The sequence below is a fragment of the Nocardioides sp. T5 genome (assembly GCF_048161455.1).
GTDB lineage: Bacteria > Actinomycetota > Actinomycetes > Propionibacteriales > Nocardioidaceae > Nocardioides.
In genome coordinates this window covers 955,106-1,180,479 of the sequence record NZ_CP182415.1, presented here as the reverse complement: position 1 = coordinate 1,180,479, position 225,374 = coordinate 955,106, and the positions used below count along the sequence as shown (strand labels likewise).

Sequence of the window (225,374 nt, the reverse complement as noted above, 5' to 3'; positions counted from 1 at the left end):
CGGTGGCCGCCATGCCACGGATGCTGGCGAGTCCCTTGACCTTCTCGGTCCTCGTCGTGCCACACGTCGCGCCCGGCAGCGTGACCTGCTTGGTCGTGAAGGTGGTGAACTCGGCGTCCGCCAGCTCCGGGAACGTCTTGACGATGTCACCCTTCTTGGGAAGGTCCTTCGCCGACACCGCTGCCTGGGCAGGAGTGGCCGAGACGAGCAGGACGGCGGTGAGGCCGGCGGCGATGGACAGGGAGGTGCGACGCATGGGTGCTCCTGAGGACGATGGGACGGACTGTCCAGGGCGTCCTACCCGGCGACGAACGGTCCAACCCCTCGCCCGTGACCGGGCAATGTGACCCGCGTCACCTACTCCTCGACGAGCCCGACGCGAAGGTACTCGGTGGCGTAGGTGCCGGTCAGCAGCAGCGACGCGTAGCGCGCGACCTCGGCGTCGGCGTCGGTCTCGAGGACCTCCACCCGTACGCCGTGGCGCGCGGCGGCGGCCTTCAGCGCGCCCGTCCGCTCGCGCACGACCGGGTCGTCGGAGTGGTCGTCGAGGATGAGCAGCAGCGGTCGGAGGTCACCGGGCTCGTCGGCGAACGGGTCGGCGAAGAGGTCGTGGGGCCGGGTGGCCTCGATGACCGGGAGCAGGTGCTCGGCGTCGCCCGCGATCGCCGAGCGGCCACTCGTGCGTCGCAGCGACTCGGCCAGCCTGCGGGCCGCCCGGGCGGCCAGGACGGAGCCACCCCAGACGAGCGGGTTGGTGTCGGCCATCGCGATCGCCAGCATCTTGGCGGGGTTGACGGCCAGGTCACGGTGGGGCGAGCAGTCCTCGGCGACCCGGTCGAGCGACGCGGCGACCGACTCGGCGTCGGCCTGCGGGCCGAGGTGGACGTGGGCGAGGTAGTCGAGCACGACGACGGCGGTCGCGAGCTGGTCACCCGTCACCGTCGGCAGCACCGTCACGTGCCGCCCCGCGGCGTGCTCGCCGACGAGCGAGCGCTCGGGACACGCGACCACCACCTGCGCTCCGCGGCGTACGGCCTCGGCGACGGCGGACGCCGACTCGTGGTCGTTGCCCTCGGGCGCCAGCATGACGACGAGGTCGAGCGACCCCGCCCAGCCGGGGAGCCCGGGGTTGGGCCACGCCACGAACGGCACCGGGCACCACGGCTCCAGGACGGCGCGGAGCAGGCGCGAGTCGGGGCCTGCGGCGATCACCGCTCGCGGACGGGCCTCGTCACGACCGCGCGCGATGGCCTCGGCGGTCGCGGCGGCCGCCTCGTTGGCCTCCCGGCGCACCCGGGCACCGCTCTCGGCGAGCGTGCGCAGCCGGAGGTCGATCGTCTCCAGCACCCCGGCGTCGTCCATCCGGGCCTCGTCGAACCAGGTGGCCACGGCCAGCTCCTCAGTCTCGTCGGGCGGGAGTGCGGTCAGGCGGGCTTGCGGGCCTCGTCGACCAGCAGCACCGGGATGTCGTCGCGCACCGGGTAGGCGTTGCCGCACCCCTGGCACACGAGCTCCTCGGCACCGCCGGACGCCGCCGGCGACAGCTCGCCGTGGCAGGCCGGGCAGACGATGATGCTCAGCAGCTGCTGGTCGATGTTCACGCCGATGATCCTAGGGGGTGCCGGGCACCGTCAGTCAGTGGGCGTGAGGACCCGCAGGTGGCCGCGCTTGGCCCCACGGGTCGCGTCGTCGGTGGAGTGCAGCGGCACCGGCGCCGGGGCAGGGCGGGCCGCTTCGCGGACCGCGTCGGCCAGCGCCAGCAGGTCGTCGCTGCTCGGGCCCTGCGCCTTCGGGTCCGGAGCCAGCCGGAGGACCTCCCAGCCGCGGGGGGCCGACAGCCGCTCGCTGTGCACCTCGCAGAGGTCGTAGGCGTGCGGCTCGGCGTACGTCGCCAACGGACCCAGGACAGCGGTCTGGTCGGCGTAGACGTAGGTCAGCGTGTTGACCGCAGGACGGCCACACGCCGTCCGCGAACAACGACGGGCAAGGCTCACGGCGCCGACGCTACCCGGCGCACACACGCCGGGCGCTTAGGCTCGCGGCGTGGACATCGGTGCAGGCACGCAAGCAGGCGACGGGTCCGGCCGGTCGAGGCACCGCACCCGCGACCGCCGGGGTCGCGGCATGCGCGGACCGGGGGTGCTGCCCGAGCGACCCGGCACCCCGGCGCTGCGGACCACGCGACAGCGCTTCGACCAGCTGGTGCTCGACGTGGTGACGCCGCTGGACGAGCGCTGGCACCGCCACCTCGGCCTGGTGGAGTACGCCGTCGAGGACGCGCCGATGCTCCCCGACGACTGGCCCGACGAGACCGTGCCGCTGTCGTCGCTGGTGCGCGGCAAGGGACAGGAACCGACCCGGCTCGTGATCTTCCGCCGCCCGATCGAGCACCGCTCGACCTCGCGCGACGAGCTCGAGGCCATGGTGCACACCGTCGTCGTGGAGCAGCTGGCCGAGCTGCTCAACCTCACGCCGGGCCAGGTCGACGAGAGGTACGCCGACTAGTTCTGGCTAGCGCTGCGCGGGGCGCACGTCCGCGACCTCGCTGGTCGTCCCCAGCTGCGCGAGCGGCAGGACAGACAGCCCGCGGTCGCTGACCTCGACCGACACGACCGCTCCCGTGCGCTCCACGCGCACGCGTGCGAGCACCGCCTCGTCGGGCACCCGCAGGCGCGCCGCAGTGGCCGGGTCGACCTCCACACGGCGCTCGCGGACCACCGCCTCGCCGTCGGCGTCCCAGGCCTGCAACGTCACCACACCGGGAGTGGTCGCGCCCGTGACGACGACGCGCTTGGCCCCGGCGGGCAGGGCGACGGCGGCGTCACCCTCGATCATGGACCCGGCCGACGTCAGCGCGAGGTCGGTCGCGGTCCGGGTTCGGAGCGTGGCGGTGACCGGGCCGGTCGCCTCGAGCCGGAGCGCCTGCACGCCCTGGAGGTTGCGCCCGCGCAGCACGCCGCTGAGGTCGACCTCGGTGACCGACGCCGGGTCGATGCTCACCTCCTCGACGCCCGACGGCGCGAACTCGCTCTCCTCGCTGACCAGCTCCAGCGCGACCCGCACCTCGCTGTCGCCGGGGTTGGCCACGGTGAGGACGCGGTCGGCTGCCGACGTGCCGATCCCGGCGACGTACGACGTCGAGGCGGGCGCGGCCTGCGCGGGGAGCCACTCGCGGACCGGGCGGTCGCGTCCGACCGGGTCGACCACGTCGACCACGCTGGAGGCGAGGCGCCCACGCGAGACGCTGACCCGCACGGCGAGGGCGTCGCGGCTGGGGACGACCTCGGAGAGGTCGAAGGAGGTGGAGCGGCCGCCGGGCACGCGCACGCCGCGGAGCGCGGGGACGTCGACGAGCCCGCTGCCGTCCCACACGGAGACGTCGGCGACCGCGGGTCCGCGGTCGGGGTTGATCAGGGTGAGCGTGGAGGTGTGCTCGGCGGAGGCGCCGACGCCGGTGAACCACCGCTCGGGCGTGGGCTGGTCGCAGCCGGTCGCCGAGCCGCCGCCGGAGCGCGAGGCGACGAGCCCGGGCGCGAGCTCACCGCTGCCGTTGACCACGACGTACTGGCGCTCGGTGCGGGACGCGACACCACCGGACAGCTCCTGCGTGTCCTCCCGGCGGCCCACGCGCAGCACCAGCTCGCCCGAGGCGAGCGAGGTGGTGCCCATCCGGACCTCGTCGGCGTCGGGCAGGCGGGCGGGGCAGACCGCGGTGACCCGGTCGAGTGGCGCCTCGGTGGGGGCGACGGACGACGGCGCCTGCTCGACCGGACGCACCAGGGCGAGGGCCGCGACGGTGAGCAGCGGGATGAGCACGGCGAGGACCGTGACCGGCGAGGGGCGGGTGCGGGTGGTCTCGGCCGCACGGCGGCGGCCGCCGGCTGTGGGCTCAGACATCGCGGTCCCCCTCCCTGCGCTGCCGGACGGTCGGGGCCGCCAGCACGAGCGCGAGCACGATCGCGAGGGCCTGCACGACGAGGAGAGCGGTGCGCCACCACGGGCTGGGGCCGTCGAGGGACGCCGGGTCGAGCGGGCGGTCGACGCGCCAGGCGCGGGTGGTGCGGTCCTCGGCGCTGGCCTGCTCGAGCCCCGCGGTCGCGTCGAGCAGCGAGGAGATCCGGCCGTCGGCGGGCGAGGCGAGGACGACGTACTCGACACCCCGTGCGCCCAGGTCGGCGACCACGGTGGGCGTCGGCGCGGACACCAGGTCACGCACGTCGCTGGTCAGGCCGGCGTCCTCGTCGGCCAGGGTGAGGATCTCGTCCTCCCCCACGGTCGTGCCGTCGTCGCGGCGGATCCGGTAGGTGACGCCCTCGTCCACGGACCCGGACACCACCAGCACGCCGTGCTCCTGGCCGAGCAGCGAGCTCTGCTGCATGTAGACCGGGACGGACTGCTCGGCGTCGCGGGCCACGACGTCGCCCTCCTCGGCGGTCAGCCACCAGGCGAGGCCGCCGAGGGGCACGGCCGCTGCCACCACGGCGAGCGTGACGGCGACACCGCGCTGCCACCACGGGTGGTGGTCGGCGAGTCGCCGGAGGTAGGCGTCGGCGCCGAGCACGATCGCCACCACCCAGGTGCCCTGCAGGATGACCACGAACAGCCCCAGGCTGGGCCGGGTGATCACCGACGGCAGGTCCAGGGTCACGTGCGACAGCACGCCGGAGACGACGGCGGCCGCCAGTGCGACCAGCCAGCAGATGAGCACCGGCACCCGCGTGCTCCGCGGGATGAGTGCCGCGACGGCCAGCAGGCCCAGCACCACGCCGAGCCACCACGGCGCGCCGAGGTCGTTGAGGCGGCCGGTGACCAGGCCACCGAAGGTCACCTGGTCGACGGTGAGGCGCCCCGCCTCGAGCAGCAGGCCCGACGCGGAGCCAGTGGTGAGCAGCGGCAGCAGCCACGGCGCGAGGAGCACGGGCGTCGCGGCCACGGCGACCACCGGCGGGCCCCAGCTGTCGCGCTCGCGCAGCAGACGCGGCGCGATGACGGCCGCCGACCCGAGCACGACCGCGGTGGCCAGCAGCGCGAACAGCCACAGGCCGGGCACGAACGCGGCACCCAGGGCCAGGAGCAGGGCCGTGCGCCAGGCGGCACGCCAGCGCCGGTCGCGGTCCGGGTCGACGAAGCCGAGGGCGGCGTGCGCGATCCAGGGCAGCAGGGCGGCGACCGCGACCGTCCCGAAGCGGCCCTCGGCCCAGGCGCCGGAGGTGACCGGGACGAGGGCGTAGGTCAGCGCGCCCCACACCACCAGCCAGCGCGGCAGTCCCAGGGGGTCGACGAGCCGCCCGACGACCTTGAGCAGCCGCCACGCGCCCCATGCCGCCACGGGGACCGCGAGCAGCATGAGGCCGGAGACGACGGCACCGGTGTGGCCGAGCAGGAGGGAGGCGGCGAGGGCGAACGGCAGCACGTAGGCCGGGGCCGGCACGTCCGTGCCGGTGCCGAGGGGGTGCCAGCTCGACACGTGCAGCCGCCACCAGTCCGCGGCCGCGTCGGGCACGGGCGACAGGGCGCCGCCGGTGATCGTCCCGAAGGCCTCGCGCGCGGCGAGCAGCGACAGCACCCCGAAGAGCGCCAGCACGACGGCCACCGGGTTGGTGAAGAAGCGGGCGACGAAGCCGGTGTCGGTGAGGTAGGCGTCCTCGTCGTCGTCCGACGCGCCGGCACCGCGCCGCCCGTCACGAGCGGCCGCACCGCCCCCGGGACCGGACTCGGCCCGGGCGAGGCGGCGCCGTTCGGCGACGTCGGAGGCCTGGTTGGTCGCGGCGGAGACGAGGTCGGTGACGAAGTCGAGGCCGTGGCGGTAGGGCAGCCACGTCGGCGCCAGCAGGCGGCGTACGTCGGCGGGGTCGCCCTGGCGCAGCCGCGCCCGCTCGCGTCGCGCGGCCAGCAGCTGGCGCGGTCGCCCTTGCACGGACAGCGCGGCCGCGAGCTCGTCCAGCGCCTCCCCGACCGAGCGCACGGCGAGGAAGCCGACGACCCGCAGGAGGGAGCCGAGGAAGAGCCGGACGTACTGCCAGGCGAACCCGCGGGAGGAGACGTTGGCCAGTGACGTGAGGAGGGCCGCGCGTCGCTCCTGGTAGTGCGTGTGGCGGCCGGTGAGCGGCGTACGCCGGACGCCGCGGTGCGCGGCCTCGGCGTGGAAGACCACGGCCTGCGGCACGACGAGGGTGCGGTGACCGGCCAGCGCGGCGCGCCAGCCGAAGTCGATGTCGTTGCCGAAGATCGGCAGGTCCTCGTCGAGCCCGCCCAGCGACTCCAGCACCGACCGGCGCACGAGCATGCCGGCGGTGTTGACGGCGAGGACCTCGCGCACCGCGTCGTGCTGGCCCTGGTCGTACTCACCCCGCTCGAGACCGGTCTCGCGGTGGCCCGTGCCGGTGATGGTCAGGCCGACCTCGAGGAGGCGGCGCAGCGAGGGCCACTCGCGCAGCTTGGGTCCGAGGATCGCGACCGAGGGGTGCTCGCGGGCGGCGGCGACCAGCTCGGCGAGCGCGGTCGGCGCGGGGTTGCTGTCGTCGTGGAGCAGCCAGATCCACTCGTCGTCGCCGGCCTCGGCCGGAGCGGGTGGGGCCAGGTCCAGGCCGTGGCGCACGGCGGCGGGATAGCTGGTCGAGCCGGGCACCACGTCGACGACGACCCGCTCACCGAGGGCCTCGCGGACGAGCTCGACGCTGTCGTCGCGGCTCGTGGTGTCGACGGCCACGACGCGGTCCACCGGGAGGGTCTGCCCGTCCAGACCGGTCAGGACTGCTGGGAGCCATCGCGCCCCGTCGTGACTGACGAGAAGCGCTGTGACGGTCACCGGAGCACCCTAGCGAGGGGCTCCACGGTCGATGAAACCGCCGAAGTGCTGGCGGAGCCGGGCCGGACACGCCGGCCCGGGGGCTCAGCCCGCGGCGCTCTTCTTCAGCTTGCGGCGCTCGCGCTCGGACAGACCGCCCCAGATCCCGAAGCGCTCGTCGTTCATCAGCGCGGACTCCAGGCAGTCGTCGCGGACCTCGCACGTCAGGCAGACCTTCTTGGCCTCCCTGGTGGAGCCGCCCTTCTCGGGGAAGAACGCCTCCGGGTCCGTCTGCGCGCACAAGGCGCGGTCCTGCCAACCGAACTCCTCGCCCTCGGGCTCGAGAAGAAACAGTTCTGCTCTCATGGCTGACGCCCTTTCGACCCTGTTTTCAGAACTGGACGAGACACGTGCAAACAACATAACGACACTGTGGGAATTACATGCCTGTCGTACCCCGCAAGTCAAGCCCGGATCTGATATGGCCATTCCTCTTCCGGCAGGCTGTTCCTATGCCATCATCCGCATCCACGCTCCGTCGTATCACCGTCCTCTCCGGCGGCGTCGGCGGGGCCCGCTTCCTCCAGGGACTCCTCCACGGCCTGCGCTCCGGCGTCGTCGCGGGCGGGTCCGCCGACACCGAGGTCACCGTCGTGGCCAACACCGCCGACGACTGGTGGATCCACGGGCTCAAGGTGTGCCCCGACCTCGACACCGTCATGTACACCCTCGGTGACGGCATCGACGTCGAGCGCGGGTGGGGCCGGCGCGACGAGACGTGGAGCGCTCGCACCGAGCTCGAGGCGTACGGCGTCGAGCCGACGTGGTTCGGGCTCGGCGACCGCGACATCGCGACCCACCTGGTCCGCACCCAGATGCTCGAGGCCGGCTACACGTTGTCGCAGGTCACCGAGGCGCTCTGCCGCCGCTGGCTCACGCCCGTGCACGGCGAGACGGTGCGGCTCCTCCCGATGACCGACGACCGGGTCGAGACCAACGTCGCCGTGGCCGACCCCGACAGCCCCAGCGGGCGGCGGGTCGTCCACTTCCAGGAGTACTGGGTGCGGCTGCGGGCCGCGGTGGCTGCCGAGGCGGTGCTCGCGGTCGGCCAGGACGCGGCGACCCCGGCACCCGGAGTGCTCGAGGCCATCGGCGAGGCCGACCTGGTGGTCCTGCCCCCGTCCAACCCGGTGGTCTCGGTGGGCACCATCCTCGGTGTGCCCGGCGTGCGCGAGGCGATCCGCGCGACGGCCGCACCGGTCGTGGGCCTCTCCCCCATCGTCGGTTCCTCCCACGTGCACGGCATGGCGGCCCAGATGCTCACCAGCATCGGGGTCGAGGTCAGCGCCGGCGCGGTGGGCGCCCACTACGGCGCCCGGAGCGGGGGCGGGGTCCTCGACGGCTGGCTGGTCGACGAGCGCGACGCCGCCCAGGTGCCCGCCCTGGAGGAGGCTGGGATCCGCGCGGCGGCCGTGCCGCTCATGATGTCGGACCACGACGCGACCGCGGCGATGGCCGCGGCCGCCGTCTCGCTCGTCACCTCCGACCCCGCATGAGCCCCCGCATGAGCCCCCGCCTCGAGGTGTGGGCCCCCGAGGGGATGCCCGAGGTCGCGGCCGGGGACGACCTGGCCGGCCTCGTACTGATCGCCCTCGACGACGGGGCCGACCTGGTCGACGGCGACGTGGTCTGCGTGACCAGCAAGGTCGTCAGCAAGGCCGAGGGGCGCACCCGGGTGGGCGATCGCGAGGCCGCCGTCGAGGAGGAGACGGTGCGCCTCGTGGCGCGCCGCGGGGTCGTCCGCATCGTGCGGAACCGGCTCGGGCTCACCATGGCCGCGGCCGGTGTCGACGCGTCCAACGTGCCCGTCGGCTCGGTCGTGCTGCTCCCCCTCGACCCCGACCGCTCCGCGCGGACGCTGCGCGGCGAGGTCCACCGGCGCACCGGGACCAACGTCGGTGTCGTGGTCACCGACACGTCGGGTCGCGCGTGGCGCGAGGGACAGACCGACATCGCCATCGGTGCCGCCGGCCTGCTCGTGGCCGAGGACTTCGCCGGCCGCACCGATGACCACGGCAACCCCCTCGCCGTCACCCTGCCGGCCGTGGCCGACGAGATCGCGGGCGCGGCGGAGCTCGCCCAGGGCAAGGCGGGCCGGCCGTCCGGTCGCTGTCGTGCGCGGGCGCGGTGACCTGGTGCTCGCGCCCGGGGAGGACGGCCCCGGCGCGGCGTCGCTCGTGCGCCCCGACGGTGGGGACCTCTTCGGCTGGGGCGCCCGCGAGGCCGTCGTACGTGCCCTGGCCGGGGACGAGGCCGACCTGGCCCCGTTCGGGGCGCCCGCTGCGCCCGACGAGCTGCAGGCGGCGATCAGCCGCGTCGTCGACACCGGCGCGACGTTGACGTCGACGCTCCTGCTGACCTTCGACGACCAGCCGGGCCGCGTCGTCCTGCACCTGCCGGGCGATGCCGACCGGGTCGCGGTCGCCGCGGTGTGCTTCGCCCACGGCTGGCGGATCACGGGCTGGACGCGCGCCGGAACAGACGTCGTGTGCGACGTGTCACCCGTGACTACGTAGACTCTGCCAGCGCGGACGCTTCCGTCGCGCCCAGCAGCACCCTCCCGCAGTCGACCGAGAGACACCGAGCACCGTGGCCAAGCAGGCAAAGACCGACCGTCAGGCGGTCATCGACTCCATCCGCTCCCAGCAGTCCAAGCGCGAGAACAAGCGCGGGCTGGCGATCGTGGGCGTGTGCGTCCTCGTCGCCGTGCTGATCGTGGGCGCCGCGGCGTTCAAGCCGATCAAGGACTGGTGGGACCTGCGCGCCTACGCCTCCGACTCGCTCGGCGAGATCGGCGCGAAGGCCTCGGTCTGCCAGGACGTCACCACCAAGACGGCCGAGGGCAGCCAGGACCACGTCGAGGTCGGCACGCCGATGACCTACCCCGAGGCCCCGCCGGCCTTCGGCCAGCACTGGAACCTGTGGGACAGCATGGAGCGCAAGCTCTACACCGCCTCCGACCGGCCCGAGCTCGGCGAGCTGGTGCACAACCTCGAGCACGGCTACACGATCCTGTGGTACGACGAGACCATCGCCGACGACTCCGACCAGATGGACCAGCTGCGCGGCATCGCCTCCAAGCTGCAGGGCACCGACAACCTCCGCGACAAGTTCAAGGCCGTGCCGTGGACCTCCGAGGACGGCAAGGACTTCCCGAAGGGCCAGCACGTCGCGCTGACCCACTGGTCGCTCGGCGGCGTCGGCGAGACCGACCCGTCCAAGCAGGTCGGCGTCTGGCAGTACTGCTCCGAGGTGAGCGGCGACGCGTTGGAGACCTTCATGCAGGACTACCCCTACATGGACTCCCCGGAGCCCAACGCCGTCTGAGGCCCGACCCGATGCCGACGACCTTCACCGAGGTGCTCGCGGCCCAGCTGCGACGCGACCCCGGACGCCCGCTGCTGACGTTCTACGACCACGCGAGCGACGAGCGGGTCGAGCTGTCGGTGACGACGTACGCCAACTGGGTGGCCAAGGCCTCCGGTCTGCTGAGCGACGTCGCCGACCTCGAGCGCGGGATGTCGCTGCGCATCGACCTCCCGCCCCACTGGCTCTCGCCGGTGTTCCTCGGCGCGGCGTGGACGCTCGGCCTGAAGGTCACCACCTCCGACCAGCCGGACGCCGTGGTGTGCGGCCCCGAGGGGCTCGACGTCTGGGCGCCCCGGGCCGGTGTCCTCCCGGTGCTGGCATGCAGCCTGCGCCCGCTGGGCGTGCGGTTCGCCGACGCGCTCCCGGCGGGTGTGCTCGACGTGGGCGTCGAGATCTGGTCGCAGCCCGACGGCTTCACGGCGTGGGACCCGCCGACCGGCGACGACCTCGCCACCGACACCCTGACCCAGCAGCAGCTCTTCGGGCCGCCCTCCGACCGCCCGCACGACCTGACGGCCGCCGTCGGGAGTGATCTCACCGACGGCGGCCGTCTTCTGTCGGTGGCCGACCCGGCTTCCCCACCAGGAATGGCCACCTTCACCGAGCCCCTCGGAAGAGGAGGCTCGCTGGTCCTTGTCCGCAACCCCGACCCGACTCGTCTCGACGACGTCCACGACGCCGAACGGGCGACTGCCCGGGCCTGATCGCGCTGCTCTCTCCTCGCCGCCTCACCCGGCCAGGTCGAAGGCCCCCAGTCCCTCGCCCAGCACACGCGGGCGGGAGACGCCCGACTTGCGGCCGGGATAGACGTACGCCACCCCGCTCGTGCGGTCCCGGACGATGTAGTCGGCCGAGCCCTTGAGCGTCATCGCCTGCACGCCCAGCACCCAGTCGAAGCCGGAGAGGTCGGCCGGCAGGCCGGCAGGAGAGGGCACCACGCCGCCCTTGACCTGGATGGCGTTGCTGAAGCCGGAGCCGTTGCCGGGCCAGACCATCAGCGAGCCGCCGGCAGGGGTGCCGATCACATCGGGCAGCCCGTCGCCGGTCACGTCGCCGACCGCTCTCAGGCCCTGCACCTGTCCCCAGCCCTGGCCGAGGACGGTGCCCGCCGCGAGGGCACCGGTGCCGGTGCCGGCGAAGAACCACAGCTGGCCCGAGCCGTCACGGGTGAGCACGTCGCCGAGGCCGTCGCGGTTGACGTCGCCGGCGTTGAGGATGGTGTCCATCCCGGCGAAGGAGACGCCGGTGTCGATCGGGGCGCCGAGCTCGAAGGTGTCGCGGTTGGCGACGACCACGAGCTGCTTGCCCGCGACGCCGATCAGGTCCGCCCCGGCACCGCCGACGAGGTTCGCGCCGGTGATCCAGCGCATCGTCTTGAGGTTGGTCGCCGGGCCCAGCGCGGCGCCGAAGGTGCCGTCACCGCGTCCGGGCATCAGCATCATCTTGCCCTTGGACGAGCGGGCCACCAGGTCGGAGCGTCCGTCGCCGTTGAAGTCACCGGCGACGACCCGGTTGTAGCCGCTCCAGGCCCCGGCGACGCGCTTGGGCGACGCGAACCGGCCGGTGCCGTAGCCCGTCTGGAGGAAGAGGCGGTTCTTGGTGCGGAGGAGGAGATCGACGCGACCGTCACCGTTGGTGTCTCCGGCACCGATGAGCTGCCGGTAGTTGCCGTAGCCCTTGCGGGTGACCTTGCGGGAGAAGCCACCCTTCTCCGTGCCCAGCAGCGTCGCGAGACGACCCTTGAAGCGGGCCACCAGGTCGTTGCGGCCGTCGCCGTTGATGTCACCGGCTGCGGTGATCAGCGAGTAGCCGCGCAGGCGCAGCTTGCGGGTGGTCTTGCCGAACTTGCCGTTGCCCTTGCCGGCGCGCACCCGGACGTCGCCGGACTTGTCGGCCGTGACCAGGTCGGGGAGGCCGTCACCGGTCAGGTCGGGCGAGACGACGACGTCGGCGCGCTTGTTCCAGCCCTTCTTGCCCACCACGGTGCGCTTCTGGAACGACGTGAGGCCACCGGTCGGCAGCACCAGGCCACGGCCGTCGGACGCCCGGCGCACGACCAGGTCCGGGTAGGGCGAGCCATCGAGGTTGTTCTGCGGAGCGGGCTCGGAGATCGGGACCTCCTGCGGCTGCGTGGGCGCCGGCGCCGGTGCCGTCTGCGCGGCGTACGTCCTGATCAGCGGCAGCTGGGCGTAGAGGTACTTGCCGGGGCAGGCCGTGGAGCCGGCGTCACGGTGCCCGTTGATCGCCTGGAACGTGCCACGCCCGATCTTCTGCGACGTCGACGCGGGGTTGACCCCGTGAAGCGAGAGCTTCCACGCGAACAGCGCGCCGTAGGAACGCAGCATGACGTCGGGCGGCTGGACGGTGTCGAAGTTGCCGATGGCCGACATCGCGAACGAGTAGTCGTTGTAGTTGAGCGTGTGGGCGCCCACGACGGGACGGTCGATGCCGCCGTAGCGGCCCTCCCAGATCCGGCCGAACCGGTCGACGAGGAAGTTGTAGCCGATGTCGCTCCAGCCGCGCGACTTCACGTGGTAGGCGTAGATGCTGCGCAGGAGCGCCGGCACCTGGGCCTCGCTGTAGTTGTTGGCGTTCACCGTGTGGTGGACGAAGCCGCCGCTGATCGAGCCGTAGCGCAGGGAGCTCTTGTTGCGGATGCTCTCGTCGGCGCCCCACTGGGCACGCGAGAAGATGGTCGGCTGCGCGACGGCCTGCTTGCGCGCGGCCTGGAGGGTGATGCCCTCGGAGGCGGCATCCGTGCCGTCCTGCTGCGCGAACTCCTCGTCGTACGACGCGCCGGGATCTGCGCCGGCGGAGTCGGCGGGCGCCTCGGTCTCGGTCCTCGTGGCGGACCCCGGGTCCACCACGGCGAGGGAGAGGTCGTCGGGCAGGGCGACGCCGTCGGTGCGGGCCTCGACCTGGACGTCGTCCACGTCGCCCACGAAGGTCGGCTCGGTGCCGGGACGGGCTGATGCCGCCTCGGCGCTGCCCGGGTCGGGCCCGTGCTCGTCGTGGTACTCCAGGTCCTCCCAGGCGCTCCACTCGTCGCCGTCACGGGTGCGGACGCGGAGGGTGATCTGGTCCTCCTCGAGCTCCTCGCCGCCGGCCCAGGTGACCCCGACCGCGCCGAACGCGTCCACCGGCTGCGGCGTGCTGACCACGCGCGCCTCGGTGGCACCGCCGGCGACGCTGCGACCGCGCAGCCCGGCGAACCCTCCGGACTCCCCGGTCAGCGGTACCTCGGTGACGGTCGGCGTGACTGCCGTGGTGGGGACCGTCGCCGACATGAGCGCCGCGGGGGCGGTCGTGGCGGCGGGGGCGCCGGGCGCCTCCCCCACGATGTCGAGGGACACGACACCGGAGGCGGGGGTGAGCACGACGAGCACGACACCGAGCGCCAGCACCTGCTGGCAGAAGGTGACGAGACGGGCCTGAAGAGGACGCATGACAAGACTCCTGCTGTGTGGGGGAAGGTCACACAAGGCAGGAGTTTCACACCAGTCACATCAGTCACGGAAGGGTTTCTGAGTAACTACAACGCTGTAATTTCCACTCGACACGCCGTTACACCGGTGTCATTCTCACCGATCCGCCCCCGGAAATGCCGCAAGCGGTGCGTGGGACACGTTTCTCGTTCCAGAAACGTGTCCCACGCACCGCTCGGCAGGCGGCTAGGCGGGCACCTCAGATGTCGGCGCCGAGGCCGTCGTCCTCGCCCTGCTCGTCGTCGCCCTCGTCGTAGTGGAGGTAGCGGATGCCCTCCTCGACGTCACCGTCGAAGCCCAGGCGCCCGCTCTCCATGACCAGGACGCGGTCGCAGAGGTTGCGGACCGAGCCGGGGGCGTGCGAGACGTAGAACATCGTCACGCCCGAGCGCACGATCTCGTCCATGCGCCGCTTGCACTTGCGCTTGAACGGCCGGTCCCCCACCGCCAGAGCCTCGTCGGCGATGAAGATGTCGGCATCGACGTTGACCGCGACCGAGAAGCCGAGGCGCGCCTTCATGCCGGAGCTGTAGTAGGCGACCTCGGTGTCGAGGAACTTCCCGAGGTCGGCGAAGTCGACGATCTCGTCGAACTTGCGGTCGGTCTCGGCCCGCGACATCCCCAGGATGGCGGCGTTGAGGTAGAGGTTCTCCCGACCGCTCAGGTTGTTGTCGAAGCCCGTGCCGGTGGCGATCAGCCCCGCGATGCGCCCGCGCGTGAGCACCGAGCCGCTGTCGGGGCGCATCACGCCGCTGATGAGCTTGAGGAGCGTCGACTTGCCCGAGCCGTTGAGGCCCATCACGCCGACCGCCTCCCCCTCGCGCACGGTGAAGCTGACGTCGTCGACGGCGTTGAAGCTGTCGTGGGTCTTGCGGCCGCGGGCCTTGGCCAGCACGGTCTGCTTGAGCGAGCGCTGGTAGGACAGCGTGAAGGACTTGGTGGCGTTCTCCACCTGGATCATCGTCGTCATCAGAGGCGCTCCGGGACCCGGGCCTCGAGACGGGCGAAGATCCGCTGGGCCAGCACCAGCAGCACGAACGCGATGGCCGTCATCACCAGCCCCCGCGTGAACAGGTGGTCGGGCAGGTGCACCGCGGCAGTCGCCTCGGGGTCGCTGGTGGTGCCGGTCCAGAACCCGCGCTGGATCAGGAGCACGGCCTCGGCCATCGGGTTGAGCAGGTAGTAGCTCGCGATCGGCTCGCCGAAACGCTCCTGCACGAGGGTGTAGGGGTACATCATCGGCACGCTGAAGGTGACGAACTGGGTGAGGGTCTGCGCGACCTTGCCGATGTCGCGCATGAACACGTTGCCGACGCTGAACAGCAGCCCGAGGGCCAGCCCGAGCGACGCGGTGAGGGTGAAGCCCAGCAGCGCCGCCGCCATCCCGACCGGGTCGGGGCGCCAGCCCAGGAAGAGGCACGGCACCACGAGGATCACCAGCATCGGGACGGTGTGCCAGGCGGCGACGAGCATGCGGGCCACCGGGAACATCTCGCGGGGCACCGGCAGCTTGGTGATCAGCGACCTGTTCTGCACCAGCGACTGGGTGCCGCCGTTGAAGGTCTCGGTGAAGAAGTGCACGATCACCATGCCGGCGAACAGGTGGATGGCGAAGTTCTCCATCCCGGCGCCGCGGCCGATCATCACCTGGAACAGGAAGTAGAACATGCAGAACCGGATGGCCGGCTGCAGGTAGCTCCACACCCAGCCCAGCACCGTGCCCTGGTAGCGCGACTTGATGGTGTTGCGCACCAGCATGCTGAGCAGGTAGCGACGGCGTACGACCTCGCTGAGGCCCGTGGCCGCGGGCGGTGCCAGCGGCAGGGCCTCCAGCTCGGCCGTCGTGCGCCGGGCCGGGCCGGGGGCTGTCGTGCTCACGGGCGGCTCACTCGGGCATGCCCGCAGGACGGTCGGTGTCGTCGGTCCACGGGGCGAAGGTCTTCTCCCACGCCTCGGGCGAGGTGATCTCACCGAGGGCGTCGCGGTACTGCTGGGCCAGGGCCGGCCACTCGCGGTGGAATCGCGCGTGGATCTCGACCGTGCGCTTCATCAGGTCGCGGAACTTGTCCGGGTCGCGCTCGTAGAGCGCTGCGGACGTGCCGTCGGGCATGGAGACCACGGCCGAGTCGTAGCGGGCGATGCGGTACCACTTCGCGTCCATGGCCGGGATCTCCGCCTCGGGGTGGCTCCGCGAGGTGGGACGCACCGGCTTGAGCTGGCGCAACGGCATCGTGGCGGCCCGCACCAGCAGCGAGACCCGGCCCGGCACGCCCGAGTCGTCCTTGCCCTTGCGCGGCGGCTTGTGCCGCCGCACGGCCGGGAAGGTGTCGGGGTCGACCTGCAGCTGCGCGTCGGTGAACTGCTTGCGGAACGCATTCACCTCCGCGAGCTTGCCCGGGAGCATCTCGTGCAGCTCGCGCGGACCCGCGAGCACGTCCTCCATCGCCTTCAGCCGCAGCTCGACCGTGGAGTACTGCATCGAGACCAGGTGGGCGATCTGGTGGTTGAGGCTCTCGCGCACCATCCGGCCCCCGCGCTCGTAGGCCGAGTGCAGCAGTGCGGCGACGAAGCGGTTGCGCTGGTGGAAGTAGGCCTGCCAGTCGAGCGCGTCGTTCTTGTCGGTCCACGGGATGTGCCACACGGCGGCACCGGGCAACGAGACCGTCGGGTAGCCGGCCTCCTTCGCCCGCAACCCGAACTCCGAGTCGTCCCACTTGAGGAACAGGGGCAGGCTGAGCCCGATCGTCTCGAGCACCTCGCGCGGGATCAGGCACATGAACCAGCCGTTGAAGTCCACGTCGACACGCTTGTGCAGCCACCGGGTGGAGCGCAGGTTGCGCGCGCCGAAGTCCCAGTCCTGGAAGACGCCCGGCGCCGAGAGCCACCAGAAGCGCCACGGGGTGATGATCTCGCCGAAGCTGTGCAGCCGGGTGCGCGCGTAGATCGAGAACATGTGGCCGCCGACGATCGTCGGGCGGCGGGCCAGGTCGCCGAAGGTGACGGAGCGGATGATGCCCTCGGGCTCGCAGATGACGTCGTCGTCCATCATCATCGCGTAGGTCGCGGTGCCCTTGCGCACGGACTCGAGCTGGCCGCGGGCGTAGCCGCCGGACCCGCCGAGGTTCCCCTGCTCGATCACCCGCAGCTTGTCGCCGAGGGCCTCGGCGGCCGCCGGGAAGAACTCGGAGTCCCGCATCTTCTGCGTTCCCTGCTCCATCACCATGACCTCGTCGAGGTAGGCATGCAGCTCCGGTGCGTCGCCGAGCTGTCCGAGCAGCTTGGCGACGAAGTCGGGACGGTTCATCGTGGTGATGCAGAGGTCGACCGTGCCGTGCTGGGAGCGGTCCTCCGGCACCTCCGCCGTCCACTGGGCCGAGCGGACCACGACGTCGTGGTCGCCCGCGACGACGTCGTACCAGTACCAGCCGCCGTCGACGAACGGCTTCAGCGGCAGCTCGAAGGTGAAGGTCGACGTCGACTCCTCCCCCGTGGCGACGGTCTCGACGCGCTGCGAGCGACCGTTGGCCATCGAGCGGTAGACGGTCAGGGTCGCGCCCGCACCCTCGACGGTCACGGTGAGCGTGACGTCGGTGACGACGGTGTGACGCCGCCAGTAGGACGCCGGGAAGGCGTTGAAGTAGGAGCCGAAGGAGATGCGCTGCTCCGCCTGCAGCGCGAGCGCCTCGCGGTCGAGGATCTGGTCGGGGTGGATGGTGGCGCCCGAGGACACCGACTGGCGCATCTGCGCGCTGTTGAGGTTCTGCGCCGCCCGGCTGGAACCGACCTCGTACTTGTCGGCGTCGAGCACGGCCGGCTCGGGGTCGACGTAGAGCCGGAACACGTCGGTGTCGCGGTCCAGCGGCAGGATCTGCCGCTGCAGCAGCCGGGTGACGGTGCCGGCGGACGTGGGTGTGGCGGTCGTGGGTGCGTCAGTGGTGGTGCTCATGCGTCGATGCCTCCGCTCGTGAGCTCGGCGCCCTCGGTGAAGTGCGGCTTGAGCTTGTTGTCGTACATCGACAGGGCGGCCCCGATGGCCATGTGCATGTCGAGGTACTTGTAGGTGCCCAGGCGGCCGCCGAACAGCACCATCGGCTCGGCCTTGGCCAGCTCGCGGTACTTCATCAGCTTGGCGCGGTCGTCGGCGGTGTTCACCGGGTAGTAGGGCTCGTCGCCCTCCTCGGCGAAGCGGCTGTACTCGTGGACGATCACGCTCTTGCCGGGCAGGTGGGTCTTCTCCCGCTCGGGGTGGAAGTGCTTGAACTCGATGATGCGCGTGTAGGGCACGTCCTGGTCGTTGTAGTTGACCACGCCGGTGCCCTGGAAGTCGTCGGTGTCGACGACGCTCTCCTCGAGGTCGACGGTGCGCCACGACAGGCGGCCCTCGGAGTTGCCGAAGTACTCGTCGACCGGGCCGGTGTAGACGATGGGGACCTTGCCCTTGAACTCGTCCGCCACGGCGAAGAAGTCCGTCTCGAGGCGGACCTCGATGTTGGGGTGGTCGGCCATCCGGGTCAGCCACGCGGTGTAGCCGTCGACCGGCAGGCCCTCGTAGGTGTCGCTGAACCAGCCGTTCTGGAACGTGTAGCGCACCGGGAGGCGGGTGATGATGTCGGCGCTCAGCTCGGTGGGGTCGGTCTGCCACTGCTTGGCTGTGTAGCCCTTGATGAACGCCTCGTAGAGCGGGCGGCCGATCAGGCTGATCGCCTTCTCCTCGAGGTTCGAGGCGTCCTCGGTCGCGACCTCGCTCGACTGCTCCGCGATCAGCGCGCGGGCCTCGTCGGGGGTGTGCGACTTGCCGAAGAACTGGTTGATCAGCGCGAGGTTCAGCGGCAGGGAGTAGACCTGCCCCTGGTACTTGCCGAAGACGCGGTGGCGGTAGTCGGTGAACGACGTGAACCGGTTGGCGTACTCCCAGACGCGCTCGTTGGAGGTGTGGAACAGGTGCGCGCCGTACTTGTGCACCTCCACGTTGGTCTCGGGGTCACGCTCGGAGTAGGCGTTGCCGCCGAGGTGGTGGCGGCGCTCGAGGATGAGCACACGGAGACCGAGCTCCTCGGCGCACCGCTCGGCGATCGTGAGACCGAACAGTCCGGCGCCGACGATGACGAGGTCGGGCAGCTGGTCGCTGTCGGTGGTGAGGCCCTGGGACAAGGGATGAACTCCTTGGGTGAGAAACGCTGGGTGAGTCTATCGAGGGGGGCGGGCGGAAGCGGTCAGGCGGCGCATGCCCCGCGCGGACGCCATGGCACGGATCACGTTGCGGGCCTCGGCCCGGCCGCCGCGCACCGGGCTGAGCAGCACCACGACGAGGGTGATCAGCCACGGCTTCAGGCGCACCAGCACGTTCTCCCCGTGGCGCAGGTGCACCACGAAGAGGTTGCGGTACATGTAGAAGCCCTTCCAGCCCGACAGGTCGTGCTGCTGGTTGAAGTCGAGCTGGCGGACCAGGACGGCGTCGCGCACCGCCCAGATCCGGCGACCGGCCCGGCGGGCGCGGACGGCGTACTCCGCATCGTCGTAGAAGATGAAGAAGGACGGGTCGGGGAAGCCGATCTCCTCGATCACGCCGCGACGGACCATGAAGCCCTCGAAGGCGACGTTGTGGACCTCGACCAGCTCAGGCATCGAGGCGCGGTCGGCGTAGGTGCTGTCGACCGAGGCGCGCTTGGGCTTGATGGCCAGGGGGTTGCGGAGGTCGAAGTCGACGGCCGCCTTCTCCACCAGCGCGCCGGACAGGTCCTCGCGCACGGCGATGAGGCAGTCCTCGTCGACCGCCATGAGCGCCTCGAGGCACCCGGGCGCGGGGACCACGTCGTCGTCCATCAGCCACACGCGGTCCCACCCGGCGTCGTACGCCGCCCGCACGCCGAGGTGGAAGCCGCCCGCGCCGCCCAGGTTGTCCGGGCTGTGGGTGACGTGGAGCGGCAAGTCGGTCCGCGCCTCGAGCACCGCACGGGTGTGGTCGGTGCTGGCGTTGTCGACGACGATGACCGCGTCGGGCCGGTGCGTCTGGGCGGCGAGCCCGTCGAGCATCCCGGCGAGCAGGTCGGCGCGGTTGAAGGTGACCACGACGACCGCCACCGTCTCCGTCCCAGGAGCGGCCGGGGCGGTCACGACAGGAACTTCCGGTGGCCGTCGAAGTCACCCGCGATGCCGGCGCGCATGGCACTCGCGCTGAGCCGCAGCCGGGAGAGGCTGGGGCGGGTGAAGGCGTAGAACCACGCGGTCTTCACGACGAAGGCCAGCGCGTGCAGCGGGCCGCGGTAGTCGCGCAGGTTGACCAGGTTGTTGCGGGCCATGCAGTAGTGCTTGAGGTCGCTCGGGGAGTCGTTGTAGGTCGTGCGGCCGAACATCATCGGCGTGCCGAGGTTGCCGACGCTGGGGTGGCGCACCGCGGCGGTGACCACCGTGGCGACCCGCGCGCCGGCCTCCTCCGCGCGGAGCCGGTACTCGTGGTCGTCGCCCCAGATGAAGAACTCCTCGCGCGGCAGACCGATCCGGTCGACGAGCTCCTTGGTGACCAGGACGCCGTTGAAGGGGATGACGATCCCGTCGATGCGGTCCTGCTTCGCCGCCCGGCGTACGTCGTCGACGGCATGCACGACGCGGGTGCGCCCGGGCAGGCGGATGGGGAACACCAGCCGGTCGGGGTCGGCCTCGTCGATCACCAGCGGACCCCAGAAGTCCAGGTTGTCGGTCTCCAGCAGCAGCCGGTCGAGGCAGTCGAGGTCCGGCAGCCCGTCGTCGTCCATCAGCCAGACCAGGTCGGCACCGCGGTCGATCGCCCAGGCGAGGCCGTCGTGGAAGCCGCCGGCACCGCCGCGATTGGTCCTGAGCGTGCGTCCGCTCAGCGGGACCTCGCCGGTGGTCGGGCTGGCGGCGAGCCACTTCCCCGTGCCGTCCGACGAGGCGTTGTCGACGACCAGGACCTCGGCCACGCCGCCGATCTGCCCGAGTCGCGCCACCAGCTTCTGGAGCAGCGGGAGGCGGTTGAAGGTGACCACGACCGCGACGATGCGGGGCTGGGGTCCGGTGGTCACGGCGTACACACTAGGGGCGCGGCAGGCACGCTCAGCAAACCGCGCCCAGGTCCTCCGACTGGTTGGCGGCGTAGCCCGTGGACAGCGAGCCGAGCGATCCGCCCGTGACGGCCGGAGGCGTGCTCGGCGTCGCCGGGGCGGCCGGCGTCGGGGCGGTGCCCTGCTCCGGTGCCGGGGACTCGGCCGCCGGGGCGGGGGTCTCGGCTGTCTCGTCGTCGGTCTCGGCCGGCGCGGCCTCGGCGGTCTGCTCGGGCGCGCGGCCCTCCGCCTTGGCGATGGCCGCAGCGACCTTGGCGTGGACCAGGTCGATGTCGGGGTTGGCCGTGTTGACCATGGGCGGCACGAGGGACAGCGTGGCGATCTTCTGGCTCTTGGCCTTGAGCGCGAGGTCGACGAAGCGGTCCACCTCGCCGCGCGGGACGTTGGTGGAGACCATCGCCGAGCTGGCGCCGGCGATCTTCTCGAAGTTGCGCAGGGCGACCTGCGGGCTGACCTGCTGCAGCATCGCGCCCATCACGCACTTCTGGCGCGCCATGCGCGAGTAGTCGTCGGAGTCGTGCCGCGCCCGCGCGAACCAGAGGGTGTCCATGCCGTCGAGGGTGCGGGTGCCGGGCTCGATGTAGCGGAAGAAGGAGTCGCTCGGCAGGCCGACCGGGATGCGCTGGCGGACGTTGAGCTCGACGCCGCCGACGGCGTCCACGAGGTCCTTGAAGCCCTCGAGGTTCACCATCGCCCAGTAGTTCATCTCCAGGCCGGTGATGCCCTCGACGCCCTCGATGGTCGCGTCGACGCCGGGGTTCTTCGAGCCCTTGAACAGCGCCGCGTGGTCGAGCGCCCAGGTGGCCAGGCCGTTGAGGTACATCCCCTCCTCGTTGAAGCCGTCGGGGAACTGCTCACCCATCACCGAGCCCTCGGGGAACGGGAAGTTCTGCATGTTGCGCGGCAGCGAGATGAGCAGCGCCTTGCCGGTCTCGGCGTCGATGCTCGCCACGGTCATCGAGTCGGGGCGCAGGCCCCAGCGGCCGGCACCGGCGTCGCCACCCATGAGCAGCACGTTGTAGCGCCCGTGGTGGGCGCCGACGGCCTTGCCGTCGCCGAACATCGAGAGCATGAAGTCGCGCTGCACGCCGACGACGTGGGCGCCGAAGAGCAGCGCGCCCGCGACGCTGAAGCACAGGAAGCCGTTGACCCCGACGACCGCGAGCCGGTGCTGGCGCTGCAGGGTCAGGGGCTGGCCGAGCCGCCAGGCGTCGACGAAGAGGTAGGCCCAGCCGACGGCGAGCGCCATCAGGCCGAGGCGGAGCACCTGGAGCAGCACCGTGCTGGTGCCGGCCCAGAAGGCGAGCCCGTGCCAGAAGTACGACGTCACGACCGCCAGGAGGCCGACGACGAGCAGCGTGAGCCAGGTCCACAGCGCGATGCGGCCCACCCGACGGTTGCCGGACACCAGCTGCGCCGATCCCGGGAGGAACAGGGTCATCAGCATCAGGGTCACGGCACGGCGGAACCGGACGCGCTGGGCGCGGTCCATCGTGGTGAACCGCTGCTGGTGCGACCCGGAGGGCGGGACGGACGGCATCGGAGGGCCTCTCTCTGCTGGGGGAAGTCAGCCCGCCCAGTATCACCAGTCACACCCGTCCCACCGGGGCGCGACGCGCCGGAGCACGCCGGTCAGCCGGAGAGCCCGCTCACCCCTCGCGGCCCCGGTCGATCTCGGTCTTGCGCGCCAGCCGGTGCGCCCTGCGGATCTCCGCCTCGCGCTGGCGTCGTACGTCGCCGGGGGTCTCGGTCTCCAGCGGCGGGACGGGCCGCGGGTGCCCGTCCTCGTCGATGGCGACGAAGACGAAGTAGGCGCTGGCGACATGGACCGGCTCGTCGCCCGCGTTGCCCCAGGGCTGGGCCTCCACCCGCACGCCGATCTCCATCGAGGAGGTGCCCGCCCAGTTGACCTGGGCGTAGGTCTTGATGATGTCGCCGACGTGGACCGGTGCGAGGAAGGTCATCTCGTCCATCGCCGCGGTGACCGCCGGCCCGCCGCTGTGCCGGTGCGCGACGGCGCCCGCCGTGGAGTCGGCGAGCTTCATGATCTCGCCGCCGTGCACGTTGCCCAGCAGGTTGGCCTCGCTCGAGTGCGCCATGATCCCGAGGCTCACCCGGCTGTACGACGTGGGGCGCGGACTGCTCACGCATCGCACGGTAGCGTCTTTGCCCATGGCTGATCGTCCGCAGGGCTCCGGGGTGCCCGAGAAGGGAACACCCGAGTACGACTGGCTCTACGGGAGCCAGTCGAAGAACCCGCCGAGCGACGCCACGCAGCGCGTCGAGGCCCAGCAGGCGGGCGGCTCGGGAGCCGACGCGACCCGGGTCATGCCGGTGGCGCGCCGCGAGTCGCGCGGGTCGGGCGGGCAGCCGCCGGGCCCGACGCGTACGCCGGCCCCGACGCCGCCGCCGCGGCCGAAGAAGAAGCGCGGCCGGCGTCTGGGCCTCGGCCTGATCCCCCTCGTGCTGGTCCTGCTGCTGGTCTACCTCCTGGGCGTCCCGCTCTACCACTGGACGACGATCGACAAGGTCGACGCCGCACCCTCGGGCGACCGGCCCGGCGACCAGCCCGGCACCAACTACCTCATCGTCGGGTCCGACAAGGCCGACGACCTCACCGACGAGCAGCGCGAGGTGCTCGACACCCCCGAGCGCGGCGGCACCAACACCGACACGATCATCGTCCTCCACACCGGCTCCGGCGGGCGCACGATGATGTCGATCCCCCGCGACACCCTCGTCGAGGTCCCCGACGGCGGCACGCAGATGATCAACGCCGCCTTCGCGAGCGGCGGGGCGCCCCTGCTGGTCCAGCGGGTGGAGGCGCTGACCGGCATCCACATCGACCACTACGTCGAGCTGGGCTTCGGCAGCGTCATCAACACCGTCGACGCCTTCGGCGGCGTGGAGATCTGCCCCAAGCAGGACATGAAGGACCCCCGTGCCCGGCTCGACATCGAGAAGGGCTGCCAGCAGGTCGACGGGATCACCGCCCTCGGCTACTCGCGCTCGCGCTACGTCACCGCGCTCAGCGACCTCGACCGGGTGGCGCGGCAGCGCGAGGTGATCAGCGCACTCGGCGACGAGGCGATGACGCCGTGGACCTTCCTCAACCCCGTGCGCTACTGGCGGATCAACGACGCCGCCTCCGGCGCCATCCGGGTCGACGAGGAGATGAACCCCGTCGACATGGGCCGCTTCGCCCTCGCGATGACCGGTGACAGCAAGACGTGCACGATGCCCAACCTGCCGGCTCCGAGCGACCCCAACCGGCTCGTCGCCGATCCCGACCGGGCCCCCGCGCTGTTCAACGCGATCATCGACGACTCCCAGGTCCCCGGGAAGGCGTGCACGCCGACGGGGCGCGCGCGCCAGTAGCGGCCCGCTCCACCCCAGACCGCCAGCGGGTGGTCCAGCCACAGTCCGTACGCCAGGAGTGTGGGTGGACCACCGCTCGGGCGTTCCCCCACCTGCCCCTTGAACGTCCGTGAGCAGGGTCGTACGCTGGCGATATATCGCGATACGTCACCGATAGATCACGACGTACCGCTCACCCGACGACGAGGAGCGCGACATGGGACACCAATGGCCCGGGGCCGACTGGCCCGAGAGCAACGACAACAACGACACCGGCAACGACACCCCCAGCGAGCGTGACTACCGCCGACCGCGCGGGACGTCCGACTGGAGCGGCTGGGGCCAGGCGTTCTCCGGCGGCGGCCGCGGCCACCGCGCCGGCGGTCCCCCGCCGTGGCTCGGCGAGATCTTCGGTTTCGCCAACGCTCCGCAGCGCCCCCAGCAGCGCGGCCCGCGGGTGCGGCGCGGCGACGTCCGCACCGCGATCATCGACGTGCTGCACCGGGCCCGGAAGGCCGACGAGCCGATCAACGGCTACCAGGTCATCCAGGAGATCGCCGAGCTGAGCAACGGCGAGTGGCGCCCCTCCCCCGGCTCGGTCTACCCGACCATCCAGCAGCTCCAGGACGAGGGCCTCGTGGAGTCCGACGACGAGCGCGGTCGCCGCACCATCCGGCTCACCGACTCGGGTGTCGCCTGGGCCGAGGACAACGGTGCCGACCTCGCAGCCGTGTGGGCGCCCTTCACCCGCGCCGAGGAGACCTCCTCGGACCAGCCGTCCGGCCACGCCGACATCAAGAGCGAGATCGGACAGGTCGTCAGCGCGGTCTGGCAGCTGGCCACGCAGGGCTCGGAGCAGCAGAAGAAGGCCGCCCTCGACGTGCTCGTCGACACCCGTCGTCGGCTCTACGGCGTCCTCGCGGACGGACGGGACGGCGAGCGATGACCGTGCCGGACCCGCGCCTGCGCATCGCCGACAGCGACCGCGAGCGGGCGATGGCCGACCTCGCGATGCACTACGCCGACGGGCGCCTCGACCACGAGGAGTACGACGAGCGGCTCGACGCCATCTGGACGGCGCGCACCCGCGCCGACCTGGCGGCACTGTTCAGCGACCTGCCGCGCCCCCAGGCGCAGCCGGTCCGCACGCCGGCACGAGCCCAGGAGCGGCCCGGTTCGCGGCGCCGGTTCCCGCTGCTGCCGGTGCTGGCCGTGCTCATCGTCCTCAGCGTGATCGCCGACGCGCCGCTGTTCCTGCTCGTCTTCCCGCTGATGTGGTTCATGCACCGGCGTCGTGGTCCGTTCGCGCCGCCCCCGCCCGGGCGCGCCGACTACCGGCGCCACGGGCACCCGCACGGCTGGTAGACCGCGCCATCGCTTGAGCGTCCCGTCTGCGACGATGGCCCCGTGACGCGGGAGCCGGGGGTGGTGCGGGCGCAGGCTCCGCACGCCCTCGCCCGCGCCCTCGCGGCGACGACCGTCGCCGTCGTCGGCGCCACCGCAGCCCACACGTGGGCCGGTGGCAACGTCCCGACCGGCCCCGGTCTGGCGCTCGTCACGGCCGTCGTCCTCGCCGGGAGCCTGCTGGTCTTCCGCCGTGACGTGCCCGGCTGGGCCTTGCTGCCGGCGGTGGCCGCCGCGCAGCTCGGCGTCCACGAGTCCTACGGCCTCGTCGCCGGCCACGACCACGCCGCCGTCACCGCCACTGACCCGGGCTGGTCGTGGCAGATGGCCGCGGCGCACGTCTTCGTCACCCTGCTCACCGCGGTCCTGTGGTGGGCCGGGCGGCGCGCCGCGTCGTGCTCGGTCTCCGTCCGCGCGCACCCGGCCGTCCCGGTCGTCTCACGCGTACGGCGTCGCCCGTCCGCGGCCGCGCCGCGCTCCTCGCTCGTCCTCCTGCTCGTCCCCCCGAGGCGTGGTCCGCCTCCGGCGGTCCTACCCGCCTGAGTCCGGTCCGGGCTCGGGTGGTCAGGCGACCCCCAGGCACGCGACCCAGACCCGCACCACACCTCAGGAGAGACATGTCCATCCGTACCTTCGCGCGCCTCGGCGCGCTCCCGGCCGCCACTGCGGCCATCGCCCTCTCGCTCGCCACCCCGGCGAGCGCGCACGTCACCGCCACGCCGTCGACGGCCGCGGCCGGCTCCTACACCGTCGTCACGTTCAGCGTCGGCCACGGCTGCGAGGGCTCGCCCACCACGAAGCTCGAGATCCAGGTCCCGGAGTCGGTGCTCTCGGTGACCCCGAGCCGCAACCCCTTCTACGACGTCGAGAAGACGATCGAGCAGCTCGACGAGCCGGTGGCCGACGCCCACGGCAACGAGGTCACCGAGCGGACCGCGTCGATCGTCTACACCGCGACCACACCGCTCCCCGACGGGGAGCGCGACGCGTTCGAGCTGTCCTTCCAGCTCCCCGACGCCGAGGGCGAGATGCTGACCTTCCCGACGGTCCAGACCTGCCAGACGGGCGAGACCGGCTGGGTCGAGGTCCCCGCCGAGGGCCAGGACGCCGACGAGCTCGAGAGCCCGGCGCCGGCGTTCGAGATCGTCGCCGCCGAGGGCGGGGGCCACGGTGACGACGCTGCCGCCGAGCCTGCCGCGGACGAGGCGGAGACCACCGACGACGGCGAGACCACCGAGACCACCGAGGCTGCCGCCGACGCAGGCGACAGGCTCGCCGGCCCTCGGCTGGGCCGGCCTGGTGGCCGGCCTGCTCGGCCTGGCCGCCGGCGGTCTCGCCCTCGCCCGGACGCGCTCGACCTCGTGACGTCGGCGGCGCGACCGGTGCGGCGGCACCCGGCCCTCCCCCCGGGTGGGGCCGGGTCGCTGCCGCACTGGTCGCGCTCGCGCTCGTCGTGCTCGGGGCCGCGCCGGCCTCGGCGCACGCCGAGCTGATCGAGACCGACCCGGTCGAAGGGGCGGTCGTGGAGACGGCCCCCGACACCGTCACGCTGACCTTCAACGAGCCGGTGCGGCTGACGTCGCAGGAGGTCGCTGTCTACGACGCCGAGGGTGACGAGGTCGACTCGACCGCGGGCGCCAACGGCACCGAGGTGACCGTCGACCTCGCCGGTGCGGCTGACCTCGCCGACGGCACCTACGTCGTGTCGTGGAACGTCCTCTCCGGCGACGGCCACCCGATCTCGGGGGCGCTGACGTTCTCGGTCGGCGCGCCCTCGGCATCCGTGACGGCAGCCCCCGAGCCGCAGAGCTCCTCGACCGCGGTGACCGTGGTGCGCGACGTGGTCGCCGTCGTCACCTACGTCGGCCTGCTGCTCGCGGCAGGCCTCGCGCTGTTCCTCGCGCTGGTCCTCCCCCGCACCTGGACCGGCACCGAGACACGTGCCCGCCTGCGCCGGCTGCTGACGTACGCCGCCGCGGCGGGCGCCGCTGGCATCGTCCTGCAGGTGCCGGTCGCGGCCGTCTACGGGCAGGGCCTCGAGCTCACCGACGTCGTGTCGGCGTTCGACCCCGGCCTCGTCGTCAACGAGCTGCTGAGCGCCGTGATGGTGCTCGCCGGGCTGGGCGTCGCGGTGTGGGCGGCCTCCGACGCGCCTCCCGACCGCACGCGCGGCTGGCTGCTCGCAGGGGGCGCCGTGCTGGCGCTCGCAGGCCCGTCGGTGGTCGGACACACCCGTGCCTACGAGCCGTCACCGCTGCTCGTCGCCGCCGACGTGCTCCACCTGGTGGCGGGCGCGGCGTGGTTCGGCGGGCTCGTCGGCCTCGTGCTGTCGCTGCGGGCGCTCGCCGGGCGCGAGGTCGTCGCCGCGTCGACGCTCGCCCGGTTCTCCACCCTCGCCGGCGGCCTGCTGCTGGCGGTCGCCGCCACGGGCACGTTCCTGGCCTGGCGCATCGTGGGGTCGTGGTCCGGACTGGTCGAGACCCGCTACGGCTGGCTGCTCCTCGCCAAGGTCGCGATCGCGCTGCTGGTCGCCGGCCTCGGCGGCTGGAACCGCTGGCGCACGCTCTCGACCGTCACCCGCGCGGTCGGCTTCGGTGACCGCGAGCGCGCCGCCGCCGCAGTCACCCGGACCGTCCGGGCCGAGGCGGTGCTGCTCGCCGCGCTGCTCGGCGTCACCGGCGTCCTGGTCAACCAGTCGCCGCGCCCGGCGCCCGTCACAGCAGCCTCCGGCACCACCGGGGTCGGCGCGGCCACGGCCGGCGACCTGCGCGTGCTGGCGGTGATGGACCCCCGGCGTACGGGCTCCAACACCCTGCTCGTGCAGGTGCAGGACGCTGCCGGCGAGCCGTACGACCCGCCGGTCAACCCGGTCGTCTCACTGCGCACCGAGGGGCTCGACCTCGGCACGGTCGTGGTGACGCCGATCGCCGCGGGCACCTACCGCGGCGAGGTCGTGGTGCCGCGCGCAGGTGAGTGGGAGGTCCAGGTCGGCATCGCGCTCAGCCGCTTCGACAACCCGGTCACGACCCTCAGGCTGAACGTGCGACCGTGAGCTCCACCGGCACCGTGTGCAGGAACCCGTCGACACGCACCTGCGCGAACAGACGGTAGTCACCGGGGTCGTCGATCTCGGCGTGGAAGGTCAGCTCCGAGCCGCCCTCCGTGACCTCCGGGGCGGCGAGCGGGTGCAGGTGCACCATGGCGCCGGTCTCGCGGTGGAACCCCGTCACGTGGCTGTAGGCGCCGAGGTAGGTGCCGAGCTCGACGGGCCGGCCCTCGGCGTCGCGCACGACGAGCCGCAGCTCGCCGTCGGGGCCCGTCGTCGGGACCTCGGCCACTGACACGGACACCGCCCGGTCCTCCGCGGCGGTGTCGCCCGGGTCACCCGGCGGCAGCGCCAGGGGACGGCCGAGCACGACGTGGTCGCCGTTGCCGCCCTCGTCCACCGCGATGAACTCGGTGACGACCCGGTAGCCGCCGGCGTCCGGGACGTCGAAGGGCGCGGTCCACGTGCCGTCCTCGGCCCGCGTGGGGTGCAGGTGCCGGAAGACGGTCAGGTCGTCGTTGACGACGTAGAGGTGGAGCTCCTTGGTCAGCTCCTCGACGTAGTCGGTGACGGGCTCGCCGTCGTGGTCGTCGATGCGGAAGCGCAGCTCCCCGATGCCGTCGGGTCGCTCGCGCACCTGAAGTCCGGCGAGCGAGTAGCCCACCTCGCTGACACGGGTGCCGTCGCCGACGGCCAGGGAGGTGTGGCCCTGGCCGGGGGCGTGCGTGTGTCCCGCCTCGACCTGGCCGTCCTGGCTGTCGGAGCCGCCCGAGCCAGCATCGCCCGAGCTGCACCCGGCCAGCAGCACGCCGGTCATGACGAGTGGCAGGGCGGAGCGGAGCGCGGGCTTCACGGGGACGATCCTCCCCCACGACGCCAGAGCGGGGTCAGCCCGGGCGCACCACGGCAACCGGGCACTCCGCGCGCTGCAGCACGGCCTGGCTCACCGAGCCGAGCAGCAGGCCTCCGAAGAAGCCGAGACCGTGCGAGCCGACGACGAGGAGGGAAGCGTTGTGGGACGCGTCGACCAGGCACCGCACCGGTGCCACCGGGACGGTCTCCTGCTCGAGCACGACGTCCGGGTGGTCGGCCACCAGACCGGCGACGCTCTCGGCCAGCAGGACCTGGCGGTGGGCCAGTCCCTCGAGCGCCCGGGGCTCGCTGTTCCACACGTCGGTCGACGGCGCGCGGGTGCGCCAGGCGTGGAGCGCGACCACCGTCTCGCCGGTCCGCTCGGCCCGTCGGCACGCATAGTCCAGCGCCGCCGAGCTGGTCGCCGAGCCGTCGACGCCGACCACGATGCGGCGGGCGGTGCCCTCCCGGGTGGGACGTACGACGACGACGGGGCAGGGCGCGTGCCGGGCCAGGTGCTGGCTCACGGAGCCGACGAGCAGGTCCTCGGTGCGACCGTGCCCACGGCTCCCGACGACCACCATCTCGGCGGACGCCGCCGCACCCAGCAGCTCGCCGGTCACGTGGCCGACGCGGGTCTCGGCGACGACGTCGAGGTCGCCCAGCGTCTCCTCGATGCCGGCCAGCGCCTCCTCGCCGCGGTGGACCGCCTCCGCGCCCCACGGCGAGGTGACGACGTCGTCCACGGCGACGACGTGGAGGCCACGACCGGTGCCGCGCGCCTCCTCCGACGCCCAGCGCAGGGCGAGCTCGGCCTCCGGGGAGCCGTCGTAGGCGACCAGGATCCGTCGGGTGGGCGTGTGCGTGGTGTCCATGCTCCCAGCGTGTGCCGTGCGCGCGTGGCGCGACAGGTGAGGACGGCCCGTCCCGGTGGGGTCCAAGGACCCTGCCGACCCCGCGCGAGTCGCCGTACCGTCAGTGCATGGACGAGCCGATCACCCGCTTGGGCACCGAGGAGTGCTGGGAGTTCCTGCGCCACCACGAGTTCGGCAGGCTGGCCCACCACCTCGCCGACGAGGTGCACATCGCACCCGTCAACTACGCCGTGGACCACGACCCCGCGACCGGTCGCCGGTCGCTGCTGTTCCGGACCGCCGAGGGGTCGAAGCTGCTCGGGGTCGTGATGAACCCCGACGTCGCCTTCGAGGTCGACGAGATCGTCGGCGAGCACGCCACCAGCATCGTGCTGCGCGGCCGAGCCCGCCGCCTCGAGGAGGACGAGGAGCACCGCGCCGACAACCTCCCACTCCGTCCGTGGGTCTCCACGTCGAAGTACAACGTCGTCGAGGTCGACGTCACCGAGATCAGCGGGCGCCACTTCGAGCTGTCGCGTCCCTGGCGGCACATGACGCCCGACTGACTGCTCGCCCGGCGTCAGCCCAGCACCGCGACCGATGCGGCGTACGCCCCGGCGCACACGCCGAGCCCGACCGCGAGACTCGCGACGGAGTTGACCAACGCGGTCGACCACGACCCCTCCTCGATGAGCCGGATCGTCTCGAAGCCGAAGGTCGAGAAGGTCGTGAACGCACCGCAGAGTCCCGTGCCGACCAGCGCCAGGACCCACGACGGGGGCGACAGCGCCACCACGCTGCCCGCGGCGACGCCCAGCACGAGCGACCCGAGGACGTTGACCGTGAACGTGCCCCACGGGAATACGCTGTCGTGGCGGGCCTGCACGAGGAGGTCGGTCAGGTAGCGCAGCGGAGCGCCCACCGCTCCCCCGACGAGGACCATCAGGACCGTCACGGACGACCGCCCGGATCCCGGCGCTCGTCGCGGCCGGCGTAGCGGACGACCTCCACCGGCTCGATCATCACGAGTCCCTCGATGGCCAGGTCCTCGAGGCCGGGGAGGAAGGCCCGCACCTTGTCCTCGGCGTCGACCACGACGACGAGCACGGGAAGGTCCTCGCTCAGCGACAACAAGCGGGTGGTGTGGACGTGGTGGGACCTGCCGAAGCCCTCGATGCCCCGGAAGACGCTGGCACCGGCGAGCCCGGCGCGGTGGGCGCGGTGCACGACCTCGGTGTAGACGGGACGGCCGTGGAACTGGTCGGACTCGCCGACCATGATCGTGAGCCGGACGGCAGGGGCGTCGATCTCCATCACTGGTCCTCCTGGTCGGTCGACAGGGTGTCGGCATGCTCGGCGGTGGCAGAGCGACGACGTCGTCGCACGCCCGCCACCGTCGCGCGGGCAGAGACGATGCCGATCCAGACGGCGGCGAGCCCGACGAGCAGGGTGGCGGCGAGATAGGTGAAGGCAGTGCCCTCGTGGCCGGCGGCGAGCAGGTCGCGCGCGTCGAGCATGTAGGTCGAGAACGTGGTGTAGCCCCCGAGGACACCCACGCCGAGGAACGGGCGGAGGTAGCGGCGCGGGGGCCAGACGTCGAGGACGAACACCATCAGCGCACCTAGGGCGAACGCGCCCGTGCAGTTCTCGACGAACGTCGACCACGGGAACCCGTTCGGGCCGGTCGGGAGCGCCTCCCCCACGGCCCACCGCCCCAGGCTGCCCAACGCGCCGCCGGTAGCGATCACCACCAGCACGTCGGCGTGGGAGCGGACCAGACCGGGCCCACCCCCGGACCGGGAGGGCCGGGCGACGTCCTCCGGGCCGACGTCGGGGTCGACCGGGAGACCGGCGATCGTGGAGTCTTCGACGGACTCGTGCTCGGGCATGGATCTCCTACCTCGTCAGGTAGGGACTGTTGGTGGCGGTCGCCACGGTTGTCGGCGAGCCCCACCGCCTTCGTGTCGGCACCATGCTACCCAGTCGGGTCCGTGCCGGTCCCGCAGGACCGTGGGTCAGAGCTCCGACTGCACCCCGGCGAGAAGCTGGCGGGCCATCACGATCCGCTGGACCTGGTTGGTGCCCTCGTAGATCTGGGTGATCTTGGCGTCGCGCATCATCCGCTCGACCGGGTAGTCGCGGGTGAAGCCGTAGCCGCCGAGGACCTGGACGGCGTTGACCGTGACCTCCATCGCGACGTCGGAGGCGAAGCACTTCGCCGCCGCGCCGAAGAAGGTGAGGTCGTCGTCGCCGCGCTCGGAGCGGCCGGCGGCGGCGTACGTCATCTGGCGGGCCGCCTCGACCTTCATGCCCATGTCGGCGAGCATGAACTGCATGCCCTGGAAGTCGGCGATCGACTTCCCGAACTGCTGGCGCTCCTTCGCGTAGTCGAGCGCGTAGTCGAGCGCCCCCTGCGCGACGCCCACCGCCTGCGCGGCGATGGTCACGCGGGTGTGGTCGAGGGTCTTCATCGCGGTCGTGAAGCCGGTCCCCTCCTCCCCGATCATCCGCGAGGCCGGGATGCGGACCTTGTCGAGGTAGACCTCGCGCGTCGGGCTGCCCTTGATGCCGAGCTTCTTCTCCGGCGCACCGAAGGAGACGCCCGCATCGGACTTCTCCACGACGAAGGCGGAGATGCCGCCACGGGTCTTCTTCTCGGGGTCGGTGACGGCCATGACGGTGTAGAACTCCGACTCGCCGGCGTTGGTGATCCAGCGCTTCACGCCGTCGAGCACCCACTCGTCGCCGTCGCGGACCGCACGGGTCTTCATGCCGCCCGCGTCCGAGCCGGCGTCAGGCTCGGACAGGCAGTAGGAGAACCCGCCCTCACCGCGGGCCAGCGCCCCGAGGTACTTCTGCTTGAGCTCCTCCGAGCCGGCGATCTGCACCGGGAGCGAACCGAGCTTGTTGACCGCCGGGATCAGCGACGACGACACGCACGCACGCGCGACCTCCTCGATGACCAGCACGGTGGCCAGCGCGTCCGCGCCGGCACCGCCGTACGCCTCCGGCACGTGCGGGGCGTGGAAGTCCGAGGCCAGCAGCGCCTCAGCAGCCTCGTGGGGATAGCGGGCCTCCTCGTCGACGGCTGCGGCGTGGGGCGCGATCTTGGCGTCGGCGACCGCACGGACTGCCTCGCGGATGGCCTGGTGCTCCTCGGAGAGGGCGTAGAGGGGGAACTCGCTCATGGGTCCTGATCCTAGGACGTCCATGCTTTCCGCAGGAGGTGTCTCGGGTGTGGCGATGGCCACCTCGCGCGCGGACGGCCCGACGGACGCCGAACGCCGAACGCCCGGCCGGTGCCGAAGCACCGACCGGGCGTGGACGTCGTGCGGACCGGGTCAGCGGACCTTGATCACGACCTTCTTGTCCTTGGACTTCTCGGTGTAGTCGTCCCCGAGGTACGTGACCTTGACCTTGGTCTTGCCCGCGGGCAGCGCCTTCTTGAGGGTGACCTTGACCTTGCCCTTGGCGTTGAGGGTGCCCTTGCCGAGGACCTTCTTGCCCTTCATCACCTTGACCTTGCCGGTGGGGACCTCGTTGCTGGCCTCCACGACGACCTTCAGCTTGGTCTTCTGGCCGAGCGGCGTGACCTTCTTGGCCGGCGTCGCCTTGGTGGTCGACTCGTTCGCGGCCAGGATGATCGTGCCCAGGCTCGAAGGCGCCCCGGCCTTGATGGCGCACGGCACGTCGGCCAGCATCGTCACGTCGCCCTGCTTGGTGGCGGTGAACTTGAAGGCCGACGGGACGGCGATGTTGTAGGTGCCGGCACCCGGCAGGTTGACCGGCACCGTGGACGCCGGCGTCACGCCCGGGGTGGCGAGCGGGTTGGGCGTGTTGAGCGTCAGCGGCGTGTTGGCGGTCGCCGGCACCGCGGTCTGCGGGAAGCGGGCGTTCTGCAACGGCAGGTCAGCGGCGTCCGACGAGGACAGCTCGTCCAACGTCGCGACCATGTCGTTGGAGAAGCCCCCGATCGTGGTTGCCTGGAACAGGCCCTTCGCGGCGTCGACCACGTCACCCGGGAGCGTCACGCTCAGCAGCACCGGGATGGCCGGGGCGTCGAGGCCGGCGTTGGCCGCAGCGGGAAGGGTGGCGGTGATGGACACCGGGATGTCTCTCGCGCCGAGGCTCGGGAAGGTGCAGGTGTAGGTGGTCGCCGCGGTGGCGGCGGTGGCGGCGGGCGCCGCGATGGTGACCAGCGCGCCGGCGCTCAGCGCGCTGGCGACCGCGACGGCGCCGAGGCGCCGGGCTGCAGTGTGGAGCATGTGGGACTTCCCCTCGTGATGGTGGTGTGACGGCGTTCATCCCACCACATCACCACCGCGGGGGAGGCCAGACACGACGGGCTCCTACCAACCGGTAATCGAGGACCTCCCGGCGAATGCGTCAGGCGCCGGGTCGTTCTGCCAGCTCGGCGGCCTCGGCCTCGCGCATCGCGGCCTGAACGTCGAGGCCGCGGAGCGCGGTGACGAGCTCCCCGAACGCTGCGGCCGGGAGGGCGCCGGGCTGGGAGAAGACCAGCACGCCGTCCTTGAAGGCCATCAGCGTGGGGATCGAGGTGATCTGGGCCGCGGCGGCGAGCGCCTGCTCGGCCTCGGTGTCGACCTTGCCGAAGACGATGTCGGGGTGCTGCTCCGAGGCAGCCTCGAAGACGGGGGCGAACTGGCGACACGGGCCGCACCAGGAGGCCCAGAAGTCGACGATGACCATCTCGTTGTCGGCGATGGTGGACTGGAAGTCGGTGGCAGTGAGCGCGGTAGTAGTCATGACCGGTTCAACCGTCATACCCCCAGGGGTATTCCCCGACCGGCCGCTGGGGCCGCTGTCTACGGTGGACGCATGACCACCTCGCAGGCCGGATCCGTGAGCAGCGACTGGCAGGACCCCACGACGATCGACCGGATGCTCGACGACGCGCAGACCTGGGCCGTCGTCGGACTGTCGGGCGACCCCGGCCGTACGGTGTACTCCATCGCCGCGCTGCTCCAGGAGCGCGGCAAGCGCATCATCCCGGTGCACCCGGTCTTCGCCGACCCGGGCGCCCCCGCGGTGCTGGGTGAGCAGGGCTACGCCACGCTCGCCGACGTGCCCGGACCGATCGACGTCGTCGACGTCTTCCGCCGCTCGGACGCCGCCGGCGAGTTCGCCGACCAGGCCGTCGCGGTCGGCGCGGGCGGCGTGTGGTTCCAGCTCGGGGTCATCGACCAGGACGCCTTCGACCGGACGACCGCCGCCGGCGTGCCGATGGTGATGGACACCTGCCCCGCGATCGAGTGGCGCAGGCGCGGTCGCTGACCCCGGCGGACCCGGCTACAGCTCGACGGGCGCCTCGGCCATCGTGATGCCGAGCTGGCCGAGGGCCTCCTCGAGCACCCACATCACGTCGAGGGTGTCCTGCAGCGGCATCAGCGGGCTCTCGGTGAGCCCGGCGGACAGGCAGCGCTGCACCTCCTCGGCCTGGTGGACGTAGCCGCGCCCGGTGGGCAGCCGCTCGACCTCCTCGACCTCCGCGCCGTTGCGACGTACGACGAGCGCGCTCGGGTGGTAGAACGGCGGGACCAGCTCGATGGAGCCCTTCGTCCCCACGACGATCGCCCGGCCCGGCGTCTGGCTGGCCAGCGTGCAGGTCAGCGCCGCGGCCCGCCCGTCGTCGTACGACAGCTGGATGGCGGCCGACCGGTCGGCGCCGTTGGAGTAGGTGGTGCCGGTGGTGGTCACGCGGTCGGGACGGCCGAGGAGGTGCTGGGCCAGCGAGACCGGGTAGACGCCGAGGTCGAGGATCGAGCCGCCGCCGAGCGCGAGGTCGAAGAGCCGGCTGGCCGGGTCGAAGTCGCGCTGCGCTCCGAAGTCGGCCTGCACCAGCAGCACCTCACCGATCTCACCGGCGGCGACGAGGTCACGCACGTGGGCGACGGCCGGCTGGAAGCGGGTCCACATCGCCTCCATGCAGAACACCTCGGCGGCGCGGGCCGCGGCGACCACCTCCTCGGCCCCGGCCAGCGTGGCGGTGAACGCCTTCTCGACCAGCAGCGGCGTGCGCGCCTCGATCGCGGCGAGGGCCAGGTCGTGGTGCTGCGGGTGCGGGGTCGCGAGGTAGAGCACGTCGACGTCACCGCGCCGGCCCGCCTCGACGAGGTCGCGGTAGGTGCCCGACCCGGGCGCTCCGAAGCGCTCGGCGAAGGCGGCGGCCGAGGACGGCGCGCGGCTGCCGACGAAGGCGATCTCGGCGTCGTCGGTGAGGGCGAGGTCGGAGGCGAAGGCGGCGGCCATGCCGCCCGTCGCGGCGATTCCCCAGCGTGTCGTCATGGGAGGACCCTAGACACCACGTGGGCAGCGATCGCCAGGCTGGAGGTCGCTCCCGGCGAGGGCGCGTTGCGTACGCAGGTGACGCCGTCGGAGCGGGTGATGCGGAAGTCGTCGACCAGGCTGCCGTCGCGGTCGACCGCCTGCGCACGTACGCCGCTGCCGGCGCGGGTCACGTCGGCGACGCCGATGTCGGGGACGTAGCGCGAGGCCGACCGCATGAAGGCCCGCTTGGACGCCGAGCCGATCACCTCGTCGACCCCGGTGCGCCAGTGCTCGCGCGCCAGGCGCCAGAAGCCGGGCCACGCCAGCACGTCGCGCAGGTCGGTGGCCGAGACGTCCCGGCGCCGGTAGCCCTCGCGCCGCGTCGCCAGCACCGCGTTGGGCCCGACCTCCAGGGACCCGTCGACCCGCCTCGTGAAGTGGACGCCGAGGAAGGGGTAGCGCGGGTCGGGCACGGGGTAGACCATGCCGCGCACGAGGTCCTGCTTGGCGGCGGCGACGCCGAGGTACTCGCCTCGAAAGGGCAGGATCGCCGGGCTGCGCTCGCCGTCGACGAGCGCGGAGACGCGGTCGGCCTGCAGGCCCGCCGCGACCACCACGTGGTCGAAGCGCAGCGGCGCCGGGTCCCCCTCCACCCGCACCAGCACCCCGTCACCCTGCCGACGGATCCCGACGACACGTGCCCCCAGGCGCACGCCGCCGCCCGCTGCGAAGACCTCGTCGGCGAGCGCGGCGGTGATCGCCGGGTAGTCGGTGATCGCGGTCTCCGGGGAGTGGAGCGCGGCCAGGCCGCGCGCGTGGGGCTCGACGTCGGTGATCCCCCCGGCCGCCAGCCTGCGCAGCCCCGGTACGCCGTTGGCGCGAGCCGTCTGCTCGAGGGCGTCGAAACGCCCCATCTCGTCGGGGTCCACCGCGACGACGAGCTTGCCGCAGGCGTCGTACGCGATCGCGTGCTCCGCGCAGAAGTCACGGAGCAGGTCGCGCCCCCGGGCGCAGAGCTCGGCCTTGAGGCTGCCCGGCTTGTAGTAGATGCCGGCGTGCACGACGCCGGAGTTGTGGCCGGTCTGGTGCGCGGCGAGCCGGTCCTCCTTCTCCAGCACCACGACCTCGGTGCCGGGACGCCGGCGGACGACCTCGCGCGCGATCGCCACGCCGAGGATGCCTCCACCCACGACACCGACCCTCTGCTCCCCCACGGGCCAGACGCTGGTGCCTCGACCGGTCGCCGTCAAGCAACTTCCGCCTTCATCCCACAATGGGGGGATGCGCGACCTCCACGTCCCTCCCGGTCCGGGCCTGCCCGAGGGCCTGGTCGTGCCTGCCGCCGAGCTGGTCGAACGCTTCTCGAAGTCGCCCGGTCCCGGCGGCCAGTCGGTCAACACGACTGACTCCCGGGTGGAGCTCGAGCTCGACGTCGCGTCCTCGACGGTCCTCACCGACGCCCAGCGGGCCCGGGCCCTGCGGCGGTGGCCGTCCGGGCGGGTCACCGTCGCGGCGTCCGAGCACCGCTCGCAGCACCGCAACCGGGTCGCGGCGCGCGAGCGCCTCGCCGACCTGCTGCGCCGGGCGCTGGCCCCGCCACCGCCGGCCCGCCGGGCGACGCGACCGAGCCGCGGCGCGAAGGAGCGGCGCCTCAAGGCGAAGAAGGAGCGGGGCTCGACCAAGGCCCTCCGCGGGCGGGTGCGCGACCGGGACTGACCCCCGCCTCAGAAGCCGACGCGGCGGGTGCTGCCGGCCGCTGCCTGGCGGACGACCTCGCCCTTCGCGTGGGCGGTCTCGGCGAGCTCCGCCTGGTAGTCGACGAGGCGCTGCTGGAGCTCGGCGTCGCTGGTCGCGAGGATGCGGGCGGCGAGGATGCCGGCGTTCTTGGCGTTGCCGATCGCGACGGTGGCGACCGGGATGCCGCCGGGCATCTGCACGATCGAGAGCAGCGAGTCCATGCCGTCGAGGTACTTGAGCGGCACCGGCACCCCGATGACCGGCAACGGGGTGACCGAGGCGAGCATCCCCGGCAGGTGGGCCGCTCCCCCGGCGCCGGCGATGACCACCGACAGCCCGCGGGTGTGGGCCTGCCGGCCCCACTCGATCATCTCGGTGGGCATCCGGTGGGCCGAGACGACGTCGGCCTCCCACGCCACGCCGAGCTCGGTGAGGATCTCGCCGGCGGCCTGCATGACCGGCCAGTCGGAGTCCGAGCCCATCACGATGCCGACCCTGACCTGCTGCGTCTCGCCCATGCTGCTGCCTTCCTTCCCCATCGACGTCGCTAGTCGCTCTCGTTGCCCAGGTCGCCGCGGAACCACGCGGCGGCGTGCCGCGCGCGCTCCAGGCAGTCGTCGAGGTCGTCGCCGTAGGCGTTGACGTGCCCGACCTTGCGGCCGGGACGCAGGTCCTTGCCGTAGAAGTGCACCCGCAGGTGCGGGTCGCGGGCCATGGCGTGCGGCAGGCCGTCGTAGAGGTGGCCGCTGTCGGTGGGCCCGCCGAGGATGTTGACCATCACGGTCCAGCGCTCACGTGGGGCCGGCGAACCCAGCGGGAGGTCCATGACGGCGCGGAGGTGATTCTCGAACTGGGACGTCACGGCGCCGTCCTGGGTCCAGTGGCCGGTGTTGTGCGGACGCATCGCCAGCTCGTTGACCAGGATCCGGCCGTCGGTCGTCTCGAAGAGCTCGACGGCGAGGATGCCCGTGACGTCGAGCGCACCGGCGACCCGCAGGGCGATCTCCTGCGCCTGACCGGCGAGAGCGGGCGCGAGGTCAGGTGCGGGGGCGATGACCTCGTGGCAGATGCCGTCGAGCTGGGTGGAGGTGACGACGGGGTACGCCGCGGCCTGGCCGTTGGGGGCGCGGGCGACGAGGGCGGAGAGCTCGCGCCGGAAGTCGACCAGCTCCTCGGCCAGCACCTCGACACCGGCGGCCGCAGCGGTGTCGAAGGCGACCTGCGCCTCGGCCGGCGCCCGCACGACCCACACGCCCTTGCCGTCGTAGCCACCGCGGGTGGTCTTCAGCACGCACGGCAGGCCGAAGGCCTCCACGTCGGCGAGGGACGTGACGACGGCGTTGCGCGGGCACGGGACGTCGAGCTCGGCGAGGCGGCGACGCATCACCGCCTTGTCCTGGGCGTGCACGAGCGCCTCCGGGCCGGGGCGCACGGCGAGACCGTCGTCGGCCAGCGCGTGCAGGTGGGCCGTCGGGACGTGCTCGTGGTCGAAGGTGACCACGGCGGCGCCGTCGGTGACCTTCCGCAGCGTGGGCAGGTCGGTGTAGTCACCGACCAGGTGGTCGGGGATGACCTGGGCGGCCGAGACGCCCTCGGCCTCGGCGAGCAGGCGCAGCGGGAGGCCGAGCGCGATGGCGGGCTGGGCCATCATCCGGGCGAGCTGGCCGCCCCCGATGACGGCGAGCGTGGGAGCGCGGTGCGAGCCGGTCGAGGACACGACCGGAGCCTATGCGACCCGGTGCGCGGCCCCCGCCGCGGTCTCGCGGGACCTCAGCCGACGACCCTGTCCACGGTCGGTTCGAACCGCAGGCCGCGACCGCGGTGGGTGGTGATCAGCGTGGGCCGGCGGGGGTCGTCGCCGAGCTTGCGGCGCAGCCAGCCCAGGTGCACGTCGATGGTCTTGGAGTTGGTGTAGAACGACGTCTGCCACACCTCGGCCATCAGCTCGCTGCGGGTGACGATGTCGCCCGGGCGCGCCATCAGGGCGTGCAGGAGCTGGAACTCCTTGCGGGAGAGCCTGATCTCGCGGTCGCCACGCCACACCTGTCGCGAGGTGGGGTCGAGTCGTACGTCCTGCACAGCCAACACGCGCTGAAACGTAGGGACCGCCCGACGCCGGGGTGGTCCTTATGGGTGAATTGTGGACGACTGGTCTGGTCCACCTGACCGGCCCGCGCAGGGCAGGCTCAGCGGCGGCGTACGGCCACCGGCTCCACGAGCCCGAAGCCGCGCACCGGGCGGGCCGGCAGCCGGCGGTCCTCCCACTCCTCGTCCGGGAGCAGGTCGGCGGTGTTCTGGTCGACGATGAGCCGGTTGCGTCGCGCGACCTGGGTCAGGCGGGCAGCCATGTTGACCGGCGGTCCGAAGATGTCGCCGAGACGCTGGACCACGGGGCCGCTGGCCAGGCCGAGCCGGACGTCGGGCATCTTCGGGTCGCGGCCGATGACGTTGATGATGCCCTCGGCCACCCCGACCGCCTCCTCGGCGGTGTTGGTGACGAAGAGGACGGAGTCGCCGAGGCTCTTGATAATGCGGCCGCCGTAGCGGGCCACCACGTCCTGGCACCGGCTCTCGAAGACCTCGACGAGGTCGCCGATCTCGTCGCGGTCGAGGGTGTTGGACAGCGCGGTGAAGGAGACCAGGTCGGCGAACCCGACGGTCACCTCGATGGTGTGGAGGTCCTCGTCCTTGGCCCCCATCGCCTCGATCCGACCGACGGCGGCGGCGAGGTGGCGCCGCCAGGCGTAGACCAGGAGCCGCTCGAAGGGCGGGTTGACCTCGTCGATGAGCCGCAGCGCCGACCCGATGCGCGAGCCGGTGGCCTCGTCCCCGGCCTCCATCTCCTCCACCCGGCTGACCAGCGTGGAGACCTCCCAGTCGGCGAGGCGGGCCATCGTCTGGCCGACGCCCCGGGTGAGGTTGACGGCCGTGTCGAAGTCGACGGCCCCGGAGTCGACGAAGCCCATGAGGGTGCCGACGGCCTCGATGTCGGCGGCCGTGTAGGCCTTCTCGCCGCTGAACTCGGGGAAGCCGAGCGCACGCCACAGGCGCCGGGTCTGCTCGATCGTCACACCGGTCTCGGCAGCCACCTCGAGGGCGTTGTAGGCCGGCTCGCTGCGCAGGATGGCGTGGTCGAGCTGCTCCCCCGGCGGGTCCTGGGGGCCCTTGCCCCGAGGGCCGCCGCGCCGCTTGCGGTCAGGCGCCATCGTCGCGGCGGTCGCCACTCGAGAGCCGGTGGAGCTGCTCGGCGACCTGCAGCTGCACCTGCTCGACGTCGGGGATGTCGCGGAGCATCACGCTCCCGGCGGTGCTCGCGTCGGAGACGACCAGGGTGCCGCAGCCGAAGATGCGGTCGACCAGGCCGATCTCGAAGTCCACGCCGCTGATCCGGTTGAGCGGGATCGTGCGGCCCTCCTTGGCGATGAAGCCGGAGCGCTTGATGAAGCGGCGGTTGGTGAAGGTGTAGGTGGTCGTGAGCCAGCGCAGGAGGGGACCGAGCACGAACGCCACGAGTCCCACCGCGAAGATCACCCAGACGGCCACCGTGCCGGTGGTCCCCTCGATCAGCCCGTTCGCGACGAACGCCAGGACCAGCGCCACGACCAGCGCGAGGCCCGGCAGGACCAGTGCCTTGGGGTGCGTCCGGGTGGAGACGACGACGTGCTCACCGGGGTTGAGGAGCTTGCTGGGGAACGCCACCCGCCGATCATGTCACCCGGGGTGCGTGCCTGCTAGGCGGGACGCACGTGCACGACGTCGCCCGCGGCCACCGTGAACGCCCCGTCGTCGGTGCCGACCACGAGCGCCCCGCTCGCGTCGATGTCGAGCGCCTCGCCGCGGCGTACGTCGCCCCCCGGCAGGTGGACGTCGACGGTCCGGCCCAGCGTCACGCACACGTCGGCGTAGGCCCGGCGCAGCGACTCCACGTCGTCGAGCAGGCCCTGCAGGCCGTGCAGCGAGCCGAGCACCTGGTTGAGGAGGCCCGTGCGCTCCACCGGCTCCCCGGTCTCGAGCGAGATCGACGTGGCGAGCGCGACCGGGAGCTCGTCGAGCGTCTGGTCGACGTTGATGCCGACGCCCACGACCGCCACCGGACCGGCAGCGGTCTCGACCCGCTCGACGAGGATCCCGCACACCTTGCGACCGTTGCCGGAACCGTCGTCGACGAGGACGTCGTTGGGCCACTTGAGCGCGGCGTCGGGCAGCCGGTCGGCCAGCGCGGCCTGGACGGCGTACCCGGTCAGCAGCGGCAGCCACGACCACGACGCCGGCGGCACCTCGGGGCGCAGCAGCACCGAGAAGGTCAGCGAGGAGCGGGCCGGGGTCTCCCACGACCGGTCGAGCCGACCGCGCCCCGCGGTCTGGTGCTCGGTGACCAGCACCAGGCCCGGCTCCTCGCCGGCGCGGGCCCGTTCCGAGACCACCGCGTTCGTCGAGGGAGCGGCCTCGACCACCTCCACGCGCCAGCCGATGGGCGCCGTGAGCCGGTCGAGGTCGAGGGGTGGGCGAGGTGCCGGGCTGGGCGTCATGGGGTCTACATTGCCCCACATGAGCGCACAGCCGGGTGAAGGCACCGACGTCCCCTCAGAGTCCGAGATCGACCTCCACACGACCGCGGGCAAGCTCGCGGACCTCGAGCGGCGCCTCGACGAGGCGGTGCACGCCGGGTCGGCCAAGGCGATCGAGAAGCAGCACGCCAAGGGCCGCCGCACCGCTCGCGAGCGCATCGAGATGCTCTTCGACGAGGGCACCTTCGTGGAGCTCGACGAGCTGGCGCGGCACCGCTCGACGGCGTTCGGGCTGGAGAAGAACCGCCCCTACGGCGACGGCGTGGTGACCGGTTACGGCGAGGTCAACGGTCGCATGGTGTGCGTCTTCAGCCAGGACTTCACCGTCTTCGGCGGCTCGCTGGGCGAGGTCTACGGCGAGAAGATCACCAAGGTCATGGACCTGGCGATGAAGACCGGCTGCCCGATCATCGGCATCAACGAGGGCGCCGGTGCCCGCATCCAGGAGGGTGTGGTCTCCCTCGGCCTCTACGGCGAGATCTTCCGCCGCAACGTGCACGCCTCCGGCGTGATCCCGCAGATCAGCATGATCATGGGCAACTGCGCCGGCGGCCACGTCTACTCCCCCGCGGTCACCGACTTCACGGTCATGGTCGACCAGACCTCCGCGATGTTCATCACCGGTCCCGACGTGATCAAGACCGTCACCGGCGAGGACGTCACGATGGAGGACCTCGGCGGTGCGCGCACCCACAACACCAAGTCGGGCAACGCCCACTACATGGCCACTGATGAGGAGGACGCCCTCGAGTACGTCAAGGCGATGCTGTCCTACCTCCCGCAGAACAACCTCGACCCGGCCCCGGTCTTCGACGAGGCGCCCGACATGGAGGTCACCGACCTCGACCGGTCGCTGGACACGATCATCCCCGACGGCGCGAACCAGCCCTACGACATGCACGACGTGATCACCGCCGTCGTGGACGACGAGGACTTCCTCGAGGTCCAGGAGCTGTTCGCCCCCAACATCCTCATCGGCTTCGGCCGCGTCGAGGGCCAGTCGGTCGGCGTCGTGGCCAACCAGCCGATGCAGTTCGCCGGCACCCTCGACATCGACGCGAGCGAGAAGGCCGCGCGCTTCGTGCGGTTCTGCGACGCGTTCAACATCCCGGTCCTGACGTTCGTCGACGTGCCCGGCTTCCTGCCCGGCACCGACCAGGAGTGGGACGGCATCATCCGCCGCGGCGCCAAGCTCATCTACGCCTACGCCGAGGCCACCGTCCCGCTGATCACCGTCATCACCCGCAAGGCCTACGGCGGCGCCTACGACGTGATGGGATCCAAGCACCTCGGCGCCGACATCAACGTCGCCTGGCCCACCGCCCAGATCGCCGTGATGGGCGCCCAGGGTGCCGCCAACATCCTGCACCGCAAGACGCTGAAGAAGGTCGGCGACGAGGGCGGTGACGTCGAGGCCCGGCGCGCCCAGCTCATCGACGAGTACGAGACCACGCTCGCCAACCCCTACATCGCCGCCGAGCGGGGCTACATCGACGCCGTGATCGCGCCTCACGAGACTCGCATCGAGGTCGTCCGCGCCCTCCGACTGCTGCGCACCAAGCGCGAGAGCCTGCCGCCCAAGAAGCACGGGAACATCCCGCTGTGACCGACGAGCAGGAGACCCCGATCCTCCGGGTCGTCAACGCCGACGCCACGGCCGAGGAGATCGCCGCGCTGGTCGCCGTGTTCTCCGCGCTGGGCTCGGCCGGGGGCGAGGCGCCCGAACGACCCCGCTCGACGTGGAGCCACCCCGCGCGGGGCGTACGACGTACGCACCGCCACGGCCCCGGCGCCTGGCGCGCCAGCGGCCTGCCCGGCTGAACGTCGCCGCGCTCCACTGTCGGGCGGAGGCTAGGGTCACCGGCGTGACCGAACCCCTTCTGGACGAGCGCAGGGTCGACGCCCTCTGCGACGCCTACGTCGAGGACTACTGCGCCCTCGACCCGCTGGCCGACTTCTCGCCGGCAGGCTTCGACGCCCGCGAGGCGCTCGACCTGGGCTCGCTCGGGCTCGACCCGCTGCGCGCGGCGCTGGGGCGCCTGTGACGGCCGCGCGCGTCCCGCTGGTCCTGGCGTCCGCCTCCCCCGCCCGGCTGGCCACGCTGCGGTCCGCGGGCATCGAGCCGGTCGTGATCGTCAGCGGGGTCGACGAGGACCAGGTGAGCTGCCTGCCGCCGGCCGAGCTGGCGCTCCAGCTCGCCGAGCTCAAGTGCGCCGCCGTCGCGGTGCGAGACGACGTGCCTCCCGACGCCCTCGTCCTCGGCTGTGACTCGGTGCTCGAGCTGCCGCCGGCACCCGGCGCGGGCGGGCAGGGCGAGGCGCTCGGCAAGCCGCACGACGCCGACGAGGCACGGGAGCGGTGGCGGTCGATGCGCGGACGCACCGCGGTCCTGCACAGCGGCCACAGCCTGCGTGAGGTCGCCACCGGCCGGGTGGCCGCCGCGACCGGTTCGACACTCGTGCACTTCGCCGACGTGGGTGACGACGAGATCGAGGCGTACGTCGCCACCGGCGAGCCGCTGCACGTCGCCGGGGCCTTCACGATCGACGGCTTCGGCGGCGCCTTCGTGCGTGGCATCGAGGGCGACCACCACAACGTGGTCGGCGTGAGCCTGCCGCTGCTGCGCGAGCTGGTCCTCGAGCTCGGCCACGCGTGGACCGACCTGTGGACCTGACCCGATAGCATCCCGGGCGTGGGGAGCGGGGTGGAGGGAGAGGTGCCGGCACGTCCGGTGGCCGACCCGGAGGACCGTTACGGCGTCCGCGAGGAGCGCCTGCTGACCGGCGCCACCGTGATCACCGCGGTCCGCACGGTCGCGTCGGTGGTGCTCGCGGCGATGGCAGCGCACCAGCAGAGCCTGACGCTGCTCGTCGTCGCCCTCGGCGTCTACTGGGTCGGCGACATGCTCGACGGCTTCTACGCCCGGGTGCGCGACTGCGAGACCCGCATCGGAGCCGTGCTCGACGTCATCTGCGACCGGTTCAACGCCGCCGCGTTCTACATCGGCCTCGCCTGGCTGCAGCCCGACCTGTCGCCGGCGATCTTCGTCTACCTCGCCGAGTTCATGGTCGTCGACTTCTTCCTGTCGATCGCGTTCCTCGCCTGGCCGATCCGCAGCCCCAACTACTTCTTCGTCGTCGACCGGCCGATCTGGCTGTGGAACTGGTCCAAGCCCGCCAAGGCCGTCAACAGCGCGCTCTTCGCCGTGCTGCTCCTCGTCACCGGCTGGATGTGGGTCGGGCTGGCGATCGCCTCGGCGCTCCTGGTCCTCAAGTGCGTGTCGCTGCGCCGTCTCGTGCAGATCGGCCTGCCGGTCCCGGGAGCCGCGGGCTGATGCTGTTCTGGAGCGTCATGGGCGCCTCGATCGCCTCCGCCCTCGTGCCGCTCATCAACATCGAGGCCATCCTGGTGGTCTCGGTCAGCCAGGCTCCCGGCCAGCTGTGGGGCCTGCTGGTGGCCGCCACGATCGGGCAGATGCTCGGCAAGATCCTCTGGTACTGGGGCGGCATGCATGTCGACCGCGCCCCCTGGGTCCACCGCCAGCTCGAGAAGCCCAAGGTGCGGGCCTCGTTGGAGAAGTGGCACGAGCGCGCGGAGGGCCGGCCGTGGTTCACGGCCGGCCTGCTCTTCGTCTCCGCGAGCACCGGCATCCCGCCGTACGCCGTCACCGCGGTGCTCGCCGGGACGCTGCGGGTGCCGTTCTGGATCTTCATGGTGACCGGTCTGCTCGGGCGCGGGCTGCGGTTCTGGGCGGTGGTGTCGGGGACCTCGTCGCTGGTGCACCTCTTCTGAGGCCCCCGCCGTCCGATCAGGTCGGTGCAGTCACTCGGCCGCGGCCCACGCCTGACGGAGGCTGACCCGCCCGCCGGTCTGCAGGAGCGCGCGGCGGTAGAGGCGCTCCCCGATCCAGACCGTGACCGCGGCGAACGCGGCCAGCAGGCCCAGCGCCAGCAGCGGCTCCCACCACTCGACGCCACCGGCCAGGATGCGCTTGGGCATCACCACGGCCGAGACGGGCGGCACGAACGACGCGATCACCTGTCCCCTGCCGTCGAGCGAGAGCCCGCCGAAGAACATCACGAGCATCAGCATCGTCAGCGGCGTCGAGGTCGCCTGGAGGTCCTCGGTGCGCGAGGCGAGCGACCCCGCGACCGCCCAGAGGCAGGCCAGGGCGACGAAGCCGGCGAAGAAGAACCCGATGAACCACGCGGTGGGACCGGACAGCGCCGGGACGTAGGACGAGAAGGACGTGAACGACAGCCCCACCAGGCCGACCGCGAGGTAGACCAGCAGCTGGATCATCGCCAGGGCGGTGTTGCCGAGCACCTTGCCGGCGAGCAGGTGTCGCAGCGGGATGGCGGCCGCGATGATCTCCACGATCCGGCTCTGCTTCTCCTCGATCACCGACGAGGCCAGCTGCATGCCGAAGACGAGGGCGGCGAAGTAGAAGAGGAAGACGAACACGAAGCCGACGGCCTCGGCCACGCCGGCCCTCTCGGCGTCCCCGCGCAGGAAGTCGGTGCTGACCGCGCTCCCGGCCTGCAGGGCCTCCACCGTGGTGCCGACCTCGGCGGCGTTGTCGGTGAGCACCTGCTGGCGTACGACGGCCTCCACGACGCTGGTCAACGAGCCCTGCTCGCTCGACTCCGAGGTCAGCTGCCACCCGTCGTCGGCCGGGTGCAGCCAGGCGTCGACCTCGTCGTCGAGGAGGGCCGCCTCGGCCGCGGCACGGTCGTCGACCTCGACGACGGTGACCTCGACGTTGTCATCGACCTGCGGCGCGCCGTCCGCGACCATCGTGGCCATCGCGACCGAGTCGGGGGTGGCGGCCAGCGTGACCTGGTCGGTCCGCTCCTCCTGCCAGGCGTTGAAGCCGATGAAGCCCGCGATGAGCACGACCATGAACGCCGTTCCGAAGAGGAAGGACTTGTCGGTGATCCGCGAGACGACCTCCCGGCGGGTGACGAGCAGCCAGGCGGGCTCGGTGCTCCGGTCGTCGTTATCGTTGGACTTGTCGGTGTTCATGCGGTGGCCTCCCGGTAGATCTCGCTGAGGGCCGGGCGGACCCGGACGAACTCGTGGACGTCGCCGCGGCTGGTGGCCTCGGTGACGAGGTGCTGCTCGGCGCCGTCCTGGCGGACCTCCACCAGCGCGGTCGAGCCGTCGAGGTCGAGGACCTCCAGCCCGCGCAGGTCACGGACCCAACCGGCGTCGCCGCCGAGGACGAGGCGGAAGCGCGGCACCCCCGCGTCGCGCAGCTCCGCAACCGTCCCGGCGGCGACCCGGCGTCCTTGGGACAGCACGACCAGCCGGTCGCACAGTCGCTCGACGAGGTCGAGCTGGTGGCTGGAGAAGAGGACCGGCACGCCGTCGCGGGTGTACTCGCGCAGCAGGTCGACCATCGAGTCGACGGCCCTCGGGTCCAGGCCCGAGAACGGCTCGTCGAGGACGAGCGCGGCCGGACGGGGCAGCACCGAGGCGATGATCTGCACCCGCTGCTGGTTGCCCAGCGACAGCTTCTCCAGGTGGTCCTTGGTCCGCTCCCCCAGCCCGAACCGCTCCAGCAGCTCGGTCACCTGCGTGCGGGCGGCGACCCGCTCCATGCCCTTGAGCTGGGCGATGTAGACGAGCTGGTCGAGGATCGGCTGCTTGGGGTAGAGCCCGCGCTCCTCGGGCATGTAGCCGATCCGACGGCGGTCCAGCCGGGTGATGGGCCGGCCCTGCCACAGCACCTCCCCCTCGTCGATGCCGAGCACGCCCATCACCATCCGCATGGTCGTGGTCTTGCCCGCACCGTTGCCGCCGACGAAGCCCGTCATCAGCCCGGCTGGCACCTCGAACGACACGTGGTCCACGGCGGTGTTGTCCCCGAACCGCCTGGTCAGCTCCCTGATCTCCAACATGACCACGACGCTAGTGACCGCTGGGGTCCGTGTGATCCACCGTGCGACGGAACCTCCCGGCAGAGTCCGTGTGTGCCTCGCTCACTCCTCCGTCGGGAGGATGAGGCCGGCCTCGTAGGCGTAGATGACCGCCTGCACCCGGCCGCGCAGGTGCAGCTTGGCCAGCACGTTGGACACGTGGGTCTTCACCGTCGCCTCGCCCAGCACGAGCGTGCCGGCGATCTCGCCGTTGGACAGGCCACGCCCGAGCAGCACCAGCACCTCCCGCTCGCGGGCGGTGAGCAGCGCCAGCTCCCGCGGCTCGGCCCTGTCGGGGGCCTCGGGGACCGCGTCGGGAGCCGCCGCCCCTCCGGCCATCTTGCCGATGACGCGGCGGGTCACCTCCGGCGCGAGCAGTGCGTGCCCACGGCCTGCGGCGCGTACGGCGTCGAGGAGCTGCTCCGGTCCGGCGTTCTTCAGCAGGAAGCCGCTCGCCCCTGCCTGCAGGGCGTCGAAGAGGTAGTCGTCGCGGTCGAAGGTCGTCACGATGACGACGTGCCCGAGGTCATCGGCGACGAGGTGGCGGGTGGCCTCGATCCCGTCCATCCGCGGCATCTGGACGTCCATCAGCACCACGTCGGGACGGGTCGCCCGGGCGCGCTCGATCGCCTCCAGCCCATCGGCGGCCTCGCCCACGACCTCGATGTCGTCCTCGACGGACAGGACCATCGCGAAGCCGGACCGCACCATCGCGTGGTCGTCGACCAGCAGGACCGTCAGCGGACGCTCCGTCACGACGCCACCAGCGGGTAGCGCACACGGACGCGGTAGCCGCCCGTCACCCGCGGTCCGATGTCGACCTGGCCGTCGTGAGTGGCGGCGCGTTCACGGATGCCGAGCTGGCCGAGACCGCTGCCGGACGTGCCGTGGCGCGGTCGGCCGTTGTCGACCACCTCGACCTCCGCGTAGGCGGCGGCCTCGTGCACCCGGACCACGACCGAGACGGTGTCGGCGGTGCTGTGGCGACGGACGTTGGTCAGCGCCTCCTGGACCGTGCGGTAGACCGCGAGCCCGATGCCGCGCGGGAGCCGGCTCGTCGCGCACGGCTGGTCCTCGACGACGTCGAGGCGGACGGCGAGCCCCTCCCGGTTCGCCTGCGCGACGAGGTCGGGCAGGGCGTCGACGCCAGCCTCCGACGTACGCATCCCGCTCGCGGTGTCCGCGCCGTCGGTGCCGTCGTCCCGGCTGTCCGCCGGTCCCTCGCGCAGGGTCCCGAGCAGGCGGCGCATCTGCGTCAACGCGTCGCGGGAGGCCTCCTCGACGTGCGAGAGGGCCGTACGTGCTGCGTCGGGGTCGCGGTCGAGGACCCGTCGTGCCGCTCCCGCCTGGATGCCCATCGCGGAGACGCCGTGGGCGACGACGTCGTGCAGCTCGCGGGCGATGCGCAGGCGCTCGTCGACGACGGCCTGCTCGCGCAGCCGACCGGCCTGCGCGGAGATGGTGGCGGCCTGCTCCTGCAGGCGGATGCGCTGCCGGGCGGCCCGCCAGGACACGCCGCCGCCGACGATGGCGCCGCCGAAGTAGATGACGTTGATGAGCAGCGTGATCGCCACCGCGGCGGGGATCGCGCCGAACAGCCCGATCCGCTCGCCGTCCCGGGCCTCGTCGATCATGTCCTGGGCGGCCGAGCCCACGGCGAACTGCCAGGTGATCCACGCGAACATGAACAGCACGATCGTGCCGATGACGACGACCATCGCGCGACGGTCCCGGGCGTAGGCGACGCCGGAGAGCAGGGCGACGAAGTAGACGATCTGCAACGACACCTGCCCCATCACCTGCGGCATCGTCACGCCGGCGACGAACATGTGCAGTGCAGCGAGGCTCGCGACCACCAGCGGCCACCGCCGCCGGCCCAGGAGGAGCGCGGCCCCGGTCGACACGGCGAGCCACTGCGTCCACACCGGGGCGTCGGTGTGGTCGAGCCCGCCCGCGCTGCGCACGAGCTCGAGCGCCAGCAGGCTGACGGCCTCCACGCTGGCTGCGAGTACGACGTCCTGGCGCCCGACCGGCGGCCTCGGCCGCTCCCACTCGTCGTCCACGCCGAACCACGTGAGGGCGCGCTGGCTCGTGCTGGGCATGGGGCGAGGGTAGATCGGGCCGCGCGCCACCGGATCCGTCGGGAGGAGGAGATCAGGGGACTGCGGCCGGACCGTCTGCGGCGCGCTGACGGGACGGACGACTTCGGGGCCGACCAGGAGCGGGGAAACCTGCCCTGACATGGCCGGCTCGATCTTCCCCACTGGCATCGAGCCGACCGGACGGACCGGGAACCCGCCTCCTGACAGACTCCCGCCATGACCGTCGTCGCGTCGCTCGCCCTCTTCGCCCTGGCCGCGATCGCGGAGATCGGTGGTGCGTGGCTGGTCTGGCAGGGCATCCGCGAGGACCGGGGCTGGGTCTGGGTGGGCGCCGGCTTCATCGCCCTCGGCCTCTACGGCCTGGTCGCCACCCTGCAGCCGGACGCCCACTTCGGGCGGATCCTGGCGGCGTACGGAGGCGTGTTCGTCGCCGGCTCGCTGGCCTGGGGGATGGTCGCGGACGGCTTCCGACCCGACCGCTACGACGTCGGCGGCGCGCTGATCTGCCTGGTCGGCGTCGCGGTGATCATGTACGCCCCGCGGTCCGCCTGAGCGGAGCGGCGGGGCCCGGCCTCACTCGACCGGCAGGCCGAGACCGCGGGCGATGAGCATCCGCTGGACCTCCGAGGTGCCCTCGCCGATCTCGAGGACCTTGGCGTCGCGGTAGAACCGGACGACCGGGTACTCCTCCATGAAGCCGTAGCCGCCGAAGACCTGGGTCGCGATCCGGGTCGCGGTGACCGCCGACTCGGTGGCGTAGAGCTTCGCCACGGCGGCCGCCTGCTTGAACGACGCCGTGGTGACCGACGAGGAGCCGGCGTCCATCGCGTCCTTCATCGCCGCCGCCTTGTAGGTCAGCAGCCGCGAGGCGTCCAGCATCACCTGCAGGTCGGAGACCTGGAAGGCGAGACCCTGCTTGCGCCCGATCGGGCCGCCGAAGGTCTGCCGCTCACCGGCGTACTGCACCGACATGTCGAGGCACGCCTGGATGCAGCCGACCGCGAGCGCGGCGATCGCGACCCGGCCGTCGTCGAGCGTGGCGAGGAACTGGGCGTAGCCGCGACCGCGCTCCCCGAGCAGGTTGGCCTCGGGCACCCGGGCGTCGGAGAAGGACAGCGGGTGGGTGTCGGAGGCGTGCCAGCCGAGCTTGTCGTACGCCTTCTCCGCGGTGAAGCCGGGAGTGTCGGACGGGACCATGATCGTCGAGATCTCCGGACGCCCGTCGGCCCGCTCGCCCGTGCGCGCCGTCACGGTCACCAGCGAGGTGATCGACGACCCGGAGTTGGTGATGAACTGCTTGGCGCCGTTGACGACCCACTCGCCGCCCTCGAGCACGGCCTTGGACTTCGTCGCCCCGGCATCCGAGCCCGCGCCGGGCTCGGTGAGCCCGAAGCCCGCGATCTTCTGGCCGGAGACGAGGTCGGGCAGCCACGTCTTCTTCTGCTCGTCCGTGCCGTAGGTCAGGATCGGGTTGATCCCCAGCCCGACCGCCGCCTCGAGCGTGATGCCCATCGACTGGTCGACGCGACCGATCTCCTCGATCGCCAGGCACAGCGAGGTGAACCCGCCGTCCTCGCCGGCCATCCCCGCACCGCCGAACTCCTCCGGGGCGGTCAGCCCCATCAGGCCCAGCGCGCCCATCTTCTGGACCACGTCGGTCGGGAAGTGGTGGTCGCGGTCCCACTGCGCGGCGTGCGGCGCGATCTCGGCCTCGGCGAAGTCGCGGACGCTGCGGCGGAACTGCTCGTGCTCGGGGGACAGCTCGAAGGTCATGCCTCGCAGACTAGCGCCGCAGGTTAGCGATCGCTAACCCCCGGGCGAGCGCCAGGCGGTGTGACGGACGCAATTCCTCGGGAGACGTCGTCCGGGTCTAGAGTTAGGCGAGCCTAAGCAAAGTAAGGACGCCCCCGTGACGACTTCCCCGCGCCGCGCGACCACGCGCGCCAGTGTGGCCCTGGCCGCCACCCTCCTGACCGCCTCCACCCTGTCGGGGTGCGGCGTCTTCGGGTCCCCCGACCTCGTCATCTACAACGCCCAGCACGAGCAGCTGCTCGACGAGATCGTCCCGCTCTTCGAGGAGGAGTCCGGCCTCGACGTCGAGCTGCGCAGCGGCAAGGACCTCGAGATGGCCAACCAGATCGTCGAGGAGGGCGACGACTCCCCGGCGGACGTGTTCCTCACCGAGAACTCCCCCGCGATGAGCATCGTCGACAACGCCGGCCTGTTCGCCGAGCTGCCCGAGTCGGCCACCGCGACGATCCCGGAGCAGTACGTCCCGGCCGACCGCACGTGGACCGGCTTCCTCGCCCGCTCGACCGTCGCGATGTACAACACCGACACGATGACCGAGGCCGACATGCCCGCCTCGATCCTCGACTTCGCCGACCCGGAGTGGCAGGGCCGCGTCGCCTTCTCCCCCACCGGCGCCGACTTCCAGGCGATCGTGTCCGCCGTCCTCGAGCTCGAGGGCGAGGAGGCCACGGCCGACTGGCTCGCCGGCCTCAAGGCCAACGGCGTGATCGTTCAGAACAACCTCGTGGTGATGCAGTCCGTGGACTCCGGTGAGGTCGACGCCGGCATCGCCTACCACTACTACTGGTACCGCGACCGCCAGGAGAACGGCGAGGACTCCGACTCCTCGGCGCTGCACTTCTTCGGCGACCAGGACCCGGGCGCGTTCCTCAGCATCTCCGGCGCCGGCATCCTCGCCAGCAGCGAGAACCAGGACGCCGCGGAGGAGTTCGTCACCTGGCTGACCGGCACCGAGGCGCAGCAGGCGATGGCGGAGTCCTACGCCCTGGAGTACCCGCTCAACCCCGACGCGAGCCTCGCCCCCGAGGTCAAGCCCTTCGACGAGCTCGAGCCGCCCGCGGTCGACGTGGCCGCCCTCAACGGCCCGCAGGTGACCGAGCTGATGACCGCGGCAGGCCTCCTCTGACCACGTCCCCTGCCCGGTCCGGGCGTCGTACGCCGCTCCCGCTGCTCGTCACGGGCGCGGCGGTGGCGCTCCTGGCGCTGGTGCCGTTGTTCTACGTGGCCACCTACGTGGTCATCATCGGACCGGTCGACCTCTGGCAGCTCCTGGCCCGTCCGCGCATCGCCGAGCTGCTGCGCAACACCGTCACCCTCGCGACCGCCTGCATGGCCGCCACCGCCGTGCTCGGCGTCGCGCTGGCGGTCCTCGTGGAGCGCACGGACCTGCCGGGGCGCCGCCTGTGGCACGGCCTCCTCGTCGCCCCTCTCGCCGTCCCGGCCTTCGTCAACGGCTACGCGTGGGTCTCGCTCGACCGCAGCGTCCACGGGTTCTCCGGCGCCTTCACCGTGGTCACGCTGTCCTACTACCCGCTCGTCTACCTCCCGGTCGTCGCGATGCTCCGTCGCCTCGACCCCGCGCTCGAGGAGTCGTCGTGGTCGCTCGGCCACTCGCGCGCCCGCACCTTCCGCACCGTCGTGCTGCCGCAGCTGCGCCCGGCCGTGCTCGGCGGTGCGCTGCTGGTCGGCCTGCACCTGCTCGCCGAGTTCGGCGCGCTGTCGCTGCTGCGCTTCCCGACGTTCACGACCGCCATCTACGACCAGTACGGCTCGACCTTCAACGGCACCGCCGCCACCGCGATGGCCGGCGTGCTCGTCCTGCTCTGCCTCGTCCTGCTGCTCGCCGAGCTGCGCCTGCGCGGCAACCGCAGGTACGCCCGGCTGGGCCGCGGCGCCGCCCGGCACGCCGTACCCCTCGCGCTCGGCCCCTGGCGCTGGCCGGCCCTCGCCGCCGCCGGAACCGTCGTGGCCCTCGCCATCGGCGTCCCCGCCTACTCCCTCGTGCGCTGGCTCCTCGTCGGCACGTCGACCGAGTTCCCGCTGGCCGAGCTGGCCGAGGCGCTCGTCGCGACGGTCGCCCTCGCCCTCGCCGGCGCGGTCGTCACGACGCTCGCGGCGATCCCGGTCGTCTGGCTGGCCGTCCGCCACCGCGGGTGGGCGAGCACCGTCATCGAGCGCAGCACCTACATCGCCAACGCCCTGCCCGGCATCGTCGTCGGCCTCGCGCTGGTCGTCGCCTCGCTGCGCCTCGTGCCGGGCGTCTACCAGACCGCCGCGCTGCTCGTGGCGGCGTACGTCATCCTCTTCCTGCCGCGAGCCGTGGTGACCGTCCGTGCCGGGCTCGAGCAGGCACCGACCGTGCTCGACGACGTCGCGCACAGCCTCGGCACCGGCCCGCTCGCCACCGCCCGCAGGGTCACCCTGCCGCTGATCGCGCCCAGCCTCGGGGCCGGAGCGGCGCTGGTCTTCCTCGCGATCTCCACCGAGCTCACCGCGACCCTGATGCTCTCCCCCATCGGCACCAGCACGCTCGCCACCGAGTTCTGGTCGGCGTCCTCCGAGCTCCGCTACGGCGCCGCCGCTCCCTACGCGCTGCTGCTGGTGCTCGTCTCCATCCCCGCCACCGTGCTGCTGATGCGCACCGACTCACCGGCCAACCAGACGGAAAGGATCCCGGCATGACCTCCGTCTCCGTCACCGGGGTGACCAAGTCGTTCGGCGCGACCCGCGCCGTCGACGACGTCACCCTCCACGTGCCGCACGGCTCCTTCACGACGGTCCTCGGGCCGTCGGGCTGCGGCAAGACGACGTTGCTGCGGCTCATCGCCGGCTTCCTCCTCCCCGAGTCGGGCAGCATCGCCTTCGGCGACACGACGGTCGCCGGCGACGGCGTGCGCCCGGTGGCCCCGCAGGCGCGGCGGGTCGGCTACGTGCCCCAGGAGGGCGCGCTCTTCCCCCACCTCGACGTAGCTGCCAACATCGCGTTCGGCCTGCCGCGCGAGGCACGTGGCGGCGGTCAGGGACGCGACCGCGTGGCCGAGATGCTCGACCTCGTCGAGCTGCCCGCCGACTTCCGCGACCGGCGTCCCGACGAGCTGTCCGGCGGCCAGCAGCAGCGCGTCGCGCTGGCCCGGTCCTTGGCGCCGCAGCCCGCCGTCGTGCTCCTCGACGAGCCGTTCTCCTCCCTCGACGCGAGCCTGCGCGGCAGCACCGCGCGGGCCGTGCGGCGCGCGCTCGAGGCGACCAACACCACCGCACTGCTCGTCACCCACGACCAGAACGAGGCGCTCTCGCTCGCCGACCAGGTCGCCGTGATGCGGGCCGGCCGGCTGGTGCAGTCGGCCCCGCCGAGCGAGGTCTACCTCTCCCCGACCGACCCGCAGGTCGCCGAGTTCGTCGGCCGCGCCGTGGTGCTGCCGGGCACCGCCACCGACGCCCGTGCCACGTGCGCGCTGGGCGAGGTCGTGCTGACCGAGCCGACCACCGGGCCGGTCGCGCTGATGATCCGCCCGGAGCAGGTCTTCGTCGACCTCGCCCACGACGAGGGCGTCCGCGGCACGGTCGAGGAGGTCAGCTACTACGGCCACGACTGCGCCGTGCAGGTCCGTCTCGACGAGGGCACCTCGGTGCTCGCGCGGATGGCGGGCGTGCGCCACCCGGGCCCCGGCGACGTCGTGCACCTGCGCGTGACCGGGCTGGTCCGTGCCTACCACCCGGCAGGCGCGGAGTGACCCTCACCTCGTCCCAGCCCGCGCTCGACCGGTCCACGAGGGTCGGACCGGTCCTCGACCACGCGCGCTTCGGCACCGCCCCCGCGGTGGTCGCCGGCGACGAGGTCCTCACCCACGCCGACCTCGCCCGACGCGTGGCGGACCGCGCGGCCACGTGGGGCCCGGCCCGCCGGCTGGTGCTGGTCGAGGGCGCCAACGACCTCGACTCGCTCGTCGCCTACCTCGCGGCGCTCCAGCACGGTCACGTCGCCCTCGTCGTCCCCGACGGCCGCCCCGCCGAGCGCGACGCGACCGTCGCCGCCTACGACCCCGACATCGTCTGCACGAGTGGCGCGCGCGACGACGTACGACGCACCGCCGGCGCGCACGACCTCCACCCCGACCTCGCACTCCTGCTGAGCACCTCGGGCACCACCGGATCGCCCAAGCTCGTGCGGCTCTCGCGCGACAACGTCGCGAGCAACGCCGCCGCGATCGCCGACTACCTCGACCTCACCCCCACCGACCGCGCCGCCACGACACTGCCGCTGCACTACTGCTACGGCCTGTCGGTCCTGCACTCCCACCTCGTCGTGGGCGCCAGCGTCGTGCTGACCGACCTGAGCGTCGTCGACGAGTGCTTCTGGGACCTCGCCGCGCGCACGGGTGTGACCGGCCTCGCCGGCGTGCCGCACACCTTCGACCTGCTGGCAGCCAGCGGCTTCGAGGACCGTGACCTCCCCACCCTGCGCCGGGTGACCCAGGCCGGCGGCCGGCTCGCGCCGGACGACGTACGCCGCTGGAGCCGGTTCGGCCGCAGCCGCGGGTGGGACCTCGTGGTGATGTACGGCGCCACCGAGGCCACCGCGCGGATGGCGTGGCTGCCCCCCGACCTCGCCGAGGGGCACCCGGGCAGCATCGGCGTCGCGATCCCCGGCGGGCACCTCCGTCTCGACGAGTCGGTCGACGACCGCCCGGGCGTCGGTGAGCTCGTCTACTCCGGCCCCAACGTGATGCTCGGCTACGCCGAGGAGCCTGCCGACCTGGCCCTCCCGCGCGTCACGACCGAGCTGCGCACCGGCGACCTCGCCAGCGAGCGGGGCGGCCTCTTCGAGGTGGTCGGGCGACGCAACCGCTGGGGCAAGGTCTTCGGGCTGCGCATCGACCTCGACGCCGTCGAGCGCACCCTCCGGGCCGACGTCGACCGGCACGCCCGGGTCGTCGCCACCGGGCGGTCCGTCCACGCCTTCGTGACCAACGGCCGCCGCCGTGCCGCCGCCATCTCGCTCGTCGCCGACCGGTGCGGCGTCCCTCCGCACGCCGTGCAGGTCTCCGTCGTTCCGCAGGTGCCGCACACGAGCAGCGGCAAGCCCGACTACGCAGCCCTGGCCGACCTCGCCACGCAGGTCGAGCAGGAGGACGGCGCCCCGGACGCGTCCGCCGGGGCTGGCCGCACCGTGCGCGCCGACGTCGTCCGGGTGCTAGGCCGCCCCGACGCCACCGACGCCGACTCCTTCGTCTCCCTCGGCGGCGACTCGCTCTCCTACGTCGAGCTCGCGACCCGTCTCGCCCACCACTTCCCCGGCGGGCCGCCTGCCGGGTGGCACGTGCGGAGCATCGGCGAGCTCGAGCAGCTGGCGGGCGACGATCGCCGGCGCCCGCGCACCCGCCTCGACACGTCCGTCGCGCTGCGGGCGCTCGCGATCGTGATGATCGTGGCCAGCCACGTCGACCTCGTCGGCCTCGAGGGCGGCGCCCACCTGCTCCTCGCGCTCGCCGGGTTCAACTTCGCGCGCTTCCAGCTCTCCGCACCCGGCGGCGCCCGCGACCGGTTGCGCCACGGCCTCTCCGGCCTGGCCCAGCTCGTCGTCCCGGCGGTGCTGTGGGTGGGCGGCGTCGCGCTCGTGCTCGGCAGCTACGACCTCACCACGGTCCTGTTCGTCCGCGAGGTGGTCAACGGCTCGGAGTGGGACGACCAGTGGCAGCTGTGGTTCCTCGAGTCGCTCGTGTGGCTCACCGCCGCCGCCCTGGCCGCGACCACCCTGCCCGTGCTGCACCGGCTGGAGCGTCGTACGCCGTTCCGGTTCGCGCTCGCGGTCCTCGCCGTCGCGACCGCGGCGCGGATCGCCGAGGTCGGCCTGCGGGCCGGCCCCACCGAGCGCTACACCACGCTCGTCGTCGCGTTCTTCTTCGCCCTCGGGTGGGCGGGCGCGCGGGCGGAGACGACCCGCCAGCGCGCGCTCGTCTCCGCACTCGCTCTCGTCCTGGTCGCCGGGTTCTTCGGCGAGGTGCACCGCGAGGTCATCGTGCTCGGCGGCTTCCTGCTCGTGCTGTGGCGTCCTCAGCTGCCGGTCACGCCCCTGCTCGCCCGGGCCGCAGGCGTGCTCGCCGGCGCCAGCCTCTTCATCTACCTCACCCACTGGCAGGTCTATCCAGCGCTCGAGGACGCCGGCCACCAGTGGCTCGCGCTTGTGGCGTCGCTCACAGTCGGGATCGCCTACGCGCGCGTCGTACGGCCCGTGCACCAAGCAGTCGGTCGCGCGGTGCTCGGAGCGCGGTAGCCTGCCGAGCGGTACGCCCCTCCGGCCACCGCGGCCGCCGACCCAGTGTCCCCGTCAGGAGTCCTCGCGTGAGCTTGAAGAAGGTCCTCATCGCCAACCGCGGCGAGATCGCCGTCCGCGTCATCCGCGCCTGCAAGGACGCCGGCATCGGCTCTGTCGCCGTCTACGCCGACCCGGACCGCGACGCCCTCTTCGTGCGGCTCGCCGACGAGGCGCACTCCCTCGGCGGGGCGACGCCGGCCGAGTCCTATCTCGACATCGCCAAGATCATCGCGATCGCCGAGAAGTCCGGCGCGGACAGCATTCACCCCGGCTACGGCTTCCTCGCCGAGAACGCCGAGTTCGCCCAGGCCGTCATCGACGCCGGGCTGATCTGGATCGGTCCCCCGCCGGCCGCGATCGAGGCGCTGGGCGACAAGGCCCGGGCCAAGCACATCGCCGACAAGGCGAAGGCCCCGCTCGCGCCGGGCACCAAGGACCCCGTCAAGGATGCCGACGAGGTCGTCGAGTTCGCCAAGGCCAACGGCCTGCCGGTCGCGATCAAGGCCGTCTTCGGCGGCGGCGGACGCGGCCTCAAGGTCGCCCGCACGCTCGAGGAGATCCCCGACGCCTACGAGTCCGCCGTCCGCGAGGCCGTCACCGCGTTCGGTCGCGGCGAGTGCCTGGTCGAGAAGTTCCTCGACAAGCCCCGCCACGTCGAGACCCAGTGCCTGGCCGACCAGCACGGCAACGTCGTCGTGGTCTCGACCCGCGACTGCTCGCTGCAGCGACGCAACCAGAAGCTCGTCGAGGAGGCCCCCGCGCCGTTCCTCACCGACGAGCAGATGAGCGAGCTCTACGCCTCGTCCAAGCGCATCCTCACCGAGGCCGGCTACCACGGCGCCGGCACGTGCGAGTTCCTCGTCGCCCAGGACGGCACCATCTCCTTCCTCGAGGTCAACACCCGCCTCCAGGTCGAGCACTGCGTCTCCGAGGAGGTCACCGGCATCGACCTCGTGCGCGAGATGTTCCGCATCGCCGCCGGCGAGGAGCTCGGCTACGACGACCCCGAGATCCGCGGGCACTCGATCGAGTTCCGCATCAACGCCGAGGACGGCGGCCGCAACTTCATGCCCGCCCCCGGCACGCTGACCCGCTGGCACGCACCGGCCGGACCCGGCGTACGTCTCGACGGTGGCTACGACCAGGGCGAGACCATCCCCGGCTCGTTCGACTCCCTGATCGCCAAGCTCATCGTCACCGGCCGCGACCGCACCCAGGCCCTCGAGCGCTCGCGCCGCGCGCTCGACGAGTTCGTCGTCGACGGCATGCCCACCGTCATCCCGTTCCACCGCGCAGTCGTCCGCGACCCGGCCTACGTCGGTGCCTCCACGCCCACCGGCGAGGGCGAGTTCACCGTCTACACGCAGTGGATCGAGACCGAGTTCGACAACCAGATCGAGCCCTACTCCGGCGACGCGGGCGAGGCCGACGAGCAGGGCGAGCGCCAGAAGGTCACCGTCGAGGTCGGCGGCCGCCGGCTCGAGGTCGTCCTGCCCGCCGGGCTCGGCGGGCTCTCCCCCTCCGGGGGAGCCGGCGCGGCGAACGGTGCGAAGAAGGCCGGCAAGCGGTCGGCGAAGAAGGCCGGCGCCGCTGCCTCCGGCGACTCCGTCACCTCGCCCATGCAGGGCACCATCGTCAAGGTCGCCGTGGAGGAGGGCCAGGAGGTCGCCGAGGGCGACGTGGTCGTCGTCATGGAGGCGATGAAGATGGAGCAGCCCCTCAAGGCCCACAAGGCCGGCACCGTCGCCGGGCTCCAGGCCGAGGTCGGCGCCACCGTCACCAACGGCGCGGTCATCTGCGAGATCAAGGACTGATCCCTCCGGGACGTCATGGGAATCGGTGGCTCGGACCTCGCTTTCCCATGACGTCCCGTCCCGCCACAGCATATAGATAGCAAGCGCTCACTTTTTATGTGAGACTGATGCCGTGACCACGACCCGCGAACGGCGTACGCAGGCGCAGCGCCGCGAGGGCACCATCGGCGCACTGCTCGAGGCGACCGTCACGTGCCTGACCGAGCGGGGGTACGCCGCCACCTCGACCGCCGCGGTCTGCGCGGAGGCCGGCGTCAGCCAGGGGGCGCTCTTCCGCCACTTCCCGACCCGGCAGGCGCTGCTGGTCGCGACCGCGGAGCACGTGGCGACCCGCAACGTCGAGGCGTTCCGCACCACGACCGAGGGCGCGGCGGTCGTCACCGTCGACGACGTGGCGGACGTGCTGGCCCACCTGCGGGCCGCAGTCCTCTCCCCCACCAACCAGACCTGGCGCGAGCTCCTCGTCGCGGCCCGCGCCGACACCGACCTGCGCGACGCGCTGCTGCCCGCGCGCGAGCTGCTGCAGGCGCAGATGCTCGACGTCGCCGGCGCCCTGTGGGGCGACCGGCTCTCCGCCGACGACCTCCCCGCCGTCCTCAGCATCGTGGTCAACATGCTCGACGGGCTGGCCTTCTCGGCCCTCGACCCCGACCCCGCCGCCGCACCCGGCCGCACCGTCGAGCGGGCGCTGCACCTGCTCGCCGAGATGATCGTCAGCCACTACCCCGAGGAACCGTCATGACCCCCGACTTCACCCCCGACGCCATCGTCGTCGGCGCCGGCCTCGCCGGGCTGGTCGCCACCCACGAGCTCGCCCTCGCCGGCAAGCGCGTGCTGGTGCTCGACCAGGAGAACCGCGACAACCTCGGCGGCCAGGCTTGGTGGTCGCTCGGCGGGCTGCTCTTCGTCGACAGCCCCGAGCAGCGCCGGATGGGGATCTCCGACTCCCCCGAGCTGGCCTGGCAGGACTGGCAGGGCTCGGCGCAGTTCGACCGCCTCGGCGACGGCACCGACGGCCCGGGCCGCGGTGAGGACTTCTGGCCGCAGCAGTGGGCGAGGGCGTACGTCGACTTCGCCCACCGCGAGAAGCGCGACTACCTCCGCGCCCTGGGCCTCCGCTCGCTCCCCTTCGTCGGCTGGGCCGAGCGCGGCGACGGACGCGCGACCGGCCACGGCAACTCGGTCCCCCGCTTCCACCTCACCTGGGGCACCGGACCCGAGGTCGTCCGCATCTTCGCCGAGCCGGTCCAGCAGGCCGAGACGGCCGGGCTCGTACGCCTCGCCTTCCGCCACCAGGTCGACGAGCTCGTCGTCAAGGACGGCGCGGTCGTCGGCGTACGCGGGACCGTGCTCGCCGACGACGACGCCCCCCGCGGCGTGAGGTCCAACCGCGACGCCGTGGGCGAGTTCGAGCACCGCGCACCGGCCGTCGTCGTCACCTCCGGCGGCATCGGCCACAACCACGAGCTCATGCGGCGCAGCTGGCCGACCGCGCGGGTCGGCGCCGCGCCCACCCACCTGATCTCCGGCGTCCCCGCGCACGTCGACGGCCGCATGCAGGGCATCGCCGAGACCGCGGGCGCGACGATGGTCAACCGGGACCGGATGTGGGCCTACGTCGAGGGCATCCACAACTGGGACCCCGTGTGGCCCGACCACGCGATCCGGATCCTGCCCGGCCCGTCGTCGATGTGGTTCGACGCCAACGGCAAGCGGCTCGAGGGCATGTCCGGCGTCCCCGGCGCGGACTCGATCGGCGCGATGAAGCAGATCCTGGCCACCGGGCACGACTACTCGTGGTTCATGCTCACGCAGTCGATCATCGAGAAGGAGTTCGCGCTCTCCGGCTCCGAGCAGAACCCCGACATCACCGGCAAGGACCTGAAGTTCCTGGCGCAGAGCCGGCTGGCGAAGGGCGCTCCCGGCCCGGTCGAGGCCTTCAAGGAGCACGGCGTCGACTTCGTCGTGGCCGACACCCTGGCCGAGCTGGTGGCCGGGATGAACGAGATCGCCCGCGGTCCGGAACTGGACCTCGACGACCTCGAGCGGGACATCGTCGCGCGCGACCGGCAGGTCGACAACGCCTTCACGAAGGACGTCCAGGTCATGGCGATCCACAACGCCCGCCGCAGCCGTACGGACAAGCTGATCCGCGTCGCCAGGCCCCACCGGATCCTCGACCCGGCGCACGGCCCGCTGATCGCCGTCCGCCTCAACATCCTCTCGCGCAAGACGCTCGGCGGGCTCGAGACCGACCTCGACGGCCAGTGCGTGGCGGCGGACGGCAGCCGGGTCCCCGGCCTGTACGCCGCCGGCGAGGTCGCCGGCTTCGGCGGTGGCGGCGTCCACGGCTACAACGCGCTCGAGGGCACCTTCCTCGGCGGCTGCATCTTCTCCGGCCGAGCCGTGGGCCGGGCGCTGGCGCGCTGATCGAGGGTTCGCCGCACTGGTGACACGGACCGCGGCTGACGTGTGCGGTTGCGGGTGAAACTACGTCCGATCTGGCGTTCCCGTGGGCGGCGCCGGCCAGGGATCCCGCTCACAGTGGATGGGTGAGCAACCACCCCTCCACCATCCGCGGCACGGCTGTCGACGCGACCGCCACGCTCGGCGTCCTGGTGGTCGGAGCCTGGGTGCTGGCGATGATCGCCCCGCTGGTCTCCGCGGTCGCGGTGTTGCTGACCGTCGGGCTCTACGTCCCGGTGCGTCTCCGTGCGTCTCACAGGCCGGGCAGCTCTCGCGTGCGGACGATGTCCTCCGCGATCACGTAGACCTTCTGGTTGCGCTGGCTCGACATGCGCTTGAGGTAGTCGAAGGCTTGGCCGGCGTCGATCCCGAGTCGCTCCATCAGCACGCCCTGCGCCTGGCCGATGACCAGGCGGCGACCGAGTGCGACCCGTAGGTGGTCGATCTCCACCCCCGCCGCCTCGAGCGCGCGAACGAGCCGGTCGTTGTCCTCGATCCCATCTGCGGTCACGCTCGACCTCACAGCCGCGGACCGATCGGTGCCAGCGACCTCAACGCCTCGTTGATCAGCGTGGTGGCCGGCTCGGCGGAGTCGAGCTCCTCCTCGATCCGCCTGTGGTCGAGCCCGTCGAACCAGGCCAGCTGCACGGCGTGGGACTGAGCGTGGGTGAGGCCGGCGGCCAGCAGGACCGAGTCGTCGATACGGGGAGCCGGTGCAGCCTGCCCCACCGCGCGCGGCGAGAGGCGACCGGCTCGTACGGCCATCCGGTGGGCGATGACGAGCATCCAGGCCGCGGCGCTCGAGTGGGACGGGTCGTAGGACGGCGCGCGGCGCCACGCCTCGATGAACGCTTCGCGGGTGATGCTCTCCGAGGCGTCCTCGTCCCGGAGCAGGCACGTGACCATGCCGAAGACGCGTGGAGCGAGGCGGTCGTAGAGCTCGGCGAACGCCTCCGCGTCACCGCTGCCGGACCTGACGAGGAGCCGTTCCAGCGGTCCTGCGCGACCGGCTCCTGCTCTCGGCATCGCTCGTGTAGCCACAGGTGCCCTCCCAGACCCCGACTGCGGCATGGTGCCTCGTGCACAAACCACTTGTGCACAAGATACATGCGTAGGGCAGAATGGCGCGACATGGGGACGATCAAGGCACCGCCGCTGGACGAGCAGCTGTGTTTCGACCTGTACGCCGCATCACGGGCCGTGACTGCGGCCTACCGCCCGGTCCTCACCCGGCTCGGCATCACCTACCCGCAGTACCTCGTGCTGATCGTCCTGTGGGAGCACGAGAGCTGCACCGTCCGCGACCTCGCCGCCCAGCTCCGCCTGGACCACGGGACGCTGACCCCGCTGCTCAAGCGGATGGAGGCGGGAGGCCTCGTCGAACGCCGTCGCGACAACGCGGACGAGCGCTTCGTCGTCGTGTCGCTGGCCGGCAAGGGCGAGTCCCTGCGTCGGCACGCGGAGGCGATCCACTGCGACATGGTGGACCAGCTCGGCCTCGGGAGACAGGAGTTCGCGGAGCTGCAGGAGACCCTGCGGGTCCTCACCGCAAGGGTCTCGCCCCCCGCGTGACGAGCCGGCGCGTTGCGCGGGCGACAGCCTGACGCGGATCGTGCGGTTGCGTGCTCGAGCTACGCCAGACCCACGGCTTCGACGAGCGCCGCCACGTGGTGCTCGAAGAGGTCGCCGGGCTCGCTGAAGGTGTCGGCGCCGTACTGCCCGAACACCTCGAACGACACGCACCCGAAGAGCGCCGCCCAGGCGAAGAGCCCGCGCACGACGAGCCGGTCGGGGGCGGTCAGGCCCATCTGCTTGCGGATGCGCGCCAGGTCGCGGGACAGGCGTCGCGGGGTGAGCGGCGCGTCGTCGAGCGAGATCGCCCCCGCCTGCCACGCGTCCTCCCAGACCTCGACGAGCCGACCGACGACGCGCGTGCCGGGGCCGGTGGTCTGCTCGGCGGGTGCCTCGTAGCCGGGCACCGGGCTGCCGAAGAGGAGGGCATACGTCGCCGGCTCAGCCAGCGCCCACACGCGGGTCGCGCGGGCGATCGCGACGACCCGGCCCGCGTGGTCGTCGCGGTCGACCGGCTCGAGGGCGGCATCCACGGCGTCGCCGAGCTCGTCGTAGCCGTCGACCACCAGCAGGGTCAGCAGCTCGTCGCGGCTGGCGACGTAGCGGTAGATCGCTGACGACACCAGGCCCAGGTCGCGCGCCACGGCCCGCAGCGACAGCGCCGCGGCCCCCTCGGTCGCCAGGTGCTCACGGCCGATGCGGACGATGTCGCGCATCGTCTGTTCGCGAGCCCTGCTGCGAGGCGTCGATGCCGTGTCGTCCATGAGCCGATGGTGCCACATCTGTGAGCGCCTGTGACAAATGAGAGCACTGCTCTTGATTTTCCGCTGCTCCGGGTGTCATGCTGGTCGAAACGAGAGCACTGCTCTCTCTTTCCGAGGAGAACCCATGAGCACCATCCACGTCGTCACCGGAGCCGGCCCCGTCGGCTCGACCGTCGCCCAGCAGCTCGCCGACGCCGGCGAGCAGGTCCGTCTGCTGACCCGGTCGGGCAGCGGACCGGACCACCCCTCCATCGAGCGGCGGAAGGTCGACGTCTCCCGACCCGACACCCTGGCCGGGGCCTTCGAGGGAGCAGTCGCGGTGCACCACTGCATCCACGGGTCGGCGTACGACGCCCGCGTCTGGCGCGCCGAGCTGCCGCAGGCCGAGCGGGCCGTCCTCGAGGCGGCCGGACGCGTCGGCGCGGTCGTGGTGTTCCCCGAGAGCCTCTACTCCTACGGCCCGGTCGACGGCACCCTCACCGAGGCGACGCCCCGCACCGCGACGACCGGCAAGCTGGGCGTGCGCACCGAGCTGCTGGCCCAGCGCGAGGCCTCGCCGACCCCGACGATCAGCGTCGCCGCGTCCGACTTCTACGGCCCCCTGGTCCGCAACGCCCACGCCGGGGAGCGCCTGGTGCCGACGGTCCTGGCCGGTCGCACGATGCGCGTGCTCGGCAGCCCCGACCAGCCGCACTCCTTCACCTACGTGCCCGACCTGGCGGCCGCGATGATCGCCGCGGCTGCGCGGCCGGAGCTCTGGGACTCGTTCCTCCACGCGCCGACGGCTGCCCCGGTCACCCAGCGCCGCCTCGTCGAGCTGGTCGCCGAGGCCGGCGGCGTCCGCGCCCCGAAGGTCGCCTCGATCCCGGTGTCCCTCCTCGGCGCCGCGGGCGTCGTGTCACGCAGCGTGCGCGAGATGGCCGAGACCGGCTACATGTTCGACCGGCCGTTCGTCATGGACTCGACCGCCAGCGAGACCCGCCTCGGACTCTCCCCCACCCCGCTGTCCGACGGGCTCGCGCAGACGGTGGCGTGGTGGCGGACGCAGCAGCGGGCGGCCGCCTGAGCCCGACCGGGGTACGGACGGGTAACCCACGTCACACCCGTCACTCGATAGCGTGCCGCCCATGTTCTCCAAGGTGCTCGTCGCCAACCGTGGCGAGATCGCAGTCCGGGCCTTCCGTGCAGCGCGCGAGATCGGTGCGCGCACGGTGGCCGTCTTCCCCCACGAGGACCGCGGGTCCGAGCACCGGATGAAGGCCGAGGAGGCCTACCAGATCGGCGAGGAGGGCCACCCGGTCCGCGCCTACCTCGACCCGCAGGCGATCGTGGACGTCGCGGTGCAGTGCGGCGCCGACGCCGTCTACCCCGGCTACGGATTCCTGTCGGAGAACCCCGCCCTCGCCGAGGCGTGCGCCGCCGCGGGCATCACCTTCATCGGCCCCAGTGCCGAGGTGCTGACCCTCACCGGCAACAAGGCCCGCGCGATCGCGGCGGCCAAGGCCGCCGGCGTACCCGTGCTCGAGTCGGTCCCGCCGTCGACCGACGTCGAGGAGCTCCTCGCCGCCGCGGAGTCCATCGAGGCGCCCCTCTTCGTCAAGGCCGTCGCCGGCGGCGGCGGGCGCGGCATGCGACGCGTGAACGACCGTGCCGACCTGCGCGAGGCGATCGAGGCTTGCATGCGCGAGGCCGAGGGCGCGTTCGGCGACCCCACCGTCTTCATCGAGCAGGCCGTCGTCGACCCGCGCCACATCGAGGTGCAGATCCTGTCGGACGGGACCGGTTCCGAAGGCGGCGTGATCCACCTCTACGAGCGCGACTGCTCGGTGCAGCGACGCCACCAGAAGGTCGTGGAGATCGCCCCCGCGCCCAACCTCGACCCCGAGCTGCGCGATCGCATCTGCGCCGACGCGGTCCGCTTCGCCCGCAAGATCGGCTACAAGAACGCCGGCACCGTCGAGTTCCTGCTCGACCCCTCCGGCAAGTACGTCTTCATCGAGATGAACCCCCGCATCCAGGTCGAGCACACCGTGACCGAGGAGGTCACCGCCGTCGACCTCGTGCAGTCGCAGATGCTCATCGCCGCGGGCGCCACGCTCGCCGACCTCGACCTCACCCAGGACTCGGTCCAGCCGCGCGGCTTCGCCCTCCAGTGCCGCATCACCACCGAGGACCCCGCCAACGGCTTCCGCCCCGACACCGGCAAGATCACCACCTACCGCTCCCCCGGTGGTCCCGGCGTGCGCCTCGACGGCGGCACGACCTACAGCGGCGCCGAGATCAGCCCGCACTTCGACTCGATGCTGGCCAAGCTGACCTGCCGCGGCCGGACCTTCGAGGCCGCGGTGCAGAAGGCCCGACGCGCGCTCCTGGAGTTCCGCATCCGCGGCGTCTCCACCAACGTCGGGTTCCTCCAGGCCGTGCTCGCCGACCCCGACTTCGCCGCGGGCGGCGTCACCACCTCCTTCATCGAGGACCACCCGAGCCTGCTCAAGGCCAACCTCGGCGGCGACCGCGCCACCAAGCTGCTGGCCTACCTCGCCGACGTCACGGTCAACCAGCCGCACGGTGCCGCGCCCGTCACCGTCACCCCGGCCAGCAAGCTGCCGCGGCTCGACCGGTCCCAGCCGGTGCCCGACGGCACCCGCCAGCTGCTGCGCGAGGTCGGGCCCGAGGAGTTCGCCCGACGCCTCCGGGCGCAGAAGGAGGTCGCCGTCACCGACACGACCTTCCGCGACGCGCACCAGTCGCTGCTCGCCACGCGGGTGCGCACCCGCGACCTGCTCGCCGTCGCCGACCACGTCGCGCGCACCACCCCGCAGCTGTGGTCGGTGGAGTGCTGGGGCGGGGCGACGTACGACGTCGCGCTGCGCTTCCTCGCCGAGGACCCGTGGGAGCGGCTGGCCGCCCTGCGCGAGGCGATCCCCAACGTCGGCCTCCAGATGCTCCTGCGCGGGCGCAACACCGTCGGCTACACGCCCTACCCGACCGCCGTCACCGAGGCCTTCGTGCAGGAGGCGGCCGAGACCGGCATCGACGTGTTCCGCATCTTCGACGCCCTCAACGACGTCTCGCAGATGCGCCCGGCCATCGACGCCGTCCGCGCCACCGGCACGTCGGTGGCCGAGGTGGCGCTCTGCTACACCGGCGACCTGTCCTCGCCCGACGAGCGCCTCTACACCCTCGACTACTACCTCCGCCTCGCCGAGCAGATCGTCGACGCCGGCGCCCACGTGCTGGCGATCAAGGACATGGCCGGCCTGCTGCGCGCTCCGGCCGCGCGCACCCTCGTGACCGCGCTGCGCGAGCGCTTCGACCTGCCGGTCCACCTCCACACCCACGACACCCCCGGCGGCCAGCTCGCCACGCTGCTCGCGGCGATCGACTCCGGCGTCGACGCGGTCGACGCCGCCTGCGCCTCGATGGCCGGCACCACGTCGCAGCCCGCCCTGTCGGCGCTGGTGTCGGCGACCGACCACTCCGAGCGCGAGACGGGTCTCTCCCTCGCCGCCGTCAACGCGATGGAGCCCTACTGGGAGGCCACCCGCCGGGTCTACGCGCCCTTCGAGTCGGGCCTGCCCGCCCCCACCGGACGCGTCTACCGCCACGAGATCCCCGGCGGCCAGCTCTCCAACCTGCGCCAGCAGGCGATCGCGCTGGGCCTCGGCGAGAAGTTCGAGCAGGTCGAGGACATGTACGCCGCGGCCAACGACATCCTCGGCAACGTCGTCAAGGTGACGCCGTCGTCCAAGGTCGTCGGCGACCTCGCCCTCGCGCTCGTCGCGGCCGGCGCCGACCCTCACGCGTTCGAGGCCGACCCGGCGTCGTACGACGTCCCGGACTCCGTCATCGGCTTCCTCAACGGCGAGCTGGGCGACCCGCCCGGCGGCTGGCCCGAGCCGTTCCGGACCAAGGCACTGGCCGGACGCACCTGGAAGCAACCGACCGAGAACCTCACCGACGAGCAGCAGGCGAGCCTGGCCAGCGACCGCCGCGCGACGCTCAACGAGCTGCTCTTCCCGGGCCCGACGGCTGCCTTCCGCGAGTCCCGCGAGGCCTACGGCGACCTGTCCGCGGTGTCGACCATCGACTACCTCTACGGCCTGCGCCGCGGCGAGGAGCACCGCGTGCAGGTGCGCGAGGGCCGCGAGATGCTGTTCGGGCTCGAGGCGATCAGCGAGCCCGACGAGCGCGGCTACCGCAACGTGATGGCGACCGCCGACGGCCAGATGCGGCCGGTGCAGGTGCGCGACCGCAGCATCTCCGCCGACGTGGTCTCGGCCGAGAAGGCCGACCCGAGCAGCACCGGCCACGTCGCCGCGCCCTACGACGGGGCGGTGACGGTCACCGTCGCGGAGGGCGACAGCGTCGAGGCGGGCCAGACGGTGGCGACCATCGAGGCGATGAAGATGGAGGCCTCCATCACCGCGCCGGTCGCCGGCACGGTCAGCCGGCTCGCGGTCCGCGCCACGCAGGCCGTCGAGGGCGGCGACCTGGTGCTGGTGATCAGCCCTCGTTGAGGACGATCACGTCGGGGTCGGGCTCGGCGTACTCCGTGATCTCGGCGGGGTCCTCCCCCGTCACCTCGCGGTAGACCTCGGTGGCCACCGCGCGCATGCCGTTGATCTTGGGGTGGAACGGCGCGGCGATGCCCGCGCGGAACCGCGGGCCGTTGACCCACGCCCGGCCCTTGGCGCACACGTCGTGTCCGTCGGAGACCGCCGCCATGTCGACGTACGACGCCCCTGCCGCCCGCGCGCCGCGGCGGAGCGAGCGGTTGAGCAGCTCGGCGACCTCGGCCACCGGCGCCAGCACCTCGGCGGGCACGCCGACGGCGCCGCAGGTGCCCTCGGTGGGGAGGATGTCGGGGTAGCCGACGACGAGGACCTCGGCGTCGGGCGCGGCCTTCGCGATGCGGCGCACGGCCTGCTGCACTCGCCCGGCGACCTTGCCGGTGTCGGCGCGCAGCGTCTCGACCGGGCAGGCCACCGCCGGCCCACGCTGGCACTGGATGAGCGAGTCGTAGATGCCGAAGTCGTTGCCGCCGATGCCGAGCGTGACCAGGTCGGTCTCGTCGGAGAGCGCGTCGACCTGGGGCGGGGCGGTGTTGCCGTCGAACATCACCATCGGCTCGTAGAGGTCGCGGGTCGTCGCGGCCGAGCAGGTCACGTCGGTGTAGCTGGCGACGTCGAGCCAGTCGGCCACGAAGGCCGGGTAGTTGTCCTTCGAGCGCGCGCAGCCCTGCGGGTCGGTGCGCATCGTGCCGATGAACGGCCCGGCCGAGAACGAGTCGCCCATCGCGACGTAGTCGACGCGGGTGGTGACCTCGGTGTCGACGACGGGGTCGGGCAGGTCGACGTCACCGCCGCCGGCCGCCTGACCGGACTCGCAGGCGGACGCAGCGAGGGCGAGGGCGGCCACTGCCGCCGCCGTGCGGAACCGTCGGGTCACAGTCGGGCAGGCCCCTTCTGGCGCGGCAGCACGCTGAACGTGAACCAGTCCGAGCGCAGGCCGAGGTAGGAGCGGGTCTCGTCGCCGCTCACGCTCACGCGGCCACCGGTGAAGACGAACGCCATCTCGGCGACCCGCCCGCCCCAGTCGCCGTTGCCGTCGCGCGAGACGACCTCGATGCCGGTCAGGTCGCCCATGCCGGGCCAGTGCTTCTCGACCTGGGTGTCGTCGACCGTGGTCGTCCAGGTGGAGTACGCCGGGTTGGCAAGGCCGTCGTAGGGGTCGGCCTGCGCCACGAGGTAGGGCATGGAGCCCGCCGAGGAGAAGCCGCCGTTGCTGGCGGAGAACTGCGTGAACGCCGGACGTCCGTCGAAGAAGAGACCCTGCCCGGCAGTCGCCTCGATGGCCGCGGTCGCCGCCTCGTGCTCGACGTCGACCCCGCCGTAGACCTGGCACTGGGTGGTGTCGCAGAGGTCGTAGTGGGCCGCAGCGGGCTGGGAGCGCTCGAACGCCGCATAGGTGCGCGCCGCGACGGACTGGGCGCTGACCGCCGCTGCCGTCCAGAGCGCAGGAACCTCCTGCGGCACGACGCCGCGGAGGTAGGCCTCCATGCCGACGCGGTTGACGGTCTCGCGCTTGCCGCCCGGGCGTGCGGCGACCGACTGCAGGGTGCCGCGGTAGTCGCGCCGGGCGCCCCGCAGCACGAGGGTCAGGCGCCGGTCGGCGGCGGAGAACTCGGCCTCGCCGGGCACCTTCTTCCAGCGACGCCACGAACCGCCCTTGGTCCACTGGACGGCGGTGTCGCGACCGGCCGCGACCAGGCGCCACTTCCGCGCCCCGTTGGAGGGCAGGCGCCACGTGCGCGCGCGGGCGAGCGAGCGGACCTTGAGCCCCCGCTCCGCCGCGACCTGCACGTCACGCCCGGTGTCGGCGGTGATGAGCACCCGGACCTTGCCCCGCACCGCGCCCCACGTGGTGCCCGGGTAGTAGAACTCGTTGATCTGCTGCCACGTCAGGCCCTGCTGGGCCGCGCCGAGGGCGCCGTACTGCGACATGCCGTGACCGTGGCCGAAGCCGCGGCCGGTGATCGTGATCGCGCTGCTGCCCGGGGTGGACCAGGTCTCGACCGCCCGCCGCGGGTCGGCCGCCGACGCGCCGGCGGCGGATGCCGGCAGGGCGGGCAGCAGGAGCGCGCTCACGGCGAGCGCGAGCGGCAGCAGGCGGATACGAGATCGAGTCCGGGATTCGGTCATGGCGTGTCTTCTCCCCCGAGGACGACAGAGCAGGCGGAACAGAATCTCCGAGCGTACAGGTGGCCCAGCACGCCGGGGCCCGTAATGCCGGATCGGTGGCACGATGCACGGGTGATGGGACGACGACGTCGACAGCGCCACGAGCGCGAGCTCGCCGAGCTCGACGCCTTCCGGCACGTGCGCCGCGCCGCCGACGAGGACGTCACGCGGTTCGGCGAGGAGCTCGGCGGGCTGCACCTCGAGACGCTGGGCACCCCGCTCGACGACGCGATGCGCGCCGACTACCAGCGCGCGCTCGACGCCTACGAGGACGCCAAGGCCGGCCTTTCTCGTGCCGCCTCGCCCACAGACATCACCGGGGTGACCCAGAGGCTGGCGGACGGTCGCTTCGCCCAGACCTGCGTGCTCGCCGCACAGTCCGGGGTCGAGCGGCCCCAGCGCCGTCCGCCGTGCTTCTTCGACCCCGCCCACGGACCTGCGAGCCGCGACGTCGAGTGGGCCCCGCCGGGAGGCGTCCCGCGCGAGGTCCCGGTGTGCTTCCGAGACGCCGAGCGGCTTGCGGCCGGCACCCAGCCCGAGACGCGGCTCGTCCGGCTCGGCGACCGCAGGGTGGCCTGGTTCGCGTCCGGCCCGATGTACGCCGCCTGGGCCGGAGGGTGGTACGCCGACCTGGTCGAGGACGGGCGCTTCGAGGCCGAGCGCCTCACGATGACGTACGCCGGCACGATGCCCAGCGTCAACGCTGCGACCGCCGTTTCCCTCAGCGTCGCGTGGACCGACCCGGGAGCGTGGGACGGCGGCGGGATGATCGGCGGCCACGACTACTCCGGTTACGACGGCGCCGGCTGGGGCGGCGGCGCAGGAGGAGGGGGCGACGCAGGAGGCGGCGACGGCGGGGGTGGAGGCGACGGCGGCTGAACGCTGTCGCACCCGCCTGTGACACTGGACGGGTGCCTGAGGGAGACAGCGTCTGGAAGCTCGCCCGCCGGCTGGACCGCCAGTTGACCGGCCACACGGTCACGCGCTCCGACTTCCGCACGCCCGCGCTGGCCACCCGCGACCTCTCCGGTCGCGAGGTGGTCGGTCACGACACCCACGGCAAGCACCTGCTGACCCGGTTCTCGGGCGCGGCGGGGTCCCCGCCTGCGACGCTGCACAGCCACCTGCGCATGGACGGCTCGTGGTCGACCCTCGCCCCCGGCAAGCGGCTGCCCGCCAAGCTCCAGCCCCACGCGCGGCTCGTCTGGACCCTCGACGACGGGCGCAGGGTCCACGGCATCCGGCTGCACGACCTCGCCCTGGTGCCGACCGACCGCGAGGCCGACCTGGTCGGCCACCTCGGGCCCGATCCGCTGCGTGACGACTGGGACGCCGAGGAGGCCGTACGCCGGCTGCTCGCGCGGCCCGACGTGCCGCTCGTGACGGCGCTGCTCGACCAGCGGTCCCTGGCCGGCCTGGGCAACCTCTGGGCAAACGAGCTGGCCTTCCTCAGCGGCGTGAGCCCGTGGACCCCGCTCGGGGAGGTCGACGTGCCCCACCTCGTCGAGCGTGCCGCCACCATGCTGCGCCACTCCGCGACGGTCCCCGGCGCCTACCAGGTGACGACCGGCTCACCGGTCAAGGGCGACGACCACTGGGTCACCGGCCGCCAGCGGCAGGGGTGCCGACGGTGCGGCGGCCCGGTGAGCGTGCAGGCCGAGGTGCCCGGCGACGCCGCCAACCGCCGCACGTGGTGGTGCCGGTCGTGCCAGCCCGGCCCGGGGCCTGAGGCCCGGGTGGGCGACGGCCCCGGGATCAGACGTGGTGCAGGCGCCGCGCGGCCTCGGCGACCGAGCCGCTCATCGACGGGTAGACGGTGAACGCGTGCGCGAGCTGGTCGGCGGTCAACGACTCCGCGACCGCGACCGACACCGGGTGGATGAGCTCGGAGGCGCGCGGCCCGACGACCACGCCCCCGACCACGATGCCGGTGCCGGGACGGCAGAAGAGCTTCACGAAGCCGTCGCGCACGCCCTGCATCTTGGCCCGCGCGTTGCCGGCCAGCGGCAGGGTGACGACCTCGGCGACGATCTCGCCGGCGTCGACGGCCTGCTGCGACCAGCCGACCGTGGCGATCTCGGGTGAGGTGAAGACGTTGGAGGAGACCTTCTTGAGGTCGAGCGGTGCCACCGCGTCGCCGAGGAAGTGCCACATCGCGATCCGCCCCTGCATCGCGGCGACCGAGGCGAGCATCAGCACGCCCGTGCAGTCGCCCGCGGCGTAGACCCCGCGCGCCGAGGTGCGCGAGACCCGGTCCACGGTGATGAACCCACCCTCGTCGACGGCGACACCGGCCTCCTCGAGGCCGAGGTCGGCCGTGTTGGGGATCGAGCCGAGCGCGAGGATGCAGTGGCTGCCCGAGACCGTACGGCCGTCGGTCAGGGTCACCGTGACCTCGTCGCCGTCACGGGTGACCGACTGCATGCGCGAGCGGCTGAGCACCTTCATCCCGCGGCGGGTCGCCACGTCCTCGAGCACCTTGGACGCGTCGGCGTCCTCGCCGGGCAGCACCCGGTCGCGGCTGCTGACCAGCGTCACGTCGATGCCGAGGGAGAGGTAGGCGCTGGCGAACTCGGCGCCGGTGACGCCCGAGCCGACGACGATGAGCTTCTCCGGCACCTCGGTCAGGTCGTAGACCTGCTCCCAGGTGAGGATCCGCTCGCCATCGGGCTGGGCACTCGGCAGCGTGCGCGGGGCCGCGCCCGTCGCGACGATGATCGCGTCGGCGTGCAGGGTCTCCTCGCCGTCCGCGGTCGTCGCGACGACGGTCAGGTCGGGCCCGAGCCGGCCGCGGCCGGTGAGCACGCGTACGCCGTCGCGGTCGAGGCGGGCGGCGATGTCGGACGACTGGTCGGTCGCGAGCTGCTTGACCCGGGCGTTGACCCGGGCCAGGTCGACGGAGATCGCCGTGGCCGCGTCGCCCTGGTGGTCCTCGAAGTTGACCCCCAGCTCGCGTGCGGTCGACATGTCGCTCATCAGCTCGGCGGTGGCGATGAGCGTCTTGCTCGGCACGCAGTCGGTGAGCACCGCCGAGCCGCCGACGCCGTCGGTGTCGACGACGGTGACCTCCGCGCCCAGCTGCGCGGCCACGTGCGCGGCCTCGTAGCCGCCCGGGCCGCCGCCGATGATGACGATGTGGTCGGTCATCAGAGGTTGATCATGTGACCGGCGATGCCGTGCACGGCCTCCTTGACGGCCTCGCCGAGCGTCGGGTGGGCGAAGACGTTGCGGGCCACCTCGTCGGCGGTCAGGTCCCACTTCTGGGCCAGGGTCATCACCGGCAGCAGCTCGGTGACGTCGGGGCCGATCATGTGGGTGCCGATGATCTCGTTGTGCTCGGCGTCGGCGACGACCTTGACGAAGCCGATCGCCTCGCCGAGGCCCATCGCCTTGCCGTTGGCGGTGAAGGGGAACGTCGCGGTCTTGACGTCGTAGCCCTTCTCCTTGGCCTGGGCCTCGCTGTAGCCGAACGACGCGATCTGCGGCATGCAGTAGGTGGCGCGGGGCACGAAGTCGTACTCGACCGGCATGGTCTCGGCGCCGTTGATGGTCTCGGCGGCGACGATGCCCATCGCCTCCGCGACGTGGGCCAGCATCAGCTTGCCGGTGCAGTCGCCGATCGCGTAGACGTTGTCCACGTTGGTGCGGCCGTAGTCGTCGATCTCGATCGCGCCCCGCTCGGAGACGTTGACGCCGATGTTCTCGAGGCCGAAGCCCTTCACGCGCGGCGCGAAGCCGAAGGCCGCGAGGAACTTGTCGGCCTCGAGCACCTGCTCGTCGCCGCCGTCGGCGGGGGCGACGGTGACCTTGACGCCCGAGCCGGTGTCCTCGACCTTCTTCACCGCGGTCGAGGTGAGCACCTTCACGCCGAGCTTCTTGTAGTGCTTGAGGAGCTCCTTGGAGATGTCGGCGTCCTCGGTGGGGACCATCCGGTCGAGGAACTCCACGATCGTCACGTCGACGCCGAAGTTGGCCATCACGTAGGCGAACTCGACGCCGATCGCGCCGGAGCCGCCGATGACGATCGAGCCGGGCAGCTCGTCGGTGAGGATCTGCTCCTCGTAGGTCACGACGTTGTCGCTGAGCTCGACGCCGGGCACGAGACGCACCGTCGCGCCGGTGGCGAGGATCAGGTTGTCGAAGGTGTAGCCGGTGGTCTCGCCGTCCTTGCCCTTGACGTCGATCCCGGTCGCGCTGGTGAGCGTGCCCCAGCCGTCGACCTCGGTGATCTTGTTCTTCTTCATCAGGAAGTGGACGCCCTTGACGATGCCGGCGCTGACGTCGCGGCTGCGCTTGTGGGTCGGACCGAACGCCATGGTCGCGTCGCCCTCGATGCCGAACTTCGCCTTCTCGTGCTGGAGCGTGTGAGCCAGCTCGGCGTTCTTCAGCAGCGCCTTGGACGGGATGCAGCCGACGTTGAGGCACACCCCTCCCCAGTACTTCTCCTCCACCACGGCCACCTTCTGGCCGAGCTGGGAGGCGCGGATCGCGGCGACGTAGCCACCGGGGCCGGCGCCGAGGACGAGGGTGTCGAAGTGCGTGTCGGTCACGCCCCCAGCCTAGTTGTCCGCTGCGTGGGGGGAACACCCGCCCGAGGCTTGTCCTGAGGAGCGCGCCCCGGCGCGCGTCACGAAGGGTCGCGGCTCGATACTGTGTCGCCCGTGACCCTGTACGCCGCCTACGGGACGAACCTCGATCCCGCCCGCATGGGCGAGCGATGCCCCCACTCGATCCTGCACTCCACGGGGTGGCTCACCGGCTGGCGGCTGACCTTCGGCGGGGAGGAGCACGGCTGGGACGGCGCCCTCTCCACGATCGTCCAGGACCCCTTCGAGCAGGTCTTCGTCGCGGTCTACGACGTCACGCCCGAGGACGAGCGTGAGCTCGACGGCTGGGAGGCCGCCGACACCGGGCTCTACCGCAAGACGAAGGTGCGGGTGCAGACGCTGACCGGCGAGCTCGTCGTGTGGTCCTACGTCCTCGACGCCTACGAGGGCGGCCTGCCCTCGGCGTCCTACCTCGGGGTCCTCGCCGACTCCGCCGAGGCCGCCGGTGCGCCCGAGGACTACGTCGCGGCCCTGCGCCGCCGCGCCTGCCGGTCCACCGGACTCTGAGGCGGGGCTCCGGCTCGGTCTAGAGTTCCCGGCGTGACCCATGCAGCAGCCGTCCCCACGCCCTACGAGAACGCCGCCGAGGCCGCCGCGCGGCTCGCCGAGCTGACCGGCGTCGAGCGCCACGACGTCGCCCTCGTCCTGGGCTCGGGCTGGCTGCCGGCCGTCGACGCGCTCGGCGAGGCCACCGCGGAGATCGACACCACCGACCTGCCCGGCTTCAGCGCCGCCGCGGTCGCCGGCCACAGCGGCAAGATCCGCTCCATCCGCTGCACCGACTCCGACGGCGCCGAGCGCAACCTGCTCGTCTTCCTCTCGCGCACCCACTTCTACGAGGGCAAGGGCGTCGCCGCGGTCGTCCACCCGATCCGTACGGCCGCTGCCGCCGGCTGCTCGGCGATCGTCCTCACCAACGGGTGCGGCGGCCTCAAGCAGGGATGGCAGCCCGGCCAGCCGGTGCTGATCTCCGACCACATCAACCTGACGGGCACCAGTCCCATCGTCGGCGCGAACTTCGTCGACCTGACCGACCTCTACAGCCCGCGCCTGCGCGCGATGTGCAAGGAGGTCGACGGCTCCCTCGACGAGGGCGTCTACGTGCAGTTCCCCGGCCCCCACTACGAGACGCCCGCCGAGGTCCGGATGGCCGGCATCCTCGGTGGCCACCTCGTCGGCATGAGCACCACGCTCGAGGCGATCGCCGCCCGCGAGGCCGGCATGGAGGTCCTCGGCATCAGCCTGGTCACCAACCTGGCCGCCGGTCTGAGCGGCGAGCCGCTCAACCACGAGGAGGTCCTCGAGGCGGGTCGCTCCGCCGCCAGCCGGATGGGCGGTCTGCTGAGCCAGGTCGTCACGAGGATCTGAGGCCCGCGATGCGCGTGCTGGTCACCGGCGCCGCCGGCAGCATCGGTCGGGTGGTCACCACCGGGCTGGCGAGCGCCGGCCACGACGTCGTGGGGCTCGACCTGGTCCCGCCGCCGGACGGCACCCCCTTCGCCTGGCACGAGGCGGACTGTGCCGACGCGGACGCCGCCGAGGCCGTCTTCGCGGCTCTGTCGACCGGGGGCAGGCTCGACGCCGTCGTCCACCTCGCCGGCATCCCCGACGAGGCGTCGCTGCCCGACGAGCTCACCTCCCACGTCGTGACGACCGCGGCCCTGCTCGACGCGATGGTGGCCCACGACGTGCCCCGCATCGTCTACGCCTCCTCCAACCACGCGGTGGGCCGCACGCCGCGCGCCGACGGGACGTTGACCGAGCACGCCCTCCCCCGCCCCGACACCTACTACGGCGTCGCCAAGGTCGCGGCCGAGGCGCTCCTGCACCTGTTCGCCGACCGGCACGGCATCGACGCGGTGGCGTGCCGGATCGGGTCGTTCCTCGAGGAGCCGGCCAGCGTGCGCGGCCTCTCGACGTGGCTCTCCCACGACGACTGCGTCCGCATGGTCCACGCGGCCCTGACCGCGCCTGCCCCCGGCTTTGCGGTCCTCTACGGCATCAGCGCCAACACCCGCGCGTGGTGGGACCTCGAGCCGGGCCGTCGCCTCGGCTACGAGCCGCAGGACGACGCCGAGGCCTATGCCGACCGGGTCGAGCCCGGGCCGCACGACGAGGCGGAGGCCGAGCACGTCGGCGGTCCGTTCGCGACGGCGCAGTTCCACCGCCCGGCTCTCGGCAGCTGACTCGACGCTTGACTCGGCGCTTGACTTGGAGCGCACTCCAAGTCGGACACTGGTCGGATGACCAGCCTGAGCATCGCCGAGGCGGCCGAGCGGACCGGGCTCACCGCCCACACGCTGCGCTACTACGAGCGTGACGGGCTGCTGCTGCACTCGGTCGACCGGGCGCCGTCGGGTCATCGCCGCTACACCGACGAGGACCTCCGGTGGATCCAGATGGTGACCCGGCTCCGCGCCACCGGCATGCCCATCCGCGACGTACGCCGCTATGCCGCCCTGGTGCGTGAGGGCGACGGCAACGAGGCCGAGCGCCTGGGGCTGCTCCTCGCGCACCGGGAGGTCGTGGAGCGCCAGCTCGCCGAGGTGACCGGCCACCTGCGCGCGATCGACCACAAGATCGCGCTCTACGAGAACAAGGTCGCCCCAGCTCCTTGACCTTGAGCGCGCTCGAAGGCGAAGGGTGGCAGTCATGAGCATCCAGACACGACAGATCGGCTCCCTGACCGTCTCCGCCCTCGGCCTCGGCTGCATGGGGATGTCGGAGTTCTACGGCACGCCCGATGAGCAGGCGGGCATCGACACGATCCACCGGGCCCTCGACCTCGGCGTGACCTTCCTCGACACCGCCGACATGTACGGCCCGTTCACCAACGAGCGGCTGGTGGGTCGGGCGATCGCGGACCGCCGCGACGACGTCCAGCTCGCCACGAAGTTCGGCAACGAGCGCAACCCCGACGGCTCCTGGGTCGGCATCAACGGCTCCCCCGACTACGTCCGCCGCGCCTGCGACGCCTCCCTCGAGCGGCTCGGCGTCGACCACCTCGACCTCTACTACCAGCACCGTGTCGACAAGACGGTGCCGATCGAGGAGACCGTCGGCGCGATGGCCGAGCTCGTCGAGGCCGGCAAGGTGCGCCACCTCGGGCTGTCGGAGGCCGGCGCGGAGACCATCCGCCGGGCCCACGCCACGCACCCGATCACCGCGCTGCAGTCGGAGTACTCCCTCTTCACCCGCGACGTCGAGGACGAGATCGTCCCGGTGCTGCGTGAGCTGGGGATCGGCCTGGTGCCCTACTCCCCCCTCGGTCGCGGCATCCTCACCGGCGCCGTGACGCGCGAGTCCCTGGAGTCCGACGACTCCCGCGCCACCGACCGGTTCCCCCGCTTCAGCGGCGACGCCCTCGACGCCAACCTCGCGCTGGTCGACAAGGTGAGGGAGCTGGCCGCCGACAAGGGCTGCACCCCCGGCCAGCTCGCGCTCGCCTGGGTGCTCGCCCAGGGCGACGCGCAGCTGGGTGTCGCGCCGATCCCCGGCACCAAGCGGGTGCGCTACCTCGAGGAGAACGTCGGTGCGCTCGACGTCGAGCTCACCGGCGACGACCTGGCCGCCCTGGAGCAGGCCGTGCCGCGCGACGCCGTGGCCGGCGAGCGCTACGGTGACATGTCGTCCATCGACGCGTGACCGGGCACTTCCTGCCCGTCCTGAACGCCGACCGGGCACTTCGTGCCCGTCCTCGATGGCCCGAACGGGCAGGAACTGCCCGCTCGGCGGCACTGACGGGCAGGAACTGCCCGCTCGTCAGGTCGCGGCGATCCCGACCCGGCCCTCGCGGAAGGCGTCGACGAACAGGGCGTGGTCCTCGCGCACGCGGACGGCGTACGCGATCCCCCAGTCGCACAGCCACGACACGAACTCGTTGCGGCGGCCCTCCAGCGACGCGGCAATCGCCTGCTCGACCTGGAAGTCGACGAGGTCCTGCTCGCTGTCCTCGTCGGAGGCGCAGTGGATCTTGGCGGTCGCGCGACCGAGCAGGTCCACCACGGCGCGCATGTCCTCGGGCTCGTTGATCTCGCTCCAGTCGAGGTCGACCTCGTAGGGCGAGATCTCCGAGACGACGAACCCCACGCCGTCGATGCTCGTGTGACCGAGGAGCGGGTCGGTGTGCACCTGCAGGGCCCGCTGGCTGACCACCGTGCGGTGGCCCTCGTGCTCGAAGTAGGCGTCGACACCGCTGGTGTCGACGAAGCGGCTCACGGCCGGGATGTTGGCCTGCTTCATGCTGAGCACGACGTCGTTGTCGAGCGCCTGGCTGTAGCCCTCGACCAGCACGTTGTACGCCGGCAGCCCGGCGCTGCCGATGCCGAAGCCCGACTTGCCCACGACGTCGCGCAGCTCGTAGAACAGCGCCCGGTCGAACCGCTTCGACTCCGGGATGGTGTCGAGGTAGGAGCGGAAGGCGGCGACCACGGCGGCGCGCTCCTCGCGCGGGAGCCGCCAGGCGGTCGCGTCCTCGACGAAGCGCCGGGTGCCGCGCTGCAGGACGGTGATGTCGTCGAGGAGGTCGGCACGGCGCATCTCCCGGGCCACCGTCAGGGCGGTGAGGATGGGGCCGTCGGCGTTGTCGATGCGGATGGCGAAGTCGTGGTCGTCGTCGGAGGCGACGTAGTGGTTGACCTGCGCGAGGTAGCTGCGCATGTAGCGCGCGACCAGCTTGCGGATCGCGTCGTCCGGGAGCGCCTTTTGCCAGCCGACCAGCGCCAGGCTCGCGGCGAAGCGCTGGAGGTCCCAGGTGAACCGGCCGAGGTAGGCCTCGTCGAAGTCGTTGATGTCGAAGATCAGCCGGCCGTCGGAGTTGAGGTAGGTGCCGAAGTTCTCGACGTGGAGGTCGCCGTGGATCCAGATGCGCTCGGCGCCGTGCCCGGCCCAGTCGTCGTCCTCCGCCGTCACGTCGTTGTAGAACAGGCAGGCGCTGCCGCGGTAGAACGCGTGCGGGTCGCTGGCCATCTTGCGGTACTTGGCGCGGAACGCCGCGGGATCCGCCCGCATCAGGGGCGCGAACGCGTCCTGCAGCACCCCGATGATCACCTGGGTACGAGCGTCGGTGCGGGCGTCGGTTCGCGCAGTGGCCATGCCGGCACTCTAGGACCGGGGGGCCGATAGGTTGGGGCCATGGCAACCACACAACTCGGCCCCAACACCATCAGCACCGTGGGCGAGCTCCCCGCGGTCGGCTCGAAGGCTCCCGGCTTCGAGCTCGTCGACTCGAAGTTCCAGTCCCTCACCGACGCCGACGTCTCTGGCAAGCGCGTCGTGCTCAACATCTTCCCGAGCATCGACACCGGCGTGTGCCAGGCGAGCGTCAAGAAGTTCAACGAGCTCGCCGCCGGCCTCGACGACACCGCGGTGGTCTGCGTCTCGCGCGACCTGCCCTTCGCCCAGGCCCGCTTCTGCGGTGCCGAGGGGATCGACGACGTGCTGGTCGGCTCCGCATTCCGCTCGTCCTTCGGGCACGACTACGGCGTGGCCATCGACGGCGGCGGCTGGGACCAGCTCTTCGCCCGCGCCGTGGTCGTCGTCGACGCCGACGGCACCGTGCTCCACACCCAGCTCACCGACGCGATCGGCGACGAGCCCGACTACGACGCAGCGGTGGCCGCGCTCGGCTGATCGACCGACCCAATCCGCGCGACCGTGGCCGCGGACCCCACCTCGGGGTCCGCGGCCACGGTCGTCTGGGGCCACGGTCGCTACTGGCGCGCGGCGAGCCAATCGTGCTCGACCTGCGGCAGCAGCCCCGAGCCGATGAAGTCGGCTGCGAGGTCCTTGTCGCCCATCAGGGCGCGGAAGTACGCCGGCAGCCTCAGGCCGTGCCCGGGCCGGTGGACGACCTCGATCGCGTCGCCCGCCCGGATGGCGCCGGGCTCGACGACGGCGAGGTAGGCGCCGGTGAGGCCGCGCTCGGCGAAGCGGCGTACCCAGGCCCGCTCGGCCATGTGCTTGGCGAAGGTCGCGCACGGGATGCGGGGCCCGCACACCTCGAGGAGCGTGCCGCCGACCTGCCACCGCTCCCCCACCTCGGCGGTGTCGACCTCGAGGCCGGCGGTGGTGAGGTTCTCCCCGAACATGCCGTCGACCAGGTCACGGCCGAGGTGCTCGCCCCACCAGTCGAGCTCCTCGCGGGCGACGGCGTAGACGGCCTGGGTCGTCCCGCCGTGGTGCTTGCGACTGATGATGGCGTCGCCGATGACGCCGCTGCCCAGCCCGCCGCGCTTCGGCCCGGGGTCGCGCACCTCGATGCTGTCGACCGGGCGCTTGTGGATGCCGCTGGGCCGCTTGAGCCCGGGGACGGGCCCGGCGCTGCCGGCGTTGACGGAGCGGACGACGGCTGGCACCCGCACACGCTAGCCGGACCGCCCGTACCCCGCTTCTGGATATGCGGGGTTCACGCCGCGGGGTGACCAGCGCGAGCCGAGATCGTGGAAGTTCTGAGTCATCAGGTGACACGGAACCTCCATGATCTTCCGACCGCTCGAGATTCCAGGCCCTACTGTCACGACATGGCTGATCGCGTGGCTGTCTACATCGACTTCGACAACGTCGTGATCTCTCGGTACGACCACGTTCACGGCAAAGGTGCTTGGGTCCAGGACGGCGCGCGGGATCACGGGATGGTTGGTCCGGCAAACGATCCGGTCGCCGCGAAGCTCGCCGAGGCGAAGGTCGACCTCGGCGCGATCATTGACTACGCCACCTCATTCGGGGTGGTCGCCATGACGCGGGCGTATGCCGATTGGTCCGTACGAGCGAACGCTGCATATCGGAAGGACCTCGTGAACCAGACCGTCGACCTGGTCCAGCTCTTCCCCGTATCCGGAACGAAGAACGGCGCGGACATCCGGCTCGCCGTCGATGCCGTCGACGACCTGTCGCGGCACCCGGACATCAGCCATGTGGTGCTAGTCGCCGGCGACTCTGACTACGTCCCGTTGGCCCAGCGCTGCAAGAGGCTCGGGCGCAGCGTCGTCGGCATCGGTGTGGTGGGGTCGACAAGCCCGGTGCTGGTGCGCGCCTGCGACGAGTTCGCCAGGTACGAGGAACTACCCGGAGTTGCTCCCGACGAGGTCTCGGAGACGCACCCCGCACCTGTCGAAGCCGTGACCCCTACGGTCCCGTCGAGCGCGCCGCCGTCGGAGCTTGGCAAGGCAGCGAGCACGAGCCGCACGTCAGGGCACGCGAAGGCCTCCGCCTTGCTTGTCCGGACTATGAAGGTTGCGAAGAAGACCGACGACGGGTGGGTCTACGCCGCCGCCCTCAAGAGCCAGATGAAGCGCATCGACCCGGCGTTCGACGAGAAGACCCTCGGCTTCTCATCGTTCAAGGTGTTCGCCGAGTCGTGCTCCGCCGTTGTCACCACCAAGATCCGGGACACTCATCAGCTGGTGCGCCTGCGCTGAGCCGAGCCGTCAGGAGTCGCTGGAGTGGCAGACGGCCTCGATGTTGTTGCCCTCGGTGTCGCGCACGAAGGCGCCGTAGTACGCCGGGTGGTACTCCGGCCACAGCCGTGGCTCGTGGAGCGACTCCGCCCCCGCAGCCACCGCCTCGGCGTGCCAGGCCCGCACCGTGGCGGCGTCCGCGGCGCGGAACGCCACGTGGACCTCGCGGTTGGGCCCGACCCCCTCGAACGTGCTGATCCAGAAGTCCGGCTCGTCGGTGCCGTAGCCGATGGCCTCGTCGAAGTCCATGACACGGCGGTGGCCGAGCACGCCCAGGACGCGGTCGTAGAACGCCGCTGCGCGCGGCAGGTCGGTGCAGTTGATGCCCAGGTGATCGATCATCCGTCGATGGTGGCACCGCCCACCGACATCCGCCTCCGGGTGGGGATAGCGTGCGTCCATGACCGACCGGACCGTCCCCACCGACCTGCTCGAGACCGCCCGCGCCTGGGCCGCCGAGGACCCCGACGAGCAGACCCGCGCCGAGCTGGAGACGCTCGTCGCCGCGGCCGAGCGGGGCGAGGAGACCGACCTCGCCGACCGGTTCGCCGGCACCCTCGAGTTCGGCACCGCCGGCCTGCGCGGCGCGCTGGGCGCCGGCCCCAACCGGATGAACCGGGTCGTGGTCACCCGCGCGGCGGCCGGCCTGGCGGCGTACCTCCGCGACACCGGCCACGCCGGCGGATCCGTGGTGATCGGCTTCGACGCCCGCCACAACTCCGACGTCTTCGCGCGCGACACCGCGGAGGTGATGACCGGCGCCGGGTTCAAGGCCCTGGTGATGCCGCGGACCCTGCCCACGCCGCTGCTGGCCTTCGCGATCCGCGAGCTCGGCTGTGCGGCCGGCGTGATGGTCACCGCCAGCCACAACCCGCCGCAGGACAACGGCTACAAGGTCTACCTCGGCGACGGCAGCCAGATCGTCCCGCCCGCCGACAGCGAGATCGCCGCCCGGATCGCCGCCGTCGGCCCCCTCGCCGAGCTGCCGCGCGGCGACGCCGGCCGCGTGGTGGGCGAGGAGATCATCGACCGCTACCTCGACACCGTCGCCGGCCTCGCCGAGGACGGGCCGCGCGATCTGCGCGTCGTCTACACCCCGCTCCACGGCGTCGGCGGTACGACGGTCGCGCAGGTGCTCGAGACCGCCGGCTTCGACGCCCCGCACGTCGTCGAGCAGCAGGAGCACCCCGACCCCGACTTCCCGACCGTCTCGTTCCCCAACCCCGAGGAGCCGGGCGCGATGGACCTCGCGATGGCGCTCGCAGCGGAGCACAGGGCCGACCTCGTCGTCGCCAACGACCCCGACGCCGACCGCTGCGCGGTCGCCGTCCCGGACGTCCACGGCTGGCGGATGCTGCGCGGCGACGAGGTGGGTGCCCTGCTGGCGCACCACCTGATCGCGCGGGGGCGGACGGGCACCTTCGCCAACTCGATCGTGTCCTCCAGCCTGCTCGGCAAGATGGCCGCCGCGGCCGGGCAGCCGCACGAGGAGACGCTGACCGGCTTCAAGTGGATCGGCCGGGTCGAGGGGCTCGCGTTCGGCTACGAGGAGGCGCTGGGCTACTGCTGCGACCCCGAGCACGTGCGGGACAAGGACGGCGTCTCGGCGCTGCTGCTCGTCTGCGAGCTCGCCGCGCAGGCCAAGGCCGAGGGCCGGGGGCTCACCGACATCCTCGACGACATCGCCCACCAGCACGGCCTGCACGCCACCGACCAGCTCTCGGTGCGCTTCGAGGACCTCGCCGACATCCCCGCGACCATGGACCGGCTGCGCAGCGCGCCGCCCACCTCCCTCGGCGGCCTCGCCGTCGAGCAGGTCGAGGACCTCTCGGAGGGGTCGGCTGCCCTGCCGCCGACCGACGGGCTTCGCTACACGCTCGCCGAGGGGGCCCGGGTGATCGTGCGTCCCAGCGGCACCGAGCCCAAGGTCAAGTGCTACCTCGAGGTCGTCATCCCCGTCGAGGCCGGCCCCGACGGGAGCGGTCCCGACGCGGCCCGCATCTCCGCCGCCGGCCGGCTCGACGCCATCAAGGCCGACCTGCGGGGCGCGGCCTTCGGGGGCTGAGTCCGGGGTCGAGCCGCTACCCTCGGACCATGGTCCGGACCGCCGCCGACGCAGCAGCACGCGCGCGCCTCGCGCTCGTGCTCGCGCTGCTCGGCATCGCGTCCGCCCTCACCGCCGCCTCGCTCGACCCGACGGCGACCGCCCAGACGGTCGTGGTGATGACCGCCCTCTCCGCGGCCAGCGCCCTCGCCGGCGTGCACTGCCTGCTGGCCGTGCCCGACGCCGGGCTCCACTCGCTCCGGCCGCGCCGACGCGCCGCCGACATCCCGCTCGTGCTCGCCGGACGGACCACCGACGTGGTCCACCCGGTGCGTCCGCGCGCTCCTGGACGCGTCTGACCCGTCGCCCCCGCGCGACGTCGTACAGACCCTTCCACCCTCGTCCAGGAGACACCCATGTCACTGCTCGCCCCGATCAAGCACGCCCTCGCCTCGGTCCTCGCGACCACCCACGACGCCCTCACCGCGCTCGGCGCCCCCGCCGACTCCGCCGTCACGTGGGTCGTCGGCATCGCCTCGCTCGTCGTCCTCGTCCGGCTCGCGCTCCTCCCCTTCGTCATCCACGGCGTCCGCCAGGCGCACGCGTCGGCTCGCGCTCGGCCCCACCTGATGGGCATCACGGAGCGCTATCGCGGCCGCACCGACGCCGAGAGCCTGCGCGCCCACATGGACGAGCGGCGAGCCGTGTCCGCCGAGCACGGGGTGAGCCGGCTCGGCTGCCTGCCGGTGCTCGTGCAGCTGCCGGTGTGGCTCGGTCTCTACCACCTCGTGTCCGACGTGGCCTCCGGCGTCGCCGTCGGCGCGATGGGGCCGGGCCTCGTCTCGTCCTTCGGCGCCGCCTCGGTCGTCGGCGTCTCGCTCGCCGGCCACGGCTACCTCGGCTCCGGCGGCCTCCACCTCGCGGTCGTGGCCGGTTTGGCGGTGACCGCGGCAGCGCTGTCGTACGTCACCCAGCGCTTCGTGGTCGCGTCCAACACCTCGGTCGAGGGCATGCCGGAGGCGATGGTCGCCGCGCAGCGCATCATGCCGGTGATGTCGGCAGGCGGGCTGCTCCTCGCGGGCGGCGTCGTGCCGGTGGCGCTGCTCTTCTACTGGGTGTGCAGCTCGACGTGGACGCTCGGCCAGTCCGCGGCCGTCGCGCGGTGGTGGCCCACACCGGGTACGGCGGCTGCCGCTCGTCGCGTCACGGCGTGACGACCAGGTTGCCGACCTTGCGGCCGGAGTCGACGATGCGGTGCGCCTCGACGATCTCGGCCAGCGGCAGCGTCTGCCCGACCACCGGCTGCAGCTCCCCCGCCGCGAGGCGCGCGAGCAGCCACGCGAAGTCGGCCGGGTCCTCCGGCCAGGGGCCGGCGCGCACCTGGCCCCGCGCCAGGACGGTGTCGACCAGGCCGGCGACGGCGAGCACCAGCACGCCGGAGGGTGCGAGCAGGCGGCGCCCGGAGCGGCGGTCGAGGTTGCCCACGGCGTCGAGCACCACGTCGTACGCCGCGGGCAGGTCGTGCACGGACGTCCGGCCGTGGTCGACCACCTCGTCGGCGCCGAGCGAGCGCACCAGGTCCGCGTTGCGCTCGCTGCAGACGGCGGTGACGTGGGCCCCGGCGAGGTGCGCGACCTGCACCGCAGCCGTCCCGACGGCACCCGAGGCGCCGTTGACGAGCACGCGGCGACCGGGCCCGACGACGTCGCGCAGGACGTGGTGAGCCGTGCTGCCACCGAAGAGCACCGCGGCGGCGTCCGTGAGGGCGACGCCGGCGGGCACCTGGGTGAGCCGGTCCGCGCGGACGGCGGCGAGCTCGGCGTGCGCACCCATCGCGGCGCCCGTCATCCCGGCGACTTCGTCGCCCACCGAGATCCCGGTGACGCCGGGTCCGACGGACTCGACCACGCCCGCGTGGACCACGCCGAGGACGGACCGGCGCGGCCCGCTCCACCCGAGGGCCAGCCTGCCCGGCAACGCGAAGCCGGGCGGGAAGCGGCACCCGCGGATCCGGGCGTCCCCGGAGTTGACGGTCGTCGCCCGCACGCGCACGACGACCTGGCCCTTGCCCGCGACCGGGTCGGGCACGTCCCGCACCGAGACGACCTCCGGCGGTCCGTACCGCTCCACGACTGCTGCCTTCACGACCACTCCCACCTTACGCCCGTAAGTCCGACTGGACGAGAGTAGCCTTACGCGCGTAAGTCACGCACCCGAGGAGACCCGCTTGTCCAGACCACCGCTCTCCCCCGAGCGCGTCGTCGACGCCGCCAGCCGGGTCGCCGACGCCGCCGGCCTGGCCGGGGTGAGCATGCGCAGCGTCGGCCGCGAGCTCGGCGTCGAGGCGATGTCGCTCTACCACCACGTGGCCAGCAAGGACGCGCTGCTCGACGGCCTCGCCGACTGGGTCTTCGCCCGGGTCGCGACACCGGTGAAGGACGGCCCGTGGCGTGCGGAGATGGAGGCGCGCGCCCGCTCGGCGCGGAGCGTCCTGGCAGCGCACCCGTGGGGGCTCGGGCTGATCGAGTCGCGGCGCTCCCCCGGTCCGGCCACCCTTGGCCACCACGACGCGGTGATCGGCTGCCTGCGTGCGTCGGGCTTCTCCGTCGCGCTGGCCGCGCACGCCTTCTCGGTGCTCGACGCCTACGTCTTCGGGTTCGTGCTGACCGAGGTGAACCTGCCCTTCCAGCCCGGCGAGTCGGCCGACGACTTCGTCGACGGGCTCGGTGACGCGCTCGCCGACCACCCGCACCTTGCCGAGATGGTCGCCACCCAGGTGGTCGGCCGCGACTACGCCTACGGGAACGAGTTCGACTACGGGCTGGCCCTGATCCTCGACGGCCTCGAGGCGCGCTTCGGCGAGCTCACAGGAAGAAGCTGACCACCAGCAGCACGGCCGCCGCCCCGATGAGAGCGAGGGGCAGACGCGCAGGCTCACGGCGTACGGCGTCGGGAAGCGCGCGCTGCTCCTCCGAACCGGCGGTCACCCCCGCACGCTCCCGCGCTGCGTCGACGAGCTCGCGGAGCCGGTGCTCGGCCCAGTCGGCGTACTTCATCCCCTCGCGCGGACCTTCCGCGGCAGCGGGATCCCGACGCGAGGTGGCCGTCTTGCGCCACGTGCGACCCAGCACGGTGCTCACCAGCCGCCGATCGCCGGCGCGGACGGCCAGGACCTGGCGCAGGGCCATCTCCTCGACCGCGGCCAGCCGGATGTGGACCGTCTCGCCGAGGTTGCGCATGACGAGGTGCTCGTCGGTGACCCACAGCGCCGGACGCAGCATCGAGGCCCACGCCAGCACGCCGCCCAGCAGCGCGGCGGCCGCGACCCACAGCGGGAAGCCCTGGTCGCGGTAGACCACCGCGGCGAGGACGAGCGTGGCGCTGAGCGCCACCGCGGCCCACCCGGAGAGCCGTCCGCTCGTGGGCTGGAACCGCTCCACCACGGCCTCACCATCGTCCTGCAGGCGTGCCATGGTCTCCTCGCCGTTTTGGGCAGACATTGGCCCCCTGCGGATTGCCGGGGGCGTTCGCGCCAACTCTATGCTGGGTCGGTGACGCCCACTCCCAGCTCAACGGCGAGCTCGCCCTCCGCGACCGGGGTCTTCGACGACATCGTGCGCTCGGAGTCCTCGCTCCGCCGCTTCCTCCACGGACTCCCCGGGGTCGACCAGGTCGGGTGCGAGGCCCGCGCCGCCGGCCTAGCGACCCGATCGATCAAGACCACGTCGAAGGCCTACGCCATCGACCTGGCCATCCGGATGGTCGACCTGACCACGCTCGAGGGCCAGGACACCCACGGCAAGGTCCGCGCGCTCTCGTCCAAGGCGATGCGTCCCGACCCCGCCGACCCGACCTGCCCGGCCACCGCGGCCGTCTGCGTCTACCCCGACATGGTCGCCACCGCCAAGCAGACGCTCGGCGACAGCGGCGTCCACGTCGCGGCGGTCGCCACGGCGTTCCCCAGCGGTCGCGCGGCGATGGACATCAAGCTCGCCGACACCCGTGACGCCGTCGAGGCCGGCGCCGACGAGATCGACATGGTCATCGACCGCGGCGCCTTCCTGTCCGGGCGCTACCTCGACGTCTACGAGGAGATCGCCCAGGTCAAGGAGGCCTGTGCCAGGCCTGACGGGTCGAGCGCGCACCTCAAGGTGATCTTCGAGACCGGCGAGCTGCAGACCTACGACAACGTCCGTCGCGCCAGCTGGCTCGCGATGATGGCCGGCGGCCACTTCATCAAGACCTCCACCGGCAAGGTCCAGCCCGCCGCGACCCTCCCGGTCACGCTGATCATGCTCGAGGCGGTCCGCGACTTCCGCGAGCAGACCGGCCAGATGGTCGGCGTCAAGCCCGCCGGCGGCATCAAGACCACCAAGGACGCCATCAAGTACCTCGTGATGGTCAACGAGATCTGCGGCGACGACTGGCTCGACCCCGACTGGTTCCGCTTCGGCGCCTCCACGCTGCTCAACGACCTGCTCATGCAGCGCACCAAGATGACGACCGGCCGCTACTCCGGTCCCGACTACTTCACGCTGGACTGATAACCATGGCATTCGAGTACGCCCCCGCACCCGAGTCGCGCGCGATCGTCGACATCAAGCCGTCCTACGGCCTGTTCATCAACGGCGAGTTCGTCGACGGCACCGGCACCTCGTTCAAGACGGTCAACCCCGCGAACGAGGAGGTGCTGGCCGAGGTCGCCGAGGCCAGCGACGCCGACGTCGACGAGGCCGTCAAGGCCGCCCGCCGCGCCTACACCCGCGTCTGGTCGCGGATGTCCGGCGCCGAGCGCGCCAAGTACCTCTACCGGATCGCCCGGATCATCCAGGAGCGCGGCCGCGAGCTCGCCGTCCTGGAGTCGATCGACAACGGCAAGCCGATCAAGGAGTCGCGCGACGTCGACGTCCCGATCGTCGCCGCCCACTTCTTCTACTACGCCGGCTGGGCGGACAAGCTGCAGTACTCCGGCTACGGCTCGACCCCGCTCGGCGTCGCCGGCCAGGTCATCCCGTGGAACTTCCCGCTGCTGATGCTGGCGTGGAAGATCGCCCCGGCCCTGGCCTGCGGCAACACCGTCGTGCTCAAGCCCGCCGAGACCACCCCGCTGACCGCGCTGCTCTTCGCCGAGATCTGCCAGCAGGCCGACCTGCCGCCCGGCGTCGTCAACATCGTCACCGGCGCCGGCGACACCGGTCGGGCCATCGTGTCGCACCCCGACGTCGACAAGGTGGCCTTCACCGGCTCCACCGAGGTCGGCAAGGCGATCGCCCGCACCGTCGCCGGCACCGACAAGAAGGTCACCCTCGAGCTCGGCGGCAAGGCCGCCAACATCGTCTTCGACGACGCCCCGATCGACCAGGCCGTCGAGGGCATCGTCGACGGCATCTTCTTCAACCAGGGCCACGTCTGCTGCGCGGGCTCGCGCCTGCTGGTGCAGGAATCGGTGGCCGACGAGGTGCTCGAGCGGCTCAAGCGCCGCATGTCGACGCTCCGCATGGGCGACCCGCTCGACAAGAACACCGACGTGGGCGCCATCAACTCCGGCGAGCAGCTCATGCGCATCCGCGAGCTCTCCCAGGTCGGTGACGCCGAGGGCGCCGAGCGCTGGGAGGTCGCGTGCGATCTTCCCACCAAGGGCTTCTGGTTCCCGCCGACGATCTTCACCGGCGTCTCGCAGGCCCACCGCATCGCCCGCGAGGAGATCTTCGGCCCGGTGCTGTCGGTGCTGACCTTCCGCACGCCGTCCGAGGCGATCGAGAAGGCCAACAACACCCCGTTCGGCCTGTCGGCCGGCGTGTGGACCGACAAGGGCTCGCGCATCCTGTCCATGGCCAACCGCCTCCGCGCGGGCGTGGTCTGGGCCAACACGTTCAACAAGTTCGACCCCACCTCGCCGTTCGGCGGCTACAAGGAGTCCGGGTACGGCCGCGAGGGCGGTCGCCACGGTCTCGAGGGCTACCTCAAGGGAGCTGACAGCTGATGTCCCGCATCGACGTGCGCAAGACGTACAAGCTCTACATCGGGGGTGCGTTCCCCCGCTCGGAGTCGGGTCGCTCCTACGTCGTCAACGACGCCAAGGGCCGCCTGCTGGCCAACGCCGCCCAGGCCTCCCGCAAGGACGCCCGCGACGCCGTCGTCGCCGCGCGCGCCGCCTTCGGTGGCTGGTCCGGCAGGACGGCCTACAACCGCGCCCAGGTCGTCTACCGCATCGCCGAGGTGCTCGAGGGCCGTCGCGAGCAGTTCGAGGCCGAGATCCGCGCCGCAGAGGGCATCACCCCGGCCAGGGCACGAGCCTCCGTCGACGCCGCGATCGACCGCCTCGTCTGGTACGCCGGCTGGGCCGACAAGATCACCCAGGTCGTCGGCAACGCCAACCCGGTCGCCGGCCCGTTCTTCAACCTGTCGACCCCGGAGCCCAGCGGCGTCATCGCCGTCGTCGCCCCGCGCGGCTCCCTGCTCGGCCTGGTCAGCGTCGTCGCGCCGCTGATCGTCACCGGCAACACCGTCGTCGTCATCGCCAGCGAGGACAACCCGCTGACCGCCATCACGCTCGGCGAGGTGATGGCCACCAGCGACCTGCCCGGTGGCGTCGTCAACGTGCTGACCGGCTCGCAGGCCGAGATCGCCCCGTGGCTCGCCTCCCACATGGACGTCAACGGCATCGACCTCACCGGCGTCGAGGACGACGAGCTCGCCACCGAGCTCGAGGTGGCCGCGGCGGACAACCTCAAGCGCGTGCGCCGTCCCGCTCCTGACACGGACTGGCTCGTCGAGCCGGGCCTGGACCGGATGACGCAGTTCCTCGAGACCAAGACGGTCTGGCACCCGATCGGCGTCTGAGCCGCGCACCGCACGTACGACGAGGCCCCCGGAGCGAGCGCTCCGGGGGCCTTCGTGCGTGATCGGGGCCGCACCTGGTGGGGTAGTCCGACACCTGTTGGCCGTTGCAACGGCCAACAGGTGGCGGACTCCCCGCTCATGCGGGGACTCCCCGATCAGGGAGGAGAGACTCTCCGATCAGCGGTTGAGCAGCGCCGAGGCGAGCACCCCGAGGATCTCGTTGGGGTTGTTCACGAGGTAGTTCTGACCGCCGGTGGCGGCCGCGATCTGCTCGAGCTCACCGGTGTCGGCGTCCTGCGAGATGCCGATGATGATCACCTTGACGGGCTTGGCCGGGTCACGCAGCGACTTGAGCTGGTTGACGAGCGACTCCAGCGAGAGCGAGCTCGAGTCGTCGCTCGCGCCGTCGGTCATGATGACCACGGAGTTGAACCACGCCGGGTCCCACATCTCCTGGGCGTGCTTGTAGGCGGCCAGGGTGGTGTCCATGACACCGGTCCCGCCACGCACCTTGCCGGGGAGGGCGTCGGCCTCGGCCCGGACCTCCTCACCGTGGCTCTTGCCGTCGGCACCCGGGGCGTCGAGCCGCTCGAGGGGCGAGTACTCGGCGTACGACGCACCGTTCTCGCCGCGGTTCTTGGAGAAGCCCCAGATGCCGATGCGGGCCTGCGCCGGGAAGGCGTCGAGCGCCACCTGGGACGCCGTCACCGCGAGCCCGATGCGGGTGGTGTCGCCGATGGCCATCTTCATCGACCCGGAGAGGTCGACCACGGCGAGGATGCTGGAGGGCACCGAGAGCACGCGCCACTGGCGCAGCGTGTCGTCGGTGGTCTTCTGCGGCACCTTGGCGAGCACGGGCGCGCTGCCGAGGCCGATGTCGTTGGGCAGCGGGGCGCCGTCGGGACCGCGGAGCTCCGCGGCTGCGATGGCCTCGATGCCGGCCGCCGAGGAGAACCAGCGGCCGAGCGCCCGGCCCACGCGGGCCGACAGGTCGCCGCCGGAGGAGAGGATGTCCTTGCTGCCGCGGTTCACGTCGATCAGCGGGTACTGCAGCATCGGCACACCGGTCCGCGGAGCCACCAGGGCGAGCTGGTCGTTGCTGCGACGGGCGGCCAGGTAGGCCTGCTCGGTCGCCGGGACGAGCTGGGTGCTGGAGGCGGTGATGGTCGAGAGGTCGGTCTCGTTGGCGCTGCCGGCCACGGCGCGCTCGCCGTAGGTCTGGGCGACCGGGACGGTCTTCTCCTCGATGGTCAGCGCGGTCTCGCCCGTCTTCTTCATCTCGGCGTAGGGCGCGAGCAGTGCGAGCGCGGAGGCACCCTCGGCGCTCGGGTCGGCCATCGCCAGGCTGCCGCCGTCGAGCACGGCGGACCAGGAGGCCGGGGCCTTGGCCGCGGGACCGCCGATGAGGCCGACCGGCGTCTGGGCGAGCACCTCGGCGATCGGCGTACCGGTCCAGCCGGCGCTGGTGAGCTGGCCCTTCCAGGTCGGGCTGTCCGGGATCCAGATCTCGGGCAGCTCGGCATTGGGGTCGCTCAGCAGGGCGACGACGTCCTTCACGCTGCCGGCGGTGACCTGGATGTCGATGCAGGGCTCGTCCTGGTTGACGTCCTTGACGGCCTTGTTGACGAGGTCCTCCATCACCGGGGCGGTGGTCAGCGTGACCACCTCGGAGATGCAGTCGGCCCCCTTGGGCTCGCCGCTGGCCCCGCGCACCGCGAAGAAGCCGACGAGACCCACGACGAGCGCCAGCGCGAGCCCGCCCAGCACGAAGGTCTTGGCGGGGCGCCCAGCCGGGCCGCCGGAGCTGTCCGCGGTCTCGGGTGCGGTCGAGTCGTCGAGACTCATGGAGGTCCTCCCACAGAGGTGTCGATCGGGGGTCTGGGCGAGACTAAGGTCAAGCCTTCGAGCCCCGTGGCCGAACGACGAAATGAGTTCGCAACAAATGAGCACAGCCCAGGTGGTCGTCCTGGCCGGTCCCAGCGGCGCCGGGAAGTCCCGGCTCGCCGAGCGTCTCGGACTCCCCGTCCTGCGCCTCGACGACTTCTACAAGGACGGCGACGACCCCTCGCTCCCCCGCATCACCACCGGCGCCAACGCCGGGCTCGTCGACTGGGACCACCCGGACTCCTGGCACGAGGCCGACGCGCTGGCCGCGCTGCGCCAGCTGTGCGCCACCGGCCGCGCTGAGGTGCCGATCTACGAGATCGCCCTCAATGGGCGCTGCGGCACGCACACCGTGGACCTCGGCGGCGCCACCCGCTTCGTCGCGGAAGGCATCTTCGCCCCGGACGTCGTGGCCGCCTGTCGGGAGGAGGGGATCCTCGCCGCCGCCTACTGCATCACCCAGCACCCGCTCGTGACGTTCTGGCGCCGCCTCACCCGCGACCTGCGCGAGCACCGCAAGCCGCCGGTGGTGCTCGTGCGCCGCGGACTGGCGCTGCTGCGCGACCAGCAGCGGGTCGTCTCCCACGCCGTCCGACAGGGGTGCCGGCGCGCGACGGGCGACCAGGCCTACGCCGAGCTGTCCGCCGACAGCGACCGGGCTAGCCGGCGATGAGGGCTGCGTAGCCCGGCTTGACGACCTCGTCGATGAGGGCGAGCCGCTCGTCGAAGGGCAGGAAGGCCGACTTCATCGCGTTGATGGTGAACCAGCGCAGGTCCTCGAGCGTGTAGCCGAACGCCTCGACCAGGCCGAACATCTCCTGCGTCATCGACGTACCGCTCATCAGGCGGTTGTCGGTGTTGACGGTGACCCGGAAGCGCAGGTCGGTCAGCAGCCCGATCGGGTGCTCGGCGAAGGACTCGGCCGCCCCGGTCTGGATGTTGGAGCTGGGGCACATCTCGAGCGGGATGCGCTTGTCGCGGACGTAGGCCGCGAGCCGGCCCAGCTCGACCGAGCCGTCGTCGTGGACGGTGATGTCGTCGATGATCCGCACGCCGTGGCCTAGCCGGTCGGCGCCGCACCACTGGATCGCCTCCCAGATCGACGGCAGCCCGAAGGCCTCGCCGGCGTGGATGGTGAAGTGCGCGTTCTCGCGCTGGAGGTACTCGAAGGCGTCGAGGTGGCGGGTGGGCGGGAAGCCCGCCTCGGCGCCGGCGATGTCGAAGCCGGCGACCCCGCGGTCGCGCCAGGCGATGGCCAGCTCGGCGATCTCCATCGAGCGCGCCTGGTGACGCATCGCGGTCAGCAGCTGGCGTACGACGATCCTGCCGCCGCTGGCGGCCATCGCGGCGTCGAATCCCTCCTGGACCGCGGCGACGACCTCGTCGAGGGTCAGCCCGCCGCTGACGTGCTGCTCCGGCGCGTAGCGCACCTCGGCGTAGACGACCCCGTCGGCGGCGAGGTCCTCGACGCACTCACGCGCCACGCGCGCGATCGCGGAGCCGCTCTGCATCACCGCGACGGTGTGGTCGAAGGTCTCGAGGTAGCGCACCAGCGAGCCGGAGTCGGCCGACTCGGCGAACCAGCGGCCCAGCGACTCCGCGTCGGGGGCCGGCAGCTCGTGGCCGGCCTCGGCGGCGAGCTCCACGATCGTCTGGGGACGCAGCCCGCCGTCGAGGTGGTCGTGCAGCAGGACCTTCGGGGCGGCCTGCACCTGGTCGCGGGTGGGAGTGCTCATCCGGACATCCAATCAGGGCCCGCCATGGTCAAGCACTATGTTCGTGCGCATGCGCACCTTCACCACCCTCGACGAGGTCGCCGCCGCCGCCGGGTCCGAGATCGGGACCAGCGAGTGGCTCGTCGTCGACCAGGACCGGATCGACGCCTTCGCCGACGCCACCCTCGACCACCAGTGGATCCACGTCGACGTCGAGGCAGCGGGTACCGGACCCTTCGGCGGCACCATCGCCCACGGGTTCCTCACCCTGAGCCTGCTCCCCCACTTCGCCTCCCAGGTCTTCCGGCTCGAGACCCCGGGCGCCCGGCTCAACTACGGGCTGGACAAGGTGCGCTTCCCCGCCCCGGTGCCGGTGGACAGCCGGCTGCGCTCGCACGTGCGCTTCGGCGAGGTGCGCGAGCTCGCCGCCGGCAAGCAGCTCGTCGTCGAGCACACGGTCGAGATCGAGGGCCACGACAAGCCGGCCTGCGTGGCCGCGCACGTCGTGCTGCTCCTGGCCTGACGGCGGGCCCGGTCGGTCACCGCGAGAGCACCGCCTGGGCGAACACCCCCAGGATGTCCTCGGGCTGGGCCGCGAGGTAGGCCTCGCCCCCGGTGACGCGCGCCATCTGCCGCAGCGCGTCGAGGTCGGCGTCGCCGCTGATGGCGATCCCCACCATCCGCACGGGCCGGTCAGGATCACGCAGCTCCTCGAGACGCTGCAGCAACGCCTGCAGACCGATCGAGCCGGGATCCTCGTTCTGGCCGTCGGTCATCAGGACGACCGCGTTGGAGTAGTGCGGCCGATAGCTGCGCAGCGCCTCCCGGTAGGCCGCCAGCGCCGTGTCGTACAGACCGGTCCCGCCGTCGGTCAGGCCGGGCATCTCGGCGGCCCACTCGCGCAGGGCGTAGCGCTGGGTGCGTCCGAAGCGCAGGTCGTCGAGGCGCCGGATCGGCTCGAGCTCGCGCCAGTCCTGTCCCGGTCCTCCCTTCTCGATCGAGAACACCCACAGCCCCACCCGGGCGTGGTCGGGCAGGAAGCCCAGACCGATCCGGGCCGCATCGGCCAGCAGGTCCATGCGTGAACCGGTGCCGGCGTCGAAGTCCATCGACCCCGACGCGTCGACCACGGCGAGCATCGCCGACGGCACGCTGAGCGAGCGCCACGACAGCACCGCCTCGCCGATCGCCTTCGCGGACGGCGCCGGCAGCGTCCCTCGCACGTCGTCAGGGCTGCGGAGCCCCTCGGCGGCGACCAGCGCCTGCCCCTCCTCGCTGGCGAGGTAGGAGCCGAGCGCGCGGGCGAGCGCGCGTGATCCCTCGGCCGCCTCCCGACTGAGGGTGAGGGGGAAGTCGAGTGCCGGTGAGCCGACGTCCGGGGTGAGGTCGCGCAGGTCGTCGCGGCCCTCCACCGTGCTGAAGTCCTGCTCGGTGGTGACCACCAGGCGCGGAGACCTCCGGACGAACATCGCGGGCTGCACCGCGTCGTCCTCACCGTTCAGCCGCCGCGCACCCTGTGCCTGGGCGAAGGGCACCAGCATCTGCTGGGACTCCGCGCGGCTGCGACCGATCGACCGCGCCTCCACACCGGGCGCGGTGAGGGCCAGGGCGCCCGCCACCGACGATTCGGGGTCCGGCGTGGACACCAGTCCGGACGCCTCGGCGTCACCCCAGGACGGCCACCGGCGGGCTCGGTCGCCGCCCACCAGCAGGACCGGTGTGTTGGCCAGGCTCCTGACCAGCAGCCGCGGTCGGGTGGCCTCGCCGAGGTAGGCCTCGGTGGTGAGGACGTGCGCCTCCGGGATCCAGATGTCCGGCAGCTCACCGCCCATCGAGACGCCCTGGGCGACGGCGATCCCCGGGCGCATCGCCGGGGCGACCTGCACGCAGTCGGGCGTGACGTCCGCGAGAGCGGCCACCACGACGCCGTACATCTCCGGGGCGACCGCGACGTCGACGTTGCGGAACTCGGCGCACCCGTCGGAGGCCGCGGCACCGCCGTCGTCGCGTGAGAGGGCCAGCCAGGTGGCACCCGCACCGACCGCCAGGCCCGCCACCAGCACCACGGCCGCCAGCACGGCAGTGGACATCGTCGCGCGGCCGGGTCCACGCTCGTCGTTGGTCTGCATGGGCTCCCCCAAGATCCCTAGGTAAAGAAACGCTAGGCAGGGGGCCGACCGGATCGATTGTTACTGGCCGGTCATCGTCAGACTTGGGGAGAGCGGTGCAGCGGGTCAGCCGATCCGGTCGAGGACGATCTCGCGGCGTGCGTCCGCGGCGGCGTCGCCCTCGGCGGACGACACCGACCAGCCGCCCTCGAGGGAGGCAAGCGCCCGCTCGAAGCGCTCCGGCTCGTCGGTGAGCAGCGTGAACAGCGGCGCCCCCTCGGTGACCTGGTCGCCGGGGCGGGCGTGCCACACGACGCCGGCACCGGCCTGCACCGGGTCCTCCTTGCGCGCCCGACCGGCTCCGAGTCGCCACGCGGCCATGCCGACCGCCATCGCGTCGAGGCGGGTGAGGGTGCCGCTCGTCGGCGCGGTGACGACGTGCGACTCCTTCGCCTGCGGGAGCGCCGCGTCGGGGTCGCCGCCCTGCGCGCGGATCATCCGCTTCCACGCGTCCATGGCCGAGCCGTCGGCCAGCCTGTCGGCCGGGTCGACGTCGTCGCGACCGGCTCCGGCGAGCATCTCGCGGGCCAGGGCGAGCGTCAGCTCGACGACGTCGGCGGGGCCACCGCCGGCCAGCACGTCGACGGACTCCTGCACCTCGACCGCGTTGCCCGCCGTGAGACCGAGCGGGGTGGCCATGTCGGTGAGGAGCGCGACGGTGTGCACGCCCGCGTCGGTGCCGAGAGCCACCATCGTCTCGGCGAGCTCACGCGCGGTGCCGAGGTCCTTCATGAAGGCGCCGCTGCCGACCTTGACGTCGAGCACCAGGGCACCGGTCCCCTCGGCGATCTTCTTGCTCATGATCGAGCTCGCGATGAGCGGGATCGCCTCGACGGTGCCGGTGACGTCGCGCAGGGCGTACAGCTTCTTGTCCGCCGGCGCGAGGCCGTCGCCGGCCGCACAGATGACCGCGCCGACGTCCTCGAGGATCGCGAACATCTCCTCGTTGCTCAGCGCGGCGCGCCACCCCGGGATCGACTCCAGCTTGTCGAGCGTGCCGCCGGTGTGGCCCAGACCGCGGCCGGAGAGCTGCGGGACGGCCACGCCGCAGGCGGCGACGAGCGGGGCGAGGGGCAGGGTGATCTTGTCGCCGACCCCGCCGGTGGAGTGCTTGTCGGCGGTCGGGCGCGACAGGCCCGAGAAGTCCATCCGCTCCCCCGAGGCGATCATCGCGCCGGTCCAGCGCGAGATCTCGCGGCGGTTCATGCCGTTGAGCAGGATCGCCATCGCGAGCGACGACATCTGCTCGTCCGCGACGTCCCCCCGCGTGTAGGCGTCGATCACCCAGTCGATCTGGCTGTCGGTGAGCTCGTGCTTGTCGCGCTTGGCGAGGATGACCTCGACGGCGTCGTGGGCGGCCACTACTCGGTTCCTTCCGCTGCTGCGTCGGCCACGTGGGCCAGGTCGTCGGGTCCGAAGGCGTCGGGCAGCACCTCGGACATGGGCTTGACGCCCGAGACGGTCCAGACCAGCAGGTCCCGACCGCCGTGCTCGAAGAGCAGCTGGCGGCACCGGCCGCACGGCATGATGATCTCGCCCTCGCCGTTGACGCACACGAAGTGCGTGAGCCGGCCGCCACCCGTGGCGTGCAGCTGCGAGACCACTCCGCACTCGGCGCACAGCACGACGCCGTACGCCGCGTTCTCGACGTTGCAGCCGACCACGAAACGACCGTCATCGGCCCGTGCTGCCGCGCCCACCGGGTAGTGCGAGTAGGGCGCGTAGGCCCGACGCATCACGTCGACGGCCTGCTCCCGGAGGCGGTCCCAGTCGCCCTGACCCCAGTCGTGCGCCACCGTGTCGTCCGCCCTGTCTTCCGCCCAGTCCTCCACGCGGACACTATGGCGCATACGGGAGAGCCACCGTCTTTGGCAGGTCTGGCCGAAAGATCTTCGGCGGGTTTTAGGTCTCAAACGCATTTCGAAGTCGCGAACCGCGTGACGGGGTGCCCGGTGGCAGGCATCATGCTCCCGGAAAGCGACCCCACTCCGGGGGCACGAACTTGGAGGCATTGTGAAGAAGTCGAGAAAGGTCGTCTCGAGCGGCCTCGTGGCCCTGCTGGCGGCCGCGACCCTGGCGGCGTGCGGCGACGCGCCCGAGGAGGAGACCAACACCGGGAGTGGGGACGACAGCAGCGCGGCTGCCAGCGACTTCCTGCCGTGCATCGTGTCCGACGCCGGTGGTTTCGACGACAAGTCGTTCAACCAGCTCGGCTACGAGGGCGCCAAGCAGGCCGCCGACGAGCTCGGCGTGGAGCTGAAGGACGTGGAGTCCAACAGCGAGAACGACTACGGCCCGAACCTGGAGGCCCTCGTCAGCCAGGGCTGCGACGCCATCGTCACCGTCGGCTTCGCGCTCGCCGCGGCCACCAAGGAGTCGGCCGCTGCCAACCCCGACATCGAGTACGTCCTGATCGACGACTCCGCGGACGGTGGCGAGGACGGCCAGACCTTCGACGGCGAGGCCGACCAGCCCAACATCAAGCCGCTGCTCTACGACACCGCGCAGGCCGCGTTCCTCGCCGGCTACGCCGCTGCTGACACCACGAAGACCGGCAAGGTCGGCACCTATGGTGGTCAGCCCTTCCCGACCGTCACCATCTTCATGGACGGCTTCAAGCAGGGCGTGGAGTACTACAACGAGGAGAAGGGCAAGAAGGTCGAGGTCGTCGGCTGGGACGGCGAGAACGGTTCCTTCACCGGTGGCTTCGAGGCCAACGAGGCGGCCACCAGCACCGCCAAGCGCATCCTCGACCAGGACGTCGACGTGATCCTTCCGGTCGGCGGCCCGATCTACCAGGGCGCGCTGACCGCGATCGAGGACTCGGGCAAGGACGTCGCGATGGTCGGCGTGGACGCCGACCTCTTCGAGACCGACCCCAACACGCAGGAGGTCGTCATGACCTCCATCCTGAAGAACATGAAGGTGTCCACCTACGAGGCGATCATGGCCGCCGGTGAGGACAACTTCGACTTCACGCCCTACGTCGGCACGCTGGAGAACGACGGCGTCGGCGTCGCCCCCTTCCACAACTGGGAGAGCAAGGTGTCCGACTCGCTCCAGGGCGAGCTCGACGAGGTCAAGGCCGGCATCATCGACGGCTCCATCGAGGTCACCTCGTACCTCAACCAGTAAGCAGCTCCACCAGACGGGGGGAGGTCGACGCGAGTCGGCCTCCCCTCGCTCTTGCCCGACCCTCCCCCGCCCCTGGCACCTGCATAGGATGCGATCTCATGAAGCTCGAGCTCCGTGGCATCACCAAGCGCTTCGGCAGCTTGGTGGCCAACGACAGGATCTCCCTGACCGTCGAACCCGGCGAGATCCACGCACTCCTCGGTGAGAACGGCGCTGGCAAGTCGACCCTGATGAACGTCCTCTACGGCCTCTACCGCGCCGATGAGGGCGAGATCCTGCTCGACGACGAGGTGCAGCACTTCACCGGACCCGGCGACGCGATGGCGGCCGGCATCGGTATGGTCCACCAGCACTTCATGCTCATCCCCGTCTTCAGCGTCGCCGAGAACGTCATGCTCGGCAACGAGTCCACCGGCTTCGCCGGCACCCTCGACCTCGACGCCTCCCGCGCCCGCGTGACCGAGATCTCCGAGCGCTTCGGCTTCCACGTCGACCCTGACGCGCTCGTCGAGGACCTGCCCGTCGGCGTCCAGCAGCGGGTGGAGATCATCAAGGCCCTGTCCCGCGACGCTGAGCTGCTCGTCTTCGACGAGCCCACCGCGGTGCTGACCCCCCAGGAGACCGACGAGCTGATGGAGATCATGCGCCAGCTCCGCGAGGCCGGGAAGGCCATCGTCTTCATCACCCACAAGCTGCGTGAGGTCCGTGCCGTCGCGGACAAGATCACCGTGATCCGCCTCGGCAAGGTCGTCGGCGAGGCCGAGCCCACGGCGTCCAACGCCGAGCTCGCCGCCATGATGGTCGGCCGGCCCGTCGAGCTGGTGGTCCACAAGGACCCGCCGAAGCTCGGCGAGGAGGTGTTCGCCGTGAAGGACCTGCGCGTCGTCAACGCCACGGGCCACGTCCAGGTCGACGGCATCACCTTCTCCATCCGGGCCGGTGAGGTCCTCGCCGTCGCCGGCGTGCAGGGCAACGGACAGACCGAGCTCACCGAGGCAATCCTCGGCTTGCAGGAGCATGTGACCGGCTCCGTGCGCCTCGACGGCAAGGAGCTGCTTGGCAGGTCCGTGCGCCAGGTGCTCGACGCCGGCGTCGGCTTCATCCCCGAGGACCGCCAGGAGGACGGCCTCGTCGGCAACATGACCATCGCCGAGAACCTCATGCTCAACCGCAGCTTCGCCCCGCCGTTCGTGCGCCGGGGGTCGCTGCAGATCGACAAGCTGCGCGCCTTCGCCAAGGAGAAGCTGCAGCAGTACGACGTCCGCGCGCGCGACATCGACACCGCATGTGGCAACCTCTCCGGCGGCAACCAGCAGAAGGTCGTCGTGGCCCGTGAGCTCTCGCGCGACCTGCGCCTGCTCGTCGCCGCGCAGCCCACCCGCGGCGTGGACGTGGGCTCCATCGAGTTCATCCACAAGCAGGTGGTCGCGACGCGCGACAGCGGCGTACCCGTCCTGGTGGTCTCGACCGAGCTCGACGAGGTGGTCGCGCTCGCCGACCGGATCATGGTCCTCTACCGCGGTCGGGTCGTGGGCATCGTCCCCGGCGACACCCCGCGCGAGCAGCTGGGCCTGATGATGACCGGCGAGCGGCCGAAGGACCTCGAGGGAGACGTGGCGTGAACGACGCAGTGACCAACGACCAGGCCCCGGCCCCCTCGGAGAAGGACGCCGGCAAGCCCGACGCGCCGGAGCCCGGCAAGGGCCATTCGGTGATGCGGCAGATCGTCGCCGGGGACGTCTTCGCCGGCGTGCTTGCCGTGGTGCTGGCTGTGCTGGTCGGCTCGATCATGGTCGCCGCGACCGACGACGCGGTGCGCGAGTCCGCTGGCTACCTCTTCGCCCGGCCGGGCGACTTCCTCTCCGCCGTGTGGGACGCCGTGTGGGGCGCCTACACCGCGCTCTTCCGCGGCGCCGTCTACAACAACCTCGTCAGCGACTTCTCCACCCAGATCCGGCCGCTGACCGAGACCCTGAAGTTCGCCGCCCCCCTCATCGTCGCCGGGCTCGGCGTGGGCCTGGGCTTCCGCGCCGGCCTGTTCAACATCGGTGGTCGCGGGCAGATGCTGCTCGCCGGCGGAGCGGCCGGCTACGTCGGCTTCAACTTCGACCTGCCGACCTTCATCCACCTCCCGCTGGCGATCCTCGTCGGCATGGTGGTCGGCGCCCTCTGGGCGGGCATCGCCGGCGTCCTCAAGGCCCGCACCGGTGCCCACGAGGTGATCGTCACGATCATGCTCAACTACGTCGCCTACTACCTGCTCTTCTACGCCCTCTCCAAGGAGGGGCTCCTGCAGGCGCCCGGCTCGGCCAACCCCAAGTCGCTGCCGATGAAGGAGTCGGCGGTCCTGCCCGACATCCTCGGGGACCGCTTCAACCTGCACCTCGGCTTCGTGCTCGCCCTGGTCGCGGTGGCCTACGTCTGGTGGCTGCTCAACCGCTCGGCCCTCGGCTACCGCATCCGTGCCGTCGGTGAGAACCCCAACGCCGCCCGCTCGGCCGGCATCGACGTCGGTCGGACGTGGGTCATCGTGATGCTCCTCGCCGGGGCACTCGTCGGCCTCGCCGGTGTCAACCAGGTGCTCGGCACCGTACCGGACGGCGTCACCCTCGACCTCGACGCCAGCATCGGCTTCGACGCCATCACGGTGGCCCTGCTCGGTCGGTCGCGGCCGCTGGGCATCCTCGCCGCCGGTCTGCTGTTCGGTGCCTTCAAGGCGGGCGGCTTCTCGATGCAGGCGGCCGAGGGCATCCCCGTCGACATCGTGCTGGTCGTCCAGTCCCTGATCGTCCTCTTCATCGCCGCACCCCCGCTGGTGCGGGCGATCTTCCGGCTGCCGGCCAAGGAGGCCAAGTGAGCACCCTGACCGACCCGACCTCGACCGGCGCGTCGCCCGGTCCGGCGGCACCGACCGGCGAGGTCGTCACCCTCGTCTCCCGCAAGACGCCCGTGGTGCTCGGCGTCCTGACCGTCGGCCTCGCGCTGATACTCCTGTTCCAACCGGAGTCCGGCGAGACCACGCTCCGCCTCGCTCGCGAGACCGATTTCTTCCAGCTGCCCGACCTGACGCTGCCGACCATGCCGACCGCCTGGGCTCTGACCATCGTGTGCGCCCTGCTCACGGGCGAGTCCGTGCGCCGCTACCTCGCGAAGAAGCGCACCCCGATGTGGCTGGTCGCGATCTACGCCATCGCCTGGATGACCGGGTTCCTGGTCTGGGCCGCCGTCGGCGAGACCCTGCCGGTGGTCGGCCTCCTGGCAGGCTCGCTGGCCCTCGCCGTCCCCCTCGTCTTCGGCGCCCTCGGCGGCGTGCTCGGCGAGCGGGCCGGCGTGGTCAACATCGCGATCGACGGCCAGCTGCTCTTCGGCGCCTTCGCCGCCGCGGTGGTCAGCTCGATGACCGGGTCGCCCTGGCCCGGGCTGCTCGCCGCCTCGATCGCCGGCGCGCTCGTCGCCCTGATCCTCGGCCTCTTCGCGATCAGCTACTTCGTCGACCAGATCATCGTCGGCGTGGTGCTCAACGTGCTCGTCATCGGCATCACGAGCTTCCTGTTCAGCCAGGTGCTGGCCCCCAACGCCGCCGACCTCAACACGTCCGCCCGCTTCAAGGTGGTGCCGATCCCGGTGCTGGGAGACATCCCCCTGATCGGCCCGATCCTCTTCCGCCAGACCCCGGTGGTCTACGTGCTCTACATCGCGGTCGCGGTGGTCACCTTCGCCCTCTACCGCACCCGCTGGGGCCTGCGCGTCCGAGCGGTCGGCGAGCACCCGATGGCCGCCGACACCGTCGGCATCAAGGTCAACCGCACTCGCTACCGCACGATCCTCATCGCGGGAGCGGTCGCCGGCCTCGGCGGGGCCTTCTACACCCTGGTCTCGGTGCCGCAGTTCAACCGCGAGATGACCGGTGGCGCCGGCTACATCGCTCTCGCGGCGGTCATCTTCGGCAAGTGGGACCCGATCCGGGCGACCCTGGCCGCGCTGTTGTTCGGCTTCGCCTCCAACCTGCAGGGCGTCCTCTCGGTCATCGGGTCGCCCGTTCCGAGCCAGTTCATGCTCATGCTGCCCTACGTCGTGACGATCTTCGCCGTGGCCGGCCTGGTGGGCCGCTCCCGGCCGCCGGCCGCGGACGGCGTGCCCTACCGACCGCAGTAGGTGTGACGCGAGATTCCAGCTCCAGGAGGGCCCGGCGCCGTGCGCCGGGCCCTCCTGCGTCCTGTGGGACAACGGCCCCTCCCCTGCGCGGTCGCGAGTAGGATTTCGTCGTGAACGACGTGTGCGTGATCGCCTACTTCGCGGGCGACCCGACGAGGACCTACCAGCTGGCCCAGTGGCTCGAGGTCCTCGAGGTGCTCGACCGGGTCCACCCGGTCGGCCTCGTCCTGCGCGACCCCGACTCGGCCCGGCTGATCGGGTCGCGCACCGACCTGACCGTCCTCACCGCACCGACGTTCCCCGAGCTGACCGAGCTCTATGCCGAGCTCGACGCGAAGGTCGTCCTCTACTGCAACAACTCGGTGCTCAACTTCGAGTCGCTGCTCGACAGCCGGATGCTCCACGTTCACGTGAACCACGGCGAGAGCGACAAGCAGTCCATGGCCAGCAACAACGCCAAGGCCTACGACCGCGTGTTCGTCGCCGGCGACGCCGCGGTCCAGCGCTACCTGACCGGGCTGCTCGACTTCGACGCCTCCCGGCTGGTCCGCGTCGGCCGACCGCAGCTCGACCTCCCCCGCACGCCGCTGCTGGCGCCCAGCACGCGACGCACCGTGATGTACGCCCCCACCTGGGAGGGCGACGCCGACTACAACGACTACACGTCGGTCGACTCGCTCGGCGAGTCGATCGTCCGCGCGATCCTCGAGGTGCCCGAGGTCCGCCTGGTCTACAAGCCGCACCCGAAGGTCACGACGAGCCTCACCCCCGCGATCGCCGACGCGCACCTGGCGATCATGCGACTCATCGACGAGGCCGGGCGGCTCGACCCGACCGCCGGGCACACCCAGGTGCTCACCGGTGACATCCTCGCCGTGATGCCCGGCTGCGACGCGATGGTCACCGACGTGTCCTCGGTGGGTCTGGACTGGCTCTACCTGCACACCGACAAGCCGATCCTGCTCACCGATCCCCACGGCGACCTCGAGGCGCTGCACCACCAGGCACCCGTCAGCCGCTGCGCCGACGTCGTCGGCCCCGACGACGTGCCCGAGCTCGCCGCGCTGCTCGGCGACCGGCTCGAGCACGACGAGCACCACCTCGCCCGCGTCGCCATGCGGCACCACTACTTCGACGACCTCGCCGTCGGCGAGAGCACCGGCCGCTTCCTCGCCGAGGTGAGCCGCCTCGTCGCGCTCCGCGACGAGCTGCTGACCGGCGGCACGCAGGCCGCGATCACGGCCTGAGACGAGCCGTGATCGCCGCGCAACGCACTGTGGCCGGCGATCAGTGCGGAAGGAGCTCGTCGGCGGCGGCACGCAGGGCGGCGGCACACTGTCGGTGGACGACCACGGTGACGGGAACGGGCTCCCAGTAGTGCACGCGTGCCGCCTCCCGGCTGGCGGCGTCGTCCTCGTGCCGGGCCAGACGCAGCAGCTCCTGACGCAGCGCCTCGTGGAGGACGTCGGCCTGGGTGGCGGACTGGGTGGACATGGTCGGCTCCGTCCGGTCAGCCGTACGAGTGCGAGAGGTGGACGAGCTCCAGGAGACGGGAGCGCCGGTGGGTGGACGCCGTCGCGGCGCCGGTGGTGTCGGGGAGGTCGGTCCGCCTGATCTCACGGACGAGGCGCCGGTGCTCTGCCTCGCGGAGGCGGTCGGTGATGACGGCTCGGCAGATGGCTTGGGCTTCGGAATCGTGGGAAAACATCTCGGGCTCCTTCGCTGGGATCTGTGTGATGAACCCGATCCTGAGCCGCTACGAAGGAAAGTTCTGTTCGCCCGGAGACACTCCGTCAGTCCTCGAGACTGCGTCGACGCAGCTCCGCCGGGTCCAGGACCTCGATCCGGGAGCGACTCAGCCGGACCACGTCGCGGTCCGCGAGCCGCTGCAGGACCTGGTTGACGGGCGGCCGCGTGGCACCCACCAGGTCGGCGAGCTGGGCCTGGCTGAGCGGGATCACGACGGCCCCGTCAACCCCACCGTAGGCATCGGCGAGGTCCACGAGACGGCGGCAGACCCGGCGGTCCAGGCTCTCGTACATGGTCTCGAGGAGCCGCCGGCTGAGGAGGTCGATCCGGTCGGCCAGGAGCATGGACACGACCCTCTCGATGCCCGGGTTGTGCGTGCAGAGCCGGTCGAAGGCCGTACCCGCCACCGCGAGTGTCCGGCTCGGCTCCAACGCCGTCACCGTCGCCGTACGACGTCGGTCGGCGCGCAGCAGCGCGAGCTCGCCGAAGTAGTCCCCCGGTGAGAGGACGGTGAAGGTCGCCGTGGCGCCCGAGGCCAAGGTGCCGCCCACGGCCAGGTGGCCGCGCTCGACCAGGTGGAGCGAGTCCGCCGGGTCGCCCTGGTGGCACAGGACCTCGTCACGCGCGAACGTGCGGCGGTGGGCAAGGGCGAGGAACGCCTCCCGGTCCTCGGCCCGCAGGGGTTCGAGCAACCGCCACACGGCGTCAGTCCTCTCCTGCCGCGCCCGTGTGGACGGAGGGCACGACCCGGGCAAGGGCGTCGAGGAGTGCGCCGCGTCCCACCGGCTTCACGAGGTAGGCCGCGGCCCCCAGCGCGGCGCCGCGTTGCTGCTCGTCCACGATCGACACCACGATCACGGGGATGTCGCAGGTCTCGGGGTCCTGCTTGAGGGTGGTCAGCACCGACCAGCCGTCCATGCCCGGCAGCCTGATGTCGAGCAGCACCGCGCTCGGCCGGATCTGGCGCACGGCCTCGAGACCGGCCGGCCCGTCGCGCGCGGTGGTGACCCGCACCGAGGCGCCGTCGAGGAAGGCCGTGAAGAGGTCGAGCGAGGGCCGGTCGTCCTCGATCACCACGACGTCGTACGTCCCAGGGGTGGAGGTCGGACCGGCCCCGTCGCTGGTGCGCGACGGGAGCGTGAAGCCGAAGGTGCTGCCGACGCCCACCTCGCTCTCCACCCACATCCGGCCGCCGAGCAGCTCGACGAGGCGGCGCGACAGCGTCAGCCCGAGTCCCGTGCCCTCCTCGCGTGACGCACCCCGCCCGCCCTGCTGGAAGGACTCGAAGATGCGCTCACGGTCCGCCTCCGGGACGCCGACGCCGGTGTCGGTCACCGTGACCTCGATGTCGACCGGCGTACGACGTGCGCGCACCACCACCGAGCCGCCGTCGCCGGTGAACTTGACGGCGTTCGTCACGAGATTGAGCACGACCTGCTTGAGCCGCAGCTGGTCGGAGTACGCCTGGACCAGGCCCGGCTCGACGTCGACACTGAGGTCGATGCCGTGCGCGGTCGCCCGCGCGCGGAGCATGGCCACCGCCTCCTGGAGGAGCACGCGCAGGTCGAACTCGGAGTAGTCGATCTCCATCCGCCCGGCTTCGACCTTCGAGAGGTCGAGGATCTCGTTCAGCAGCTCGAGCAGGTGCTTCCCGGAGCCGTGGATGTCTCGCAGGTACTCCTCCTGCCGTTCGTTGATGTCGCCGAACATGCGCTCGAGCAACACCTCCGAGAAGCCGAGCACCGCGTTCAGCGGGGTGCGCAGCTCGTGCGACATGCTCGCCAGGAACTCCGACTTGTGCCGGCTGGCCAGCTCCAGGGCCAGGCTCTGGTCCTTCAGCTCCCGGAAGAGCTGGGCGTTCAGCAACGCCAGCGCCGACTGGCTGGCGAAGGTCTCCAGGAGGTCGACGACCTCCGGGGAGAAGTCCCCGGTGCGCTTGCGCCGCACGATCAGCGAACCGACGATCGTGTCCTCGCGAAGCAGCGGGACGGCGACGAGCGAGGACCATCCGGCGCTGCGCAGGATCTCCAGGTGCGGGTCGGGCTCGACGCCAGCGAGGTCGGGGACGACGATCGGGCGCCGCTCCAGCGCCGCTCTGCCGACGACCGTCGTGTCGAGGTCGATCCGCACGTCTCGCAGCTGCTCGACGACCTCGGGAGCCGTGCGGTAGACGCTGCGCACGACGAACCGGCGGTCGCGCTCGGCGTACTCCATGATCGAACCGCCGTCGGTGCCGGACAGGGCGACCGCGTGCTCGGCGATCGTGTCGAGGACGTCCTGGAGGTCGAGGGTGGAGCTGACCGCCTCGCCGACCGCGCGGAGCGCCTCCAGCTCGTCGACCTTGCGGGCCAGCTCCGCTCCCCGCGTCTCGAGCTGCTGGACCAGCCCGACGCCGTTGACGGCAATGGCCGCCTGGACGGCGAACGCGCTGACGATGCCGATCTCACGGTCGTCGAACGGCCTGACCTCGTTGCGCCAGACGTTGAGAGCGCCGACGACCGCGTCGTCGACGATCAGGGGAGCAGCGACCACGGTGCGGAAGCCCGCCGATCGCTGCAGGTCGTGGCGTCCGAAGTCCGGGTCGGCCAGCACGTCGGGGATCTGGAGCGTCCTCCGCTCCAGGCCGACGCGTCCGATGAGCGCCTGCCGGTCCAGCGTGATCGGGTGCTCGGTCAGCACCTGTCGGGACGCCTCGGACAGCCCGACCGTCGCTGTGAGGCGGAACGTGTCGCCCTCCAACAGGTAGAGGTGCGCGGCCTCCGACCGGCACAGCCGGCGCGCGTTCTCGACGATGGCGGTGAGCACCGCGTCCGGATCTGCGGTCGACCGGCCCATGGCCTCGAGCACCTCGGACGTGGCGCCGAACTGGTCAGCCAGGGCGTCGTAGTCCCGGCGGAGCCGCTCGTGCTCCGCGGCGCTGACGGCTCCCCGGTCCGGGAACGGTGCAGGTTCGACCACGGCGGCCCTCCCTGCGGTCGGGCACCCCTCGACCGCACCGACCAGTCTCCTCCCGCGTGACGAGGCTCGGCAACCACCGGGATCGCGGGCTCGGCGTCGGCGGCTCGGGCGCCAGAACAGGCCACGCGCTGCGGCAAGGACTCAGCGACGGCGGCGGGAGAGCCTCGAGGTCACCAGGTGTGCCGTGTACCCGAGCCCGGCAGCGATGAAGCCGACGGCGAAGTTCCGCTCGTCGCTGTAGTTCGCCGCCGAAGCGACCAGGACGCCGCCAGCGATCAGCGAGGCGGGCGCGGCCGCCCAGCGCGCCAAGCGGCCCGCCCGGACATCGGGGGGCAGCGACCGCCACGTTTCAGCGACGCCGCCCGTTCGTCCACCATTCGTCGACGGAAGGTCCTCGACGAGGGCCGCCAAGTCGTCGGCGGTGACGGCCGACAATGCGAGTTGCTGCCGTCGGTCGAGCTCTTCCAGTGAGAGGCGGCCGTGGACGTGATGCTCGTTCAAGACACTCAAGCACCGGTCGCGTTCTGCGTCGCCGATCCGAATCGCGACTTCCCCCGCGGACCCAACAGTCTCCATCCGCCAAGACTCGCACGAGGTGCCGTTTCCGTACGGGACCTGGGACATGTCAGCACGCGGGCAGCGCAGATCCATGTCTGAGTGCGCCGCAAGGCGGCGGAACGGGTCACCTTTCCGACTGCGCGATCAGCAGCAGATCTGGGGCCCGCGGGACTGCCATGCAGCTTTTTCCCCGCCGTGTTGGTGCCATGATCCGGCTGGCCTCGCAACAGGCGACCTTAGTGCCGACTCCGGCCTGCGATCCTGCCGAGCAGCGCAGTGAAGAGCGCGACAGTCGCAGCAGCCACGAACGCGGTGGGGAAACCCGAGCCGGAGTCCCGCAGAGCGATGGCCGTGAACGCGGCGGTGCCGAGTGCGGCGCCGACCTGGGTTGCGCTGCTGGCCAACCCGGAGGCCAGGCCGGCATGAGTGTCAGGGACGGCCGAGGCGATGACCATGGTGGTGGGAGTGAAGCTGAGCGCGACCCCGGTGGCGACCAGGAGGAGTCCCGGGAGCACGCCCACCAGGTAGCCGTCTCCCACGGGCGCGCAGGCAAGCCACAGATGTCCGCCCGCCAGGACCAGGAGGCCGGAGACGAGGCTGCGGCGGGCACCGAACCTGCGCAGGACGCGAGGCAGGAGGACGAGCGAGACGACGAAACCGGTCAGGGACGTTGGCACCATCGCCAGTCCACCGGCTTCAGGAGACATGGCGAGCGCCTGCTGGAGGTAGAGCGCGACGAGCACGAATGTGGAGGCTCGGGCAGCTCCGCCCAGGACTGCAAGGGCGACGCCGATCCTCAGCATCGGGGAGCTGAACAGGTCGAGGGGCACCAAAGGTTCGGGTGCGCGGCGCTCGGCATGGATGAACACGGCCGCGAGCGCGACGGGGACCAGCACTCCGACGATGACGAAGTCCGTCCAGTTGCCCGATGCGAGGCTGAGCGCCCCGTCGACAAGCGCGACGACTGCTGCGGTGATGCTCACGGCTCCGCGCAGGTCGAAGTGGTGTCTCGCGCGCGGCTTGCTGTCGTCGAGGACACGCCCAGCCACGACGACGGCGAGCAAGGACACCGGGACGGTGACCAGGAAGACCGAGGGCCAGCCGAACGTGCCCGCCAGGAGTCCGCCAGCGGCGACACCAGTGGCGCCACCCAGCGCCGACGCGGCGCCCCACAGACCCATCGCCCGTGCCCGGTGCTCCCCCGGAAAGGTGACGAGGAGCAGCGCCATCGAGGCCGGGCTCAGACACGCTGCCCCGGCACCCTGCACGATCCTGCCGGCGATGAGCATCCACTCGCCGGCGGCCGTCGCTGCGGCGAGTGTGCCCACGGTGAACAGGACCGAACCGATGGTGAACATGCGGCGCCTGCCGACCTGGTCGGCGACGCGCCCGCAGAGCAGGAGAAGCCCGCCGAAGGTGAGCACGTAGGCGTTCACCACCCAGCTCACGCTGCTCCCACTCAGCGAGAGCGATGCCTGGATCGAGGGCAGCGCCACGTTGACGATCGACGTGTCGAGCATGACCACGAACTGGGCGGAGACCAGCAACGCCAGGGCGAGCCCCCGGCGGGACCGGCTGGGCCCGCCCGGCCGAGTGCTCGAAATGGCGCTTGCGATGGCGGCGGGAGGGGCGGCGGGAGGGATGGCGGGAGGGATGGCGGGAGGGATGGCGGGAGGGGTCGTACTGGTGGTCATGGCTGTCACCTCGGTCGTGGGTCGTCTTCGTCCACGGTCGCGGCGAGGTGCCTTGCGTCGCACCGGGGAGATCGCCGGGATTGCGCGACCGGGCGTTCCGCGGTCCACGACGACTGACCCTCCTCACTGGGCTGTCAGCTCGCGTGAGGCCCCGACTACCGGAGTCGATGCCTTCGCACGAACCGGCAGGCAACCCGGCAGAAGTCCCGGCGCGAGCCAACCGCCTCCGGACGGACGCTCGGGTCACCCGGCATCACGGAGCCGGCATCACCTTTCCGAGGAGAACGCCATGAGCCACTCGCACCACTCCACGACGGCCTCGCCGCCCGACGAGCACGCAAAGCACCACGGGCACCACAGCCACCCACACCACGACGCCCCGGACCACGACGTACCAGCCGTGCGGCGTCCCTGGACGGTGCTCGCGCTCATGCTGGCCGCCCAGGTCATGGTCGTGCTCGACGTCAGCGTCGTGAACGTCGCCCTCCCCAGCATCGCGACCGATTTGCGCCTGTCCTCGACCAACTACCAGTGGCTGATCAGCGCCTACGTGCTTCTCAGCGGCGGGTTCCTCCTGCTCGGCGGACGCGTCGCCGACCTCTTCGACCGACGCCGGGTGTTCCTCAGCGGCCTCACCCTGTTCACCGCGGGCTCCCTCACCGCGGGCTTCGCCGACACCGCACTGACCCTCATCGCAGCCCGCGGTGCCCAGGGTGCCGGCGCAGCCCTGCTCACCCCGGCCGCCATGTCCATCGTGATGGCCACCTACTCCGGTCGCCAGCGGGCCACCGCCCTCGCCATGTGGGGCACCGTCGCCAGCATGGGCATCGCCGCCGGCGTGCTGTTCGGCGGCATCCTGACGACCGCCTTCGACTGGCGCGCCGTGTTCTTCATCAACGTCCCCATCGGTGTCGCGGTCGCCGCCGGCGTCCTGGCCAAGGTCCGCTTCGCGCCCACCCGCGCCGCGGGCCGCCGCCAGCTCGATCTGTCCGGGGCAGCGCTCCTGGTGACGGGCCTGCTCACCCTCGTGTACGCCGTGGAGTCCACCACCAGCCACGGCTGGACGGCACCCCACACGCTCGTCGCGACTGGCCTGGCCACGATGCTGCTGACCGGGTTCATCCTCAACGAGCGCAAGGTCGACAGCCCCATCGTCCCGCCCAGCACGTGGCGCATCCGGTCCCTGGTCTCGGCATCCACCGTGATGGCGGGCGTCACCGGAGCCGTCGTCGGTGCCATCTTCCTCAGCTCGCTGTACCTGCAGCAGGTGCTGGGCTCATCCGCTCTCGTCACCGGCCTGCAGTTCCTGCCGCTGGCTGCCTTCATCACCCTCAGCGCCGCCGTCGCATCGAAGGCTCTGCCGCACCTGGGCGCGAAGAAGCTCATCACGGTTGGGCTGCTGATCGCCACCGCCGGCGCGCTGGTGCTGTCGTTCGTCGACTCTGACCCCTCCTACCTGAGCGACGTGCTGCCTGGCTTCGCGCTGCTCGGCCTCGGCGTCGGTCCGATGTTCGTCGCCATCTCCGTTGCGGCGATGAGCGACGTCGCGTCCGAGCAGTCCGGTCTTGCATCGGGCCTGCTGATGACGGGCCACGAGATCGGTGCTGCCCTCGGCGTGGCCGCCCTGACGGCGGTCGCCGGCGACCTCACCACCCGCGCGGGCATCACTGCCGGCAGCCAGGACGCGTTCCTCGCCGTGGCCGTCGGGCTCCTCGCCCTGCTCGTGCCGACGTTCCTGCTGCCCGCTCACGACCCGACCCAGGCCCCGAGCGGTCACGGGCACGGCCACGGGCACTGACCCCGAGCCCTCGCCGGTCCATGGACCCGGCGGTTTCCCCGGCGCGACCACGAGCCGGGGAGACCGAGGCTCAAACCCCGAACCCACGAAGCCCTCCCCCCGACAACCACGCGACCACCACTCGGCCGGCGCACGGCCACGCGACCAAGGAGCCACCATGACGAACCTGCTCAACGACACCCCCGGCACCGCCGACACCCACTCTGTTGCGGCCCCGACCAAGCCCGTCGCGGTGCGCGCACGCGGGCTCGTGAAGACCTACGGCACCGGGCCTGCGGCCGTGCAGGCCCTCGACGGCGCCGACCTCGACATCCACAGCGGAACCTTCACCGCCATCATGGGCCCGTCCGGTTCCGGCAAGTCGACCCTGATGCACGCCCTCGCCGGCCTCGACGTCCTCGACGCCGGCCGGGTACTCATCGGTGCCACCGACCTCACCAACCTCGGCGAGCGGCAGCGCACGTTGCTGCGCCGCGACCGCTTCGGGTTCGTCTTCCAGAGCTTCAACCTGCTTCCCGCGCTGACCGCGCAGGAGAACATCACCCTCCCGCTCGACCTCGCGGGACGTCGCCCGGACCCCGAGTGGATGGCTCGACTGGTCGACACCCTCGGCTTGGGTCAGCGCCTGCAGCACCGACCTTCGGAGCTGTCTGGTGGACAGCAGCAGCGAGTCGCGGTCGCCCGGGCCCTGGTCACCCGCCCCGAGATCGTGTTCGCCGACGAGCCGACCGGGAACCTCGACACCCGGCACGGCCAGGCCCTGCTGAGGTTCCTTCGCGACGCGTGCGACGACCTCGGCCAGACCATCGTCATGGTCACCCACGACCCGCTTGCGGCCGCGCACGCCGACCGGGTCGTGCTCCTCACCGACGGCCGCGTCATCGAGGAGATCGCCGACCCCACCGCCTCGGCTATCGCCGACCGGATGCTCCAGCTCGACACCGAGGCGGACGACCGCCCCTACACCGCTGCTTCCAGCACCGACACCCACCCGGAGGGCTGACCCATGCTCCGCCTCGTCCTCAAGCAGACCATGGCCCACCGCGGCCGGCTGCTGCTCACCTTCGCCGCCATCACTCTCGGCGTGACGTTCGTCGTCGGCACCCTCGTGCTCACCGACACCTCCCGCAAGGTGTTCGACGACCAGTTCCGTGACGCCAGTACCGAGGTCGACATCGTCGTCCGCGACGCCGTCGCCTTCGACGCCGCCATGGGTGTCGAGGTCGAACGCGACCCCCTCGACCCCCAGCTCGCAGCCCGCGCCGCCACCCTGCCCGGCGTCGACCAGGCCATCCCCGTCGTCAAGGGAACCGGACTCCTCATCACCGACGGCAAGGCGATCGTGCCCGCAGGCCCCTCCATGCTGAGCTCGTGGACCGGCGTCGACGGGTTCACCCTCCGTGACGGCCGCGCACCCGGCGACGCGGACCAGGTCGTCATCGACGCCGCCACCGCGACCGCACACGACATCACTGTCGGCGACACCGTCCGGGTTCAGGCCGACCGTGAGGCCGACCTCCGGGTCGTCGGACTCGTCGGCTTCGGCGAGTCCGACGGCCTGCCCGACACCACCGTCGCCCTCACCAGCCTGCCCACCGCCCAGCGTCTCCTGCGACTCGGCGACGGCATCTCGCAGATCGACGTCATCGCAGCCGACGGCACCGCGACCTCGGGCGTGACCGAGGACCTCCGCGCCGCCCTCGGCGCCGACGTCGACGTGGAGGCCAGCCAGGACACGGCCGCCGCGAGCGCGGCAGCTGCCAAGTCCCAGCTCGGCTTCATCACCGGCGCACTGCTCGCGCTCGCCGGAGCGGCCCTGGTGATCGGAGCGTTCCTCATCGCCAACACCTTCTCCGTGCTGGTCACCCAGCGCACCCGCGAGCTCGCCGTCATGCGCGCAGCCGGAGCCACCGGCCGCCAGGTCATGACCTCCATCCTCGGCGAGGCCACCGTCCTCGGCATCGCCGGCGCCCTGGCCGGCACCGGTGCGGGTCTCGTCGCCGCCACCGGGCTCCGCTCCCTGTTGGACGCAGCCGGCGCGACCGTCCCGGACGGCCCGACCGTCCTGTCGGCCCGCACCCTGATCGTCGCGCTGGCCGTCGGGATCGGCGTCACGCTCATCGCCGCCTTCGGTGCCGCTCGTCGCGCGGCCCGCATCTCCCCGGTGATGGCCATGCGCGAAGGCGCTCTCGGCACGGCCGGCGGCCGGGGTCGTATCCGCGCCGCTGTCGGCGTCACGTTCACGGCCGTGGGAGTCGCCGCGCTCAGCGTCGGCGGCGCAGCCGAGTCGATGCCGGCACTCGGCGCCGGCACTGCCGCGCTGGTGGCCGGGATGGTCGCCCTCGCCCCGATGGTCGCGCCCGCCGTGGTGAACCTGATCGGCCGCGGACTGAGCGCCATCACCGGCCGCAGCGTGCCTGCGGGTTTGGCTCGAGAGGCCGCCCGCCGGGCGCCGCGGCGCACCGGAGCGACCGTGATGGCGCTGGCGCTCAGCCTCGCGCTGGTGGTGTTCGTCTCCGTCGTCGGTGCCTCGGTGCGCGCGGCTCTGCAGTCCGGCTTCGACGAGGCCATCACCGCGGAGCTGGTGGTGGAGAGCGCACGCGGCGAGATGCTCGGCGGCCTCGGACCCACGACCCTGAAGACGATCGAGGACCTGGACGAGGTCGGCACGGTCTCGCCCCTGCGGTTCGGGCACTGGAAGGACTCCGGTGCCACCCGTGCCCTCACCGCGCTCGACCCCACGACGATCGATGACGTGACCGACGTCGACATGGTCGAAGGCAGCCTGACCGACCTGCGCGACGGGGTGGTCATCACCGAACGCCAGGCAACCGAGCGCGGCCTCACCGTGGGCGACACCCTTGGCATGACGTTCGCCCGCACGGGGACAGTCAAGGTGCCCGTCGTCGGACTCATCGACGACGACGACGCGAAAGCGTTGAGCACCGACTACCTGGTCTCGCTCGCCAGCTACCGCGACTGGTTCACCGAGCGTGTCGACGCCAGCCTCCTGGTGCGCCCCAGCTCCGGAACCAGCGTCCACGACGCCCGGCTCGCGCTCGAGGACGCCCTCGAGGGCATGCCGACGGTCGAGGTACGAGACCAGGCCAGCGCGGCCGAGGCGCGAACCGCGTCCCTGGACGGCATTCTCACGCTGATCACTGCCGTGCTGATGCTGACCGTGCTGATCGCCATGCTGGGCATCACCAACACGCTGGCGCTGTCCATCATCGAACGCACCCGCGAGCTCGGGCTGCTTCGAGCGGTCGGGATGACGCGGCGTCAGTTGCGCACCATGATCCGCACCGAGTCCCTGCTCATCGCCGTCGCCGGCCTGCTCGTCGGAACCACGATCGGCGTCGCAACCAGCGCCTTGTTCGTACGCGGCATCGCTCAGGGAGGCGACCTGCACCTGCGGGTCCCCACCACCGGGCTCGTGCTCGTGGCTGCCGTGGCCCTCGTGGTCGGAACCGTCGGCGGGCTGGCGCCCGCTCGCCGTGCCGCCCGGCTGGAGGTGCTCACCGCCATCCGCGAGTGACCGCCTCCGCTCACACCGCAAGCCCCCCATGCAGCCGGGTTCTGCACCACCCCGCACGCCCCCTTCAGGTGCAGAACCCGGCGTTCTTCCCGACGCGACAACCGACCCGTACAGGAGATCCCCATGACCGACCAGCTGAACGCCTTCAGCACCGCCACCAGCACCGTCACCATCCGACGTGCCGGCGTGGAGGACGCCGACGACGTCCGGACTCTGCTCATGGAGCTCGCCACGCACGAGAACTCCGCCGATGCCGTCCACGCCACCCGCGAGGACTGGGGCCGCATGCTCGCCGACCCGTCCGTGGTGGTACTCCTCGCCGTCACCGCTGGACAGCCCGTCGGGTACGTCAGCGGCACCCGTCAGCTCAACCTGTGGCAGGGCCGCGACGTCTTCGCCATGGACGACCTCTACGTCCGCCCCCAGGTCCGCGACCGCGGCATCGGCGGACAGCTCATGGCCGCCCTGGCGCAGCACGTGAGCCCCGAGCAGTCCCTCGTCACATGGGGCGTCAACCAGGACAACGACGCCGGCCAGCGCTTCTACCAGCGACTGGGAGCCACGCTCCGCACCAAGGTCGTCGCCGCCTGGCGACCCGACGCCTACACCCGCTACCTGCAGGACCGGGCATGACCGCCACCGATGCACCCCGGCTGCTCCTGCGCGAGCTCGACCAACGCGACACCCACACCCTCCAGGCGCTGCTCGAGGCTGACGCGGGCTACGCACGCCGCGTCACCGGGGCCCCGGCAAGCCCGCACGCGGCGGTCGACCTGCTCGAGGGGCGGCCACCCGGTCTGCCGGCTGAGCACAAGGTGGTGCTCGGGGCGTACGACCACACCGGTGACCTGGTCGCCGTCGTCGACGTGCTGCGCGGGTGGCCCGACGCGCACACGGCACACATCGGACTCCTCCAGACCCATCCAGCCCACCAACGGCGCGGTGTCGGCCGTCGCACCCACGACCTGCTGCTCGACTGGGTCGCCCGTTGGCCCGAGGTCCAACGTCTGCGGGCCACCATCGTCGCCACCAACGCCCCGTTCGCCGACCCGTTCTGGACCACGATGGGCTACCGACCGGGCGAGACAGCCACGCCGTACCTGGCCGGCGAGGAGCCGACCACCGCGCTGGCATGGACCCGTGACCTTCCCACCACTCCGAGCCCGGAACGCTTCGCCGACGTCGGGGACGTGACGCTGTGCTACCAGACCTTCGGCGACCCGGCGTCACCCCCGATGCTTCTCATCATGGGGCTGGGTTTCCAGCTCGTGCACTGGCCCGACGCGTTCTGCCGGCAGCTGGCAGATCAAGGACTTCACGTGGTCCGGTTCGACAACCGCGACGCGGGACGGTCGACCCACCTGCCCGGCGGGACGTACACGCTCGACGACATGGCTGACGACGCCGTCGGGCTCCTCGACCACCTCGGAGTTGCGACCGCGCACGTCGTCGGAGCCTCGCTCGGCGCCATGGTGGCGCAGCTGATGGCGATCCGGCGCCCGGACCGGGTGGCCTCGCTCGCATCACTGATGTCGACGAGCGGCCAGCGCGGGAAGGGTCGCACCTCCCCGCTGATCTTCCGTCACCTCCTCACCCGCCGTCCACGCACGGAGGAGGAAGCCGTCGAACGCCGGGTCCGGATCTTCCGGGCCGTCGGGTCCACCGGACTCGCCCAGGACCTCGACGAGCTGCGACGGGCGACCGTCGAGGCGTTCCGACGCGACCCCGACGCCCGCGACGGACGCCGAAGGCAGCAGCGGGCGGTGCGGACCGCTTCGGACCGCACCCGCGCGCTCGCGCGCCTCGACGTGCCCACCGTGGTCATCCACGGCAGCGCCGACCCCATGTGCCACCCCTCCGGCGGGCGCGCGACCGCAGCCGCCATCCCCGGCGCTCGACTCGAGATCATCGAAGGCATGGGCCACGACCTGCCCCCTGCCGCCTGGCCGCTCATCATCACCGCCCTCACCCACAACGCCCGGACGGCCGACCCCCAGCCCGGGGGCCCCCGATGATGCGCAACACCCCGCGGGCCTTCGTCGGGACCGTGATGTTCCGCCTGGAAGACCCGCCCGGTGTTGGGGTCTGTGAAGCGGTCGAGCGGCACGTGGGCAACCTGCCCGGTGTCAGCTTCTGCGACGTCGACGAGGCTGCCGGGCTCCTCATCGTCACCGCTCGCGAGCCGGTGGAGCGCGCCGAGGTGCTGGCAGTCCTGGACCGGCTCGACTGCCGGGTGGCCCAGTGACCGACACGCCCGCAGAGAACCTCACAGATCCAGGGGAAAGCTGCGGCAGCAATCCTGTTCCGGTGTCGGGCCGTCTCGGTAAGGTGCCGCCGTGCTGAGGGGACGGGAGGCCGAGCAGTCAGCATTGCGCGCGCTCGTCGAACGCGCCGCAGCCGGCGACGGAGCCGCGTTGGTCCTCCGCGGCCAGCCGGGCGTCGGGAAGTCCGCACTGCTCGACGACGCGGTCACGACCGCCCGGGACGCGGTTGACGGTAGAGGTGTGACCGTCCTCCGCACGCGCGGTGTCGAGTCCGAAGCTCCTTTGCCCTTCGCTGCGCTGCACCGGCTGCTGCGTCCGGTGCTCGGGCGCCTCGACAGCATCCCAGCCCCCCAGGCGCGCGCGCTGCGCGCCGCCTTCGGTGAAGAAGCCGAGGGTGCTGGCGACCGGCACCTGGTCTACCTCGCCACACTGAACCTGCTCTCCGAGGTCGGCGGAGACGAACCCGTCCTCGGAGTCGTCGACGACGCCCACTGGCTCGACGACGCCTCCGCTGCAGCGCTGCTGTTCGTGGCACGACGACTCGAGGGGGAAGCGGTCGCCTTGATGTTCGCCATCCGTGACGACGAGGCCGGCGCCTTCGACACCCCGGACCTCACGACCATCACCATCGCTGGCGTCGCCGCCACCGCTGCCGGGGAGCTCATCGCCGACCAGGCCGCCGCTCCGATCGCTGCGCATGTACTCGAAGAGCTCCTCGACGTCACCGACGGCAACCCTCTCGGTCTCATCGAGCTGAGCGGTGCGCTCACCCCAGACCAGCTCACCGGACACCAACGCCTCCCCGAACGCCTTCCGCTCACCGAACGGGTCGAGCGCGCGTTCCTGGACCGCTACCGCAAGCTCGATGCCGCAGCCCAGACCGTGCTGCTGGTCGTCGCCGCCGACGACTCCGGCCACCCCGCCACCGTCGCCCGGGCTGCGGCCGCCCTCGGCGCACCCGAGGAAGCGTTCGACACCGCCGAGGAGTCAGGACTGCTCCGCATCAGCACCGAGGGGCTGATGCTCCGCCACCCGCTCGTACGCTCCGCCATCTACGGAGCCGCCACGAGCTCTCGGCGCCGTCAGACCCACCGGGCCCTTGCCGACGCCTTCGCAGGAACCGCTCACGAGGATCGTCGGGCCTGGCACCTGGCCGCGTCCGTCGATGGCCCGGACCCCGACGTCGTCGCAGCGCTCGACGAAGCCGCACAGCGCTCCAGCCGCCGCGGCGGCCACGAAGCAGCCGCCGCAGCATGGGCCCGGGCCGCGGAGCTCACCCTCGACCCCCACGAACGCGCCCAACGGCTGCTGAACGCCGCCGGAGCCAACCTCGCCGCCGGACGCCCGCTCGAGACCGAGCTCCTCACCCGTGCTGCGCTCGTCGACGCCGACGACCCGCTCCTGCGAGCGGACCTCCTGCAGCTCCAGGGCCAGGTCGAGTGGAACACCCGCTCCCTGCACGACGGATACCGGATCGTGTGCCGCGCAGCGGCCACCGCCGCGCCCCACGACCCGGCCCACGCTCGCGTCCTCGCGATGCTCGCCTCGGCCCTGGCCTCGTTCGGCGCCCACGCAGTGGACACCCCTTCCCCCTCCACCATCGTCACCGCACCCGCGCCCGACGCGACCGTGGAGGAGCAGGCGGCCGATGCCCTGCTCCGCGGGTTCACCGCCGTCATCGACAACGACTGGGCCAGCGCCGCCACGGCGTTGCGACGCGCCTGGGACCTCCCGCTGCCGGCCACAGCACCGGGCCTGATTCACGCCAACCTCGCCATCGCCACCATGCACCTGGGCGACGACGAACGAGCCATCCGGCTGCACGACCTGCAGCTCCAGCACGCCCGCGACGCCGGCGCCGTGAACATGATAGAGCACGCCCTGACCCGCGGCGTCGTGTTCCGCATCGCCACCGGGGCGTGGAGCGAGGCCTTCAAGGCCGCCCAGGAAGCGCTGCTACTGGACCGCAACCTGGGCCTCGACGAGCTCGCGGCGTTCCCGCTCGCCGAGCTCGCGGTCATCTCGGCGCTGCGCGGCGACCCGGCCGCCCCCCAGCGCCTGCGCGACCTCGACGCCGAGCTGGAACAACACCCGCCGCACGGCGCCACGACCGGCCTGGTGCGCGGCCTGGCTCACTGGGCCGCAGCCCGCCAGCTCGACGTCACACCCGCCACGGCCCTGCACCACCTGCAGCAGATCGACCTGCCCGTGGCCCGCTGGCTGACCGCACTCGACCGCATCGAGACCGCCGTACGTGCCGACCGCCGAGACCTCGCCGACGCGTGGCTCGAAGAGATCCGCTGCTTCGCCGAAGGAACCGACATGGCGTGGGCCTGGGCCACCGTCCACCACGCCAGAGCCATCCTCGGGGACGGGGACGCCGAGGAGCACCTCACCAGCGCGCTGGACTGGCACGCCAAGTCCCCCCGCCTGCCCGCACGCGCACGCACCCAGCTCGCCCTTGGCGAGCACCTGCGCCGTCACCGCCGCCGTACCGCGGCTCGCGTCCCGCTGCGTGAAGCGCTCGACACGTTCGAGAGCCTCGGCGCTGCCAGCTGGGCCGAACGCGCACGCCAAGAGCTGCGAGCCTCCGGTGAAACTGCCCGCCGAGGCACCAACCTCGTCGCCAGCGACCTCACCCCACAGGAGTCACAGATCGCCGCCCTCGTACGAGAAGGGCTCAGCAACAAGGACGTCGCGGCGCGGCTGTTCATCAGCCCCCGCACGGTCGACTTCCACCTTCGGAACGTCTACACGAAGCTGGGCATCACCTCACGCACCGAGCTCGCGGCACTCACCGTCGACCTCATGTGAGTCCCAGCACTGCAGACCCGTCCTCGCAGCGCCACGTGCGCCGGCGAACTCCCCGGTGATTTCCCCGGCGCGACCGGGCTTCCCCACAGAACACGATGGTGCCTCCACCCACCACCGAGGAGACCGTCATGACCGCCAACCTGCTCATCCACACCGCCGCCAACCACGAGATCCGCCGTCGGCTGAACGAAGCCGACGAAGCTCGACAGTCCCGCCTGGCGCGGGGACCCCGCCGCTGGCCCACCCGCCCGCGCGGACGTCGCTGACCCCATCCCGGCCGACGCGGCCGCCTCACAGGAGCCCTACGTGACTCGCACCCACCCACCTACCCCGACCGCCACGTCCTTGCCCCACACCGCCGCGCTGATCGTGGTCGACGCGCAGCGTGGCTTCGACGAGGCCACGTACTGGGGCCCACGCAACAACCCCGACGCCGACGCCAACATCGCCGCCCTCACCACAGCCTTCGCCGCGGCCAGGCAGCCGATCGTCTACGTCCAGCACGCCTCCACGGACCCGCACAGTCCACTCCACCGCGATCATCCCGGACACGCGTTCAAGGACTACCTCGAGAAGGCCAACCCCAGCCTGATCGTGACCAAGAGCGTCAACTCGAGCTTTCACGGCACCCCTGACCTGCACGCATGGCTCCAACGTGAACGCGTGACGGGGCTCGTGGTGTGCGGCATCACCACCAACCACTGCTGCGAGACAACCGCTCGCGTGGCCGGCAACCTCGGCTACGACACCATCTTCGCCTTCGACGCGACGCACACCTTCGATCGCACCGGACCAGAGGGTCATACGCTGACCGCCGACGCCCTCACGCAAGCGACCTGCACCAATCTCCATGGGGAGTTCGCCACGGTGATGACCACCACCGCCATCGTGGCAAGCGCCGCTCGGTCTCCGAGTAGGACACCACCTACGCCCCGCTCGGCACCGGTCAGGGATGCAGAGGCTGGCGGCGCCGGCCGCTGGGCGGGTCCAGGTCGGACCTCCGCCCAGGCCGAGATCGTCTTGCGGTCGGTACGAGCGCCGGAGACCATCATCGTCGTGGGGAACATCGGCGACGGTGCGGTAGCCAGGGACAAGGACTCGATCAGCCAGTGGGAGGCGGCGCGGATCTGGGCAGCTTCCACGGCACAGCGCGACGGCAAGCCCGAGCCTGCTCCGGTGGAGTCGGCACTACCGATCATCGAGCGGGGGTTGCGTGCTCCCGGCTCGACACTCCACCTCGCATCCGTTGGCGCCAGGGCGGCCGGTTTCGCCGTCGTGGTTCCGAGGGATGACGTCTTGGAGATTCTCTACCTCGGCGTTGACCCCCCAGCGTGGGGTGCTGGCGTTGCGGGCCGGTTGCTGAGCGACGTGACCGACTACGCGGTGGAGACCGGACGAGCAGAGGTGGACCTCTGGGTCTACGACGACAACACGCGGGCCGTGCACGTGTATCGGCGACACGGGTGGCTCGACACGGACGAGGTCCGCGTTCATGCGACGTCCGGACGAACCGAACGACGCTTCGTCAAGCACATGGCAGAGGTCCACGATCCCGAAGACAGCTGAGCACCCGACGCCGGGACCGCGGTGTCGTGGAGGCCGCGCACTCCGTGAGGGACGGGGGTGGCGCAGGAGGTGTCTTGCCAGTGTCCGGTGGTGGTGCGGCAAGGAACACGACGCCGGTGCCTGCCCGGCGCGCGGTCGGCGACGTGGTCGGCGTGGACGGCCGGGGCGTCGCACCACGACGTACGGCAGGTGGGCACACCCGTCGCGGCCTCCGCCATCCGCCGCGAGGTGTCGTGCTCGGACGCGAGCAGCGCCTGGGCCGAGCGCCAGCCCGGTCGAGGACTCCCCCACCACGCGCGCCCAGCAGAGCGGTGGACGCAGCGTCGGGCTGCTCCCACGTCCCTCGGATGTTCGCTCACACGCTCCGGGTGATGCCCGGCACCGCGCGGCGATGCACAGTCGGGGGCGGGTCGGAGTCGTCGTACGGCGCGACCTCCCCCCGAGGGAAGGAAGCGAACGATGCCTGCCACGTCCGAGGAGACCCCTGCTCGGCTCACCGACGCCCAGGTCGGCGAGGTGCTGGCGCTGGCGAGGGACGCGGACAGCGTCGAGCTCAAGCTGACGGTGCCGGACTCACACCGACGCCAGGCAGCGACGGCCCTGGGGGTCGATCCGCTCGACGCCCAGATCCGGCAGGTGTACTTCTTCGACACCCCCGACCTGGCCCTCAACGAGGTCGGCGTGGTCGTCAGGGCTCGCCGGGTCCAGGGGCGGGGGGACGACACCGTGGTCAAGCTGAGGCCGGTGACGCCCGCGGCTGTCGAGGCGGAGCGGAGCTCGGACAACCTGGTGGTCGAGGTCGACGCGATGCCGGGTGGCTTCGTGTGCTCGGCGTCCATGAAGGGCGCACTCGGCCCGAAGGCCGTCAAGGACGTCGCGGCGGGACGCAAGGGCATCCGATCCCTCTACTCCAAGGAGCAGCGCCGGTTCTACGAGGCGCATGCCCCCGAGGGCCTCGGGCTGGACGACCTGTCGATCCTGGGACCGATCACCGTCCTCAAGCTCAAGCTCCGCCCCCCGGACCTGAGCATGCGACTCGTCGCGGAGGTGTGGTTCTACCCCGACGGGTCAAGGATCGTTGAGCTGTCGGCCAAGTCCCCACCCTCCGAGGCCTTCCAGGCCGCGGCGGAGCTGCGAGCCTTCCTGGCCGGCAAGGGCCTCGACGTCTCGGGCGAGCAGCAGACGAAGACCAAGACGGCGCTCGAGTTCTTCGCCGCCGAGCTCTCCGAGGGGTCGGGCTCGTAGCGGACCGACGAGCCGCAGGCGCCCTTTTCGAACATCCGGGCCGCCCCCCCGGTCGATGCATCCGAGGCGCATACCGCGGGGTACGGTGCAACGCACCCCAGCGGACTCTCGGAGGTTCTGATGGCTCTCGGCGAGCACGACCGTGATCGCTCCTCGTCGACCAACGCGACCCTCGGCGCGCAGGCGCTGGCGCAGAGCGGCGAGCGCTACGCGTCGATGTTCACCCACCACCCCCACGCGACCTACTCCGTGGACCAGGACGGCTACTTCACCGACGCCAACGAGCGGACGCTCGAGATGACCGGCCTGACCCTCGAGGAGCTGCGGAAGGCCCACTTCGCGCAGGTCATCCACGCCGAGGACCTGTCCGACATCCAGGAAGGATTCGAGGGGGCGATGGCCGGCGAGCCGCAGGTCGTGGACGCCCGGGTGGTCAGCACCGGCGGCGGTCTCACCGACATCCGCTGCACCGCGATCCCGGTGATCGTGGGTGGCGAGGTCGTCGGCGTGCACGGTGTCTCCGAGGACGTCACCGAGGCCAAGCGCGTGCTCCGCGAGCTCGAGGAGGCCAACGCCGCCAAGTCGCTCTTCCTCGCCACCGTCAGCCACGAGGTGCGCACCCCGCTGGCCGCGATCGTCGGCGCCGCCGAGCTCCTCATGGGCTCCGACCTCGACCCCGAGCCCGAGCACTTCGCCCGCATCGTGCACCGCTCGGGCGAGCGCCTCATGCGCCTGGTCCACGACATCCTCGAGTTCTCCGGCCTGGAGGCCCACCAGACGGTCCTCCGGCGCGGCCCCGTCGACGTACGAGAGGTGGTGGACGACGTCGCGTCGTGGGCGGTGCCCTTCGCCGAGTCCCGCGAGCTCGACCTCACCTTCACCGTCGACAACGACGTCCCCGACGCCGCCACCGGCGACAGCCGGCGCGTCAACCAGGTCGTGACCAACCTGGTCCAGAACGCCATCACCTTCACCGAGCGCGGCTCGATCGACGTGAGGGTGACCAGCCGGCCGTGCGACGACCCGGCTGCGGGCACCTGGGTCGAGTTCCGGGTCCGCGACACGGGCATCGGCATCACCGAGTGCCACCTGCGCGACCTCTACGAGCCGTTCGTCCAGGCCGACCCGCTCGCGACCGGCGACCGGCAGGGCGTCGGCCTCGGGCTCGCCATCTGCCGCGAGCTCGTCGAGCTGATGGGCGGCCGGCTGGCCGTCGAGTCCGTCCTCGGGGAGGGCAGCACCTTCACCTTCGGCGTGCCGCTGGCACCCGCCGGAGACCCGGTCGACGTCAGTCGCTGAGCGCCGTCACCGCCGCCTCGGCCAGCACGCGGGCCGCGATGCCGGTGGCCGCCTCGTCGACCCGGAGGTTGCCCTGGTGGAGGTCGTACGTCGGTCCGCCGGGGGTGCGGGTGCCGAGGCGGGCCATGGCGCCGGAGATCGAGTCGAGGTACCACCCGAAGTCCTCGCCGCCCAGGCTCTGGGCCGTGGTGACGTGGCCGTGCGGGCCCAGGACGTTCTCGACCGCCCTCCCGAGCAGGCGCGTGGACACCTCGTGGTTCACGACGGGCGGCACGCCTCGCTGGTAGGTCACCTCGGCGGTCACGCTGTAGGGCGCCACGATCGCGGCGATCAGCTGGCGGATCAGGTGCTCGGCGTCGGCCCAGGCGACGGCGTCGAGCATCCGGACCGTGCCGGCCACCACGCCGCCGTGCGGGATCACGTTGTGGGTCGAGCCCGCGCGCACCATGCCCCAGACCACGCTGACCCCTGCCCGCGGGTCGAGACGTCGGCTCAGGATGGCCGGGAGCTCGGTGATGACCTTGCCGAGGGCGAAGGTGAGGTCCTCGGTGAGGTGCGGACGTGAGGTGTGGCCGCCCTTGCCGATCAACCGCACGGTCAGCGCGTCGGCGGCGCCGGTCAGCGGCCCCTCGCGCAGGCCGATGCGGCCCACGTCGAGGCTCGGGTCGCAGTGCAGGCCGAAGACGTGGGAGACACCCTCCAGCGCACCTGCGGAGATGAGCTGGAGCGCTCCGCCGGGCATGACCTCCTCGGCGGGCTGGAACAGCAGTCGCACGCGTCCGGGGAGCAGCCCGCGGGCCGCGACCTCCGCCAGCGCGAGGCCGGCTCCGACGAGCCCGGCCGTGTGGACGTCGTGCCCGCACGCGTGGGCGACGCCGGGGTTGGTGCTCCGCCACGGGTCGGAGATCAGGTCGTCGACCGGCAGCGCGTCAAGGTCGGCGCGCAGCGCGACCAGCCGGCCGCTGTGGCCGATCTCGGCCAGCACTCCGCCGCCGTCGGGTCGCCTCACCGCCCAGCCTGCTCCCTCCAGCGCGGTCACGACCGCGTCGGAGGTGCGCTCCTCGGCCCAGCTCAGCTCAGGGTGGGCGTGGAGGTCGCGGCGGAGGGCGACGAGGTCGTCGGCGTACTTGTCGACGACCTCGGCGATGACGGGGGTGGCAGGGAGAGGTTCTGGCATGACCGACCCAGTCTAGGTCGCGACACCGTCGTACGCGGCGAGGATCCGATCCGCGGCCAGGGGTGCCGGCAGCTCGCCGGACAGGACGGCCCGTCGTACGTCGTCGCGCACCGCGGCCACCCCGGCCGACGAGCGCAGCCGCTGGTCGAGCTCGTCCCGCACGAGCGCCCAGGTGAACTCGAGCTGCTGCCCCGCACGCTTGTGGGCCAGGCCGTCGATGCCGAGGTGCTCGCGGTGGGCGTTCACCCGCTGCCACACGTCGTCGACCCCGGTCCCGGTCAGTGCGGAGCAGGTGACGACGGGTGGGGCCCACTCGGCGTGCCCGCGCACCAGGCGCAGCGCGCCGGCGAGCTCGCGGGCGGCGACGCGGGCGTCGGCCTCGTGGCCCTCTCCGCCGAGGGCGTCGGCCTTGTTGACCGCCACCACGTCGGCGATCTCGAGGATGCCCTTCTTGATGCCCTGCAGCTGGTCGCCGGTGCGGGCGAGGGTGAGGAAGAGGAAGGTGTCGACCATGCCGGCGACGGTGACCTCCGACTGCCCCACGCCGACCGTCTCGACCAGGACGACGTCGTACGCCGCCGCCTCGAGCACCAGCATCGCCTGGGTCGTCGCCCGGGCGACACCGCCCAGCGTCCCGGCCGAGGGCGACGGGCGGATGAAGGCGTTCGGATCGACCGACAGCGTCGCCATGCGGGTCTTGTCACCGAGCACCGAGCCGCCCGTGCGCACCGACGACGGGTCCACGGCGAGGACGCCGACCCGGTGCCCGGCCCCGGTCAGCCGCGTGCCGAGCGCCTCGATGAACGTCGACTTCCCGACGCCAGGGACGCCCGAGATGCCGACGCGGGCCGCCATCGGTCGCTCGGTCGCGGCGAGCTCGGTGAGCAGCTCGCGCGCGGCTGCCCGGTGCTCGGGACGCGACGACTCGACGAGGGTGATGGCCCGCGCGACCGCGGCACGCTGGCCGTCCTGCACGGCCGCGACGAGCGCGGCGACGTCGATCGGCCGCGGCATCAGGCTCCCGGCTCGTCCCGGTGCTGTTCGCGCAGGCGCGCGATCAGGTCGAGGGCCGACTCCGCGATCACGGTGCCGGGCAGGAAGACCGCGGCCGCACCCATCTCGCGGAGCGTCGCCACGTCGTCGGGCGGGATCACGCCGCCGATCACGACCATGATGTCGGGCCGGCCCTGGTCGGCGAGTGCCTGCTTGAGCGCGGGCAGCAGCGTCAGGTGGCCGGCAGCCAAGGAGGACACCCCGACGATGTGCACGTCGGAGTCGATCGCCTGCTGGGCGACCTCCTCCGGCGTGGAGAACAGCGGGCCCACGTCGACGTCGAAGCCGAGGTCGGCGAAGGCGGTGACCACGACCTTCTGGCCGCGGTCGTGGCCGTCCTGGCCCATCTTGGCCACGAGGATGCGCGGCCGGCGCCCCTCCTCGGCCTCGAACTCCTCGGTGGCCCTCAGCACCTCGGCCACCTTGGTGCCCTCAGCGGTGCCGGCCTCGTCGCGGTACACGCCGCTGATCGTACGGATCACCGCCTGGTGGCGGCCGTAGACCTTCTCCAGCGCGTCGGAGATCTCGCCGACGGTCGCCTTCGCGCGGGCCGCGTCGACGGCCAGGGCGAGGAGGTTGCCGTCGAGGGAGCCGCCGCCGACCGGGCCGCGCTCGGCCGAGGCGGTCAGCGCGTCCAGCGCACGGCGTACGTCGTCGTCGTCGCGCTCGGCGCGCAGCCGCTCCAGCTTGGCGACCTGCTGGCGGTAGACGTCGTCGTTGTCGACGCGCAGCACGTCGAGCTTGTCCTCGGCCGCGAGCCGGTAGGTGTTGACGCCGATGACCTTCTGCGCGCCCGAGTCGATGCGCGCCTGGGTGCGGGCGGCCGCCTCCTCGATGCGCATCTTCGGGATGCCCTGCTCGATCGCGGCGGCCATGCCACCGGCCCGCTCGGCCTCCTGGATGTGGGCCCAGGCGCGCTCGGCGAGGTCGTGGGTGAGCTTCTCGACGTAGTAGGAGCCGGCCCACGGGTCGATGACCTGCGTGGTGCCGGACTCCTGCTGCAGCAGCAGCTGGGTGTTGCGGGCGATGCGCGCGGAGAAGTCGGTCGGCAGCGCGATCGCCTCGTCGAGGGCGTTGGTGTGCAGCGACTGCGTGTGCCCCTGCGTCGCGGCCATCGCCTCGATGCAGGTGCGCCCGACGTTGTTGAAGACGTCCTGCGCGGTCAGCGACCAGCCCGAGGTCTGGCTGTGCGTGCGCAGCGAGCGCGACTTGGGGTTCTGCGGCTCGAAGTCGTCGACCAGCCGCGCCCACAGCGCGCGGGCCGCGCGCATCTTGGCGACCTCCATGAAGAAGTTCATCCCGATGGCCCAGAAGAACGACAGCCGCGGCGCGAACTGGTCGATCGTCATGCCCGTGCCGAGGCCTGCGCGGATGTACTCCACGCCGTCGGCGAGGGTGTAGGCCAGCTCGAGGTCGGCCGTCGCCCCGGCCTCCTGGATGTGGTAGCCGGAGATCGAGATGGAGTTGAAGCGCGGCATCTTCTGCGAGGTGTAGGCGAAGATGTCGCTGATGATCCGCATGCTCGGCGCCGGCGGGTAGATGTAGGTGTTGCGGACCATGAACTCCTTGAGGATGTCGTTCTGGATGGTCCCCGCGAGCTGCTCCGGCTTCACCCCCTGCTCCTCGGCCGCCGCGATGTAGAGCGCCAGCACCGGCAGCACCGCGCCGTTCATCGTCATCGACACCGACATCTCGTCGAGCGGGATGCCGTCGAAGAGCGTGCGGGTGTCGTAGATCGAGTCGATCGCCACGCCCGCCATGCCGACGTCGCCGCGCACCCGCGGGTGGTCGGAGTCGTAGCCGCGGTGGGTGGCGAGGTCGAAGGCGACGCTGAGGCCCTTCTGCCCCGCCGCGAGGTTGCGGCGGTAGAACGCGTTGGACTCCTCGGCGGTGGAGAAGCCGGCGTACTGCCGGATCGTCCACGGCTGTGTCGTGTACATCGTCGGGTAGGGCCCGCGCAGGAACGGCGCGAGGCCGGGCCACGTGTCGAGGCCGTCGAGGCCGTCGAGGTGCTCGGGTCCGTAGACAGGGAGGATGTCGATGCCCTCCGGGCTGCTCCACGCCTCGCCCGCTCCCCCGGCCGCTGGTTGAGCAGCCGACGAAGGAGGCGTGTCGAAACCGAGGCTGACCTCGGCGAAGTTCTTCGGGATGCTCATCGGCTGAGCTCCTCTCGGATCCGGCCCAGGAAGCCGAGCGCATCGACCCCCACGGCACACGAGTCGTCCACGTCGGTCAGCGTCTTCTCCCCCGGCTTCCCCGCCAGCACGACGTACGACGCACCTGCCGCCCGCAGTGCGGCGACGAGGTCGGCGCCCCACTCGGCGTACGCCGCGTCGGTGCCGGCGAGGCAGACGACGGGCTGGCCGGCGTAGGCCTCGAGCACCGCCGCGGTGTCGGACGTGGCGCCGGCCACCTCGACCGCGACCCCGCCGGCCGCGAAGAGGTTGCTGGCGAAGGTGGCGCGCGCGGTGTGCGCGGCGATGGAGCCCATGGTGGCGAGGAAGACCGGCCGGTCCGGAGGCGTCGCGCGCATCTCCTCGTAGGGAGCGGCGTAGGGCTGCACGCCGTGGCCGCTCCAGGGCTCGCGCTCGGGCAGCGCCTCGGCGAGGTTGGGGAACTCCGAGACGCCGGTCAGCGGACGCGACCGATCGGCGATGCCGGCGTCGCGCGCCGCGCGGACCTCGGCGACCCGTGCCTTCACGCCCGCCGCGGCCTGCTCGCCGAACCCGCCGTCGGACTCGATCCGGCCGAGCTCGGCCCACCCGGCGACGGCGAGCTCGTCGGTGAGCCGCTCGACGGCGTAGGCGCCCCCTGCGGGATCGGCGACCACGGCGACGTGCGACTCCTCGATGAGGAGCGAGGACGTGTTGCGGGCGATGCGACGACCGAGGGCGTCCGGCCTGCCGAGCCGCGCGTCGAACGGGACGACCGTGATGGCGTCGGCGCCACCGGCTCCCGCGGCGAAGGCGGCGACGGTGGCGCGGAGCATGTTCACCCAGGGGTCCTGCTTGGTCATCATGGCGCGGCTGGTCACGACGTGCTGGCGCTGCGGGACGTCCCCGGCGCCGCTGGCCTCGAGGACGCGGGCCCAGAGCCGCCGGGCCGCACGCAGCTTGGCGATCGTGGGGAACTGCTCGTCGGTCGCGGCGTAGCGGAACTCGACGAGTCCGGCAGCGTCGTCGACGGAGAAGCCGGCCCCGGTCAGCAGGCGGAGGTAGTGGACGCCGACGGCCATGGTCCAGCCGAGCTCCTGCGCGTCGCTCGCGCCGCGCTCGTGCAGCGCGGTGCCGTCGACGACCGCACCCAGGACGCCGAGCGCCTGGGCCCGGCCGACGGTGTCGACGAAGGAGTCCGCCACCGTCCTCGCGCCGTCGGCGTGCCCCTCGCCGAACGTCAGCGCGGTCGCCGGGTCGGCCGACAGGTTGCTGCCCGGGTGCGGGTCACCGGCCGACTCCTCGAGCAGCCGGGCCAGCTCGACCGACTGCTCCTCGGCGGGCCGGTCGAGCGTCACCGGGGCGAGGTCGAGCAGCACCCCGCGCAGCGCGACGGCGAGGTCGGTGCCGCGCTCGACGTCGAGGTGCAGCGACGTGGCGCCGTTGTCGAGGTCGACCAACGCCGCGTCGTTGACCTCGGCGGCGTCGTCCCCGACGAGGATCGTGCGCACGTCCCACGCGCCGGCGCGCTGCGGGCGCCCTGACGTGGTGAGGTCCTCGAGGTCAGCGGGCTGCCCGATCGGGGGCACCCGGATGCCGTCGAGCGTCGCACGGGTGAGCACGTCCCAGACGTCGGTGTCGGGTGCGTCGTCGCCAAGGCGCCGGGCCTTGCGCAGCACGGCGGCGGTGGCCGCCTCCCACGCCGCGACGTCGTACGCGTCGTCGTCACCGACCAGCCGGAGCGAGCCCTCCGCGGGCTGCAGCTCCTCGGGCTCGTCCAGTCCACCGTCGAGGCCACCTGGGAGGTTGGTCATGCTGCGCAGGATAGGCCCGCGCCGTGGCGAGGGTCACTGGCGCCGGCTATGGGATAGGTCACCGTCCCGACGCGCCACCGGAGATTCCCGGCCGACCGGGACGCGGGCCCCATGTGCTCGCCGCGGCGCATTCCTAGCGTCGTGGCCATGGCAGACGTCTTCCTCCACGTGGGTCTCTACAAGACCGGGACGACCACGATCCAGGGCGCCCTGACGGCCACGGCGGAGCAGCTCGCCGCCGCCGGGGTGCTCTTCCCGGGGGGCCACCGTGCCCAGCGCCTCGCGGCCTACGACCTGCTCGGCCAGCGTGTGGGCGGCGAGCTGCGCGGAGAGGCCGCGGGGGCGCTGGGCCGGCTGGTCGACCTGGTGGCCGCCCACGACGGACCGGTGGTGGTCTCCGAGGAGGAGCTGTCCCTGGCGCGACCGCGCCAGGCCCGTCGGCTGGTGGGAGCGCTGGCGGGCCACCGGGTGCACGTCGTCGTCGGTGCACGCGACATGGCGCGGACGCTGGTCTCGGCGTGGCAGCAGACGGTCGTCAACGGCGGCACCACCACCTGGGCGGACTTCGTGGCGTCGGTGCGGGGACAGGAGGGCGCGCCGCCGAGCGAGGGCGTGTCCTTCCACTGGCGCCACGACCTCCTCCGCGTCATCGACACGTGGGCGTCGGCGGTGCCGGCCGACCGGATCCGGCTGGTCACCGTGCCGCCGCGGGGCACGCCGGGCACCGTCCTCCTGGCCCGCTTCGCCGCGGCGGCGAACCTGCCCGCCGGTTGGCCGGGCGACCGGGCGACCGTCCGCAACGTCTCGCTGGGCGCAGCGGAGCTCGAGGTGGTCCGGCGCCTCAACGAGGCGGTGGGCGGGCACTTCAACGCCACCCAGCACCGGTTCGTGATCGAGGCCGGGATCCGGGCGCGGCTCGCCGGCACGACCGACCGACCGCTCGAGCTGCCGGCGGAGCACCTCGGGTGGGCACGGTCGTACGGCGAGCGGCTGGTGGCCGAGCTCGAGCGCCGCGAGGTCACGGTGCACGGCGACCTCGCCGACCTCGTCGCGCCCGACCTCGCGCCCGACCTCGCGCCCGACCCCGCGCCCGCCGGTCCCGCCCTCGACGACGTCACCGATCCCGAGCTGCTTGCCGCGACGCAGGCCGCACTCGTGTCGATGGCCCTCGACCACGGCCGCCTCTTTCGCCGCTACCGCTCCGCGTTCCTCGAGCGCGAGGGGCGGCTGCCGGGACCTGCGGAGGTGCTGACGAGCCAGCTGCGGGCGGGCGGGTTCTGGCTGCGCAAACGGGCCGTCCACCACGCCGACGCGCACCCGCTCGTCGCGCGGGCGTCGCGGCTCTACCTGGACCGGACCTCGCCGTCGGCGCGGTTGGCGCCGGGATCGACGGAGACCTGACGCGTCAGACCTCGGTGCGGCCCTCGTCGTCCTTCGAGCGCAGGCCGATCTTGTTGCCGAGCCAGACGAGCGGGTCGTACTTCCGGTCCACGACACGCTCCTTCATCGGGATGATCCCGTTGTCGGTGATGTGGATGCCCTCCGGGCACACCTCGGTGCAGCACTTGGTGATGTTGCACATCCCGAGGCCGGCGGCGTCCTGCGCCAGCTTGCGGCGGTCGTGGGTGTCGAGCGGGTGCATGTCGAGCTCGGCGTAGCGGATGAAGAACCGCGGCCCGGCGAAGTGCTGCTTGTTGTCCTCGTGGTCGCGCACCACGTGGCACACGTCCTGGCACAGGTAGCACTCGATGCACTTGCGGAACTCCTGGCCGCGCTCGACGTCGACCTGCATCATCCGGCGCTTGCCGTCGGCGTCGCGCGGGCCCAGCTCGGCGTACGGCAGCTCCCGGGCCTTCTCGTAGTTGAACGACACGTCGGTGACGAGGTCGCGGATCACCGGGAAGGTCCGCATCGGCGTCACGGTGATCGTCTCGGACGGCTCGAAGTCCGAGAGGCGCGTCATGCACAGCAGGCGCGGTCGGCCGTTGATCTCGGCGCTGCAGGAACCGCACTTGCCGGCCTTGCAGTTCCAGCGGATCGCGAGGTCGCCGGTCTGGGTCGCCTGCAGCCGGTGCAGCGCGTCGAGCACGACCTCGCCCTCGGACACCTCGACGGTGTAGTCGGTGAGCTCGCCGCCCTCGGCGTCGCCGCGCCACACACGCATCTTCAGGTCGTAGGCCATGACTGTCCCCTCACGTGTCCTGGAAGAGCTGCTGGAGGTCGTCGGGCATCACCGGCAGCGGCTTCTCAGCGATGTCGACGCCGTGACCGGACTCGTCGAGCGAGAGCACCAGGTTCTTCGCGCCCCACTCCGGGTCGGGGCCGGGGAAGTCGTCGCGGGTGTGCCCGCCGCGCGACTCCTGCCGGGCCAGTGCCGCCTTCGCGATGCACTCGCTGACCAGCAGCATGTTGCGCAGGTCGAGGGCGAGGTGCCAGCCGGGGTTGTACTGCCGGTGCCCCTCCACGACCATCCGGTCCGCGCGCTCCTTGAGCCGCGCGAGCTCGCCGAGCGACTCCTCGAGCTCGGGTGCGGTGCGGATGATGCCGACCAGGTCGTTCATCGACTGCTGCAGGTCGTGCTGGATCGTGTAGGGGTTCTCCCCGCCGCCCCCGGGACCGGCAGCGACGTCGAAGGGCGCCAGCGCGTCGGCCTGGGCGGCCTTCACGTCGGCCTCGGCGACGGCCTGCCGCTCACCGGTCGTGGCGTACGCCGCCGCCGACTCCCCCGCCCGCTTGCCGAACACCAGCAGATCGGACAGCGAGTTGCCGCCCAGCCGGTTCGACCCGTGCATGCCGCCGCTGACCTCGCCCGCGGCGTAGAGGCCGGGCACGGCTGATTGCTGGGTGTCGGGGTCGACCTCCACGCCGCCCATGACGTAGTGGCAGGTCGGCCCGATCTCCATCGGCTCCGCGGTGATGTCGACGTCCGCGAGCTCCTTGAACTGGTGGTACATCGACGGCAGCCGCTTGCGGATGTAGTCGGCGTCGCGGCGGCTCGCGATGTCGAGGAAGATGCCGCCGTGCGGTGACCCGCGCCCGGCCTTGATCTCGGAGTTGATGGCGCGCGCGACCTCGTCGCGGGGCAGCAGCTCGGGCGGTCGGCGGTTGTTCTTCTTGTCGTCGTACCAGGCGTCCGCCTCCTCCACCGTGTCGGCCGTCTCGGCCCGGAAGAACTCGGGGATGTAGTCGAACATGAAGCGCTTGCCCTCGGAGTTCGTGAGGATGCCGCCGTCGCCGCGCACCGACTCGGTGACCAGCAGGCCCTTCACCGACGGCGGCCACACCATGCCCGTCGGGTGGAACTGCACGAACTCCATGTTGATGAGGTCCGCGCCGGCGCGCAGGGCCAGGGCGTGGCCGTCGCCGGTGTACTCCCAGGAGTTGGACGTCACCTTGTAGGACTTGCCGATGCCGCCGGTCGCGAGGATCACGCTCGGTGCCTCGAAGGTGACGAAGCGACCCGTCTCGCGCCAGTAGCCGAACGCTCCCGCCACGCGCCCGTCCTGCTTGAGGACCTCGGTGACCGTGCACTCCATGAAGACGTCGACGCCGAGCTGGACGGTGCGCTGCTGGAGGGTGCGGATCAGCTCGAGCCCGGTGCGGTCGCCGACGTGCGCGAGCCGTGCGTACCGGTGGCCGCCGAAGTCGCGCTGCGAGATCAGCCCGTCCTCGGTGCGGTCGAACAGCGCGCCCCAGTCCTCGAGCTCGAGCACCCGCTCGGGTGCCTCCTGCGCGTGCAGCTGCGCCATCCGCCAGTTGTTGAGCATCTTGCCGCCGCGCATCGTGTCGCGGAAGTGGACCTGCCAGGTGTCCTCGGGCCACCGGTTGCCCAGCGCCGCCGCGGCGCCGCCCTCGGCCATCACGGTGTGCGCCTTGCCGAGCAGCGACTTGCACACCACGGCCGTGCGCGCGCCCGCCTCGTGGGCGGCGATCGCGGCCCGCAGCCCGGCCCCGCCCGCGCCGATCACCACGACGTCGTACGCGTGCCGCTCCATGCCGCCGCGCGCCTCCGGCGACATCTCGTTGCCGGTCATGGGATGTCTGGTGTCGCTCACTTAGAAGAACCTCACGTCCTGGATCGTGTGGGTGGCGAGCAGGAAGATGTAGAGGTCGACGATCGCGACCGAGAACAGCGAGTACCACGCCCACTTCCCGTGGCTCTCGTTGAGCCGCGAGACCCAGGTCCAGAGCCGGTAGCGGACCGGGTGCTTGGAGAAGTGGCGCAGCCGGCCGCCGACGATGTGGCGGCACGAGTGGCACGAGAGCGTGTAGAGCCAGATGAAGACGATGTTGACGATCATCAGCAGCGTGCCCAGGCCCATGTGGATGCCGCTGGTCTCCCCGTCGCCGACGGCGTACTCCGCGGGCATCGGCCGGAACGCCAGGACGGTGTCGAAGGTCAGCACCAGGCCGACCAGCACGGCGGCGTACCAGAACCAGCGGTGGACGTTCTGCAGGATCAGCGGGAACCGCGTCTCGCCCGAGTAGGACCCGTGGGGCTCCGCGACGCCGCACGCCGGCGGGCTGAGCCAGAACGCCCGGTAGTAGGCCTTGCGGTAGTAGTAGCAGGTCATCCGGAAGCCGAGCGGGAAGATGAGGATGATCAGCGCCGCGGACAGCGGCCACCACGCGAACGGCTGGCCGAAGTCGGAGGCGCCCTCGACGCAGTCGCCCAGGCACGGGGAGTAGAACGGCGACAGGTAGGGCGAGGCGTAGTAGTCGCGCCCCATGAAGGCGCGGACCGTCGCGTAGACGACGAACGCCGAGAACACGACGAACGTCGTGAGGGGCGAGAGCCACCACCGGTCCTGGCGCAGGGTCCGTGCGTCGATGCGTGCTCGGGTCGGACTGCTCACGCCGTGGTCGGTCGTCGCCATGCGTCCTCCGTGAAGGTCCCGGCAGTCCGGGAGTGCTCCCGGACGACGGTCCCGACTATGACCTGTGTCACGCCTGAGCGGAAGACAACGCGCCCAGCAAAACCTCACACGGCCTCGGCGCGTCGTGCGTCCGAACGCCGCGATACCGTGGCGGCGTGGCATCCCAACTCACTCCCCCTCGGCCGACGCTGGTGAAGGGTGCGCGGGCATCGCGCACGACCATCGCGCTCAAGCTGGGCATGGCGGTCAGCGGCTTCATCTTCCTCGGCTTCGTGCTCGCGCACATGTACGGCAACCTCAAGGCCTTTGCCGGGCACGACGCGTTCAACGAGTACGCCCACCACCTGCGCGAGCTCGGCGAGCCGATGCTGCCGCACGAGGGCGCGCTCTGGATCCTCCGCCTCGGCCTCATCGTGTCGCTGGTCGTGCACGTCTACTGCGCCGTCGTGCTCTGGCGCCGCGCGGCTCGTGCCCGCACCACCAAGTACGTCATGAAGAAGGACACCGGCGCGACGCGGGCCAGCCTGATGATGCGCTGGGGCGGCGTGACGATCCTCGTCTTCCTGGTGTGGCACCTGCTCAACTTCACGATCGGCAAGGTCAACCCGCAGGGCGGCGCGACCAACGACCCGTACGACCTGATGGTCGACACCTTCGACCTCTGGTGGATGACGCTGATCTACATCGTCGCGATGCTGGCGCTCGGCGCCCACCTGCACCACGGCATCTGGAGCGCGGCGCAGACCCTCGGCTGGACCGGCACCGCCGCCAAGCGGCAGCGCGCCAAGGTCTTCGGCTTCGTCATCGCGCTGATCGTCTCGGTCGGCTTCTCCCTCGTCCCGCTCGCCGTGCTCGCGGGCATCATCACCAAGTAAGGGGTCACCGCACGTGAGCAACGACAGCCACGACATGGACATGCCTGACACCGTCACCTCGACGGAGGCCTCGCTCAGCGGGTCGCTCGACGGCGACTACGACGACGCCGCGGGCTACTACACCCCGGGCACGCCGCTGGTCGACGAGAAGGCGCCACAGGGCCCGATCGCGGACCGCTGGCAGAACCGGAAGTTCGAGGCCCGCCTCGTCAACCCGGCCAACCGCCGCAAGCTCTCCATCATCATCGTCGGCACCGGCCTGGCCGGCGCCTCGGCCGCGGCCACGCTCGGCGAGGCCGGCTACAACGTCAAGACGTTCTGCTACCAGGACTCGCCGCGGCGCGCGCACTCGATCGCCGCGCAGGGCGGCATCAACGCCGCGAAGAACTACAAGGAGGACGGCGACTCCGTCCACCGCCTCTTCTACGACACCGTGAAGGGCGGCGACTACCGCTCGCGGGAGTCCAACGTCTACCGCCTCGCCGAGGTCAGCACCAACATCATCGACCAGTGCGTCGCCCAGGGCGTCCCGTTCGCCCGCGAGTACGGCGGCCTGCTCGACAACCGCTCCTTCGGTGGCGTCCAGGTCTCCCGCACCTTCTACGCCCGCGGCCAGACCGGGCAGCAGCTGCTGATCGGGGCGTACCAGGCCCTCGAGCGCCAGATCGCCGCCGGCACGGTGTCGATGTTCACCCGCCACGAGATGCTCGAGCTGATCGTCGCGGACGGCAAGGCGCGCGGCATCATCGCCCGTGACATGGTCACCGGCGAGGTCCAGACCCACCTCGCCGACGTCGTCGTGCTCGCCTCCGGCGGCTACGGCAACGTGTTCTACCTGTCCACCAACGCGATGGGCTCCAACGTCACCGCCGCCTGGCGTGCGCACCGCAAGGGCGCCTACATGGCCAACCCCTGCTACACGCAGATCCACCCGACGTGCATCCCGGTCTCCGGCTCGCACCAGTCCAAGCTGACGCTGATGTCGGAGTCGCTGCGCAACGACGGCCGCATCTGGGTGCCGAAGAACCAGGCCGACTGCGACAAGGACCCGCGCGAGATCGCCGAGGCTGACCGCGACTACTACCTGGAGCGGATCTACCCCTCGTTCGGCAACCTGGTCCCCCGCGACATCGCCTCGCGGGCCGCGAAGAACGTCTGCGACGAGGGTCGCGGCGTCGGCCCCGAGGTGGAGGGCGTACGACGTGGCGTCTACCTCGACTTCGCCGACGCGATCGACCGCCTCGGCCGCGACGCGGTGGCCAACAAGTACGGCAACCTCTTCGACATGTACGCCCGGATCACCGGCGAGGACCCCTACTCGGTGCCGATGCGCATCTACCCGGCCGTGCACTACGTCATGGGCGGCCTGTGGGTCGACTACGACCTGCAGTCCACGATCCCGGGCCTGTTCGTCACCGGTGAGGCCAACTTCTCCGACCACGGCGCCAACCGCCTCGGCGCCTCGGCGCTGATGCAGGGCCTGGCCGACGGCTACTTCGTCCTGCCCCACACGATCCGCGACTACCTGGCCGACGGCCCGTTCGAGCCGATCGGCGAGGACCACCCGGCGGTCGTCGAGGCGCGTACGTCGGTCACCGACCGCATCGAGCACTTCCTGTCCGTCAACGGCACCCGCAGCGTCGACTCCTACCACCGCGAGCTCGGCAACATCATGTGGGAGTACTGCGGCATGGAGCGCACGGAGACGGGCCTGAAGAAGGCGATCGACCTGATCCGCGGGCTGCGCGACGACTTCTACCGCAACGTCAAGGTGCTCGGCACCAGCGAGTCGCTCAACCAGTCGCTGGAGAAGGCCGGCCGGGTGGCCGACTTCTTCGAGCTCGGCGAGCTGATGTGCATCGACGCACTCAACCGGCGCGAGTCCTGCGGCGGCCACTTCCGCGGCGAGTCGCAGACCGAGGACGGCGAGGCGCTGCGTCACGACGACGAGTTCGCCTACGTCTCCGCCTGGGAGTGGGCCGGCCTCGACGAGCGACCCGTCCTGCACAAGGAAGACCTGGTCTACACGGCCATCGAGATGAAGCAGCGGAGCTACAAGTGAACCTGACCCTCAAGATCTGGCGTCAGCCCGACGCCGTCAGCGCCGGTGCGATGCACACCTACCAGCTGGCCGACGTCTCCCCCGACATGTCGTTCCTCGAGATGCTCGACGTGCTCAACGAGCAGCTCAACGAGCAGGGCGAGGACCCGATCGCGTTCGACTCCGACTGCCGCGAGGGCATCTGCGGCATGTGCGGGCTCATGATCAACGGCGACGCGCACGGACCGGAGGTCACCACGACCTGCCAGCTCCACATGCGCTCGTTCAGCGACGGCGAGACCATCACGATCGAGCCGTGGCGCTCCGACGCCTTCCCCGTCGTCAAGGACCTCGTCGTTGACCGCGGCGCCTTCGACCGGATCATCCAGGCCGGCGGCTACGTCTCGGTCAACACCGGGTCGGCGCCCGAGGCCCACTCGGTCCCGGTCCCCAAGGACGACGCCGACCGCGCCTTCAACGTCGCGACCTGCATCGGCTGCGGCGCCTGCGTCGCCGCCTGCCCCAACGGCTCGGCCTCGCTCTTCATGGGCGCCAAGGTCACCCACCTCGGCCTGCTCCCCCAGGGCCAGCCCGAGCGCGACGAGCGCGTGGTCAACATGGTCGCCCAGCACGACCACGAAGGCTTCGGCGGCTGCACCAACATCGGCGCCTGCACCGCCGCATGCCCCAAGGAGATCCCGCTCGACGTGATCTCGCAGCTCAACAAGGACCTCCGCACCGCGATCAAGCACGGTCACTGAGCCGCATCCGCTCCACACGGACGAGGGCCGGGGGTCTCCCCCGGCCCTCGTCGCGTCTCGGGTGCTGCCGCTCCTCCAGCTGCTGCCGTTCCGGGGCCTGGCCAGCGGTGCGTGAGACACGTTCTACGGCCCGAAAACGTGCGTCACCCACCGCTCCAGCGCGGACGATCGTCCGAGCGGTGAGTGAGACAGGTTCTGCACTCCGAAAGCCTGCGTCACTCACCCCGCCCGGTGGCGGGGCCCATGCGGCCTGACGACGTCGGACAAGCGCATGAACAGCGCGTCCCACTCGGGTCCGAACTCCGGCGGCGGACCCTCGTAACCGCGGCTCAGCAACATCGAGTGGAGCGCGCGCACGGCCGTCCTGGGTGTGCGAAGCCGCTCCTTGGTGACGAGCTCGTACGCCACGTCGTGCCGCCGGTAGGCGCGGTACCGGTCGATGTCCGCGTTGTACTGGGCACGGTCCTCCTGGTGATGGCTTCCCTCGTACTCCGCCGCAGCACGCTGCTCGCCGAACCACAGGTCGGGAGTGACTCGGACGCCGCGCGCGATCTCCACCGCGGTGTTGACCTGGGGCGGTCCGAGCCGAGCCGCGACGACGTACGCGAGCAGCTCGGCCTCGGCCATGGAACGGCACCGGTCGGTGAGGTAGGGCAGCACGTAGGTTGCCTCGGACGCTCCGCGACGCCACTTCTCCTCGCACAGGAGCTGGTCCAGGTCGTGCCGGTCCATGAGCTTCGACCGGAGCAGGTCGCACCCCACCTTGATCGCGTCGATCGTCCGCGCCTCGGCGCAATAGGCCACGAAGGCCGCGGCCGCCGTGACGCCGTCCTCGCCGAGCGGTGGCAGCTTGACGGTGCGGTGGAGGTAGATGCCGTCGATCACCAGGTGCAGGTCTCCCTCGACCACGAAGTGGAGCGGGCTGCGTGGCCCGTAGTCGAGTCCCAGTTCCTGGAGCCGGGTGATGCCCGCGGCGCGAGCACCGTCCGGGAGAGTCAGCCGGGCGGCGTTGAGCCGGTCCTCGAAGGTCGGCACGTGGTCGACGTGGCAGTAGACGCTCTCGTAGAGGCGCCTGAACTGTGGGCCCTGGAGCACACCTCGACTGATGCCGCCACACAAGGCCTCCTCCCGCGTGAAGGGGCGGTTCCGGAAGTGGCCGGGAACGGAGAACATGCGCCCATCGCAGCGACCACCGCGAGCCGGTGCCACCGTCGACCGCATGGCCTGTGGAGGAGGGCGTACCCGGTCGAGCTGTGGACGGTCGGCGGACCGCTCTGCCCACCCGGGCGGTGCATGAGACATCTTCTCGGCGCACAGAACATGCCTCACGCACCGCCCAGCCCCGCCGAGGTGCCCCGTCGGTGCGTGAGGCAGGTTTTCGGCGCGCGGAACATGCGTCACACACCGCTCAGAGGGCGGGCGGGGAGCAGGGGCGGGAGGGTCAGCGGCGGCGGAGGAGGGCGACGAGCCCGAGCATCGACGCCGCGCCGGCGGCGAAGGCCGCCTTGGGAGAGGCTCCACCAGGGGCGGTGGAGGGTACGCCGGTCGCTGCCGCGGCGAGGTCGATGCGGGGACCCTCGGGCATCTGGTCGGCGACCCTGTTGGCGTCGCGGAGGGCGCGCGCCTCGGGCGAGGTGTGGGCCCAGGCGGCGGCGAGGACGACGACGCGGGAGGTGTAGTTGATCCAGATCATCAGGATGAGCGCGATGCCGAAGGCCTGGAACGCCGCGGACTCGGCCGTGGCCTTGAGCAGGAAGGTGGAGAGCTGCTTGAGGACCTCGAACACGACGGCACCCAGGAGCGACCCGGACCACAGCGACCGGCTGGGGGTGTTCGGCTGGGCGAGCAGGCGGAAGAAGGCGAAGAAGAGCAACGTGTTGGCTGCCAGGCCGAGGCCGATCGCCAGCGCCCAGAAGAAGCCCTCCGCGACCACGCCCAGGTCGAGCCACTCCATGATCGGGGTGAGCACCTTGGTCGCCACGCCGGACACCGCCACGCTCGTGACCAGGATCGAGCCGAGCGCCAGGAGGGCGAGCACGTCACGCAGCTTGCCGAACACGAAGTTGGGTCGCTCGCGCTCGGGCTCCTCGAAGATCGCCATCAGCGCGGTGCGCATGCCCGAGAGCCAGCCCAGGCCTGAGTAGAGCGTGAGCAGGATGCCGACGCTGAAGATCCCCGGCGCGGCGGACTGGAGGGTGTCGAGCGGGACGCCGCTGTCGCCACCGACCAGGCCGGGGAGGACGGAGTTGGCCGCGTCGACCAGCGTGTCCTCGGCGCCCTCGTAGACCTCCGTCACCTGTCCGAAGATCGCGAAGGCGAGGGCGAGGATCGGGAAGAACGACAGGAACGCGAAGTAGGTCACCGCGGCGGCGAGGGCGCTGCCGTTGACCTGCCCGTAGTGCTCGACGGCGCGCACGAGGTGGTCGACGACCGGGCGGCGCTCACGCACACCGGCGACGCGCTCCTTCACGGTGTCGAGGACCGGCACCCGCTCAGCCCAGCTCGAAGTGGTCGGTGGCCCGCCAGCCGGCGTCGGCGTCGTGGACGTAGAGGCTGAACGCGTCGACGGCGAAGCGGCACTCGAACTCCGCCAGCTCCGCGAACGCCCGGTCGAGCGCCTCGTCGTCGAGGTGGTGGGCGATGGTGACGTGCGGGTGGTAGGGGTAGTGCAGCTCGACCTCGAGCGGTCCCTGTCGTACGGCGTCCGCGAGCACCTCGCAACCCGAGATGCCCTCGGCCAGGGTGACGAACACGACGGGCGAGACCGGGCGGAAGGTGCCGGTGCCGCGCAGGTGGATGTCGAAGCGCGACACGGCGGACGCCGCGTGCGTCAGGTGCGCGCGCACCGTCCGGAGATCGGCGTCGGGCACCTCGGTCGGCGGGACCAGCGTGATGTGGGTGGGGATCTGCGTCGCCGTGAGGTCGCCGACGCTGGTCCGGTAGTCCTGGAGCTCGCTCGCCCAGGGCTCGGGAATCGCGATCGCTACTCCGATGGTGGGCACCCACGAGACCCTACAGAACCCCGTCGCGGAGCCGATCAGCCCCGTGAAAGGATCTGCCGCGTGAGTGACACCTTCCGCGCCGCACAGGCTCGCAGCGACGCCATCGAGGAGCAGATGGCCAAGGACCCGGCCTCGCTGCGCATGCTGACCGGGGACCGTCCGACCGGGGCGTTGCACATCGGCCACTACTTCGGCTCGATCCGCAACCGCCTCCGCCTCCAGGACAGCGGCGCCGAGATCTGGCAGCTGATCGCGGACTACCAGGTGATCACCGACCGCGAGGTCGCCGGCGACATCGCCGGCAACGTGCGCAACCTGCTGGTCGACAACATCGCCGCCGGGCTCGACCCGGAGAAGGCGACGATCTTCACCCACTCCTCGGTGCCCGCGCTCAACCAGCTGATGCTGCCCTTCCTCAGCCTGGTCAGCGTCGCGGAGCTGCAGCGCAACCCCACCGTCAAGGACGAGGCCAAGTCGGCCGGCATCACCTCGATCGGCGGGCTGCTGCTCACCTACCCCGTGCACCAGGCCGCGGACATCCTGTTCTGCAAGGCCAACGTCGTGCCGGTCGGACGTGACCAGCTCCCCCACCTCGAGCAGACGCGCGTGGTCGCGCGCCGCTTCAACGACAGGTACGCCCCGGTGTTCCCGGAGCCGGGTGCGCTGCTGTCCGAGGCGCCGCTGATCCTCGGCACCGACGGCACCAAGATGAGCAAGTCCAAGGGCAACGTCGTCGAGCTGCGGATGAGCGCCGACGAGACCGCCAAGAAGCTCAAGGGCGCCAAGACCGACAGCGACCGCGTGATCACCTACGACCCGGATGCCCGCCCGGAGGTCGCCAACCTGCTGACGCTCATCGGCCTGTGCGAGGGCGTCGACCCGGCCGCGGTCGCCGAGGAGATCGGCGACGGTGGCGGCGGGGCGCTCAAGGGCCGCCTCACCGAGGCGATCAACACCGAGCTCGCCCCGCTGCGGGCCCGTCGCGCCGAGCTCGAGGCCGACCCCGGCTACCTCGACGAGGTGCTCCGCCGCGGCAACGCCCGTGCCAACGAGGTCGCCGAGGCCACGCTCGACGAGGTGCGCTCGGCGATGGGCATGGTCTACGGCTGGGCGTGAGCCCGGCGCACCGGGCCCACGCCCCGGCTCAGACGGCCCAGCCCACGTTCTCCGCGACCAGGTCGGCGGCGGGGTAGATCCCCCGCAGCTCCTCACGTCGTCCCAGCAGGTCGACGACCGCACCGGTGTTGCGGTCGGCGAGCTGGCGGCGGCGCTCCATCTGGCGCACGATCTTGTCCTCGTCCATGACGTTCCCCTCCGGAAGATCTGGGGCGGACTGCCCGCCCCTCATGGATTGGATCGTTACAAGTCCGGGCTACGCCACAGTTCCGCCCGTGTTAACACCACGCAACATCATCGGGAAGGTCGTGCACCGGCGCGCGGCTCAGGCGCGTACGGCGTCCCGTCCCCGCACGTGCAGGGCGGCCGAGAGCAGCAGGATGGCCACCCCGGCGACCGAGAGGACGAGCCCGACCAGGGCGGGGGCGCGGAGTCCCCAGCCGGCCGCGATGACCAGGCCTCCCAGCCACGCGCCGAGCGCGTTGGCGATGTTGAGCGAGGCGTGGTTCATCGCGGCACCGAGGGTCTGGGCATCGCCCGCCACGTCCATCAGCCGCAGCTGGAGGTTGACGACCAGCACCGAGCCGAGCGTGGTGATGAGGAAGACGACCGGCAGGGCGGCCCAGCCGTGGGGCGCGGCGACCCAGAAGGCCAGCATCGTGAAGGCCATGCCGACTCCACCGATGATGAGCGAGCGGAAGATCGACCAGTCGGCCATGATCCCGGCCAGCCAGGTGCCGGCCACCATGCCGAGGCCGAAGGAGAGCAGGAAGACGGGCACCGCCCGCTCCCCCAGCCCGGCGACGTCGGTCACGACGGGAGCGATGTAGGTGTAGACGGCGAACATGCCGCCGAACCCGACGGCGCCCGCGAGCAGGGTCAGCCAGACCTGCGGCACCTTGAAGGCCGACAGCTCGCGGCGCCCGCTCGCACCCGGGTCGCCGGGGACCGACGGCACGAGCCAGACGACGAGCCCGAGGGTCAGCACGGCGAGCCCGCCGGCCGCCCAGAACGCCGCCCGCCAGCCGAGCTCCTGGCCCAGGACCGTCGCTGCGGGTACGCCGACGACGTTGGCGACCGACAGGCCGAGCATCACCAGCGAGACCGCGCGCCCCTTGTGCGAGGGCCGCGCCATGCTGGCAGCGACCAGGGAGGCGACGCCGAAGTAGGCACCGTGCGGCAGCCCGGCGGCGAAGCGGGCGACCATCAGCTGCTCGTAGGACGTCGCGAGCGCACTCACCGCGTTGCCGACGGCGAAGGCCGCCATCAGGGCCACCAGCAGGGCCCGCCGCGGGAGCCGCGCACCGAGGAACGCCAGCACCGGCGCGCCGACGACCACCCCGACGGCGTACGCCGAGATGACGTGCCCGCCGGTGGGGATCGAGACGTCCACGCCGGCGGCGATCTGGGGCAGCAGGCCCATCGTGACGAACTCGGTGGTGCCGATCGCGAAGCCGCCCATCGCCAGCGCGAGGACCGCGAGGCCGAAGTGGCGCGCGGTCACCGCCGGCACGTCGACGTCGCCGGAGCGGCTGCCGGAGGGGTCGGCGGGTGGAGCGGAGGTCTCGGCAGTCGTCGTCATCACCTGGCGCAAGAGAGGGCGCGGCCGGTATTGTTCCCCGGCACCGGCGCGTCGGCGCGGGAGGTGGCCGGGATCACGCCGTGCCGACCGGTGTCGCCGAGCGGGCCCGGCGGCGCTCCCAGAGGTGGAGGGCGAGGTCGACGACGGTCTTGAGGCCGAGGAGCAGCAGCACCGGCGCCAGCTCGTCCAGCCCGGTCGGGGTCCCGGCCGAGCCGACCGAGCGGAGGACGAGGCCGAAGCCCAGGATGATCGCGACGTGCAGCACGAGCATGCGCGGGTAGGGCTGCCACATGGCCGTGGTGGCGGAGACCCGCCACCGCTCCCCGCCGTCGTACCAGTTGATCCACAGCGAGCCGACGTGGCTCAGTGCGAGGGTCAGCCCGGCCAGCAGCCACATGGCCGGGTGCAGGTCGCCGCCCGCCAGGAAGGCCATGACGAAGGCGAACACGCCGTGGACGAGCGTGAAGATGCCGTAGTGCAGGGCGAAGAAGAACGACAGCGCCCCGGCGTCGGAGGCGTCGACCGGCTTGCCGTTGAGGGTCATCCGTCCGGCCCCGGGCGTGGCGGGGCCGCGCGCGGTGCGAACCTTGACGATGGTGATCGCCCAGTAGGAGACGTTCTCGATCCAGTAGACGACGAAGACGTCGCCGACCGACATGTGGCCGGCCCACACCGCCCAGACCGGCAGCAGGTTGCCGAGGACCAGCCAGACCGAGGAGAGCAGGGGCGCGCGCGGCTGCCCCTGCTCCCCCGTTGTCATGTCGTCGTGGTGTGCGTGCTCAGCCCAGCGAGGCGATGGCCTCGTTGAACGTCGCGGACGGTCGCATCACCGCTGCAGCCTTCTCCGCGTCGGGGCGGAAGTAGCCGCCGATGTCGGCCGGCTTGCCCTGCACGGCGAGCAGCTCGTCGACGATCGTCTGCTCGGCGGCGCGCAGCGTCGAGGCGAGCTCGGCGAACGCGGCGGCGAGGTCGGCGTCCTCCGTCTGCTTCGCCAGCTCCTCGGCCCAGTAGAGCGCGAGGTAGAAGTGCGAGCCGCGGTTGTCGATCGTGCCGAGCTTGCGGCCCGGCGAGCGGTCCTCGTTGAGGAAGGTCTCGGTCGCCTTGTCGAGCGTGTCACCGAGGATGCGGGCGCGGGCGTTGTCGTCGTAGCCGGCGAGGTGCTCGAGCGAGGCGGCCAGGGCGAAGAACTCACCGAGGCTGTCCCAGCGCAGGTAGTCCTCCTTGACGAGCTGCTGCACGTGCTTCGGCGCCGAGCCGCCGGCGCCGGTCTCGAAGAGGCCGCCGCCGTTCATCAGCGGGACGATCGAGAGCATCTTGGCGCTGGTGCCGAGCTCGAGGATCGGGAAGAGGTCGGTGTTGTAGTCGCGCAGCACGTTGCCGGTCACCGAGATGGTGTCCTCGCCGCGACGGATCCGCTCCAGGGAGTACGTCGTCGCCTCGGCCGGCGCCATCACCTGGATGTCGAGCCCGTCGGTGTCGTGGTCCGCCAGGTAGGTCTTCACGAGCGCGATGAGGTTGGCGTCGTGGGCGCGCGTCTCGTCGAGCCAGAAGATGGCCGGGGTCTCGCTGGCCCGGGCGCGGGTGACGGCGAGCTTGACCCAGTCGCGGATGGAGGCGTCCTTGGTCTGGCAGGCGCGCCAGATGTCGCCCGCCTCGACGTCGTGCGACATCAGCACCTCGCCGGACCCGTTGCGGACCTCGACCTTGCCCGCGGAGGGGATCTCGAAGGTCTTGTCGTGCGAGCCGTACTCCTCGGCCGCCTTGGCCATCAGGCCGACGTTGGGCACCGAGCCCATCGTCGAGGGGTCGAGGGCGCCGTGGGTGCGGCAGTCGTCGATGGCGGCCTGGTAGACGCCGGCGTAGGAGGAGTCCGGGATGACGGCGAGGGTGTCCTGCTGCTCCCCGTCGGAGTTCCACATCTGGCCGGACGTGCGGATCATCGCGGGCATCGAGGCGTCGATGATGACGTCGGAGGGGACGTGGAGGTTGGTGATGCCGCGGTCGGAGTCGACCATCGCGAGCGACGGGCCCTCGGCCAGGCCCTTCTCGAAGGCGGCCTTGATCTCCGCGCCGCCGTCGACCTTGTCGAGGCCGGACAGGATCGCGCCGAGGCCGTCGTTGGCCGAGAGGCCCGCGGCGGCCAGCTGCTCGCCGTACTGGGCGAAGACGTCGGCGAAGTACGCGCGCACGACGTGGCCGAAGATGATCGGGTCGGAGACCTTCATCATCGTGGCCTTGAGGTGGGCGGAGAACAGCACGCCGTCGGCCTTCGCCCTGGCCACCTGCTGCTCGAGGAACTCGTCGAGGTGGGCCGCGCTCATGAAGGTCGCGTCGACGACCTCGCCCTCGAGGACCTCCAGGCCCTCCTTGAGGACCGTCTCCTGGCCGTCGGCGCCCACGTGCACGATCGCGAGCGTGTCGTCGGCGGGGATGACCACGGACTGCTCGTTGCTGCGGAAGTCGTCGTGCCCCATCGTGGCGACCGACGTCTGGGAGTCGCTGCTCCACGCGCCCATCGAGTGGGGGTGGGCCTTGGCGTAGTTCTTGACCGAGGCGGGCGCGCGGCGGTCGGAGTTGCCCTCGCGCAGGACGGGGTTGACAGCCGAGCCCTTGACCTTGTCGTAGCGGGCGCGGGTCTCGCGCTCCTCGTCGGTCTGCGGGTTCTCGGGGTAGTCCGGGAGGTCGTAGCCCTGCGACTGCAGCTCGGCGACGGTGGCCTTGAGCTGCGGGATCGAGGCGGAGATGTTGGGCAGCTTGATGATGTTGGCCTCGGGCTTCGTCGCGAGCTCGCCGAGCTCGGCGAGCGCGTCGTCGAGGCGCTGCTCGTCGGTGAGCCGGTCGGGGAACTGCGCGATCACGCGACCGGCAAGCGAGATGTCACGGGTCTCGACGTCCACACCGGCGGTCTTCGCGTAGGCGGCGATGATCGGGAGGAACGAGTACGTCGCGAGCAGCGGCGCCTCGTCGGTGTGGGTGTAGATGATCTTGGCCATGGGTACGACAGCTCCTGCAGCTCGTGATCTGGTCCGGGCATAACTCTTGACGTCAAGATACCTGACGCCGGGAAGCGGTGGCGACTCGCCTACCCTCGCACCCCTCCTTCCACGCCGCTAGGCTCAGCACGGCCTACGAGGGGTATGGCCACCCGACCCTGGAGGGACGCGCGATGAGCGACACCGTCGAAGACACACCGACCACCGGACAGAAGTTCACCGCCGAGGCACTGGGCACCTTCGTGCTCGTCTTCTTCGGCTGCGGCGCCGCCGTCTACAGCGGGGGCGACCTCGTCGCCACGGGTCTGACCTTCGGCCTCACCGTCGTGGTGATGGCCTACGCCGTCGGGCGCGTCTCGGGCGGTCACTTCAACCCGGCCGTCACGCTGGGCGCCGTCCTGGGCGGCCGGTTGCCGTGGAGCCAGGTCGGCCTCTACATGGCCGCACAGCTGCTCGGCGCCCTCCTCGCCGGAGCCGTGCTCTTCGGCCTCGGCCACGGCTTCGACGGCTTCGTCGCCGAGGGCAACATGGGCCAGAACTTCTTCGGCGACCAGGGCTCCGGCTTCGCCTGGTGGGCCGCCCTGCTGCTCGAGGTGGTGATGACCGCGGTGTTCCTGTGGGTCATCCTCGCCGTCACCGACGCGCGCAACGACGTCAACGTCGCCCTCGGCCCGCTCGCGATCGGCCTCACGCTCAGCATGCTCCACTTCCTCGCCATCCCCCTGACCGGTACGTCGGTCAACCCGGCCCGCTCGATCGGCGTCGGCGTCTTCGCCGGCACCGACGCGATCATCCAGCTCTGGCTCTTCGTGCTCGCACCGCTGCTCGGCGCGGCGATCGCCGGCCTCACCTACCCCGTCCTCTTCGGCCAGGGGTCCGAGCCGGTCGCCGGCTCGGGCCTCAACTTCGGCGGCGGCAAGAAGGACCAGTACGTCCCGGGCAACTACGAGGCCCAGTGGAACCAGGGCCAGCCGGGCAGCTGGGGCCAGCCCGGTGCCGCGTGGGGCGCTCCCCCGCAGCAGCAGTGGGGGCAGCCCGGCGGCCCGCAGCAGCAGCCCGACCCGGCCTACGGTGCACCGCAGGCCGCTCCCCCGCAGCAGCAGCCCGGTCAGCCCGGACAGTGGGGCCAGCCCGCGCCGCAGCAGCAGCCACCGGCCCAGCCTGGCCAGTGGGGCGCACCCCAGCAGCCCGGCCAGCAGCGCCAGCAGCAGCCGCAGCAGCCCGGGCAGAGCGCTCCCGGGCACTGGGGCAACCCCGAGGGTGACGACGACGGCCGCACCCAGGTGCGCCGCCCCGACTGACCCGGGCCAGCGCTGAGCGACTAGCCCTCGACCAGCTCGGCCGTCCAGCCGGCGTCGAGGTCCTCCAGCCCCACGAGGCCGACACCCTTCTCGTACACCGTGCGGGTCGTGGTGCCGGCCTCGTCGAGCAGCTGCACCATCTCGCTGGACTGGTCCTCGATGGTGGCGCTGGCACGCGGCAGGCCGGGGACGTCGTACGACAGCCAGCCGTCGCCGAGGCGTGGGTCGGCGGGCATCGCGAGACCGGCCTCCGCGCCGTCCTCGGCGGCGCGCCAGGACGATGCGGCGGAGTCGGCGCCGACCAGCCACACGTTGCCGGCCTCGTCCTGGGCGTAGAGGTGCGTCTCGACGGTGGTCGTGCCGTCGCCCGGGTCGGTCGTGGTCTCCACCGCCGTCGCGGCGAGACCCGCGACCGGGACCGTGCCGTCGAGCACGTCCACCACCATGCGGCCCGTCGTGCGTCCGTCCTCGCTGAGGTCGTAGGTCATGCGCGTGCCCGGCTCGAGCGGCAGCCAGGGGTTGTCGACGCCGTCCACGAAGTCCGCGGGCGCGGGGGTCGGCGTGGGGATGACGAGGCCGTTGATGCCCGGTGAGTCGTAGGGCTCGGGCTGGCCGATGCCCGCGCACCCGGAGGTCCCCAGCAGGAGGCCCGTCGCGAGCGCCGCGACCGCCAGCGGGCGGCGTACGGCTCCAGACATGGGCGCCAGCATGCCAGCCGCACCGCGCTGCTAGCGTCAGCGGGACAACCCGGAACAGATCCGAGACCACCCTCACGAGGAGTACGAACCGTGACCTCCGAACCTCTCAAGGTGGCCGTCACCGGCGCCGCCGGCCAGATCGGCTACAGCCTGCTCTTCCGCCTCGCCAGCGGCGCACTGGCCGCGGACCGCCCGATCGAGCTGCGGCTGCTCGAGATCGAGCCCGCCCTCAAGGCGCTCGAGGGCGTCGTCATGGAGCTCGACGACTGCGCGTTCCCGAACCTCGCCGGCGTGCAGATCGGCTCGGACGCCGAGAAGATCTTCGACGGCGTCAACCTCGCCCTCCTCGTCGGCGCGCGCCCGCGCGGCCCCGGCATGGAGCGTGGCGACCTGCTCTCGGCCAACGGCGCGATCTTCACCGCGCAGGGCAAGGCCCTCAACGCCGTCGCCGCCGACGACGTACGCATCGGCGTCACCGGCAACCCGGCCAACACCAACGCCCTCATCGCGATGACCAACGCGCCCGACATCCCGCGCGAGCGATTCTCGGCCCTGACCCGCCTCGACCACAACCGCGCGATCAGCCAGCTCGCGGCGAAGACCGGCGCGAAGGTCACCGACATCAAGAAGATGACGATCTGGGGCAACCACTCGGCCACCCAGTACCCCGACCTCTTCCACGCCGAGGTCAACGGCAAGAACGCCGCCGAGGCCGTCGGCGACCAGGCCTGGCTCGAGAACGACTTCATCCCGACCGTCGCCAAGCGCGGCGCCGCGATCATCGACGCGCGTGGTTCCTCCTCGGCTGCCTCGGCCGCGTCGGCCACGATCGACGCCGCCCGCGACTGGCTCTTCGGCTCGGCGCAGGACGACTGGGTGTCGATGGCGGTCGTGTCCAAGGGCGAGTACGACGTCCCCGAGGGCCTGATCTCCTCGTTCCCGGTCACCACCTCCGGCGGCGACTGGTCGATCGTCGAGGGCCTCGAGATCGACGACTTCTCGCGCGCCCGGATCGACGCCTCGACCGCCGAGCTCGCCGACGAGCGCAAGGCCGTCACGGAGCTCGGCCTGATCTGATCGGTCCCCCGATGCACCCGAGCGGTGCGTGAGACAGGTTCCGGAGTCCGGAAACGTGTCCCACGCACCGCTCGTGCGTTGTCAGGACCGGTCGTGGGGCGCTAGAAGCCGCCGGGCTGGTCGGGGATGGATCCGGCGAGGAAGATCAGCAGCCCGCCGAGCACGATGAGCACGGCCGCGTCGAGCACCTTGTGGCGTACGGCGAGCATGCCGGCGTCGCGGCGGCGCAGCACCAGCCGGACGGCGGCGGCGAAGATCAGCGCCCCGCCCATCAGCCGGATGCCGGTGCGCCACTCGTCGAGCGCCACGACGACCAGGGACGCCCCGACCACGCCGAGGACGAGCAGGTAGAACGCGCCCCCGATCGTCGAGGGGTAGCGGCGCGGTTCGTCGGGGTCCTCCGGCGGTGGCTCCGCCGAGACCGGCGCGACCGACTCGGGGGGCTCGACGTGCGGGTCGGCCCGGTCGGGGTGTTCGGGGTGGTCGGGGTCGGCCATGTCAGGACCGGACGGACTTCTCGGCGATCTCCACGATGTTGGTCAGCAGCATCGCGCGCGTCATCGGTCCGACGCCCTTCGGGTTGGGCGAGACCCAGCCCGCCACGTCCCACACGTCGGGGTGCACGTCGCCGGTGACCTTGCCGTCCACGCGCGAGACGCCCACGTCGAGCACCGCCGCGCCCGGCTTGACCATGTCGGCGGTGATGATGCCGGGCACGCCGGCGGCCGCGACGACGATGTCGGCGGTGCGGACGTGTGCGGCGAGGTCGCGCGTGCCGGTGTGGCACAGCGTGACGGTGGCGTTCTCCGACCGGCGGGTCAGCAGCAGCCCGAGCGGGCGCCCGACGGTGATCCCGCGGCCGACGACCACGACCTCCGCACCGGCGATCTCGACGCCGTGGCGGCGCAGCAGCTCGATGGCGCCGACCGGGGTGCAGGGCAGCGGGCCGGCCTCGCCCAGCACCAGCTTGCCGAGGTTGACCGGGTGGAGGCCGTCGACGTCCTTGTCGGGATCGACCCGCGAGAGCAGGGCGAACTCGTCGAGCCCGGTGGGCTGCTGGACGATGAACCCGGTGCAGGCGTCGTCGGCGTTGAGCTCGTCGATGACCGCCTCGACCTCGGCCTGGGTGGCCGTGGCGGGCAGGTCGCGGCGGATCGAGGTGATGCCGATCTCCGCGCAGTCCTTGTGCTTGGCGCCGACGTACCAGTGCGACCCGGGGTCATCACCAACCAGCACCGTCCCGAGGCCGGGCACGACGCCCCGCTCGCGCAGCGCGGCGACGCGCTCCGCCAGCTCGGCCTTGATGGTCCGCAGCGTCGCTGCGCCGTCCAGGGTCTGTGCCGTCACGTCCGTCATCCTAGGGAGGCCGCTCATCAGTGGAAGAAGTGGCGCGCGCCGGTCAGGTACATCGTCACGCCGGCCGCCTCGCAGGCCGCGACGACCTCGGCGTCGCGGACCGAGCCACCGGGCTGGACGATGGCCTTGACCCCGGCGTCGATGAGGATCTGCGGGCCGTCGGCGAAGGGGAAGAAGGCGTCGGAGGCGGCGACCGCCGACGACGCCCGCTCCCCCGCCCGCTCGACGGCGAGGCGGCACGAGTCGACGCGGTTGACCTGTCCCATCCCGACGCCCACCGAGGCGCCGCCGGAGGCGAGCAGGATCGCGTTGGACTTCACCGCCCGGCAGGCGCGCCACGCGAACGCGAGGTCGGCCAGCACCTCGTCGGAGGCGGCCTTCCCGGTGGCGAGGGTCCAGGTCGACGGGTCGTCGCCGCCGTCGTCCGACCGGGCGGAGAGCACGTCGCGGTCCTGCAGCAGCAGGCCGCCGGAGATGGCCCGCATCTCGCCGCCGCCGCGGGTGAGCGGCGGGCACTCGAGGATGCGGATGTTCTTCTTGGCCTGCAGCACCTCGACGGCGCCGTCCTCGTAGCCCGGCGCCACGACGACCTCAGTGAAGATCTCGGCGACCTGCTCGGCCATCGCGACGGAGACCGGCACGTTGGTGGCGATCACCCCGCCGAAGGCGCTGACCGGGTCGCACTCGTGGGCCTTGCGGTGAGCAGTGGCGACGTCGTCGGCCACGGCGATGCCGCAGGGGTTGGCGTGCTTGATGATCGCCACGGCCGGCTCGTCGAAGTCGTACGCCGCCCGCCGGGCCGCGTCGGCGTCGACGTAGTTGTTGTAGGACATCTCCTTGCCGTGGTGCTGCGTCGCCTGGGCGAGCCCGGGACCGTCGGCCAGGAAGCCGTTGCTGTAGAGCGCGGCGGACTGGTGCGGGTTCTCCCCGTAGCGCAGCACCGCCTCCTTGGTCCACGTCGCCCCCATCCACGACGGGAAGCCCGACCCCTCGCTGGTGTCGGTGAGCACGTTGCCCATCCACGACGCCACGTGGACGTCGTAGGTCGCTGTGTGCACGAACGCCTCGGCTGCGAGACGCTGCCGCTCGGCCAGCGTGAACCCGCCGGCGGCGACGGCGGCCAGCACGGCGTCGTACGTCGCGGGCGAGGTGACGATGGCGACGCTGGGGTGGTTCTTGGCCGCGGCGCGCACCATCGACGGACCGCCGATGTCGATCTGCTCGACGCACTCGTCGGGGCCGGCGCCCGACGCGACGGTCTGGGTGAAGGGGTAGAGGTTGCTCACGACGAGGTCGAACGGCTCGACGCCGAGCTCCTCGAGCTGCGCGACGTGGGAGTCGAGGCGGCGGTCGGCGAGGATCCCGGCGTGCACGCGCGGGTGCAGGGTCTTGACCCGGCCGTCGAGGCACTCGGGGAAGCCGGTGAGGTCCTCCACCTTGGTGACGGGCAGGCCGAGCGACTCGATCAGCGCGGCCGAGCCGCCGGTGGAGACGAGCTCGACACCGGCCTCGTGGAGGCCGCGGACCAGGTCGTCGAGACCGGCCTTGTCGTAGACGGACACCAGGGCACGGCGGATCGGGACACGGAGGTCGGCAGAGGGGGACACGGGACTCCTCGGACTCAAGCGAGATCGGTAACGAGATCGGGGGCACCCAGGCGTTCGATGGTCCCCGGCGTCACTCCCCGGTGGTGACCCACCTGCGCCAGTCGTGTGGCTGCAGACTACCGAGCGTCGGCGCCGATGCGAACCCGGCGGCCGTCGACCGCGATGCCCTCGCGGGCGATCCGGCCGACGGTGTCCACGAGCATCGCCCGCTCGGCGGTCTTGATGCGCTCGTGCAGCGACGCGACGTCGTCGTCGTCCTCCACCACGACCGGCACCTGGGCGATGATCGGGCCGGTGTCGACGCCCGCGTCGACCACGAAGAGCGTCGCGCCGGTCACCTTGACGCCGTGCTCGAGGGCGTCGCGCGGCCCGTGCATGCCGGGGAACGCCGGGCACAGCGCCGGGTGGGTGTTGAGGGTGAGGAACCGGTCGAGGAACTCGGTGGAGAGCAGCTTCATGAAGCCGGCGGAGACGACCAGGTCGGGCTCGAAGCGCTCGACCACGGTGGTGAGCGAGGCGTCCCAGCCCTCGCGGGTCTCGAAGTCCGACACCTTGCGCACGAAGGTCGGGACCCCCGCGCGCTCGGCGCGGGCAAGGCCCTCGATGTCCTCGCGGTCGGCGCCGACGGCGACGACCCGGGCGCCGTACGCCGGATCGGCGCAGGCGTCGAGCAACGCCTGCAGGTTGGTGCCGGATCCCGACACGAGGACGACGAGGCGGGTGGGCTGGTGCACGCCCGGAAGTCTAGGGCTGCGGCTACGCGCGGTGGGAGGGTCCGGCAGCCGTTGCCCGGTCGCGCACCAGGCGGCCCGCGACGACGGCGGCGATCGCGGTCGTCACCGGCACCGCCGCGACGATGCCGAGCCCGCCGACGAGCCCGCGCACCACCTCCTGCGCCACGATCTCCTGGCTGACCGCGATCCCGAAGGGCAGCGAGAGCGCCGAGAAGACGAGCATCAGCGGAAGCGTGGCGCCGACGTAGGCGAGCACCAGGGTGTTGACGGTGGAGGCGACGTGGGAGCGCCCGATGCGCATCGCCCGGGTGAAGATCGTGCGCGTGCTGGCGTCGGGGTCGACGTCGGCGAGCTCCCACACCGCCCAGGTCTGGGTGACGGTGACGTCGTCGAGCACGCCCAGCGCGCCGATGACCAGCCCCGCCAGCAGCAGCCCGCGGAGGTCGACCTGCGCGGCGATGCCGGAGATGTACTGGCTGCCCTCGTCGACCAGCCCGGTGAAGTGCCCGACGCTCGTGAACACCCAACCGAGCCCGCCGATCACCAGCAGCGAGATCAGGGTGCCGAGCATCGCCACCGTCGAGCGCACGTCGAAGCCGTGCGAGAGGTAGAGGGTGACCAGCATGATGGCCGAGGCCGTGGTCACCGCGACGAGCAGCGGCGGCGAGCCCTCCATGATCGCCGGCAGCATGAAGACCGCGATGAGGACCAGCGAGTACGCCAGGCTGGCGAGCGCGCCGATGCCGCGCCAGCGTGAGAGCGCGAGGACGCCGACGGCGAACAGGATCGTCAGCAGGAGGAGGGGTGGACCGCGGTCGAAGTCCTGGAAGGCGTACTGCTCCCCGTCGGGCGCCTGCGCGGTGAACGACACGATGATCCGGTCGCCCGCCACCACCTCGGGTGCCTGCGAGCCGTAGGGCAGCAGCGCCTCCGCCGCGCCGGGCGCGCCGGGACCGCTGAGCAGCTCGACCTGCGCGAGCTGGCACCCCTCGACCGCCTGGCGGCACGGACCGATCGACTGCACCTCCGCGGTGCCGCGCTCCACCTCGACACCCGGCGCGCTGATCTCAAGGTCGCCGTCGGGCCACAGCACGACGAGGCCGACGAGCGTCGCCAGCACGAGCGGCCCTACCAGGGCGGCCATCAGCAGCCTGATCTGCCGCGGTGCCGGCCCGAGCGAGGGGCGGTCACCGTGGCTGTGTCCAGCCCCCACGGTCAGTCCTCGGTCGGTGAGTCGGTGAGCGAGTCGGTGCCCGGTCCAGTGTCCGGTTCGGTGCCGGGCACCGCGCTGTCGGACGAGGCGGTGTCGGACGAGGCGGTCCGGGCGGCACGCCAGGCGAACCACGCCAGCACCGAGGCGCCGAGGAGCGCGCCGACGCCGCACGCGGTGACGGCGTGGACCAGCACGTCACGGGTGAAGGGCCCCACGAAGCGCATCCGACCGGGTCCGGCGGCGCCGCCGGACAGCGAGGCGAGCACCGCGAACCCGACCCCGGCCGCCAGCCCGCCACCGCACCCGGCAAGGGCGATGCGGTCCCAGGTCAGGAGGCGGCCGCGCAGCGCGCGGTGGGCGGAGAAGGCGGCGACCAACGGCGGGAGTGCCATCAGCGCGCCCACCCAGCCGGGAGGGGTGCCGACCGCCGGGAGTGCGGCGAGCAGGGGGACGACGGGGAGCGGTCCGAGGACGACCGCCCCGGGTGACACGAGGGTGGCGCCGCCCACCGCGAAGCCCGGGCCCAGCAGCCACGAGCCGGCGAACAGGGCCGCGTTGGGTGCGAAGGCGGCGTTGACGAGGGCGTAGAGGCCGGCCTCCGACGGGCTGGGGTGCAGCCGCGCGGTCATGGTGGCAGCCTCGCCGAAGGAGACGACGAAGGAGACGAGGAAGACGAGCGCGGAGACGGCCAGCAGGCGCGCGAGCACCGCGCCCGCGACCGCGGCGCCTGCCCGCACCGACGCGGGCAGGAAGGCCGCCCAGATCGCGGCGCGCCCCGACCCGATCGCGATGGCGGGGGCGGCGACGAACGCCGTCAGCAGCAGCGTCCAGCCGAGCACCCGCGGAAGGGACGGGTCGGCCGTGGTGCCGGCGGCGAGGGTCGCGACCACCACGGCCACGACGGCGTAGGCCGCGAAGAAGAGGGCGATGGCGGTCGGGACGGTGAAGTCGCGCTCGCCGTCGGAGATCCGGTCGGCGTCGGGGCCGTGCCCGGACACCGAGTCGCCGACGCGGTGGCCGAGCCGCCACATCGACCACGCCGCGATGGCCGTGATGCCGAGCGGGACGATCGTGATCCGTGCGCCCATGACGGTGACACCGGAGCCGTGGCCGGCCAGCCAGGCGAGGGCGCCCACGCGCATGCCGTCGCGGGGTGCGCCGTGCACCCCGGCGTCGGTGGCGAACCAGCCGATGACGCCGATCGCGAGCAGCACCACGAGCGGGCCCAGCGCGGCGAGCGCCCCGCCGAGGGTGGCGATCAGCACGAGCGGACGCGGCCGGGCAGTGTCGGTCCGCCCACTCTCGTGTCGGGACCGGTCTGGTCGGGTGAGGAGCGACGTCATGGCCGCCCCATCATCACCCGCTCCCGCCGGCAGATCGCGCTGCCACGCCGCCCGCCCCGGACCACGGGCGGGGAAGGAACGGGGACGGAGCGGACGGGGGGAAGGATGTGCGTGGCACCCGCCGCTCCCGTACCGTGGAGCGGTCATGAGGAGCCCCGAGACCTTCGACGCCTACTACGTCGAGACCCGCACCCGCCTCCTGCACGAGGCGTACGCCCTCACCGGCGACGCGCCGGCCTCCCGGACCGCCGTGCGCGACGCGTTCGTGGTCGCGTGGCACCGCTGGCGCAAGGTCGGGCAGCTCGAGGACCGCGACGGCTACGTCCGTCCCCTCGCCCTCGGCCGCGCCCGACGACGGCACACCGCCCGGATCTGGCACCGCGACAAGTCGCTCGACCCCGAGGTGCGCAGCACGCTGGAGGCGCTGTCCAAGCTCACCACCCGCCAGCGCGAGCTGCTGGTGCTCAACGGCATCTCGGCGCTCTCCCTGGGCGAGGTGGCCCGCACGGTCGGGCTGCCGCGGGCCGACGCCGAGCGGGAGCTGCAGACGGCCAGCGCGCAGTTCTCGCTGCACCGCGACGCCCCGACGACCGACATCCCGCGGTTGCTCCACGCCCTCGCCGGGCCCCTCGAGGACATCCGCTGGCCGCGCGCCACCGTCATCCGCCGGGCCGGCGCGACGCGACGTCGTACCCACACCGTCATCGGCGCCGGCCTCGCCACCGCCGCGCTCCTCGCCTCCGGGTCGCTGGTCGCCACCGGTGCGGGCGCCGAGGCCACCAGCCTGAGCGAGGAGAAGGCCACCCCCGGCGTCACCGTCCATCAGCCGGTCGTCGACGACGTGGGCGCGGAGATGGTGAGCGCCGACTCGATGCTCGGCCCGGCCCAGCTCGCCCGGTTCGGCGCGGGCCTGGAGTGGACCGAGACCGCCACCACCGACAACCTGACCGGCGACGGCCTGCTCGCGCCGTGCCAGCGCGAGCGCTTCGCCGATCCCGACGGCGTCACGGCGCTGGCCCGCACGTGGGAGGGCTCGCTGAACCGCGTCGAGAAGAAGAAGGTCGGCAAGGGCGACCGCCAGCGCACCCGCGAGCGCACGGTGACCGACGTCCGGTCGACGGCCGTCGAGATGGTCGAGATGTCCCGCAACGCCCGTCAGGCGGCGCAGGGCTTCGAGACGGCGTCGCTGTGGTTCGCCGGCTGCATCGACCCCCGCACCCAGCTGATGGACACCCGCGCCGTCAAGCGCGTCGGCGACGAGGCGCGCACCTTCCGGCTCCGCTCGTGGGGCAAGGAGCCGGCCACCCTGACCGTCGGCATGGCCCGCACCGGCAGCCTCGTGGTCACCCAGGTGGTGCGCAGCCAGGGCCGGCCCGTGCCGGACAAGGCGGTGCTGACCGGGCTGTCCGCCGCCGTCAACGGCGTCTGCGGCGCCGAGGGTGCCGGCACGTGCGCCGGGCGCGCGAAGTCCCGTGCCACTCCCCCGCTCTCGATCGGTACGCCGCCGGGGCTGCTGTCGGTGGTCGACCTGCCGCCCGTCGCCGCCGTGCGCGGCCCGTGGGTCGGCACCGAGCCCGAGAAGGCGCGCAACAACTACGCCGCCACCCGCTGCGACCGCACGACGTTCGAGGGCAAGGGCATCAGCAAGGCCCTGACCCGCACCTTCCTCTTCCCCGAGACGCCCAACGCCTCCCAGCTCGGCCTCACCCAGACCGTGGGTGCGATGCAGCCGGGCCGGGCCGCCACCTTCGTCGACCAGGTCCGCGACCGCATCCGCCAGTGCGGACGCGCCAACCTGGGCACGAACGTCACCGAGCTGGCCTCGAGCTCCACCAGGTCCGCCGACCTGAGCGTGTGGGCCCTCACCTTCGAGATCAACGACAGCCAGTCGTTCCCGTTCCTGATGGCCGTCGTGCGCGACGGTGGCGCCGTCTCCCAGCTCGGCTTCGCCCCCGACCGCAACATGACGATGTCGCGCGCCGACTTCGTCGCCCTCGCGAGACGGGTGGCGCAGCGGCTCGAACCGCTCGACCCCTCACGCTGATCGACCCTTCTCCTCCGTCCTCCCGGCAACCTTTTCGCCCGTCGGGGTGTCTCACACGGCATGAGGCACCGCGCTCGGCTCGTCACGGCCGCGCTCGGGTGCGCCCTCGTGCTCGCCGGGTGCGGGGACCGGTCCTCGGACGGAACGGTGTCGGGCGACTGGCTGGGCGACTCCGTGACGACGGCGAGCGACGGGTCGAGCCCCGGCACGACGATCCCCGACGACTTCCCGCTGTCCTCGGGCATGGGCGGAGCCGCGGACACCGTCCCCACCTCCCGCACCGGCACCGGCCTGCGTGACCTCGAGCTGTGCGGCACTTCCCCGCTGCGCGGACTGGGCACCCGCGACCGCATGGTCGCCGACAACAGTGGCGGCGAGTCCGCCGACACCCGCGAGCTGCTGGTCCTGGGGGCTCCGGAGGACGCCGTACGCCTCGCGGACCGGCTGGCCGGCCTCGCGTCGGACTGTGCGGAGCCCGACCGTGGTCGCGACATGGAGACGCGCACCGAGGTGCTCGCCTCGCCCTTCGGTCCCGGTCCGGCCACCACCCTCCTGCAGACCTACAGCGTCGACGGCGCACCGAGCGCTGGTGCGACCGTCGTCCACGTCGTACCCGTCGGCGCGGCGCTGCTCGTCAGCTCCACCTACGGCCAGTGGACGCGCGGCAGCGCCAGGGAGGCGGTCGACGCGACCGTGGCACCGCTGCGCACGACCGTCGCGGCCCTGACGATGTTCGGTGAGGCGCCGACGCCCACGCCGTCGCCGTCCGAGTCGCCCATCCCGTCGCCCGACCCCTCGCCCTCGGAGTCGCCGTCCGAGCCGGCCTCGCCGTCACCCACGTCGCCGTCGCCGTCCGCGCCTGCCCCGTCGTCCCCTCCGTCAACCGACCCGCCCGAGCCCACCGAGCCGCCGGAGCCCACCGAACCGCCGGAGCCCGCCGAGATCCCGGCGGACTTCCCCCTCGACGTCGGCCTGCCCGAGGACGGCGGTGACTACGACGTCACGCCGCCCGCCGGCGACGTGGCGATGGACCCGGTCGAGATGTGCGGGCGCACGGTGTGGCCCGCCCCGGGAGCGGACGACACCCGTCACCTCCACTCCGCCGTCGTCGGTCCGGAGTACTACGACGGCCGCGAGCTCGTCGTGCACACCGACGCGAAGGCAGCGACCGACGCGATGGCGGAGGTCCTCCGGGCGGCGCAGGAGTGCCGGCGCGCGGGCAACCAGGTGTGGACCGTCCTCGAGCGCGACACCGGCCACGACACGGTGACGATGGGCCTGACGTACGACGACGGGCTGGGCAGCTCGGTCTACCAGGTGACCCGGGTCGGTGCGGCACGACTGATGGTCCAGACATACGGTGAGGGCACGCTCGCGTCGCTGGACCGGCAGGCCGACGAGGTCACGGGGACCACCAACCAGATCGTCCAAGCGATGTGCGTGTTCACGAGAACGGGGTGCTAGAACCATGTCCATTCCCTCGACGCTGGCCAGTGCGGCCTGTCCGACCCTGCCCTCGCCGCGGCGGCTCTCCGCCGTCGCGCCCGTACGCCTCTTCGGCGCGCACGTGGTGTGGCGGCTGCTGTGGGAGGCCCACCCGCCCACGCGCCACGACCGGCACGCGAAATCCACGACGGCCCCGCAGGTGGACCTGCGAGGCCGTCTGGAAGAGGCTGCTGACCAGGAGTCCTGACCAGCGGCCCGGCTGATCAGAGCTTCTCGAGGATCTCCCGCATCAGCGCGGCGGTCTCCGACGGCGTCTTGCCGACCTTGACCCCGGCGGCCTCGAGGGCCTCCTTCTTCGCCTGGGCGGTGCCCGACGAGCCCGACACGATGGCGCCCGCGTGGCCCATGGTCTTGCCCTCGGGAGCGGTGAAGCCGGCGACGTAGCCGACGACGGGCTTGGTCACGTGCTCCTTGATGTAGGCGGCGGCGCGCTCCTCGGCGTCGCCACCGATCTCGCCGATCATCACGATCGCCTTGGTCTCCGGGTCGTTCTCGAAGGCCTCGAGCGCGTCGATGTGGGTGGTGCCGATGATCGGGTCACCACCGATGCCGATGGCGGTGGTGAAGCCGTAGTCCTTCAGCTCGTACATCATCTGGTAGGTCAGCGTGCCCGACTTCGACACCAGGCCCACCGGGCCCTTGCCCGCGATGGTGTGGGGCGTGATGCCGGCCAGCGACTCGTCGGGCGTGATGATGCCCGGGCAGTTGGGGCCGATCATCCGGGTGGACTTGCCCTCGAGGTACTGCACGACCTCGGCGGTGTCGAGGACGGGGACGCCCTCGGTGATCACCACGAGCAGCGGGATCTCGGCGTCGATCGCCTCGATGCAGGCGTCCTTGGTGAACGCCGGCGGCACGAAGGCGACGGACACGTCGGCGCCGGTCTCCTTCATGGCCTCCTCGACGGTGCCGAAGACCGGGAGCTCCTTGCCGCCGAGCTCGACCGTCTGACCGGCCTTGCGGGCGTTGACGCCGCCGACGATGTTGGCGCCCGACTGGACCATGAGGGTGGTGTGCTTGGCACCCATGCCACCGGTCATGCCCTGGACGATGATCTTGCTGTCCTTGTTGAGGTAGATAGACATCTCTTCAGTTCTCTCTCTCAGGCCTGGTGGGCGAGCTCGGCGGCCTTGTCGGCCGCGCCGTCCATCGTGTCGACCTGGGTGACCAGCGGGTGGTTGAGCTCGTCGAGGATGCGGCGGCCCTCCTCGACGTTGTTGCCGTCGAGACGGACGACGAGGGGCTTGCTCTCCTCGTCGCCGAGGATCTCCAGCGCGCCCTTGATGCCGTTGGCGACCTCGTCGCAGGCGGTGATGCCGCCGAAGACGTTGACGAAGATGCTCTTCACCTGCGGGTCGTTGATGATCACGTCGAGGCCGTCGGCCATCACCTGGGCGTTGGCGCCGCCGCCGATGTCGAGGAAGTTGGCGGGCTTCACGCCGCCGTGCGCCTCACCGGCGTACGCGACGACGTCGAGGGTGCTCATCACGAGGCCCGCGCCGTTGCCGATGATGCCGACCTGGCCGTCGAGCTTGACGTAGTTGAGGCCCTTGTCCTTTGCCTTGGACTCAAGGGCGTCTGCCTCCTCGCGGATCTCGAACTGCGCGTGGTCGGGGTGGCGGACCTCCGAGGCGTTGTCGTCGAGCGACACCTTGCCGTCGAGCGCCTCGAGCTTGTCGCCCTCGAGACGGGCGAGCGGGTTGACCTCGACGAGGGTGGCGTCCTCCTCGACGTAGACCTTCCACAGCGCCTGGACCATCTCGATGGCCTGGTCACGCAGCTCGGCGGGGAACTTGGCCTCGTCGACGATCGCGGCGGCCTTCTCGGGGGTCACGCCCTCGAGCGCGTCCACGCGGATCTTCTTGACGGCGTCGGGGTTGGTCTTGGCGACCTCCTCGATCTCCACGCCGCCCTCGACCGAGGCGATGCACAGGTGCGAGCGGTTGGAGCGGTCGAGCAGGAAGGAGAAGTAGTACTCCTCCACCGGAGGCGTCGCCGGGGTCACCAGGACCCGGTTGACGGTGAGGCCCTTGATCTCCATGCCCAGGATGTCGCGGGCGTAGGACTCGGCCTCGTCGGCGGTCTTGGCGATCTTCACGCCACCCGCCTTGCCGCGGCCGCCGGCCTTGACCTGCGCCTTGACGACGGTCACGCCGCCCATCTCCTCGGCGGCGGCGCGAGCGGCTTCGGGGGTCTCGGCGACCACACCCAGCGTCGTTGCGACTCCATGCTTGGCGAAGAGCTCCTTCGCCTGAAATTCCATCAGGTCCACGAGGTGACCAGTCCTTTTCGTCTGCGAGCAGGGGCGGGGATTACCTCTCGGCACCCTAGACCTCCCGAGCGGGGTCGCACGAGGTCGGGTGAGCGTGGTGGTGCTCACGCCCGGGCTAGGTTGAGGAGCATGCCCTCCTCGGAACGAGACGCCAGCTCAGCGGTGATGTGGTTCCGGCGGGACCTCCGGGTGCGCGACAACCCGGCCCTGCACGCGGCGCTCGAGGAGGGGTCGGTGACCGCGCTCTTCGTCCTCGACCCGGCCATCTGGGCCACCGCCGGTCCGGCCCGCCGGGCGTGGCTGGCCGCCACCGTGCTGTCCCTCGCCGAGCGGATCCCGCTGAGCATCCACCACGGCGACCCGCGCGACGTCGTGCCGCGGGTGGCCGACGGACGGCGCGTGCACATCGCCGCCGAGACCACCCCCTACGGCCGCCGTCGCGACGACGCGGTCGGTGAGCAGGTCGAGCTCGTCGCCACCGGGTCGCCGTACGCCGTGGGGCCGGGGCTGATCCGCAACGGCAGCGGCGAGCCCTACCAGGTGTTCAGCGCCTTCGCCCGCGCGTGGCGCGAGCACGGCTGGTCCGAGCCCGCACCGGCGCCCCGCTCCCCCGACCTCCGACCGGCCGACTCCCACCAGCGCGCGCTCGACCTGATGGAGAAGGCCGTCGCCGACGCGCCGTTCGAGCTGCCCGCGGCCGGCGAGGACGCCGCGTGGCGGCGCTGGCGGTCCTTCCGCGACGAGGGCCTGAGCAGCTATCCCGAGGAGCGCAACAGGCCTGACCACGACGGCACCTCGCGCCTCTCCCCCTACCTCCACCTCGGGGTGCTCCACCCGCGCTCGCTGCTGGCCGAGGTCGCCCCCACGTCGACGTACGCCACCGAGCTGGCCTGGCGGGACTTCTACGCCGACGTGCTGTGGCACTCGCCGTCGTCGGCGTGGTCCGACCTCAAGCCCGCGCTGAAGGGCATGAGGTACGACGACCCCGAGGACGCCATCGAGGCGTGGCGCACCGGGACGACCGGCTATCCGATCGTGGACGCCGGGATGCGCCAGCTCCTGCACACAGGATGGATGCACAACCGGGTGCGGATGATCACCGCCTCGTTCCTCACCAAGGACCTCCACGTGTGGTGGCCGGTCGGCGCACGCCACTTCCTCGACCTGCTCATCGACGGTGACGTGGCCTCCAACAACCACGGATGGCAGTGGGTGGCCGGCACCGGGACCGACGCCTCGCCCTACTTCCGGGTCTTCAACCCGGTGACCCAGGGCCTGAAGTTCGACCCGCAGGGCGACTACGTACGTCGTTGGGTGCCCGAGCTCGACCACCTGCCCGGCAAGGCGGCCCACGAGCCGTGGAAGTCCGACGTGGGCTACGAGCGCGACTACCCGCTCCGCATCGTCGACCACGCCGACGAGCGCCAGGAGGCCCTCGAGCGCTACCAGGCAGCCCGTGGCTGAGCACTTCAGGCGGACGCGTCCGTTTATCGGCCGCCGGACGGGGTAGACGAACTCATTTGGTCGAGGGTTGCACTTTCCCGTGATCTTTCCGTTACAGTCGTGCGCGGTCTAGCCGACCCGACCCCCCGACGACCCGGCAGATTGGTAATTCCTTCATGGGCAACCACCGAGCGGAGCGCGCTCCCCAGCGACGCACCTCGGCAACGGCTGCACCCGTGAGCGGCAAGCGACGTGCCTCCACGCCGCCGCGACGCTCCCTGGTCCGGCTCCCGTCCCTGCCCCTCGTCGCCGGTGTCGCGGTGCTGGCGGTCTCCGCCGGTGGCGCCGTCACCGGGTCCGGGTCGGGCGTCACCGCCCTCGCCTCGACCGGCTCGGCCGTCGAGGCCACGCAGGCCATCGGCTCCGCTGCCGGCCAGGCCCTCACCCGCCGCAGCGTCGTCGTGAGCCGCGACCACATCCGCGACTCCGGCAACGAGGAGACCGACCCCGAGCTCGTCGCCCTGGCCGAGAAGCAGATGGCCGAGCGGGCTGCCAAGCTCGAGCAGATGCGCCAGGCCGCGGAGAAGCAGGCGGCGAAGATCAAGGAGAACAAGTGGGTCCTCCCGCTCTCCAGCTACGGCATCACCGCCACGTTCGGCCAGTACGGCCTCTGGGCCAGCTACCACACCGGTCTCGACTTCAACGCCAACAGCGGTGACCAGATCTTCTCGGTCGCCAACGGCACGGTCACCGAGACCGGCTACGACGGGGCCTACGGCAACAAGACCGTCGTCACGCTCGATGACGGCACCGAGATCTGGTACTGCCACCAGACCTCCATCTACGTCTCCGTCGGCGACCGCGTCAACGGCAGCGAGGTCATCGGCACCGTCGGCGCCACCGGCAACGTCACCGGCTCCCACCTCCACCTCGAGGTCCGCCCCGGTGGCGGCGGTCCGGTCGACCCGTTCCAGGCGTTCGTCGAGCACGGCATCGTCCCCTGATCGACTGACGCCCGCCGCTGCGGTGAGCCAGGCACCTTCTCGAGCCGCAGAACCTGCCTCACGCACCGCCCGCCGGCGCGACATACGCCGACACGCCCCCGAGCGGTGGCTGACCCACATTCCGTCCGCAGGGAATGTCGGTGGACCACCGCCCGCCCGCGCTGCGGTGAGCCAGGCACCTTTTCGAGCTGCAGAACCTGCCTCACGCACCGCCCACCCGCGCGTCATACGTCGACACGCCCCCGAGCGGTGGCTGAGCCACATTCCGGCTGCAGGGAATGTCGGTGGACCACCGCCAGCCGGCCCGTCGCTGCGGTGAGCCACGCACCTTCTCGAGCCGCAGAACCTGCCTCACGCACCGCCCATCCGCGCGTCGTACGCCGACTCGCCCTGAGCGGTGGCTGAGCCACATTCCGGCTGCAGGGAATGTCGGTGGACCACCGCCAGCCGGCCCGTCGTACGCCGCGCGCGAGCCGCGGCCGACAGCGGGGAGTCCCGGCTCGCTCTGGGCAAGCTGACACTCCCCAGTCCCCGCTTCGGCCGGACCTAGAGCTTCTCGACGGGGGCGTAGCGGAGCAGCAGGCGCTTGACGCCGTCGGAGCCGAAGTCGATGGAGGCCACGGACTTCTCGGCCATGCCCTCGACGGCGACGACCCTGCCCATGCCGAAGGAGTCGTGCACGACCCGGTCGCCCGGCGACAGGCTCGGGATCTCGCGGGCCGGCTTGGCCTTCGAGGCCGCGTCGGCGCGCAGGGCCGCGGAGCTGAAGTTGCGTCGCCCGGCGTCGGTGGGGGTGCCGAGGCGCGCGGAGCCCCCGGTCAGGTCGGTGCGGCCCCACCGGGTCTGCTCGGCCGCCGTACGACGCCAGTCGACGAGGTCGACCGGGAGCTCGTCGAGGAACCGGCTGGCGGGGTTGTGGCTGGGCGCACCCCACGCGGAGCGGACCAGGGCCCGGGAGATGTAGAGGCGCTGCTGCGCGCGGGTGAGCCCGACGTAGGCCAGCCGGCGCTCCTCCTCGAGCTCGGGCTGGTCGCCGAGCGAGCGCTGGTGGGGAAAGACGCCGTCCTCGAGGCCGGTGAGGAAGACGACGGGGAACTCCAGCCCCTTGGCGGTGTGGAGGGTCATCAGGGTGACGACGCCGGAGTCGTCGCCGTCCGGGGAGTCGGGGATCTGGTCGGCGTCGGCCACCAGCGCGACCCGCTCGAGGAAGTCGCCGAGCCCGACCGCCACGGTGCCGGCCTCGACCTCGGCGGGGTCCGCGCTGGGACCGGGCTGCGGGTCCTCGGCGAACTCGCGGGCGACCGCGACGAGCTCCGCGAGGTTCTCCGCACGGGTGCCGTCCTGCGGGTCGTCGCTGGCCTCGAGCTCGGCAAGCAGGCCCGAGCGCTCGAGCACGGACTCCAGGATGACGTCGGGGCGCTCGTCGGCCTCGACCATCGACTGCAGCTCCTGCACCATCGCGACGAACGCCTCGATGTTGCGCAGGCTGCGCGTGGCCAGGCCGGGAGCCTCGGCAGCCCGGGTGAGGGCCTCCCAGAAGGTGGTCCGGTCGCGGTCGGCGAGCGCGGCGATGCACGCCTCCGCCCGGTCACCGATGCCACGCTTGGGGGTGTTGAGCACCCGGCGCAGCGAGATCTCGTCGGCGGTGTTGACCAGCATGCGGAGGTAGGCCAGCGCGTCGCGCACCTCCTTGCGCTCGTAGAAGCGCACCCCGCCGACCACCTTGTAGGGCTGGCCGGTGCGGATGAACACCTCCTCGAAGACGCGGGACTGCGCGTTGGTGCGGTAGAAGACCGCGACGTCGGCAGGGCGCACGCCGGCGTCGTCGGCCAGCTTGTCGATCTCCTCGCTGACGAAGCGGGCCTCGTCGTGCTCGTCGTCGGAGACGTAGCCGACGATCCGGGCCCCCTCCCCCGCGTCGGTCCACAACCGCTTGGGCTTGCGACCGCGGTTGTTGCCGATGACCGAGTTGGCCGCGGACAGGATGGTCTGCGTGGAGCGGTAGTTCTGCTCGAGCAGGATCGTGGTGGCGTCGGGGAAGTCCTGCTCGAAGTCGAGGATGTTGCGGATGTCGGCGCCGCGGAAGGCGTAGATCGACTGGTCGGCGTCACCCACGACCATCAGCTCGCTGGGCCCGACGAGGTCGCGTGACGGATGGGGCGCATCCTCATCGACCGGCGCGAGCGGCTCCTCGAGCGACGTCCCGCACAGCTGCTGGATCAGGCTGTACTGGGCGTGGTTGGTGTCCTGGTACTCGTCCACCAGCACGTGGCGGAAGCGACGGCGGTAGTTCTCCCGCACGTCGGGGAACGCCTGCAGCAGGTGCACCGTGGTCATGATCAGGTCGTCGAAGTCGAGGGCGTTGGCCTCGCGCAGGCGGCGCTGGTAGGCCGTGAAGGCCTTGGCGTAGGCCTCCTCGAAGGAGTTGCGCGCCTCCTTGGCGGCGTCCTCGGGGTCACGCAGCTCGTTCTTCTGGTCGGAGACCCAGTGGAGCACCGCGTTGGGCTGGTAGCGCTTGGGGTCGAGCTCGAGGTCGCGCAGCACGAGCGTCATCAGCCGCTTGGAGTCGGCCGCGTCGTAGATCGAGAAGTTGGACTTGAAGCCCACCCGGTCGATCTCCTTGCGGAGGATGCGGACGCACGCGGAGTGGAAGGTGGAGACCCACATGATCCGCGCCCGCTTGCCGACGAGGTCCTCGACGCGCTCCTTCATCTCGGCGGCGGCCTTGTTGGTGAAGGTGATCGCCAGGATCGAGCCCGGGTGCGCCTTGCGCTCGTTGATCAGCCAGGCGATGCGGCGCGTCAGCACCCGGGTCTTGCCCGAGCCCGCGCCGGCGACGACGAGGAGCGGTGCCCCGGCATGGGTCACCGCCGCTCGCTGGGGCTCGTTGAGCCCGTCGAGGAGCGGATGGTCGCGGAGCTCGAAGAGGGCCTGCTCGGAGGTGTCAGTGGGGGTCATCTCGCCCCCAGCCTATGCGGGCGCGGTGACAGCCGATCAGGCGTGGGCGGGCGACCAGAAGACCGCCACGGCGATGTTGGCGATCGTCAGCGCGAGCAGCCCGAAGTAGAGGCCCTGCGGGATGCTCGGCTTGCGCATGTTGACCATCACCAGCACCAGGATGACCAGGCCGATGGCGAACTTGACGCCGATCTTGGCGTGGTCGGGCGAGCCCAGGCTCTCGAGCACCCCGACCAGCAGCAGGCCGGCGAGGAACGCCAGGCCGGAGCCGTCACGCATCAGCGAGTTCACCCGCTTGGTGTCGTCGCGCACCTGCACGAGGAGGCCTCCCAGGAGGGCGGCGTAGCCGAGGATGTGGACGAAGAGCAGCACCAGCCGCAGGGTCTCCATGCGCACACCCTAGTGAGTCGGCCGGAGGGTCAGGACCGGCGCCTCTTCGGCTTGGGTGCAGGGCGTACGACGAGCACGGGGCACGGCGCGTAGTGCTGCACGCGCTGGGCGGTGCTGCCGACGAGCACGCTGTCGCTCAGGCCGCGGCCACCCGCCGCGACGACGACCAGCCCGGCGTCGTACTGCTTGGCGGCCTTGATGATCTCGTTGGCCGCCGAGCCGCTCCGGATGCGTTTGTTCACCTTCGGACCCCAGCCCTCGAAGACGGCGGCGATGGTGTCGACCGCACTCTGCGCGGCGTCGCGGAACGACCCGTCGATCTTGCCCTCCGACAGGTCGTCGGCGAAGGCCACCGAGGCCAGCGGCCGGATGACCGCGACGACGGAGATCTCGGTGACCTTCGTCGGGTCGGCGAAGGACTTGAGGTGCTTGGCGGCGGCCAGCGACTGGCGCGAGCCGTCCGTGGCGACGATGACGTGCATGTCAGCCCTCCTTGGTGGCGCTGCTGGTGGCGTCGAGGTCGGGGGTCCGGGACCCGGTGCCCTTGTTTCCGAAGAAGTACTCGACCAGGAACAGCACCAGGCCGACGCCGATGAGCCCGGCGCACCAGACGAGGGAGTAGGGGTCGTCCCAGATGGTGAAGTAGAGGATCGCGAGGTTGCCGACGAGCCCGACGACCAGCAGCGGCGAGCTCGCCCTGAAGAAGGGGTGGTCCTCGTCCTGGCCGCGGAGCTTGAAGCAGGTCACGATCACCAGCGCGTAGATCGCCAGGAGCAGCACGACGGTGACGGTGGCGAGGCGGCCGACGAGGTCGATGCCACCCCCCGCCTCGGTCACGAGCGTGCCGATGACCAGGAGCGAGCCGACGACCAGGCCGCTGAAGATCAGGCCCACCCACGGGCTGCGCCGCGTCGGGTGGATCTTGGCGAAGACACCGGGCACGACGTCCTCGCGGGCCATGCCGTAGAGCACGCGGGGCTGGGTGACGATCGTGACCAGCGTGGTGTTGGTGATCGCGATCAGCGCGATGATCGAGAAGAGCTTGGTCATGAACTCGGTCGAGAACGGCAGGATGCCGGCCTTGACCACTTCGAGGAGCGCGGCATCCGAGTTGGCGAGCACGTCGTTGGGGACGGTGAGGGCCGCGGCCATCGAGACGAGGACGTAGACCAGGCCGGCGACCATCATGCCGCCCACCAGCGAGCGCGGGAACGCCTTGTAGGGGTCGATGGTCTCCTCGGCCACGTTGGCGGTGTTCTCGAAGCCGGTCATGGCGAAGAAGGAGAACGAGATGCCGGCCAGCACCGCGAGCGCGGGGCTGCCGTAGTCCCCGGACGTGTCGATCGCGGTCAGGACCCCGAAGTCGGCGTCACCGCGGCTCACGTGGATGATGCCGATCACCATCACGATGAGCAGACCGGCGACCTCGACGAAGGTCATCAGCATGTTCATCCACACCGACTCGGTGATCCCGATGAAGTTGACGACGACCAGCAGGGCGACGAAGACCAGCGAGACCAGCAGCGCCGGCGGCGCGGACCACAGCGTGTCGAAGTAGGACGCGAAGCCCACCGCGAGCGAGCCCGATGCCGCCATCGACGCGGCCAGGAACGAGACCGTCACCAGGAAGGTCAGCGGCCGGCTGCCGAACGCCTTGTTGACGTAGAGCGACGCGCCTGCGGCCTGGGGGTACTTCGTCACGAGCTCGGCGTACGCCGCTCCCGTGATCGCGGCGACCGTGACACCGAGCGCGAAGGCGATCCAGAACGCGCCGCCGACAGCGGCCGCGACGAGGCCGATGAGGACGTAGATGCCCGACCCCAGCACGTCACCGAGCGTGTAGAAGAAGAGAAGACGACCGGTGATCGAGCGCTTGAGCTCGCTGTCGTCCTCGTCGGGCCGAGGGATGGTGGCGCTGTCTGCCATCCCACGACCCCACCGGTTCCCCGGTCCCTTGTCAATCATCGCCCACCCGGACGGGGGCGACGCCGGCTCAGAGCAGGCGACGGTCTGAGGCCCACTTCGTCAGCTCGTGCCGACTCGAGAGCTGGAGCTTGCGCAGCACCGACGACATGTGGGTCTCCACGGTCTTGACCGAGATGAACAGCTCCTTCGCGACCTCCTTGTACGCGTAGCCGCGGGCGATCAGCCGCATCACCTCCCGCTCGCGCTCGGTGAGCCGGTCGAGGTCCTCGTCGACCGCGGCCACGTCGATCGACCCGGCGAAGGCGTCGAGCACGAAGCCCGCCAGCCGCGGCGAGAACACGGCGTCTCCCCCGGCGACCCGGGTGATCGCGTCGACGAGCTCGGGCCCGGTGATGGTCTTGGTGACGTAGCCGCGGGCGCCTCCGCGGATGGTGCCGATGACGTCCTCCGCGGCGTCGGAGACCGACAGCGCGAGGTAGAGCGTGTCGTGCGACGGCTGGCGGCGCATCACCTCGACGCCTCCCCCGCCGGGCAGGTGCACGTCGAGCAGGACGACCTGCGGCTGCAGCTCGCGCACGACGGAGACGGCGGCGTCGGCGTCCGCCGCCTCGCCGACGACCTCGACCAGGCCGGCACCGCTGGCGGCGAGCTCGGCGCGCACCCCGGCGCGGAACATCGCGTGGTCGTCGACCAGGACCACCCGCACGGGACTCGTCGGATCGGCCTGGTTCATCGGGTCTCCTCGTGGTCGTGCGGCTGGTCGTCGGGGCGTTCGTCGGGCTGGTGGTCAGGCTGTTCGTCAGGCTGGTGCGGGGGCTCGTGCCGGGTTTCGTGCGCGCCGGAGCGGGGCATGTGAAGCCGGACCTCGGTCCCCTCGCCGGGAGCAGAGCGTACGTCCGCGCTGCCGCCGTGACGTGCCATCCGGTCGACGATGCTGTTGCGCACGCCGTGGCGGTCGCCGGCCACGGTCCCGAGGTCGAAGCCGGAGCCGCGGTCGCGGACGAACACGTCGACGGCCCCGTCGGTGGTCTCGGCGTAGACGTCGGCTCGCTGGGTGCCGGCGTGCTTGGCGACGTTGACCACGGCCTCGCGGGCGGCGAGGACGATCGGGCGCAACGCCTCGTCGAGGTCGCAGTCGCCGACGGTGACCACGTCGACGACGACGGGGTGCTGCGACTCGACGTCGGCCGCCATCTCCTTCAGCGCTCCCGCGAGCGTCGTCGCGTCGGTGGTGTCGGCCTCGAACAGCCACTGGCGCAGGTCGCGCTCCTGCGAGCGGGCGAGCCGGGCGACGGTGGTGGCGTCGTGGGCGTTCTTCTGGATGAGCGCGAGGGTCTGCAGCACCGAGTCGTGCAGGTGGGCGGCCATGTCGGCGCGCTCCTGGGTGCGGACCCGCTCGGCACGCTCGGCGCCGAGGTCGTTGACCAGCCTCAGCGCCCACGGGCCGACCACGATGGCCAGACCCAGCAGCCCGAGCAGGCCGGCGACGAGGACCGGCACGGCGAAGGTCGCCTGACCGGCGGCGACGGCGAAGACGATGAGCGCCGTGACGATCAGCCCGAGGCCCGCGGCGATGCGTGCGTAGGCGGCCCAGCCGCCGTTGCCGAAGATCGCCCGGAACGGGTCGATGCGTCCCGAGGAGTCCATCCACCGCTCGCGCTGGGCCTCGTCGGCCTGGCGCCACAGCAGGCCGATGCCCGCGACCCCGAGTACGACGGGCCAGAAGAGGACGCCCTGGCCGAAGATGCCCTCCACGCCGAGGACCACGCCGAAGAACAGCGCGCCCAGCGCGATCGCCGGCCCTGCGTCGCGCAGCCGCGAGCGCCGACCGGGACGCTTGCCGGTGCGAGTCGCGCTCTCCAGCCCCGGAGCGCCGACCTCGAAGTGCTGGTCGGCGGGAAGGAACACCCACAGGCCGGCGTAGAGCATGAGCCCGAAGCCGCCGAGGAACGCGGTGGCCACGAAGAAGCCCCGCACCCACAGCACGGGCAGGCCCAGGTGCCTGGCGAGACCGGCCGCGACGCCGCCGGCGATCGGCGCCGAGATGTCGCGGTAGGCGCGACGGGGCGCGCCCGGGCGGGGCGGGCGGCGGTCGCGCGGCCGGCCGGGTGTGGAGCCGGGCGTGCGGGGGCGTCGGGTGGCTCATCGTGCCTCCATCGTCGCAGGCGCGCACGTGCGCGACCATGAGGACTGACCCCGAGCCGACCCTGACCCGCACCCCGGCGACGACGATGCAGATCAGGGCTGTCCCCGATGGTGCGGGGCAGCGACGACGAGGAGAGTTGAGCCATGGACAACGCCACCCCCTCGAACCCCGCGGACCCGTCCGGGTCGTCCGCGGCAGCGACTCCCACCGAGGCGCACGAGCAGCCCGCCCCGGGCACGCCGCCCCCGTCGGGACCGCGGGTCACCCGCGACGAGATGAAGGACCTCGGCCGCCTGCGCCGCAGCGTCACCGACCGGCACGTGGCCGGCGTCGCCGGTGGCATCGCCCGCCACCTCGACGTGGACCCGATCATCGTCCGGGTCGCGCTGGTGGTGGCGGTCTTCTTCGGCGGGGCCGGCCTGCTGCTCTACGTCGCCGCCTGGATCCTGGTGCCCGAGGAGGGCACCGACGACGAACCGCTCGGCCTCGACCAGCGCAGTCGCACGATCGCCCTCGCCGGCGTCGGCGTGCTCGCCCTCGTCGCGGCGCTCGGCGACTGGGCGGGGGCGTTCTGGTTCCCCTGGCCGCTCGCGATCGGCGCCGCGCTCGTCGTGTGGTTCCTGAACCGCAAGGAGCAGTCGTCGCCCCGCGCCGGCAGTGCCGCGCCGCCGGCGTACGACGGCCAGCTGCCGGTCGACCCCGCTGCCCACGCTCCCGGCTACCCCACGGGGTACGACCCGTCGTACGCGACGGGGTACGAGACGGGGTACGCCCCGGCCTACGACCCCGCCGGGCAGTGGGCGTCGTACGACCGGCCGCGGCGGCCGCGCAACCCGCGCAAGCGCGGACCGATCCTGTTCGGTTTCACGATGGCGCTCATCTGCCTCGGCGTGGGCGCGCTCGCCGTGGTCGACATCGCCGGCGTCGCCGTCGCGGACAGCGCCTACCCCGCCCTCGCGCTCGGCATCACCGCGGTGATGCTCGTCGTCGGGTCCTTCTGGGGTCGCGCCGGCGGGCTGATCCTCCTGGGCCTCGTGGCCGCCCTCGGCACCGCGGCGGCGACGGTCGGCGGCAGCATCGGCGACGAGACCCGCTACTACGCACCGACCGACGCCGCCGAGGTCCGCCAGGCCTACGAGTTCGGCGGGGGCCGCTTCACCCTCGACCTGTCGGAGGTCTCCGACGTCGAGGGTCTCGACGGCCGCGACCTCACGATCGACGGGGTCGGCGGCGTCGTCGAGGTGGTCGTCCCCGACGGGATGGACGTCGACGTCCACACGCAGGTCGTCGGCGGCACCAGCCAGGTCTTCGACGAGCAGGCCGACGGCTTCGACATCGCCCAGGACGGGTTCCTCGACGGCGGCGACGGCGTCCCGGACATGTCCATCACCATCGACCTGGTCGGCGGCGAGATCCTCGTCCGCGAAGCCGCCTGAGGAGACAGCCATGACTGACGACCGCACCGACCCCGACCTCTACGGCTACGACAGCGGCTACGACGGGGGCTACGGAACGACGTACGACGAGCCGATGACGGGCCCGCTCGACGCACCCGACAAGCCGTCCGGCCTCCACCCGGTCAACATCGGCCAGCTCGTGATGGGCGTCGCCTTCGCCGGCATGGTGCTGGTGTGGGCGCTCGTCCAGGGCGACGTCGTGGAGACGTCCGAGCTCCGCTGGCTCATGCCGATCCCGTGGCTCGCGGCCGGCGCCGCCGGGCTCGCGGCGACGGTCTGGCCCTCACGACGGTCGACCTGACCCGACGGGCGTCCCTAGCCCAAGGAGCAGGCCGGCAGCGCGAACCACCGGAGGTCGTCGAAGTCGGCCCCGAGGTGGGCGTCGTCGGACCAGTCCGGGGGCGAGGCAGCAGCCATGATCGCGCGGCCCTCGTCGAGGTGCTCCCGGAGCACCGAGACGGGGGCCGTCTGCGTGTGCGCGGGCCACGTCATCGAGCCGTCGGCGGCGTAGGTGACGTCGGTCAGGCGCAGCGGCGGCTCGACCGGACCGGTGCGGTGGTGCCAGAGCCCGGTGGCCGGGTCGAAGCGGTAGTCGCCGAGGAGGCGCCAGCCGTCACGCGCCACGAGGCGGACGGCCTCCACGACGTAGGTGAAGACCTCCTCGTCGACGAAGTAGTTGAAGTTGACCCGCACCCAGCCCGGCTTGATGCCCTCGCAGCCTCCGCGGATCTGCTCCTCGTAGCGGTGGCTGTGGTCGAGGTCGATGTCGAGCAGCCGGTGGCCGTAGGGACCGGCGCACGAGCAGCCACCGCGGGTCTGGATGCCGAACAGGTCGTTGAGCAGCGCGACGACGAAGTTGTGGTGGAGGTAGGTGCCGTCGGGGGCCTTGACGACGAAGGACACGATCGAGAGGCGCTGGGAGTCGAGGTTGCCGAGGATCTGGATGGTCGGCTCGGCGACCCACGCCTCGACGGCGCGCGCGAGCAGCTCCTCCTCGTGGGCCTGGATCGTCTCGACGCCCACCGCCTGCTTGAGCTGGAAGACCAGCCCCGCGCGGATCGACTCGACGATCGCCGGCGTGCCGCCCTCCTCGCGGTGCGCCGGGTCGTCGAGGTAGCGGTGCTCGGTCGGGTTGACGTACATGACCGTCCCCCCGCCGGGCACGACCGGGACCCGGTTGGCCATCAGCTCGCGGCGGACGACGAGGACGCCCGGGGTGCCGGGACCGCCGATGAACTTGTGCGGGCTGATGAAGATCGCGTCCTTGCGGGAGGTTCCGGGGCCGTACATCTCGATGTCGACGTAGGGCGCGCACGCGGCGAAGTCCCAGAAGCTGAGGGCGCCGTGCTCGTGGAGCAGGTCGGCGACGCCCTCGGTGTCGGTGACGATTCCGGTGACGTTGGAGGCCGCGGAGAACGAGCCGATCCTGAGCGGCCGGTCGGCGTGCCGCTCGAGCTCCTCGCGCAGGTGCTCCAGCGACACCCGGCCGTCGGCGTCCTCGTGGATGGTGACGACGTCGGCGATGGTCTCGCGCCAGCTCACCTCGTTGGAGTGGTGCTCGAAGGGGCCGATGAACACCACGGGGCGCTCGTGGGCCGGGATCGCGTCGCTGAGGTGGTGGCGGTCCTCGAGCACGCAGGGGATGCGGAGGCCGAGGATGCCGATCATCTTGTCGATCGCGGAGGTGCTGCCGGAGCCGCAGAAGACCACCACGGTCTCGTCGTCACCACCGACCGCGTCGCGGATGATCCGCCGCGCGTCCTCGCGGAGCCGGGTGGTCTGCAGTCCCGTGCCGCTCGCCTCGGTGTGGGTGTTGGCGTAGGCGGGGAGCACCTCGTGGCGGATGAAGTCCTCGATGAAGGTCAGGCTGCGACCCGACGCGGTGTAGTCGGCGTAGGTGACGCGGCGGGGACCGTAGGGGCCCTGCATCACCTGGTCGTCCCCGATGACGGACGCGCGGATGCGCTCGAGCAGGGGGGTCGAGGGGGCACCGGCGTACGTCACGTGACGAGCGTACGCCGGTGCGAGGCCGTGGCCCGTCACCCCTCGGCGAGCACCCCGGCGACCACGTCGGGGTTGTCGCTGAAGATCCCGTCGACGCCCGCGTCGAGGAACGCCCTGGTCTCCGCGGCCAGGTCGCCGGGCGCGTTCGGGTCGGTGCCGATCCGGAAGTCGGTGGCCATGAACTGGTTCTCGCGGCGCAGGGTCCACACGTGCACGACGAGGCCCACGTCGTGGGCGTCGGGCACCACCGACGACGGCGCCCCGGTCCGGCCGGCGGCGTCGCGCGGGAGCACCAGGTTCTTCGCCGCGCCCAGGCCGTCGGCGTAGGTCGCGATCGCGGCCAGGCCGGCCGGCGTCACCATGGAGGCGTACGTCGTGCCGGGCAGGTCGGTGGGCCCGCCGGACGCGTCGACCAGCTGGGCCAGCGGCACGTCGACCATCGTGTCGAGCTCGCGCAGGTTGGTGACCTCGAAGGACTGGATGATCACCGGGTCGTCGGCGTGGGCCCACTTGCGCTTCTCCAGCGCGGCGACGAGGGGCTCCTCGAGCGAGAGCCCGATGGAGTCGAAGTAGGTCGGGTGCTTGGTCTCGGGGTAGATGCCGACGCCCTCGCGGCGGGCCAGCTTGATGACCTGGTCGAGGGTCGGGATCCGCTCCTCGCCGTCGTACGCGGTGTTGTCGGGGCGCACCTGCGGGAGCCGTTCCATCGCGCGCAGCGTGCGGAGCTCCCGGTAGGTGAAGTCCTCGGTGAACCAGCCGGTCACGGCGCGGCCGTCGATGACCTTGGTAGTGCGGCGGTCGGCGAACTCGGGGTGGTCGGCGACGTCGGTGGTGCCGCCGATCTCGTTCTCGTGGCGGGCGACGAGCACGCCGTCCTTGGTGGCGACGAGGTCGGGCTCGATGTAGTCGGCCCCCTGCTCGATGGCGAGCTCGTAGGCGGCGAGCGTGTGCTCCGGGCGGTAGCCCGACGCGCCGCGGTGGCCGACGAGCACGGGCTCACCGGCGGAGGGCTCGACGGCGGAGGGCTTCGCGCCGGCGGCGGGTGCCGCGACGGCGGGCACGCTGGTGGCCGCGAGCGGCGCGAGGGAGGTCAGTGCAGTGGCGAGGGCCAGCCCGAGGCCGGCACGTGTCCGAGATGTCATGCCGGAGAGCCAACCGGCGCAGGGCGGCGGACCGCGGTCGAGGCGGTGAACGACCCGTGAACCCTCAGCCGACAGCGATCGCCTCGGGCTCGCGGAGCACGGCCAGCGCGGCCTCGGGGTGGTCGGTGATGACCCCGTCGACCCCGGCAGCGAGCAGCGCGCGCACCTCCCCCGCCATGTCGCCAAGCGCGTCGGGCGCGTCGCCGCGGCGCAGGTTGGTCGGCAGGAAGCGGTTCTCGGCGCGCACGGTCCAGGCGTGGACGGTGAGGCCGCGCCGGTGGGCGTCGCGGACGAGCGTGGACGGCGCGCCGATCGCCCCCGCGGCGTCGCGGGGCAGCACGAGGGAGGTGTGGGCACCGAGGCCGTCGGCGTACTCGTCGATGTCGTCGAGCTCCTCGGGCGTCAGCCGGTGCCCGCGGTCGAGCAGCTGCAGGACCGGCAGCCGGGTCCGGGCGGCGAGGCGGCGCAGGACGGGCGCCTCGAAGGACATCAGGGTCACCCGCGCCCACGGGTGGTCGAGGCCCTGGCGGGCGAGCTCGCGCAGCAGCGGCACGTCCAGTGGCAGGCCCACCGCGTCGTGGTGGACGGCGTGCTTGAGCTCGAGCGCCACCCCCACCGGGCGGCCGCGGCGGAGCGACTCCGCACCGACCATCGCCAGCACCTCGGTGAGCGTCGGCACCCCCTCCACGCCGTCGTACGCCGTGTTGGCGGGCCGGGTGCCGGGCATCCGCTCGCGTGCGGCGAGCGTCTTCAGCTCCGCGACCGTGAGGTCCTGGACGAACCAGCCGTGCTGCTCCACCCCGTCGACGACCAGCGTGCGGCGCAGGTGGGCGAGGTCGGCACGATCGGCCACGTCGGTCGTCGCGCTGAGCTCGAGGTCGTGGCGTGCGACCAGCACCCCGTCGCTGGTGGCGACGAGGTCGAGCTCGATGTCGTCGACGCCCATCCGGATCGCGGTCCGATAGGCCTCCAGGGTGTGCTCGGGACGGTGCCCGCTGGCGCCGCGGTGCGCAACCACGGCGGGGGTGGGGACCAACGACGAGGTCCTCCAGTGCCAACCCGGGGCGGCCTCGCGGGTCACCGTCATGGCACCATGCTGCACGAGCACGGGGACCGCACGGTGGTGACGCGATGACGTCAGGGTGAATGCCGCATGATGACCGCGTGACGCTCCCGAGCTTCCCGTCCCTGACGTCCCTGCCCGCAGCCGAGCACGCCGGACTGGTCGCCGCGCCCGTCGCCGCGGCGCTCGCCGCCTGGCCCGGCGCGGCCGAGGTGGCCGTCGTCGAGATCGACCCCGACCTCGCCGACACCGCCGCGATGAGCGAGGCCTACGACATCCCGATGACGGCGAGCGGCAACTGCGTCGTCGTCGCGGGCGCGCGGGCCGGCGACGAACGGATCGCCGCGTGCGTGGTCCGCGCCGACACCCGCGCCGACGTCAACACGCTCGTGCGCAAGATGCTCGACGTGCGCAAGGCGTCCTTCCTGTCGATGGACCGCGCGGTCGCCGAGACCGGCATGGAGTACGGCGGCATCACCCCGGTGGGGCTGCCCGCGGAGTGGCGCGTGCTGGTCCACGACGCGCTGCTCGACGAGCCCGTCGTCGTGCTCGGCAGCGGCGTTCGACGCTCCAAGCTGCTCGTGCCCGGGCGCGTTCTCGCCGACCTGCCGGGCGCGGAGGTGGTGCCCGACCTGGGCCGGTGACCCTTGCCATCGTGACAGTGCCACTGTCACAGTTGAGGCATGCGTCTCGCCACCTTGCTGATGTACGACGGCAACCCGCGCAAGGCCGCCGACGAGGTGGTCGCGCTGGAGCGGGCGGGGCTCGACAGCGTGTGGGTCGCGGAGGCCTACGGCTTCGACGCGCCCACGCTGATGGGCTACCTGGCCGCCCGGACCGAGACCGTGCAGATCGGCTCCGGCATCCTCAACATCTACTCCCGCACGCCGGGCGCCCTGCTCCAGACCGCGGCCGGGCTCGACAACGTCAGCCAGGGGCGTGCGATCCTCGGCCTCGGCGTCAGCGGGCCGCAGGTCATCGAGGGCTTCCATGGCGTGCCCTACCGCAAGCCGATGGCGCGCACGGCCGAGGTCGTCGACATCATCCGGCGCGGTCTCAAGCGGGAGCCGCTGTCCGCCGACGGCGAGTTCCACCTGCCGCTCGACAAGGAGCACGGCGCGGTCACCGGCCTCGGCAAGCCGATCAAGCTGCTGACGAAGCCCGAGCGCGACACCATCCCGATCTGGATCGCCGCGCTGGGCCCGAAGAACGTCGCGCAGACCGCCGAGATCGCCGACGGCTGGATCCCCCACCTGTTCCACCCCGAGAAGGCGCACGTGGTCTGGGGCGACGCCCTCGCCGCCGGCACCGCCAAGCGGCTCGACGGCCTCGGCCCGCTCCAGGTGATGGCGGGAGGCATGGTCGCGATCGGGGAAGGCCCCGACACCACGTCGCTCCTCGACTTCGCGCGCCCGGTCTTCGCGCTCTACGTCGGCGGGATGGGCGCGAAGGGCAAGAACTTCTACAACGACGTCGCCCGCGCCTACGGCTACGAGAAGGAGGCCGAGGAGATCCAGGACCTCTACCTCGCCGGCAAGAAACGACAGGCCGAGGCCCTCGTCCCGACCGAGTGGCTCGAGGCGGCCAACCTCGTCGGCCCGGCGTCGTACGTGAAGGAACGCATCGCCGCCTTCCGCGAGGCCGGCGTCACCGACCTCAACATCACGCCCGTCTCCGAGGACCCCGCAGCCACCGTCGCGCAGGTGAAGGAATGGGTGTCCTGAGCCTCGGCCACGCGCCGGGCCGCTTCGCCAACCTCCGTCGGATCCGGTCCCTGGACCCGGAGGTCGACCACGACGAGATCCTGCGCCTGACCGCCCGCTTCGAGTTCCCATGGGACTACTCGCAGGGCACCGGCATCGCGTTCATGCGCGACTACGGCATCCCGTCGATCGCCGCCCTCCTCGACCGCACCCGCGAGTTCGAGGACCACGGCACCAAGCGCTACGACGACACCATCCTCATCGGCGACGAGGCCACCCTCGACGGCATCGACTCGCCGCGCTCGCACGCCGCGCTGCGCCGGCTCAACCGCATCCACGGCCACTACGACATCCCCGACCGCGAGCTGGCCTACGTCCTCGCCACGACCATCGTCGGGCCGGTCCGCTGGATCGATGCCTACGGCTGGCGCCGCCTCGACCCGATCGAGCTCGCCGCGATCACCAGGGTGACCACGCGCTTCGGCGAGCTGATGGGGATCAAGGGCCTGCCGACGACGTACGACGGCTACCTGGCGCTGCTCGTCGACCACGAGCGTCGGTACTTCGCCCACACCCCGGCGGCGACGCGGTTGGCGGAGGCATCGATCCGGGTCGCGAAGGAGATCGCCCCTCCCCCGCTCCGCCCACTGATGCGCCGGGTCACCATCGCGGTGATGGACGAGCCGCTGCGCGAGGCCCTCGGTCTGCCGCGCCAGCCGCGCTGGTTAGTCCGCGCGGTGCGTGCAGGCCTGCGGGGGCGCGGCCGGCTGCTGCGGTTCGCTCCCCCGCGCCGGACGGCGTACGTCCACCGCCCGACAACCTACCCCCACGGCCACCGGCTCGAGGACCTCGGCCCGCTGTCCATGCTCGACGAGCTCAACCGGGTACCCGGGGCCGCACCCGGGTACGGGGCACCATGACCGACCGCCCCCAGCTCATCGCCGGTGCGCTGCCCGGTGCCATCCTCGCGGCGGCCGCCGCCGTCACCGGCCTGCTCAGGCGCGACAAGGCCCTGCATCCGGTCGGCCGCCAGGGGACGGGCCGGCTCACCGTGACCGATCCTGCGCCGGCCCTCGGCATCGAGGCGTTGGCCGGGGCCGGCACCCGACAGTGCCGGGCGCGGTGGTCGCGGTCGATGGGCCTCCCACAGCAATGGCCCGACATCGAAGGGCTGGCGCTCCGGCTCGATGGTGCCGGGCCCGACGGCGGTGACGCCGACCTGCTCTTCGCCAGCACCGGTGGGCGGAGGTGGAACCGCTACGTGCTGACCCTGCGGGGACGAGGGCGCTTCGGGCGGCTGACCACGCTCCTGCCCGCCCGGGCCGGCGGCCGCGCGGTGACCTTCCGCCTGAGCCCGGAGTCGGAGCCGCGCGGTGGCCTGCCCCCCGCGACCTACTCGCTCGACCTCGCCCTCGGCACCGGCAGCTGGCAGCCCGTCGGCCGCATCGACATGGCGTGGGTCGAGGCGGACATTGCAGACCGGTTCGACCCGATCACCCACCCCCTTGCGGGGCTCGAGCAGTACGCCTTCGTCACGGCGCTGCGCGAGCCCGCCTACGTCGCGGCGCGGGCAGTGGCCCGCGCTCGTCCCACCACCGGAGGACACCACCATGCCTGACCGCCCCAGCATCCTCGAGCAGGAGCACGAAGACTTCCGCGCCGTCGCACGCGCCTTCTTCGACAAGGAGGTCGCGCCGCACCACGCCGCCTGGGAGGAGGCAGGTGTCGTCGACCGCGAGGTGTGGCGCAAGGCCGGCGAGCGGGGGCTGCTGTGCTTCGACGTCGACGAGGCCTACGGCGGACCGGGCATCAAGGACTTCCGCTACAACATGGTGCTCGCCGAGGAGTCGGCGCGGGCGGGGGCGTCGGGCCCGGGCTTCGCCGTCCACACCGACATCATCGTCCCCTACATCTCCTCGCTGGGCACCGAGGAGCAGAAGCAGCGCTGGCTGCCGGGCTGCGTCTCCGGCGACCTCGTCACCGCCATCGCGATGACCGAGCCGGGTGCGGGCTCCGACCTCCAGGGCATCCGCACCACGGCCGTCGACGCGGGCGACCACTACGTCCTCAACGGCTCCAAGACCTTCATCTCCAACGGCATCCTGTCCGACCTGGTCGTCGTGGTCTGCCGCACCGATCCCGATGCCGGCCACCAGGGCATCTCGCTGCTCGTCGTCGAGCGTGGCATGGAGGGCTTCGAGCGCGGCCGCAACCTCGCCAAGATGGGCCTGCACGCCCAGGACACCGCCGAGCTGTCCTTCACCGACGTACGGGTGCCGAAGGAGAACCTCCTCGGCGCCGAGGGCTCCGGCTTCGTCTCGCTGATGGAGAACCTGCCGCAGGAACGCATCTCGATCGGCTGCATCGCCGTCGCCGCGATCGAGCACGTGCTGGACCTGTGCCTGGCCTACGCCAAGGAGCGCGAGGCCTTCGGCAGGCCGATCGGGAAGTTCCAGCACAACCGCTTCGTGCTCGCCGAGATGGCCACCGAGGCCCACATCGCGCGGGTGTTCATCAACGACTGCGTGCTGCGGCTCAACGCCGGGGAGGTCGACACCGCGCTGGCGTCGATGGCGAAGTGGTGGACCACCGAGCTGCAGAAGCGGGTCGTCGACGCCGGCGTGCAGCTGCACGGCGGCTACGGCTACATGGACGAGTACCCGATCTCCAAGGCCTACACCGACTCGCGCATCCAGACGATCTACGGCGGCACGACCGAGATCCAGAAGGAGATCATCGGGCGGATGCTGGGGCTGTAGATCGTCGGCCGCAGTCGTTAGGTTCGGGGCATGGACCTCTTCGAGATGGACGAGACGCAAACCATGACCCGCGAGGAGGCCGCTGCCCGGCTGCGTGCCCTCGCCGACTCGCTCGCCAAGCACAACTCCGTCGAGTTCACCCGGGAGGGCGGCCGCGTCACGGTGGCCGTGCCCGACGAGGTGCGGCTCAAGGTCGAGGTCGAGCTCGGCGACGACAACGAGGTCGAGATCGAGCTCACCTGGTAGCACGCCGGTAGCTCATCCGGCCGCCAGCACCTCGCGCAGCCGGGCGGCGAACTCGTCCGGCTTGCCCGTCTGGCCGTACTCGCCGCCGAGGAAGCCGTTGTGCCCGCCGGGGAAGACGACCGGCTCGACGCCCAGCTCACGCGCGACGGCGTGACCGGCCCGTCCGGCGATCTCGCCGTCCTCGGGTCCGCCCGACTCCTCCCCCACTCCGATCACCACGCGGGTGGGAGCGGCACGGACGGCCTCGAGGTCGGGGACGCGGGTGCACCCCTCGCCCCGCATGTTGGCCATGAGGCCGTCGTTGCGCGAGCCGTCGTCCTCGGCCGGCAGGCCGAACACCGCCGGGTCCGGGACGGGTTCGTCGCCCGTCCACTCACCGCGGTGCATCACCAGGCTGATGAAGCGCGCCATTCCGGGGCCGATGCCGGCAGTGTCGTACGCCGCCACCAGCTCGTCGCACGCCCTGCCGATGGCAGCGCCGTCGGGCAGGAGCGGGGCCATCGGGGGCTCGTGGGCCACCAGGATGCGTACGTCGTCGGGGTGCGCCGCGACGAGGAAGAGCGCGTTGACCGCGGCACCGGACGAGGCGAACAGGTCCACCGGGCCGACGCCGGGCGCCTGGACGAGGGCGTGCAGGTCCTCGGCGTGCTGCTCGGGCGTGACTGCTGCGGTGTCGTCCTCGCGCGTGCTCCGGCCCACGTTGCGCGGGTCGGTCAGCACGAGCACGCGGCCGTCGAGCCTCGACGCGAGGCTGCCGAAGCCGGTGCTGTCCATCGGCGAGCCCGCCAGCACGAGTGGCGGGGACTCGGGCGTGGCGTCGGCGAGGTCGCCGACGACGTCGAAGGACAGGAGGGCGCCGGGAACCGCGACGGTGCCGGGCGTGCGGGGTGCATCGGTCATGGCGCCATCATCGAACCGGTCGCGGATCGTCCGCAACGCCTCCTAGCCTCGCGTCCATGACCGACTTCACCGAGCAGGACCTCAGCGGCTCGACGTTCCGCCGGGTCGACCTCTCCGACGCTCAGCTGCACGACGTCGACCTGAGCCGCGTGCGTGTGCGCGCGGCGTACCTCGACGGGGTGCGGATGACCGGCGTCGAGGCGCCGGACCTCGAGATCCACGGCGAGCTGGGCCGGCTGGTCGTCAACGGCGTCGACGTGGTCCCCCTCGTCGAGGCGGAGCTCGACCGGAGGATGCCCGAGCGCTCCCTGATGCGTCCCACCGACGCCGACGGATTCCGCGCAGCCTTCGTCACCCTCGACCGACTGTGGACCGGGACCGTCGACCGGGCTCGGGGGCTGCCGCCCGCGTTGTTGCACGAGCGGGTCGACGGCGAGTGGTCCTTCGTCGAGACGCTGCGCCACCTCGGGTTCGCGCACGCCTGCTGGGTCGGCGGTGTCGTGCTCGCCGACCCGACGCCGTGGCACCCGCTCGACCTGCCGTGGGACGAGGCACCGGCCTTCGACGGCGTGCCGTGGGACCGCGACGTACGCCCCTCCCTGGACGAGGTGCTCGTCGTGCGGGCGCAGCGCCGGGCCACGGTGGCCGAGGTGCTCGCGAACCTCACCGACGACGGGCTCGGGCGGCCCGTCACCTCGGCGACCGCGTTCCTCCGCGACGCCGAGTCCCTCACCGTCGCCGACTGCCTGCGGGTGGTGCTCAACGAGGAGTGGGAGCACCGGCTGTACGCCGAGCGCGACCTCGCGGTGCTGGCCTCGCGGTGACTGGCTGCCGCACACTGGGCCTGTGAGCGACACCGAGACCCTGGGCGTGCGCCTGGCCCGCGCCATCGCCGCGAAGGACGAGGCGGGCCTGCGCGCCGTGCTGGCCGACGACGTCGACTTCCGCGGACTGACGCCCGGCCGGACGTGGGAGGGCACCGGGCCCGACGCGGTCGTGGAGACGGTGTTCGGGTCGTGGTTCGAGCCGGCTGACGAGATCGAGCGGGTCGTGGACGTCTACGAGCGCGACGACGTCGCCGACACCTCGCATGTCAGCTACCGCTTCGACCTCGCCACGCCGGGCGGTTCCTACGTCGCCGAGCAGCAGGCCTACTACCGGGGGACGGACGTCATCGAGCACCTCCGCGTGATGTGCTCCGGCTTCCGACCGAGGTGACGCACCGCTCCTCGTGCCGGGCGCGCGGCCGCTCATAGGCGGTGCGCGACGGGGGTACTCCTGCCCCGTGACGACCCTTGCCCCCCGATCCACCCGGTCCGCGCGGGTGCACGAGGCCGCCGAGCGCTGGTTCGGGCACCGAGAGCTCCTGCCCGGGCAGGAGGAGGCCGTGCAGGCGCTCCTCGACGGACGAGACGTGCTGCTCGTCGCCCCCACCGGAGCGGGCAAGTCCTTGGCCTACCAGCTCGCCGGGATGCTGCTCGACGGCTGTACGGTCGTCGTCTCCCCTCTCCTGGCGCTCCAGCAGGACCAGGTGGCCTCACTGGAGCAGGCCGGCCTCACCGCTGCGCGGCTGAGCTCCGCGGAGTCGGCCGAGGAGCGCGACCGGATCCTGGCCGCCGCGCGCGACGGCGACCTGCGCTTCCTCCTCCTCTCCCCCGAGCAGCTGGCCAACCCCGACGTCCTGGCGGAGGTCGCGGCCCTCGAGCCGACCCTCGTCGCCGTCGACGAGGCGCACTGCGTGTCGTCGTGGGGCCACGACTTCCGTCCCGACTACCTCCGGCTCGGCGAGCTGGTCGAGCAGCTCGGCTCGCCCCGGGTCATCGCGATGACCGCGACCGCCGCGCTGCCCACCCAGCAGGACATCGCGGACCGGCTCGCCCTCCGCGACGCCCTGATCGTGCTCACCGGCTTCGAGCGCGACAACATCGCCCTCACCGTGGAGCGGTTCTCCGACGCCGACGAGCAGCACGACCGGGTGCTGGCGATCGTCGACGAGCTGTCCCACGACCGCGGCAGCGGTGTCGTCTACTGCCGCACCCGCAAGGGCGCGGAGTCCGTGGCCGAGGCACTCCTCCAGCGAGGACATGACGCCGCCGCCTACCACGCGGGCCTCTCGCAGCGGCGACGCGACGAGGTGCACGCGTCCTTCATGAGGGGCGAGCTCCCCTTGGTCGCTGCGACATCGGCCTTCGGGATGGGCGTCGACAAGCCCGACATCAGGTTCGTCGTCCACGCCGACGTCCCCGAGTCGCCCGACACCTACTGGCAGGAGGTCGGGCGGGCCGGTCGCGACCGGGCCACGGCGACGGCGGTGCTGGCCTACCGGGCCGAGGACCTCGCGCTGGGACGCTTCTTCACCACCGCGGTGCCCAGGCGCGGTGACGTACGCGCTGTGCTCCGTGCGATGGAGGCGACGGGCAGCGACGACCCCCGCGAGCTGGGTGAGCACCTCGACTTCGGGCCTCGGAAGGCCGGTCGTCTCGTCAACTTGGTGCGGCTCGCGCGCGAGACCGCGGGGCTGCCCGACGACGCCGGCCTCGCGACCGTGGTCGACGCCGTCGTGGAGAGGGCCGAGGCGCAGCGCAAGCTGGAGGGGTCGCGGGTGGAGATGATGCGGGCCTACGCCGAGACCGAGCGGTGCCGCAGCGCCTTCATGCTCGGGTACTTCGGCGCCGAGGTCCGCGACCGGTGCGGGATCTGCGACAACTGCGCGGCCGGCCTCGCGCCCGACGAGACCACCGATCCCGGCGTGCCGTACGCCGTCCAGAGCACCGTTCGACACGCGGAGTTCGGCGTCGGCACGGTCACCGACGTCGAGGAGGACCGCATCACGGTGCTGTTCGAGGACGAGGGCTACCGCACCCTGGCGCTGGACCTGGTCGAGGAGCGGGGACTGCTCGAGGTCACGTGAGCCGTGCCGCCAGCGCCCGCCCCAGGCGTACGCCGGACAGCCAGGCGGTCTCGACCTTCGGCGCTGCGCCCCACCCGTCGCCGCACACCCCGACCGGGCGGTCGCCCTCGACGAGGGCGTAGGGCTCCTCGCGTCGACCTGTCGGGCGGGCGAAGGTCCAGCGGTGGACGTGGACGTCCTCGGGCTCGCCGACGTCGAGCAGTCGCCGGACTGCCTGCACCGCGGCGGGCGCTGCCCCGGCCGGGTCGTCGAGGTGGCGTGCGGCCAGCTCGGGCGTGGTGTGGGCGACCAGCACGGGTGCGTCGTCGCCGCGGCGCCGGCCGTCGTCGGCGATCCAGCCGACGTCGGGGTCGCCGTTGACGAAGGCGCCGTCGAACCGGCCTGTCGGGCTCACCGGGTCCCACGTGCGGGCGGACCACCGCGCGGCGACGGCGAGGACCGGCTCCCACTCCCGGTCGAGGACGTCCGCGACGGGGTGGTGGTCGCCCACCAGCCGCCGGGCCTGGGGGTCGGGCATGGCGAGCACCACCGCGTCTGCCTCGAGCTCGTCCAGTGCCCCGACCTCGCGGCGCTCGACGCCCAGGCCGGCGGCCAGGTCCTCGACCAGCGACCGCAGGCCGTGGGGCGCGCCCCATCGCACGGGGCCGGGCTTGCTGTCCGCCTCCCCGTCGCCCAGGGCGGTGAACGTGTCGGTCCACTCGTGGGCGAGGCCGCGGGCAGCCCAGTCGTCGACGACGGCAGCAAACCCGGGATCGCTCACGGTGAGGTAGGACGCGCCCAGGTCGACCCGGCGCTCCCACAGGGTGCGGGCAGCCATCCGGCCGCCGGGCACGTGACCCCGGTCGACGACCATGGTGTCGACACCCGCCGCGCGGAGCTCACGGGCGCACGCCACGCCCGCGAGGCCCGCACCGACGACGACCACCCGTCGCCCGCTCACAGCAGGGACTCCGCCGCACGCTGGCCGCTGACGAGCGCGCCCTGGATCGAGCCGGTGTCGCGGTGGTCGCCGCAGACGACGAGGTCGCCGTGACGCACCGGACGGGCCACGGTGAACGGCGTCGGCTGCGCCGGGAGGGCGTGCGGCACCTCGTGGCGGGCGACGACCTCCCACCCGGCCGCGTCGACACCGAGCAGGTCGCCTGCGTGGCGCCGCATGGCGTCGGCGTCGTGGCCGTCCCGCAGCAGGGCCGAGCCCTGGACGAGGTGCCGTCCCGGTGGGGCGTACGACGGTGCGGCGCGCGAGACGACGGCGGCGTTGACCAGCGGCCCGGCGGCCGTCCGCCGCGCGTCGACGTGGAGCAGGTCGGTGTCGGGCGCCGTGGGGGCCGACCACCACACGGTGACGACGCCCTTGGTCGCCGGCACGGGCACACCGGTCAGCTCGGCCGCCTCCGGCGCACCGGTGGCGACGACGACGTGGTCGGCGGTCCACGTGCCGTCGTCGGTCTCGACCGACGTACCGCTGACGCGACGCACCGGGCTCCCGAGCCGCACCCGGTCACCGAGCCTCCCCGCGAGCTGCGCGGGGAGGGCCTGCATGCCGTCCCTCGGCAGGGCCGGTACCCCGCGGACGAACATCCAGGTGAGCAGCAGGGCGAAGCGGTCGGCGGTGCTGCCGTCGTCCTCGAGCAGCACGCCGGCGAAGAAGCGGTCGACGACGCGTCGCAGCAGCCCGTCCACGCCGGCCCCGTCCAGCGCCGTACGCCGGTCGACGTCGGCGCGTGCCTCGAGCACGTCGACCAGCTCGCGCCCGGGACGCGGTCTCAGCAGCGGGGCCGCCCAGCGCGCGAGGGCGGTGACCTCCCGCGGTCGCCGTGCCGCGGTGCGGAGCGACGCGGGGACCAGCGCCGGGTTGCGGAGCGGGTGCCCCAGCAGGTCCAGGCCCGTCTCGGTGCGTGCCGCGACGCCGGCGCCGAACGGCTGCAGGCCGAGGGCGTCGACGTCGACCCAGCGGCGTACGGCCGGGTAGGCGGGGTTGAGCAGCTGGAAGCCGCGATCGACGAGGAACCCGTCGACCCGGTCGGTGCGGATGCGCCCGCCAACCCCGTCGGAGGCCTCGAGGACCACCACGTCCCGTCCAGCGTCGGTCAGCACCTGGGCGCACCGCAGGCCGGCCAGCCCGGCGCCCACGACCACCACGTCGGCTCTCATGCGGTGACCCTAGGTGAGGCCGCCAACGCGCGCCGCCCATCCGTCCCGATGGAGTCGGGACTGCCGTCCCGTGCGCATCGTCTCTCGAGCTCGCATCCTGAGGACATGAGCACGTACGACGTCTCGGACACGCGGAGACCGCGGCGGGGCGGAACGCGCCTGCTCGTGGCGCTGCTGCTGGCAGCCCTCCTCAGCGGTTGCAGTGATGGGACGCGGGCGCCGAGTGCCGGTTCGTCCAGTCCTCCAACTTCTCCTCGGTCGACTGCTTCGGACTCGTCGAGCGACAGCCCGCCCAGGCCGATGTCTCCGCACCGGCTCGACAAGCTGAACGGTTTCCTCGAGAAGGTCGAGGTCGTCGACCGGGTCAGTCCGGGGTTCGAGCTGCGGGACGTGGACTACACGTCGCCCACCGACGCCGTCGCCCACTTCCTCGACGCCCGAATCGCGCGCGTCGACCTGGGATCGATCATTGCGACCACCGATGACAACTGGGCCCACTCCGCGCGCATCCGCATCAGCTGGGACCTCGCCGACCTCGTCGACTACCTGCCGCTCGGCAAGGGCGCGGTCGCCATCAAGGCTCAGGACCAGTTCCCCCGCCGCTCCTATCCGCCCTTCGTCCTCTACCCGGACGGCCAGACCAAGCCGTTGCGGGTCGCTGCGCCCCGGACGCTGGAGACCGATCACGAGGTCCTCGGGGCGGGCGTCGACAGCCTGTTCGGCTTGATGACCGAACTACCTGCTGGACTGTGGGCTGCGGACGTCGACGCCGCGGAGATCTTCCCGACCACCGCGCCACTGTCCCCCTCCGGCTACGTGCGCCAGCACCTTCCCGGCCGGGGCGACACACTGATGAACGTTCTTGACCACCGCCGCGTCGGCGGCGGGGTGTGGCGCTTCGAGACCTCCACAAACGCGGGGCGATCGTGGGAACGGACCGACGTGCGCCTGCCCCTCGGGCGCAAGCGGACCGCCGACGCCGTCACACACGCTGTCGGCCCCGGTCGCCGGCAGGCCCTCGCGATGTCGCACGCGTGGGAGGACCTACCGCTGTACATGTGGGAGCTGTGGTGGACCGACGACGAGGAGGACTTCCGTCGGGTCCGGCTGCCCTGGGACCGACTTCGCTTCGGCGGCATGGCATTCGCGTCGGACGGCGCGCTGCTGCTCGCCGAGGTGGAGGGCTCAGACCACTACTGCGACCAGCTCACCTGCAACCGCCCCGGCCGCGTCTGGCGACTTGCCTCCGGCGACTCGACGCCGGAGCTGCTGCCGAAGGCTCCGAAGCTGTTCGGACCCTTCTGGGCGGTGGGCATCCGCTTCTCGGGCGGACTGATCGTGGCGCGCACCGGGATGCGGACGATCGCGATCTCGAAGGACGGCCGCACCTGGTCGCAGGTCACGCCCGGTCGTCGGGACGTCACACAACGCTAGTTCCTCTGTGCGAACACACTTGCGAATAGTGTCTACCACAATTAGACTGTCCGTGAACTCCTGGATGGGAGTGTGCTACGAGGGCCTCGGCCCAGTTGGCGTCCTGGTGACGACCCGTTGACCTGCCGCGATTGCGCGCGGCGTGGAACCGTCGTCGAAGGAGACCGCCCGTGACACCTCACCCGATCATCGCCGCGGCCTGCGACGTCCGCGCGTCGCTCAAAGGCGTCGCCGACGCGAACCCGACGTTCATGACGACGGGTGAGAAGGCGAGCGCGTTGGTCGAGCTCGCGGCTGCGGAGGCGCAGCTGGCCGAGCTGCGGCTGCGGCTGCTGTCCGACGCCGGTGATCTGGCTGGAGCGACCGCCGCCCGTGATGCTGCCGGCTGGCTGGCGCAGCACACCCGCGCCTCGTACGCCGACGCCCGCGCCGACCTCCGTCTGGCCCAGGCCCTGGACCGCGACCGGCCCGCCCTGGCGGCGGCGATGCGCGACGGCGCGGCATCGCTGGCGCAGGCCCGGGTGATCGAGCGAGCACTCGGTGCGCTGCCCGCGGCCGTGGACGCCGAGACCGTCGCACTGGCAGAGAAGCACCTCGTCGACCTTGCAGGCGAGTTCGGTCCGAAGGAGCTCGCCCGCATCGGGCGCCGCATCCTCGACGTCATCGCCCCCACCTCGCCGAAGCCGCTGAGGCCGCCCGGCTGGCCGACCTCGAAGCCCACGCCGCCGAGAAGACCCGCCTCACGATGCGCCGGCTCGGTGACGGCACCACCCGCGTCTCCTCCCGCGTCCCCGATGCCGCCGCGACCCGCCTCGCGACCATCCTCGAAGCCTTCACCAACCCCCGAGTCGAGCGGGACCGCGAAGCCCGCGGGACGCGCGACCCTCACGCGACAGCGGGCGACCCGGTCGCCCGACTCGCCTACCCCAAGCGGATGGGCCAGGCGTTCGTCCAGCTCCTCGAGACCCTCGACCCCACCCGGCTGCCCGTCCACGGCGGGGACGCCACCACCCTCGTCGTCACCATCGACCTCGAGTCGCTGAAGGCCGACCTCGCCACCGCCGACCTGATCGGCGCCGGCCTCGTCCCGGGAGACGAGGTCAGCGGTGACGCCATCACCGCTGCGCAGGCCCGACGCCTGGCCTGCACCGCCAAGATCCTGCCCGCCGTCCTCGGCGGCGACAGCCTCCCCCTCGACCTCGGCCGCACCCGCCGCCTCTTCACCCCCGCCCAACGCAAGGCACTCCTCATCCGCGACAAGACCTGTCGCGCCGAAGGCTGCGACACCCCCGGCACCTGGTGCGAGGCCCACCACCTCGACCCCTGGCGACCCGGCGGACCCACCGACCTCGACAACGGCGTCCTGCTCTGCCACCACCACCATCACCGGATCCACGACCCCGCCTACCGCACCGAATGCCTACCCAACGGCGACCACCGCTTCCACCGACGCAGATAGGCCGGGCACAGACCGGCCAGCGGCTGGGTGACTGACCGAGGGCCCGATCCCTCAGTCGTAGAAGGCGGCGGTCTCGATCTCGGCCCGGAACACCTGGGCCGGGTCGTAGTCGGCGACCTCGCCGGGTGTCCATGTGGCGTGGTGGAGTGTGCCGGAGTAGGGGAAGCTGCCGTGTCGCTCGTAGACCTCCCAGTGGACGGGGCCGCCGCGGTTCAGTCCGACGTCGATGCCGCTGAAGGGGGCCATGCCGACGAGCATCCAGGCTCCGCAGAGCGAGCCGGCTTCGGCCTCGTCCACCAGAAGGCGCACGTCGACGCGGAAGTCGGGACGCCAGTCGATGCGGAGCTCGACACGTCGTGCACCTGGCGCGAGCTCACCGCCGTCGATCGCGCGCATGCGGCCGTACTCGTTGTAGGCCACGAGGACCCGCCCGCCCTCCACATAGACCGAGTAGCCACCACCCTGGTCCCCGTGGGCCACCAGCACACCTTCGTCACCCTCGCCGTGCTCGAGCTCGATCTCGACGGCGAATGAGCGCAGCGAGGTGAGCCTGCTGGACCGGTAGCGCTCGAGCTTCGGGGTTCCGGGAAGGATGCGTACGGGCCGGGCGAGCTCCTCCTCGGCCGGCCGGCGACCGGGGAGCATGGATGCGCCTAGCGGGAACACGGTGTTGCGCCAGGCCGCGTCCTCCCACGCCTCGGCGAGTTCCTTGAGCAGGCGCGGCTCGTCGTCCGCAAGGTTGTGCAGCTCGTTGGGGTCGCTGCGCACGTCGTAGAGCTCCCACTCCCCGTCATCGAATGGGGTGCCGCGCGCGTGGTTGGTGACGATCTTCCAGCCGTCGCGGTAGAAGCCGCGGTTCCCGCCGAACTCGGCGTACTGCTCGGTGTGCGTGCTGGGCGCGGCGGCCGACTCGGTCAGCGGTCTGAAGCTGAACCCGTCGATGCTCTTGGTGGGCAGCCCATTGCGCTCGCCGGGGTGCTGCAGGCCTGCGAGGTCGAGCAGGGACGGGAGCACGTCGGTGACGTACTGGTACTGGTCCCGCACACCGCCGGCGGCGATGCCGTCGGGCCAGCTGATCAGGAACGGCACCCGCACACCGCCGGCGAAGGTCTGGCCCTTGTAGAACCGGAAGGGGGTGTTGGACGCCATGCCCCAACCACGCGGGTAGTGGACCATCGTGCGTGGTCCACCGATGAGGTCCAGGTCGCGGGCGACGTCGGCCTCCCAGTCCTTCGGGATGCCCGGGATGTGCACGAAGCGGCTGAAGTAGCTGCGCGTTCCCTCGGCCCCACCTTCGGCGGTGCCGCCGTTGTCGGAGGTGAAGACGACGATGGTGTTGTCGAGCTCGCCCATGGCCTCGACGGTGTCGAGGATGCGCCCGAGGCTCTCGTCGACGCTGTGGACCATGGCGGCGTAGACCTCCATGTAGCGGGCATAGAGGTCGCGCTCCTCTGCTGACAGCGAGTCCCATTCCGGGACGTCGAAGCCGGGCTCGGCGTTGCGGGGCGGAAGCGGCACGTCGGGGCCGATGATGCCCAGCTCGACCTGGCGGGCGTGGCGGCGCTCACGGATGACGTCCCAGCCCTCGTCGTACTGTCCGCGGAACCGCTCGATGTCCTCGGGCTTCGCGCCCAACGGGCCATGCATGGCGTGGTGGGCGAAGTAGAGGAAGAAGGGCTTGCGGGAGTCGTTGGCGCGCAGGCCCTTGATCATCGAGACGGCCTGATCGGTCAGGTCGTCGGTCAGGTAGTAGTCGTCCGGCAGCTCCGCGACGTCCAGCGGGGTGTTGTCCCGCACCAGGCGGTTGGGGTGGAAGAAGCTGTTGCAACCCTCCAACGTTCCGTAGTAGCGGTCGAAGCCGCGCTGCAACGGCCAGGTGTGCTTGGGCGCGCCGTCGTTCATCAGAGCGTCGCGCGTGAGGTGCCACTTGCCGATCCCGAACGTCGCATACCCCTGCGATCGCAGGACCTCCGGCAGGGTGGCGACGTCCTCGTCGATCTCCACGCGCATGTTGGGGAACCCCGGGTCGGAGTTCGCCACGCTGGCAAAGCCGGCGCGGTGCGGGTTGAGGCCGGTCAGCATCGCCGCACGGGCCGGTGAGCACACCGGGGTCGTGTGGTAGTTCGACAGGCTCAGCCCGCGACCGGCGATGCGGTCGAGGTTGGGCGTGGGGATCTCGGAGCCGAAGGGGCCGATGTCGCTGTAGCCCATGTCGTCGAGGAGGACGACCACGATGTTCGGTGCCCCTTCCGGGGCGCGTCGCTCCCGCGGCCAGGCGCGGGTCGAGTCGCGAACCGTGCGGCCGACCGTCCCGGGGAAGCCTTCGTAGCCCCGCGCGTGCGGGGAGATCCCGACGGTGATGGATTCGTGCGGCATGCCGTTCACTCCCCCGCCAGTGCGTTGTTGAGCTGGTCGTCGAACTCCTGTGTCACGTCGAGCTCGGTCTGGATCAGGCCAAGGTCGGTGTAGGCGTCGGCCTGCTCCTGCTGGGCCTCGATGACGCCGTCGTCGATCGGCAGCCACGCGTAGGACTCACGCTCGACCAGGATCTCGGCGATGTCGACCGGGAGGCCAGTGACCTCGGCGTACTTCTCGGTCCACGCGTCCTTGTTCTCCGCCGCCCACTCCTGGGCGCGGCCGACGCGCTGGAGGTAGTCCGTGATGTCGTCGACCTTCTGGTCGTCCGCGAGGGCGGCCGAGGTGGCAACGGCGTACTGGTGACCGGTCGTGGTGCCGACACCGTCGGCGACGACCACATCGCCCGCCGCGGTCAGCTGCGCGAGCTGCGGCCCGAGGGCTGCGACGGCGTCCACGTCGCCGCCCTGGTAGGCGGTGATCGCATCAGCCGGTGGGAGGTTCACGGGTGTGATGTCCTTGTAGGACAGCCCCTCCTCCTCGAGCGCCTTGAGGACGGTGTACTGCAGGATCGTGCCCTCGGTGAGGGCGACCTTCTTGCCCTTGAGGTCGGCGGCGGACTCGATGCCGGAGTCCTTGCCGGCGAAGATCTGCACGGTGGAGGCCCCCTCCACCACCGAGGTCTGGACCCCGACGACCTTGGTCTCGACGCCGGCGACCTGCCCGAAGATGGGCGGCGTGTCGGCCATCAGGGCGACATCGACGGAGCCGCTGGGAACGGCCTCCATGAAGCCGCCACCGCCAGTCGGGAACAGGCTGTACTCGACGGTGTAGTCGAGGTCCTGGTCCTCGCCCGCGGCGGCGAGCAGTGCCTCGTTGACCTTGCTGGCACCGAGCTGGCCGACGCGCAGCGTGCGGTCGTCTCCGCCCGATGACTCTCCTGCCGAGGCGTCGTCCGAGCAGGCGGACGTGCCGAGCAGCAGGGCGCCGGCGAGCGTGGCAGCGACCAGGTTTCGGGCGCGCAGGAGCGTTGTGTGCATGAGAGTCCTTCTGAGGATGAGGTGGTGATGGGGTGATGGGTGTCGGGCCGGTCTGGATGACTACTGGTCGTCGTCCTCGACCCCGAGCTCGGTGAGCAGGCAGGTGCGGAGCTCGGTGAACTCCGGGGTGTGGCGCCGGCCAGAGGCCGGGAGGTCGACGGAGAGGTCGAGCGAGACGCGCCCGTCGGTGAGGACGAGGATGCGGTCGCCGAGCAGGACGGCCTCGTCCACGTCGTGGGTCACCAGCAGGACACCGGGTCGGTAGCGGTCGCACAGCGTGCGCAGGAGCCGGTGCATCTTGATCCGGGTCAGCGCGTCGAGAGCGCCGAACGGCTCGTCCATGAGCAGCAGCTCGGGCTGACGAACCAGGGCCCGCGCCAGAGCGGCGCGCTGAGCCTCCCCGCCCGACAGCGTCTTCGGCCACGCCCGTGCCCGGTCGGCGAGGCCAACCTCGGCCAGCAGCTGCGCGGCCCGTCGCCGCGCGTCCTGGTCGCTCAGGCCGAGCGTGACGTTGTCGATCACCCTGCTCCATGGCAGCAGGCGAGAGTCCTGGAAGGCGACCGACGGCCGCTCTGGGACCCGCAGCTCGCCGTCGAACTGCGGGTCGAGGCGGGCAAGGCTCCGCAGCAGGGTGCTCTTGCCGGAGCCCGATCGGCCGAGGAGCACGACGAACTCCCCCTGCCGGATCTCCAGGTCGATGCCGTGCAGGATGCCGCGGCCGTCGAAGGCGCGGGAGAGCCCACGGGCACTCACCGCGAGCGCCCCGTGCGATGCGTACGCCGGGGCGGCGTCGTTCAGCGAGACTGCAGAGTCGACTGCCATGTCAGCGCCTTCCTCTCGAGGAGCCGGACGAGGGTGTCCGAGGTGAGGCCGAGGAGCGCGTAGACCACGAGCCCGACCATGATGACGTCGGTCTGTCCGATGTTGCGGGCCTGCGTCATCAGGTAGCCGATGCCTGAGGACGCGTTGATCTGCTCGCTGACCACCAGCACGAGCCAGGCGATGGCCACGGAGAATCGGAGGCCCGTGAAGAAGCCGGGCAGCGCTCCGGGGAGGATCACCCGTCGCACCAGAGCCAGGCGACCGAGGCCGACGGTCGCCGCCAGATCGACGAAGCGGCTGTCCACGCCCCTCACGGCGGCGTGGGTGTTGAGGTAGATCGGGAACATGACGGCCAGCGAGACCAGCAGGATCTTGACCTCCTCGCCGATGCCGAACCACACGATGGCCAGCGGGACGAGCGCGAGGATCGGCATCGAGCGCAGCATCTGCAGGTTGGCATCGAGCATGAACTCACCGATGCGGGTCAGCCCGGCGACCAGGGCGAGCATGACGCCGACGGTCACGCCGATCGCCAGACCGGTCACGGCCCGCTGCAGGGAGACGAGCAGGTTGTCCTGGAGCTGGCCCGACTCCCACAGACGCTGACCTGCGTCGAGGACCGCGCCGGGCGAGGCCAGGGTTCGCGCGTCGACCCAGCCCGCACTGGTTGCGGCGAACCAGAGCAGGACCAGCATGACCGGTCCCAGCAGTCGACCGATGCCGTGCGGGACCTGTCGACGGGCCCGCCTCGACTGCACCGGGGTTGCGAGGCGGTCATCGATGCCCGGCCTCAGGGAACCGTCCGCCGTGGGCGGCGGGGCCTCATTCACATTTATCTCTACTGACATGGTCAAGATAGTAGATGAAGCTGTCGACAGAGGGGGTGATTGCTCGTACCTCGGACACGGTGTGTCGCAGGCGCTCGGAACGGCATGTGCCGGACGAGCGAATCGGTGCCGGGCAACCGACCTGCCCCCGTCATCCCCGGTGATCGCGCCTCGGCGCCCTGCGGACGTGGGCGAGCCGCACCAGTTCGCGTCCGAGACCCCGATACCGTCCGGTGGTGGCCAGCTCTCGACGATCCGGCGCACGCCGACGCAGCGCGTCCTCGCGCCGGAGCGGCGCGCGACAGCACCAGCGGCCGTTGCCGGTCGCCGGTCCGGGCGAGCGGCTGTGGGTGCTCGACGTGCCCTACGGGACCCAGGTCGAAGGCGCCAGCTGGCACCCGGCCGTCAAGACCCATCTCCACGTCGGGCGCACCCTGCCGGCGCACCTCGCGCCCTACTCTCCCGGGCCCTACACGCTGGGGCGGTTCGTCGAGAACACCCTCAACCCCGACCACCCGACGCCCGACCCCGAGCCGACCGACGCGCTCGAGCCCCGGAGGATCCAGTTCGAGGCAGCCGATGCGATCGCCGCGCGGGCCGCGGCGGGCGGGCGGCAGTTCCTGCTCGCCGACGAGCCGGGCGTGGGCAAGACGATCTCCGCAGTGCTCGGAGCGACGGCGGTCGGTGACCTCCGCGGTGCGCAGCGGGTGCTCGTCGTCGCCGACCGGCCCGCCGCGATCACGATCGGCCACTGGTGCCGCACGATCACCGCCCTGGGGCACGGCGGCCTGGAGTGGGTCGTGATCACGTGGGACCGCCTGGAGAAGGTCACGGACCACACCTGGGACGTGATCATCGCCGACGAGGCCCACGCCCTGCGGCGTACGACGACGAAGCGGTGGAAGCTGTGGGCGCGGATCTCCGGGCACGGCAAGCCGCACGACCAGGCGCCGTTCGTCATCGCGACCACCGCGACGCCCGGACACACGCCGCTGGAGCTGCCGTACCTGGCTCCGGCGTATGCGCAGGTCCTCGGCGAGTCGATGCGGGAGTGGACCTCGGCGACGAAGCCGGCGGACACGTTCGCCACCGCCCTCGAGCGCCACGGCGTCGGGGTGGAGCGGGGACGCTACGGCGCGACGTGGACCGCCGATCCGGCGCGCCGTGCGGCGGACCTCAAGCTCGTACGCGGCTGGCTCGACGAGGAGCGGCCCCCGGCGATGCTGCACCGAGCCGCGCCGTGGGGGCCGGTGCCGATCTCCGGCATGCCCGTCACGTTGACGCCGGCCGAGCGATCGGCGTACGAGGCCGAGTGGGGAGAGTTCTGTCGCGAGATGGACATCGCCCGGCGCGGCCGCAACGTCGCCAAGGGACGGGCTGCACTGCTGCGCTTCCGGCAGAAGGCCGGCCTCATCCGCGTCGACTCGACCGTCGACTGGATCGCCCAGCAGATCCAGGCGGAGCGACAGGTGGCGTGCTCGGTCGAGTTCGTCGCGACCGCCGCCGACCCGATCGCCGACCGGCTGCGTGACTCCGGCATCGAGGTCGCCACGATCTACGGCCGCGACCGGTTCGAGCCGGAGGCGGAGCGGCTCCGGTTCCAGACCGGGCAGGCGAAGGTCTGCGTGTTCACCACGGTCGCCTCGATCAGCCTGCACGCCGGCGAGACGCTCGCCGACGGCCGCAGCGCGAGCACGGAGCCGCGGGTCGGCGTCTTCCACCAGGCCCGCTTCTCGGGCATCGCCGGACGACAGGTGACCGGTCGCACCCACCGCGACCACCAGGTCTCGCCGTGGCACATCGCCTATGCCGAAGGCACCGTCGAGGAGCAGGTCGGCAAGGTGATGGTGGAGCGGATCGCCGCGGCCTCCGACACGGTGGGCAGCGACACCACCGGCCTCGCCGACCTCGCCCAGCTCCTCGGGGCCGACTGGCTGCCCGTCACCACCCTGACCGAGGACGGTGCCTGAGCCCATGCCAGCGTCCCGCACCCGCCGCACCCGCCGCGCCCGGGCGTCCCGGAAGCGCCAGCGGCGGATGGCGAGCGTCGAGCACGACCTCAGCCCGAGCGAGTGGACGGCGTTGCAGGAGGCATGGGGCGGGTGCGCCTACTGCGGCGCGACGGGCGGGTCGTTGCAGAAGGACTGCGTACTGCCGATCTCCCGCGGTGGTCGCTACACGCTGCTCAACGTCGTGCCGGCCTGCGCGTCGTGCAACGCGAGCAAGTGCAACGACGAGGTGACCGGCTGGCTGCGGCGCAAGCGGCTCGACGAGCGCGCCTTCCTCGTCCGCCTCGCGACGGTGCAGGCCGAGCTGCGGCAGCCGGAGCCGCCGCACGCGGTCGCGGAGGAGGCGCCTACAGCGGCGCGTCCGCCGGGACGATCCGGAGCACGCTGAGCGTCCCGGCCTCCCGGCCCACCACGACCTTCACCCCGTCGAGCCGCTCGAGGGCGGCGCGCACGTCGTCGACCTCGAGGCGGGTGTCGACGGCGATGTCGGCGTCGCGGATCGGCACGGCCGTCTCGGGCCACTCGGACGAGTCGACCTCGAAGGGGTCGAAGTCGGTCTGGGCCGCCGACCACAGCTGGAGCGCGGACTCGGCGACCATGTCGTCGGTGGTGGACTGATCGGTGGTCATGCGTCGACGGTACCCATTCGCGCGCAGCCGACCGGAGCCGGTTGACTGACCGGATGGCCACCCGACTCCTGCTCCTGGCGGACACCCACGTGCCCAAGCGCGCCCGCGACCTGCCGGCCGAGGTGTGGCGGGCCGTCGAGGAGGCCGACGTCGTGGTCCACGCGGGCGACTGGGTCGACGTAGGACTCCTCGACGAGCTCGAGGCGCGCTCCGCCCGGCTGGTCGCCTGCTGGGGCAACAACGACCACGGCGAGCTGCGCGAGCGGCTGCCCGAGGTCGCGCGCACCGAGGTCGAGGGCGTCCGCCTCGGCGTCGTCCACGAGACCGGTCAGGCCAGGGGGCGCGAGGAGCGCATGAGCGCCGAGCACCCCGACCTCGACGTGCTGGTCTTCGGCCACAGCCACATCCCGTGGGACACCGTCACCGCGACCGGGTTGCGGCTGCTCAACCCCGGCTCCCCCACCGACCGGCGACGCCAGCCGCACTGCACCTACCTGACCGCGACGGCCGCGGGCGGCGAGCTCAGCGACGTCGTCCTGCACCGGCTGCCGCCACGGAGGTAGGCGCCCAGCCGCGGTCCTCGAGCGCGCGGGAGCCCGACCGCATCACCACCCAGCCGAGCACGACGAGCGCAGCACCGATCGCGAGGAAGCCCAGGTCCCACGCCAGCGGGCCGCCGAGGTCGTCGCGGACGTGGTGCACGCCGAGCAGCTGGTGGTCGACGAGTCCCTCGACGACGTTGAACCCGCCCCACCCGACGAGCACCCCGCCGACGTGGAACCGCCAGCTCGGCGGCAGCCGGCCCTGGCGCCACTGGGCGAGGGTGACGATCGACGCCCCCACCACCACGAACCACGTGACGAGGTGGAAGAAGCCATCGGCCAGCGTGTTCACCTCGAGGCCGGCCACGGTCGTGACCGGGTGCTCGGCGGTGGCGCTCACCATGTGGTGCCACTGGAGGATCTGGTGCAGCACGATCCCGTCGACGAAGCCGCCCAGCCCGACGCCGTACATCAGGCCGGCAGCAGCGGACGGAGGCTCACCCACGGAGGTCGACATGGGACCCGGTACCCATGGCCCCTAGCCAGCACACGCCCGGCGCTCCATGATGTGACCCCCGCCACACGAGCGACCCACCCCGAGGAGCCGGAATGACCGCGACCAAGACCGCCCCCGACGTCCTGGCCGTGCGCGAGGACTACGAGGCCCGCATCCTCGGGCTGCACATGCCGGCCACGGTGCGGCAGGCTGCGGAGAAGTACGGCGACCTGCCCGCCTTCTCCGACAAGTTCGACGTGCCGGAGGGCCAGACCTGGTCCACCATCACCTGGAGCGAGACGTGGGAGCTGACCCGCCGCGTGGCCGCCGCGCTGATCGACCTCGGCCTGGAGCCCGGCGCCCCGGTCGCGATCATGGCCGCCAACCGCACCGCCCACACGCTGGCCGACTACGGCGCCATGACCGCAGCCGCGGTGCCGATGTCGATCTACAACACGCTCGCCCAGGACCAGGTCGCCTTCATCGCCGGTGAGTCGCGCCCGGTGGTGGTGGTGCTCGAGGACCACGACCGCTACCAGCGGTGGGAGAAGGCCCTCGACGAGGTCGACTCGATCCGCCACGTCGTGATGCTCGCCGACACCGACCGCGTCGACGACCCGCGGGTGATGACCTGGGACGACCTCCTCGCGCGCGGTGAGGACACCGGACGCGTCGACGAGCGGATGGAGCGGATCACGCCCGACCTCCCGGCGACCTTCCTCTACACCTCCGGCACGACGGGCAACCCCAAGGGCGTCGTGCTCACCCACCACAACGTCATGTACGAGGCCGTCTCGACCCTCGACGCCGGCGGCCTGCACGGCCCGCAGCGCACGATCAGCTACCTCCCGCTCGCCCACATCGCCGAGCGCATCCTGGCGACGTACGCTCCCCCCTTCCTGGGCAGCCACGTGCACGCGATCCCCGACCCCGCCGGCCTGCTCGGCGCGCTCGGCGAGGTGCACCCCACGGCCTTCTTCGGCGTCCCGCGCGTGTGGGAGAAGATCAAGACCGGCATCTCGGCCAAGCTCGCCGAGGACCCCGACCCCGCCAACCAGAAGCTCGTCACCGACGCGATGGCGGCCGGACTCGCGTGGACCCAGGCCCACGAGTACGGCAACGAGATGACGCCGGAGGTCGAGGAGGCCTACGCCAAGGCCGACGAGGCGATCCTCGGCTTCCTCCGCCTGCTGCTCGGCCTCGACCAGGTGACGTGGGCCGCGAGCGCCGCGGCGCCGATGCCGCTGGAGGTCGCGAAGTTCATGGGCGGCCTCGGCCTGCAGGTGTACGACGTCTACGGCATGACCGAGACGACCGGGGCCTTCACCTCCAACGGACCCGGCGCGTTCAAGCTGGGCACGGTCGGACGACCCAACCCCGGCATCGAGGTGCGGCTCGCCGAGGACGGCGAGATCCTGTGCCGCGGCCCGGTCAACACCCCCGGTTACTACAAGCAGGAGGGGGCGACCCGCAACCTCATCGACGAGGACGGCTGGATCCGCACCGGCGACATCGGCACCGTCGACGACGACGGCTTCTACTCGGTCGTCGACCGCAAGAAGGAGCTGATCATCACCTCCGCGGGCAAGAACATCGCGCCCTCCAACATCGAGAACTACCTCAAGGAGTCGCCGATCGTCGGCCACGCGATGGCTCTCGGCGACGACCGCTCCTACGTCGTCGCGATCCTCACCCTCGACGGGGAGATCGCCCCGCTCGTGGCCGCGAAGATGGGCATCGAGTTCACCGACCTCGCCGACCTGTCGCAGAAGCCCGAGATCCGGGCGATGGCGCAGGCCGCCGTCGACAAGGCCAACGAGCGCCTCTCCCGGCCGGAGCAGGTCAAGGCCTGGGAGCTGCTGCCTGACGAGTGGACGGCCGAGTCCGAGGAGCTCACCCCGACGCTCAAGCTCAAGCGCCGCGTCGTGCGGACCAAGTACGCCGACGTGGTGGACAAGCTCTACACGTGACGTTCGACCTGCAATCCCACCGCGGTGGCGCCGGGCTCTGGCCCGAGAACACGCTCGAGGCCTTCGGTCGCGCCCTCGCCCTGGGGGTCACCACCCTCGAGCTCGACGTCCACCTCACCGCCGAGGACGATGTCGTGGTCCACCACGACCCGACCGTCGCCGACGCGAGGCGCATCCGCGAGCTCGCCCGGTCCGACCTCCCGCCGACGATGCCGCTGCTGCGGCAGGTCGCCGCGCTGCTCGACGAGCGCGGGGCCGACCCGGTGCGGGTCAACCTGGAGATCAAGTACGACGCCCTCGACGCCAGCGGGCTGACCACCCGGGAGGCCTTCGTCGAGCGGGTCGTCGACGCGCTGCGGATCGACGGCCTGGTCCCCCGCACCAGCATCCAGTGCTTCGACTGGGGCGTGCTCGAACGCGTCGGCGACGCCGAGCCGGGCCTCGCGCGGAACCTGCTCGTGAGCCCCAAGTATCTCCGCGACACCGAGGGCGCCCCGTCGCCGTGGTTCGACGGGCTCCCCGTCGCCGACGACTTCATCGCCACCGCCGCGCAGCAGGGCTTCACGGCGATCTCCCCGATCCACGGGTCGCCCTTCCGCTCCGGCGTGGCCGACCCGGGCTACACGCCCTTCACGACGGCGGCGCTCGTCGAGGCCGCCCACGCAGCCGGGCTCGCGGTCGTCCCCTACGTCGTCGACGACCCACCGACCATGCGGCACCTCGTGGGTCTGGGGGTCGACGGGCTGATCACCAACCGGCCCGACCTGCTGCGCGAGGTGCTGGCGAGCGAGGGTCGCGAGCTGCCGGCCCCGTTTCCCGGCTGACGCAACCCTTGGGCCGTGCGTGACGTCTCCCATGCATGAAGACCCTGCCTCGGACGATCCTCCTCGTCGCGACCGCGCTCGCGATCACCTCGCCGCTCGCGCCGTCCGTGCAGGCATCCGCCGAGAAGGGGGCGCCCCGCACCGTTCTCGACGTGCGCGACCTCGACCAGGGCGAACCGCCGGCCATCGCGTGGACCGAGCGCACGGCGGGCAGGACGGTGATCCACGGTCCCGGCGGCACGGACACCCCGGTGCCCAACAACGTCGTCGCGCTGGCGCCGATGGGTTCGGGCTACGTGATCCAGACGGCCCTCAACCGCCCGGTGACGGTGCGCTGGGTCGGCGCGGACGGCACCCCGGGCCGCCGCGAGTGGCGTACCGGTGACGGCCTCGCCGTCTCACCGCGGGGCAACGTCGTCGCCTTCGCCGGCAGGCGCGGCGGCAAGGTCTGGACCATCGACCAGGAGGGGGACCGGGTCTTCCGGTACAACCCGGTCCCGGTCACGGGTACGTCACACGCGGTGGCGGTGGCGGGCGAGAACTGCAAGGAGGGCGAGGGCGAGCCCGGCACCGGGTGCTCGATCGCGGTCAACGGGCCGCACCGCGCGTTCTACACCTCCTCGCACGGCATCGTCGACCGTGTCCCGCACCTGCGCCTGGCGACCACCGGTCGCGGGCGCTGGCAAGGCGGCATCACCTCCCTCAGCGACATGGGCTCGTGCAGCGCGATGCTGCACAGCTGGCGCGTGAAGTGGCGCACCTGCGACAACCAGCTCTCCGACATCTCGCCCGACAACCGCCACGTCCTCGGCACACCGGCGTACGCCGACGGCTTCGGCCCCGGCGCGCTCGACGTCCTCGCCACGGCCGACGGCTCGGTGGCCCACACCTTCACGTACTCCCGCCGCGGCCACTCGGCGACGTACTTCGACGAGGTCTGGGAGGACGCCGAGCACGTGCTCGTGGTGACCTACCAGGAGGGCGAGTGGGCCGTGGTCCGGCTCGGTGTCGACGGGTCCATGGAGTACGCCGTCGCGCCGCGGCGCAGGTCGATGGAACGCGGCTTCCCCTTCCAGCTCCAGACGAGGTGACCCGAGCGGCGGGAGTCGTCCCTGTCTAGACCTCGGGGCTATTACCGATGCACGAATCGGGCCCGGGCTGTTCGACTGGGGAGCATGCACCGACAGATCGCTGGAACCCTCACGGGACGGGTCACCAAGTGGGTCGTGCTCGCCGTGGCGGTGGTCATCACCGGCTTCATGGGGATGTTCTCGACCCAGCTCGCCGACGTCCAGAACAACGAGGCCTCCTCGTGGCTGCCGGAGTCGGCCGAGTCCACCCAGGTGCTCGAGGAGCTGTCGGAGTCGGTCGACCCCAACGACATCCCGACGCTGGTGGTCTACCACCGCGACGGTGGCCTGACCGACGAGGACCTCGCCCAGATGGAGGCCGACGGGCCGGAGATCGCCGAGCTCGACGGCGTCACCGCCCAGGGCGTGCTCACTCCCGCAGCCGCCGAGGCCGCCGCCGCCCAGGGCGCCCCGGTCCCGACGCTGGTGTCCGACGACGGCCAGGTCGCCTACCTCTACTTCGTGCTCAACTTCGGCGCCGACGGGTGGAACGCCATCCCCGACGCCGCCGACGAGATCCGCGACATCGCGGAGCTGGACGGCGGCGAGGTGCACCTGGCGGGGTTCGGCGGGCAGGCGGCCGACTCGGCCGAGGCGTTCGAGGGCATCGACACGAACCTGGTCTTCGCCACGCTCGCCGTCGTGATCGTCATCCTGCTCTTCACCTACCGCAGTCCCGTGCTGTGGATGCTGCCGATCATCTGCGCCGTCGTCGCCAACACCGTCGCCACCGGTCTGGTCTACCTGCTGGCGAAGCACGCCGGCCTGACGGTCAACGGCCAGAGCCAGGCGATCCTCAGCATCCTCGTGATCGGGGCGGGCACCGACTACGCCCTGCTGCTCGTCGCGCGCTACCGCGAGGAGCTGCGCCGCCACGCCGACCGCCACGACGCGATGGCCTTCGCGCTGCACCGCGCGGCGCCGGCGATCTTCGCCAGTGCCGCCACGGTCGCGGTCGGCATGCTCTGCCTGTCCTTCGCCGAGCTCAACTCCACCGCAGGCCTCGGTCCGGTCGCCGCGATCGGCGTCGGGGTGACCATGCTGGTGATGCTCACTCTGCTTCCCGCGCTGCTCGTGATCTGCGGACGCTGGGTCTTCTGGCCCAAGCGCCCCGGCTTCGGCAGCCCCGAGCCGACCGCCGACGGTCTCTGGGCCGGGGTCGGCCGCCGGATCAGCCACCGCCCGCGCCGGGTGTGGGTGACCACGACCGGGTTGCTGCTGCTCGCCTGCTTCGGGCTCTTCAGCCTCGACACCTCCGGGCTCGCGACCGAGGACACCTACACGAAGGAGTTCGACTCCATCAAGGGGCAGAAGCTGCTCGAGGAGCACGGCCTGTCCGACAACTCCAACACCATCCAGGTCGTCACCGCCGCCGACCGCGCGGACGACGTCCTCGCCTCGCTCGACGGGATCGACGGCCTCGGCGAGCCCGGCGAGGTGCAGCCGCTGGCCGACGGGCGCGCGTGGTTCGAGGCCACGATCGACGCCGACATCTCCTCGACCACCGCCGCCGGCATCGTGGAGTCCTCGCGCGACGCCGTCCATGCGGTCGACGGGGCCGACGCCCTGGTGGGCGGCGGGTCCGCGTTCTACCTCGACACCAAGACCGCCTCCGTGCGCGACAGCTGGGTGATCATGCCGCTGGTGCTGCTCGTGGTGCTGCTGATCCTCATCGGCCTGCTCCGCGCACTGCTCGCGCCGCTCATCCTCATCGCCACCGTCGTGCTGTCGTTCGGCGCAGCGCTGGGCATCTCGGCGCTGCTGTTCGAGTACGTCTTCGGCTTCGCCGGGTCGGATCCCGGGTTCCCGCTCTTCGCGTTCGTGTTCCTCGTGGCGCTCGGCATCGACTACAACATCTTCCTGATGACCCGGGTGCGGGAGGAGACGGTGCAGCACGGCACCCGCCGGGGCTCGCTCATCGCGCTCGCCTCGACCGGCGGCGTGATCACCTCGGCCGGGGTCGTCCTGGCCGCGACGTTCCTCGTCCTGGGATCGCTGCCGCTGGTGTTCCTCGCCGAGCTCGGCGTGGCCGTCGCCCTCGGCGTCATGCTCGACACGCTGGTGGTCCGGTCGGTCCTGGTGACGGCGCTCAACCTCGACCTGGGCGGCAAGATCTGGTGGCCCAGCAAGCTCGACCGTGAGGACGCCCCGCTCACGGCCGCGGAGGCGGAGGCGCCGCTGGAGACCGTGCACTAGGACTGCCGGGTGATGCCCGGCACGCGTCACCGCGACGGCAGCGTCAGGACCTCCGCACCGTCCTCGGTGATGGCGATGGTGTGCTCGCTGTGCGCCGTCAGGCACCCGGTGGCGCTGCGCAGCGTCCAGCCGTCGTCGTCGGTGACGAGCTCGTCGGTGTCGACCATGATCCACGGCTCGAGCGCGAGCAGCAGGCCCGGACGGAGCTTGTAGCCCCGGCCGGGTCGGCCGTCGTTGGACACGTGCGGGTCCTGGTGCATGGTCGTGCCGATCCCGTGGCCGCCGAACTGCATGTTGATCGGGTAGCCCGCATCGCCGAGGACCGTGCCGATCGCGTGCGACAGGTCGCCGATGCGGGCGCCGGGACCGGCAGCGGCGATACCCGCGGCCAGCGCGCGCTGGGTGGTCTCGATGAGCTCGACGCTCCCGGCCGGGCGGCTCTCCCCCACCACGAAGCTGATCGCGGAGTCAGCGGCCACCCCGTCGAGGCGGACCGCGAGGTCGAGGGTGAGCAGGTCGCCGTCGGCGAGCCGCTGGTCGCGCGGGCGACCGTGCAGCACCGCGTCGTTGACCGCCGTGCAGACGTAGTGGCCGAAGGGCCCGCGACCGAAGGACGGGGCGTAGTCGACGTAGCAGGACTCGGCGCCGGCCTCGCGGATCATCTCGGCCGTCCAGCGGTCGAGGTCGAGCAGGTTGGTGCCGACCTCGCTGCGCGAGCGCAGCGTCTGCAGGATGTCGGCGACGAGGGCGCCGGTCCTGCGGGCGCGGTCGACCTGGGCGGGGGTGAGGATCTCGATCATCGCGGGCTCATCATCTCAGGCCCAGACTCGCACACCGCTTGCGCGTGGAACCGCTGCACAGGTCGTCGAGGGTCAGGATGCCCTCCGCGACGAGCACCGAGGTGAGGGTGTCGACGGTGACCTCGCTGTCGCTGTAGAGCCAGGACTCCACGCCGTCGACGTCCACGCCGCCCTCGACGGGGTTGTCGGCGAGGTAGGCCACGGCCAGGTCGGCCGCCCGGTCGCTCATGTCGCCGGTCGGGACGTAGGTCATCGACTTCTCCTTCCCCATGACGACGTCGCGGGCGGCCTCCACGTCGGAGCCGGACCGGCCGGTCGGTACGCCGCTCTCGAGGCCGACGAAGCGGTCGGAGCCCGGGACGAGCTCACCGAGCGAGATCACCGGCAGGTCGCCCCCGGTGAGCGTCCCCAGGTCGTCGGGGTCCACCGGCACCACGACGACGACGTCCGCCGAGTCCGCCTCGGCCTGGCGGGCCTGGCTCTTCTGGGCGGCGGCGTCGCCCTCGGCGTCGTACACCCGCACGCGGCACTCGTCGCACGTCGACTCGACGCGATCGGTCAGCCGCTCGACGTCGACCACCCGGGACGAGGCGTCCTCGGTGTCGGCGACGAGGACCGCGATCGTCGGCTCGTCGCCGGCACAGGCCGACAGCAGCGGGGCGACGACGAGGGCGGCGGTGAGGAGTCGGGGGAGGAAGCGGGCGCGGAGCATCGCGAGGAGGTTATCGGCTCGAGATGCCGGGCACGGCCTCGGCGCGGCCGCTCACCCGGCCAGGCGCGTGCCGACGCCGACCAGCGCCGTGCCGAGGGCGGCCACCGGGTCGACGAACAGCGGCTCGAGGGCGATCTCCGCGGCGCCCAGCAAGGAGGAGTCCGAGCCGAGCCCGGGCAGGGTCAGCGTCACCGACTCGAGCGGCGCGGGCAGCGCACCGTCGGCGAGCCCGGCCTCGACCTGCGGACCGACCAGCGCGTAGAGGGAGCGGAAGTAACCGCCGAGCACGACCTGGCGGGGGTTGAACACGTTGACGATGCTGGCGAGCCCGTGGCCCAGGGCGGTCCCGGTGTCGCGGAGCGCCGCCGACGGCTCGCCGAACCCGGCGAGCACCTCGTCGAGCTGGGCGACCTTGTCGGTCGGGCAGTGGATGGCCTCGGCGATGGCGTGGGCGCCGACCTCGGTCTCCCAGCAGCCCCGGTTGCCGCAGTGGCACTCACGGCCGGCCGGGTTGAAGCGCAGGTGGCCCACCTCGCCGGCGTAGCCCCCGGCGCCCTCGAGCCGGACGCCACCGGTGATGACGCCCGCTCCGACGCCGACGTTGCCGGAGACGTAGATGAGGTCGTCGACCCCGACGGCCACCCCGCGCACGTGCTCGGCGAGCGCGCCCAGGTCGGCGTCGTTGGCGATGGAGACCGGCACGTCGAGGCCGAGGGCGGCCAGGACGATGCCGCCGAACGACACGTCGTGCCACTCGAGGTTGGGGGCGAGGCGGATCAGGCCGTCGCTGCTGCGCACCAGGCCGGGGACGCTGATCCCGATGCCGACCAGCTGGGCGGCGTCGGGGACACCCTCCACGACGCAGCGGATCAGCCCGGCGACGGCAGCTCCCACCTGCCACGCCTCGCCGTCGCTGCGCACGGGAGCCTCCGCCCGCTTCAGCACACGTCCACCGAGGCCGATCCGGGCCACCACGGCGCGGTCGACCCCGAGGTCGACCGCGATGACGAACGGACCCCGCTCGGCGACGCGGACGCCCGCCGACGGACGACCGGCGCCCTGCCGCGGGGCGCCCTCGACCGGGAGCGCACGCTCGGTGATGCCCAGCGCCTCCAGCTCGTTGACCAGCGCGGCGATGGTGCTGCGGTTGAGGCCCATCAGGCCGGTCAGCTCGGCGCGCGAGATCTGACCGGCTCCGTGGACGTGCCGCAGCACGGTCCCGAGGTTGTGGCGACGCGCGAGCTCCTGGTTGGTCCCCAGGCCCGGGCGCCGACGGGTGGTCATGCCGGTCCCTACACGCCAGCGGAGGAACGGCGGCGCCGCGAGATGGCGTCGACGCTCGCGGCGAGCAGCAGCACACCGCCGGTGACGAGGAAGTTGATGTAGCTCGCCTGGTTGAGCAGGCCCAGGCCGTTGGGGATGGTCGCGATCACCAGGCCGCCGATCACGGCGTCGAGGGCGCGGCCCCGGCCGCCGAAGAGGCTGGTGCCGCCGATGACCGCGGCGCCAACGGCGTAGAGCAGCTCGTTGCCGCCACCGGAGCCCGGCGAGACCTTGCCGGTGTAGGAGGCCGCGAGCAGTCCGCTGATCGCGGCCATGCTCGAGCAGATGACGAAGGCCATGATCCGCACGCGCTTGACGTTGATGCCGGCTCGCCGCGCCGCCTCGGCGTTGCCGCCGACGGCGTAGAGGTGGCGGCCGAAGCGGCTCTTGGTGAGCACGTACGTCCAGAACAGGAGCAGCGCGATCACGACGGGGGCCACCCACGGGATGCCGCTGATCTCGAACAGCTCCGGGTTGGGCGCGCGGTTGGCGCTCAGGAGGGCGGTCAGGCCGAGCACGATCACCGCGAGGACGGCGATCTGGATGACGACCAGGCCGAGGGGCTTGTGGACCAGCCCCTTCGCCGAGAGCGAGCGGTAGCGCCACAGCGAGAGCGCGGCGAAGCCCACCACGATCAGGATCGCCGCTATCCACCCGGCGGTGACCGGGACGTTCTTGATCGACAGTCCACGGAGGACCGTGTCGTTGAACCGGAGCGACCCACCCGAGCCGATCAGCTTGAGCGGCACCGCCTGCAGGGCGAGGAAGAAGGCGAGGGTCACGACGAAGGACGGGATTCCCAGGAAGGCGACGAGCGAGCCGATCGCCAGGCCGATCACCGCGCCCACGGCGACACCGGCCAGGGTGGCCGCCCACCACGTCCAGTCGTAGTCGATGAGCATCAGCGCGATGATCGTGGCCGACGCACCGCCCGCGACGCCGGCTGACAGGTCGATCTCGCCGATCAGCAGGACGAAGACGATGCCCATCGCCAGCACGATGATCGAGCCGGACTGGATGACCAGGTTGGCCATGTTGTAGGTCGTGAGGAACCGGTCGTTGAGGGAGGCGAACACGGCGAAGAGGAAGACCAGGCCGAGGATCGCGGGAAGGGAACCCATGTCACCGCCGCGCAGGCGGTTGACGTAGTCACGGGCCGAGTCGCCGATGGAGGCAGCCTGCCGGTTGTCGTTGTCGAAGCCGCTGGGGGCGGGGCTGGGAACGGATGCGGTGTCGGTGTCAGTGGTCATGGTGGAGTCTCCGGTCCTTCTCAGACGTCCGCGGTCAGGGCGTTCTCGGCGATGCCGAGGTCCCCGGAACGCCCGGCGGTGATGAGTTCGACGATCTGGCTGTGCGTGACGTCCTTGGCCGGGACGTCGGCCGCCACCCGGCCGAGGTAGAGCGCGGTGATCCGGTCGGCGACCTCCAGGACGTCACCCATGTTGTGCGAGATCAGCACCACACCCAGGCCACGGTCGGCGAGACGGCGTACGAGGTCGAGGACCTGTCGCGTCTGGGCCACGCCGAGGGCCGCAGTGGGCTCGTCGAGGAGGACGACCTTGGAGTTCCACAGGACCGCCTTGGCGATGGCCACGGTCTGACGCTGGCCACCGGAGAGACTGGCGACGCTCTGGCGCACCGACTTGACGGTGCGCACCGAGAGCGAGGCGAGGGTCTCGCGGGCACGGGTCTCCATCGTCACCTCGTCGAGGCCGAAACGGCTGGTCTCCTCGCGCCCGAGGAACATGTTCTCGACGATGTCGAGGTTGTCGCACAGCGCGAGGTCCTGGTAGACGATCTCGATGCCGAGGGCAGCCACGTCGCGCGGGCCGTGCACCTCGACCTTCTTGCCCTCGAAGACGTAGTCCCCGCTGTCGCGGCCGTAGATGCCGGCGATGATCTTCACGAGGGTGGACTTGCCCGCACCGTTGTCACCGACGAGCGCGGTGACCTGTCCGGGATAGACGGCGAAGTCGACGTCGTGCAGCACGTGCACCACACCGAAGCTCTTGTTGACGCCGCGCAGCTCGAGCAGCGGTTCAGGCATTGACCTACTCCGATCCAGATAATTTGTTGTTCGCGTCACGGAACGGCGCCCGGGTCACCGACCCGGACACCGCTCCGTGCAAGGCGATCAGGAGATGCCGGCCTCGGCGCACAGGTCGGCGAACTCGCCGGTGCACACGTCCTCGGCCTTCTGGCCACCGTCCTCGATCACGTCACCGACGTTGTCCTTGGTGATGGCCTGCGGCTCGAGCAGGATCGACGGCACCTCGCGGCCACCCTCGGTGTCCTCCGTCACGCCGGTCGTCTCCGCGTCCTCGCCGTTGACGAGCGCGATCGCGGCGTCGGCCAGCGCCTGGGCCTCCTGCGTGGCGGACTTGTAGACCGTCATGCACTGGGTGCCGGCGAGCACGTTCTGCAGACCCTCGACCGTCGCGTCCTGGCCGGTGACCGGGACCTTGCCGGCCTGGCCGTTGCCCTCGAGGATGCTGATCGCGGCACCGCCGAGACCGTCGTTGGCCGCGAGGACCCCGTCGACCTTGCCGTCGGCAGCGGTGTAGAGCTGCTGGAAGATCGTGGCGGCCTCCTCGTTGTCCCAGTCCGGGACAGCCTGCTCACCGACGACCGTGTAGTTGCTGATCTCGTCGAGCACGCTGTGCGCACCCTCGGCGAAGAGCGTGGCGTTGTTGTCGGTGGGCGAGCCGTTGAGGAAGACGATGTTGGCCTTCTTGTCGCCGAGGCAGTCCGCGAGGCCCTGGCCCTGCAGCTCGCCCACGACGGTGTTGTCGAAGGACACGTAGTACTCCGCCGACCCGCCGAGGGTCAGGCGGTCGTAGTCGATGGTCGCGACGCCCTGGGAGCCCGCCTTCTCCTGGATGGCCGCACCCGACTCGGAGTCGAGGTTGACGATCGCGAGGACCGTCACGCCGTTGCCGATCATGGTGTCGGCGATCTGGGTCATCCGCTCCGCGTCACCCTCGGCGTTCTGGATGTCGTACTCGACACCCGCCTCGTCGAAGGCCGCCTCGAGAGCCGGGCGGTCCGCGCTCTCCCAGCGCACCGAGGACTCCGTGTCGGGGAGGATGACGCCGATCTTGCCGGTGGCCTCGCTCCCGCTGTCGGAGCCGCTGCCGGAGTCACCGGAGTCACCGCTGTCGTCGCTGCCGCAGGCGGTCAGCGCCATCGAGAGGCCGAGCAGGGGGACGAGAACCAAACTGTGCTTCCGCTTCACGCGAACCGCCTCCTAGCGATCTGTCGTACGTCGGCTGCCGCTCAGCGCGGAGGCGCGTACATATGTTGTTCCACGCAACATATATGGCGTGACCACCGTCACGTCCAGATCGCCGGCCCCGCTGTTGTCGGTTCGTTACCAAAACGGCCGACGAGGCCCCTTGTGGACTGGACCACCCGTGCGGCGTGAGGGCTAGCGTGGCGCCATGACCGGCCTCGACGTGTCCGCCCCTCCCGTGCCGCGGTCCGAGGAGGTGCTGACGCCGGAGGCGCTCGCCTTCGTGGCCGACCTCGACGCGCGGTTCCACGAGCGGCGCGACGAGCCTGCTCGCCGCGCGCGCGGGCCGGCGCGCGGAGGTCGCCCGGACCGGCCGCCTCGACTTCCTGCCCGGGACCGCGGACGTGCGCACGTCCGAGTGGACGGTCGCTCCGGTGCCCGACGACCTGCGCGACCGCCGCGTCGAGATCACCGGCCCCACCGACCCCAAGATGGCGATCAACGCCCTCAACTCGGGTGCGCGCGTGTGGCTCGCCGACCTCGAGGACGCCAACACGCCGCACTGGCGCAACGTCGTGGGCGCCCAGGCCCGACCCTGCGCGACGCCGTCCGGGGGCAGCCGACCTACACCTCTCCCGACGGCAAGGCGTACGCCGTCGCCGACCCCGCACACGCGCCGGTGGTCCTCCCCGCCCGCGCGGGTGGCACTTCGACGAGGCCCACCTCACCGCCGCCGGCCGACCGGTCGTCGCCGCCCTGGTCGACTTCGGGCTCCACTTCTTCCACAACGCCCGCGAGCCTGCTCGCCGCCGGGAGCGGGCCCTACTACTACCTGCCGAAGGCTGGGAGTCCCACCTCGAGGCGCGCCTGTGGGACGACGTCTTCACCCACGCCGAGGCGGCGCTCGGGGTGCCGCACGGCTCGGTGCGGGCGACCGTGCTCATCGAGACCATCACGGCCGCGTTCGAGATGGACGAGATCCTGTGGGAGCCTGCGCGACCACGCGGCGGGGCTCAACGCCGGCCGGTGGGACTACCTGTTCAGCATCATCAAGAACTTCCGCGACGCAGGACCGGGCTTCACCCTGCCCGACCGCAACGCGGTGACCATGGCGGCACCGATGATGCGGGCCTACAGCGACCTGCTCGTGCAGACCTGCCACCGCCGGGGCGCCTTCGCGATCGGCGGGATGGCGGCGTTCATCCCGAGCCGGCGCGACCCGGAGGTCAACGAGCGAGCCTTCGCCAAGGTGCGCGAGGACAAGACCCGCGAGGCCGGCGCCGGCTTCGACGGCTCATGGGTGGCCCACCCCGACCTGGTGCCGTTGTGCGCCGAGGTGTTCGACGCCGCACTCGCCGGGGCTCCGAACCAGGCCTGGGCGTCACGCGCGACGACGTGTCGGTCTCGGCCGACGACCTCCTCGCGGTCGACCAGACGCCCGGCGAGCGCACCGAGGCAGGGCTGCGGGGCAACGTGCGGATCGGCATGCAGTACCTCCACGCCTGGCTGTCCGGCAACGGCGCCGCCGGCATCGACAACCTCATGGAGGACGCCGCCACCGCCGAGATCTCGCGCTCGCAGGTGTGGCAGTGGGTGCACAACGCCACGCTCGACACCGGTGAGGTGGTCACGCGCGCGAGCTCGTCGAACGGCTGGTCGCCGAGGAGCACGAGGCCCTCGCCGGCACGGTCGACGACGACGCCCGCCGGCTCTTCGTCGAGTGTGCGCTGGGCGAGGACTTCCCCGACTTCCTCACCCTGCAGGCGTACGACGTCCTGCTGGCGCGGGGCGACTGACCGGACGACCGACCGGGCGGACGAACCCGCCCGAGGCGACCTGGTCGCCCCCGACCCACACGTCGGCGACGTCGGCGTCACCGGCGAGCGCGAACACCTTGCCGAGCGCCTCCTCCGGCGTCCCGGCGTGCCGCAGCCCGATGTCGAGAGAGGTCCCGACGGGTGGACGCACGCAGATCGCGTCGAACTGCTTGCCGGGGCTGAGGTCGCCCGTCACGTCACCGAGGCCGAGCGCCGCCGCACCGGCCGCGGTGCTGAGGTGCAGGAGATGGCCGGCGGCGAGCGGCAGCCCGTCGGCGCCGAGCAGGTGCTGCAGGAAGTAGGCCTGCAGGCCCTCCTTGAAGATCGAGAACCCGGTGCCGGCCCCGACGTCGCTGCCGAGCGCGACCCGCACCCGCCGCGACGTGGCGGCGCAGCGAGAACATGCCCGACCCCAGGGCGGCGTTGCTCGTCGGGCAGTAGGCCACCGCCGTGCCCCGGGCGGCCAGCACGGCGAGCCTCGGCATCGGTCGGGTGGACGTTGTGCGCCAGCACCGAGCATCCGCCGAGCAGCCCGTGGTGGTCGTAGGTGTCGACGTAGTGGGCCCGGTGCGGGAACTGGTCGGCGACCGTGGCGACCTCCGCGTTGTTCTCGTTGACGTGGGAGGTGAAGCAGGCGCCGTCGACCGCGGCGAGGACGTCGGCGCAGGAGGCCAGGATCTCGTCGGAGGCCGAGAGCGCGAAGCGGGGCGTGACGGCGTAGCGCAACCGGCCGCGCCCGTGCCAGTCCTTCGCCAGCCGGACCGCCTCCTCGTGGGAGCGCTCGGCGGTGGTGAGCAGCGGCTCCGGCAGCACCCGGTCGCTGACCACGAGCCCGCGTGATCCGCAGCCCGAACCGTTCGGCCTCGGCGAAGAGCGCGTCGACCGCCGGCGCGAAGTGGGACCCGAAGACCAGCGACGTCGTGGTCCCCGCGGCGATCAGCCCGGCGACGAGCCTCGCCGGCCACCGTGGCGGCGTACGACGTCGACGCGAGACGCTCCTCCTCCGGCAGGGCGCACCGCTCGAGCCACTCGAGCAGCGGCATGCCGAGCGCGCCGATCACCCGCACCTGCGGGAAGTGGACGTGGGTGTCGACCAGGCCCGGCAGCAGGATCCCGGCCCGCAGGTCGATCACGGGCGCCGCGGGTCGACGGGCCGCGACCGAGGCGAAGGGCCCCCGGTCGGTGATCACGCCGTCGTCGGAGACCGCGAGGCCGAGGTCGTCGTCGTAGCGGAAGGCGGGGCCGCTGGAGGTGAACGGGTCGTCGGGGGCGTCGTAGGCGCGGGCCCGGTAGACGACCCCGGCACCGCTCACCTGAGGGTCCTGCGGTCGGCGACCAGGAGGTCCATCAGGCTCGGCCGCGACCGAGACCGCGATGGCGGCAGGCGCAGCTTGACGAGGAGGCGGGGCCGGGCAGCCCGATCGGGCAGCGGATGCGAGCGACGGCTGCTTCGTCGTGCCTCCACAGCGAGCCCCGTGCGGAAGCGGGCCCACTTGGCGGCCGAGCCGATCAGCCCGACCGAGCCGAGGTGCGTGCAGCGCAGTGCCGCGTCACAGAGGGCGAAGTCCTCGGCGTGGTCGTGGGTCATGACCAGCACGTGGGTGCCGGGCGGGACGGCTCCGAGCGCCGCCTCGGGGACCGGTGAGTGGTGGACCCGCACCCGGGCTCGCCGTCGGCCGGCAGGGCGAGCCGCTCGTCGGCGAGCAGGCCGGGGCGGGAGTCGACGAGGTGCAGGTCGAGGTCGTGCGCCGCGAGGATCCGGGCCAGGCGGAGACCGACGTGGCCGAGGCCGAAGATCGCGACGGAGCCGACCACCGGCAGCGGCTCGAGCAGCAGGGTGACCTCGCCACCGCAGCACTGGCGGCCGTGGTCGGTGCGGGCCTTGTCGGTGAGGCCCAGGACGAGCCTGCTCGGGGGTCTCGGTCCCCTGATCGATCATCGTCCGGGCGCGGGCGAGTGCGGTCTCCTCCAGGTTGCCGCCGCCCACGCTCCCCCACGCCTCCCCGGCCGAGACGACCATCTTGGCGCCGGGGTCGCGGGGCGTGCCCGCGGACGTCCACGACGGTCACCAGCACTCCCGCCTCCCGCTGCTCGCGCAGCCGCTCGACCGCTCCCAGCCAGTGCACGTCAGGACTCCCCGGCGCGCCGGCCGCCTGCTCGGACCGGGGTGGAGGGGCGCGCCGCCGGTCCGGCCGGTCGGGCACCGCGCCGGGCAGGCCCTCGACGACGTGGTCGGGGGCCGCGGCCCGCGCGCGCTCGGCCGCCCAGAAGACCGCCTCGGGCGTGGCCGGGGAGGCGAGCGACGACGCTGGCACCCTCTGGTCCGAACGCCGCGACCGCCTCCCGCAGCGCCTCACGGACCGCGAACGCCAGCATGAGCGGCGGCTCGCCGACCGCCTTCGAGCCGTAGACCGCGCCGTCCTCGTGGGCGTGCTCGAGCAGCGCGACGTGGAGCTCGTCGGGCAGCTCGCCAAGGCTCGGGAGCTTGTAGGTGCTGGCGGACTGGGTGGTCAGCCGGCCGCGCCCGGGGCCGTCGGACTCGTCCCAGCGCAGGTCCTCCATCGTCAGCCAGCCCACCCCCTGCACGAAGCCGCCCTCGACCTGGCCGAGGTCCACGAGCGGGGAGAGGCTGTCGCCGACGTCGTGCACGATGTCGACCCGCACGGTGCGGTGGGCGCCGGTGAAGCCGTCGACCTCGACCTCCGCCGCAGCGACGCCGTAGACGAAGTACTTGAAGGGGTGGCCGCTCATCAGCGTGGAGTCCCAGTGGATGCCCTCGGTGCGGTAGAAGCCCGCCGCCCACAGCTGCACCCGGCTGAAGTAGGCCTCCCGCACCAGCTCCGCCCAGGGCAGGCCCCGCCCCGCGTCGACCTCACGCAGGCGCGCCAGGACCTGCTCGCAGGCGTCCTTGACCGCGCCCCCGTTGAGGTCGGTGCTGGAGCTGGCTGCGGTGGCGGACGTGTTGGGCACCTTGTCGGTGCGGGTGGGTGCGACGCGGACCTTCGCGAGGGGCACGCCGAGGGTGGTGGCCGCGACCTGCAGCATCTTGGTGTGCAGCCCCTGGCCCATCTCGGTGCCGCCGTGGTTGATCAGCACCGACCCGTCCTTGTAGACGTGCACGAGCGCGCCGGCCTGGTTGAAGGCGGTGAAGTTGAAGGAGATCCCGAACTTCACCGGCGTCACCGCGAGGCCGCGCTTGCGGTGCGGGTGGGCGGCGTTGAAGGCCGCCACCTCCGCGCGACGGCGTACGACGTCGCCGGTCTCGAGCACCTGGTCCCACGCGGCGGCGAGCCGATCGGGGTGGCGGACCACCTGACCGTAGGGCGTGGCCTGGGACTCGCCGTAGAAGTTCTTCCGGCGCAAGTCGACGGGGTCGACCCCGAGCAGCGGGGCGCAGCGACCGAGGATGTCCTCGATCACCAGCATCCCCTGCGGCCCGCCGAAGCCGCGGAAGGCGGTCTGGGAGGTCTTGTGCGTGCGGGCCACGCGGCCGTGCAGGAGCACGTGCGGGATCCAGTAGGCGTTGTCGACGTGGCACAGTGCCCGGGCCAGCACCGGCTCGCTGAGGTCGAGGCTCCAGCCGCCGTCGGAGGTCAACGTCGCCTCGAGGGCCGTCAGCCGGCCGTCGTCGTCGAAGCCGACGCGCCACTGGGCGTGGAAGCCGTGGCGCTTGCCGGTCATCGCCATGTCGTGGGTGCGGCTCAGGCGGAGCCGGACGGGCCGACCGGTGAGGACCGCACCTAGCGCGGCGATCGCCGCGAAGCCGTGCGGCTGCATCTCCTTGCCGCCGAAGCCGCCGCCCATCCGCAGGCACTGCACGGTGACGTGGTGGCTGTCGAGGCCGAGCACGTGCGCGACGATCTCCTGCGTCTCGCTCGGGTGCTGGGTGCTGCTCTGCACGAACACCTGGCCGCCCTCGTCGACGAGCGCCAGGGAGGCGTGGGTCTCGAGGTAGAAGTGCTCCTGCCCGGCCATCTCGGTGGTGCCGCTGAAGACGCGGGTGGCGCCGGCCAGGCCCTCCTCGACGTCGCCCCGGGCGATGACCGGCCGGCCGCCCTGGAAGTGCTCGGCCTCGATCGCCTCGGTGAGGGACACGATCGCGGGCAGCTGCTCGTAGTCGACCTCGACCGCGGCCGCGCCCTGCCGGGCTGCCTCGAGGGTGTCGGCGAGCACCCAGCAGACCGCATGGCCGACGAACATCACGACCTCGGGAAATAGCGGCTCGTCGTGCTTCACGCCGGCGTCGTTGGTGCCTGGCACGTCGTCGGCGGTCAGCACGCGGACGACGCCGGGCACGGCCAGCGCGGGTGTCGCGTCGAGCCGGGTGACCCGGGCGTGCGGGTGGGGCGAGCAGACCGGGTGCGCGTGCAGGACGTGCGGCGTGCGGTGCACCAGGTCGTCGGTGTAGAGCGCGTGGCCGGTGACGTGCAGGGCGGCGCTCTCGTGGGGCAGGGCGAGGCCGACGACCGCGTCGTCGGGGCGCTCGGAGAGGCGGCTCACGACGGCTCCCCCTCGCCCCACGCCTCGTACCACCAGGCCCGCAGCGCGTTGCCCAGCATCGCCGAGCGGTAGGCGGCGCTGGCGCGCTGGTCGTCGATCGGCGTGCCCTCCCCGGCCAGCACCAGCGACGCCGCCTCGACGGTCTCCGCGGTCCACGGCCGTCCCTCGATGGCGGCCTCGGTGGCCCGGGCACGCAGGGGTGTCGCGGCGACCCCGCCGAGACCGACGCGTGCCCGCACGACGGTGCCGTCGACGACATCGAGGGCGGCGGCGACCGCGACGCTGGAGATGTCGTCGTAGCGACGCTTGGCGACCTTGCGGAAGGTGGCGTGCGCGGCCAGCGGTGCGGGCACGCGGACGGCCCGGATGAGCTCGCCGGCGCGCAGCACGGTCTCGCGGTAGCCGGTGAAGAAGTCGGCCAGCGCGACCTCCCGGTCGCCGTCCGCCGAGGCGAGCACCACGGTGGCGTCGAGGGCGAGCAGGGCGGGCGCGAGGTCGCCGATCGGCGACGCGGTGGCGAGGTTGCCGCCGATGGTCGCGCCGTTGCGGATGAGCGGCGAGGCGAAGAGCGGCCACACCTCGGTGAGCAGCGGCACGGTGCCACCGAGCGCGGCCTCGACCTCGCTCAGGGTCAGCGCGGCACCGATCTCGATCGGACCGTCCGTCGAGAAGCCCCGCAGCTCGGGCAGCCGGTCGACCGCGACGACGTGGGACGCCCGGCGACCGCGCAGGTTGGCCTCCACGCCCCAGTCGGTGGATCCGGCGACCACCACGGCGTCGGGGTGCTCCGCGAGGAGCGCGAGGGCCTCGGCGAGGTCGCCGGGACGGGCGAAGCCGTCGACCCGGGTGCGTACGGCGTCGGGCGCGGGCCGGGCCTGTCTCTCGGCCAGCGGGTCCGCGGGCGCAGGAGCGTCGAGGGCGCGGGCCGCGTCGCGGATCGGGCGGTAGCCGGTGCAGCGGCACAGGTTGCCCGCGATCGCGTGCAGGTCGAACCCGTCAGGACCCTCGGGGCGGTCGGGGCGGTAGTACTCCGCGGCCATCGAGCACGCGAAGCCGGGCGTGCAGTAGCCGCACTGGGAGCCGCCGCCGACCGCGAGCCCGGCCTGCACGGGGTGCAGGTGCTCGGGCGTGCCCAGGCCCTCGGCGGTGACGACCTCCTGCCCGTCGAGCGCGAGCGCCGGCACGAGGCAGGCGTTGACCGGCGTCCACCGGCTCCGTGCGCCGGCGGGGCGCACGACCATCACGGCGCACGCACCGCACTCTCCCTCCGCACACCCCTCCTTGGCCCCGGTGAGCCCGAGGCCGCGCAGGAAGTCGAGCGCGTTGGTGTGGGTGGGCGTGCCGACGAGCGGGCGCGGCTGCCCGTTGACGGTCACCTGCGGATCCGGCACGTGCTCTCCCCTCGGGCAAGCCGATCAGGCGCATGGTTCAGGGAGTCACGGGCCGCCGGTTGTCCATGCCGAACGACGACCTGCCACCGCCCATGCTACGTGACCCGGGTCACATCGACAGGGAGGCCGGGCCCGGCCCCGGGTGGAGCCGCGGATGCCGGTTGACGTCCTTGTAGAGCAGGTAGCGGAACCGGCCGGGGCCGCCGGCGTAGCAGGCCTGCGGGCAGAAGGCGCGCAGCCACATGAAGTCGCCCGCCTCCACCTCCACCCAGTCCTGGTTGAGCAGGTAGACCGCCTTGCCCTCCAGGACGTAGAGCCCGTGCTCCATCACGTGCGTCTCCGGGAACGGGATCGCGCCGCCGGGCTCGAAGCTCACGATGTTGACGTGCATGTCGTGGCGCACGTCGAGCGGGTCGACGAAGCGCTGCGTGCCCCACGCGCCGCCGGTGTCGGGCATCGGCTCGATCGCCACGTCGTCCTCGTGCACCACGAAGGGCTCGGGCACCTCGACGCCGTCGACGCGCTCGTAGGCCTTGCGGATCCAGTGGAACGTCGCGGACTCCCCGGTCGTGCGGAGCGACCAGGCCGTGCCGGGCGGGAGGAAGGCGTAGGTCCCGGGACGCAGGGCGTGCACGTCTCCCCCGGACCGTCCGCCGACGCGGAGCTCGGCGGTCCCGTCGACGACGAGGAGCACCGACTCCGCGTCGGGGTCGTCGTCGGGCCGGTCCGACCCGCCGCCCGCCGCCACCTCGACGACGTACCACGAGAACGTCTCGGCGAAGCCGGACAGCGGCCGGGCGATCACCCAGAGGCGGGTGTCGTCCCAGTGCGGCAGCCGGCTGGCGGTGATGTCGCTGAGCGTGCCGCGTGGGATGACGGCGTACGCCTCGGTGAAGACCGCCCGGCCGGACTGGCCGGTGGTCAGGTCGGTCTGCGACGGCAGCCCGCCCCGTGGGACCCAGTAATTCATCCACCCCTCCTCAGCAGCCGTCCCCGCGGCCCGGCCACCAGGTCGACCGGACGACCGCGCAGCCAGGTGGCCCGCACGGTGCCGGTGAGCGTACGCCCGGCGTAGGGCGTGACCGGGTTCTTGTGGTGGAGCGCGGCGGGGTCGACCACCCACTCCTCCTCGGGCGCGAAGACGCAGAGGTCGGCGTCGGCGCCGACCGCGATCTCGCCCT

General features: G+C 72.0%; 212 protein-coding genes, 5 pseudogenes and 1 riboswitch (2 of these 218 running past the window's edge). Of the genes and pseudogenes, 103 read left to right on the top strand and 114 right to left on the bottom strand.

From position 1 onward, the window contains the following. The 4 genes from ACNKF0_RS05655 to ACNKF0_RS05640 form a co-directional block, all read right to left on the bottom strand. Positions 1 to 256, bottom strand: the 5' portion of a protein-coding gene (locus ACNKF0_RS05655; RefSeq protein WP_416956499.1) for a hypothetical protein. Its footprint begins 341 nt before the window's first position; the window shows 256 of its 597 coding nt (coding positions 1-256); its start codon is at positions 254 to 256; the stop codon falls past the left edge of the window. A 101-nt stretch (positions 257 to 357) separates the two neighbouring features. Next, a complete protein-coding gene (locus ACNKF0_RS05650; RefSeq protein ID WP_299922068.1) occupies positions 358 to 1,389 on the bottom strand; it encodes an SIS domain-containing protein in 1,032 nt (343 codons plus the stop codon). A 35-nt stretch (positions 1,390 to 1,424) separates the two neighbouring features. Beyond that, positions 1,425 to 1,601, bottom strand: coding sequence for a Trm112 family protein (locus ACNKF0_RS05645; protein ID WP_299922070.1), 177 nt, complete (start codon positions 1,599 to 1,601; stop codon positions 1,425 to 1,427). Positions 1,602 to 1,631: 30 nt separating this feature from the next. Further along, positions 1,632 to 1,994: a DUF3499 domain-containing protein gene (locus tag ACNKF0_RS05640; protein ID WP_268110221.1), complete on the bottom strand. Its 363-nt coding sequence runs from the start codon at positions 1,992 to 1,994 to the stop codon at positions 1,632 to 1,634. Positions 1,995 to 2,043: 49 nt separating this feature from the next. Here ACNKF0_RS05640 and ACNKF0_RS05635 point away from each other — a divergent pair, with 49 nt between their 5' ends. Further along, entirely contained in the window at positions 2,044 to 2,505 is a 462-nt protein-coding gene (locus ACNKF0_RS05635) for a metallopeptidase family protein (protein WP_416956496.1), read from the top strand. Between the two features lie 6 nt (positions 2,506 to 2,511). Here the strand turns inward: ACNKF0_RS05635 and ACNKF0_RS05630 are convergent, their stop codons facing one another. The 3 genes from ACNKF0_RS05630 to ACNKF0_RS05620 form a co-directional block, all read right to left on the bottom strand. After that, positions 2,512 to 3,897 (bottom strand): DUF5719 family protein, encoded by a 1,386-nt coding sequence (locus tag ACNKF0_RS05630; RefSeq protein WP_416956494.1) that lies wholly within the window; start codon positions 3,895 to 3,897, stop codon positions 2,512 to 2,514. Then, the gene (locus ACNKF0_RS05625) at positions 3,890 to 6,808 is read right to left on the bottom strand and encodes a glycosyltransferase (RefSeq protein WP_416956492.1); all 2,919 of its coding nucleotides are present in this window, start codon (positions 6,806 to 6,808) and stop codon (positions 3,890 to 3,892) included. The genes ACNKF0_RS05630 and ACNKF0_RS05625 overlap by 8 nt, the downstream gene beginning before the upstream one ends. An 84-nt stretch (positions 6,809 to 6,892) precedes the next feature. Continuing rightward, positions 6,893 to 7,153, bottom strand: coding sequence for a WhiB family transcriptional regulator (locus ACNKF0_RS05620; RefSeq protein WP_191194914.1), 261 nt, complete (start codon positions 7,151 to 7,153; stop codon positions 6,893 to 6,895). Between the two features lie 146 nt (positions 7,154 to 7,299). Here ACNKF0_RS05620 and cofD point away from each other — a divergent pair, with 146 nt between their 5' ends. The 5 genes from cofD to ACNKF0_RS05595 all read left to right on the top strand — a co-directional run bounded on the left by cofD (position 7,300) and on the right by ACNKF0_RS05595 (position 10,920). After that, entirely contained in the window at positions 7,300 to 8,343 is a 1,044-nt protein-coding gene (cofD, locus tag ACNKF0_RS05615) for a 2-phospho-L-lactate transferase (RefSeq protein ID WP_416956490.1), read from the top strand. A gap of 8 nt (positions 8,344 to 8,351) precedes the next feature. Then, positions 8,352 to 8,978, top strand: coding sequence for a coenzyme F420-0:L-glutamate ligase (locus tag ACNKF0_RS05610; protein WP_416956487.1), 627 nt, complete (start codon positions 8,352 to 8,354; stop codon positions 8,976 to 8,978). Further along, positions 8,962 to 9,363 (top strand): hypothetical protein, encoded by a 402-nt coding sequence (locus ACNKF0_RS05605; protein WP_416956485.1) that lies wholly within the window; start codon positions 8,962 to 8,964, stop codon positions 9,361 to 9,363. Before ACNKF0_RS05610 ends, ACNKF0_RS05605 begins: the two co-directional genes overlap by 17 nt. A 73-nt stretch (positions 9,364 to 9,436) precedes the next feature. Further along, positions 9,437 to 10,174, top strand: coding sequence for a DUF3105 domain-containing protein (locus ACNKF0_RS05600; protein WP_416956483.1), 738 nt, complete (start codon positions 9,437 to 9,439; stop codon positions 10,172 to 10,174). 11 nt (positions 10,175 to 10,185) lie between these two features. Further along, entirely contained in the window at positions 10,186 to 10,920 is a 735-nt protein-coding gene (locus ACNKF0_RS05595) for a TIGR03089 family protein (RefSeq protein WP_416956481.1), read from the top strand. 24 nt (positions 10,921 to 10,944) lie between these two features. Here the strand turns inward: ACNKF0_RS05595 and ACNKF0_RS05590 are convergent, their stop codons facing one another. From ACNKF0_RS05590 to ACNKF0_RS05550, 9 genes are all read right to left on the bottom strand, one after another. Further along, a complete protein-coding gene (locus ACNKF0_RS05590) occupies positions 10,945 to 13,662 on the bottom strand; it encodes an FG-GAP-like repeat-containing protein (protein ID WP_416956479.1) in 2,718 nt (905 codons plus the stop codon). A gap of 238 nt (positions 13,663 to 13,900) precedes the next feature. After that, on the bottom strand, positions 13,901 to 14,671 hold the full coding sequence (locus ACNKF0_RS05585) for an ABC transporter ATP-binding protein (protein WP_416956477.1): 771 nt from the start codon (positions 14,669 to 14,671) through the stop codon (positions 13,901 to 13,903). Continuing rightward, positions 14,671 to 15,579: an ABC transporter permease gene (locus ACNKF0_RS05580; protein WP_416956475.1), complete on the bottom strand. Its 909-nt coding sequence runs from the start codon at positions 15,577 to 15,579 to the stop codon at positions 14,671 to 14,673. Before ACNKF0_RS05580 ends, ACNKF0_RS05585 begins: the two co-directional genes overlap by 1 nt. A 7-nt stretch (positions 15,580 to 15,586) precedes the next feature. Beyond that, entirely contained in the window at positions 15,587 to 17,647 is a 2,061-nt protein-coding gene (locus ACNKF0_RS05575) for a glycosyltransferase (protein WP_416956473.1), read from the bottom strand. Further along, positions 17,644 to 18,852, bottom strand: coding sequence for a UDP-galactopyranose mutase (glf, locus tag ACNKF0_RS05570; protein WP_416956471.1), 1,209 nt, complete (start codon positions 18,850 to 18,852; stop codon positions 17,644 to 17,646). Before glf ends, ACNKF0_RS05575 begins: the two co-directional genes overlap by 4 nt. Positions 18,853 to 18,888: 36 nt before the next feature. Next, on the bottom strand, positions 18,889 to 19,815 hold the full coding sequence (locus ACNKF0_RS05565) for a glycosyltransferase family 2 protein (protein ID WP_416956469.1): 927 nt from the start codon (positions 19,813 to 19,815) through the stop codon (positions 18,889 to 18,891). After that, positions 19,812 to 20,741: a glycosyltransferase gene (locus ACNKF0_RS05560; protein WP_416956467.1), complete on the bottom strand. Its 930-nt coding sequence runs from the start codon at positions 20,739 to 20,741 to the stop codon at positions 19,812 to 19,814. Before ACNKF0_RS05560 ends, ACNKF0_RS05565 begins: the two co-directional genes overlap by 4 nt. Before the next feature lie 31 nt (positions 20,742 to 20,772). Next, positions 20,773 to 22,320: an LCP family protein gene (locus tag ACNKF0_RS05555; protein WP_416956465.1), complete on the bottom strand. Its 1,548-nt coding sequence runs from the start codon at positions 22,318 to 22,320 to the stop codon at positions 20,773 to 20,775. Between the two features lie 109 nt (positions 22,321 to 22,429). Further along, entirely contained in the window at positions 22,430 to 22,927 is a 498-nt protein-coding gene (locus ACNKF0_RS05550; protein WP_299922113.1) for an acyl-CoA thioesterase, read from the bottom strand. A gap of 25 nt (positions 22,928 to 22,952) precedes the next feature. On the opposite strand from ACNKF0_RS05550, the gene ACNKF0_RS05545 reads away from it, so the two are divergent. The 6 genes from ACNKF0_RS05545 (at position 22,953) to ACNKF0_RS05520 (ending at position 28,593) form a co-directional block, all read left to right on the top strand. Further along, on the top strand, positions 22,953 to 24,158 hold the full coding sequence (locus ACNKF0_RS05545) for an LCP family protein (RefSeq protein WP_416956462.1): 1,206 nt from the start codon (positions 22,953 to 22,955) through the stop codon (positions 24,156 to 24,158). A gap of 196 nt (positions 24,159 to 24,354) precedes the next feature. Continuing rightward, on the top strand, positions 24,355 to 25,083 hold the full coding sequence (locus ACNKF0_RS05540; protein ID WP_416956460.1) for a PadR family transcriptional regulator: 729 nt from the start codon (positions 24,355 to 24,357) through the stop codon (positions 25,081 to 25,083). After that, the gene (locus ACNKF0_RS05535; RefSeq protein ID WP_416956458.1) at positions 25,080 to 25,502 is read left to right on the top strand and encodes a DUF1707 SHOCT-like domain-containing protein; all 423 of its coding nucleotides are present in this window, start codon (positions 25,080 to 25,082) and stop codon (positions 25,500 to 25,502) included. Before ACNKF0_RS05540 ends, ACNKF0_RS05535 begins: the two co-directional genes overlap by 4 nt. A 42-nt stretch (positions 25,503 to 25,544) precedes the next feature. Next, positions 25,545 to 26,084, top strand: coding sequence for a hypothetical protein (locus ACNKF0_RS05530; RefSeq protein WP_416956456.1), 540 nt, complete (start codon positions 25,545 to 25,547; stop codon positions 26,082 to 26,084). A 74-nt stretch (positions 26,085 to 26,158) separates the two neighbouring features. Beyond that, positions 26,159 to 27,034 (top strand): YcnI family protein, encoded by an 876-nt coding sequence (locus ACNKF0_RS05525; protein WP_416956454.1) that lies wholly within the window; start codon positions 26,159 to 26,161, stop codon positions 27,032 to 27,034. Next, positions 26,995 to 28,593: a copper resistance CopC/CopD family protein gene (locus ACNKF0_RS05520; RefSeq protein ID WP_416956452.1), complete on the top strand. Its 1,599-nt coding sequence runs from the start codon at positions 26,995 to 26,997 to the stop codon at positions 28,591 to 28,593. Before ACNKF0_RS05525 ends, ACNKF0_RS05520 begins: the two co-directional genes overlap by 40 nt. Here ACNKF0_RS05520 and ACNKF0_RS05515 read toward each other — a convergent pair. Together ACNKF0_RS05515 and ACNKF0_RS05510 are read right to left on the bottom strand one after the other, a co-directional pair. Continuing rightward, positions 28,571 to 29,440, bottom strand: coding sequence for a hypothetical protein (locus ACNKF0_RS05515; RefSeq protein WP_416956450.1), 870 nt, complete (start codon positions 29,438 to 29,440; stop codon positions 28,571 to 28,573). The two genes, ACNKF0_RS05520 and ACNKF0_RS05515, sit on opposite strands and share 23 nt — an antisense overlap. Before the next feature lie 34 nt (positions 29,441 to 29,474). Next, a complete protein-coding gene (locus ACNKF0_RS05510; RefSeq protein WP_416956448.1) occupies positions 29,475 to 30,314 on the bottom strand; it encodes a universal stress protein in 840 nt (279 codons plus the stop codon). Between the two features lie 107 nt (positions 30,315 to 30,421). Between ACNKF0_RS05510 and ACNKF0_RS05505 the strand changes: the two genes are divergently transcribed. After that, the gene (locus ACNKF0_RS05505; RefSeq protein ID WP_416956446.1) at positions 30,422 to 30,859 is read left to right on the top strand and encodes a pyridoxamine 5'-phosphate oxidase family protein; all 438 of its coding nucleotides are present in this window, start codon (positions 30,422 to 30,424) and stop codon (positions 30,857 to 30,859) included. A gap of 14 nt (positions 30,860 to 30,873) precedes the next feature. On the opposite strand, the gene crcB is transcribed toward ACNKF0_RS05505, so the two are convergent. The 6 genes from crcB to trxA all read right to left on the bottom strand — a co-directional run bounded on the left by crcB (position 30,874) and on the right by trxA (position 35,060). Next, positions 30,874 to 31,248 carry a fluoride efflux transporter CrcB gene (crcB, locus tag ACNKF0_RS05500; protein WP_416956444.1) on the bottom strand — a complete coding sequence of 125 codons (375 nt, stop codon included), beginning with the start codon at positions 31,246 to 31,248 and terminating at the stop codon, positions 30,874 to 30,876. Further along, on the bottom strand, positions 31,245 to 31,607 hold the full coding sequence (locus tag ACNKF0_RS05495; RefSeq protein ID WP_299922128.1) for a DUF190 domain-containing protein: 363 nt from the start codon (positions 31,605 to 31,607) through the stop codon (positions 31,245 to 31,247). Before ACNKF0_RS05495 ends, crcB begins: the two co-directional genes overlap by 4 nt. Further along, complete coding sequence (locus ACNKF0_RS05490) at positions 31,607 to 32,182, bottom strand: fluoride efflux transporter FluC (RefSeq protein ID WP_416956441.1); 576 nt, start codon at positions 32,180 to 32,182, stop codon at positions 31,607 to 31,609. The genes ACNKF0_RS05495 and ACNKF0_RS05490 overlap by 1 nt, the downstream gene beginning before the upstream one ends. 126 nt (positions 32,183 to 32,308) lie before the next feature. After that, positions 32,309 to 33,481 carry an acyl-CoA dehydrogenase family protein gene (locus tag ACNKF0_RS05485; RefSeq protein WP_299922132.1) on the bottom strand — a complete coding sequence of 391 codons (1,173 nt, stop codon included), beginning with the start codon at positions 33,479 to 33,481 and terminating at the stop codon, positions 32,309 to 32,311. A 153-nt stretch (positions 33,482 to 33,634) separates the two neighbouring features. Beyond that, positions 33,635 to 34,558, bottom strand: a complete 924-nt coding sequence (locus tag ACNKF0_RS05480; protein ID WP_416956439.1) for a DUF6801 domain-containing protein — start codon at positions 34,556 to 34,558, stop codon at positions 33,635 to 33,637. A gap of 121 nt (positions 34,559 to 34,679) precedes the next feature. Then, positions 34,680 to 35,060 (bottom strand): thioredoxin, encoded by a 381-nt coding sequence (gene trxA, locus ACNKF0_RS05475; RefSeq protein ID WP_299923190.1) that lies wholly within the window; start codon positions 35,058 to 35,060, stop codon positions 34,680 to 34,682. A gap of 72 nt (positions 35,061 to 35,132) precedes the next feature. Here trxA and ACNKF0_RS05470 point away from each other — a divergent pair, with 72 nt between their 5' ends. After that, the gene (locus ACNKF0_RS05470; protein WP_416956437.1) at positions 35,133 to 35,588 is read left to right on the top strand and encodes a CoA-binding protein; all 456 of its coding nucleotides are present in this window, start codon (positions 35,133 to 35,135) and stop codon (positions 35,586 to 35,588) included. Between the two features lie 15 nt (positions 35,589 to 35,603). Here the strand turns inward: ACNKF0_RS05470 and ACNKF0_RS05465 are convergent, their stop codons facing one another. Both ACNKF0_RS05465 and lhgO read right to left on the bottom strand, forming a co-directional pair. After that, positions 35,604 to 36,599 (bottom strand): Gfo/Idh/MocA family protein, encoded by a 996-nt coding sequence (locus tag ACNKF0_RS05465; RefSeq protein ID WP_416956435.1) that lies wholly within the window; start codon positions 36,597 to 36,599, stop codon positions 35,604 to 35,606. Beyond that, complete coding sequence (gene lhgO, locus ACNKF0_RS05460; RefSeq protein ID WP_416956433.1) at positions 36,596 to 37,795, bottom strand: L-2-hydroxyglutarate oxidase; 1,200 nt, start codon at positions 37,793 to 37,795, stop codon at positions 36,596 to 36,598. The genes ACNKF0_RS05465 and lhgO overlap by 4 nt, the downstream gene beginning before the upstream one ends. A 67-nt stretch (positions 37,796 to 37,862) precedes the next feature. Between lhgO and arfB the strand changes: the two genes are divergently transcribed. Then, positions 37,863 to 38,297, top strand: coding sequence for an alternative ribosome rescue aminoacyl-tRNA hydrolase ArfB (gene arfB / locus ACNKF0_RS05455; protein ID WP_299922143.1), 435 nt, complete (start codon positions 37,863 to 37,865; stop codon positions 38,295 to 38,297). A gap of 8 nt (positions 38,298 to 38,305) precedes the next feature. Here arfB and purE read toward each other — a convergent pair whose 3' ends face one another. The 6 genes from purE to ACNKF0_RS05425 all read right to left on the bottom strand — a co-directional run bounded on the left by purE (position 38,306) and on the right by ACNKF0_RS05425 (position 42,847). Further along, complete coding sequence (gene purE, locus ACNKF0_RS05450; RefSeq protein WP_416956431.1) at positions 38,306 to 38,836, bottom strand: 5-(carboxyamino)imidazole ribonucleotide mutase; 531 nt, start codon at positions 38,834 to 38,836, stop codon at positions 38,306 to 38,308. 29 nt (positions 38,837 to 38,865) lie between these two features. Continuing rightward, a complete protein-coding gene (locus ACNKF0_RS05445; protein ID WP_416958433.1) occupies positions 38,866 to 39,969 on the bottom strand; it encodes a 5-(carboxyamino)imidazole ribonucleotide synthase in 1,104 nt (367 codons plus the stop codon). A gap of 119 nt (positions 39,970 to 40,088) precedes the next feature. Beyond that, positions 40,089 to 40,406 (bottom strand): winged helix-turn-helix domain-containing protein, encoded by a 318-nt coding sequence (locus tag ACNKF0_RS05440; protein ID WP_416956429.1) that lies wholly within the window; start codon positions 40,404 to 40,406, stop codon positions 40,089 to 40,091. A 98-nt stretch (positions 40,407 to 40,504) separates the two neighbouring features. Beyond that, positions 40,505 to 41,524, bottom strand: a complete 1,020-nt coding sequence (locus tag ACNKF0_RS05435; protein ID WP_416956427.1) for an adenylate/guanylate cyclase domain-containing protein — start codon at positions 41,522 to 41,524, stop codon at positions 40,505 to 40,507. Further along, a complete protein-coding gene (locus tag ACNKF0_RS05430; protein WP_299922153.1) occupies positions 41,514 to 42,017 on the bottom strand; it encodes a PH domain-containing protein in 504 nt (167 codons plus the stop codon). The genes ACNKF0_RS05435 and ACNKF0_RS05430 overlap by 11 nt, the downstream gene beginning before the upstream one ends. A 32-nt stretch (positions 42,018 to 42,049) precedes the next feature. Next, positions 42,050 to 42,847 (bottom strand): biotin--[acetyl-CoA-carboxylase] ligase, encoded by a 798-nt coding sequence (locus tag ACNKF0_RS05425; RefSeq protein ID WP_416956425.1) that lies wholly within the window; start codon positions 42,845 to 42,847, stop codon positions 42,050 to 42,052. 19 nt (positions 42,848 to 42,866) lie between these two features. Here ACNKF0_RS05425 and ACNKF0_RS05420 point away from each other — a divergent pair, with 19 nt between their 5' ends. Genes ACNKF0_RS05420 through ACNKF0_RS05395 form a run of 6 tightly spaced genes read left to right on the top strand, consistent with a single transcriptional unit; the run spans position 42,867 to position 46,678 of the window. Next, positions 42,867 to 44,492: an acyl-CoA carboxylase subunit beta gene (locus tag ACNKF0_RS05420; protein ID WP_416956423.1), complete on the top strand. Its 1,626-nt coding sequence runs from the start codon at positions 42,867 to 42,869 to the stop codon at positions 44,490 to 44,492. Beyond that, on the top strand, positions 44,489 to 44,707 hold the full coding sequence (locus ACNKF0_RS05415; RefSeq protein ID WP_299922159.1) for an acyl-CoA carboxylase subunit epsilon: 219 nt from the start codon (positions 44,489 to 44,491) through the stop codon (positions 44,705 to 44,707). The genes ACNKF0_RS05420 and ACNKF0_RS05415 overlap by 4 nt, the downstream gene beginning before the upstream one ends. A gap of 44 nt (positions 44,708 to 44,751) precedes the next feature. Further along, positions 44,752 to 44,931, top strand: a complete 180-nt coding sequence (locus tag ACNKF0_RS05410) for a hypothetical protein (protein ID WP_416956421.1) — start codon at positions 44,752 to 44,754, stop codon at positions 44,929 to 44,931. Further along, positions 44,928 to 45,560, top strand: coding sequence for a Maf family protein (locus tag ACNKF0_RS05405; protein ID WP_416956419.1), 633 nt, complete (start codon positions 44,928 to 44,930; stop codon positions 45,558 to 45,560). The genes ACNKF0_RS05410 and ACNKF0_RS05405 overlap by 4 nt, the downstream gene beginning before the upstream one ends. Positions 45,561 to 45,578: 18 nt before the next feature. Next, entirely contained in the window at positions 45,579 to 46,220 is a 642-nt protein-coding gene (locus tag ACNKF0_RS05400) for a CDP-alcohol phosphatidyltransferase family protein (RefSeq protein ID WP_299922166.1), read from the top strand. Then, positions 46,220 to 46,678, top strand: a complete 459-nt coding sequence (locus ACNKF0_RS05395) for a VTT domain-containing protein (RefSeq protein WP_416956416.1) — start codon at positions 46,220 to 46,222, stop codon at positions 46,676 to 46,678. The genes ACNKF0_RS05400 and ACNKF0_RS05395 overlap by 1 nt, the downstream gene beginning before the upstream one ends. A 30-nt stretch (positions 46,679 to 46,708) precedes the next feature. Here the strand turns inward: ACNKF0_RS05395 and ACNKF0_RS05390 are convergent, their stop codons facing one another. The 4 genes from ACNKF0_RS05390 to ACNKF0_RS05375 all read right to left on the bottom strand — a co-directional run bounded on the left by ACNKF0_RS05390 (position 46,709) and on the right by ACNKF0_RS05375 (position 50,909). Beyond that, positions 46,709 to 47,911: an ABC transporter permease gene (locus ACNKF0_RS05390; protein WP_416956414.1), complete on the bottom strand. Its 1,203-nt coding sequence runs from the start codon at positions 47,909 to 47,911 to the stop codon at positions 46,709 to 46,711. Beyond that, positions 47,908 to 48,789: an ABC transporter ATP-binding protein gene (locus ACNKF0_RS05385; protein ID WP_416956412.1), complete on the bottom strand. Its 882-nt coding sequence runs from the start codon at positions 48,787 to 48,789 to the stop codon at positions 47,908 to 47,910. Before ACNKF0_RS05385 ends, ACNKF0_RS05390 begins: the two co-directional genes overlap by 4 nt. Before the next feature lie 81 nt (positions 48,790 to 48,870). After that, positions 48,871 to 49,518, bottom strand: coding sequence for a response regulator (locus ACNKF0_RS05380; RefSeq protein ID WP_416958431.1), 648 nt, complete (start codon positions 49,516 to 49,518; stop codon positions 48,871 to 48,873). Positions 49,519 to 49,559: 41 nt separating this feature from the next. Then, complete coding sequence (locus tag ACNKF0_RS05375; protein WP_416956410.1) at positions 49,560 to 50,909, bottom strand: sensor histidine kinase; 1,350 nt, start codon at positions 50,907 to 50,909, stop codon at positions 49,560 to 49,562. Between the two features lie 216 nt (positions 50,910 to 51,125). Here ACNKF0_RS05375 and ACNKF0_RS05370 point away from each other — a divergent pair, with 216 nt between their 5' ends. After that, positions 51,126 to 51,461, top strand: coding sequence for a YnfA family protein (locus ACNKF0_RS05370; protein ID WP_416956408.1), 336 nt, complete (start codon positions 51,126 to 51,128; stop codon positions 51,459 to 51,461). 21 nt (positions 51,462 to 51,482) lie between these two features. On the opposite strand, the gene ACNKF0_RS05365 is transcribed toward ACNKF0_RS05370, so the two are convergent. Further along, positions 51,483 to 52,682 carry an acyl-CoA dehydrogenase family protein gene (locus ACNKF0_RS05365; RefSeq protein ID WP_416956406.1) on the bottom strand — a complete coding sequence of 400 codons (1,200 nt, stop codon included), beginning with the start codon at positions 52,680 to 52,682 and terminating at the stop codon, positions 51,483 to 51,485. Positions 52,683 to 52,818: 136 nt separating this feature from the next. Between ACNKF0_RS05365 and ACNKF0_RS05360 the strand changes: the two genes are divergently transcribed. From ACNKF0_RS05360 to ACNKF0_RS05325, 8 genes are all read left to right on the top strand, one after another. Then, positions 52,819 to 53,847, top strand: a complete 1,029-nt coding sequence (locus tag ACNKF0_RS05360) for an iron ABC transporter substrate-binding protein (protein ID WP_416956404.1) — start codon at positions 52,819 to 52,821, stop codon at positions 53,845 to 53,847. Positions 53,848 to 53,909: 62 nt separating this feature from the next. Continuing rightward, complete coding sequence (locus ACNKF0_RS05355) at positions 53,910 to 55,403, top strand: ABC transporter permease (protein ID WP_416956402.1); 1,494 nt, start codon at positions 53,910 to 53,912, stop codon at positions 55,401 to 55,403. Further along, positions 55,400 to 56,452 (top strand): ABC transporter ATP-binding protein, encoded by a 1,053-nt coding sequence (locus ACNKF0_RS05350; RefSeq protein ID WP_416956400.1) that lies wholly within the window; start codon positions 55,400 to 55,402, stop codon positions 56,450 to 56,452. Before ACNKF0_RS05355 ends, ACNKF0_RS05350 begins: the two co-directional genes overlap by 4 nt. Then, a complete protein-coding gene (locus tag ACNKF0_RS05345; protein ID WP_416956398.1) occupies positions 56,449 to 58,992 on the top strand; it encodes an AMP-binding protein in 2,544 nt (847 codons plus the stop codon). Before ACNKF0_RS05350 ends, ACNKF0_RS05345 begins: the two co-directional genes overlap by 4 nt. A 74-nt stretch (positions 58,993 to 59,066) precedes the next feature. Next, the gene (locus ACNKF0_RS05340; protein ID WP_416958429.1) at positions 59,067 to 60,848 is read left to right on the top strand and encodes an acetyl/propionyl/methylcrotonyl-CoA carboxylase subunit alpha; all 1,782 of its coding nucleotides are present in this window, start codon (positions 59,067 to 59,069) and stop codon (positions 60,846 to 60,848) included. Between the two features lie 112 nt (positions 60,849 to 60,960). Beyond that, complete coding sequence (locus ACNKF0_RS05335) at positions 60,961 to 61,590, top strand: TetR/AcrR family transcriptional regulator (RefSeq protein WP_416956396.1); 630 nt, start codon at positions 60,961 to 60,963, stop codon at positions 61,588 to 61,590. Next, on the top strand, positions 61,587 to 63,278 hold the full coding sequence (locus ACNKF0_RS05330) for an FAD-binding dehydrogenase (RefSeq protein ID WP_416956394.1): 1,692 nt from the start codon (positions 61,587 to 61,589) through the stop codon (positions 63,276 to 63,278). Before ACNKF0_RS05335 ends, ACNKF0_RS05330 begins: the two co-directional genes overlap by 4 nt. A gap of 122 nt (positions 63,279 to 63,400) precedes the next feature. Beyond that, a complete protein-coding gene (locus ACNKF0_RS05325; RefSeq protein WP_416956392.1) occupies positions 63,401 to 63,619 on the top strand; it encodes a hypothetical protein in 219 nt (72 codons plus the stop codon). On the opposite strand, the gene ACNKF0_RS05320 is transcribed toward ACNKF0_RS05325, so the two are convergent. Beyond that, positions 63,568 to 63,825, bottom strand: a complete 258-nt coding sequence (locus ACNKF0_RS05320; RefSeq protein WP_416956390.1) for an ANTAR domain-containing protein — start codon at positions 63,823 to 63,825, stop codon at positions 63,568 to 63,570. The genes ACNKF0_RS05325 and ACNKF0_RS05320 overlap by 52 nt on opposite strands. Before the next feature lie 8 nt (positions 63,826 to 63,833). Continuing rightward, the gene (locus ACNKF0_RS05315; RefSeq protein WP_416956388.1) at positions 63,834 to 64,340 is read right to left on the bottom strand and encodes a sigma factor; all 507 of its coding nucleotides are present in this window, start codon (positions 64,338 to 64,340) and stop codon (positions 63,834 to 63,836) included. Between the two features lie 105 nt (positions 64,341 to 64,445). Here ACNKF0_RS05315 and ACNKF0_RS05310 point away from each other — a divergent pair, with 105 nt between their 5' ends. Beyond that, the gene (locus ACNKF0_RS05310; RefSeq protein ID WP_416956386.1) at positions 64,446 to 64,886 is read left to right on the top strand and encodes a MarR family winged helix-turn-helix transcriptional regulator; all 441 of its coding nucleotides are present in this window, start codon (positions 64,446 to 64,448) and stop codon (positions 64,884 to 64,886) included. Positions 64,887 to 64,945: 59 nt separating this feature from the next. On the opposite strand, the gene ACNKF0_RS05305 is transcribed toward ACNKF0_RS05310, so the two are convergent. Next, positions 64,946 to 65,650, bottom strand: coding sequence for a TetR/AcrR family transcriptional regulator (locus ACNKF0_RS05305; RefSeq protein WP_416956384.1), 705 nt, complete (start codon positions 65,648 to 65,650; stop codon positions 64,946 to 64,948). A 124-nt stretch (positions 65,651 to 65,774) separates the two neighbouring features. On the opposite strand from ACNKF0_RS05305, the gene ACNKF0_RS05300 reads away from it, so the two are divergent. Together ACNKF0_RS05300 and ACNKF0_RS05295 are read left to right on the top strand one after the other, a co-directional pair. Next, positions 65,775 to 66,716 carry an NAD-dependent epimerase/dehydratase family protein gene (locus ACNKF0_RS05300; RefSeq protein WP_416956382.1) on the top strand — a complete coding sequence of 314 codons (942 nt, stop codon included), beginning with the start codon at positions 65,775 to 65,777 and terminating at the stop codon, positions 66,714 to 66,716. A 61-nt stretch (positions 66,717 to 66,777) separates the two neighbouring features. Further along, on the top strand, positions 66,778 to 70,170 hold the full coding sequence (locus ACNKF0_RS05295) for a pyruvate carboxylase (protein WP_416956380.1): 3,393 nt from the start codon (positions 66,778 to 66,780) through the stop codon (positions 70,168 to 70,170). Here ACNKF0_RS05295 and ACNKF0_RS05290 read toward each other — a convergent pair. After that, positions 70,157 to 71,101: an SGNH/GDSL hydrolase family protein gene (locus ACNKF0_RS05290; protein ID WP_416956378.1), complete on the bottom strand. Its 945-nt coding sequence runs from the start codon at positions 71,099 to 71,101 to the stop codon at positions 70,157 to 70,159. The genes ACNKF0_RS05295 and ACNKF0_RS05290 overlap by 14 nt on opposite strands. Next, entirely contained in the window at positions 71,098 to 72,354 is a 1,257-nt protein-coding gene (locus ACNKF0_RS05285; protein ID WP_416956376.1) for a SpoIID/LytB domain-containing protein, read from the bottom strand. Before ACNKF0_RS05285 ends, ACNKF0_RS05290 begins: the two co-directional genes overlap by 4 nt. 114 nt (positions 72,355 to 72,468) lie before the next feature. Here ACNKF0_RS05285 and ACNKF0_RS05280 point away from each other — a divergent pair, with 114 nt between their 5' ends. Both ACNKF0_RS05280 and ACNKF0_RS05275 read left to right on the top strand, forming a co-directional pair. Beyond that, positions 72,469 to 73,272, top strand: coding sequence for a hypothetical protein (locus ACNKF0_RS05280; protein WP_416956374.1), 804 nt, complete (start codon positions 72,469 to 72,471; stop codon positions 73,270 to 73,272). A 32-nt stretch (positions 73,273 to 73,304) separates the two neighbouring features. After that, the gene (locus ACNKF0_RS05275) at positions 73,305 to 74,213 is read left to right on the top strand and encodes a DNA-formamidopyrimidine glycosylase family protein (protein WP_416956372.1); all 909 of its coding nucleotides are present in this window, start codon (positions 73,305 to 73,307) and stop codon (positions 74,211 to 74,213) included. Here ACNKF0_RS05275 and ACNKF0_RS05270 read toward each other — a convergent pair. Further along, complete coding sequence (locus tag ACNKF0_RS05270; RefSeq protein WP_416956370.1) at positions 74,149 to 75,540, bottom strand: NAD(P)H-quinone dehydrogenase; 1,392 nt, start codon at positions 75,538 to 75,540, stop codon at positions 74,149 to 74,151. The genes ACNKF0_RS05275 and ACNKF0_RS05270 overlap by 65 nt on opposite strands. Next, positions 75,540 to 76,943, bottom strand: a complete 1,404-nt coding sequence (lpdA, locus tag ACNKF0_RS05265) for a dihydrolipoyl dehydrogenase (RefSeq protein WP_416956368.1) — start codon at positions 76,941 to 76,943, stop codon at positions 75,540 to 75,542. Before lpdA ends, ACNKF0_RS05270 begins: the two co-directional genes overlap by 1 nt. A 111-nt stretch (positions 76,944 to 77,054) precedes the next feature. On the opposite strand from lpdA, the gene ACNKF0_RS05260 reads away from it, so the two are divergent. Genes ACNKF0_RS05260 through ACNKF0_RS05240 form a run of 5 tightly spaced genes read left to right on the top strand, consistent with a single transcriptional unit; the run spans position 77,055 to position 80,645 of the window. Continuing rightward, positions 77,055 to 77,507, top strand: a complete 453-nt coding sequence (locus ACNKF0_RS05260) for a gamma-glutamylcyclotransferase (RefSeq protein ID WP_299922243.1) — start codon at positions 77,055 to 77,057, stop codon at positions 77,505 to 77,507. Between the two features lie 33 nt (positions 77,508 to 77,540). After that, positions 77,541 to 78,368, top strand: coding sequence for a purine-nucleoside phosphorylase (locus ACNKF0_RS05255; protein WP_416956366.1), 828 nt, complete (start codon positions 77,541 to 77,543; stop codon positions 78,366 to 78,368). A gap of 8 nt (positions 78,369 to 78,376) precedes the next feature. Beyond that, positions 78,377 to 79,186 (top strand): NAD-dependent epimerase/dehydratase family protein, encoded by an 810-nt coding sequence (locus tag ACNKF0_RS05250; protein ID WP_416956364.1) that lies wholly within the window; start codon positions 78,377 to 78,379, stop codon positions 79,184 to 79,186. Between the two features lie 57 nt (positions 79,187 to 79,243). Next, positions 79,244 to 79,618 carry a MerR family transcriptional regulator gene (locus ACNKF0_RS05245; RefSeq protein ID WP_416956362.1) on the top strand — a complete coding sequence of 125 codons (375 nt, stop codon included), beginning with the start codon at positions 79,244 to 79,246 and terminating at the stop codon, positions 79,616 to 79,618. A gap of 34 nt (positions 79,619 to 79,652) precedes the next feature. Then, a complete protein-coding gene (locus ACNKF0_RS05240) occupies positions 79,653 to 80,645 on the top strand; it encodes an aldo/keto reductase (protein WP_416956360.1) in 993 nt (330 codons plus the stop codon). 117 nt (positions 80,646 to 80,762) lie between these two features. Here ACNKF0_RS05240 and ACNKF0_RS05235 read toward each other — a convergent pair whose 3' ends face one another. Further along, positions 80,763 to 82,094 (bottom strand): DUF2252 domain-containing protein, encoded by a 1,332-nt coding sequence (locus ACNKF0_RS05235; RefSeq protein ID WP_416956358.1) that lies wholly within the window; start codon positions 82,092 to 82,094, stop codon positions 80,763 to 80,765. A 39-nt stretch (positions 82,095 to 82,133) separates the two neighbouring features. Between ACNKF0_RS05235 and tpx the strand changes: the two genes are divergently transcribed. Next, the gene (gene tpx, locus ACNKF0_RS05230; RefSeq protein WP_416956356.1) at positions 82,134 to 82,631 is read left to right on the top strand and encodes a thiol peroxidase; all 498 of its coding nucleotides are present in this window, start codon (positions 82,134 to 82,136) and stop codon (positions 82,629 to 82,631) included. A gap of 80 nt (positions 82,632 to 82,711) precedes the next feature. Here tpx and ACNKF0_RS05225 read toward each other — a convergent pair whose 3' ends face one another. Continuing rightward, positions 82,712 to 83,356 carry an MOSC domain-containing protein gene (locus ACNKF0_RS05225; protein ID WP_416956354.1) on the bottom strand — a complete coding sequence of 215 codons (645 nt, stop codon included), beginning with the start codon at positions 83,354 to 83,356 and terminating at the stop codon, positions 82,712 to 82,714. A gap of 165 nt (positions 83,357 to 83,521) precedes the next feature. Between ACNKF0_RS05225 and ACNKF0_RS05220 the strand changes: the two genes are divergently transcribed. Further along, positions 83,522 to 84,418: an NYN domain-containing protein gene (locus ACNKF0_RS05220; protein ID WP_416956352.1), complete on the top strand. Its 897-nt coding sequence runs from the start codon at positions 83,522 to 83,524 to the stop codon at positions 84,416 to 84,418. 9 nt (positions 84,419 to 84,427) lie between these two features. Here the strand turns inward: ACNKF0_RS05220 and ACNKF0_RS05215 are convergent, their stop codons facing one another. After that, entirely contained in the window at positions 84,428 to 84,799 is a 372-nt protein-coding gene (locus ACNKF0_RS05215; protein ID WP_416956350.1) for a VOC family protein, read from the bottom strand. 58 nt (positions 84,800 to 84,857) lie between these two features. Between ACNKF0_RS05215 and ACNKF0_RS05210 the strand changes: the two genes are divergently transcribed. From ACNKF0_RS05210 to yidC, 3 genes are read left to right on the top strand one after another with little or no spacing between them, the layout of a single operon-like run. Next, positions 84,858 to 86,522, top strand: a complete 1,665-nt coding sequence (locus ACNKF0_RS05210) for a phospho-sugar mutase (protein WP_416956348.1) — start codon at positions 84,858 to 84,860, stop codon at positions 86,520 to 86,522. 29 nt (positions 86,523 to 86,551) lie between these two features. Next, positions 86,552 to 86,860 carry a hypothetical protein gene (locus ACNKF0_RS05205; protein ID WP_416956346.1) on the top strand — a complete coding sequence of 103 codons (309 nt, stop codon included), beginning with the start codon at positions 86,552 to 86,554 and terminating at the stop codon, positions 86,858 to 86,860. Between the two features lie 57 nt (positions 86,861 to 86,917). Then, complete coding sequence (gene yidC, locus ACNKF0_RS05200) at positions 86,918 to 87,715, top strand: membrane protein insertase YidC (RefSeq protein WP_416956345.1); 798 nt, start codon at positions 86,918 to 86,920, stop codon at positions 87,713 to 87,715. Here yidC and ACNKF0_RS05195 read toward each other — a convergent pair. Next, positions 87,705 to 88,646 (bottom strand): NAD(P)-dependent alcohol dehydrogenase, encoded by a 942-nt coding sequence (locus ACNKF0_RS05195; RefSeq protein ID WP_416956343.1) that lies wholly within the window; start codon positions 88,644 to 88,646, stop codon positions 87,705 to 87,707. The two genes, yidC and ACNKF0_RS05195, sit on opposite strands and share 11 nt — an antisense overlap. A gap of 82 nt (positions 88,647 to 88,728) precedes the next feature. Between ACNKF0_RS05195 and ACNKF0_RS05190 the strand changes: the two genes are divergently transcribed. Beyond that, positions 88,729 to 89,382 (top strand): TetR/AcrR family transcriptional regulator, encoded by a 654-nt coding sequence (locus ACNKF0_RS05190; RefSeq protein ID WP_416956341.1) that lies wholly within the window; start codon positions 88,729 to 88,731, stop codon positions 89,380 to 89,382. On the opposite strand, the gene ACNKF0_RS05185 is transcribed toward ACNKF0_RS05190, so the two are convergent. Further along, positions 89,366 to 89,974: a hypothetical protein gene (locus ACNKF0_RS05185; protein ID WP_416956339.1), complete on the bottom strand. Its 609-nt coding sequence runs from the start codon at positions 89,972 to 89,974 to the stop codon at positions 89,366 to 89,368. The genes ACNKF0_RS05190 and ACNKF0_RS05185 overlap by 17 nt on opposite strands. Positions 89,975 to 90,052: 78 nt before the next feature. On the opposite strand from ACNKF0_RS05185, the gene deoC reads away from it, so the two are divergent. Genes deoC through ACNKF0_RS05170 form a run of 3 tightly spaced genes read left to right on the top strand, consistent with a single transcriptional unit; the run spans position 90,053 to position 93,344 of the window. After that, positions 90,053 to 91,045, top strand: coding sequence for a deoxyribose-phosphate aldolase (gene deoC, locus ACNKF0_RS05180; RefSeq protein WP_416956337.1), 993 nt, complete (start codon positions 90,053 to 90,055; stop codon positions 91,043 to 91,045). A 5-nt stretch (positions 91,046 to 91,050) separates the two neighbouring features. Continuing rightward, a complete protein-coding gene (locus ACNKF0_RS05175) occupies positions 91,051 to 92,484 on the top strand; it encodes an aldehyde dehydrogenase family protein (RefSeq protein WP_299922276.1) in 1,434 nt (477 codons plus the stop codon). Continuing rightward, complete coding sequence (locus ACNKF0_RS05170) at positions 92,484 to 93,344, top strand: aldehyde dehydrogenase family protein (protein WP_416956335.1); 861 nt, start codon at positions 92,484 to 92,486, stop codon at positions 93,342 to 93,344. Before ACNKF0_RS05175 ends, ACNKF0_RS05170 begins: the two co-directional genes overlap by 1 nt. Before the next feature lie 177 nt (positions 93,345 to 93,521). Here ACNKF0_RS05170 and ACNKF0_RS05165 read toward each other — a convergent pair whose 3' ends face one another. Continuing rightward, a complete protein-coding gene (locus tag ACNKF0_RS05165) occupies positions 93,522 to 95,189 on the bottom strand; it encodes a substrate-binding domain-containing protein (RefSeq protein ID WP_416956333.1) in 1,668 nt (555 codons plus the stop codon). A gap of 97 nt (positions 95,190 to 95,286) precedes the next feature. Here ACNKF0_RS05165 and ACNKF0_RS05160 point away from each other — a divergent pair, with 97 nt between their 5' ends. Further along, positions 95,287 to 95,901, top strand: a complete 615-nt coding sequence (locus tag ACNKF0_RS05160; RefSeq protein WP_416956331.1) for an ATP-binding protein — start codon at positions 95,287 to 95,289, stop codon at positions 95,899 to 95,901. On the opposite strand, the gene ACNKF0_RS05155 is transcribed toward ACNKF0_RS05160, so the two are convergent. Beyond that, positions 95,888 to 96,964, bottom strand: coding sequence for an adenosine deaminase (locus tag ACNKF0_RS05155; RefSeq protein WP_416956329.1), 1,077 nt, complete (start codon positions 96,962 to 96,964; stop codon positions 95,888 to 95,890). The two genes, ACNKF0_RS05160 and ACNKF0_RS05155, sit on opposite strands and share 14 nt — an antisense overlap. A 49-nt stretch (positions 96,965 to 97,013) precedes the next feature. Between ACNKF0_RS05155 and ACNKF0_RS05150 the strand changes: the two genes are divergently transcribed. Next, positions 97,014 to 97,466, top strand: coding sequence for a MaoC family dehydratase (locus ACNKF0_RS05150; protein ID WP_416956327.1), 453 nt, complete (start codon positions 97,014 to 97,016; stop codon positions 97,464 to 97,466). A 16-nt stretch (positions 97,467 to 97,482) separates the two neighbouring features. Here the strand turns inward: ACNKF0_RS05150 and ACNKF0_RS05145 are convergent, their stop codons facing one another. The 3 genes from ACNKF0_RS05145 to ACNKF0_RS05135 form a co-directional block, all read right to left on the bottom strand. Then, positions 97,483 to 99,072 carry a VWA domain-containing protein gene (locus tag ACNKF0_RS05145; protein ID WP_416956325.1) on the bottom strand — a complete coding sequence of 530 codons (1,590 nt, stop codon included), beginning with the start codon at positions 99,070 to 99,072 and terminating at the stop codon, positions 97,483 to 97,485. 105 nt (positions 99,073 to 99,177) lie between these two features. After that, positions 99,178 to 100,473: a thymidine phosphorylase gene (locus ACNKF0_RS05140; RefSeq protein WP_416956323.1), complete on the bottom strand. Its 1,296-nt coding sequence runs from the start codon at positions 100,471 to 100,473 to the stop codon at positions 99,178 to 99,180. Then, on the bottom strand, positions 100,473 to 100,907 hold the full coding sequence (locus ACNKF0_RS05135) for a cytidine deaminase (RefSeq protein ID WP_416958427.1): 435 nt from the start codon (positions 100,905 to 100,907) through the stop codon (positions 100,473 to 100,475). The genes ACNKF0_RS05140 and ACNKF0_RS05135 overlap by 1 nt, the downstream gene beginning before the upstream one ends. A gap of 217 nt (positions 100,908 to 101,124) precedes the next feature. Here ACNKF0_RS05135 and ACNKF0_RS05130 point away from each other — a divergent pair, with 217 nt between their 5' ends. The 5 genes from ACNKF0_RS05130 to ACNKF0_RS05110 all read left to right on the top strand — a co-directional run bounded on the left by ACNKF0_RS05130 (position 101,125) and on the right by ACNKF0_RS05110 (position 107,648). After that, positions 101,125 to 102,246 carry a BMP family lipoprotein gene (locus tag ACNKF0_RS05130; protein WP_416956321.1) on the top strand — a complete coding sequence of 374 codons (1,122 nt, stop codon included), beginning with the start codon at positions 101,125 to 101,127 and terminating at the stop codon, positions 102,244 to 102,246. Between the two features lie 98 nt (positions 102,247 to 102,344). Beyond that, entirely contained in the window at positions 102,345 to 103,868 is a 1,524-nt protein-coding gene (locus ACNKF0_RS05125; RefSeq protein WP_416956319.1) for an ABC transporter ATP-binding protein, read from the top strand. Further along, on the top strand, positions 103,865 to 105,103 hold the full coding sequence (locus ACNKF0_RS05120; RefSeq protein WP_416956317.1) for an ABC transporter permease: 1,239 nt from the start codon (positions 103,865 to 103,867) through the stop codon (positions 105,101 to 105,103). Before ACNKF0_RS05125 ends, ACNKF0_RS05120 begins: the two co-directional genes overlap by 4 nt. After that, on the top strand, positions 105,100 to 106,401 hold the full coding sequence (locus tag ACNKF0_RS05115; RefSeq protein ID WP_299922300.1) for an ABC transporter permease: 1,302 nt from the start codon (positions 105,100 to 105,102) through the stop codon (positions 106,399 to 106,401). The genes ACNKF0_RS05120 and ACNKF0_RS05115 overlap by 4 nt, the downstream gene beginning before the upstream one ends. A gap of 110 nt (positions 106,402 to 106,511) precedes the next feature. Further along, positions 106,512 to 107,648, top strand: a complete 1,137-nt coding sequence (locus ACNKF0_RS05110) for a CDP-glycerol glycerophosphotransferase family protein (protein WP_299922302.1) — start codon at positions 106,512 to 106,514, stop codon at positions 107,646 to 107,648. A 40-nt stretch (positions 107,649 to 107,688) separates the two neighbouring features. Here ACNKF0_RS05110 and ACNKF0_RS05105 read toward each other — a convergent pair whose 3' ends face one another. The 6 genes from ACNKF0_RS05105 to ACNKF0_RS05080 all read right to left on the bottom strand — a co-directional run bounded on the left by ACNKF0_RS05105 (position 107,689) and on the right by ACNKF0_RS05080 (position 113,360). Continuing rightward, positions 107,689 to 107,895 (bottom strand): hypothetical protein, encoded by a 207-nt coding sequence (locus ACNKF0_RS05105; protein WP_299922304.1) that lies wholly within the window; start codon positions 107,893 to 107,895, stop codon positions 107,689 to 107,691. Between the two features lie 16 nt (positions 107,896 to 107,911). Further along, positions 107,912 to 108,109 carry a hypothetical protein gene (locus tag ACNKF0_RS05100; protein WP_299922306.1) on the bottom strand — a complete coding sequence of 66 codons (198 nt, stop codon included), beginning with the start codon at positions 108,107 to 108,109 and terminating at the stop codon, positions 107,912 to 107,914. Between the two features lie 85 nt (positions 108,110 to 108,194). Next, positions 108,195 to 108,851, bottom strand: a complete 657-nt coding sequence (locus ACNKF0_RS05095; RefSeq protein WP_299922308.1) for a Crp/Fnr family transcriptional regulator — start codon at positions 108,849 to 108,851, stop codon at positions 108,195 to 108,197. A gap of 4 nt (positions 108,852 to 108,855) precedes the next feature. Then, on the bottom strand, positions 108,856 to 111,108 hold the full coding sequence (locus ACNKF0_RS05090) for a GAF domain-containing protein (protein WP_299922310.1): 2,253 nt from the start codon (positions 111,106 to 111,108) through the stop codon (positions 108,856 to 108,858). Between the two features lie 141 nt (positions 111,109 to 111,249). Next, a complete protein-coding gene (locus ACNKF0_RS05085; RefSeq protein WP_416956313.1) occupies positions 111,250 to 111,684 on the bottom strand; it encodes a DUF1707 SHOCT-like domain-containing protein in 435 nt (144 codons plus the stop codon). A gap of 218 nt (positions 111,685 to 111,902) precedes the next feature. Beyond that, positions 111,903 to 113,360 (bottom strand): MFS transporter, encoded by a 1,458-nt coding sequence (locus ACNKF0_RS05080; RefSeq protein ID WP_299922314.1) that lies wholly within the window; start codon positions 113,358 to 113,360, stop codon positions 111,903 to 111,905. Between the two features lie 289 nt (positions 113,361 to 113,649). On the opposite strand from ACNKF0_RS05080, the gene ACNKF0_RS05075 reads away from it, so the two are divergent. The 11 genes from ACNKF0_RS05075 to ACNKF0_RS05025 all read left to right on the top strand — a co-directional run bounded on the left by ACNKF0_RS05075 (position 113,650) and on the right by ACNKF0_RS05025 (position 127,884). Then, positions 113,650 to 115,158 (top strand): MFS transporter, encoded by a 1,509-nt coding sequence (locus tag ACNKF0_RS05075; RefSeq protein ID WP_416956310.1) that lies wholly within the window; start codon positions 113,650 to 113,652, stop codon positions 115,156 to 115,158. A 157-nt stretch (positions 115,159 to 115,315) separates the two neighbouring features. Continuing rightward, complete coding sequence (locus ACNKF0_RS05070; protein WP_416956308.1) at positions 115,316 to 116,161, top strand: ABC transporter ATP-binding protein; 846 nt, start codon at positions 115,316 to 115,318, stop codon at positions 116,159 to 116,161. Positions 116,162 to 116,164: 3 nt separating this feature from the next. Continuing rightward, entirely contained in the window at positions 116,165 to 118,696 is a 2,532-nt protein-coding gene (locus ACNKF0_RS05065) for an ABC transporter permease (protein WP_416956306.1), read from the top strand. Positions 118,697 to 118,819: 123 nt separating this feature from the next. After that, the gene (locus ACNKF0_RS05060; protein WP_299922322.1) at positions 118,820 to 119,329 is read left to right on the top strand and encodes a GNAT family N-acetyltransferase; all 510 of its coding nucleotides are present in this window, start codon (positions 118,820 to 118,822) and stop codon (positions 119,327 to 119,329) included. Beyond that, entirely contained in the window at positions 119,326 to 120,711 is a 1,386-nt protein-coding gene (locus ACNKF0_RS05055; protein ID WP_299922324.1) for an alpha/beta fold hydrolase, read from the top strand. Before ACNKF0_RS05060 ends, ACNKF0_RS05055 begins: the two co-directional genes overlap by 4 nt. Next, positions 120,708 to 120,941, top strand: coding sequence for a hypothetical protein (locus tag ACNKF0_RS05050; RefSeq protein WP_299922326.1), 234 nt, complete (start codon positions 120,708 to 120,710; stop codon positions 120,939 to 120,941). Before ACNKF0_RS05055 ends, ACNKF0_RS05050 begins: the two co-directional genes overlap by 4 nt. Before the next feature lie 91 nt (positions 120,942 to 121,032). Continuing rightward, positions 121,033 to 123,774: a helix-turn-helix transcriptional regulator gene (locus ACNKF0_RS05045; RefSeq protein WP_299922328.1), complete on the top strand. Its 2,742-nt coding sequence runs from the start codon at positions 121,033 to 121,035 to the stop codon at positions 123,772 to 123,774. Positions 123,775 to 123,902: 128 nt separating this feature from the next. Next, positions 123,903 to 124,040, top strand: coding sequence for a hypothetical protein (locus ACNKF0_RS05040; protein WP_299922330.1), 138 nt, complete (start codon positions 123,903 to 123,905; stop codon positions 124,038 to 124,040). A 40-nt stretch (positions 124,041 to 124,080) separates the two neighbouring features. Further along, positions 124,081 to 125,340, top strand: coding sequence for an isochorismatase family protein (locus ACNKF0_RS05035; RefSeq protein ID WP_299922332.1), 1,260 nt, complete (start codon positions 124,081 to 124,083; stop codon positions 125,338 to 125,340). A gap of 459 nt (positions 125,341 to 125,799) precedes the next feature. Then, entirely contained in the window at positions 125,800 to 126,585 is a 786-nt protein-coding gene (locus tag ACNKF0_RS05030; protein WP_299922334.1) for a hypothetical protein, read from the top strand. A 120-nt stretch (positions 126,586 to 126,705) separates the two neighbouring features. Beyond that, the gene (locus ACNKF0_RS05025; RefSeq protein ID WP_416956302.1) at positions 126,706 to 127,884 is read left to right on the top strand and encodes a sensor histidine kinase; all 1,179 of its coding nucleotides are present in this window, start codon (positions 126,706 to 126,708) and stop codon (positions 127,882 to 127,884) included. Here the strand turns inward: ACNKF0_RS05025 and ACNKF0_RS05020 are convergent. Genes ACNKF0_RS05020 through ACNKF0_RS05005 form a run of 4 tightly spaced genes read right to left on the bottom strand, consistent with a single transcriptional unit; the run spans position 127,874 to position 134,081 of the window. Beyond that, positions 127,874 to 129,061, bottom strand: a complete 1,188-nt coding sequence (locus ACNKF0_RS05020) for an amidohydrolase (protein WP_416956300.1) — start codon at positions 129,059 to 129,061, stop codon at positions 127,874 to 127,876. The genes ACNKF0_RS05025 and ACNKF0_RS05020 overlap by 11 nt on opposite strands. A 12-nt stretch (positions 129,062 to 129,073) precedes the next feature. Then, positions 129,074 to 130,075, bottom strand: a complete 1,002-nt coding sequence (gene meaB / locus ACNKF0_RS05015) for a methylmalonyl Co-A mutase-associated GTPase MeaB (RefSeq protein ID WP_416956298.1) — start codon at positions 130,073 to 130,075, stop codon at positions 129,074 to 129,076. Further along, a complete protein-coding gene (gene scpA / locus ACNKF0_RS05010) occupies positions 130,075 to 132,270 on the bottom strand; it encodes a methylmalonyl-CoA mutase (protein ID WP_416956296.1) in 2,196 nt (731 codons plus the stop codon). Before scpA ends, meaB begins: the two co-directional genes overlap by 1 nt. Beyond that, complete coding sequence (locus tag ACNKF0_RS05005; RefSeq protein ID WP_416956294.1) at positions 132,267 to 134,081, bottom strand: methylmalonyl-CoA mutase family protein; 1,815 nt, start codon at positions 134,079 to 134,081, stop codon at positions 132,267 to 132,269. Before ACNKF0_RS05005 ends, scpA begins: the two co-directional genes overlap by 4 nt. Positions 134,082 to 134,228: 147 nt before the next feature. Here ACNKF0_RS05005 and ACNKF0_RS05000 point away from each other — a divergent pair, with 147 nt between their 5' ends. Beyond that, on the top strand, positions 134,229 to 135,482 hold the full coding sequence (locus ACNKF0_RS05000; protein ID WP_416956292.1) for a hypothetical protein: 1,254 nt from the start codon (positions 134,229 to 134,231) through the stop codon (positions 135,480 to 135,482). Positions 135,483 to 135,486: 4 nt separating this feature from the next. Here ACNKF0_RS05000 and ACNKF0_RS04995 read toward each other — a convergent pair whose 3' ends face one another. From ACNKF0_RS04995 to ACNKF0_RS04985, 3 genes are read right to left on the bottom strand one after another with little or no spacing between them, the layout of a single operon-like run. Beyond that, on the bottom strand, positions 135,487 to 136,263 hold the full coding sequence (locus ACNKF0_RS04995; protein WP_299922348.1) for a succinate dehydrogenase/fumarate reductase iron-sulfur subunit: 777 nt from the start codon (positions 136,261 to 136,263) through the stop codon (positions 135,487 to 135,489). 10 nt (positions 136,264 to 136,273) lie between these two features. Continuing rightward, entirely contained in the window at positions 136,274 to 138,136 is a 1,863-nt protein-coding gene (locus tag ACNKF0_RS04990) for a fumarate reductase/succinate dehydrogenase flavoprotein subunit (protein ID WP_416956290.1), read from the bottom strand. Then, positions 138,137 to 138,958 (bottom strand): hypothetical protein, encoded by an 822-nt coding sequence (locus tag ACNKF0_RS04985; protein WP_416956288.1) that lies wholly within the window; start codon positions 138,956 to 138,958, stop codon positions 138,137 to 138,139. A 155-nt stretch (positions 138,959 to 139,113) separates the two neighbouring features. Between ACNKF0_RS04985 and ACNKF0_RS04980 the strand changes: the two genes are divergently transcribed. From ACNKF0_RS04980 to ACNKF0_RS04970, 3 genes are read left to right on the top strand one after another with little or no spacing between them, the layout of a single operon-like run. Beyond that, positions 139,114 to 139,833: a succinate dehydrogenase cytochrome b subunit gene (locus tag ACNKF0_RS04980; RefSeq protein WP_416956286.1), complete on the top strand. Its 720-nt coding sequence runs from the start codon at positions 139,114 to 139,116 to the stop codon at positions 139,831 to 139,833. 40 nt (positions 139,834 to 139,873) lie between these two features. Then, a complete protein-coding gene (locus ACNKF0_RS04975) occupies positions 139,874 to 141,895 on the top strand; it encodes a fumarate reductase/succinate dehydrogenase flavoprotein subunit (protein WP_299923192.1) in 2,022 nt (673 codons plus the stop codon). Beyond that, on the top strand, positions 141,892 to 142,635 hold the full coding sequence (locus ACNKF0_RS04970) for a succinate dehydrogenase/fumarate reductase iron-sulfur subunit (protein WP_299922356.1): 744 nt from the start codon (positions 141,892 to 141,894) through the stop codon (positions 142,633 to 142,635). Before ACNKF0_RS04975 ends, ACNKF0_RS04970 begins: the two co-directional genes overlap by 4 nt. 219 nt (positions 142,636 to 142,854) lie before the next feature. Here the strand turns inward: ACNKF0_RS04970 and ACNKF0_RS04965 are convergent, their stop codons facing one another. From ACNKF0_RS04965 to ACNKF0_RS04955, 3 genes are all read right to left on the bottom strand, one after another. Then, complete coding sequence (locus tag ACNKF0_RS04965) at positions 142,855 to 143,730, bottom strand: hypothetical protein (protein WP_299922358.1); 876 nt, start codon at positions 143,728 to 143,730, stop codon at positions 142,855 to 142,857. 346 nt (positions 143,731 to 144,076) lie between these two features. Next, a complete protein-coding gene (locus tag ACNKF0_RS04960) occupies positions 144,077 to 145,123 on the bottom strand; it encodes a YihY/virulence factor BrkB family protein (RefSeq protein WP_416956283.1) in 1,047 nt (348 codons plus the stop codon). Between the two features lie 4 nt (positions 145,124 to 145,127). Beyond that, positions 145,128 to 145,637: a 2'-5' RNA ligase family protein gene (locus ACNKF0_RS04955; protein ID WP_416956282.1), complete on the bottom strand. Its 510-nt coding sequence runs from the start codon at positions 145,635 to 145,637 to the stop codon at positions 145,128 to 145,130. A gap of 51 nt (positions 145,638 to 145,688) precedes the next feature. Here ACNKF0_RS04955 and trpS point away from each other — a divergent pair, with 51 nt between their 5' ends. Beyond that, the gene (gene trpS, locus ACNKF0_RS04950; protein WP_416958424.1) at positions 145,689 to 146,753 is read left to right on the top strand and encodes a tryptophan--tRNA ligase; all 1,065 of its coding nucleotides are present in this window, start codon (positions 145,689 to 145,691) and stop codon (positions 146,751 to 146,753) included. A 28-nt stretch (positions 146,754 to 146,781) separates the two neighbouring features. On the opposite strand, the gene ACNKF0_RS04945 is transcribed toward trpS, so the two are convergent. The 4 genes from ACNKF0_RS04945 to ACNKF0_RS04930 all read right to left on the bottom strand — a co-directional run bounded on the left by ACNKF0_RS04945 (position 146,782) and on the right by ACNKF0_RS04930 (position 151,328). Next, positions 146,782 to 146,940 carry a hypothetical protein gene (locus ACNKF0_RS04945; protein ID WP_416956279.1) on the bottom strand — a complete coding sequence of 53 codons (159 nt, stop codon included), beginning with the start codon at positions 146,938 to 146,940 and terminating at the stop codon, positions 146,782 to 146,784. A 138-nt stretch (positions 146,941 to 147,078) separates the two neighbouring features. Further along, positions 147,079 to 148,335, bottom strand: a complete 1,257-nt coding sequence (locus ACNKF0_RS04940; protein ID WP_416956277.1) for an MFS transporter — start codon at positions 148,333 to 148,335, stop codon at positions 147,079 to 147,081. 73 nt (positions 148,336 to 148,408) lie between these two features. After that, positions 148,409 to 149,095 (bottom strand): DUF6498-containing protein, encoded by a 687-nt coding sequence (locus ACNKF0_RS04935; RefSeq protein WP_416956275.1) that lies wholly within the window; start codon positions 149,093 to 149,095, stop codon positions 148,409 to 148,411. A 19-nt stretch (positions 149,096 to 149,114) separates the two neighbouring features. Next, positions 149,115 to 151,328, bottom strand: a complete 2,214-nt coding sequence (locus tag ACNKF0_RS04930; protein ID WP_416956273.1) for an NADP-dependent isocitrate dehydrogenase — start codon at positions 151,326 to 151,328, stop codon at positions 149,115 to 149,117. A 173-nt stretch (positions 151,329 to 151,501) separates the two neighbouring features. Here ACNKF0_RS04930 and ACNKF0_RS04925 point away from each other — a divergent pair, with 173 nt between their 5' ends. Further along, positions 151,502 to 152,629, top strand: coding sequence for an aquaporin (locus tag ACNKF0_RS04925; protein WP_416956271.1), 1,128 nt, complete (start codon positions 151,502 to 151,504; stop codon positions 152,627 to 152,629). 20 nt (positions 152,630 to 152,649) lie between these two features. Here ACNKF0_RS04925 and ACNKF0_RS04920 read toward each other — a convergent pair whose 3' ends face one another. Beyond that, the gene (locus tag ACNKF0_RS04920; RefSeq protein ID WP_416956269.1) at positions 152,650 to 153,327 is read right to left on the bottom strand and encodes a hypothetical protein; all 678 of its coding nucleotides are present in this window, start codon (positions 153,325 to 153,327) and stop codon (positions 152,650 to 152,652) included. Positions 153,328 to 153,417: 90 nt separating this feature from the next. On the opposite strand from ACNKF0_RS04920, the gene ACNKF0_RS04915 reads away from it, so the two are divergent. Further along, positions 153,418 to 154,404 (top strand): malate dehydrogenase, encoded by a 987-nt coding sequence (locus ACNKF0_RS04915; RefSeq protein WP_416956267.1) that lies wholly within the window; start codon positions 153,418 to 153,420, stop codon positions 154,402 to 154,404. 101 nt (positions 154,405 to 154,505) lie between these two features. On the opposite strand, the gene ACNKF0_RS04910 is transcribed toward ACNKF0_RS04915, so the two are convergent. From ACNKF0_RS04910 to ACNKF0_RS04885, 6 genes are all read right to left on the bottom strand, one after another. Further along, on the bottom strand, positions 154,506 to 154,901 hold the full coding sequence (locus ACNKF0_RS04910; RefSeq protein WP_416956265.1) for a DUF3017 domain-containing protein: 396 nt from the start codon (positions 154,899 to 154,901) through the stop codon (positions 154,506 to 154,508). 1 nt (position 154,902) lies between these two features. Then, a complete protein-coding gene (locus tag ACNKF0_RS04905) occupies positions 154,903 to 155,751 on the bottom strand; it encodes a bifunctional methylenetetrahydrofolate dehydrogenase/methenyltetrahydrofolate cyclohydrolase (RefSeq protein WP_299922381.1) in 849 nt (282 codons plus the stop codon). A gap of 26 nt (positions 155,752 to 155,777) precedes the next feature. Then, positions 155,778 to 157,367 carry a bifunctional phosphoribosylaminoimidazolecarboxamide formyltransferase/IMP cyclohydrolase gene (gene purH, locus ACNKF0_RS04900; RefSeq protein ID WP_416956262.1) on the bottom strand — a complete coding sequence of 530 codons (1,590 nt, stop codon included), beginning with the start codon at positions 157,365 to 157,367 and terminating at the stop codon, positions 155,778 to 155,780. 37 nt (positions 157,368 to 157,404) lie between these two features. Continuing rightward, positions 157,405 to 157,482: riboswitch (ZMP/ZTP riboswitch) on the bottom strand. Position 157,483: 1 nt separating this feature from the next. Then, positions 157,484 to 158,101: a phosphoribosylglycinamide formyltransferase gene (purN, locus tag ACNKF0_RS04895; RefSeq protein WP_416956260.1), complete on the bottom strand. Its 618-nt coding sequence runs from the start codon at positions 158,099 to 158,101 to the stop codon at positions 157,484 to 157,486. Positions 158,102 to 158,123: 22 nt separating this feature from the next. Further along, positions 158,124 to 159,245 (bottom strand): YibE/F family protein, encoded by a 1,122-nt coding sequence (locus ACNKF0_RS04890; protein WP_416956258.1) that lies wholly within the window; start codon positions 159,243 to 159,245, stop codon positions 158,124 to 158,126. A 71-nt stretch (positions 159,246 to 159,316) separates the two neighbouring features. Next, the gene (locus ACNKF0_RS04885; protein ID WP_416956256.1) at positions 159,317 to 160,579 is read right to left on the bottom strand and encodes a DUF6350 family protein; all 1,263 of its coding nucleotides are present in this window, start codon (positions 160,577 to 160,579) and stop codon (positions 159,317 to 159,319) included. A 223-nt stretch (positions 160,580 to 160,802) separates the two neighbouring features. Here ACNKF0_RS04885 and ACNKF0_RS04880 point away from each other — a divergent pair, with 223 nt between their 5' ends. From ACNKF0_RS04880 to ACNKF0_RS04870, 3 genes are read left to right on the top strand one after another with little or no spacing between them, the layout of a single operon-like run. Further along, complete coding sequence (locus ACNKF0_RS04880) at positions 160,803 to 162,701, top strand: hypothetical protein (protein WP_416956254.1); 1,899 nt, start codon at positions 160,803 to 160,805, stop codon at positions 162,699 to 162,701. 60 nt (positions 162,702 to 162,761) lie between these two features. After that, positions 162,762 to 164,165 (top strand): hypothetical protein, encoded by a 1,404-nt coding sequence (locus ACNKF0_RS04875; RefSeq protein ID WP_416956252.1) that lies wholly within the window; start codon positions 162,762 to 162,764, stop codon positions 164,163 to 164,165. Between the two features lie 4 nt (positions 164,166 to 164,169). Further along, positions 164,170 to 164,394, top strand: coding sequence for a hypothetical protein (locus ACNKF0_RS04870; RefSeq protein WP_416956250.1), 225 nt, complete (start codon positions 164,170 to 164,172; stop codon positions 164,392 to 164,394). A 16-nt stretch (positions 164,395 to 164,410) separates the two neighbouring features. Here the strand turns inward: ACNKF0_RS04870 and sucD are convergent, their stop codons facing one another. Together sucD and sucC are read right to left on the bottom strand one after the other, a co-directional pair. Then, entirely contained in the window at positions 164,411 to 165,292 is an 882-nt protein-coding gene (sucD, locus tag ACNKF0_RS04865) for a succinate--CoA ligase subunit alpha (protein ID WP_416956248.1), read from the bottom strand. 17 nt (positions 165,293 to 165,309) lie between these two features. Continuing rightward, positions 165,310 to 166,479 carry an ADP-forming succinate--CoA ligase subunit beta gene (gene sucC, locus ACNKF0_RS04860; RefSeq protein ID WP_207084184.1) on the bottom strand — a complete coding sequence of 390 codons (1,170 nt, stop codon included), beginning with the start codon at positions 166,477 to 166,479 and terminating at the stop codon, positions 165,310 to 165,312. Positions 166,480 to 166,608: 129 nt separating this feature from the next. Between sucC and ACNKF0_RS04855 the strand changes: the two genes are divergently transcribed. Both ACNKF0_RS04855 and ACNKF0_RS04850 read left to right on the top strand, forming a co-directional pair. Beyond that, a complete protein-coding gene (locus ACNKF0_RS04855; protein WP_416956246.1) occupies positions 166,609 to 167,943 on the top strand; it encodes a cryptochrome/photolyase family protein in 1,335 nt (444 codons plus the stop codon). A 215-nt stretch (positions 167,944 to 168,158) separates the two neighbouring features. Beyond that, positions 168,159 to 168,926 carry a M23 family metallopeptidase gene (locus ACNKF0_RS04850; protein ID WP_416956244.1) on the top strand — a complete coding sequence of 256 codons (768 nt, stop codon included), beginning with the start codon at positions 168,159 to 168,161 and terminating at the stop codon, positions 168,924 to 168,926. Positions 168,927 to 169,472: 546 nt separating this feature from the next. Here the strand turns inward: ACNKF0_RS04850 and pcrA are convergent. The 6 genes from pcrA to ACNKF0_RS04820 form a co-directional block, all read right to left on the bottom strand. Further along, on the bottom strand, positions 169,473 to 171,884 hold the full coding sequence (pcrA, locus tag ACNKF0_RS04845) for a DNA helicase PcrA (protein WP_416956241.1): 2,412 nt from the start codon (positions 171,882 to 171,884) through the stop codon (positions 169,473 to 169,475). A 36-nt stretch (positions 171,885 to 171,920) separates the two neighbouring features. Continuing rightward, a complete protein-coding gene (locus ACNKF0_RS04840; protein ID WP_416956239.1) occupies positions 171,921 to 172,274 on the bottom strand; it encodes a hypothetical protein in 354 nt (117 codons plus the stop codon). A gap of 29 nt (positions 172,275 to 172,303) precedes the next feature. Beyond that, complete coding sequence (locus ACNKF0_RS04835) at positions 172,304 to 172,756, bottom strand: universal stress protein (RefSeq protein ID WP_299922406.1); 453 nt, start codon at positions 172,754 to 172,756, stop codon at positions 172,304 to 172,306. A gap of 1 nt (position 172,757) precedes the next feature. Then, complete coding sequence (locus tag ACNKF0_RS04830; protein ID WP_416956237.1) at positions 172,758 to 174,200, bottom strand: APC family permease; 1,443 nt, start codon at positions 174,198 to 174,200, stop codon at positions 172,758 to 172,760. Positions 174,201 to 174,267: 67 nt separating this feature from the next. Further along, positions 174,268 to 174,933 (bottom strand): LuxR C-terminal-related transcriptional regulator, encoded by a 666-nt coding sequence (locus tag ACNKF0_RS04825; protein ID WP_299922410.1) that lies wholly within the window; start codon positions 174,931 to 174,933, stop codon positions 174,268 to 174,270. Continuing rightward, complete coding sequence (locus ACNKF0_RS04820; RefSeq protein ID WP_416958422.1) at positions 174,930 to 176,234, bottom strand: PspC domain-containing protein; 1,305 nt, start codon at positions 176,232 to 176,234, stop codon at positions 174,930 to 174,932. The genes ACNKF0_RS04825 and ACNKF0_RS04820 overlap by 4 nt, the downstream gene beginning before the upstream one ends. Before the next feature lie 255 nt (positions 176,235 to 176,489). Between ACNKF0_RS04820 and ACNKF0_RS04815 the strand changes: the two genes are divergently transcribed. Both ACNKF0_RS04815 and ACNKF0_RS04810 read left to right on the top strand, forming a co-directional pair. Continuing rightward, entirely contained in the window at positions 176,490 to 177,782 is a 1,293-nt protein-coding gene (locus ACNKF0_RS04815) for a PspC domain-containing protein (RefSeq protein ID WP_416956235.1), read from the top strand. A 10-nt stretch (positions 177,783 to 177,792) separates the two neighbouring features. Next, positions 177,793 to 178,104, top strand: coding sequence for a hypothetical protein (locus tag ACNKF0_RS04810; protein ID WP_416956233.1), 312 nt, complete (start codon positions 177,793 to 177,795; stop codon positions 178,102 to 178,104). 14 nt (positions 178,105 to 178,118) lie between these two features. Here the strand turns inward: ACNKF0_RS04810 and ACNKF0_RS04805 are convergent, their stop codons facing one another. The 3 genes from ACNKF0_RS04805 to ACNKF0_RS04795 form a co-directional block, all read right to left on the bottom strand. After that, entirely contained in the window at positions 178,119 to 179,807 is a 1,689-nt protein-coding gene (locus tag ACNKF0_RS04805; RefSeq protein WP_416956231.1) for an aminotransferase class V-fold PLP-dependent enzyme, read from the bottom strand. Positions 179,808 to 179,842: 35 nt separating this feature from the next. Further along, positions 179,843 to 180,949, bottom strand: coding sequence for a glycerophosphodiester phosphodiesterase (locus ACNKF0_RS04800; protein WP_416956228.1), 1,107 nt, complete (start codon positions 180,947 to 180,949; stop codon positions 179,843 to 179,845). 64 nt (positions 180,950 to 181,013) lie between these two features. Beyond that, positions 181,014 to 182,036, bottom strand: a complete 1,023-nt coding sequence (locus ACNKF0_RS04795; RefSeq protein WP_416956225.1) for a glycerophosphodiester phosphodiesterase family protein — start codon at positions 182,034 to 182,036, stop codon at positions 181,014 to 181,016. Positions 182,037 to 182,113: 77 nt separating this feature from the next. Between ACNKF0_RS04795 and ACNKF0_RS04790 the strand changes: the two genes are divergently transcribed. Genes ACNKF0_RS04790 through ACNKF0_RS04765 form a run of 6 tightly spaced genes read left to right on the top strand, consistent with a single transcriptional unit; the run spans position 182,114 to position 186,720 of the window. Further along, positions 182,114 to 182,656: a YbaK/EbsC family protein gene (locus tag ACNKF0_RS04790; RefSeq protein WP_416956222.1), complete on the top strand. Its 543-nt coding sequence runs from the start codon at positions 182,114 to 182,116 to the stop codon at positions 182,654 to 182,656. A gap of 39 nt (positions 182,657 to 182,695) precedes the next feature. Then, positions 182,696 to 183,736: an LLM class F420-dependent oxidoreductase gene (locus ACNKF0_RS04785; protein ID WP_416956220.1), complete on the top strand. Its 1,041-nt coding sequence runs from the start codon at positions 182,696 to 182,698 to the stop codon at positions 183,734 to 183,736. Further along, the gene (locus ACNKF0_RS04780; protein WP_416956218.1) at positions 183,724 to 184,635 is read left to right on the top strand and encodes an oxygenase MpaB family protein; all 912 of its coding nucleotides are present in this window, start codon (positions 183,724 to 183,726) and stop codon (positions 184,633 to 184,635) included. Before ACNKF0_RS04785 ends, ACNKF0_RS04780 begins: the two co-directional genes overlap by 13 nt. Then, positions 184,632 to 185,333 carry a hypothetical protein gene (locus tag ACNKF0_RS04775; RefSeq protein ID WP_416956215.1) on the top strand — a complete coding sequence of 234 codons (702 nt, stop codon included), beginning with the start codon at positions 184,632 to 184,634 and terminating at the stop codon, positions 185,331 to 185,333. The genes ACNKF0_RS04780 and ACNKF0_RS04775 overlap by 4 nt, the downstream gene beginning before the upstream one ends. After that, positions 185,326 to 186,474, top strand: a complete 1,149-nt coding sequence (locus ACNKF0_RS04770; RefSeq protein ID WP_416956213.1) for an acyl-CoA dehydrogenase family protein — start codon at positions 185,326 to 185,328, stop codon at positions 186,472 to 186,474. The genes ACNKF0_RS04775 and ACNKF0_RS04770 overlap by 8 nt, the downstream gene beginning before the upstream one ends. Before the next feature lie 30 nt (positions 186,475 to 186,504). Next, positions 186,505 to 186,720, top strand: a complete 216-nt coding sequence (locus tag ACNKF0_RS04765; RefSeq protein WP_416956211.1) for an amphi-Trp domain-containing protein — start codon at positions 186,505 to 186,507, stop codon at positions 186,718 to 186,720. Between the two features lie 12 nt (positions 186,721 to 186,732). Here ACNKF0_RS04765 and ACNKF0_RS04760 read toward each other — a convergent pair whose 3' ends face one another. Continuing rightward, positions 186,733 to 187,620 carry an alpha/beta fold hydrolase gene (locus tag ACNKF0_RS04760; protein WP_416956209.1) on the bottom strand — a complete coding sequence of 296 codons (888 nt, stop codon included), beginning with the start codon at positions 187,618 to 187,620 and terminating at the stop codon, positions 186,733 to 186,735. A gap of 56 nt (positions 187,621 to 187,676) precedes the next feature. Here ACNKF0_RS04760 and ACNKF0_RS04755 point away from each other — a divergent pair, with 56 nt between their 5' ends. From ACNKF0_RS04755 to ACNKF0_RS04745, 3 genes are all read left to right on the top strand, one after another. Next, positions 187,677 to 188,444 carry a DinB family protein gene (locus ACNKF0_RS04755; RefSeq protein WP_416956207.1) on the top strand — a complete coding sequence of 256 codons (768 nt, stop codon included), beginning with the start codon at positions 187,677 to 187,679 and terminating at the stop codon, positions 188,442 to 188,444. A gap of 22 nt (positions 188,445 to 188,466) precedes the next feature. After that, positions 188,467 to 188,838, top strand: a complete 372-nt coding sequence (locus ACNKF0_RS04750; RefSeq protein WP_416956205.1) for a hypothetical protein — start codon at positions 188,467 to 188,469, stop codon at positions 188,836 to 188,838. A gap of 67 nt (positions 188,839 to 188,905) precedes the next feature. After that, complete coding sequence (locus tag ACNKF0_RS04745) at positions 188,906 to 190,531, top strand: RecQ family ATP-dependent DNA helicase (RefSeq protein WP_416956202.1); 1,626 nt, start codon at positions 188,906 to 188,908, stop codon at positions 190,529 to 190,531. Here ACNKF0_RS04745 and ACNKF0_RS04740 read toward each other — a convergent pair. After that, positions 190,524 to 191,471 carry an NAD(P)/FAD-dependent oxidoreductase gene (locus ACNKF0_RS04740; protein WP_416956200.1) on the bottom strand — a complete coding sequence of 316 codons (948 nt, stop codon included), beginning with the start codon at positions 191,469 to 191,471 and terminating at the stop codon, positions 190,524 to 190,526. The two genes, ACNKF0_RS04745 and ACNKF0_RS04740, sit on opposite strands and share 8 nt — an antisense overlap. After that, the gene (locus ACNKF0_RS04735; RefSeq protein ID WP_416956198.1) at positions 191,468 to 192,685 is read right to left on the bottom strand and encodes an NAD(P)/FAD-dependent oxidoreductase; all 1,218 of its coding nucleotides are present in this window, start codon (positions 192,683 to 192,685) and stop codon (positions 191,468 to 191,470) included. The genes ACNKF0_RS04740 and ACNKF0_RS04735 overlap by 4 nt, the downstream gene beginning before the upstream one ends. A 105-nt stretch (positions 192,686 to 192,790) precedes the next feature. Between ACNKF0_RS04735 and ACNKF0_RS04730 the strand changes: the two genes are divergently transcribed. The 3 genes and pseudogenes from ACNKF0_RS04730 (at position 192,791) to ACNKF0_RS04720 (ending at position 195,578) form a co-directional block, all read left to right on the top strand. Next, positions 192,791 to 194,119 carry a hypothetical protein gene (locus tag ACNKF0_RS04730; protein ID WP_416956196.1) on the top strand — a complete coding sequence of 443 codons (1,329 nt, stop codon included), beginning with the start codon at positions 192,791 to 192,793 and terminating at the stop codon, positions 194,117 to 194,119. A gap of 251 nt (positions 194,120 to 194,370) precedes the next feature. Beyond that, a pseudogene (locus tag ACNKF0_RS04725) lies at positions 194,371 to 194,730 on the top strand (DUF222 domain-containing protein); the annotation flags it as partial. A 134-nt stretch (positions 194,731 to 194,864) separates the two neighbouring features. Continuing rightward, positions 194,865 to 195,578: a DUF222 domain-containing protein gene (locus ACNKF0_RS04720; protein ID WP_416956194.1), complete on the top strand. Its 714-nt coding sequence runs from the start codon at positions 194,865 to 194,867 to the stop codon at positions 195,576 to 195,578. Between the two features lie 51 nt (positions 195,579 to 195,629). Here ACNKF0_RS04720 and ACNKF0_RS04715 read toward each other — a convergent pair whose 3' ends face one another. The 4 genes from ACNKF0_RS04715 to ACNKF0_RS04700 are packed head-to-tail and all read right to left on the bottom strand — an operon-like array spanning position 195,630 to position 200,490. Then, complete coding sequence (locus tag ACNKF0_RS04715; protein WP_416956192.1) at positions 195,630 to 197,954, bottom strand: arylsulfatase; 2,325 nt, start codon at positions 197,952 to 197,954, stop codon at positions 195,630 to 195,632. A 5-nt stretch (positions 197,955 to 197,959) separates the two neighbouring features. Then, positions 197,960 to 198,973, bottom strand: coding sequence for an ABC transporter substrate-binding protein (locus ACNKF0_RS04710; protein WP_416956190.1), 1,014 nt, complete (start codon positions 198,971 to 198,973; stop codon positions 197,960 to 197,962). Positions 198,974 to 199,033: 60 nt separating this feature from the next. Beyond that, positions 199,034 to 199,795 (bottom strand): ABC transporter ATP-binding protein, encoded by a 762-nt coding sequence (locus tag ACNKF0_RS04705; protein WP_416956188.1) that lies wholly within the window; start codon positions 199,793 to 199,795, stop codon positions 199,034 to 199,036. Then, a complete protein-coding gene (locus tag ACNKF0_RS04700) occupies positions 199,768 to 200,490 on the bottom strand; it encodes an ABC transporter permease (RefSeq protein WP_416956186.1) in 723 nt (240 codons plus the stop codon). Before ACNKF0_RS04700 ends, ACNKF0_RS04705 begins: the two co-directional genes overlap by 28 nt. Before the next feature lie 368 nt (positions 200,491 to 200,858). Between ACNKF0_RS04700 and ACNKF0_RS04695 the strand changes: the two genes are divergently transcribed. Next, positions 200,859 to 202,592 (top strand): helicase, encoded by a 1,734-nt coding sequence (locus ACNKF0_RS04695; RefSeq protein WP_416956184.1) that lies wholly within the window; start codon positions 200,859 to 200,861, stop codon positions 202,590 to 202,592. Between the two features lie 4 nt (positions 202,593 to 202,596). Continuing rightward, a complete protein-coding gene (locus tag ACNKF0_RS04690; RefSeq protein ID WP_416956182.1) occupies positions 202,597 to 203,019 on the top strand; it encodes an HNH endonuclease in 423 nt (140 codons plus the stop codon). Here the strand turns inward: ACNKF0_RS04690 and ACNKF0_RS04685 are convergent. Next, complete coding sequence (locus tag ACNKF0_RS04685) at positions 202,979 to 203,260, bottom strand: hypothetical protein (RefSeq protein WP_299922461.1); 282 nt, start codon at positions 203,258 to 203,260, stop codon at positions 202,979 to 202,981. The genes ACNKF0_RS04690 and ACNKF0_RS04685 overlap by 41 nt on opposite strands. Positions 203,261 to 203,313: 53 nt before the next feature. On the opposite strand from ACNKF0_RS04685, the gene ACNKF0_RS04680 reads away from it, so the two are divergent. Continuing rightward, positions 203,314 to 203,823: a metallophosphoesterase family protein gene (locus ACNKF0_RS04680; RefSeq protein WP_416956180.1), complete on the top strand. Its 510-nt coding sequence runs from the start codon at positions 203,314 to 203,316 to the stop codon at positions 203,821 to 203,823. Here the strand turns inward: ACNKF0_RS04680 and ACNKF0_RS04675 are convergent. Continuing rightward, entirely contained in the window at positions 203,783 to 204,319 is a 537-nt protein-coding gene (locus ACNKF0_RS04675; protein WP_416956178.1) for a DUF2243 domain-containing protein, read from the bottom strand. The genes ACNKF0_RS04680 and ACNKF0_RS04675 overlap by 41 nt on opposite strands. A 92-nt stretch (positions 204,320 to 204,411) precedes the next feature. Here ACNKF0_RS04675 and ACNKF0_RS04670 point away from each other — a divergent pair, with 92 nt between their 5' ends. From ACNKF0_RS04670 to ACNKF0_RS04655, 4 genes are all read left to right on the top strand, one after another. Then, positions 204,412 to 206,268: an AMP-dependent synthetase/ligase gene (locus tag ACNKF0_RS04670; protein ID WP_416956176.1), complete on the top strand. Its 1,857-nt coding sequence runs from the start codon at positions 204,412 to 204,414 to the stop codon at positions 206,266 to 206,268. Further along, positions 206,265 to 207,092 (top strand): glycerophosphodiester phosphodiesterase family protein, encoded by an 828-nt coding sequence (locus ACNKF0_RS04665; RefSeq protein WP_416956174.1) that lies wholly within the window; start codon positions 206,265 to 206,267, stop codon positions 207,090 to 207,092. Before ACNKF0_RS04670 ends, ACNKF0_RS04665 begins: the two co-directional genes overlap by 4 nt. A 35-nt stretch (positions 207,093 to 207,127) precedes the next feature. Further along, entirely contained in the window at positions 207,128 to 208,183 is a 1,056-nt protein-coding gene (locus ACNKF0_RS04660; protein ID WP_416956172.1) for a hypothetical protein, read from the top strand. A gap of 84 nt (positions 208,184 to 208,267) precedes the next feature. Continuing rightward, the gene (locus ACNKF0_RS04655) at positions 208,268 to 210,418 is read left to right on the top strand and encodes an MMPL family transporter (RefSeq protein ID WP_416956170.1); all 2,151 of its coding nucleotides are present in this window, start codon (positions 208,268 to 208,270) and stop codon (positions 210,416 to 210,418) included. A 26-nt stretch (positions 210,419 to 210,444) separates the two neighbouring features. Here ACNKF0_RS04655 and map read toward each other — a convergent pair whose 3' ends face one another. The 6 genes from map to ACNKF0_RS04625 form a co-directional block, all read right to left on the bottom strand. Next, positions 210,445 to 211,218 (bottom strand): type I methionyl aminopeptidase, encoded by a 774-nt coding sequence (gene map, locus ACNKF0_RS04650; protein WP_416956168.1) that lies wholly within the window; start codon positions 211,216 to 211,218, stop codon positions 210,445 to 210,447. 10 nt (positions 211,219 to 211,228) lie between these two features. After that, on the bottom strand, positions 211,229 to 211,930 hold the full coding sequence (locus ACNKF0_RS04645; RefSeq protein WP_416956166.1) for a hypothetical protein: 702 nt from the start codon (positions 211,928 to 211,930) through the stop codon (positions 211,229 to 211,231). 51 nt (positions 211,931 to 211,981) lie between these two features. Continuing rightward, a complete protein-coding gene (locus ACNKF0_RS04640; protein WP_416956164.1) occupies positions 211,982 to 213,214 on the bottom strand; it encodes an ROK family protein in 1,233 nt (410 codons plus the stop codon). An 8-nt stretch (positions 213,215 to 213,222) separates the two neighbouring features. Then, positions 213,223 to 214,503, bottom strand: a complete 1,281-nt coding sequence (locus tag ACNKF0_RS04635) for a sugar ABC transporter permease (protein ID WP_416956162.1) — start codon at positions 214,501 to 214,503, stop codon at positions 213,223 to 213,225. A gap of 20 nt (positions 214,504 to 214,523) precedes the next feature. After that, positions 214,524 to 215,300 (bottom strand): ATP-binding cassette domain-containing protein, encoded by a 777-nt coding sequence (locus ACNKF0_RS04630; RefSeq protein ID WP_299922481.1) that lies wholly within the window; start codon positions 215,298 to 215,300, stop codon positions 214,524 to 214,526. Positions 215,301 to 215,387: 87 nt separating this feature from the next. Then, on the bottom strand, positions 215,388 to 216,488 hold the full coding sequence (locus ACNKF0_RS04625; protein ID WP_416956158.1) for a sugar ABC transporter substrate-binding protein: 1,101 nt from the start codon (positions 216,486 to 216,488) through the stop codon (positions 215,388 to 215,390). A 513-nt stretch (positions 216,489 to 217,001) separates the two neighbouring features. On the opposite strand from ACNKF0_RS04625, the pseudogene ACNKF0_RS04620 reads away from it, so the two are divergent. The 3 pseudogenes from ACNKF0_RS04620 to ACNKF0_RS04610 form a co-directional block, all read left to right on the top strand. Next, positions 217,002 to 217,415, top strand: a pseudogene (locus tag ACNKF0_RS04620) (hypothetical protein); the annotation flags it as partial. After that, positions 217,318 to 217,812 (top strand): annotated as a pseudogene (locus ACNKF0_RS04615) (hypothetical protein); the annotation flags it as partial. The pseudogenes ACNKF0_RS04620 and ACNKF0_RS04615, both read left to right, overlap by 98 nt. Next, positions 217,782 to 218,063, top strand: a pseudogene (locus tag ACNKF0_RS04610) (malate synthase A); the annotation flags it as partial. The pseudogenes ACNKF0_RS04615 and ACNKF0_RS04610, both read left to right, overlap by 31 nt. Before the next feature lie 174 nt (positions 218,064 to 218,237). On the opposite strand, the gene ACNKF0_RS04605 reads toward ACNKF0_RS04610, so the two are convergent. The 7 genes and pseudogenes from ACNKF0_RS04605 to allB all read right to left on the bottom strand — a co-directional run. Next, entirely contained in the window at positions 218,238 to 218,675 is a 438-nt protein-coding gene (locus ACNKF0_RS04605) for an amidohydrolase family protein (protein ID WP_416956155.1), read from the bottom strand. Between the two features lie 155 nt (positions 218,676 to 218,830). Further along, a pseudogene (locus tag ACNKF0_RS04600) lies at positions 218,831 to 219,115 on the bottom strand (guanine deaminase); the annotation flags it as partial. A gap of 496 nt (positions 219,116 to 219,611) precedes the next feature. Next, positions 219,612 to 220,322: an XdhC family protein gene (locus ACNKF0_RS04595; RefSeq protein WP_416956153.1), complete on the bottom strand. Its 711-nt coding sequence runs from the start codon at positions 220,320 to 220,322 to the stop codon at positions 219,612 to 219,614. A 107-nt stretch (positions 220,323 to 220,429) separates the two neighbouring features. Then, complete coding sequence (xdhB, locus tag ACNKF0_RS04590; RefSeq protein ID WP_416956151.1) at positions 220,430 to 222,802, bottom strand: xanthine dehydrogenase molybdopterin binding subunit; 2,373 nt, start codon at positions 222,800 to 222,802, stop codon at positions 220,430 to 220,432. Further along, positions 222,799 to 224,193: a xanthine dehydrogenase small subunit gene (locus ACNKF0_RS04585; RefSeq protein ID WP_416956149.1), complete on the bottom strand. Its 1,395-nt coding sequence runs from the start codon at positions 224,191 to 224,193 to the stop codon at positions 222,799 to 222,801. The genes xdhB and ACNKF0_RS04585 overlap by 4 nt, the downstream gene beginning before the upstream one ends. A gap of 109 nt (positions 224,194 to 224,302) precedes the next feature. After that, positions 224,303 to 225,163, bottom strand: coding sequence for a bifunctional allantoicase/(S)-ureidoglycine aminohydrolase (locus tag ACNKF0_RS04580; RefSeq protein ID WP_416956147.1), 861 nt, complete (start codon positions 225,161 to 225,163; stop codon positions 224,303 to 224,305). After that, on the bottom strand, positions 225,160 to 225,374 hold the 3' portion of the coding sequence (allB, locus tag ACNKF0_RS04575) for an allantoinase AllB (protein ID WP_416956145.1). Its footprint extends 1,123 nt past the window's final position; only the last 215 of its 1,338 coding nucleotides appear in the window; the start codon falls outside the window, past its right edge; the stop codon is at positions 225,160 to 225,162. Before allB ends, ACNKF0_RS04580 begins: the two co-directional genes overlap by 4 nt.

Excerpts from the sequence above, each read along its gene's own strand:
- ACNKF0_RS05630 (WP_416956494.1), bottom strand. The coding sequence starts at position 3,897 with ATGTCTGAGCCCACAGCCGGCGGCCGCCGCCGTGCGGCCGAGACCACC.
- ACNKF0_RS05620 (WP_191194914.1), bottom strand. The coding sequence starts at position 7,153 with ATGAGAGCAGAACTGTTTCTTCTCGAGCCCGAGGGCGAGGAGTTCGGT.
- cofD (WP_416956490.1), top strand. The coding sequence starts at position 7,300 with ATGCCATCATCCGCATCCACGCTCCGTCGTATCACCGTCCTCTCCGGC.
- ACNKF0_RS05610 (WP_416956487.1), top strand. The coding sequence starts at position 8,352 with ATGAGCCCCCGCCTCGAGGTGTGGGCCCCCGAGGGGATGCCCGAGGTC.
- ACNKF0_RS05595 (WP_416956481.1), top strand. The coding sequence starts at position 10,186 with ATGCCGACGACCTTCACCGAGGTGCTCGCGGCCCAGCTGCGACGCGAC.
- ACNKF0_RS05590 (WP_416956479.1), bottom strand. The coding sequence starts at position 13,662 with ATGCGTCCTCTTCAGGCCCGTCTCGTCACCTTCTGCCAGCAGGTGCTG.
- ACNKF0_RS05585 (WP_416956477.1), bottom strand. The coding sequence starts at position 14,671 with ATGACGACGATGATCCAGGTGGAGAACGCCACCAAGTCCTTCACGCTG.
- ACNKF0_RS05575 (WP_416956473.1), bottom strand. The coding sequence starts at position 17,647 with ATGAGCACCACCACTGACGCACCCACGACCGCCACACCCACGTCCGCC.
- ACNKF0_RS05555 (WP_416956465.1), bottom strand. The coding sequence starts at position 22,320 with ATGCCGTCCGTCCCGCCCTCCGGGTCGCACCAGCAGCGGTTCACCACG.
- ACNKF0_RS05545 (WP_416956462.1), top strand. The coding sequence starts at position 22,953 with ATGGCTGATCGTCCGCAGGGCTCCGGGGTGCCCGAGAAGGGAACACCC.
- ACNKF0_RS05540 (WP_416956460.1), top strand. The coding sequence starts at position 24,355 with ATGGGACACCAATGGCCCGGGGCCGACTGGCCCGAGAGCAACGACAAC.
- ACNKF0_RS05535 (WP_416956458.1), top strand. The coding sequence starts at position 25,080 with ATGACCGTGCCGGACCCGCGCCTGCGCATCGCCGACAGCGACCGCGAG.
- ACNKF0_RS05525 (WP_416956454.1), top strand. The coding sequence starts at position 26,159 with ATGTCCATCCGTACCTTCGCGCGCCTCGGCGCGCTCCCGGCCGCCACT.
- ACNKF0_RS05510 (WP_416956448.1), bottom strand. The coding sequence starts at position 30,314 with ATGGACACCACGCACACGCCCACCCGACGGATCCTGGTCGCCTACGAC.
- ACNKF0_RS05505 (WP_416956446.1), top strand. The coding sequence starts at position 30,422 with ATGGACGAGCCGATCACCCGCTTGGGCACCGAGGAGTGCTGGGAGTTC.
- ACNKF0_RS05495 (WP_299922128.1), bottom strand. The coding sequence starts at position 31,607 with ATGGAGATCGACGCCCCTGCCGTCCGGCTCACGATCATGGTCGGCGAG.
- ACNKF0_RS05490 (WP_416956441.1), bottom strand. The coding sequence starts at position 32,182 with ATGCCCGAGCACGAGTCCGTCGAAGACTCCACGATCGCCGGTCTCCCG.
- ACNKF0_RS05485 (WP_299922132.1), bottom strand. The coding sequence starts at position 33,481 with ATGAGCGAGTTCCCCCTCTACGCCCTCTCCGAGGAGCACCAGGCCATC.
- ACNKF0_RS05480 (WP_416956439.1), bottom strand. The coding sequence starts at position 34,558 with ATGCTCCACACTGCAGCCCGGCGCCTCGGCGCCGTCGCGGTCGCCAGC.
- trxA (WP_299923190.1), bottom strand. The coding sequence starts at position 35,060 with ATGACTACTACCGCGCTCACTGCCACCGACTTCCAGTCCACCATCGCC.
- ACNKF0_RS05470 (WP_416956437.1), top strand. The coding sequence starts at position 35,133 with ATGACCACCTCGCAGGCCGGATCCGTGAGCAGCGACTGGCAGGACCCC.
- ACNKF0_RS05465 (WP_416956435.1), bottom strand. The coding sequence starts at position 36,599 with ATGACGACACGCTGGGGAATCGCCGCGACGGGCGGCATGGCCGCCGCC.
- arfB (WP_299922143.1), top strand. The coding sequence starts at position 37,863 with ATGCGCGACCTCCACGTCCCTCCCGGTCCGGGCCTGCCCGAGGGCCTG.
- purE (WP_416956431.1), bottom strand. The coding sequence starts at position 38,836 with ATGGGCGAGACGCAGCAGGTCAGGGTCGGCATCGTGATGGGCTCGGAC.
- ACNKF0_RS05445 (WP_416958433.1), bottom strand. The coding sequence starts at position 39,969 with ATGATGGCCCAGCCCGCCATCGCGCTCGGCCTCCCGCTGCGCCTGCTC.
- ACNKF0_RS05435 (WP_416956427.1), bottom strand. The coding sequence starts at position 41,524 with ATGGCGCCTGACCGCAAGCGGCGCGGCGGCCCTCGGGGCAAGGGCCCC.
- ACNKF0_RS05425 (WP_416956425.1), bottom strand. The coding sequence starts at position 42,847 with ATGACGCCCAGCCCGGCACCTCGCCCACCCCTCGACCTCGACCGGCTC.
- ACNKF0_RS05420 (WP_416956423.1), top strand. The coding sequence starts at position 42,867 with ATGAGCGCACAGCCGGGTGAAGGCACCGACGTCCCCTCAGAGTCCGAG.
- ACNKF0_RS05395 (WP_416956416.1), top strand. The coding sequence starts at position 46,220 with ATGCTGTTCTGGAGCGTCATGGGCGCCTCGATCGCCTCCGCCCTCGTG.
- ACNKF0_RS05390 (WP_416956414.1), bottom strand. The coding sequence starts at position 47,911 with ATGAACACCGACAAGTCCAACGATAACGACGACCGGAGCACCGAGCCC.
- ACNKF0_RS05385 (WP_416956412.1), bottom strand. The coding sequence starts at position 48,789 with ATGTTGGAGATCAGGGAGCTGACCAGGCGGTTCGGGGACAACACCGCC.
- ACNKF0_RS05380 (WP_416958431.1), bottom strand. The coding sequence starts at position 49,518 with ATGGTGCGGTCCGGCTTCGCGATGGTCCTGTCCGTCGAGGACGACATC.
- ACNKF0_RS05375 (WP_416956410.1), bottom strand. The coding sequence starts at position 50,909 with ATGCCCAGCACGAGCCAGCGCGCCCTCACGTGGTTCGGCGTGGACGAC.
- ACNKF0_RS05370 (WP_416956408.1), top strand. The coding sequence starts at position 51,126 with ATGACCGTCGTCGCGTCGCTCGCCCTCTTCGCCCTGGCCGCGATCGCG.
- ACNKF0_RS05365 (WP_416956406.1), bottom strand. The coding sequence starts at position 52,682 with ATGACCTTCGAGCTGTCCCCCGAGCACGAGCAGTTCCGCCGCAGCGTC.
- ACNKF0_RS05350 (WP_416956400.1), top strand. The coding sequence starts at position 55,400 with ATGACCTCCGTCTCCGTCACCGGGGTGACCAAGTCGTTCGGCGCGACC.
- ACNKF0_RS05330 (WP_416956394.1), top strand. The coding sequence starts at position 61,587 with ATGACCCCCGACTTCACCCCCGACGCCATCGTCGTCGGCGCCGGCCTC.
- ACNKF0_RS05315 (WP_416956388.1), bottom strand. The coding sequence starts at position 64,340 with ATGCCGAGAGCAGGAGCCGGTCGCGCAGGACCGCTGGAACGGCTCCTC.
- ACNKF0_RS05310 (WP_416956386.1), top strand. The coding sequence starts at position 64,446 with ATGGGGACGATCAAGGCACCGCCGCTGGACGAGCAGCTGTGTTTCGAC.
- ACNKF0_RS05305 (WP_416956384.1), bottom strand. The coding sequence starts at position 65,650 with ATGGACGACACGGCATCGACGCCTCGCAGCAGGGCTCGCGAACAGACG.
- ACNKF0_RS05300 (WP_416956382.1), top strand. The coding sequence starts at position 65,775 with ATGAGCACCATCCACGTCGTCACCGGAGCCGGCCCCGTCGGCTCGACC.
- ACNKF0_RS05295 (WP_416956380.1), top strand. The coding sequence starts at position 66,778 with ATGTTCTCCAAGGTGCTCGTCGCCAACCGTGGCGAGATCGCAGTCCGG.
- ACNKF0_RS05285 (WP_416956376.1), bottom strand. The coding sequence starts at position 72,354 with ATGACCGAATCCCGGACTCGATCTCGTATCCGCCTGCTGCCGCTCGCG.
- ACNKF0_RS05280 (WP_416956374.1), top strand. The coding sequence starts at position 72,469 with ATGGGACGACGACGTCGACAGCGCCACGAGCGCGAGCTCGCCGAGCTC.
- ACNKF0_RS05270 (WP_416956370.1), bottom strand. The coding sequence starts at position 75,540 with ATGACCGACCACATCGTCATCATCGGCGGCGGCCCGGGCGGCTACGAG.
- ACNKF0_RS05250 (WP_416956364.1), top strand. The coding sequence starts at position 78,377 with ATGCGCGTGCTGGTCACCGGCGCCGCCGGCAGCATCGGTCGGGTGGTC.
- ACNKF0_RS05245 (WP_416956362.1), top strand. The coding sequence starts at position 79,244 with ATGACCAGCCTGAGCATCGCCGAGGCGGCCGAGCGGACCGGGCTCACC.
- ACNKF0_RS05240 (WP_416956360.1), top strand. The coding sequence starts at position 79,653 with ATGAGCATCCAGACACGACAGATCGGCTCCCTGACCGTCTCCGCCCTC.
- ACNKF0_RS05235 (WP_416956358.1), bottom strand. The coding sequence starts at position 82,094 with ATGGCCACTGCGCGAACCGACGCCCGCACCGACGCTCGTACCCAGGTG.
- tpx (WP_416956356.1), top strand. The coding sequence starts at position 82,134 with ATGGCAACCACACAACTCGGCCCCAACACCATCAGCACCGTGGGCGAG.
- ACNKF0_RS05220 (WP_416956352.1), top strand. The coding sequence starts at position 83,522 with ATGGCTGATCGCGTGGCTGTCTACATCGACTTCGACAACGTCGTGATC.
- ACNKF0_RS05215 (WP_416956350.1), bottom strand. The coding sequence starts at position 84,799 with ATGATCGATCACCTGGGCATCAACTGCACCGACCTGCCGCGCGCAGCG.
- ACNKF0_RS05210 (WP_416956348.1), top strand. The coding sequence starts at position 84,858 with ATGACCGACCGGACCGTCCCCACCGACCTGCTCGAGACCGCCCGCGCC.
- ACNKF0_RS05205 (WP_416956346.1), top strand. The coding sequence starts at position 86,552 with ATGGTCCGGACCGCCGCCGACGCAGCAGCACGCGCGCGCCTCGCGCTC.
- yidC (WP_416956345.1), top strand. The coding sequence starts at position 86,918 with ATGTCACTGCTCGCCCCGATCAAGCACGCCCTCGCCTCGGTCCTCGCG.
- ACNKF0_RS05185 (WP_416956339.1), bottom strand. The coding sequence starts at position 89,974 with ATGGCACGCCTGCAGGACGATGGTGAGGCCGTGGTGGAGCGGTTCCAG.
- ACNKF0_RS05175 (WP_299922276.1), top strand. The coding sequence starts at position 91,051 with ATGGCATTCGAGTACGCCCCCGCACCCGAGTCGCGCGCGATCGTCGAC.
- ACNKF0_RS05170 (WP_416956335.1), top strand. The coding sequence starts at position 92,484 with ATGTCCCGCATCGACGTGCGCAAGACGTACAAGCTCTACATCGGGGGT.
- ACNKF0_RS05165 (WP_416956333.1), bottom strand. The coding sequence starts at position 95,189 with ATGAGTCTCGACGACTCGACCGCACCCGAGACCGCGGACAGCTCCGGC.
- ACNKF0_RS05160 (WP_416956331.1), top strand. The coding sequence starts at position 95,287 with ATGAGCACAGCCCAGGTGGTCGTCCTGGCCGGTCCCAGCGGCGCCGGG.
- ACNKF0_RS05155 (WP_416956329.1), bottom strand. The coding sequence starts at position 96,964 with ATGAGCACTCCCACCCGCGACCAGGTGCAGGCCGCCCCGAAGGTCCTG.
- ACNKF0_RS05150 (WP_416956327.1), top strand. The coding sequence starts at position 97,014 with ATGCGCACCTTCACCACCCTCGACGAGGTCGCCGCCGCCGCCGGGTCC.
- ACNKF0_RS05145 (WP_416956325.1), bottom strand. The coding sequence starts at position 99,072 with ATGCAGACCAACGACGAGCGTGGACCCGGCCGCGCGACGATGTCCACT.
- ACNKF0_RS05125 (WP_416956319.1), top strand. The coding sequence starts at position 102,345 with ATGAAGCTCGAGCTCCGTGGCATCACCAAGCGCTTCGGCAGCTTGGTG.
- ACNKF0_RS05105 (WP_299922304.1), bottom strand. The coding sequence starts at position 107,895 with ATGTCCACCCAGTCCGCCACCCAGGCCGACGTCCTCCACGAGGCGCTG.
- ACNKF0_RS05100 (WP_299922306.1), bottom strand. The coding sequence starts at position 108,109 with ATGTTTTCCCACGATTCCGAAGCCCAAGCCATCTGCCGAGCCGTCATC.
- ACNKF0_RS05085 (WP_416956313.1), bottom strand. The coding sequence starts at position 111,684 with ATGGAGACTGTTGGGTCCGCGGGGGAAGTCGCGATTCGGATCGGCGAC.
- ACNKF0_RS05080 (WP_299922314.1), bottom strand. The coding sequence starts at position 113,360 with ATGACCACCAGTACGACCCCTCCCGCCATCCCTCCCGCCATCCCTCCC.
- ACNKF0_RS05075 (WP_416956310.1), top strand. The coding sequence starts at position 113,650 with ATGAGCCACTCGCACCACTCCACGACGGCCTCGCCGCCCGACGAGCAC.
- ACNKF0_RS05070 (WP_416956308.1), top strand. The coding sequence starts at position 115,316 with ATGACGAACCTGCTCAACGACACCCCCGGCACCGCCGACACCCACTCT.
- ACNKF0_RS05065 (WP_416956306.1), top strand. The coding sequence starts at position 116,165 with ATGCTCCGCCTCGTCCTCAAGCAGACCATGGCCCACCGCGGCCGGCTG.
- ACNKF0_RS05060 (WP_299922322.1), top strand. The coding sequence starts at position 118,820 with ATGACCGACCAGCTGAACGCCTTCAGCACCGCCACCAGCACCGTCACC.
- ACNKF0_RS05055 (WP_299922324.1), top strand. The coding sequence starts at position 119,326 with ATGACCGCCACCGATGCACCCCGGCTGCTCCTGCGCGAGCTCGACCAA.
- ACNKF0_RS05050 (WP_299922326.1), top strand. The coding sequence starts at position 120,708 with ATGATGCGCAACACCCCGCGGGCCTTCGTCGGGACCGTGATGTTCCGC.
- ACNKF0_RS05040 (WP_299922330.1), top strand. The coding sequence starts at position 123,903 with ATGACCGCCAACCTGCTCATCCACACCGCCGCCAACCACGAGATCCGC.
- ACNKF0_RS05030 (WP_299922334.1), top strand. The coding sequence starts at position 125,800 with ATGCCTGCCACGTCCGAGGAGACCCCTGCTCGGCTCACCGACGCCCAG.
- ACNKF0_RS05025 (WP_416956302.1), top strand. The coding sequence starts at position 126,706 with ATGGCTCTCGGCGAGCACGACCGTGATCGCTCCTCGTCGACCAACGCG.
- ACNKF0_RS05020 (WP_416956300.1), bottom strand. The coding sequence starts at position 129,061 with ATGCCAGAACCTCTCCCTGCCACCCCCGTCATCGCCGAGGTCGTCGAC.
- meaB (WP_416956298.1), bottom strand. The coding sequence starts at position 130,075 with ATGCCGCGGCCGATCGACGTCGCCGCGCTCGTCGCGGCCGTGCAGGAC.
- scpA (WP_416956296.1), bottom strand. The coding sequence starts at position 132,270 with ATGAGCATCCCGAAGAACTTCGCCGAGGTCAGCCTCGGTTTCGACACG.
- ACNKF0_RS05005 (WP_416956294.1), bottom strand. The coding sequence starts at position 134,081 with ATGACCAACCTCCCAGGTGGCCTCGACGGTGGACTGGACGAGCCCGAG.
- ACNKF0_RS05000 (WP_416956292.1), top strand. The coding sequence starts at position 134,229 with ATGGCAGACGTCTTCCTCCACGTGGGTCTCTACAAGACCGGGACGACC.
- ACNKF0_RS04995 (WP_299922348.1), bottom strand. The coding sequence starts at position 136,263 with ATGGCCTACGACCTGAAGATGCGTGTGTGGCGCGGCGACGCCGAGGGC.
- ACNKF0_RS04985 (WP_416956288.1), bottom strand. The coding sequence starts at position 138,958 with ATGGCGACGACCGACCACGGCGTGAGCAGTCCGACCCGAGCACGCATC.
- ACNKF0_RS04975 (WP_299923192.1), top strand. The coding sequence starts at position 139,874 with ATGCCTGACACCGTCACCTCGACGGAGGCCTCGCTCAGCGGGTCGCTC.
- ACNKF0_RS04945 (WP_416956279.1), bottom strand. The coding sequence starts at position 146,940 with ATGGACGAGGACAAGATCGTGCGCCAGATGGAGCGCCGCCGCCAGCTC.
- ACNKF0_RS04940 (WP_416956277.1), bottom strand. The coding sequence starts at position 148,335 with ATGACGACGACTGCCGAGACCTCCGCTCCACCCGCCGACCCCTCCGGC.
- ACNKF0_RS04935 (WP_416956275.1), bottom strand. The coding sequence starts at position 149,095 with ATGACAACGGGGGAGCAGGGGCAGCCGCGCGCGCCCCTGCTCTCCTCG.
- ACNKF0_RS04930 (WP_416956273.1), bottom strand. The coding sequence starts at position 151,328 with ATGGCCAAGATCATCTACACCCACACCGACGAGGCGCCGCTGCTCGCG.
- ACNKF0_RS04925 (WP_416956271.1), top strand. The coding sequence starts at position 151,502 with ATGAGCGACACCGTCGAAGACACACCGACCACCGGACAGAAGTTCACC.
- ACNKF0_RS04920 (WP_416956269.1), bottom strand. The coding sequence starts at position 153,327 with ATGTCTGGAGCCGTACGCCGCCCGCTGGCGGTCGCGGCGCTCGCGACG.
- ACNKF0_RS04910 (WP_416956265.1), bottom strand. The coding sequence starts at position 154,901 with ATGGCCGACCCCGACCACCCCGAACACCCCGACCGGGCCGACCCGCAC.
- ACNKF0_RS04890 (WP_416956258.1), bottom strand. The coding sequence starts at position 159,245 with ATGGCCGCCCTGGTAGGGCCGCTCGTGCTGGCGACGCTCGTCGGCCTC.
- ACNKF0_RS04880 (WP_416956254.1), top strand. The coding sequence starts at position 160,803 with ATGAGGAGCCCCGAGACCTTCGACGCCTACTACGTCGAGACCCGCACC.
- ACNKF0_RS04875 (WP_416956252.1), top strand. The coding sequence starts at position 162,762 with ATGAGGCACCGCGCTCGGCTCGTCACGGCCGCGCTCGGGTGCGCCCTC.
- ACNKF0_RS04870 (WP_416956250.1), top strand. The coding sequence starts at position 164,170 with ATGTCCATTCCCTCGACGCTGGCCAGTGCGGCCTGTCCGACCCTGCCC.
- sucD (WP_416956248.1), bottom strand. The coding sequence starts at position 165,292 with ATGTCTATCTACCTCAACAAGGACAGCAAGATCATCGTCCAGGGCATG.
- ACNKF0_RS04855 (WP_416956246.1), top strand. The coding sequence starts at position 166,609 with ATGCCCTCCTCGGAACGAGACGCCAGCTCAGCGGTGATGTGGTTCCGG.
- pcrA (WP_416956241.1), bottom strand. The coding sequence starts at position 171,884 with ATGACCCCCACTGACACCTCCGAGCAGGCCCTCTTCGAGCTCCGCGAC.
- ACNKF0_RS04840 (WP_416956239.1), bottom strand. The coding sequence starts at position 172,274 with ATGGAGACCCTGCGGCTGGTGCTGCTCTTCGTCCACATCCTCGGCTAC.
- ACNKF0_RS04835 (WP_299922406.1), bottom strand. The coding sequence starts at position 172,756 with ATGCACGTCATCGTCGCCACGGACGGCTCGCGCCAGTCGCTGGCCGCC.
- ACNKF0_RS04830 (WP_416956237.1), bottom strand. The coding sequence starts at position 174,200 with ATGGCAGACAGCGCCACCATCCCTCGGCCCGACGAGGACGACAGCGAG.
- ACNKF0_RS04825 (WP_299922410.1), bottom strand. The coding sequence starts at position 174,933 with ATGAACCAGGCCGATCCGACGAGTCCCGTGCGGGTGGTCCTGGTCGAC.
- ACNKF0_RS04815 (WP_416956235.1), top strand. The coding sequence starts at position 176,490 with ATGGACAACGCCACCCCCTCGAACCCCGCGGACCCGTCCGGGTCGTCC.
- ACNKF0_RS04810 (WP_416956233.1), top strand. The coding sequence starts at position 177,793 with ATGACTGACGACCGCACCGACCCCGACCTCTACGGCTACGACAGCGGC.
- ACNKF0_RS04800 (WP_416956228.1), bottom strand. The coding sequence starts at position 180,949 with ATGACATCTCGGACACGTGCCGGCCTCGGGCTGGCCCTCGCCACTGCA.
- ACNKF0_RS04795 (WP_416956225.1), bottom strand. The coding sequence starts at position 182,036 with ATGACGGTGACCCGCGAGGCCGCCCCGGGTTGGCACTGGAGGACCTCG.
- ACNKF0_RS04785 (WP_416956220.1), top strand. The coding sequence starts at position 182,696 with ATGCGTCTCGCCACCTTGCTGATGTACGACGGCAACCCGCGCAAGGCC.
- ACNKF0_RS04780 (WP_416956218.1), top strand. The coding sequence starts at position 183,724 with ATGGGTGTCCTGAGCCTCGGCCACGCGCCGGGCCGCTTCGCCAACCTC.
- ACNKF0_RS04775 (WP_416956215.1), top strand. The coding sequence starts at position 184,632 with ATGACCGACCGCCCCCAGCTCATCGCCGGTGCGCTGCCCGGTGCCATC.
- ACNKF0_RS04770 (WP_416956213.1), top strand. The coding sequence starts at position 185,326 with ATGCCTGACCGCCCCAGCATCCTCGAGCAGGAGCACGAAGACTTCCGC.
- ACNKF0_RS04765 (WP_416956211.1), top strand. The coding sequence starts at position 186,505 with ATGGACCTCTTCGAGATGGACGAGACGCAAACCATGACCCGCGAGGAG.
- ACNKF0_RS04760 (WP_416956209.1), bottom strand. The coding sequence starts at position 187,620 with ATGACCGATGCACCCCGCACGCCCGGCACCGTCGCGGTTCCCGGCGCC.
- ACNKF0_RS04755 (WP_416956207.1), top strand. The coding sequence starts at position 187,677 with ATGACCGACTTCACCGAGCAGGACCTCAGCGGCTCGACGTTCCGCCGG.
- ACNKF0_RS04735 (WP_416956198.1), bottom strand. The coding sequence starts at position 192,685 with ATGAGAGCCGACGTGGTGGTCGTGGGCGCCGGGCTGGCCGGCCTGCGG.
- ACNKF0_RS04730 (WP_416956196.1), top strand. The coding sequence starts at position 192,791 with ATGAGCACGTACGACGTCTCGGACACGCGGAGACCGCGGCGGGGCGGA.
- ACNKF0_RS04720 (WP_416956194.1), top strand. The coding sequence starts at position 194,865 with ATGCGCCGGCTCGGTGACGGCACCACCCGCGTCTCCTCCCGCGTCCCC.
- ACNKF0_RS04715 (WP_416956192.1), bottom strand. The coding sequence starts at position 197,954 with ATGCCGCACGAATCCATCACCGTCGGGATCTCCCCGCACGCGCGGGGC.
- ACNKF0_RS04710 (WP_416956190.1), bottom strand. The coding sequence starts at position 198,973 with ATGCACACAACGCTCCTGCGCGCCCGAAACCTGGTCGCTGCCACGCTC.
- ACNKF0_RS04705 (WP_416956188.1), bottom strand. The coding sequence starts at position 199,795 with ATGGCAGTCGACTCTGCAGTCTCGCTGAACGACGCCGCCCCGGCGTAC.
- ACNKF0_RS04700 (WP_416956186.1), bottom strand. The coding sequence starts at position 200,490 with ATGCTGGTCCTGCTCTGGTTCGCCGCAACCAGTGCGGGCTGGGTCGAC.
- ACNKF0_RS04690 (WP_416956182.1), top strand. The coding sequence starts at position 202,597 with ATGCCAGCGTCCCGCACCCGCCGCACCCGCCGCGCCCGGGCGTCCCGG.
- ACNKF0_RS04685 (WP_299922461.1), bottom strand. The coding sequence starts at position 203,260 with ATGACCACCGATCAGTCCACCACCGACGACATGGTCGCCGAGTCCGCG.
- ACNKF0_RS04680 (WP_416956180.1), top strand. The coding sequence starts at position 203,314 with ATGGCCACCCGACTCCTGCTCCTGGCGGACACCCACGTGCCCAAGCGC.
- ACNKF0_RS04675 (WP_416956178.1), bottom strand. The coding sequence starts at position 204,319 with ATGTCGACCTCCGTGGGTGAGCCTCCGTCCGCTGCTGCCGGCCTGATG.
- ACNKF0_RS04670 (WP_416956176.1), top strand. The coding sequence starts at position 204,412 with ATGACCGCGACCAAGACCGCCCCCGACGTCCTGGCCGTGCGCGAGGAC.
- ACNKF0_RS04660 (WP_416956172.1), top strand. The coding sequence starts at position 207,128 with ATGAAGACCCTGCCTCGGACGATCCTCCTCGTCGCGACCGCGCTCGCG.
- ACNKF0_RS04655 (WP_416956170.1), top strand. The coding sequence starts at position 208,268 with ATGCACCGACAGATCGCTGGAACCCTCACGGGACGGGTCACCAAGTGG.
- map (WP_416956168.1), bottom strand. The coding sequence starts at position 211,218 with ATGATCGAGATCCTCACCCCCGCCCAGGTCGACCGCGCCCGCAGGACC.
- ACNKF0_RS04645 (WP_416956166.1), bottom strand. The coding sequence starts at position 211,930 with ATGCTCCGCGCCCGCTTCCTCCCCCGACTCCTCACCGCCGCCCTCGTC.
- ACNKF0_RS04640 (WP_416956164.1), bottom strand. The coding sequence starts at position 213,214 with ATGACCACCCGTCGGCGCCCGGGCCTGGGGACCAACCAGGAGCTCGCG.
- ACNKF0_RS04635 (WP_416956162.1), bottom strand. The coding sequence starts at position 214,503 with ATGACCACTGACACCGACACCGCATCCGTTCCCAGCCCCGCCCCCAGC.
- ACNKF0_RS04630 (WP_299922481.1), bottom strand. The coding sequence starts at position 215,300 with ATGCCTGAACCGCTGCTCGAGCTGCGCGGCGTCAACAAGAGCTTCGGT.
- ACNKF0_RS04595 (WP_416956153.1), bottom strand. The coding sequence starts at position 220,322 with ATGGTCGTCTCGGCCGGGGAGGCGTGGGGGAGCGTGGGCGGCGGCAAC.
- ACNKF0_RS04580 (WP_416956147.1), bottom strand. The coding sequence starts at position 225,163 with ATGAATTACTGGGTCCCACGGGGCGGGCTGCCGTCGCAGACCGACCTG.